Source organism: Mycolicibacterium madagascariense (genome assembly GCF_010729665.1).
GTDB lineage: Bacteria > Actinomycetota > Actinomycetes > Mycobacteriales > Mycobacteriaceae > Mycobacterium > Mycobacterium madagascariense.
Genome location: NZ_AP022610.1, coordinates 2,105,830 through 2,334,458, shown reverse-complemented (window position 1 = coordinate 2,334,458; position 228,629 = coordinate 2,105,830). Strand labels below are relative to the sequence as shown.

The 228,629-nt window shown below is 69.4% G+C and carries 218 protein-coding genes, 2 tRNA genes and 5 pseudogenes (2 of these 225 only partly in view); 56 read left to right on the top strand and 169 right to left on the bottom strand.

The annotated features are described in order from the left end of the window. Together mtr and G6N60_RS11090 are read left to right on the top strand one after the other, a co-directional pair. Positions 1–1,130: the 3' portion of a mycothione reductase gene (gene mtr / locus G6N60_RS11095; protein WP_163736594.1), read on the top strand. Its footprint begins 265 nt before the window's first position; the window shows 1,130 of its 1,395 coding nt (coding positions 266–1,395); the start codon falls outside the window, past its left edge; the stop codon is at positions 1,128–1,130. A 116-nt stretch (positions 1,131–1,246) separates the two neighbouring features. After that, positions 1,247–2,470, top strand: a complete 1,224-nt coding sequence (locus G6N60_RS11090) for a hypothetical protein (RefSeq protein WP_163736590.1) — start codon at positions 1,247–1,249, stop codon at positions 2,468–2,470. Positions 2,471–2,494: 24 nt separating this feature from the next. On the opposite strand, the gene G6N60_RS11085 is transcribed toward G6N60_RS11090, so the two are convergent. Genes G6N60_RS11085 through G6N60_RS11075 form a run of 3 tightly spaced genes read right to left on the bottom strand, consistent with a single transcriptional unit; the run spans position 2,495 to position 5,175 of the window. Further along, complete coding sequence (locus G6N60_RS11085) at positions 2,495–2,821, bottom strand: ArsR/SmtB family transcription factor (protein WP_163736586.1); 327 nt, start codon at positions 2,819–2,821, stop codon at positions 2,495–2,497. A gap of 42 nt (positions 2,822–2,863) precedes the next feature. After that, entirely contained in the window at positions 2,864–4,027 is a 1,164-nt protein-coding gene (solA, locus tag G6N60_RS11080; RefSeq protein ID WP_163736583.1) for an N-methyl-L-tryptophan oxidase, read from the bottom strand. Then, entirely contained in the window at positions 4,024–5,175 is a 1,152-nt protein-coding gene (locus G6N60_RS11075; RefSeq protein WP_263992406.1) for an ornithine cyclodeaminase family protein, read from the bottom strand. The genes solA and G6N60_RS11075 overlap by 4 nt, the downstream gene beginning before the upstream one ends. A 139-nt stretch (positions 5,176–5,314) precedes the next feature. On the opposite strand from G6N60_RS11075, the gene G6N60_RS11070 reads away from it, so the two are divergent. Next, positions 5,315–5,905 carry a TetR/AcrR family transcriptional regulator gene (locus G6N60_RS11070; protein WP_163736578.1) on the top strand — a complete coding sequence of 197 codons (591 nt, stop codon included), beginning with the start codon at positions 5,315–5,317 and terminating at the stop codon, positions 5,903–5,905. Here the strand turns inward: G6N60_RS11070 and G6N60_RS11065 are convergent. From G6N60_RS11065 to G6N60_RS11045, 5 genes are read right to left on the bottom strand one after another with little or no spacing between them, the layout of a single operon-like run. Next, positions 5,879–6,604: a FadR/GntR family transcriptional regulator gene (locus G6N60_RS11065; RefSeq protein WP_163736575.1), complete on the bottom strand. Its 726-nt coding sequence runs from the start codon at positions 6,602–6,604 to the stop codon at positions 5,879–5,881. The two genes, G6N60_RS11070 and G6N60_RS11065, sit on opposite strands and share 27 nt — an antisense overlap. A 13-nt stretch (positions 6,605–6,617) precedes the next feature. After that, complete coding sequence (locus G6N60_RS11060) at positions 6,618–7,391, bottom strand: 3-oxoacyl-ACP reductase (RefSeq protein WP_163736572.1); 774 nt, start codon at positions 7,389–7,391, stop codon at positions 6,618–6,620. Then, complete coding sequence (locus tag G6N60_RS11055) at positions 7,392–8,756, bottom strand: aldehyde dehydrogenase family protein (protein WP_163736569.1); 1,365 nt, start codon at positions 8,754–8,756, stop codon at positions 7,392–7,394. Beyond that, positions 8,753–9,532 (bottom strand): gamma-glutamyl-gamma-aminobutyrate hydrolase family protein, encoded by a 780-nt coding sequence (locus G6N60_RS11050; RefSeq protein WP_163736566.1) that lies wholly within the window; start codon positions 9,530–9,532, stop codon positions 8,753–8,755. The genes G6N60_RS11055 and G6N60_RS11050 overlap by 4 nt, the downstream gene beginning before the upstream one ends. 52 nt (positions 9,533–9,584) lie before the next feature. Continuing rightward, the gene (locus tag G6N60_RS11045) at positions 9,585–10,934 is read right to left on the bottom strand and encodes a glutamine synthetase family protein (protein ID WP_163743788.1); all 1,350 of its coding nucleotides are present in this window, start codon (positions 10,932–10,934) and stop codon (positions 9,585–9,587) included. Positions 10,935–11,145: 211 nt separating this feature from the next. Between G6N60_RS11045 and G6N60_RS11040 the strand changes: the two genes are divergently transcribed. Then, complete coding sequence (locus tag G6N60_RS11040) at positions 11,146–12,702, top strand: amino acid permease (protein WP_163736564.1); 1,557 nt, start codon at positions 11,146–11,148, stop codon at positions 12,700–12,702. A gap of 66 nt (positions 12,703–12,768) precedes the next feature. Here the strand turns inward: G6N60_RS11040 and G6N60_RS11035 are convergent, their stop codons facing one another. From G6N60_RS11035 to map, 3 genes are all read right to left on the bottom strand, one after another. Then, positions 12,769–13,332 (bottom strand): alpha/beta fold hydrolase, encoded by a 564-nt coding sequence (locus tag G6N60_RS11035; protein WP_163736560.1) that lies wholly within the window; start codon positions 13,330–13,332, stop codon positions 12,769–12,771. A 63-nt stretch (positions 13,333–13,395) separates the two neighbouring features. After that, positions 13,396–14,043: a hypothetical protein gene (locus G6N60_RS11030; protein ID WP_163743786.1), complete on the bottom strand. Its 648-nt coding sequence runs from the start codon at positions 14,041–14,043 to the stop codon at positions 13,396–13,398. Positions 14,044–14,099: 56 nt separating this feature from the next. Next, positions 14,100–14,960 carry a type I methionyl aminopeptidase gene (gene map, locus G6N60_RS11025; RefSeq protein ID WP_163736555.1) on the bottom strand — a complete coding sequence of 287 codons (861 nt, stop codon included), beginning with the start codon at positions 14,958–14,960 and terminating at the stop codon, positions 14,100–14,102. A gap of 86 nt (positions 14,961–15,046) precedes the next feature. Between map and G6N60_RS11020 the strand changes: the two genes are divergently transcribed. Next, a complete protein-coding gene (locus G6N60_RS11020; RefSeq protein WP_163736552.1) occupies positions 15,047–15,433 on the top strand; it encodes a PaaI family thioesterase in 387 nt (128 codons plus the stop codon). 17 nt (positions 15,434–15,450) lie between these two features. Here G6N60_RS11020 and G6N60_RS11015 read toward each other — a convergent pair whose 3' ends face one another. The 6 genes from G6N60_RS11015 to dxr all read right to left on the bottom strand — a co-directional run bounded on the left by G6N60_RS11015 (position 15,451) and on the right by dxr (position 22,462). Then, the gene (locus tag G6N60_RS11015) at positions 15,451–16,047 is read right to left on the bottom strand and encodes a DUF1707 SHOCT-like domain-containing protein (RefSeq protein ID WP_163736549.1); all 597 of its coding nucleotides are present in this window, start codon (positions 16,045–16,047) and stop codon (positions 15,451–15,453) included. A gap of 29 nt (positions 16,048–16,076) precedes the next feature. Further along, on the bottom strand, positions 16,077–17,903 hold the full coding sequence (locus tag G6N60_RS11010) for a penicillin-binding transpeptidase domain-containing protein (RefSeq protein ID WP_163736547.1): 1,827 nt from the start codon (positions 17,901–17,903) through the stop codon (positions 16,077–16,079). A gap of 63 nt (positions 17,904–17,966) precedes the next feature. Beyond that, complete coding sequence (locus G6N60_RS11005; RefSeq protein WP_163736542.1) at positions 17,967–18,821, bottom strand: GNAT family N-acetyltransferase; 855 nt, start codon at positions 18,819–18,821, stop codon at positions 17,967–17,969. A 62-nt stretch (positions 18,822–18,883) separates the two neighbouring features. Next, positions 18,884–20,035, bottom strand: coding sequence for a flavodoxin-dependent (E)-4-hydroxy-3-methylbut-2-enyl-diphosphate synthase (gene ispG, locus G6N60_RS11000; RefSeq protein WP_163736539.1), 1,152 nt, complete (start codon positions 20,033–20,035; stop codon positions 18,884–18,886). Between the two features lie 19 nt (positions 20,036–20,054). Beyond that, complete coding sequence (locus G6N60_RS10995) at positions 20,055–21,284, bottom strand: M50 family metallopeptidase (RefSeq protein WP_163736536.1); 1,230 nt, start codon at positions 21,282–21,284, stop codon at positions 20,055–20,057. Continuing rightward, positions 21,281–22,462, bottom strand: a complete 1,182-nt coding sequence (dxr, locus tag G6N60_RS10990) for a 1-deoxy-D-xylulose-5-phosphate reductoisomerase (RefSeq protein WP_163736533.1) — start codon at positions 22,460–22,462, stop codon at positions 21,281–21,283. Before dxr ends, G6N60_RS10995 begins: the two co-directional genes overlap by 4 nt. A gap of 172 nt (positions 22,463–22,634) precedes the next feature. Between dxr and G6N60_RS10985 the strand changes: the two genes are divergently transcribed. The 3 genes from G6N60_RS10985 (at position 22,635) to G6N60_RS10975 (ending at position 25,870) form a co-directional block, all read left to right on the top strand. Then, positions 22,635–23,321 (top strand): fasciclin domain-containing protein, encoded by a 687-nt coding sequence (locus tag G6N60_RS10985; RefSeq protein WP_163736529.1) that lies wholly within the window; start codon positions 22,635–22,637, stop codon positions 23,319–23,321. 106 nt (positions 23,322–23,427) lie between these two features. Beyond that, the gene (locus G6N60_RS10980) at positions 23,428–23,985 is read left to right on the top strand and encodes a fasciclin domain-containing protein (protein ID WP_246241224.1); all 558 of its coding nucleotides are present in this window, start codon (positions 23,428–23,430) and stop codon (positions 23,983–23,985) included. Positions 23,986–24,139: 154 nt separating this feature from the next. Then, positions 24,140–25,870: a cytochrome c biogenesis protein DipZ gene (locus G6N60_RS10975; protein WP_163736524.1), complete on the top strand. Its 1,731-nt coding sequence runs from the start codon at positions 24,140–24,142 to the stop codon at positions 25,868–25,870. A gap of 162 nt (positions 25,871–26,032) precedes the next feature. On the opposite strand, the gene G6N60_RS28560 is transcribed toward G6N60_RS10975, so the two are convergent. After that, positions 26,033–27,721, bottom strand: coding sequence for an HNH endonuclease signature motif containing protein (locus tag G6N60_RS28560; protein ID WP_163736521.1), 1,689 nt, complete (start codon positions 27,719–27,721; stop codon positions 26,033–26,035). A gap of 149 nt (positions 27,722–27,870) precedes the next feature. Beyond that, on the bottom strand, positions 27,871–28,791 hold the full coding sequence (puuE, locus tag G6N60_RS10965; RefSeq protein ID WP_163736518.1) for an allantoinase PuuE: 921 nt from the start codon (positions 28,789–28,791) through the stop codon (positions 27,871–27,873). 88 nt (positions 28,792–28,879) lie between these two features. Here puuE and G6N60_RS10960 point away from each other — a divergent pair, with 88 nt between their 5' ends. The 3 genes from G6N60_RS10960 to G6N60_RS10950 all read left to right on the top strand — a co-directional run bounded on the left by G6N60_RS10960 (position 28,880) and on the right by G6N60_RS10950 (position 31,240). Beyond that, positions 28,880–30,172, top strand: coding sequence for a cryptochrome/photolyase family protein (locus tag G6N60_RS10960; protein ID WP_163736515.1), 1,293 nt, complete (start codon positions 28,880–28,882; stop codon positions 30,170–30,172). A 114-nt stretch (positions 30,173–30,286) separates the two neighbouring features. Beyond that, positions 30,287–30,541 (top strand): DUF2631 domain-containing protein, encoded by a 255-nt coding sequence (locus G6N60_RS10955; protein WP_163736512.1) that lies wholly within the window; start codon positions 30,287–30,289, stop codon positions 30,539–30,541. Positions 30,542–30,556: 15 nt separating this feature from the next. Beyond that, a complete protein-coding gene (locus G6N60_RS10950) occupies positions 30,557–31,240 on the top strand; it encodes a DUF427 domain-containing protein (RefSeq protein ID WP_163736509.1) in 684 nt (227 codons plus the stop codon). Here the strand turns inward: G6N60_RS10950 and G6N60_RS10945 are convergent. From G6N60_RS10945 to G6N60_RS10930, 4 genes are all read right to left on the bottom strand, one after another. After that, on the bottom strand, positions 31,237–32,151 hold the full coding sequence (locus tag G6N60_RS10945; protein WP_163736506.1) for an LLM class F420-dependent oxidoreductase: 915 nt from the start codon (positions 32,149–32,151) through the stop codon (positions 31,237–31,239). The genes G6N60_RS10950 and G6N60_RS10945 overlap by 4 nt on opposite strands. Positions 32,152–32,183: 32 nt before the next feature. After that, positions 32,184–33,290, bottom strand: coding sequence for an NAD-dependent epimerase/dehydratase family protein (locus G6N60_RS10940; protein ID WP_163736503.1), 1,107 nt, complete (start codon positions 33,288–33,290; stop codon positions 32,184–32,186). Continuing rightward, entirely contained in the window at positions 33,287–33,781 is a 495-nt protein-coding gene (locus G6N60_RS10935; RefSeq protein ID WP_163736500.1) for a nuclear transport factor 2 family protein, read from the bottom strand. Before G6N60_RS10935 ends, G6N60_RS10940 begins: the two co-directional genes overlap by 4 nt. Positions 33,782–33,905: 124 nt before the next feature. After that, positions 33,906–35,075 carry a CaiB/BaiF CoA transferase family protein gene (locus G6N60_RS10930; RefSeq protein WP_163736497.1) on the bottom strand — a complete coding sequence of 390 codons (1,170 nt, stop codon included), beginning with the start codon at positions 35,073–35,075 and terminating at the stop codon, positions 33,906–33,908. 122 nt (positions 35,076–35,197) lie between these two features. On the opposite strand from G6N60_RS10930, the gene G6N60_RS10925 reads away from it, so the two are divergent. Continuing rightward, positions 35,198–35,740 (top strand): TetR/AcrR family transcriptional regulator, encoded by a 543-nt coding sequence (locus G6N60_RS10925; RefSeq protein ID WP_163736493.1) that lies wholly within the window; start codon positions 35,198–35,200, stop codon positions 35,738–35,740. A gap of 50 nt (positions 35,741–35,790) precedes the next feature. Here G6N60_RS10925 and G6N60_RS29095 read toward each other — a convergent pair. The 3 genes and pseudogenes from G6N60_RS29095 to G6N60_RS10910 all read right to left on the bottom strand — a co-directional run bounded on the left by G6N60_RS29095 (position 35,791) and on the right by G6N60_RS10910 (position 39,330). Continuing rightward, positions 35,791–36,946: pseudogene (locus G6N60_RS29095) on the bottom strand (IS30 family transposase). Between the two features lie 426 nt (positions 36,947–37,372). Then, positions 37,373–38,464, bottom strand: coding sequence for a dual-specificity RNA methyltransferase RlmN (gene rlmN / locus G6N60_RS10915; protein WP_163736490.1), 1,092 nt, complete (start codon positions 38,462–38,464; stop codon positions 37,373–37,375). A gap of 11 nt (positions 38,465–38,475) precedes the next feature. After that, entirely contained in the window at positions 38,476–39,330 is an 855-nt protein-coding gene (locus G6N60_RS10910; RefSeq protein WP_163736487.1) for a LysR substrate-binding domain-containing protein, read from the bottom strand. Positions 39,331–39,498: 168 nt separating this feature from the next. Here G6N60_RS10910 and G6N60_RS10905 point away from each other — a divergent pair, with 168 nt between their 5' ends. Then, positions 39,499–40,434, top strand: a complete 936-nt coding sequence (locus G6N60_RS10905; RefSeq protein ID WP_163736482.1) for a DMT family transporter — start codon at positions 39,499–39,501, stop codon at positions 40,432–40,434. Here G6N60_RS10905 and G6N60_RS10900 read toward each other — a convergent pair. The 4 genes from G6N60_RS10900 to G6N60_RS10885 form a co-directional block, all read right to left on the bottom strand. Next, the gene (locus tag G6N60_RS10900) at positions 40,345–41,223 is read right to left on the bottom strand and encodes a phosphatidate cytidylyltransferase (protein ID WP_163736479.1); all 879 of its coding nucleotides are present in this window, start codon (positions 41,221–41,223) and stop codon (positions 40,345–40,347) included. The genes G6N60_RS10905 and G6N60_RS10900 overlap by 90 nt on opposite strands. A gap of 33 nt (positions 41,224–41,256) precedes the next feature. Continuing rightward, positions 41,257–41,814 carry a ribosome recycling factor gene (gene frr, locus G6N60_RS10895; RefSeq protein WP_163736476.1) on the bottom strand — a complete coding sequence of 186 codons (558 nt, stop codon included), beginning with the start codon at positions 41,812–41,814 and terminating at the stop codon, positions 41,257–41,259. A 43-nt stretch (positions 41,815–41,857) separates the two neighbouring features. Beyond that, a complete protein-coding gene (gene pyrH / locus G6N60_RS10890; protein WP_163736473.1) occupies positions 41,858–42,598 on the bottom strand; it encodes a UMP kinase in 741 nt (246 codons plus the stop codon). Between the two features lie 113 nt (positions 42,599–42,711). Continuing rightward, on the bottom strand, positions 42,712–43,401 hold the full coding sequence (locus tag G6N60_RS10885; protein ID WP_163736470.1) for a class I SAM-dependent methyltransferase: 690 nt from the start codon (positions 43,399–43,401) through the stop codon (positions 42,712–42,714). Positions 43,402–43,437: 36 nt separating this feature from the next. On the opposite strand from G6N60_RS10885, the gene G6N60_RS10880 reads away from it, so the two are divergent. After that, positions 43,438–43,863 (top strand): MarR family winged helix-turn-helix transcriptional regulator, encoded by a 426-nt coding sequence (locus G6N60_RS10880; protein WP_163736467.1) that lies wholly within the window; start codon positions 43,438–43,440, stop codon positions 43,861–43,863. Between the two features lie 13 nt (positions 43,864–43,876). On the opposite strand, the gene G6N60_RS10875 is transcribed toward G6N60_RS10880, so the two are convergent. The 8 genes and pseudogenes from G6N60_RS10875 to rpsB form a co-directional block, all read right to left on the bottom strand. Then, positions 43,877–45,895 (bottom strand): primary-amine oxidase, encoded by a 2,019-nt coding sequence (locus G6N60_RS10875; RefSeq protein WP_163736464.1) that lies wholly within the window; start codon positions 45,893–45,895, stop codon positions 43,877–43,879. Positions 45,896–45,900: 5 nt separating this feature from the next. Beyond that, on the bottom strand, positions 45,901–47,418 hold the full coding sequence (locus G6N60_RS10870) for an APC family permease (protein WP_163736461.1): 1,518 nt from the start codon (positions 47,416–47,418) through the stop codon (positions 45,901–45,903). A 45-nt stretch (positions 47,419–47,463) separates the two neighbouring features. Beyond that, the gene (locus G6N60_RS10865) at positions 47,464–48,216 is read right to left on the bottom strand and encodes an ABC transporter ATP-binding protein (RefSeq protein ID WP_246240551.1); all 753 of its coding nucleotides are present in this window, start codon (positions 48,214–48,216) and stop codon (positions 47,464–47,466) included. A 3-nt stretch (positions 48,217–48,219) separates the two neighbouring features. Then, positions 48,220–48,786, bottom strand: a complete 567-nt coding sequence (locus G6N60_RS10860; RefSeq protein WP_163736458.1) for an ABC transporter permease — start codon at positions 48,784–48,786, stop codon at positions 48,220–48,222. Positions 48,787–48,814: 28 nt separating this feature from the next. Continuing rightward, on the bottom strand, positions 48,815–49,978 hold the full coding sequence (locus G6N60_RS10855; RefSeq protein WP_372511077.1) for an ABC transporter permease: 1,164 nt from the start codon (positions 49,976–49,978) through the stop codon (positions 48,815–48,817). 150 nt (positions 49,979–50,128) lie between these two features. Continuing rightward, positions 50,129–51,566: pseudogene (locus G6N60_RS10850) on the bottom strand (amidase). A 119-nt stretch (positions 51,567–51,685) separates the two neighbouring features. Further along, positions 51,686–52,501, bottom strand: coding sequence for a translation elongation factor Ts (gene tsf, locus G6N60_RS10845; protein WP_163736456.1), 816 nt, complete (start codon positions 52,499–52,501; stop codon positions 51,686–51,688). A gap of 25 nt (positions 52,502–52,526) precedes the next feature. Continuing rightward, positions 52,527–53,354 (bottom strand): 30S ribosomal protein S2, encoded by an 828-nt coding sequence (gene rpsB / locus G6N60_RS10840; protein ID WP_163736453.1) that lies wholly within the window; start codon positions 53,352–53,354, stop codon positions 52,527–52,529. Between the two features lie 287 nt (positions 53,355–53,641). Here rpsB and G6N60_RS10835 point away from each other — a divergent pair, with 287 nt between their 5' ends. Further along, complete coding sequence (locus tag G6N60_RS10835; protein WP_163736450.1) at positions 53,642–54,133, top strand: murein hydrolase activator EnvC family protein; 492 nt, start codon at positions 53,642–53,644, stop codon at positions 54,131–54,133. 9 nt (positions 54,134–54,142) lie between these two features. Here the strand turns inward: G6N60_RS10835 and G6N60_RS10830 are convergent, their stop codons facing one another. The 9 genes from G6N60_RS10830 to G6N60_RS10790 form a co-directional block, all read right to left on the bottom strand. After that, positions 54,143–55,045 (bottom strand): tyrosine recombinase XerC, encoded by a 903-nt coding sequence (locus G6N60_RS10830; protein ID WP_163743778.1) that lies wholly within the window; start codon positions 55,043–55,045, stop codon positions 54,143–54,145. Between the two features lie 86 nt (positions 55,046–55,131). Beyond that, entirely contained in the window at positions 55,132–56,286 is a 1,155-nt protein-coding gene (locus G6N60_RS10825; RefSeq protein ID WP_163736448.1) for a zinc-binding dehydrogenase, read from the bottom strand. Then, positions 56,283–57,461, bottom strand: a complete 1,179-nt coding sequence (locus G6N60_RS10820; RefSeq protein WP_163736444.1) for an alpha-hydroxy-acid oxidizing protein — start codon at positions 57,459–57,461, stop codon at positions 56,283–56,285. Before G6N60_RS10820 ends, G6N60_RS10825 begins: the two co-directional genes overlap by 4 nt. 23 nt (positions 57,462–57,484) lie before the next feature. After that, the gene (locus G6N60_RS10815) at positions 57,485–58,336 is read right to left on the bottom strand and encodes a siderophore-interacting protein (RefSeq protein ID WP_163736440.1); all 852 of its coding nucleotides are present in this window, start codon (positions 58,334–58,336) and stop codon (positions 57,485–57,487) included. 89 nt (positions 58,337–58,425) lie between these two features. Next, the gene (gene dprA / locus G6N60_RS10810; protein ID WP_163736437.1) at positions 58,426–59,562 is read right to left on the bottom strand and encodes a DNA-processing protein DprA; all 1,137 of its coding nucleotides are present in this window, start codon (positions 59,560–59,562) and stop codon (positions 58,426–58,428) included. Next, positions 59,559–61,070, bottom strand: coding sequence for a YifB family Mg chelatase-like AAA ATPase (locus G6N60_RS10805; protein WP_163736435.1), 1,512 nt, complete (start codon positions 61,068–61,070; stop codon positions 59,559–59,561). The genes dprA and G6N60_RS10805 overlap by 4 nt, the downstream gene beginning before the upstream one ends. Further along, complete coding sequence (locus tag G6N60_RS10800; protein ID WP_163736432.1) at positions 61,070–61,441, bottom strand: YraN family protein; 372 nt, start codon at positions 61,439–61,441, stop codon at positions 61,070–61,072. The genes G6N60_RS10805 and G6N60_RS10800 overlap by 1 nt, the downstream gene beginning before the upstream one ends. A gap of 219 nt (positions 61,442–61,660) precedes the next feature. After that, complete coding sequence (locus G6N60_RS10795; RefSeq protein WP_163743776.1) at positions 61,661–62,272, bottom strand: NADPH-dependent F420 reductase; 612 nt, start codon at positions 62,270–62,272, stop codon at positions 61,661–61,663. 76 nt (positions 62,273–62,348) lie between these two features. Beyond that, positions 62,349–62,939 (bottom strand): TetR/AcrR family transcriptional regulator, encoded by a 591-nt coding sequence (locus tag G6N60_RS10790; RefSeq protein ID WP_179969674.1) that lies wholly within the window; start codon positions 62,937–62,939, stop codon positions 62,349–62,351. Positions 62,940–63,039: 100 nt separating this feature from the next. Here G6N60_RS10790 and G6N60_RS10785 point away from each other — a divergent pair, with 100 nt between their 5' ends. After that, complete coding sequence (locus G6N60_RS10785; RefSeq protein ID WP_163736426.1) at positions 63,040–63,642, top strand: hypothetical protein; 603 nt, start codon at positions 63,040–63,042, stop codon at positions 63,640–63,642. Here G6N60_RS10785 and G6N60_RS10780 read toward each other — a convergent pair whose 3' ends face one another. From G6N60_RS10780 to G6N60_RS10760, 5 genes and pseudogenes are all read right to left on the bottom strand, one after another. Next, positions 63,643–64,029 carry a heme-binding protein gene (locus G6N60_RS10780; protein WP_246240549.1) on the bottom strand — a complete coding sequence of 129 codons (387 nt, stop codon included), beginning with the start codon at positions 64,027–64,029 and terminating at the stop codon, positions 63,643–63,645. It abuts the gene before it with no gap. Between the two features lie 82 nt (positions 64,030–64,111). After that, positions 64,112–64,912: an acyl-CoA thioesterase gene (locus tag G6N60_RS10775; protein ID WP_163736424.1), complete on the bottom strand. Its 801-nt coding sequence runs from the start codon at positions 64,910–64,912 to the stop codon at positions 64,112–64,114. Next, positions 64,909–66,105 carry a CoA transferase gene (locus G6N60_RS10770; protein WP_163736421.1) on the bottom strand — a complete coding sequence of 399 codons (1,197 nt, stop codon included), beginning with the start codon at positions 66,103–66,105 and terminating at the stop codon, positions 64,909–64,911. Before G6N60_RS10770 ends, G6N60_RS10775 begins: the two co-directional genes overlap by 4 nt. 24 nt (positions 66,106–66,129) lie before the next feature. After that, positions 66,130–66,903, bottom strand: coding sequence for an HAD-IIA family hydrolase (locus tag G6N60_RS10765; RefSeq protein WP_163736418.1), 774 nt, complete (start codon positions 66,901–66,903; stop codon positions 66,130–66,132). A 21-nt stretch (positions 66,904–66,924) separates the two neighbouring features. Beyond that, a pseudogene (locus G6N60_RS10760) lies at positions 66,925–67,308 on the bottom strand (short-chain dehydrogenase); the annotation flags it as partial. Between the two features lie 24 nt (positions 67,309–67,332). Here G6N60_RS10760 and G6N60_RS10755 point away from each other — a divergent pair. Together G6N60_RS10755 and G6N60_RS10750 are read left to right on the top strand one after the other, a co-directional pair. Continuing rightward, positions 67,333–68,829: a recombinase family protein gene (locus G6N60_RS10755; RefSeq protein ID WP_163736415.1), complete on the top strand. Its 1,497-nt coding sequence runs from the start codon at positions 67,333–67,335 to the stop codon at positions 68,827–68,829. 845 nt (positions 68,830–69,674) lie between these two features. After that, positions 69,675–70,178, top strand: a complete 504-nt coding sequence (locus G6N60_RS10750) for a toll/interleukin-1 receptor domain-containing protein (RefSeq protein WP_246240546.1) — start codon at positions 69,675–69,677, stop codon at positions 70,176–70,178. Here G6N60_RS10750 and G6N60_RS10745 read toward each other — a convergent pair. After that, complete coding sequence (locus tag G6N60_RS10745; protein WP_163736409.1) at positions 70,175–70,627, bottom strand: hypothetical protein; 453 nt, start codon at positions 70,625–70,627, stop codon at positions 70,175–70,177. The genes G6N60_RS10750 and G6N60_RS10745 overlap by 4 nt on opposite strands. A gap of 118 nt (positions 70,628–70,745) precedes the next feature. Here G6N60_RS10745 and G6N60_RS10740 point away from each other — a divergent pair, with 118 nt between their 5' ends. Then, positions 70,746–71,270 (top strand): hypothetical protein, encoded by a 525-nt coding sequence (locus G6N60_RS10740; RefSeq protein WP_163736406.1) that lies wholly within the window; start codon positions 70,746–70,748, stop codon positions 71,268–71,270. 23 nt (positions 71,271–71,293) lie between these two features. On the opposite strand, the gene G6N60_RS10735 is transcribed toward G6N60_RS10740, so the two are convergent. From G6N60_RS10735 to G6N60_RS10720, 4 genes are read right to left on the bottom strand one after another with little or no spacing between them, the layout of a single operon-like run. Then, on the bottom strand, positions 71,294–71,575 hold the full coding sequence (locus tag G6N60_RS10735) for a hypothetical protein (protein ID WP_163736403.1): 282 nt from the start codon (positions 71,573–71,575) through the stop codon (positions 71,294–71,296). A gap of 50 nt (positions 71,576–71,625) precedes the next feature. Beyond that, positions 71,626–71,997 (bottom strand): Gp19/Gp15/Gp42 family protein, encoded by a 372-nt coding sequence (locus tag G6N60_RS10730; RefSeq protein ID WP_163736400.1) that lies wholly within the window; start codon positions 71,995–71,997, stop codon positions 71,626–71,628. Continuing rightward, positions 71,997–72,206, bottom strand: a complete 210-nt coding sequence (locus G6N60_RS10725; RefSeq protein WP_163736397.1) for a hypothetical protein — start codon at positions 72,204–72,206, stop codon at positions 71,997–71,999. The genes G6N60_RS10730 and G6N60_RS10725 overlap by 1 nt, the downstream gene beginning before the upstream one ends. Beyond that, positions 72,206–72,592, bottom strand: coding sequence for a hypothetical protein (locus G6N60_RS10720; protein WP_163736394.1), 387 nt, complete (start codon positions 72,590–72,592; stop codon positions 72,206–72,208). The genes G6N60_RS10725 and G6N60_RS10720 overlap by 1 nt, the downstream gene beginning before the upstream one ends. A 240-nt stretch (positions 72,593–72,832) precedes the next feature. Between G6N60_RS10720 and G6N60_RS10715 the strand changes: the two genes are divergently transcribed. Together G6N60_RS10715 and G6N60_RS10710 are read left to right on the top strand one after the other, a co-directional pair. Beyond that, the gene (locus G6N60_RS10715; protein ID WP_197746932.1) at positions 72,833–73,093 is read left to right on the top strand and encodes a hypothetical protein; all 261 of its coding nucleotides are present in this window, start codon (positions 72,833–72,835) and stop codon (positions 73,091–73,093) included. A 228-nt stretch (positions 73,094–73,321) separates the two neighbouring features. Continuing rightward, a complete protein-coding gene (locus G6N60_RS10710; protein WP_163736391.1) occupies positions 73,322–73,474 on the top strand; it encodes a hypothetical protein in 153 nt (50 codons plus the stop codon). A 455-nt stretch (positions 73,475–73,929) separates the two neighbouring features. Here the strand turns inward: G6N60_RS10710 and G6N60_RS10705 are convergent, their stop codons facing one another. The 13 genes and pseudogenes from G6N60_RS10705 to rplS all read right to left on the bottom strand — a co-directional run bounded on the left by G6N60_RS10705 (position 73,930) and on the right by rplS (position 81,329). After that, on the bottom strand, positions 73,930–74,751 hold the full coding sequence (locus G6N60_RS10705) for a phage major capsid protein (protein ID WP_163736387.1): 822 nt from the start codon (positions 74,749–74,751) through the stop codon (positions 73,930–73,932). Between the two features lie 117 nt (positions 74,752–74,868). Next, positions 74,869–75,309 carry a hypothetical protein gene (locus G6N60_RS10700; RefSeq protein ID WP_179969673.1) on the bottom strand — a complete coding sequence of 147 codons (441 nt, stop codon included), beginning with the start codon at positions 75,307–75,309 and terminating at the stop codon, positions 74,869–74,871. Further along, positions 75,306–75,521 (bottom strand): hypothetical protein, encoded by a 216-nt coding sequence (locus G6N60_RS10695; protein ID WP_163736383.1) that lies wholly within the window; start codon positions 75,519–75,521, stop codon positions 75,306–75,308. The genes G6N60_RS10700 and G6N60_RS10695 overlap by 4 nt, the downstream gene beginning before the upstream one ends. Beyond that, complete coding sequence (locus G6N60_RS10690; RefSeq protein WP_163736380.1) at positions 75,518–75,724, bottom strand: hypothetical protein; 207 nt, start codon at positions 75,722–75,724, stop codon at positions 75,518–75,520. The genes G6N60_RS10695 and G6N60_RS10690 overlap by 4 nt, the downstream gene beginning before the upstream one ends. A 197-nt stretch (positions 75,725–75,921) precedes the next feature. Further along, positions 75,922–76,092, bottom strand: coding sequence for a hypothetical protein (locus tag G6N60_RS10685; protein WP_163736377.1), 171 nt, complete (start codon positions 76,090–76,092; stop codon positions 75,922–75,924). Between the two features lie 751 nt (positions 76,093–76,843). Beyond that, on the bottom strand, positions 76,844–77,098 hold the full coding sequence (locus tag G6N60_RS10680; RefSeq protein ID WP_163736373.1) for a hypothetical protein: 255 nt from the start codon (positions 77,096–77,098) through the stop codon (positions 76,844–76,846). A 26-nt stretch (positions 77,099–77,124) separates the two neighbouring features. Then, positions 77,125–77,262: a hypothetical protein gene (locus G6N60_RS28550; RefSeq protein ID WP_163736370.1), complete on the bottom strand. Its 138-nt coding sequence runs from the start codon at positions 77,260–77,262 to the stop codon at positions 77,125–77,127. Between the two features lie 914 nt (positions 77,263–78,176). Continuing rightward, a complete protein-coding gene (locus G6N60_RS10670) occupies positions 78,177–78,470 on the bottom strand; it encodes a hypothetical protein (RefSeq protein WP_163736368.1) in 294 nt (97 codons plus the stop codon). Positions 78,471–78,493: 23 nt separating this feature from the next. After that, positions 78,494–78,940, bottom strand: a pseudogene (locus G6N60_RS10665) (SDR family NAD(P)-dependent oxidoreductase); the annotation flags it as partial. Between the two features lie 7 nt (positions 78,941–78,947). Then, positions 78,948–79,253 carry a DUF2469 domain-containing protein gene (locus tag G6N60_RS10660; RefSeq protein WP_024450376.1) on the bottom strand — a complete coding sequence of 102 codons (306 nt, stop codon included), beginning with the start codon at positions 79,251–79,253 and terminating at the stop codon, positions 78,948–78,950. A 41-nt stretch (positions 79,254–79,294) separates the two neighbouring features. Further along, a complete protein-coding gene (locus tag G6N60_RS10655; RefSeq protein WP_163736365.1) occupies positions 79,295–80,035 on the bottom strand; it encodes a ribonuclease HII in 741 nt (246 codons plus the stop codon). A gap of 11 nt (positions 80,036–80,046) precedes the next feature. Beyond that, the gene (gene lepB, locus G6N60_RS10650) at positions 80,047–80,865 is read right to left on the bottom strand and encodes a signal peptidase I (RefSeq protein WP_163743770.1); all 819 of its coding nucleotides are present in this window, start codon (positions 80,863–80,865) and stop codon (positions 80,047–80,049) included. A gap of 122 nt (positions 80,866–80,987) precedes the next feature. Next, entirely contained in the window at positions 80,988–81,329 is a 342-nt protein-coding gene (rplS, locus tag G6N60_RS10645) for a 50S ribosomal protein L19 (protein ID WP_163736362.1), read from the bottom strand. Positions 81,330–81,659: 330 nt separating this feature from the next. Here rplS and G6N60_RS10640 point away from each other — a divergent pair, with 330 nt between their 5' ends. Further along, positions 81,660–82,607: a serine hydrolase gene (locus tag G6N60_RS10640; protein ID WP_163736359.1), complete on the top strand. Its 948-nt coding sequence runs from the start codon at positions 81,660–81,662 to the stop codon at positions 82,605–82,607. Position 82,608: 1 nt separating this feature from the next. Here the strand turns inward: G6N60_RS10640 and trmD are convergent, their stop codons facing one another. From trmD to G6N60_RS10600, 8 genes are all read right to left on the bottom strand, one after another. Next, positions 82,609–83,295 (bottom strand): tRNA (guanosine(37)-N1)-methyltransferase TrmD, encoded by a 687-nt coding sequence (trmD, locus tag G6N60_RS10635; RefSeq protein WP_163736356.1) that lies wholly within the window; start codon positions 83,293–83,295, stop codon positions 82,609–82,611. 9 nt (positions 83,296–83,304) lie between these two features. Continuing rightward, entirely contained in the window at positions 83,305–83,835 is a 531-nt protein-coding gene (gene rimM, locus G6N60_RS10630; protein WP_163736353.1) for a ribosome maturation factor RimM, read from the bottom strand. A 6-nt stretch (positions 83,836–83,841) separates the two neighbouring features. Beyond that, positions 83,842–84,084 carry an RNA-binding protein gene (locus tag G6N60_RS10625; RefSeq protein ID WP_056548932.1) on the bottom strand — a complete coding sequence of 81 codons (243 nt, stop codon included), beginning with the start codon at positions 84,082–84,084 and terminating at the stop codon, positions 83,842–83,844. Then, complete coding sequence (gene rpsP / locus G6N60_RS10620) at positions 84,081–84,551, bottom strand: 30S ribosomal protein S16 (protein WP_163736350.1); 471 nt, start codon at positions 84,549–84,551, stop codon at positions 84,081–84,083. The genes G6N60_RS10625 and rpsP overlap by 4 nt, the downstream gene beginning before the upstream one ends. Positions 84,552–84,758: 207 nt before the next feature. Then, entirely contained in the window at positions 84,759–85,175 is a 417-nt protein-coding gene (locus tag G6N60_RS10615; protein WP_163736347.1) for a nuclear transport factor 2 family protein, read from the bottom strand. 72 nt (positions 85,176–85,247) lie between these two features. Then, on the bottom strand, positions 85,248–86,465 hold the full coding sequence (locus G6N60_RS10610) for an osmoprotectant NAGGN system M42 family peptidase (protein ID WP_163743768.1): 1,218 nt from the start codon (positions 86,463–86,465) through the stop codon (positions 85,248–85,250). A gap of 131 nt (positions 86,466–86,596) precedes the next feature. After that, a complete protein-coding gene (gene ngg / locus G6N60_RS10605) occupies positions 86,597–88,315 on the bottom strand; it encodes an N-acetylglutaminylglutamine synthetase (protein ID WP_163736344.1) in 1,719 nt (572 codons plus the stop codon). Between the two features lie 2 nt (positions 88,316–88,317). Continuing rightward, complete coding sequence (locus G6N60_RS10600; RefSeq protein ID WP_163743766.1) at positions 88,318–90,129, bottom strand: N-acetylglutaminylglutamine amidotransferase; 1,812 nt, start codon at positions 90,127–90,129, stop codon at positions 88,318–88,320. Between the two features lie 164 nt (positions 90,130–90,293). On the opposite strand from G6N60_RS10600, the gene G6N60_RS10595 reads away from it, so the two are divergent. Together G6N60_RS10595 and G6N60_RS10590 are read left to right on the top strand one after the other, a co-directional pair. Beyond that, on the top strand, positions 90,294–91,181 hold the full coding sequence (locus G6N60_RS10595; protein WP_163736341.1) for a D-alanyl-D-alanine carboxypeptidase family protein: 888 nt from the start codon (positions 90,294–90,296) through the stop codon (positions 91,179–91,181). A gap of 87 nt (positions 91,182–91,268) precedes the next feature. Next, entirely contained in the window at positions 91,269–92,108 is an 840-nt protein-coding gene (locus G6N60_RS10590) for a D-alanyl-D-alanine carboxypeptidase family protein (protein ID WP_163736338.1), read from the top strand. A gap of 99 nt (positions 92,109–92,207) precedes the next feature. On the opposite strand, the gene ffh is transcribed toward G6N60_RS10590, so the two are convergent. The 18 genes from ffh to G6N60_RS10500 all read right to left on the bottom strand — a co-directional run bounded on the left by ffh (position 92,208) and on the right by G6N60_RS10500 (position 114,616). After that, positions 92,208–93,770, bottom strand: coding sequence for a signal recognition particle protein (ffh, locus tag G6N60_RS10585; RefSeq protein ID WP_163736335.1), 1,563 nt, complete (start codon positions 93,768–93,770; stop codon positions 92,208–92,210). Between the two features lie 9 nt (positions 93,771–93,779). Beyond that, on the bottom strand, positions 93,780–96,281 hold the full coding sequence (locus G6N60_RS10580) for a [protein-PII] uridylyltransferase (RefSeq protein WP_163736332.1): 2,502 nt from the start codon (positions 96,279–96,281) through the stop codon (positions 93,780–93,782). Positions 96,282–96,357: 76 nt separating this feature from the next. Continuing rightward, positions 96,358–96,696, bottom strand: coding sequence for a P-II family nitrogen regulator (locus G6N60_RS10575; RefSeq protein ID WP_163736329.1), 339 nt, complete (start codon positions 96,694–96,696; stop codon positions 96,358–96,360). A gap of 5 nt (positions 96,697–96,701) precedes the next feature. After that, positions 96,702–98,102 carry an ammonium transporter gene (locus G6N60_RS10570; RefSeq protein WP_163736326.1) on the bottom strand — a complete coding sequence of 467 codons (1,401 nt, stop codon included), beginning with the start codon at positions 98,100–98,102 and terminating at the stop codon, positions 96,702–96,704. A gap of 211 nt (positions 98,103–98,313) precedes the next feature. Next, positions 98,314–99,654 carry a signal recognition particle-docking protein FtsY gene (gene ftsY, locus G6N60_RS10565; RefSeq protein WP_163736322.1) on the bottom strand — a complete coding sequence of 447 codons (1,341 nt, stop codon included), beginning with the start codon at positions 99,652–99,654 and terminating at the stop codon, positions 98,314–98,316. Between the two features lie 143 nt (positions 99,655–99,797). Continuing rightward, positions 99,798–103,391, bottom strand: a complete 3,594-nt coding sequence (gene smc, locus G6N60_RS10560; protein ID WP_163736319.1) for a chromosome segregation protein SMC — start codon at positions 103,389–103,391, stop codon at positions 99,798–99,800. A 26-nt stretch (positions 103,392–103,417) separates the two neighbouring features. Next, entirely contained in the window at positions 103,418–103,708 is a 291-nt protein-coding gene (locus tag G6N60_RS10555; RefSeq protein WP_163736316.1) for an acylphosphatase, read from the bottom strand. Beyond that, positions 103,705–104,112: an OsmC family protein gene (locus G6N60_RS10550; RefSeq protein ID WP_163736313.1), complete on the bottom strand. Its 408-nt coding sequence runs from the start codon at positions 104,110–104,112 to the stop codon at positions 103,705–103,707. Before G6N60_RS10550 ends, G6N60_RS10555 begins: the two co-directional genes overlap by 4 nt. A gap of 52 nt (positions 104,113–104,164) precedes the next feature. Beyond that, positions 104,165–105,058: a bifunctional DNA-formamidopyrimidine glycosylase/DNA-(apurinic or apyrimidinic site) lyase gene (gene mutM / locus G6N60_RS10545; protein WP_163736310.1), complete on the bottom strand. Its 894-nt coding sequence runs from the start codon at positions 105,056–105,058 to the stop codon at positions 104,165–104,167. Further along, positions 105,051–105,791, bottom strand: coding sequence for a ribonuclease III (gene rnc / locus G6N60_RS10540; RefSeq protein ID WP_163736307.1), 741 nt, complete (start codon positions 105,789–105,791; stop codon positions 105,051–105,053). Before rnc ends, mutM begins: the two co-directional genes overlap by 8 nt. Next, positions 105,788–106,390 carry a YceD family protein gene (locus tag G6N60_RS10535; protein ID WP_163736304.1) on the bottom strand — a complete coding sequence of 201 codons (603 nt, stop codon included), beginning with the start codon at positions 106,388–106,390 and terminating at the stop codon, positions 105,788–105,790. Before G6N60_RS10535 ends, rnc begins: the two co-directional genes overlap by 4 nt. Positions 106,391–106,454: 64 nt before the next feature. Further along, positions 106,455–107,192 (bottom strand): cell division protein SepIVA, encoded by a 738-nt coding sequence (sepIVA, locus tag G6N60_RS10530; RefSeq protein WP_163736301.1) that lies wholly within the window; start codon positions 107,190–107,192, stop codon positions 106,455–106,457. Positions 107,193–107,470: 278 nt separating this feature from the next. Further along, positions 107,471–107,950: a pantetheine-phosphate adenylyltransferase gene (coaD, locus tag G6N60_RS10525; RefSeq protein WP_163736298.1), complete on the bottom strand. Its 480-nt coding sequence runs from the start codon at positions 107,948–107,950 to the stop codon at positions 107,471–107,473. Between the two features lie 25 nt (positions 107,951–107,975). After that, positions 107,976–108,533 carry a 16S rRNA (guanine(966)-N(2))-methyltransferase RsmD gene (rsmD, locus tag G6N60_RS10520; RefSeq protein ID WP_163743764.1) on the bottom strand — a complete coding sequence of 186 codons (558 nt, stop codon included), beginning with the start codon at positions 108,531–108,533 and terminating at the stop codon, positions 107,976–107,978. Then, positions 108,530–111,955 carry a pyruvate carboxylase gene (locus tag G6N60_RS10515; RefSeq protein WP_163736295.1) on the bottom strand — a complete coding sequence of 1,142 codons (3,426 nt, stop codon included), beginning with the start codon at positions 111,953–111,955 and terminating at the stop codon, positions 108,530–108,532. Before G6N60_RS10515 ends, rsmD begins: the two co-directional genes overlap by 4 nt. A gap of 27 nt (positions 111,956–111,982) precedes the next feature. After that, positions 111,983–112,612 (bottom strand): vitamin K epoxide reductase family protein, encoded by a 630-nt coding sequence (locus G6N60_RS10510; RefSeq protein WP_163736292.1) that lies wholly within the window; start codon positions 112,610–112,612, stop codon positions 111,983–111,985. Continuing rightward, positions 112,609–113,439, bottom strand: a complete 831-nt coding sequence (locus G6N60_RS10505) for a DsbA family protein (protein WP_163736289.1) — start codon at positions 113,437–113,439, stop codon at positions 112,609–112,611. Before G6N60_RS10505 ends, G6N60_RS10510 begins: the two co-directional genes overlap by 4 nt. A gap of 22 nt (positions 113,440–113,461) precedes the next feature. Beyond that, entirely contained in the window at positions 113,462–114,616 is a 1,155-nt protein-coding gene (locus G6N60_RS10500) for an alpha/beta hydrolase (protein WP_163736285.1), read from the bottom strand. On the opposite strand from G6N60_RS10500, the gene G6N60_RS10495 reads away from it, so the two are divergent. After that, entirely contained in the window at positions 114,615–115,472 is an 858-nt protein-coding gene (locus G6N60_RS10495) for an aldo/keto reductase (RefSeq protein ID WP_163736282.1), read from the top strand. The genes G6N60_RS10500 and G6N60_RS10495 overlap by 2 nt on opposite strands. 5 nt (positions 115,473–115,477) lie before the next feature. Further along, positions 115,478–116,329, top strand: a complete 852-nt coding sequence (locus G6N60_RS10490; protein WP_163736279.1) for an aldo/keto reductase — start codon at positions 115,478–115,480, stop codon at positions 116,327–116,329. On the opposite strand, the gene G6N60_RS10485 is transcribed toward G6N60_RS10490, so the two are convergent. From G6N60_RS10485 to G6N60_RS10475, 3 genes are read right to left on the bottom strand one after another with little or no spacing between them, the layout of a single operon-like run. After that, a complete protein-coding gene (locus tag G6N60_RS10485; protein ID WP_163736276.1) occupies positions 116,326–117,027 on the bottom strand; it encodes an HNH endonuclease family protein in 702 nt (233 codons plus the stop codon). The two genes, G6N60_RS10490 and G6N60_RS10485, sit on opposite strands and share 4 nt — an antisense overlap. Further along, positions 117,024–119,267 (bottom strand): ATP-dependent DNA helicase RecG, encoded by a 2,244-nt coding sequence (gene recG, locus G6N60_RS10480; RefSeq protein WP_163736273.1) that lies wholly within the window; start codon positions 119,265–119,267, stop codon positions 117,024–117,026. Before recG ends, G6N60_RS10485 begins: the two co-directional genes overlap by 4 nt. A gap of 31 nt (positions 119,268–119,298) precedes the next feature. Next, complete coding sequence (locus G6N60_RS10475) at positions 119,299–120,927, bottom strand: fatty acid kinase ATP-binding subunit FakA (protein WP_163736270.1); 1,629 nt, start codon at positions 120,925–120,927, stop codon at positions 119,299–119,301. A 203-nt stretch (positions 120,928–121,130) separates the two neighbouring features. On the opposite strand from G6N60_RS10475, the gene rpmB reads away from it, so the two are divergent. Next, a complete protein-coding gene (gene rpmB / locus G6N60_RS10470; RefSeq protein WP_163736267.1) occupies positions 121,131–121,325 on the top strand; it encodes a 50S ribosomal protein L28 in 195 nt (64 codons plus the stop codon). A gap of 91 nt (positions 121,326–121,416) precedes the next feature. Here rpmB and G6N60_RS10465 read toward each other — a convergent pair whose 3' ends face one another. Together G6N60_RS10465 and G6N60_RS10460 are read right to left on the bottom strand one after the other, a co-directional pair. Continuing rightward, positions 121,417–122,100, bottom strand: a complete 684-nt coding sequence (locus G6N60_RS10465; RefSeq protein WP_163736264.1) for a uracil-DNA glycosylase — start codon at positions 122,098–122,100, stop codon at positions 121,417–121,419. A gap of 70 nt (positions 122,101–122,170) precedes the next feature. After that, positions 122,171–123,127 carry a thiamine-phosphate kinase gene (locus G6N60_RS10460; protein WP_163736262.1) on the bottom strand — a complete coding sequence of 319 codons (957 nt, stop codon included), beginning with the start codon at positions 123,125–123,127 and terminating at the stop codon, positions 122,171–122,173. Positions 123,128–123,228: 101 nt separating this feature from the next. On the opposite strand from G6N60_RS10460, the gene G6N60_RS10455 reads away from it, so the two are divergent. Together G6N60_RS10455 and G6N60_RS10450 are read left to right on the top strand one after the other, a co-directional pair. Further along, entirely contained in the window at positions 123,229–123,471 is a 243-nt protein-coding gene (locus G6N60_RS10455; RefSeq protein WP_163736259.1) for an Lrp/AsnC family transcriptional regulator, read from the top strand. A 10-nt stretch (positions 123,472–123,481) separates the two neighbouring features. Then, complete coding sequence (locus G6N60_RS10450; RefSeq protein ID WP_246240542.1) at positions 123,482–124,045, top strand: DUF3515 domain-containing protein; 564 nt, start codon at positions 123,482–123,484, stop codon at positions 124,043–124,045. Here the strand turns inward: G6N60_RS10450 and G6N60_RS10445 are convergent. Genes G6N60_RS10445 through G6N60_RS10435 form a run of 3 tightly spaced genes read right to left on the bottom strand, consistent with a single transcriptional unit; the run spans position 124,042 to position 127,324 of the window. Then, positions 124,042–125,181 (bottom strand): D-alanine--D-alanine ligase family protein, encoded by a 1,140-nt coding sequence (locus G6N60_RS10445; RefSeq protein WP_163736253.1) that lies wholly within the window; start codon positions 125,179–125,181, stop codon positions 124,042–124,044. The genes G6N60_RS10450 and G6N60_RS10445 overlap by 4 nt on opposite strands. Before the next feature lie 36 nt (positions 125,182–125,217). Further along, complete coding sequence (locus G6N60_RS10440; protein ID WP_163736251.1) at positions 125,218–126,321, bottom strand: cystathionine gamma-lyase; 1,104 nt, start codon at positions 126,319–126,321, stop codon at positions 125,218–125,220. A 4-nt stretch (positions 126,322–126,325) separates the two neighbouring features. Next, on the bottom strand, positions 126,326–127,324 hold the full coding sequence (locus G6N60_RS10435; protein ID WP_163736249.1) for an NAD(P)H-dependent glycerol-3-phosphate dehydrogenase: 999 nt from the start codon (positions 127,322–127,324) through the stop codon (positions 126,326–126,328). A 45-nt stretch (positions 127,325–127,369) separates the two neighbouring features. On the opposite strand from G6N60_RS10435, the gene cofC reads away from it, so the two are divergent. Genes cofC through mutT1 form a run of 3 tightly spaced genes read left to right on the top strand, consistent with a single transcriptional unit; the run spans position 127,370 to position 131,218 of the window. After that, the gene (gene cofC / locus G6N60_RS10430) at positions 127,370–128,056 is read left to right on the top strand and encodes a 2-phospho-L-lactate guanylyltransferase (protein WP_163736246.1); all 687 of its coding nucleotides are present in this window, start codon (positions 127,370–127,372) and stop codon (positions 128,054–128,056) included. Positions 128,057–128,090: 34 nt separating this feature from the next. Continuing rightward, on the top strand, positions 128,091–130,250 hold the full coding sequence (locus tag G6N60_RS10425; RefSeq protein ID WP_372510925.1) for an RNA degradosome polyphosphate kinase: 2,160 nt from the start codon (positions 128,091–128,093) through the stop codon (positions 130,248–130,250). Between the two features lie 41 nt (positions 130,251–130,291). Beyond that, positions 130,292–131,218 carry an 8-oxo-(d)GTP phosphatase MutT1 gene (mutT1, locus tag G6N60_RS10420; RefSeq protein ID WP_163736240.1) on the top strand — a complete coding sequence of 309 codons (927 nt, stop codon included), beginning with the start codon at positions 130,292–130,294 and terminating at the stop codon, positions 131,216–131,218. 77 nt (positions 131,219–131,295) lie between these two features. Here mutT1 and G6N60_RS10415 read toward each other — a convergent pair whose 3' ends face one another. The 3 genes from G6N60_RS10415 to leuC form a co-directional block, all read right to left on the bottom strand. Then, entirely contained in the window at positions 131,296–132,012 is a 717-nt protein-coding gene (locus G6N60_RS10415) for an HU family DNA-binding protein (protein ID WP_163736237.1), read from the bottom strand. A 202-nt stretch (positions 132,013–132,214) separates the two neighbouring features. Further along, a complete protein-coding gene (gene leuD, locus G6N60_RS10410) occupies positions 132,215–132,808 on the bottom strand; it encodes a 3-isopropylmalate dehydratase small subunit (protein WP_163736234.1) in 594 nt (197 codons plus the stop codon). Between the two features lie 9 nt (positions 132,809–132,817). Further along, a complete protein-coding gene (gene leuC, locus G6N60_RS10405) occupies positions 132,818–134,251 on the bottom strand; it encodes a 3-isopropylmalate dehydratase large subunit (protein ID WP_163736232.1) in 1,434 nt (477 codons plus the stop codon). A 77-nt stretch (positions 134,252–134,328) separates the two neighbouring features. Between leuC and G6N60_RS10400 the strand changes: the two genes are divergently transcribed. The 3 genes from G6N60_RS10400 to G6N60_RS10390 all read left to right on the top strand — a co-directional run bounded on the left by G6N60_RS10400 (position 134,329) and on the right by G6N60_RS10390 (position 137,688). Further along, positions 134,329–135,030: an IclR family transcriptional regulator gene (locus G6N60_RS10400; protein ID WP_163736230.1), complete on the top strand. Its 702-nt coding sequence runs from the start codon at positions 134,329–134,331 to the stop codon at positions 135,028–135,030. Positions 135,031–135,134: 104 nt separating this feature from the next. Beyond that, positions 135,135–136,454 carry a DUF1800 domain-containing protein gene (locus G6N60_RS10395; RefSeq protein ID WP_163736228.1) on the top strand — a complete coding sequence of 440 codons (1,320 nt, stop codon included), beginning with the start codon at positions 135,135–135,137 and terminating at the stop codon, positions 136,452–136,454. A gap of 31 nt (positions 136,455–136,485) precedes the next feature. Further along, positions 136,486–137,688: a DUF1501 domain-containing protein gene (locus G6N60_RS10390; protein ID WP_163736226.1), complete on the top strand. Its 1,203-nt coding sequence runs from the start codon at positions 136,486–136,488 to the stop codon at positions 137,686–137,688. 26 nt (positions 137,689–137,714) lie between these two features. Here G6N60_RS10390 and G6N60_RS10385 read toward each other — a convergent pair. The 4 genes from G6N60_RS10385 to G6N60_RS10370 all read right to left on the bottom strand — a co-directional run bounded on the left by G6N60_RS10385 (position 137,715) and on the right by G6N60_RS10370 (position 140,285). After that, positions 137,715–137,790: transfer RNA gene (locus G6N60_RS10385), tRNA-Glu, on the bottom strand. Between the two features lie 61 nt (positions 137,791–137,851). Next, positions 137,852–137,926 (bottom strand) — tRNA-Gln (locus G6N60_RS10380). 116 nt (positions 137,927–138,042) lie between these two features. After that, entirely contained in the window at positions 138,043–139,506 is a 1,464-nt protein-coding gene (gene gltX / locus G6N60_RS10375; protein WP_163736224.1) for a glutamate--tRNA ligase, read from the bottom strand. After that, positions 139,503–140,285 carry a fumarylacetoacetate hydrolase family protein gene (locus G6N60_RS10370; protein WP_163736221.1) on the bottom strand — a complete coding sequence of 261 codons (783 nt, stop codon included), beginning with the start codon at positions 140,283–140,285 and terminating at the stop codon, positions 139,503–139,505. The genes gltX and G6N60_RS10370 overlap by 4 nt, the downstream gene beginning before the upstream one ends. Positions 140,286–140,406: 121 nt before the next feature. Between G6N60_RS10370 and G6N60_RS10365 the strand changes: the two genes are divergently transcribed. Then, positions 140,407–141,606, top strand: coding sequence for an MFS transporter (locus G6N60_RS10365; RefSeq protein ID WP_163736219.1), 1,200 nt, complete (start codon positions 140,407–140,409; stop codon positions 141,604–141,606). A gap of 7 nt (positions 141,607–141,613) precedes the next feature. Here the strand turns inward: G6N60_RS10365 and G6N60_RS10360 are convergent, their stop codons facing one another. Beyond that, on the bottom strand, positions 141,614–142,048 hold the full coding sequence (locus tag G6N60_RS10360) for a MarR family winged helix-turn-helix transcriptional regulator (RefSeq protein ID WP_163736217.1): 435 nt from the start codon (positions 142,046–142,048) through the stop codon (positions 141,614–141,616). A gap of 58 nt (positions 142,049–142,106) precedes the next feature. Here G6N60_RS10360 and G6N60_RS10355 point away from each other — a divergent pair, with 58 nt between their 5' ends. Continuing rightward, entirely contained in the window at positions 142,107–142,430 is a 324-nt protein-coding gene (locus G6N60_RS10355; RefSeq protein ID WP_163736215.1) for an antibiotic biosynthesis monooxygenase family protein, read from the top strand. Positions 142,431–142,518: 88 nt separating this feature from the next. Here the strand turns inward: G6N60_RS10355 and G6N60_RS10350 are convergent, their stop codons facing one another. Beyond that, the gene (locus G6N60_RS10350; protein WP_163736213.1) at positions 142,519–143,526 is read right to left on the bottom strand and encodes a 3-isopropylmalate dehydrogenase; all 1,008 of its coding nucleotides are present in this window, start codon (positions 143,524–143,526) and stop codon (positions 142,519–142,521) included. After that, positions 143,523–145,109 carry a phosphoglycerate dehydrogenase gene (serA, locus tag G6N60_RS10345; RefSeq protein WP_163736211.1) on the bottom strand — a complete coding sequence of 529 codons (1,587 nt, stop codon included), beginning with the start codon at positions 145,107–145,109 and terminating at the stop codon, positions 143,523–143,525. The genes G6N60_RS10350 and serA overlap by 4 nt, the downstream gene beginning before the upstream one ends. A 138-nt stretch (positions 145,110–145,247) precedes the next feature. Between serA and G6N60_RS10340 the strand changes: the two genes are divergently transcribed. Next, positions 145,248–146,681 carry a phytoene desaturase family protein gene (locus tag G6N60_RS10340; RefSeq protein WP_179969671.1) on the top strand — a complete coding sequence of 478 codons (1,434 nt, stop codon included), beginning with the start codon at positions 145,248–145,250 and terminating at the stop codon, positions 146,679–146,681. 1 nt (position 146,682) lies between these two features. On the opposite strand, the gene G6N60_RS10335 is transcribed toward G6N60_RS10340, so the two are convergent. From G6N60_RS10335 to G6N60_RS10320, 4 genes are all read right to left on the bottom strand, one after another. After that, complete coding sequence (locus G6N60_RS10335; protein WP_163736206.1) at positions 146,683–147,348, bottom strand: TetR family transcriptional regulator; 666 nt, start codon at positions 147,346–147,348, stop codon at positions 146,683–146,685. Between the two features lie 160 nt (positions 147,349–147,508). After that, positions 147,509–148,510: a ketol-acid reductoisomerase gene (ilvC, locus tag G6N60_RS10330; protein WP_179969779.1), complete on the bottom strand. Its 1,002-nt coding sequence runs from the start codon at positions 148,508–148,510 to the stop codon at positions 147,509–147,511. Between the two features lie 52 nt (positions 148,511–148,562). Next, positions 148,563–149,069, bottom strand: coding sequence for an acetolactate synthase small subunit (ilvN, locus tag G6N60_RS10325; RefSeq protein WP_163736198.1), 507 nt, complete (start codon positions 149,067–149,069; stop codon positions 148,563–148,565). A gap of 1 nt (position 149,070) precedes the next feature. Further along, positions 149,071–150,966, bottom strand: coding sequence for an acetolactate synthase large subunit (locus G6N60_RS10320; RefSeq protein ID WP_163736195.1), 1,896 nt, complete (start codon positions 150,964–150,966; stop codon positions 149,071–149,073). A 313-nt stretch (positions 150,967–151,279) separates the two neighbouring features. On the opposite strand from G6N60_RS10320, the gene G6N60_RS10315 reads away from it, so the two are divergent. Next, a complete protein-coding gene (locus tag G6N60_RS10315; RefSeq protein WP_163743762.1) occupies positions 151,280–151,621 on the top strand; it encodes a PH domain-containing protein in 342 nt (113 codons plus the stop codon). A gap of 3 nt (positions 151,622–151,624) precedes the next feature. On the opposite strand, the gene G6N60_RS10310 is transcribed toward G6N60_RS10315, so the two are convergent. Continuing rightward, on the bottom strand, positions 151,625–152,464 hold the full coding sequence (locus tag G6N60_RS10310) for a DoxX family protein (protein WP_163736191.1): 840 nt from the start codon (positions 152,462–152,464) through the stop codon (positions 151,625–151,627). 144 nt (positions 152,465–152,608) lie between these two features. Here G6N60_RS10310 and G6N60_RS10305 point away from each other — a divergent pair, with 144 nt between their 5' ends. After that, positions 152,609–153,712, top strand: coding sequence for a PQQ-dependent sugar dehydrogenase (locus G6N60_RS10305; RefSeq protein WP_197746983.1), 1,104 nt, complete (start codon positions 152,609–152,611; stop codon positions 153,710–153,712). 36 nt (positions 153,713–153,748) lie between these two features. On the opposite strand, the gene gatB is transcribed toward G6N60_RS10305, so the two are convergent. From gatB to gatC, 4 genes are all read right to left on the bottom strand, one after another. Next, positions 153,749–155,260 (bottom strand): Asp-tRNA(Asn)/Glu-tRNA(Gln) amidotransferase subunit GatB, encoded by a 1,512-nt coding sequence (gene gatB, locus G6N60_RS10300; protein WP_163736188.1) that lies wholly within the window; start codon positions 155,258–155,260, stop codon positions 153,749–153,751. A gap of 112 nt (positions 155,261–155,372) precedes the next feature. Beyond that, a complete protein-coding gene (locus G6N60_RS10295; RefSeq protein WP_163736184.1) occupies positions 155,373–156,404 on the bottom strand; it encodes an ATP-dependent 6-phosphofructokinase in 1,032 nt (343 codons plus the stop codon). A gap of 17 nt (positions 156,405–156,421) precedes the next feature. Further along, on the bottom strand, positions 156,422–157,906 hold the full coding sequence (gatA, locus tag G6N60_RS10290; RefSeq protein WP_163736181.1) for an Asp-tRNA(Asn)/Glu-tRNA(Gln) amidotransferase subunit GatA: 1,485 nt from the start codon (positions 157,904–157,906) through the stop codon (positions 156,422–156,424). Continuing rightward, entirely contained in the window at positions 157,903–158,202 is a 300-nt protein-coding gene (gatC, locus tag G6N60_RS10285) for an Asp-tRNA(Asn)/Glu-tRNA(Gln) amidotransferase subunit GatC (protein ID WP_163736178.1), read from the bottom strand. The genes gatA and gatC overlap by 4 nt, the downstream gene beginning before the upstream one ends. Before the next feature lie 80 nt (positions 158,203–158,282). Between gatC and G6N60_RS10280 the strand changes: the two genes are divergently transcribed. After that, positions 158,283–158,966 (top strand): ACT domain-containing protein, encoded by a 684-nt coding sequence (locus tag G6N60_RS10280; protein ID WP_197746931.1) that lies wholly within the window; start codon positions 158,283–158,285, stop codon positions 158,964–158,966. Here the strand turns inward: G6N60_RS10280 and ligA are convergent. Beyond that, the gene (gene ligA, locus G6N60_RS10275; RefSeq protein ID WP_163736172.1) at positions 158,963–161,089 is read right to left on the bottom strand and encodes an NAD-dependent DNA ligase LigA; all 2,127 of its coding nucleotides are present in this window, start codon (positions 161,087–161,089) and stop codon (positions 158,963–158,965) included. The genes G6N60_RS10280 and ligA overlap by 4 nt on opposite strands. Positions 161,090–161,209: 120 nt before the next feature. On the opposite strand from ligA, the gene G6N60_RS10270 reads away from it, so the two are divergent. Beyond that, entirely contained in the window at positions 161,210–162,814 is a 1,605-nt protein-coding gene (locus G6N60_RS10270) for a 4-coumarate--CoA ligase family protein (protein ID WP_163736170.1), read from the top strand. Here G6N60_RS10270 and G6N60_RS10265 read toward each other — a convergent pair. Together G6N60_RS10265 and G6N60_RS10260 are read right to left on the bottom strand one after the other, a co-directional pair. Next, a complete protein-coding gene (locus G6N60_RS10265; RefSeq protein WP_163736167.1) occupies positions 162,811–163,773 on the bottom strand; it encodes a hypothetical protein in 963 nt (320 codons plus the stop codon). The genes G6N60_RS10270 and G6N60_RS10265 overlap by 4 nt on opposite strands. Before the next feature lie 34 nt (positions 163,774–163,807). Then, complete coding sequence (locus G6N60_RS10260; RefSeq protein ID WP_163736164.1) at positions 163,808–164,818, bottom strand: uroporphyrinogen decarboxylase/cobalamine-independent methonine synthase family protein; 1,011 nt, start codon at positions 164,816–164,818, stop codon at positions 163,808–163,810. Between the two features lie 45 nt (positions 164,819–164,863). Here G6N60_RS10260 and G6N60_RS10255 point away from each other — a divergent pair, with 45 nt between their 5' ends. Further along, positions 164,864–165,502 (top strand): sensor domain-containing protein, encoded by a 639-nt coding sequence (locus G6N60_RS10255; protein WP_163736162.1) that lies wholly within the window; start codon positions 164,864–164,866, stop codon positions 165,500–165,502. Here the strand turns inward: G6N60_RS10255 and mnmA are convergent. The 13 genes from mnmA to eltD all read right to left on the bottom strand — a co-directional run bounded on the left by mnmA (position 165,499) and on the right by eltD (position 180,208). Then, a complete protein-coding gene (gene mnmA, locus G6N60_RS10250) occupies positions 165,499–166,581 on the bottom strand; it encodes a tRNA 2-thiouridine(34) synthase MnmA (RefSeq protein ID WP_263992072.1) in 1,083 nt (360 codons plus the stop codon). The two genes, G6N60_RS10255 and mnmA, sit on opposite strands and share 4 nt — an antisense overlap. After that, positions 166,578–167,762: a cysteine desulfurase family protein gene (locus G6N60_RS10245; RefSeq protein WP_163736158.1), complete on the bottom strand. Its 1,185-nt coding sequence runs from the start codon at positions 167,760–167,762 to the stop codon at positions 166,578–166,580. Before G6N60_RS10245 ends, mnmA begins: the two co-directional genes overlap by 4 nt. Before the next feature lie 33 nt (positions 167,763–167,795). Next, positions 167,796–168,653 (bottom strand): lysophospholipid acyltransferase family protein, encoded by an 858-nt coding sequence (locus G6N60_RS10240; protein ID WP_163736155.1) that lies wholly within the window; start codon positions 168,651–168,653, stop codon positions 167,796–167,798. Further along, positions 168,650–169,474, bottom strand: coding sequence for a GNAT family N-acetyltransferase (locus tag G6N60_RS10235; protein ID WP_163736152.1), 825 nt, complete (start codon positions 169,472–169,474; stop codon positions 168,650–168,652). The genes G6N60_RS10240 and G6N60_RS10235 overlap by 4 nt, the downstream gene beginning before the upstream one ends. 91 nt (positions 169,475–169,565) lie before the next feature. Beyond that, positions 169,566–170,921 carry a hypothetical protein gene (locus G6N60_RS10230; RefSeq protein WP_220100363.1) on the bottom strand — a complete coding sequence of 452 codons (1,356 nt, stop codon included), beginning with the start codon at positions 170,919–170,921 and terminating at the stop codon, positions 169,566–169,568. Positions 170,922–171,351: 430 nt separating this feature from the next. After that, the gene (locus G6N60_RS10225; protein WP_163736146.1) at positions 171,352–171,816 is read right to left on the bottom strand and encodes a ribose-5-phosphate isomerase; all 465 of its coding nucleotides are present in this window, start codon (positions 171,814–171,816) and stop codon (positions 171,352–171,354) included. After that, entirely contained in the window at positions 171,813–173,558 is a 1,746-nt protein-coding gene (locus G6N60_RS10220) for a dihydroxyacetone kinase family protein (RefSeq protein ID WP_163736143.1), read from the bottom strand. Before G6N60_RS10220 ends, G6N60_RS10225 begins: the two co-directional genes overlap by 4 nt. Further along, the gene (locus G6N60_RS10215) at positions 173,555–174,682 is read right to left on the bottom strand and encodes an ABC transporter ATP-binding protein (RefSeq protein WP_163736140.1); all 1,128 of its coding nucleotides are present in this window, start codon (positions 174,680–174,682) and stop codon (positions 173,555–173,557) included. The genes G6N60_RS10220 and G6N60_RS10215 overlap by 4 nt, the downstream gene beginning before the upstream one ends. Beyond that, positions 174,679–175,797, bottom strand: a complete 1,119-nt coding sequence (locus G6N60_RS10210; RefSeq protein WP_163736136.1) for an ABC transporter ATP-binding protein — start codon at positions 175,795–175,797, stop codon at positions 174,679–174,681. The genes G6N60_RS10215 and G6N60_RS10210 overlap by 4 nt, the downstream gene beginning before the upstream one ends. Further along, entirely contained in the window at positions 175,797–176,687 is an 891-nt protein-coding gene (locus tag G6N60_RS10205) for a carbohydrate ABC transporter permease (RefSeq protein ID WP_163736134.1), read from the bottom strand. Before G6N60_RS10205 ends, G6N60_RS10210 begins: the two co-directional genes overlap by 1 nt. A gap of 4 nt (positions 176,688–176,691) precedes the next feature. Continuing rightward, a complete protein-coding gene (locus G6N60_RS10200; protein WP_163736129.1) occupies positions 176,692–177,648 on the bottom strand; it encodes a carbohydrate ABC transporter permease in 957 nt (318 codons plus the stop codon). Between the two features lie 12 nt (positions 177,649–177,660). Further along, positions 177,661–179,040 carry an extracellular solute-binding protein gene (locus tag G6N60_RS10195; protein WP_372511074.1) on the bottom strand — a complete coding sequence of 460 codons (1,380 nt, stop codon included), beginning with the start codon at positions 179,038–179,040 and terminating at the stop codon, positions 177,661–177,663. Between the two features lie 79 nt (positions 179,041–179,119). Next, on the bottom strand, positions 179,120–180,208 hold the full coding sequence (gene eltD / locus G6N60_RS10190) for an erythritol/L-threitol dehyrogenase (protein ID WP_163736124.1): 1,089 nt from the start codon (positions 180,206–180,208) through the stop codon (positions 179,120–179,122). Positions 180,209–180,322: 114 nt separating this feature from the next. Between eltD and G6N60_RS10185 the strand changes: the two genes are divergently transcribed. Beyond that, positions 180,323–181,351, top strand: coding sequence for a sugar-binding transcriptional regulator (locus G6N60_RS10185; RefSeq protein WP_163736121.1), 1,029 nt, complete (start codon positions 180,323–180,325; stop codon positions 181,349–181,351). A 9-nt stretch (positions 181,352–181,360) separates the two neighbouring features. Here G6N60_RS10185 and G6N60_RS10180 read toward each other — a convergent pair whose 3' ends face one another. Together G6N60_RS10180 and G6N60_RS10175 are read right to left on the bottom strand one after the other, a co-directional pair. After that, positions 181,361–182,218 carry an LLM class flavin-dependent oxidoreductase gene (locus G6N60_RS10180; RefSeq protein ID WP_163736119.1) on the bottom strand — a complete coding sequence of 286 codons (858 nt, stop codon included), beginning with the start codon at positions 182,216–182,218 and terminating at the stop codon, positions 181,361–181,363. Then, a complete protein-coding gene (locus G6N60_RS10175; RefSeq protein ID WP_163736115.1) occupies positions 182,215–182,967 on the bottom strand; it encodes an SDR family oxidoreductase in 753 nt (250 codons plus the stop codon). Before G6N60_RS10175 ends, G6N60_RS10180 begins: the two co-directional genes overlap by 4 nt. Positions 182,968–183,064: 97 nt before the next feature. Here G6N60_RS10175 and G6N60_RS10170 point away from each other — a divergent pair, with 97 nt between their 5' ends. Next, positions 183,065–184,072, top strand: coding sequence for an Lrp/AsnC family transcriptional regulator (locus G6N60_RS10170; protein WP_163736112.1), 1,008 nt, complete (start codon positions 183,065–183,067; stop codon positions 184,070–184,072). Here G6N60_RS10170 and G6N60_RS10165 read toward each other — a convergent pair. After that, complete coding sequence (locus tag G6N60_RS10165) at positions 184,053–185,537, bottom strand: FGGY-family carbohydrate kinase (protein WP_163736109.1); 1,485 nt, start codon at positions 185,535–185,537, stop codon at positions 184,053–184,055. The two genes, G6N60_RS10170 and G6N60_RS10165, sit on opposite strands and share 20 nt — an antisense overlap. Positions 185,538–185,857: 320 nt before the next feature. On the opposite strand from G6N60_RS10165, the gene G6N60_RS10160 reads away from it, so the two are divergent. After that, complete coding sequence (locus G6N60_RS10160; RefSeq protein WP_163736106.1) at positions 185,858–186,244, top strand: histone-like nucleoid-structuring protein Lsr2; 387 nt, start codon at positions 185,858–185,860, stop codon at positions 186,242–186,244. Between the two features lie 117 nt (positions 186,245–186,361). Here G6N60_RS10160 and G6N60_RS10155 read toward each other — a convergent pair whose 3' ends face one another. Further along, a complete protein-coding gene (locus G6N60_RS10155; RefSeq protein ID WP_163736102.1) occupies positions 186,362–187,318 on the bottom strand; it encodes an electron transfer flavoprotein subunit alpha/FixB family protein in 957 nt (318 codons plus the stop codon). 52 nt (positions 187,319–187,370) lie between these two features. Continuing rightward, positions 187,371–188,165 (bottom strand): electron transfer flavoprotein subunit beta/FixA family protein, encoded by a 795-nt coding sequence (locus G6N60_RS10150; RefSeq protein ID WP_163736098.1) that lies wholly within the window; start codon positions 188,163–188,165, stop codon positions 187,371–187,373. A 207-nt stretch (positions 188,166–188,372) separates the two neighbouring features. Between G6N60_RS10150 and G6N60_RS10145 the strand changes: the two genes are divergently transcribed. The 3 genes from G6N60_RS10145 to G6N60_RS10135 are packed head-to-tail and all read left to right on the top strand — an operon-like array spanning position 188,373 to position 191,982. Beyond that, on the top strand, positions 188,373–189,170 hold the full coding sequence (locus G6N60_RS10145) for a class I SAM-dependent methyltransferase (protein ID WP_163736095.1): 798 nt from the start codon (positions 188,373–188,375) through the stop codon (positions 189,168–189,170). Further along, positions 189,167–190,738, top strand: coding sequence for a 1,4-alpha-glucan branching protein domain-containing protein (locus G6N60_RS10140; protein WP_163736092.1), 1,572 nt, complete (start codon positions 189,167–189,169; stop codon positions 190,736–190,738). Before G6N60_RS10145 ends, G6N60_RS10140 begins: the two co-directional genes overlap by 4 nt. Then, a complete protein-coding gene (locus G6N60_RS10135; protein WP_163736088.1) occupies positions 190,735–191,982 on the top strand; it encodes a glycosyltransferase family 4 protein in 1,248 nt (415 codons plus the stop codon). The genes G6N60_RS10140 and G6N60_RS10135 overlap by 4 nt, the downstream gene beginning before the upstream one ends. Here the strand turns inward: G6N60_RS10135 and G6N60_RS10130 are convergent. Further along, on the bottom strand, positions 191,979–192,716 hold the full coding sequence (locus G6N60_RS10130) for an acyltransferase (protein WP_163736085.1): 738 nt from the start codon (positions 192,714–192,716) through the stop codon (positions 191,979–191,981). The two genes, G6N60_RS10135 and G6N60_RS10130, sit on opposite strands and share 4 nt — an antisense overlap. A gap of 88 nt (positions 192,717–192,804) precedes the next feature. Here G6N60_RS10130 and G6N60_RS10125 point away from each other — a divergent pair, with 88 nt between their 5' ends. Next, on the top strand, positions 192,805–194,106 hold the full coding sequence (locus tag G6N60_RS10125) for a BamB-related PQQ repeat family beta-propellar protein (protein ID WP_246240538.1): 1,302 nt from the start codon (positions 192,805–192,807) through the stop codon (positions 194,104–194,106). 4 nt (positions 194,107–194,110) lie between these two features. Here G6N60_RS10125 and G6N60_RS10120 read toward each other — a convergent pair whose 3' ends face one another. From G6N60_RS10120 to G6N60_RS28130, 8 genes and pseudogenes are all read right to left on the bottom strand, one after another. Beyond that, positions 194,111–194,839 carry an esterase gene (locus G6N60_RS10120; RefSeq protein ID WP_163736081.1) on the bottom strand — a complete coding sequence of 243 codons (729 nt, stop codon included), beginning with the start codon at positions 194,837–194,839 and terminating at the stop codon, positions 194,111–194,113. Between the two features lie 60 nt (positions 194,840–194,899). Further along, on the bottom strand, positions 194,900–196,069 hold the full coding sequence (locus tag G6N60_RS10115) for a class I SAM-dependent methyltransferase (protein WP_163736078.1): 1,170 nt from the start codon (positions 196,067–196,069) through the stop codon (positions 194,900–194,902). A 3-nt stretch (positions 196,070–196,072) separates the two neighbouring features. Next, positions 196,073–197,062 carry a class I SAM-dependent methyltransferase gene (locus G6N60_RS10110; RefSeq protein WP_163736077.1) on the bottom strand — a complete coding sequence of 330 codons (990 nt, stop codon included), beginning with the start codon at positions 197,060–197,062 and terminating at the stop codon, positions 196,073–196,075. A gap of 74 nt (positions 197,063–197,136) precedes the next feature. Beyond that, complete coding sequence (locus tag G6N60_RS10105) at positions 197,137–197,778, bottom strand: enoyl-CoA hydratase (RefSeq protein ID WP_163736073.1); 642 nt, start codon at positions 197,776–197,778, stop codon at positions 197,137–197,139. After that, positions 197,775–198,570, bottom strand: a pseudogene (locus G6N60_RS10100) (NUDIX hydrolase). Before G6N60_RS10100 ends, G6N60_RS10105 begins: the two are co-directional and overlap by 4 nt. A gap of 41 nt (positions 198,571–198,611) precedes the next feature. After that, positions 198,612–199,466: an ABC transporter ATP-binding protein gene (locus G6N60_RS10095; protein ID WP_163736070.1), complete on the bottom strand. Its 855-nt coding sequence runs from the start codon at positions 199,464–199,466 to the stop codon at positions 198,612–198,614. Further along, on the bottom strand, positions 199,412–200,101 hold the full coding sequence (gene yczE, locus G6N60_RS10090; RefSeq protein WP_163736065.1) for a membrane protein YczE: 690 nt from the start codon (positions 200,099–200,101) through the stop codon (positions 199,412–199,414). The genes G6N60_RS10095 and yczE overlap by 55 nt, the downstream gene beginning before the upstream one ends. Next, a complete protein-coding gene (locus G6N60_RS28130) occupies positions 200,098–200,262 on the bottom strand; it encodes a hypothetical protein (RefSeq protein ID WP_170312554.1) in 165 nt (54 codons plus the stop codon). The genes yczE and G6N60_RS28130 overlap by 4 nt, the downstream gene beginning before the upstream one ends. 62 nt (positions 200,263–200,324) lie before the next feature. Here G6N60_RS28130 and yczR point away from each other — a divergent pair, with 62 nt between their 5' ends. Beyond that, on the top strand, positions 200,325–201,779 hold the full coding sequence (gene yczR, locus G6N60_RS10085; RefSeq protein WP_163736062.1) for a MocR-like transcription factor YczR: 1,455 nt from the start codon (positions 200,325–200,327) through the stop codon (positions 201,777–201,779). A gap of 89 nt (positions 201,780–201,868) precedes the next feature. On the opposite strand, the gene serB is transcribed toward yczR, so the two are convergent. Next, entirely contained in the window at positions 201,869–203,104 is a 1,236-nt protein-coding gene (serB, locus tag G6N60_RS10080; protein ID WP_163736058.1) for a phosphoserine phosphatase SerB, read from the bottom strand. A gap of 23 nt (positions 203,105–203,127) precedes the next feature. Beyond that, positions 203,128–204,870: an aa3-type cytochrome oxidase subunit I gene (gene ctaD / locus G6N60_RS10075; protein WP_163743753.1), complete on the bottom strand. Its 1,743-nt coding sequence runs from the start codon at positions 204,868–204,870 to the stop codon at positions 203,128–203,130. Between the two features lie 177 nt (positions 204,871–205,047). Between ctaD and G6N60_RS10070 the strand changes: the two genes are divergently transcribed. Then, positions 205,048–206,127, top strand: coding sequence for an iron-siderophore ABC transporter substrate-binding protein (locus G6N60_RS10070; protein WP_163743751.1), 1,080 nt, complete (start codon positions 205,048–205,050; stop codon positions 206,125–206,127). A gap of 158 nt (positions 206,128–206,285) precedes the next feature. Here G6N60_RS10070 and G6N60_RS10065 read toward each other — a convergent pair whose 3' ends face one another. From G6N60_RS10065 to G6N60_RS10030, 8 genes are read right to left on the bottom strand one after another with little or no spacing between them, the layout of a single operon-like run. Next, the gene (locus tag G6N60_RS10065) at positions 206,286–207,314 is read right to left on the bottom strand and encodes an isopenicillin N synthase family dioxygenase (RefSeq protein WP_163736056.1); all 1,029 of its coding nucleotides are present in this window, start codon (positions 207,312–207,314) and stop codon (positions 206,286–206,288) included. Continuing rightward, positions 207,311–207,844 (bottom strand): hypothetical protein, encoded by a 534-nt coding sequence (locus G6N60_RS10060; RefSeq protein ID WP_163736053.1) that lies wholly within the window; start codon positions 207,842–207,844, stop codon positions 207,311–207,313. The genes G6N60_RS10065 and G6N60_RS10060 overlap by 4 nt, the downstream gene beginning before the upstream one ends. Then, positions 207,841–208,680 carry an N-acyl homoserine lactonase family protein gene (locus tag G6N60_RS10055; protein ID WP_163736050.1) on the bottom strand — a complete coding sequence of 280 codons (840 nt, stop codon included), beginning with the start codon at positions 208,678–208,680 and terminating at the stop codon, positions 207,841–207,843. The genes G6N60_RS10060 and G6N60_RS10055 overlap by 4 nt, the downstream gene beginning before the upstream one ends. After that, a complete protein-coding gene (locus G6N60_RS10050) occupies positions 208,680–210,260 on the bottom strand; it encodes an ABC transporter substrate-binding protein (protein ID WP_163736047.1) in 1,581 nt (526 codons plus the stop codon). Before G6N60_RS10050 ends, G6N60_RS10055 begins: the two co-directional genes overlap by 1 nt. Continuing rightward, positions 210,257–210,898 carry a cysteine hydrolase family protein gene (locus G6N60_RS10045; protein WP_163736044.1) on the bottom strand — a complete coding sequence of 214 codons (642 nt, stop codon included), beginning with the start codon at positions 210,896–210,898 and terminating at the stop codon, positions 210,257–210,259. Before G6N60_RS10045 ends, G6N60_RS10050 begins: the two co-directional genes overlap by 4 nt. Further along, positions 210,899–211,903 carry an ABC transporter permease gene (locus tag G6N60_RS10040; RefSeq protein WP_163736041.1) on the bottom strand — a complete coding sequence of 335 codons (1,005 nt, stop codon included), beginning with the start codon at positions 211,901–211,903 and terminating at the stop codon, positions 210,899–210,901. A gap of 2 nt (positions 211,904–211,905) precedes the next feature. Beyond that, the gene (locus G6N60_RS10035) at positions 211,906–212,775 is read right to left on the bottom strand and encodes an ABC transporter permease (protein WP_163736038.1); all 870 of its coding nucleotides are present in this window, start codon (positions 212,773–212,775) and stop codon (positions 211,906–211,908) included. After that, a complete protein-coding gene (locus G6N60_RS10030; protein ID WP_163736035.1) occupies positions 212,775–214,787 on the bottom strand; it encodes a dipeptide ABC transporter ATP-binding protein in 2,013 nt (670 codons plus the stop codon). Before G6N60_RS10030 ends, G6N60_RS10035 begins: the two co-directional genes overlap by 1 nt. Before the next feature lie 218 nt (positions 214,788–215,005). Here G6N60_RS10030 and G6N60_RS10025 point away from each other — a divergent pair, with 218 nt between their 5' ends. After that, positions 215,006–215,704 carry a TetR/AcrR family transcriptional regulator gene (locus G6N60_RS10025; protein WP_163736032.1) on the top strand — a complete coding sequence of 233 codons (699 nt, stop codon included), beginning with the start codon at positions 215,006–215,008 and terminating at the stop codon, positions 215,702–215,704. On the opposite strand, the gene atzF is transcribed toward G6N60_RS10025, so the two are convergent. The 5 genes from atzF to G6N60_RS10000 form a co-directional block, all read right to left on the bottom strand. After that, positions 215,662–217,422, bottom strand: a complete 1,761-nt coding sequence (gene atzF, locus G6N60_RS10020; protein WP_163736030.1) for an allophanate hydrolase — start codon at positions 217,420–217,422, stop codon at positions 215,662–215,664. The genes G6N60_RS10025 and atzF overlap by 43 nt on opposite strands. Continuing rightward, positions 217,419–221,093 carry an urea carboxylase gene (uca, locus tag G6N60_RS10015; protein WP_163736027.1) on the bottom strand — a complete coding sequence of 1,225 codons (3,675 nt, stop codon included), beginning with the start codon at positions 221,091–221,093 and terminating at the stop codon, positions 217,419–217,421. The genes atzF and uca overlap by 4 nt, the downstream gene beginning before the upstream one ends. Next, positions 221,090–221,731, bottom strand: coding sequence for an urea amidolyase associated protein UAAP2 (locus G6N60_RS10010; RefSeq protein ID WP_163736024.1), 642 nt, complete (start codon positions 221,729–221,731; stop codon positions 221,090–221,092). The genes uca and G6N60_RS10010 overlap by 4 nt, the downstream gene beginning before the upstream one ends. Further along, complete coding sequence (locus G6N60_RS10005) at positions 221,728–222,600, bottom strand: urea amidolyase associated protein UAAP1 (RefSeq protein WP_163736021.1); 873 nt, start codon at positions 222,598–222,600, stop codon at positions 221,728–221,730. Before G6N60_RS10005 ends, G6N60_RS10010 begins: the two co-directional genes overlap by 4 nt. 170 nt (positions 222,601–222,770) lie before the next feature. Then, on the bottom strand, positions 222,771–224,315 hold the full coding sequence (locus G6N60_RS10000) for an amino acid permease (protein ID WP_163736018.1): 1,545 nt from the start codon (positions 224,313–224,315) through the stop codon (positions 222,771–222,773). 116 nt (positions 224,316–224,431) lie between these two features. On the opposite strand from G6N60_RS10000, the gene G6N60_RS09995 reads away from it, so the two are divergent. The 3 genes from G6N60_RS09995 to G6N60_RS09985 all read left to right on the top strand — a co-directional run bounded on the left by G6N60_RS09995 (position 224,432) and on the right by G6N60_RS09985 (position 228,523). Further along, positions 224,432–225,478 carry a putative nucleotidyltransferase substrate binding domain-containing protein gene (locus tag G6N60_RS09995; protein WP_163736015.1) on the top strand — a complete coding sequence of 349 codons (1,047 nt, stop codon included), beginning with the start codon at positions 224,432–224,434 and terminating at the stop codon, positions 225,476–225,478. Positions 225,479–225,650: 172 nt separating this feature from the next. After that, positions 225,651–226,703, top strand: a complete 1,053-nt coding sequence (locus G6N60_RS09990) for an NAD(P)-dependent alcohol dehydrogenase (protein WP_163736011.1) — start codon at positions 225,651–225,653, stop codon at positions 226,701–226,703. Between the two features lie 206 nt (positions 226,704–226,909). After that, positions 226,910–228,523, top strand: a complete 1,614-nt coding sequence (locus G6N60_RS09985; RefSeq protein WP_163736007.1) for an APC family permease — start codon at positions 226,910–226,912, stop codon at positions 228,521–228,523. Position 228,524: 1 nt separating this feature from the next. On the opposite strand, the gene G6N60_RS09980 is transcribed toward G6N60_RS09985, so the two are convergent. Beyond that, a protein-coding gene (locus G6N60_RS09980; protein ID WP_163736004.1) for a DMT family transporter crosses the window boundary here: on the bottom strand, positions 228,525–228,629 show its 3' portion. The gene runs 807 nt beyond the window's last position; only the last 105 of its 912 coding nucleotides appear in the window; the start codon falls outside the window, past its right edge; its stop codon occupies positions 228,525–228,527.

The window sequence follows — 228,629 nt, the reverse complement described above, 5'->3', positions numbered from 1 at the left end:
TCGCCAAGAGGATCGACCCCATCGCCCTCGGCGGTGAGGCCTACAAGCGCAGCCTGCCCAACATCCGGGTGTACGCCAGCCACACCAGGTTCGGGCCCACCCAGCCCGACGGGCGCTACACGCTGCGCACCGCCGAAGGCGACGAATTCACCGCCGACAAGGTGGTGATCGCCGCGGGCTCGCGGATCAAGGTTCCGCCGGCGATCCTCGACTGCGGCGTGCACTACGAGACCAGCGACACCATCATGCGGATTCCCGAGTTGCCCGAGCACCTGGTGATCGTCGGCGGTGGCTTCGTGGCGGCCGAATTCGCGCACGTCTTCTCGGCGCTCGGCGTGCGGGTGACGATCGTCGTTCGCGGCTACGGTTTGCTCACCCACTGCGACGAGTCGATCTGCTACCCGTTCACCGACATCGCCGCCGGGAAGTGGGATCTGCGCACGCGCGAGAACGTGGTGGCCGCCCACCACGACGGCGACCAGATCGTGCTCGAACTCGACGACGGCAAGACGCTCACCGCGGACATGCTGTTGGTGGCGACCGGCCGCGTGCCAAACGGCGACCTGCTCGATGCCGAGCTGGCCGGCGTCGAGGTGCGCGACGGGCTCGTCGTGGTCGACGAATACCAACGCACCACGGCGCGAGGCGTATTCGCCCTCGGCGACGTGTCGTCGGCCTACCAGCTCAAGCACGTCGCCAACTACGAGATGCGCGTGGTGCGCCACAATCTGCTGCTCGACTGGGACGACACCGCGTCGATGCGGGCCTCGGATCACCGGTTCGTCCCGTCGGCGGTGTTCACCGATCCGCAGATCGCCATGGTGGGCATGACCGAGGAGGAGGCCAGGAACGCCGGCTTCGACGTCGTCACCAAGGTGCAGAAGTACGGTGACACCGCGTTCGGGTGGGCGATGGAAGACCACACCGGGATCGCCAAGCTGATCGGCGACCGCGCGACCGGCAAGATCCTCGGCGCCCATCTGATGGGCCCGCAGGCGTCGTCGATCATCCAACCCATCATCCAGGCGATGAGCTTCGGTCAGACCGCCGAAGAGGTTGCACGCGGCCAGTATTGGATCCACCCGGCACTCCCCGAGGTCATCGAGAACGCGCTGCTCGGGTTGGTGTAGCGCCGGGGCGTGCAACCGGCGTCGTCGAGTCGATGCCGACGAATCATCAGTGGAGACAGTCTGATTCGACTGCTTGGTGTTCATCCGACGAAGGGCGTCACGTCGGAGCGACGTCCATGATCGAAGATCTCACCATGTTCTGTCTCGACGTGACGAATCCTGGCGACGAGCCCGATCGCACCAGCGTGGCGAAGCTCTCCCGCCGGACCGCTGACGCGCTCGACGACCTCGGCGAGGTCTACGTGTACGACCTGCTGCTTCAGGATGCGTGGACACCACACGGCCCACTGCCGTCGATCGCGGTGTTCTACAGCCGCCACAAGCTTCCCCTCCGAGAGCACGTCGTGCGACTGCACGATGAGATCCTCTGCACCGGCGACGAGGACAAGGTCGTTGGGGAGCACTCCTACGTCGTCGATGAGGAGGAGCGCGCCGAGCTCGCGCGTGACACCGGGCCGTCGATCTGCCTGAACAACTCGTACTACGAGACCGACATCGACAGCGTGCCGAAGCTTCTCCGAATCATGGCCGACTTCGTCACCCTGCTGGGCGACGTTCATGTCGACGACATCATGTTGGAGATCGACGAGCACTTCAGGGCGAGCGTCCCGCACCTCACCATTCGCTACCACCGACCGGATCCCATCGGGGGGCCGCCTCGAGTGGTGAACGATTGGGAATCACCCGATGCCGGGCGCCGAGAACGGACAGTTCACCATCTCGCCATCAAGGATGCGAAGGAGCAGCCTGGTCATCTGAGCAGGCCGAGGCTTCTGCGCGAAGTCGCCGACGCCATCGACGAGCTCGGGGACGTCGACGTCTACGGCCTCTTCCTCCACGAGGAACACACGGACTGCACGTGGATTCCGGAGCACGTGTCGTTCGTCAACCTCTATTACGGCGGACCAGCAGCACATGGTGGCGATCGCGGAGAAGAATCCTTCGATGACGTGCTGTCACGGCTCAGCGCGAAACACGGATACGTCGGCGACGCGATCGAGCCACACACGTTCACGGGCCACGAGTATCCGTCGTTCCGTCTGCACAATCCCCCGGCTGAGCCCGTTTTCGGTAGTGTCCCCACGCTGCTCCGGCGCACTGCCGACGTCGTCGACGCCATGAAGGACGTGGACATCGACGAATTGGTGCTGCACACCGAGGTGACTGCGGTCGGGCGGGTACCGATGGTCGCCGTCTACTGCAGCCGCCCTACCCGAGTGGACAAGGACAACCGAAAGGAATGGGTCCTCATTGCGCGGGACGCGAAGCGACGCGCGAAGAAGATGAAGAAGAGGCGCCAGCGCACCAAGAAGCAGGAACGCCGGACGAATTCCGGTTGAGCCGAACCGCATGCCGGCGCACGCTCAGCCGTGCGCCGCACCGATCCAGTGCAGCAGGTCGTGGACGATCTCGTCCTCCAGCCGGTAGGCCACCGACCGTCCGACCCGGGTGCTGCTCACCCACCCCTGCTGCCTGAGCACGCGAAGGGCTTGGGACACGGAGTTCTCCGACCGGCCCACCGCGGCGGCGAGGTCGCTGACGAAGATGCCCGGCGTGCGGTGCAGGCTGAGCAGGATCTCGAGCCGGTGGGGATCCGACAGCAGGTCGAAGCGCTGCGTCCAGCCGTTGATGTCGACGTCGGCAAGCGCGGACGACGCGTGTCGTACGTGCGCCTCGCCGCCGGGCTCCATGAGTGCAATTTAGTCCACGGAATCGCCCGTGACACTCGTTCCTCAGCCCGGCGCGCCCACCACGCTCGGCACCTGACGGTGCGCGGCAACGGTGAACGCGTGTTCGGTGAAGCGGCCCCGCCCCGTCGTGACCAGGTCCGCCAGCATCTCGCCCCACACCGGTGAGAACTTGAACCCGTTGCCGCTCAACGCCGTCGCCACGACGATCGCGCCGTCGGCGACGGTGTCGATGATCGGCATCTTGTTGGCGGCCAACGACTCACCGTGCACCGACCACCGCGAGGCGTCGGGCATCAGGTCGGGGATCATCTTCTGCATCTGCACCCCGGCCCAGCGCAACTGCTCCCTCGTCAGCGTGGTGCTGCGCTCGTCCCAGTCCTCGACCACCGAGAACCCCAGGTTGGGGGTGGCCTTGACGCTGTACCCGTCCAGCGTCGGGATGCCGAAGGCGTGCACGCCGTCGAGATCGCGCATGAACCCGGGGAATCGATCGGGTGTGAACATCTCGATGTGCCGCGGCATGAACCAGATCAGGTTGTAGGAGACCACCTTCACGATGTCCGCCAACTCGGGCAGCAGCCGCGTCGTCCACGGACCGGCACTCACGACGACGCGATCGGCCATCACGTCCCCGCGTGAGGTGACGATGCGGACGCCGTTCGTACCGGGTTCCAGCGCCACGACGGTGGTGTCGTACCACGCGTGCGCGCCGTGGGCGAGCGCCTGGTCGCTGGCGGCCGCGACGGCGAGTTCGGACCGCACCAACCCACCCTGTGTGTCGAAGACTCCGACGTCGTCGTCCTCGACGTGGAACTGGGGGTAGCGGACGCGCAGCTCGGCGGGGTCGAGGATCTCGTGCGGCAGGTCGTACTGCTGGATCGACCGCAGCGTCGACTCGATGTCTGGATGGCCCCGGGGCCCCAGGCTCAGCGCTCCGACCGGCATCAGCGGGTGCTGCCCGTAGGCCGTCCCCAACTCCTGCCAGAGTTCTCGCGACCGCATCAGGGCCGGGGTGAACAGCTGGCCTTCCTTGGCCGCGACGCGGAACAGTCGCGACTCACCGGCGTAGGCGCCGTAGGTGTGCACCCGCCCGAATTGTTCGAGACCCAGAACGTCGACACCGCGTATGGCCAACTGCCACAACGCCATCGAGCCCATCGACCCCAGTCCGACGACGACGACGTCGCGGTGCTCGACGTCGGTCATGCCATCACCGGCCTCTCCCACAGATTGAGCGTCGTGCCGATCCCCTTGGCAATGGCGTTGCGGTACAACGTGGTGCCCCATGCGACGTCTTCCACCGGCATGCCACCGATGGACATCAGCACGATCTCGTCCTGGCTGCGGCGCCCCTGAACCGCGCCGGTGACGATCGCGCCGAGGTCGATGAGGTCGTCGCGACTCATCGTGCCGTCGTGGATCATGTCCATGAACTTGCAGCCGATCAGTGACACGTGATGGTGGGCCGGATACCCCACCTCGGCCGCCCAGGCCTCGTACATCCTGGTGTTGTCGGCGACCTTGCGCACGTCGGAGGCCTCCATTCCGGCATCGATGTTGCCGATCGAGGGCATGCTGACGAACGCACCGGGCTTGACCCAGTCTCGCTCCAACGTCGGATACGTCGAGGGGTCACCGCTGGCGCCGGTCGTGCAGAACGTCACGATGTCACTGTCGCGCACGGCCGCCTCGGCCGAGTCGACCTCGATCACGCTGGTGATCTGCGGGCACTCGTCGGCTACCCAGGCGGTGAACGTCTCGATGCTCCTGCGGTCGCGACCGACGAACTTCACGGTGTCGATCTTCGGGCAGGCCGTCATGAAGGCAGCCAGGGAACTGCGGCCGATGACACCCGGCCCGAGGATGCCGACCACCCGCGAATCCGGTTGCGCCAGATGGCGTGCGCCGACCCCGGGGACGGCACCGGTGCGGTATGCCGACAGCAGGTTGGCCGACATCAACGCGAGCGGCGCACCCGTGTCGGTATCGCTCAGCATGAACATCAGGATCGACCGGGGCAGTCCCTTGGCCTGGTTGGCGAGGTTCGAGCCGTACCACTTCACCCCCGTCGTGCCGAAGTCTCCGCCCAAATAGGCGGGCATGGCCATGAAGCGACGGTCGGCGCCGCTGCGGGGCATCGTCGGAAAGGGCGAGTCGGCGGGGAACTTGATGCCGGCACCATGAGAGTCGTTGTTGGGCCCGGACATTCGGTAGTCGCCGCGGTGCAGCAGCGCGAACGTCTGCTCCATCGCGTCGACGCAGGCGGACATGTCGGTGACGCCGGCGGCGACCATGTCGGGCTCGGAGAGGTAGAGGAAGTCGATGGCGGTGTCGAACGACTCGGTCTCGAACAACGAAGTATCTTTCTGACAGGCTTCTGCGCGGTGGACGGCGCCAACGTTACGTTTGTAATGTTTCGCGCGTGCGCTCGCCGTGTTTCCAACGACGGCACGCATGTGGTCGTTGAGTTAACGGGTTGAGGGGGCAGGCCGCATGACCGCCGCGGAGGACGCCAGGCCCGGCTACGGCAGGGGCCGCGACGCGCTCATCGCCGCCACGATTCGCATCGTCGCGGTGCGCGGCTTCCGCAAACTGACCTATCGCGCCGTCGCACAGGAGGCCGGAGTCACGCACGGCACGGTGCAACATCACTTCGCCAACCTCGACGAACTACTCGAAGCGGCCCTCGAGCACTGCGTGAAGGTGAGCCTCGACGGCTCGTCGCAGCCGCCCGAGAGCGACCGCATCGACGACTACGTCGCCACCCTCGGGCAGTCGGTTCGCCGCACGCTCGACGAGCAGGTCTTCCAATACGAGTTGGTCCTGGAGTCGCGTCGGCGACCCGACCTGCGACCACACATCGATCGCTACTACGAGAACTACCGCGCCGCGACGCGGGCCTCGCTCCAGCGCATGGGCCTGCCGCATGACATCCACACCGTCGACGTCATCTTCTCGGCGCTGGACGGCCTGGTCTTCCGCGCCGTGGCGCTCGGTGGGATCGACCTCGACAACCTCGACGATCAACTCGACCGGCTGCGAGACATCCTGCGTGCGTTAGCTGTCGAGAAACCCGTGCAGTAGCGAGGCCGATCCCCACACGTGCGCCGTCATCGTCTCCGCCGCCCCGTCGGCGTCACCGGCCAGGATCGCCATGACGATGGCGTCGTGCTGTTCGTCGGAGTGCACGATGTTGCGCGCGAGTAGCGGGATGTGGTCGAGCAACTCGTTGAGCCGCATGCGGTTCTCTGCCACCAGCGGCACCAGCGACGGCACCCCCGCGGCCTCGGCGATGGCGAGGTGCAGTCGGGAATCCAGGCGCCGATAGTCCTCGAGGGCGGCTCCCCTGACGTCCCGCAACCTGCTCCACAGCGTTTCCCGTTCGGCGGCGGTCAGCGTCCGACCCGCCGCCATCCGGGCCGCACCGACCTCGAGCACCTCCCGCAGTCGCAGCGTGTCGTCGATGTCGGCCCTGCTGAACCGCACCCCGTCGCCGCTCGGCGCCGGCAGGTCGTCGGCGAGGAACGTGCCGCCGTAGCGACCACGCCGCGACACCAGGTACCCCGCCTCCGACAGCGACTTGATGGCCTCGCGGACGGTGTCGCGGCTGACGCCGAGCCGAGTCGCCAGTTCGCGCTCCGGCGGTAGGGATTCACCGGGGGCGAGCACGCCGAGCCGAATCGTCTCCAGCAGCCGGCCGACCGTGTCCTCGAAGGCATTGCCGAGCCGAACCGGGCGCAGCAGCGTCTCGCGGGCTGGCTGCGGATCCGGTTCGACTGTCATGGGCGTGGGTCGCTTACAGCGGTGTCACGTAGTGGCCGGTGATGCCGCCGTCGACCAGGAAGGTCGACCCGGTGATGAACGACGCGTCGTCACTGGCGAGGAACGTCACCGCGGCCGCGAGCTCGTCGGGCTCGGCGAAGCGGCCCATCGGGACGTGGACCAGGCGGCGCGCGGCGCGCTCGGGATCCTTGGCGAACAGCTCCTGCAGCAGCGGGGTGTTGACCGGTCCTGGGCACAGCGCATTCACCCGAATTCCCTGGCGGGCGTACTGGATGCCCAGTTCGCGCGACATGGCGAGCACGCCACCCTTCGACGCGGTGTAGGAGATCTGCGACGTCGCCGATCCGTTGACCGCCACGAACGACGCGGTGTTGACGATCGACCCCTTCTGCGCGGGCACCATGTGACGCAGTGCGGCCTTGCAGCAGAAGAAGACCGACTTGAGGTTGATGTCCTGCACCCGGTCCCACGCGTCGATGCCGGTGACCTCGATCAGATCGTCATCCGGCGGGCTGATGCCCGCGTTGTTGAAGGCGATGTCGACGCCGCCGTGGAGTTCGACCGCGGTGTCGAACAACCGATCCACCGCCACCTGGTCCGACACGTCGACCTGGACGAAGGTGACGTTCAGGTCGTCGGCCACCGTCTTGCCGGTCGCCGGGTCGATGTCACCGATCACGACGATGGCGCCCTCGTTCCGCATGCGCTTGACCGTCGCGAGGCCGATGCCGCTCGCGCCGCCGGTGATGACCGCGACCTTGTCCTTCAGCCGCTGGGTCAAATCCATTTATGGTTCTCCGATCTTGAAGAAGACGTTCTTGGTTTCCGTGAAGTGCAGCGGCGCGTCGGGGCCGAGTTCGCGGCCCAGACCCGATTGCTTGAAGCCGCCGAACGGCGTGTTGTAGCGGACCGAGGAATGCGAATTGACCGACAGATTGCCCGATTCCACGGCCCGGGACACCCGCAGCGCCCGCGACAGGTTGTCCGTCCAGATCGACCCGGACAGACCATAGGGACTGTCGTTGGCCAGTTCGATGGCGTCGGCCTCGTCTTCGAAGGGCAGCACCGTCACGACGGGCCCGAAGATCTCCTCGGTCGCCGCCCGGTCCTTCCGCTGCGGAGTGAGAACCGTTGGGGGAAACCAGTATCCGGGTCCGTCCGGAGCGGTGCCACGGAAGGCCACCGGCGCATCGTCGGGCACGTAGGACGCGACGGTGTCGAAGTGTGGCTTGGACACCAGCGGCCCCATCTCGCTGTCCCGCGACGCGGGGTCACCGACGACGACGCCCCGCACAGCGGGCTCGAGAAGCTCCATGAACTTGTCGTAGACGTTGCGCTGCACCAGGATTCGGCTGCGGGCACAGCAGTCCTGGCCGGCGTTGTCGAAGACCCCGTACGGTGCGGTCGCGGCGGCCTGCTCCAGATCGCAATCGTCGAAGACGATGTTGGCGCTCTTGCCGCCCAGTTCCAGGGTGACGCGCTTGACCTGTTGCGCGGCCCCGGCCATCACCTTGATGCCCACCTTGGTGGAGCCGGTGAACACGATCTTACGCACGCCCGGGTGGGTGACGAACCGCTCCCCCACCACCGAACCTTGACCGGGCAGGACCTGGAACAGACCGTCCGGCAGACCGGCCTCGCGGCCGAGTTCGGCCAACCGCATGGTGGTCAGCGGCGTGATCTCGGCCGGCTTGACCAGGACGGCGTTACCGGCGGCGAGCGCGGGCACGAAGCCCCACGACGCGATCGTCATGGGGAAGTTCCACGGCGCGATGACCCCGACGACGCCGAGGGGCTCGTTGAACGTGACGTCGAAACCGCCGGCGACGGGAATCTGCTTGCCGGACATGCGTTCCGGGCTGGCGGAGTAGAACTGCAGGACGTCGCGCACGTGCCCGGCCTCCCACTCGGCGTTGCCGATCACGTGGCCGGAGTTGGCGACCTCCAGTGCAGCGAGTTCGTCGACGTGGGCGTCGACCACCGCGGCGAACGACCGCAGCGCCGCGGCGCGGTCGGCCGGCGCCAGCTTGGCCCACTGCTTCTGCGCGGTCGCCGCACGCGCGACGGCGTCGTCCACCGCGGGCACGTCGAGCATCTCGACGGTGCGCAGCACCTCCTCGGTGGCGGGATTGATCAGGGTACTGCTGGTCATCGGATCCTCTCGGTGGCGAAATCGGCGGCCGCGTGCACGACCCCGGCGAACAGACGCAAATCGTCGAGCCGTTCCTCGGGATGCCACTGGACGGCGACCACGAACTCCGCCCCTGCGGTCTCCCCCGTCGCTACGCTCGCCCCGGGAGCCAGTTCGACGGCCTCGATCACGCCATCGGGGTCCCAGGCCGACGCGATCAGCCCGGTCCCCAGCTCGGCGATGGCCTGGTGGTGATAGCACTGCGCGTCGGTCGACTCGCCGATGAGGGCGGCCACCCGGGTGCCGGGCACGGTCGTGATGGAGGAGGTGTTGAACACGGCGTTGCCGAGCTGATGCTGGTAGTGGCCGACGACGTCGGGCAGGTGCTGGTGCAGCGTGCCACCGAGCGCGACGTTGAGCACCTGGGCACCGCGGCAGATGCCCAGCAGTGGCATCCCACGCGACAGCGCGCCACGCACCAGGGCGAACTCCCACGCATCGCGGTCCCTGGCCGGTTCGTCGGTCTTCTGGTGTGGCACTTGGCCGTAACTCGCGGGATCCACGTCGCGCCCCCCGGTGACGACGAGGCCGTCCAGGCCGTCGAGCACGCGCCCGACGATCGCGTCGTCGACCGGTTGCGGCGGGAGCAGCGTCGCGATGCCGCCCGCCCGAGTGACGCCCTCGAGGTACACCGCGGGCAGGAACGACGCGCGGACGTCCCACACGCCGGTCTGCGCCCGTTGCAGGTACGTCGTCAGCCCAACCACCGGCCGAACAGACGCAAAGGTGTCCGACACGCCGTGGTCGACGGCATTTTCGCGTCTGCTCGCGGGGGAAACCGCGGGGATGTCAGAGCCGCTCAAAACCGCGCCTCCGCTCCCAGTCGGTGACCGCGGAGTTGAACGCCTTCAACTCGACGCGGGCGTTGTTCAGATAGTGTTCGACGACCTCGTCGCCGAACGCCTCCCGAGCCACCGACGACGCCTCGAACAGTGCGGCCGCTTCGGCCAGCGTCGTCGGAAGTCGTTCGGCGCCACTGGTATACGCGTTTCCGGTCGTGGGCTCGCCGAGCTCGAGACCCTGATCGATCCCGTGCAGTCCACCGGCGATGAGCGCCGCCACCGCGAGATACTGGTTGACGTCACCGCCGGGCGCGCGACACTCCATCCGCATGCCGTGCCCGTGACCCACCACGCGCAGGGCGCAGGTGCGGTTGTCGATGCCCCACGCCACCGCCGTCGGCGCGAAGCTGCCGTCGACGAAACGCTTGTAGGAGTTGACGTTCGGTGCGTAGAAGAGCGTCAGCTCGCGCAGCGTCGCCAGCTGACCGGCGACGAAACTGCGGAACATCGGCGACATCCCGAGCGGGCCGTCGTCGTCGGCGAACACGGCCGAGCCGTCCTCACCGCGGAACGACAGATGGATGTGGCAGCTGTTGCCCTCGCGTTCGTCGAACTTGGCCATGAACGTCAGGCTCTGGCCGTGCTGATCGGCGATCTCCTTGGCACCGTTCTTGTAGACGGTGTGGTTGTCGCAGGTGACCAGGGCGTCGTCGTAGCGGAACCCGATCTCCTGCTGCCCCAGGTTGCATTCGCCCTTGACGCCCTCGCAATACAGTCCGGCGCCCTCCATGCCGCGCCGGATGTCGCGCAGCAACGGCTCCATCCTGGTCGACGCCAGCATGGCGTAGTCGATGTTGTAGTCGGTGGCCGGCGTCAGCGCGTGGTAGTTCTTCGACCAGGCGTCCCGGTAGGAGTCGTCGAACACCATGAACTCGAGTTCGGTGGCCGCCACCGCGACCATGCCGCGCTGGGCCAGCCGGTCGAGCTGCGCGCGCAGGATGCTGCGCGGCGCGGGTACGACGGGACTGCCGTCGTGCCATCCGAGGTCGGCCATCACCAGCGCGGTCGCGGGCAGCCACGGAATCCTGCGCAGGGTGGAGAAGTCCGGCGTCATGACCATGTCGCCGTAGCCAGCCTCCCAGCTCGACATCGCGTAGCCGTCGACGGTGTTCATGTCGACGTCGACGGCGAGCAGGTAGTTGCAGCATTCGGCGCCGTTGGCGATCACGTCGTCGACGAACAACCGCGCCGAGATCCGTTTGCCGGTGAGCCGGCCCTGCATGTCGGTGAAGCCGACGATGACGGTGTCGACCTCGTCGTCGGCCACCAGCTTCTGCAGCTCGGTGAGCTCGAGCATGCCGGGTCGTGCGGTTCCCTTGGTCACGTGCACTGCCTCTCGAAGCGGGCCAACATGGGTCAAAGTCAACCATTGGATCGTCGTCAGCGGCCAATACCCGCGCCGATTTACACGAACGTCACTACCAAAGGTAGGACACCAGTCCATTGCCACTCTATTGTTCCGTCTCAGTGCGCGCCTCACGAGCGCGGCCCCGAGAAGGAGAACCACCGTGCCAGAGGGTCACGACGAACTGTCCGACGACGAACGACACCTTGCATCACTCGGTTACGCCCAGGAGCTGAACCGGTCCTGGTCGGGCTTCAGCAACTTCGCCATCTCGTTTTCGATCATCTCGATCCTGGCGGGCTGCTTCACGTCGTTCGGCCTCGGCTGGAACAACGGCGGCCCCGCCGCGATCGCCTGGGGCTGGCCCATCATCTCGGTCTTCATCCTCGTCATCGGCCTCTCCATGTCGGAGCTGGTGTCGGCCTTCCCGACCTCCGGTGGCATCTACTGGTGGGCCAGCAAGCTGGGCGGCGCCAAGGCCGGCTACTACACCGGGTGGCTCAACCTGATCGGGCTGATCGCGATCCTGGCCTCGGTGGCCTACGGCGCAGCCACGTTCCTCGACCTGACGCTGGGCACGTTCAGCGAGAGTTGGCTCGCCGGGTACAGCCTGACGAGGACGTTCATCATCTTCATCGTCATCCTGGTGCTGTCGGCGATCATCAACATCTTCTCGTCGCACCTGCTGGCCGTCATCAACAACGTCTCGGTGTGGTGGCACGTCGCGGGTGCCGCGGCCGTGATCCTGATCCTGATCCTCGTGCCCGAGCACCACGCCAGCCTCGGCGACGTGTTCGCCAAGACCGTCAACAACACCGGGTTCTTCGGAGGATCCACCTCCGGAGTGGGCTGGCTGTTCTTCGTGCTGCCGATCTCGGCGATCCTCACCCAGTACACGATCACCGGTTACGACGCCTCGGCACACCTCTCCGAGGAGACCAAGAGCGCGGCCGACGGTGCGGCCAAGGGCATTTGGCGGTCCATCCTCTACTCCGCCATCGGTGGCTGGATCCTGCTGCTGACGTTCCTGTTCGCCGTGCAGGACTCCGACAAGGTGACCGCCGGTGGTGGCGCCGTCTCGGTGATCTTCGCCCAGGCGATGGACTCGAAGTGGGTGGGCATCGTGCTGCTGATCTCGACGGCGGGCCAGCTGTTCTGCACGACGGCCTGCCAGACCAGTAGCTCGCGCATGCTGTTCGCGTTCAGCCGCGACCGCGCCGTCCCCGGCCACCAGCTGTGGTCGAAGGTGAGCAAGAACAAGATCCCGACCAACGGCGTCATCGTCACCGCCGTGATCGCCGCGCTCATCACCCTGCCCGCCCTCGTCCAGGTGGACATCAACGGCGCCCCGGTTCCCGTCGCGTTCTTCGCGGTCGTCTCCATCGGCGTCGTCGGGCTGTACCTGTGCTTCGCCGTGCCCATCTACTACCGGTGGAAGGCGGGCGACTCGTTCCCCGTCGGCAAGTGGAACCTGCGCGGTCACCACCGGTGGATGGCGCCGGTCGCCTTGGTCGAGATCGTCGTGACCTCGATCATCGCGCTGTTCCCGACGTCGAACCTCGGTGTGCCGTGGGATCCCGGCTTCGAGTGGAAGTACGTGAACTACACACCGATCCTCGTCGGCGTCGTGCTGATCCTGCTCTACGTCTACTGGCACGCGTCGGTCAAGAAGTGGTTCACCGGTCCGATCAAGCAGGTCGAGGCGGCCGAGCTGACCTGATCGGATCGCCCTCAGTCCCCCGGGCCCCTCGTGCCGTACGGCCGAGGGGCTCGGTGCCGTCCGGGGTCACCAGGTGCTGGTGCGAAGCACGATCTCGGCGGCCAGTTGCGCCGTGGACTCCTGCGCGGTGCGCCTGCCCAGCAACTCGACGACCCGGTAGTCGCCGTAGACGTAGCGCTGGCTGGCCCGGGCGACGTTGCGCGCGGCGGGCGAACTGACCAGTGCGGTCGTGTTGACCTCGACGGGCGGGCAGCCCTCGTCGCGGACGACGCCGGCCTGGTCGGGTACGCGCGGGTGGCCGCGGTCGACGACGACCAGACCGATGAACCGGTCGAGTCGGGTGGCGGCCAGCTCCCAGGCCAGTTCACCACCGACGCGATCGCCCACCAGTAGCGCCCACCGCACCCCGACCGAGTCCAGGATCCCGACGACGGCCTTCGGCGTCAGCCGCGGATCGGGAGCGATGACGACGGTCCGCAGCGACGCGGTGTGCAGGCGTTGGCAGACGGCGTCGTAGGCCGAGGGGCTCTGATGGGCGGCCCCGATCAGGACGACGACCGACCCCTTCTCGGGGCCGGACACCTCGACGGTGGCCGGGAATCCGTCGACGGTCAGCACGGTCGAGGGCATTGCGTCACGCTACAGCGATTACCGGTCCGCGGTGCCGCTTTGGGCGGGCTCGCCGGTGCTCCTTCAGCCCCTGCGCAGCCGATCGGCCTGTTTGGCGATGACGTCCAGAAACGTCTGTGGCAGCGAGCCTTTGGCGGGGATGTCCGGATTCGGGGTCGGGAACGCCATGCCGAACATCGCCGAGTCGCCGACGTTCTCGAACGCTAGGTAGACGCTGCTGTCGCGGCCCTGCAGCCGCAGGGTCTGGCGGTACGTCAGTGCTCCCGGGCGCGGTGGCGGCAGCTTGGTCGTGGTGACCGGGATCGCCGGGGAGGACCGGTCGAAGAACGTCTCGTAGCGCGCGCATCGCGTGGCGGTGGCGTCCAGCTGATCCAGGTCGAGGGTCGAGGTCAGCACCGTCATGACGATCCTGGCTCCGTCGTAGGCCACGGAGTACTTCGCGGCGCTGCCGGGGCCCCGCTCGGCGGAGGCCGCGATCACCCGGGTCAGCCCGTCCGAACAACCCGCCGGCTCGGAGATCATCGCGGGCGGGCCGTCACCGCTCCCCTCGCCACCGGGCGGCTCGACGATCTTGTCGAATTGAACGCCCCTGGGGAAGTCGGCGGCGGTCAGCAGGCCGGCGTTCAAGCGCGCGCCCGGCCAGGTCGCGGTGCCCTTCACCGTGCAGCCGCTGAGCACGACCAGCGCGATCAACCCCGCGAACAGCCGCAAACACGTCCGACACGCCGTGGAATGGCGCGCATATGCGTCTGCTCGCGGGAGGGACGTCACCCTGGGAGCGTGAGGATCTCGGCCCCGTCGTCGGTGACGACGAGGGTGTGCTCGAATTGCGCGGTCCACTTCTTGTCGACGGTGGCGACCGTCCAGCCGTCGTCCCAGATCTCGTAGTCCAAGCCGCCGAGGTTGATCATGGGTTCGATGGTGAACGTCATGCCGGGTTCGATGACGGTGTCGACCGCGGGCTGATCGTAGTGCAGCACCACCAGACCGTTGTGGAACGTGGTGCCGATGCCGTGGCCGGTGAAGTCGCGAACGACGTTGTAGCCGAAGCGGTTTGCGTATGCCTCGATGACGCGTCCGACGACGGACAACTGCCGCCCCGGCTTGACGGCCTTGATCGCCCGCAGCGTCGCCTCCCTGGTGCGCTCGACCAGGAGGCGGTGCTCCTCGGAGACGTCGCCCGCCAGGAAGGTGGCGTTCGTGTCGCCGTGGACGCCGTCGAGGTAGGCCGTGACGTCGATGTTGACGATGTCACCGTCCTGCACCACGGTCGAGTCGGGGATGCCGTGGCAGATGACCTCGTTCAGCGACGTGCAGCAGGACTTCGGAAATCCCTTGTAGCCCAACGTCGACGGGTACGCGCCGTGGTCGACCATGTAGTCGTGCGCGATGCGGTCGAGCTCGTCGGTCGTGACACCGGGCGTCACCGCGCGGCCCGCCTCGGCGAGCGCGTTGGCGGCGATGCGGCTGGCCACCCGCATCCTGTCGATGACGTCGGGGGTCTGCACCCACGGTTCGGTGCCCTCGTGCACGACTGGCTGCCAGGCGTATTCGGGGCGCGGGATCGACTTGGGTACCGGCAGGGTCGGGGACAGCGTTCCGGGTCGAAGCGCGGTGCGAACGGACATCCTGCCAGCGTAACCGCTACCCCGCGCGCCGATCGAACGGCAAGAACACCGCTCTCGGTAAACGAGAGTGATGTTACCGTCGGGCGGTGATCGAACGCGAACACCTGCTGCACCGCCTGGGCATGCGCGACGTCGAGGAGTCCGCCGAACGCATGGTCATCGAGATGGACAACAGGCCCGATCTGGTCAACGTCCGGGGCGCGCTGCAGGGCGGGCTGGTGGCCACGTTGATCGACATCGCCGCCGGGCGCTTGGCGCGCAATGTCGTTGGGCCGCACCAGGATGTCACGACCGCGGACATGAACGTCCACTTCCTGGCGCCCATCGTGGAGGGGCCGGCCCGCGCCGAGGCCACCATCGTCCGGGCGGGCCGCCGCATCGTGGTGACGTCCGTCGACGTCGTCGACGTGGGTCGCGACCGGCTGGCGACGAGGGCGACGTTGAGCTTCGCCGTCCTGGACGCGCGCCTCTGAGCGCCGGGCCCGGGCGGCTAGCGACGGTTGAAGAACGACTTGCGCGGGCCGCGGATGTCGATGGACCCGCATACGCTGCGGCCGGTCAGGATGACGTGCGGTCGGCCCTCCGCCGGGGCGTCCTTGCGGTGATCGCGGGCGCTGCCGACCACCACCTCGACGTCGTCGATGGAGGCGCTGGCACCGTCGGGGAGCCGGATGTCGACCGACCCGAACTTCACGTCGAGCTCGATGACGACGATGGGGCCGGCGAACCGCGCTCTGGTGAGGTCCAGATCGATCGACCCCATCCGCCGCACCAGCGACAGCCGCGTCGGCACGATCCATTCGCCCTGACGCTTCAACGAACCGAGCACGCCGCGCAGCTCGACGCGGTCGGTCGCGGTCGTCACGATCGCGCCGGGGCCGGGCAGGTCACCGACCAATGCGGCCAACTCGGAGTGCAGGCGCGCCTGCGACACCGCCGCGGACCGCTCCTCGAATTCGTCGATGTCGATCAGGCCGAGCGCGACGGCGTTGTGCAGCCGTCGCAGCGTGCCGTTGCGGTCGGCGTCGGAGATGCGGAGCACCGCGGCGTCCGCGCCGGTGTCGGAACCGATTCCCGAGTTGGTCATGCTGCCCGTCCTTTCGGGGACCAGGCTACTCAGGACAGGTAGTCGGCGGGCAGCTCGCCGAGCATGTCCCGACACATCCGGACGGCGTACTCGGAGCTACCGCCGCCGACGATGAGCGCGGCGAACGCCAAGTCTCCGCGGTACCCGGCGAACCAGGCGTGCGACCCGCCGTCGTACTCGGCCTCCCCCGTCTTGCCGCGGACGTCTCCGCTCTTGTTGAGCTCCTTGGCCGTTCCGCTCTGGACGACCATCTGCATCATGGGCCGCAGGCCGTCGAGCATCTTGGACGTGATGGTCGGGGTGTCACCTGCCGCCACCTCGGTGTGGGTGCCCTCGATCAGCTGGGGCACGGGCGTCTTGCCCGCGGCGACGGTCGCGGCGGCCAGCGCCATCCCGAACGGGCTGACGAGCACCTTGCCCTGCCCGAAGCCGTCCTCGGTGCGCTCGGTGAGGTTGACCGTCGGGGGGACCGAGCCGGTCACCGTCGGGATGCCCTCCACGACGTAGTCGTTGCCGATGCCGTATTGCGCTGCGGCCGAGGTCAATCCGCGCGGCGGCATCCTACTGGCCAGCTCGGCGAAGGTGGTGTTGCAGGAATTCGCGAAGGCCCGCGACATGGGGACCGTGCCGAGGTCGAAACCGCCGTAGTTGGGGATCGTGCGCTGGCCAATGTCGATGTGCCCCGGGCAGCCGAGAAGTGTGTTGGGGGTGGCCATGTCGCGGTCGATGGCCGCGCCCGCGGTGATGATCTTGAACGTCGAGCCCGGGGGGTACAGACCCGTCGTGGCGGTGGGTCCGTCCGCGTCGGCGGCGGCGTTCTGCGCGACGGCGAGGATCTCGCCGGTCGACGGCTTGATGGCGACGATCATGGCCTTCTTGCCCACCATGTTCACCGCGTCCTGAGCGGCGTTCTGCACGGAGCGGTCGAGGCTGATCGTCACCGAAGGTGCTGGCGCGCCGGGGGTTTCGTGGAGGACGTCGACGTCGCCGCCGTTCTGGTTGACGCTCACGACGCGCCAGCCGGCCTGTCCGTCGAGCTCGTCGACGACGGCCTTCTTCACCTGGGCGATGATGTCGGGGGCGAAGTTGTCGTCGGTGGGTAGCAGTTCGGCCCGCGGGGTGATGACGAGACCGGGCAGTCCTCCGATCGCCGGCGCCACCGCGTCGCGATCGGACTGCCGGAGGGTGATCAGGTCCAGCGGCGTGGCCGACGAGCTCGCGGTCTCGGCGAGGCGTTGCGCGACCATCGTGGGATCGAACCGTCGCAGGGTGTCGGCGACGGTGGTGGCGGTCGCCATCAGGGCGCTGCCCGCGGCCTTCGCGTCGAGCGCGTAGTTGTACAGGTAGCCCGGACGGAGCACGTCGGTGCCGCCCAACTCGTTGACCGACGCCCGCGGTGGCGCGTCGGCCCGCAGCGCGAACGTCTGGTTCTCACCGAGGTTGGGATTCAATCCCGTTGCGCTCCAACGCACTTCCCAGCGTCCCTCGTTGCGGACCATGTTGAGTTGGCCGTCGTAGGTCCACAGGCGCTTCTTGGGCAGGTGCCAGGTGTAGCGGTAGGAGACGCTGCCGGTGTCCTCGGCGTACTTCGACCCGGTGATCTGCGCGTCGAGCCGGGTGGCCTGCAATCCGGCCCAGGCTTCGTTGAGCGCGGACCGCGCGGCCTCGGGGCGGTCGCTGAGGGCGGCCGCCGCGGTGGTGTCACCCTTGGCGAGCGCGGTGAAGAACGCCGTCGCGACCGGTTCGGGACCGTTGGGCTTGGGCGTGCAGGCAGTGAGGCCACCGATGGCGGCGACGACCGCGAGCACCGTCAGGAGCCCGGTGACGCGTGAGGCTGATGTGGTTCGTGTTGCCATTGGGGCTGATGTTAGAAGGCTCGGCCGCGATCGCGCCGTAGGCGCACCGAGATCGTTCCGTGATCAGTCGAGCAGCACGGTGGCGAAGGTGCCGACCTCGGTGAACCCGATGCGGGCGTAGGTCGCTCGCGCAATCGTGTTGTAGCCGTTGACGTAGAGGCTCGCGACGCGGCCGCTGCGGACCACGGCTCCGGCCAGCGCCGCCGTGCCCGCAGCCCCCAGTCCCCGGCCACGCCAGTCGGGATGCACCCACACGCCCTGGATCTGTCCGACCGACGGCGACTGCGAGCCGACCTCGGCCTTGAACACCACCTGACCGTGTTCGAAACGCGCCCACGCCCGACCCGCCGTGATGAGCCCGGCGACGCGGCGACGGTATCCCCGCCCGCCGTCTCCGAGTCGCGGATCGACGCCCACCTCGCCGATGAACATGTCGACCGCGGCCACCAGGTAGGCGTCGAGTTCCTCGATGCGCACGGGGCGCACCCGGGGATCGATCGCACACTGCGGTTCCGCGTCGAGCGCCATCAGCGGTTGGTGGTCGCGCACGTCGCGCGCGGGTCCCCACGCGCTCTCGAGCCGGTGCCACATCGGCATCACCAACTCGGCGCGACCGACCAGCGACGAGCACCGACGGGCGGTGCTCGTGGCCTTGTCCGCGAAGGCCACCAGGTCACCGATCTCGCCGCGAAGCGGGATCAGGTTCGCCCCGGCGAAGCACAGCGAGTCGGTCGGTCGGCGCCTGGTCCACATCTCGCCACCGATGGCCGTGGGGTCGACGCCGTGGTCGGCCACCCGGGAGGCGACCATGCAGGAGCCGATGGGGTCCTCGTCGAGGACCCGGCGCACCATGGCGGCATCGCGTACCACCGAGACGCGTCGCTCATCGGCGAGCCGAAACAGCGGAGGAGCGGACATGGGGTCCTTCTAGGTGCTGGCTGCGACCGGGGCCACGGGTGACCCGGACCACGGCTTCCCCGTCAGCTTACGGTCACAATGGGTGCGCCGCTGGCATCATGCAGGCCGCGCTCCTCGGCGAGTTTCATCGCCTCTTCGATCAACGTCTCGACGATCATCTGCTCGGGCACGGTCTTGATCACCTCGCCGCTGACGAAGATCTGTCCCTTGCCGTTGCCGGACGCCACCCCGAGGTCGGCCTCGCGGGCCTCTCCCGGTCCGTTGACGACGCATCCCATGACCGCGACGCGCAGCGGGACGTCCAGACCCTCGAGTCCCGCCGACACCTCGTTGGCGAGCGTGTAGACGTCGACCTGCGCGCGCCCGCACGACGGGCACGACACGATCTCCAGCCCACGCGGACGCAGGTTCAGCGACTCGAGGATCTGCGTGCCGACCTTGATCTCCTCGACCGGCGGCGCCGACAGCGACACCCGGATCGTGTCACCGATGCCCCTGGCCAGCAGCGCACCGAACGCGACGGCGGACTTGATGGTGCCCTGGAAGGCGGGACCCGCTTCGGTGACGCCGAGGTGCAGCGGGTAGTCGCACTTCTCGGCGAGCTGCTCGTAGGCGGCCACCATGATCACCGGATCGTTGTGCTTGACGCTGATCTTGATGTCGCCGAACCCGTGCTCCTCGAACAGCGAGGCCTCCCACAGGGCCGACTCGACGAGCGCCTCCGGCGTCGCCCTGCCGTACTTCTTCATCAACCGCGGATCGAGTGAACCGGCGTTGACGCCGATGCGGATCGGGATGCCCGCGTCACCGGCGGCCTTCGCGACCTCCTTGACCCGACCGTCGAACTCCTTGATGTTGCCGGGGTTGACGCGCACCGCCGCGCAGCCCGCGTCGATCGCCGCGAAGATGTACTTCGGCTGGAAGTGGATGTCGGCGATGACGGGGATGTTCGCCTTCTTGGCGATCGCGGGAAGCGCGTCGGCATCCTCCTGACGGGGGCACGCCACGCGGACGATGTCACAGCCCGACGCGGTCAGCTCGGCGATCTGCTGCAGCGTCGCATTGACGTCGTGGGTCTTGGTGGTGCACATCGACTGCACGGCGATCGGGTAGTCGCTGCCGACGCCGACGTCACCGACCATGAGCTGACGGGTCTTGCGGCGCTTGGCCAGCGTCGGCGGCGGCGGTGCCGGCAATCCCAAACCGACGGTCATGAGAGTTCCTTCGTCGTGACTATTGAAAGAGCCTGATCGGGTTGACCAGGTCGGCGGTAACGGTCAGCAGCATGTAGCCGCCCACCACGACGAGGACGACGTAGGTGGCGGGCATCAGCTTGAGGTAGTTCACGGGGGCGCCGGCGACCTTGCCGCGCGCCGAGCGAATCATATTGCGGATCTTCTCGTACACGGCAATCGCGATGTGGCCGCCGTCGAACGGCAGGAGCGGCAACAGGTTGATCGCGCCGAGCACGAAGTTCAGCTGGGCGAGGAAGAACCAGAACGCCACCCACAGCCCGGCGTTGACGGTGTCGCCACCGATGATGCTGGCGCCGACGACGCTGATCGGCGTATCGGGGTCGCGCACTCCCCCGCCGATCGAGTGCCACAGGGCGCCGATCTTCGTGGGGATCTTCGCCAGCGACTTGCCGAGTTCGACCACCAGATCGCCGGTGAAGGCGACCGTCGCGGGCACGGCCGACAGCGGGTTGTAGTGCGTCGGACCGAATTGGGCGGCGGCGATGCCAACGGCAGCCACGTTGGTGGCCCCACCGTTGCCGTCCTTGGTCCAGCGCGTGGTGCGCGTGGGGTCGACCGTGGTGGTGAACTCCGTGGTCCGGCCACTCTCGTTGCGCTGCACGACGAACGGCGTCGGCCCGTCGAGCGTGCGCACCGCCGCGACCATCTTCTCGAAGGTGTCCACGTCGGTGCTGCCGACCTTCACCACCGTGTCACCCGGCTTGATGCCCGCCGTCGCCGCCGGCCCGGGGCCCTGGCACTGACCCAGTTTGCCCTTGGCGACTTCCGGTGCGACACAAGCGGTTTCGCCGACGATGGCGGCGGTGGGCGGATGCAGGTTGGGCAGGCCCCAGACCACCGCGATGGCGTACAGCAGGACGAGCCCGATGACGAAGTTCATGCCGGGGCCTGCGAAGAGCACTGCGACGCGCTTCCACACCTTCTGCCGGAACATCGCGTGCGGCTGATCCTCCGGGGCGAGCTGGTCGACCGACGTCATGCCGGCGATGTCGCAGAAGCCACCGAGGGGAACGGCCTTGACGCCGTATTCGGTGTAGCCGAGCCGGTTGGGCCGCTTCGTCGACCACACCGTCGGGCCGAAGCCCACGAAGTAGCGCCGCACCTTCATTCCGGTGGCGCGTGCCACCCACATGTGCCCGCATTCGTGCAGCGCGACCGACACCAGGATCGCCAGTGCGAACAGCACAATGCCCAGTACGAACATCATCGGGTTGGTACGACCTCCTGTGCTGCCTGCGTGACGGCGGTGCCAGCCCTGGCTCTCGCCCAGTCCTGCGCCTCGAGTACGTCTTCCACGGTAACCGGTTCGGCGGCCCACTGGTCGGCAGCGCGCAGCACCTCACCCACGATCCGCACGATCGCCGGGAAGCGGATCCGCCCCGCCAGGAACGCCGCCGCGGCCTCCTCGTTGGCTGCGTTGTATACCGCGGTGAGGCATCCGCCGCGGCTGCCCGCCTCCCGGGCCAGCGCCACCGCCGGGAACACCTCGTCGTCGAGCGGCTCGAAATTCCAGGTCGAGGCCGTGGTGAAGTCGCACGCCGCGGCGGCGCCCGGTACGCGATCCGGCCATCCGAGCGCCAGCGCGATGGGCAGCCGCATGTCCGGCGGACTGGCCTGAGCGATCGTGGAGCCGTCGACGAAGGTCACCATCGAGTGCACGATCGACTGCGGATGCACGACGACGTCGATCCGCTCGTAGTCGATGCCGAACAGCAGGTGGGTCTCGATGAGCTCAAGCCCCTTGTTCACCAGCGATGCGGAGTTCAGCGTGTTCATCGGACCCATCGACCACGTGGGGTGCGCGCCCGCCTGCTGCGGGGTGACGGCGTCGAGGTCGGCGGCCGACCAGCCGCGGAACGGGCCGCCGGACGCCGTCAGCACCAGCCGGTCGACCTCGGCGGCCGAGCCGCCGCGCAGACACTGCGCCAACGCGGAGTGCTCGGAGTCGACCGGCACGATCTGATCGGGCTGGGCCGCCTTCAGCACCAGCGGACCGCCGGCGATCAACGACTCCTTGTTCGCCAGCGCGAGACGTGCGCCGGATTCCAGGGCCGCCAGGGTCGGTCGCAGCCCCAAGGCTCCCACCAAGGCATTGAGGACGACGTCGGCCTCGACGTCCTCGACGAGACGGGTGGCCGCGTCGGCGCCGACGTAGGTCACGTCGCCGATCGCGTCGGCAGCCTCCGGCGAGGCCACTGCGACATTGGCGACCCCGGTCTGCGCCCGCTGCTTGCTCAACAGCTCAGGATTTCCGCCACCCGCGGCCAAGCCCACGACTTCGAAGCGGTCGGGGTTGGCGGCGATCACGTCCAGCGCCTGGGTGCCGATCGAGCCGGTGCTCCCCAGCACGAGTATCCGCAATCGCTCCCTGCCACCCGACGTCACCGCACCATTGTGCCCAACGTCGGGGGGTGGTCCTACTGCCAGCAGACTCACAACCACTTGTGACGCAACTGTGACATGGGGGGTTGAGGTCCATCCGTGATGGGCATCACCGCGAATGCCCCACGAGGTCGACGGAACGCGTCGGCCCGGACCACATTGGAGTGATCACCTCATGAAGTCGACTCATCGCGCGCTGGCCGCGGCAGGCCTCACCGCCGTTGCCGTCCTCGGAACCTCCGCTTGCTCGAGCGATACGGCGAGCCAGACCGCCAGTGGAGTGTCCAGCAGCGCCAGCAGCATCTCGTCGAGCGTGCTGAGCAGCTCGTCGAGCGCCCCGGCCATGACCGGCGCCGCCGACCCGGCCGCCGATCTCGTCGGCTCGGGATGCGCCGGCTACGCCCAGAAGGTGCCGGAGGGCCCCGGCTCGGTGACCGGGATGGCGCAAGATCCGGTCGCGACCGCAGCCTCCAACAACCCGCTCCTCACGACGCTGACGTCGGCCGTCTCCGGCAAGCTGAACCCGGGTGTCAACCTGGTCGACACCCTCAACGGCGGACAGTTCACCGTCCTGGCCCCCACCGATGACGCGTTCGCCAAGATCGACTCGGCCACGCTCGACAAGCTCAAGACCGATGCGCCGCTGCTCAAGGGAATCCTGACCTACCACGTGATCCCCGGCCAGCTCAGCCCGGCGCAGGTCGTCGGCACCCACAAGACCGTTCAGGGCGACGACGTGACGGTCACCGGTTCCGGCGAAGGTCTGAAGTTCAACCAGGCCGGTCTGGTCTGCGGCGGTGTCCACACCGCCAACGCCACGGTGTACATGATCGACACCGTCCTGATGCCTCCTGCCAAATAGCTTGCGCCGCAAGCTAGTTCGTGTGTAAAAACCCAACTGAAAGTTGATCACGATGAAATCGAACACCCGTACCAAGAAGACCGTCACCGGCATCTCCGTCGTCGCGATGGCCGCTGCCGGACTGCTGGCGTCGGCCGGCATCGCCCAGGCCGATCCCGCCTCCGGACTCGTCGGCAACAGCTGCGCGGCGTACGCCAAGGAGGTTCCGACGGGACCGGGCTCGGTGGCGGGCATGGCCATGGATCCGGTGGCCGTCGCGGCCTCCAACAACCCGATGCTGAAGACGCTGACCTCGGCGGTCTCCGGTCAGCTGAACCCGGGCGTGAACCTGGTCGACACGCTGGACAGCGGTGACTACACCGTCTTCGCGCCGACCGACGCCGCGTTCGCCAAGATCGACCCCGCGACGCTGGACCAGCTCAAGACCGATGCACCGATGCTGACGAACATCCTGACCTACCACGTGGTTCCGGGACGACTGAGCCCTGCGCAGGTCGTCGGCACCCACAAGACGGTTCAGGGTGACGACGTCACCGTCACCGGCATGGGCGCCAACCTCAAGGTCGCCAACGCCGGCCTGGTGTGCGGTGGCGTGCAGACCGCGAATGCGACGGTCTACATGATCGACACCGTGCTCATGCCGCCCGCGCCGCCGGCCATGTAGTCGACGCGCACCTCGGCTCAGACGGGGCGGTCCGGCCCAGTGCCGGGCCGCCCCGTCGCGTCTCGGGCGTCCTCGCACGCGAAATTCCTTGACCCATGGCGCCTTTGGCGCTCGGGCGCCCCATCCGCGATGGCCCTGGCAACGAATGGAAGACATGCTCACACTGATCGCCATCGGCTTCCTCGGCGGGCTGATCACCGGCATCTCGCCGTGCATCCTGCCGGTGCTGCCGGTCATCTTCTTCTCCGGGACGCAGAGCGTCCGAGGGGCCGACGGGGACGGGGCGGTCGCGACCGAGGCGCCCCCGACGCGGGCCGTGGCCCTACGCCCTTATCTGGTGATCGCGGGCTTGGTCCTGAGTTTCAGCGTGGTGACCCTGCTGGGTTCGGCGCTGCTGTCGCTGCTGCACCTGCCGCAGGACGCGGTCCGATGGGTGGCACTCGTCGCGCTGGTGGCGATCGGCCTCGGGCTGATCTTCCCCCGGATCGAGTCGCTGCTGGAGAAACCGTTCGCCAAGCTGCCGCAACGCCAATTCGGCAGCGGGAACAGCGGATTCGGGCTCGGTCTGGCCCTCGGTGTGCTCTACGTGCCGTGCGCGGGGCCGGTGCTGGCCGCGATCGTGCTCGCCGGAGCCACCGGCACCATCGGCGTCAGCACCGTCGCGCTGACGCTGTCGTTCGCGGTCGGGGCTGCGATCCCGCTGCTGATCTTCGCTCTCGCGGGGCGACGGGTGGCCGAACGCGTCGCCTCCTTCCGCAACCGTCAGCGACGCATTCGCGTGATCGCCGGGGTCGTGACGATCCTGCTGGCGGTCGCGCTCGTCTTCGACCTCCCCGCGGTGCTACAGCGAGCGATCCCCGACTACACCGCCGGTCTGCAGCAGAAGGTCGGCGGTGAGGAGCAGTTGCAGAAACTGAACCTCGGCGGATTGGTCAACGATCAGAACGCCCAGCTGTCGAACTGCTCGAACGGCGGCAAGAAGCTCGAGAGTTGCGGCACGGCGCCCGACCTCAGGGGCATCACCGCGTGGCTGAACACGCCCGGCGGCGCTCACATCGATCTGAAGTCGTTGCGTGGCAAGGTCGTTCTGATCGACTTCTGGGCGTATTCATGCATCAACTGCCAGCGCGCCATCCCCCACGTCGTCGGGTGGTACGACGCCTACCGGGACAAGGGCCTCGACGTCATCGGCGTGCACTCCCCGGAGTACGGGTTCGAGAAGGTCGCGTCGAACGTCGCCAGCGGGGCCGCCGACCTCGGCATCACCTATCCCATCGCGCTCGACAACAGCCTGTCGACGTGGACCAACTACCGCAACAGGTACTGGCCCGCCGAGTACCTCATCGACGCGACGGGCACCGTCCGCCACGTCAAGTTCGGCGAGGGCGACTACGACGTCACCGAAGACCTGATCCGCCAACTGCTCGTGCAGGCGAACAAGGGCGTCCAACTGCCGCCCGCCACCGATGGCAAGGACACCACGCCGACCTCCCCGACCACGCCCGAGACGTACTTCAGCGTCGGCAAGGTGGTCAACTACGGCGGCCAGGGGGTTTATGACCAGGGCGAGGCCACGTTTGCGTTGCCTCCTCAGCTCGCCGCCGACTCGTTCGCGCTGAAGGGCCGGTGGGCTCTGGACTACCAGGGCATCACGGCCGTGGACGACGGGGCCTCCATTGCGCTGAATTACCATGCGCACCAGGTCTATCTGGTGGTCGGAGGTACGGGAAACGTGACCGTCACCCATGACGGGAAGACGTCGGTGATTCCGGTGAGCGGGCCGCCCAACATGCATCAGATCGTCGCCAACGAGACGAGCGACGCCGGACACGTCGACGTGAGTCTGAGCAAGGGCCTGCAGGCGTTCTCGTTCACCTACGGCTGACGGGGCGCGGTTGCACATGGCCGGCTGACGTCGGACGCCGCCTACTCTCTCGGGCGAGGTGTGGACGCGGAGACTGGGACGTGCTGGCTGGCGGATTCTCGACCCGCGTCCACCGGATCCCCACGCCGCGGCGGTGCGCACGCTTCAACTGCTGCGCGGGCTTCAGCCCGATGACGGGTCGCCCGTCCCGGGTCTGCCGAGGAGGCGTTCGGGGTGGTGGTAGTAGTTGAGTCGGGGTTGGCCGGTGTCGAGTTCTGGGGGTGGGATCCATTGCACCCCTTGGGGTGTGATGGTGACCGTCCAGCCGTATTCGGCGAGGCGGTTGTCGGGTGGGCAGGCCAGGACTTCTTCGTTGACGTTGGTTTGGCCGCCGTGTTTGGCCCAGCCGTTGACGTGGTGGACCTGGGTGCCGTAGGCCGGGACGGTGCAGCCGGGTTTGGTGCAACCGCGGTCGCGGGCGTAGAGCACGATGCGGTGCGCCGGTGGGGCGATGCGCTTGGTGCGCCCGCAGTAGAGGACTTCGTTGGTGTGGCGGTCGAAGACGGTGAGGTAGTGGTAGGCGTGGGATGCCATGCGGATGACGTCGCGCATGGGCAGCACGGTGCCCCCGGCGGTGACCGCGGTCCTGGAGGTCGCGGGGCGCGGTGCGGGGGTGGGGGTTGGCGCGGGCTCGGGGGTTGGTGCGCTTGGCGTTTTGGGCTCGGACGGTGGGGGCGCGCTGCTGGCGTCTGACCCCAGCTCGGCCCCGGCGGGCTCAGTGTCCCTCTGCGGCGCGGCGACCGGTTCCTGCTCGGCTGCGGGCTCGGGCTCGGTTTCCGAGGCGGCCGCAGCGGGCTCGGCCTGCGGGTCGGCATCCGGCTCGGGCTCAGCGGCCGGCCCGGGGGCGACAGGCTCTCCGTCGAACAGCGTCGCCGGCGGCGGCGGTGTCTCGGGCAGCCCCGCCGCGGCTTCCAGGTCCTGCAGGGTGGTGCTGATGATCACCGTGACCGGCAACCCGTTGTGCTGACCCAGGGTCCCCGACTGCAGCACCATCCGCCCCACGGCGACCATCGCATCGAGCTGACGCCGCCCCAGCGAGCGATGATCCCCCTCGATCTGTTCCTGGCTCGGGGTCCCGGACACACACGGATGAGGATCGTCGCGGTTGCACATCCCCGGGGCGGCCAACTTGGCGTAGATCGCCTCCCACACCGCCCGGGCTTCGGGATCGAGTTCCCCGCTGAGCACGCTCATCCCATTCGAGCGTTGCGGCCCCAACGCCAGGGACCCGCTCGGCGGCGCGGGATCGGTGTCGTCGGGTTCGGGGCCGTCCTGATCGAGGTAGGTCAACAACTTGTCGGCGACCTTCTTCAGCTCCTCCGGGGTCAACCCGGGGGCCTGCAACGCCAGCGACGCCTCACACCCCTCCCGGTCGGCCACCGTCACCCAGGACGGCACCTTGGCGAAGAACTCCCGAATCCTGACCACGTGATCGGCCCCGATCGCGCCCTGGGCGACCAGGGCGGCCACCAACGGCAACACCGGCTCCTGGGACTCACCGATCAGGGAGACCCGCGGCCCCAAATCACGGGCGTGATCGAGCCGGCGCTGCGCATCGACAGCGGTGATCTTCAGCCGATCCGCCAGCAGCGCCTTCCAGGACTTCCCGCCCAAGGCGACGGGGTTGGCCTCGCGGGACAACCGGGCCAGGATCTGATGGATCAACGCCGCGCGGCGCCGATCGGCGACCTCCAATACCCCCAACGCCCCCAGCAGTTCGGTGACGCCGAAGGACTCCAGGCTCAAGGCGGCCACGGCGTCAGAAGCCGCGAGATAGCGCACGAGCACCGCGCGGTCACCGTCCCCATCCACCCTTCGAACATACCTTCGACCACCGACACCACCCCGCCCACCGAGCGTCGAAAGCCGCAGTTGCACAACGCGATTCGCTCAGAGGTGGGCAATTGCCTTCACCCGAAGACCGCCACGGCTCTTCGCTGACTAGGTGCGCACCATCGAGCTCACGCACCCGGCGGGAAGTGCTCCGCCCAATGCCGGGCGATGTCGACACGCCTCGCGACCCACACCTTGTCGTGGGACTGCAAGTGGTCGAGGAACCGCCCGAGCGCAGCGATCCGCGCAGGCCGGCCGACCAGGCGACAGTGCAGCCCCACCGACAGCATCTTCGGTGCTCCCGCAACACCTTCGGCATACAGCACGTCGAACGCATCCCGTAGATAGGCGAAGAAGTCCGACCCGCTCGGAAACCCACTCGCCGACACGTACTTCATGTCGTTGGTGTCCAACGTGTACGGCACGACGAGGTGATCGGTGCCCGCGACGCGGGTCCAGTACGGCAGGTCGTCGGCATAGGAATCGGAGTCGTACAGGAATCCGCCGTGCTCGACCACGAGTTCGCGCGTCTGGGGCGAGTCCCTGCCGGTGTACCAACCCAGCGGCGCCGAACCGGTCAGCTCGGTCATGATGCGGACCGCCTCGGCCAGGTCGGCGCGCTCGGTGTCGACGTCGACGAGCTGGTAGCTGCGCCACTTCAATCCGTGGCAGGCGATCTCGTCACCGCGCGACTGGAACGCCGCGAGCGCTTCGGGGTTGCGGGCCAGCGCGCTGGCCACGCCGAAGATGGTCAGCGGCAGTTCGCGCTGATCGAACATCCGCAGCACGCGCCACAGCCCGGCGCGCGAGCCGTACTCGTAGAGCGACTCCATGCTCATGTGTCGGTTCGGGAAGGGCTGCGCGCCAATGATTTCCGAGAGGAACGTCTCGGAGGACTCGTCACCGTGGAGGACGTTGTTCTCACCGCCCTCCTCGTAGTTGAGGACGAACTGCACCGCGATGTTGGCGCCGTCGGGCCACTGCGGATGGGGCGGGTGAGCCCCGTACCCCACCATGTCGCGCGGATAGTCATCGGTGATCGGCGTCATGGTGGGATTGTCTCAGCGTGTGCAGGCGGGTTCGCAACGACTTCCGTCCGGGCGTTTTCTCGTCGCGGAAAGAGGGCAAGATCAGACCATGACCTCGCTGTTGTGGTTCCGCCGGGACCTGCGCCTGCACGACCTGCCCCCGCTGCTCGACGCCGCCAAGGACGGCCAGGACGTGCTGGCCTGCTACGTCCTGGACCCGCGGTTGCGGGCGTCGGCCGGGCCCCGTCGACTGCAGTATCTCTACGACTCGCTGCGCGAACTTCGCGACGACCTCGATGGCAAACTCCTCGTCACCGAGGACCGGCCAGAGAAGCGAATCCCCGCTCTGGTCAAGGAGATTGGCGCGACGTCGGTGCACGTGTCCGAGGACTTCACCCCGTTCGGAACGAAGCGGGACGCCGCGGTGCGCGAGGCGCTGGGCGACGTTCCGCTCGAGGAGTCGGGCTCGCCGTACCTGGTGTCGCCCGGCCGCGTGACCAAAGACGACGGCACGCCGTACAAGGTGTTCACGCCGTTCTTCAACGCCTGGAAGCAGCACGGCTGGCGGACGCCCGCGCGCACCAGCGCCAAGACGGCCTCCTGGATCGACCCCTCCGACGTCTCGGGCGGGGTCGACATCCCCAAGGGCGACGCCACCCTCGAGCACCCGGCCGGTGAGGCGGCGGCGCGCAAGGAGTGGAAGAAGTTCGTCGGCTCGGTGGTCGACGACTACTCCGATGACCGCAACCGGCCCGACCACGATGGCACCAGCCGCATGTCCGCCCACCTCAAGTTCGGCGCGATACACCCGCGAACGATGGCCGCCGATCTCGGCAACGGCGAAGGGGCGCAGGCCTATCTGCGCGAGCTGGCCTTCCGCGACTTCTACGCGACCGTGCTGCACGCCTGGCCCGACAGCGTCTGGTGGAACTGGAACAAGGACTTCGACCGCATCGAGGTCGACGAGGACGCCGGCGCCAAGAAGCGCTTCGAAGCGTGGAAGGCGGGCAAGACGGGCTATCCCATCGTCGACGCCGGTATGCGCCAGCTCGCCGAGACCGGCTACATGCACAACCGGGTGCGGATGATCACGGCGTCGTTCCTCGTCAAGGATCTGCATCTGCCGTGGCAGTGGGGCGCCCGCTGGTTCCTGGAGCAGCTCACCGACGGCGACATGGCCAGCAACCAGCACGGCTGGCAGTGGGCAGCGGGCTGCGGCACCGACGCCGCGCCATACTTCCGGGTCTTCAACCCGACGACGCAGGGCAAGAAGTTCGACCCCGACGGCGCCTACGTCAACCGCTGGGTGCCCGAGTTCGGGGGCAGCGACTACCCCGAGCCGATCGTCGATCACGCTGCCGAACGCACCGAGGCGCTCCGCCGATACGAGGCCGTCCGCTAGCGCAGCCGACGCCAGGGGCTGGTCGACGGTGCACGAATCAGCCTCTCGCCGAATACGACACGTCGTCGTATGCCAGAATGTGGCTAATTGACCGGGAACCCTGGAGGAGCAACCGTGGCGAACACCGAGGTCGAACGACACACCGGAGTCGACGTCGAGGACGTGCCGTCGGCGAATTGGGGCTGGTCCAAGCAGAACCACCGCGCCATCCAGATTGGCGGCATCCTGGCCGGCTTCTTCATGCTGGCGATGTTGCGGGGCAACCAGGTCGGGCACGTCGAGGACATCTACCTGGTCGGCTTCGCCCTGACCATCTGGGGCATCGTGTTCCGCGACTGGTGGTTGCGCAAGCGCGGCTGGACCCGTTAACCCCCGTCGTCGACGATGAGTCTGGTCGCCGGTCGAGGCCCGCTCAGCGCCGACCCGGCCGGGTGGTTCTCCCCACCGCTGCCGCCCGACGTCGTCTTCGTCGAACCCCATCCGCGCCGCATCCAGGCGATCAAGGACGGCCACCCCGTCGTCGACACCGAACACGCACTGCTGGTGCACCGCCGCGGGCATGCGCTCGGCTACGCGTTCCTGGCCGACGACGTGGCCGGTCTGCCGCACGACCCGGTGCCCGAGGCGCCCGGCTACGTTCGGGTGCCGTGGGACGCCGTCGACGCGTGGTTCGAGGAGGGGCGCAGGCTCGTCCACTACCCGCCCAATCCGTATCACCGGGTGGACTGCCGCCCCACTCAGCGCAGGCTGCGCGTCACCGTCGCGGGCACCGTGCTGGTCGATACCGCCGAGACGGTCGCCGTCTTCGAGACGTCGCTGCCGCCGCGCCTCTACGTCGATCCCGCGCTGGTCCTCACCGACGTCCTGCGCAGATCCGACACCGTCAGCTATTGCAACTACAAGGGTGACGCCACCTACTGGTCGGCCGTGGTCGACGACGACGTGCACGCGGACGTCGCCTGGAGCTACGAGGACACCCCACCCGAGAGCACGCCGATCCAGGGCCTGCTGAGCTTCGACGAGACGCGGGTCGACATGGTCGCCCACCTGCCGCGCCCGCTGCGCTAACCGATCACCTGCTCGCCGAACTTCTGAATGGCCTCCAGCGTCCGTGCCAGCCCATCACCGGGAACGTGCACCTGAACCCAGGTCACGCCGAGACGAGCGAGCCGGTCGACGCCGGCGAGGTAGCGGTCGGCTTCGAAGTCGGCGTCCGCGGGCGACCCGCCGTCGACGTTGGTGAACGTGACGTCGAGTGTCGACGGATCGCGCTCCGCGTCGTCGCAGCGCCGCCTCAGGTCGTCTATGGCCTCGCCGAGGGCGGTCAGCGAATCCAGCGCCGAGGTCCGTGCGGTCTGCGCCAGCTGCGGCGGCGCGGGGAACGGGCACCAACCGTCGCCGTACCGGACGGCCCGGCGCCGCGCCGCCGCGGTGTTGCCGCCGATCCAGATCGGCGGATGCGGCCTGCTCGCCGGTCGCGGATGGGCGGTGATGCCCGACGCCGTGAAGTGCCGCCCCTCGAACGAGACGTCGTCGCCCGTCCACACCTCGAGGATGGCCCGCAGCGCCTCCTCGAACAGCGCACCACGCTCCTCGAAATCGACTCCGAGCGCGGCGAATTCGCGTTTGAGGTAGCCGACCCCGACAGCGAGGGTGAACCGGCCCCCCGAGAGCAGGTCGAGCGTGGCGCCCGCCTTGGCGACCACGAACGGGTTGCGATACGGCAGCACGACGACGTTCGGGATCAGCCGCAGAGTGGTCGTGCGCGCGGCGGCGAAGCCCATCGCGACGAACGGATCGAGGGCGTCGTGGCCCCCCGACTGCAGCCAGCGCTGCGTCGGCGCGGGGTGGTCGGTGAAACCGAAGCCGCTAAATCCCGCCGCCTCCGCAGCAACCGCCACCGCGCCGACCCCCGGCCCGCTGGCCAGTTCGGCGTCATAGGGGTGGGAATGCATTGGATGGGTGATGGCGAACTTCACCGCGAACCGGCTCCCGTCGACGCGGCGTCCACCTAGTAGTCGGTCGGCGTCAGGACGTCGCTGCCGTACTTCCGTTCGATCAGCGTCCACGGATCGGCGTAGCGGCCCCTGCCCTCGACGTGACGCTGGACCTGCAACACCAGCCGCAGCGCCGGACGCGCCACCGGCCCGAGCAGACCGATCACGAGCCGGCGCGCACCCATCGCGTCCGCGACCCAGGCCTTCGTCTGCGGCCAGGTGTGCTGCTGAAAGTTCAACAGCGACTGGGATTCCGAGGTGTCGAACCACCCGGTGAAGCTCCAGCCGCGGTCGTCGTCCGGGTCGCCGGGCAGGCTCGCACCGTTCCCGAGTCGGCCGAGACCGACGGCCTCCATCATCTCGTCCTCCAGTTCGCGATGGGTGCGGACGTGACTGTCGTCGCCGGCGATCAACAACGTCTTTCCGTCGATCGCGTCCCCGCGGTCGACGGCGTTCGCGAAGGCGAGCGCGACGTCGCGGGAATCCACGGTGTGCATGCGGTTGTCCCCGGGCGTCGCCCGCATCAGCAGCAGGTAGTCGGCGTTCATGTTCGACGCGCCGTCCGGGGAGATGATCCCGGCCAGTCGCAGGACGGCGTGCGGCAGCCCGCTGACCGCAATGGCCTTCTCGGCCAACACCTTGTCCTCGCCGTACTGGTCGATGGGGTCGACCGGGGTGCTCGCCGTGATGCGTTCCGGGTAGCGGTGCGGGTTGCGCGAGCCGTACACCGCGGCGCTGGACGCATAGAGGAACAGCGGCGGCGTCGACAGCGCGGCGGCGGCCGCGAGGAGGTTCTCGGTGCCGCCCACGTTGACCTTCCTCGCCAGCCGCGGATTGCGGTAGGACGAGGGCGCGAAGATCGCGGCGAGGTGCACGATCGCGACGGGCTGGTGTTCGGCGACGAGGGCGGCGACCGCGTCGGCGTCGAGCAGGTCGACGTACGCCGGGATCAGGGTGCCGCCGCGCGTGGCCAGTTCCTCGGCGGTGGCCACCGTCGTGTCGTTGCGCAGCTCCATCGCGACGACGGTGCGACCCCGGTCGAGCAGGATCTCGGTGCACCGCCTGCCCACCTGCCCGAAGGCACCGGTGATGAGAACCGGACCGGTTGCGCGAGAGGTCATTTCGTCATCCTTCTGGCCAGTGGGGCGGTCATTGCCTTGATGCGGTGCGACAGGTACACGGAGACGAACGGGTTGAACACGTCCTCGCGCAGCCGGGTCAGCGTCGAGCTCGCGAGGTACCAGCGGCCGTCGCGCTGGTGATACGTCTCGTGGTAGTGGCCGTAGCCGCGCAAATTGACTCCCGGCGCCAGCCGGACCACGTCCTCCAGCGCCCACACCCCCGTCGCCTCGGTCGACGAGACCACCTGCAGCTCGGGGGAATGCACCTGATGCGCCGTGACCTGAGACGGCTTGCCGAGTTGGCGACGGGTGAAGGCGACGAACGCGTCGGCACCCTCGACCACCGTTCCGCCGGCTGCGGACGTGTCACTGACGAAGTCGTCGGTGAACAGCTGTCGCCACGCGGTCCAGTCCTTGGCGTCGAGCAGCCGGCAGTACCTGGCCTTGAGCTGCTTGAGCTCCTCGATGTCCACTAGGTGACCTGGATCCACGGCGGCCTCCCCGGTGGTGGGTAGGGGCGATTGCACCCGCCCACCGTGACATCATCAGTCGAATTTGTAAACCTTGACGACGGCCCGTCTGGCGCCTGTGTGCGAAACCCGATGGCGCACTTGACTACTCGCCCCGACGTCGGGCCAGCTCGTCGAGTATCTCGTCGGTGTGCTGACCGAGGCCCGGGGCGACCGACGTCGGCTCGGCCGGCGTGCCGTGGAAGTCCGCCGGGGTGGCGACCATCGGCTGCCCGGAGTCGCCGTCGGGCACGTAGACCACCCCGCCCGCGGCGTGGAACTGCTCGTCGGCCAGCACGTCGACGATCGAGTTGACCGGCGACCAGAAGAAGTCCGGTTCTTCGGCGAAGACCTCGGCCCAGGCGTCGAGAGTCCGTCCGGCGAAGATCTCGTCGAGCGCGCCGATCAGCACGGCCGCGTTGGCGGCCCGCGCCCGGGCGGTGGCGAAGCGCTCGTCGGTGAGCCAGTCGGGTCGGCCGACGGCCCGGCTCAGCGCCGGCCAGTGCCGATCCCCCTGCAGCCCCACGATCCAGAAGCGTCGCCCATCGGCCGCGGCGTAGTTGTTCATGCACGGATTGCCCATCGTCTCGCGCTGCCCGATGGCCACCTGCTGGCCCGTTAGCAGCAGCGTGTTGAGGTCGAAGCTCACGGTGTAGGCGCCCTGGCGGTAGAGCGACGTGGTCACCAGTTGCCCGCGGCCGCTGCCATTGCGCGCGACCAGCGCGGCGCACACCGCCGCCGCCAGCGTCATGGCCACGGAGTGATCGCCCATCCCGCCGCGCTGGAACGGTGGTGTGCCACCGGGTGCGGTCAGCAGGTCGGCCAGACCGGCACGCGCCCAGAACGCGGCCACGTCGTAGGCCGCGCGGTCGGCGTCGGGACCGGTCGCGCCGTAGCCGGTGATGAGCCCGTAGACGAGCCGTGGGTTGCCCTCGGCGACCGTCGCGAAGTCGAGCCCGAGGCGTCGCAACGCGCCGGGTCGCACGTTCGTGATGAAGACGTCGGCGTCGGCCAGCAACTCGTGCGCCACCCGGGCGCCCGCCTCCGTCGTCAGGTCGAGCACGATGCTGCGCTTGGACCGGTTGTCCATCTCGAAGGGCGGGTTCTCCCCCGACGCGATCTGCAGCATGCGCCCGAACATGCGGGCCGGGTCTCCGGCCGGCGGCTCGACCTTGACGACGTCGGCGCCCCAGTCGGCCAGGATGCCGCCCGCGGCGGGCGCCGCCACCCAGACGCCAAGTTCGACCACTCGGATCCCCGCCAGCGGTCCGGCCATGATGAACCCCTCCACGCGCTGCGCCGTTGGCCGCGGCTGCGGTCATTGGGTACCTTACGATCGGCGGTGCATGTGCAACGTCTAGATCCGCGAACGCCGAGGGCCTGGAAGCGAATGAACGCATGACCGCGGAGCGGGCGAACCCCGAACCCGGCGACACCTCGACGCGTCACCGCATCCTGGCGGCCACCACCGAGGTGCTCGCGCGCAGCGGCCGAACGAAGCTCAGTCTCTCCGAAGTCGCCATGCAGGCCGGGGTTTCGCGGCCGACCCTCTACCGCTGGTTCGCGTCGAAGGGCGAGCTGCTCGAGGCCTTCGGCCGCTACGAGCGCGAGATGTTCGACTACGGCATCGGCAACGCGACCGCAGGCCTACGTGGCACCGAGAAACTGGATGCCGCACTGCGTTTCATCGTCGCGTATCAGCAGTCGTATTCGGGCGTGCGGCTCGTCGACATCGAGCCCGAGGTGGTGATCGCCCAGCTGGCGGGCATCGTGCCGCAGATGCGCCAGCGCCTGGAGAAGCTGCTGTCCGGGCCCAACGCGTCGGTCAAGGCCGCGACGGCCATCCGGGTCGCGGTGTCGCACTACGTCGTGCGCAGCGACGACGGCGACCAATTCCTCGCGCAGCTCCGGCACGCGGTCGGAATCAAACAGCCCGACTAGCGTCGGCGTCCGTCGAGACTGCGGTGAGGACGACGAAGTGCGACTTGGATTCAGGCGGTCGCTGCAACGAATGTGGACGGGTCTGAGAGTAACCGGTCGAGTTCTTCGGCGGGGGTGCGGAAGCCGAGGCGTTTGCGGGGTCGGGCGTTGAGTTCGGCGGCGACTTCGTCGAGCCAGCCGGGTCCGTAGAACGACAGGTCGGTGCCTTTGGGGAAGTATTGGCGGAGTAGGCCGTTGGTGTTTTCGTTGGTGCCGCGCTGCCAGGGGCTGTGCGGGTCGCAGAAGTAGATCGGCAGTCCGGTGGCCTCGGTGATCGTGGTGTGCAACGCCATCTCACTGCCCTGATCCCAGGCCAGTGAGCGGCGCAGCACCTCGGGGATCTCGGGGATCCTCGTCGTCATCGCCTCGGCCAGGGTGGCCGCGGTGCGGTCGCCGCGCAGGTGCAGCAGCATGACGAACCCGGTGGTGCGCTCCACCATGGTGCCGATCGCGGAGTTCGTCGCGGTGGCACCCAGGATGAGATCGCCCTCCCAATGGCCCGGGATCGCGCGGTCGTCGGCTTCGGCGGGTCGTTCGCTGACGTTGACCATGCCCTTGAGCTTGCCTACACCGGAGGTGTTGCGGCCCTGCGCCTTTCGGCGAGTGCGCCCGGTTCGCAACGCGTCCTTGACCAACCTGGCCAACTCCCCGCGTGGCTGCACGTACAGCGCCTGATAGATCGTCTCGTGACACCCACATCTCCGGATCCTCGGGGAAGTCCACCCGCAGCCGGCCCGCGATCTGCTCGGGACTGTGCCGCGACCTCAACCCTTTCAGAACCTCGGCCAACACGACAGGATCGCCTTCGAGCTTGCGCACCTTCGGACGGCGACGATTGACCTCGGCGACGTCCTGGCCGACGCGGGCGCGATACCCCGACGAGGTCAGTCCCTTGGCGATCTCGCGGCGGACCGTGCTGTGGTGACGGGCGAGCAGTTCAGCAGCGCGGACTGCGGTGCAACCGGTCTCCAGCAGGTCTTCCAGGCGGCAACGCTCCAGAAACGACAGCGGCGCACGCTGCCGTGGCGAGCGATCGACGGCGCCGAGGGCACGAGCTGGAGCAGCGGTTCTGGGCACGTAACCAGCCTGTTTGACCCAGGCCGCACCGGCGATCTCCGACACGCCCGCGGCCACCGCGGCCTGCGTGACGTCGGCCCCGCCGCGCATCGCCGCCCAGAACACCTCCCGCACCGCTGCCGGGTACCGAATCCCCCGATGCCTCGTATCGGCTGCGACCCCCGCCTCTGCGGCCCATTTCGAACCGGTTTGATGCGACACCCCGGCCACCGTCGCAGCCGCCGACTGCGACAGCCCCAACCTCAGCGCCCTCAAGAACTCCCCACGAGCCGACTCCGGCGCTTTGCTACCCCGAGCACGAAAAGCCATCGAACAACACCTCTCAACAAATCAGGTGTTGCAGCGATCACTTGAGCCCGCCCGAGTAGTCATCACCCTGGTAGCAGTCTCGACGGTGGGCGCGCGGTTGCTAGTCAGTCGCTCAGCGCCAATCGAGCGCCCGGGTGGACGCGCCGCGCCAGTTCTAGCCCGCGGCGCCATTCCACACCGCAGCGCCAAGCGAGCTGCGGCGCAGATCTAGCCCTCGGCGGCCAATTGCCCACAGGCGGCGGCGATTTCGCGCCCGCGGGTGTCGCGCACCGTGCAGGACACCCCGCGTTCGCGCACCCGCTTCACGAATTCCCGCTCGACGGGTTTGGGACTGGCGTCCCACTCGCTGCCCGGCGTGGGATTGAGCGGTATGACGTTGACGTGCACCAGCGGGCCCAGCGCACCATGCAACTTCTTTCCCAGCAGGTCACCGCGCCAGGGCTGGTCGTTGACGTCGCGGATGAGCGCGTACTCGATCGACACCCGACGTCCGGTCACATCGGCGTAATACCGTGCGGCGTCGAGGGCTTCACCGACGTTCCACCGGTTGTTGACGGGCACCAGCGTGTCGCGCAGTTCGTCGTCGGGGGCGTGCAATGACAGCGCCAGCGTCACCCCGAGGCGTTCGTCGGCGAGCTTGCGGATCGCTGGCGCCACGCCGACGGTCGAGACCGTCACCGAGCGGGCCGAGATGCCGAACCCGTGGGGCGGCGGCGCGATGATCCGCTTGACCGCGGCCAGCACCCGGTTGTAGTTCGCCAGCGGTTCGCCCATGCCCATGAAGACGATGTTCGACAGTCTGCCGTCGTGCTGATCGCGCATGACGGCCGCCGCAGCCCGCACCTGTTCGAGGATCTCGGCGGTGGACAGGTTCCTGGTGAGCCCGCCCTGACCGGTCGCGCAGAACGGACAGGCCATGCCGCAGCCTGCCTGCGACGACAGACAGAGGGTGCTGCGGTTCGGATACCGCATCAGCACCGATTCGATGGTCGTGCCATCGACCGCGCGCCACAACGTCTTTCGGGTCTGCGCCCCGTCGCACTCGATGGCGCGGACCACCTTCAGCAGCGGCGGGAACAGTGCGCCCGCCACCTGCTCGCGCATCGCGGCCGGTAGGTCGGTCATGGCGTGCGCGTCGGCGGTCAGCCTGCCGAAGTAGTGATTGGCCAGCTGCTTGCCGCGAAAGGCGGGCAGCCCGAGTTCGGTGATCGCGGCGCTGCGGGCGTCGTCGTCGAGGTCGGCGAAGTGCCGTGGGGGCTTCCCACGGGTGGGCGCGTCGAACACCAGGGGCAATTTCATGGTCTCGCCCATTATCGGGCCTGCTCACTCAGAACGTCGCGGACCGCCCGGTCGACCGCCTCGAGGGCACCGGCGTCGACGCCGGACCGGCCGCGGACGAACACCGTGGCGCGACTGGACGGCGACATGCCCTCGGCGGGGCACAGCCCGTCGGGCAGTCGTCCGATGAGAGGCAATAGCGCCATGCCGAGCCCGGAACGCACCGCGGCGAACAGGCCCGACAGGTCCGCGCTCTCGGCGGCGATCCGGTAGGGCACGCCGAGCCGGTCGAGGGCGGCGAACGTGGGTTCGCGCAGCGTGCACGGCTCGGAGAACATCACGACCGGCAGCGGCTCGTGGGCGGGCAGCGCGAAGGAACGACTCGAAACCCATTGCAGCGCAACCGTTCCCGAGGCATTGGCCGGGTCGAGACCGGAACCGTCGAGCAGGACGGCGACGTCGACGGCGCCGTGCTCGATGGCGTCGGCCAGGGTCACGTTGCGATCGAGGCGAAACCGTAGGCGCCAGTCGGGCAGTCGCTCCCCCAGCGCGCCCGTGAGCCTGGGCAGCATGACGTCGGCGCCGTGCTCGGTGGCACCGATGAGCAGCACGCGCTCCTCGGCGGCGCCGAGATCGGCCAGTGCGCGGTCGTGCGCGGCGAGGATCGTGCGGGCGTGGGCGAGCACGCGGTGGCCCAGCTCGGTGAACGCGACGCCGCGTCCGGACTTCTGGACGACCGGTCCGCCGACGACCGCCTCGACCCGGCGCACGTGCTGACTCACCGCGGACTGAGTGAGGTGCAGGACGGTCGCGGCGCGGTGAAATCCCCCACAGTCGGCCACGGCCACGACGCTGCGCAGCGGGGCGATGTCCAGGGTCTGACTCACGCCGCCACGGTACTCCGATCAGCAATGACGATCAAAACGGCGCTAAGCGCTCCACGAAGTCGGAAGAAACGAGGGCATTGATCAGCAGTCACGATCGATGCGATCACCGATAATCGTTGGACTCCACCCCGACCGCCGGACCACGATGGTCCAGTGACCCTTCGCCGCATGCCCTGGACCACCGCGTCCAGCGTCAGCTTCACCTTCGCCATGGGCTACCCGCTGGGCGTGCTCGCCGTCAGCTCGATGACCCCGATGGCCGTACTCGCCTTCCGGTTCGCCGGGGCGGCCGCGGTCATCGCGACGTGGGCAAAGCTGTCCGGCGTGCGGTGGCCGACCGGTCGCCAGCTGGGCCACGTGGCGGTGGTCGGACTCCTGATGCAGGCGGGCCAATTCCTTCCCCTCTACGTAGCCGTGCAGATGGGTGCGCCCGCCGTGCTGTGTGCGGTGCTCATCGCCATGAACCCCGTCGTCACCGCACTGCTCGGGGCGGCCTTCCTCCGCGAGGGGCTGCCGCTGCTGCGGGTCCTCGCGCTCGTCGTAGGCGTCGCAGCCGCGTTCGCGGCGTGTGCCAGCCGCCTGGTCGGGGAGCGGGGCGTCGACCCGGCGGTCCTGCTGATCCTGGTGGCACTGCTCGGCCTGGCCGCCGGTGGGGTTTATCAGCAGCGCTTCTGCGCCAACGTGGACTTTCGCGCGACGGGCGCCATCCAGAACGCCGTCGCGTTCGTCCCTGCCCTCGTGCTCGCGCTCGTCACGCCGTTCGCCGCGCACGACCCGCTCAAGGCGGCCCTGGCCGTAGCGGCCGTCGTCCTGCTCAATGCCACCCTGGCGCTGTCGCTCTACGTGCGGGCGATCAACCACCACGGGGCGGCCGCGGTGTCGATGCTGTTCTGCGTCATCCCCGCGGTGGCGGGCGTGCTGTCGTGGCTGCTGCTCGGCCAGCGCATCGACGTCGGCGTGGGCGTCGGCCTGCTCCTGGGCGCCCTGGCCTGCTGGCTCAACGCCCGCAGCACGTCACGCCAACAGCGTGAGGACGACCCACGTCGCCACCGCGGACGGCAGGACCGAGTCGAGTCGGTCCATGAGACCGCCGTGCCCAGGTAGCAGCGTGCCCATGTCCTTGATCCCCAGATCGCGCTTGACCTGGGACTCGATGAGGTCGCCGAGCGTGCCGGTGATGACGAGCATGAGGCCGAGCGGGATGCCGACCCACGCCGGCTTGTCCAGCAGATAGGTCACGGCCAGCACCGAGGCGGCGGTACCGAAGATCAGCGACCCCGCAAAGCCCTCCCACGACTTCTTCGGACTGATCGCCGGAACCATGGGGTGCTTGCCGAACAACACGCCCGCGGCGTATCCCCCGATGTCGGAGAACACCACGCCGAGCATCAGGCACAGCACCCGCCAGCGGCCGTCGGCGGGATAGACGAGCAGCGCACCGAACGCGCCGAACAGCGGGATCCACGCGGCGAGGAAGACCGTCGCCGTCACGTCGCGGAGGTAGTTCACCGGAGCGTTCTGTAGGCCACCGGAGAGCAGCCGCCAGATCATGCAGGCCACGACGGTGGCCCCGAACGCACCGAAGGCCCCGAGCGCACCATACGGCCACGTCAGCCACACGATGGCCTGACCGCCGACGAGCAACGGGATGATCGGGATCGCGTAACCCGCGGTGCGCAGGCGACGGACCACCTCATGGGTCGCGACGGCCATCGCAATCGCCACCACGGGCACCCACCCCAGCGGCGCGAACACCAGGATCGCGATGACCCCGAAGCCGAGGAATGCGCCGACCCCGATCGCGGCGGGCAGGTTGCGTCCGGCCCTGCCCTGCTTCTTCGCGGGCCCGGACGGATCGGCCCCGTCGGCGGAAGCCGTGTCGGTGTCAGCCACCGTGCTGTTGCTGAAGGTCTGGTCTGCGGCGACCTAGACCTCCAGCAGCTCGCCTTCTTTGTGCTTCACCAAGTCGTCGATCTGGGCCGTGTAGGTCTGGGTGCTCTTGTCGAGATCCTTCTCGGCGCGCCCGACCTCGTCCTCGCCTGCCTCGCCGTCCTTCTTGATGCGGGCCAGCTCCTCCATCGCCTTGCGGCGGATGTTGCGCACCGTCACCTTCGCGTCCTCGCCCTTGGACTTGGCCTGCTTGACCAGATCGCGGCGGCGCTCCTCGGTCAGCTGCGGCACCGAGATCCTGATGACGTTGCCGTCGTTGCTGGGGTTGACGCCCAGATCGGAGTTGCGGATCGCGTCCTCGATGTTGCGGAGCTGGTTGGCCTCGTAGGGCTTGATGACGACGAGGCGGGCCTCGGGCACGTTGATGCTGGAGAGCTGCGTGATCGGGGTCGGCGATCCGTAGTACTCGACCCGCACCCTGTTGAACATGCCGGGGTTCGCGCGACCCGTGCGGATGGAGGACAGGTCGTCGCGCGCCACCGAGACCGCCTTCTCCATCTTCTCCTCGGCTTCGAAGAGGGTTTCGTCGATCACGTCATGTCTCCCGTCGCTGGCGCCCGCATCAGTCCTCCACCCGTTAGGTGGTGACCAGTGTGCCAATCCTCTCACCTGCGACCGCGCGCGCGATGTTTCCGTCGACGAGCAGGTTGAAGACCAGGATGGGCATCTCGTTGTCCATGCAGAGGCTGAATGCGGTCGCGTCGGCGACCTGCAGGCCGCGATCGATGACCTCGCGGTGCGTGATGGCGGTCAGGAACTCGGCGTCCGGGTTGGTGCGGGGATCGTCGGTGTAGACGCCGTCGACGGCCTTGGCCATCAGCACCACCTCGGCGCCGACCTCCAGGGCCCGCTGCGCGGCCGTGGTGTCGGTGGAGAAGTAGGGCAACCCCATGCCCGCTCCGAAGATGACGACGCGGCCCTTCTCGAGGTGACGACGGGCCCGCCCGGGAATGTACGGCTCGGCGACCTGGCCCATCGTGATGGCGGTCTGCACCCGGGTGTCGATGCCTTCCTTCTCCAGGAAGTCTTGCAGCGCAAGGCTATTCATGACCGTACCCAGCATGCCCATATAGTCCGAGCGGCTGCGCTCCATGCCGCGCTGCTGCAACTGCGCGCCGCGGAAGAAGTTGCCGCCCCCGATGACCACGGCGACCTGCACGCCGTCGCGCACGACCTCGGCGATCTGCCGGGCCACCAGTGCCACGACGTCGGGGTCCAATCCCACCTGGCCGCCGCCGAACATCTCCCCACCCAGCTTGAGCAGGACGCGCGAGTAACCCGGTTGACCGGCCGGGTCCGCGAGGACCGTCTCCGCCATCTGACTCCTTCGGGTCCGCACTCGAGGCAGCCGCCCCGGCGTTGAATGCACGGCGCCCCCAATCCTGCCAAACGGCTGGATTGGGGGCGCCGACGGGTAGCGAACCCGGACGGTCAGCCGAGGTGGGCGGACAGCAGCCAGGCGCCGACCGACGTGCAACCGTTGGCCTCGTCGCGGACGTCGGCGTGGGCGAACGCCTCGAAGCCCTCGCGGAAGGATGGGGGCACCTTGGCGTGGATGCGGGCGGGGCGCACCTCGTCGATCACCCAGTAGCGGCCGACGACGTCGCGCAACTCCTGCTCGGTGACAGGGTTGACGGGCCCGTCCGACGGCAGGGCGGCACGGTCGAAGACCAACACGAAGTAGGACGCCCCCGGCGCGGCCGCGCGGACGATCGACTGCTGGTACCCGTCCCGCAGCTCGACCGGCATGCTGTGGAAGAGCGTCGAGTCGACGATCGTGCCGAACCGGCCGTCGTACCCGGTGAAGGCGCTGATGTCGGCGACGTCGAAGGTCGCGGTGGTCAGACCGCGCCGCTGCGCCTCGGCGCGGGCCAGCTCGATCGCCGTGGGCGACTGGTCCAGGCCCACCGTCGTGAAGCCCCGTTCGGCGAGCGCCAGCGCGGTCGCCGCCTCCCCGCAGCCCGCGTCGAGCACGTCACCGTGAAACCTGCCCGCGGCGATCAGCGCCGCGATCTCGGGTTGCGGCTCACCGATGCTCCACGGCGGCTTGCTGCCCTCGCCGATCTCGGGAGCCTCGCCGCGGTAGGCGGATTCGAACATGGCGTCACTGGGTCGAGTCATGCCTCCGGTTTATCAACTTAGTTGATATGTGTCAAGATGATTGACATGTCAGTCGAAGAGGGTCAGCCGCTGGGCTATCTTCTGCACCGGGTGGCGACGGCCCTGCGCTCCGAGGTGACCGACGCCGTTCTCGAACCCCTCGGGCTGACGTTCCCGCAGTACATCTGCATGCGGATCCTCGACCACTCCCCCGGCAGGTCCAACGCCGAACTGGCACGCGACGTGAACGTCTCCCCGCAGGCGATGAACATGGTCGTCCGCGGGCTGCAGGATCGTGGCCTGGTGGACCGGCCCGCCTCGGTGTCGGCCGGTCGGTCCCTGCCCGCGGAACTCACCCGCGACGGGCGCGCACTGCTCGCCCGCATCGACTCCGGTGTGCGCGAAGCCGAACGAAACGTGTTGGCGCCCTTGAACGAACGCGACCGGAGTCAGTTCCGGCGACTGCTCGCCGAGCTGGGCTGACTCCGGCCGTCGTTCAGGACTCCAGCGCCCGCTCCGCGACCGGCAGGCCGGCGTGGTGCGCCGCGTGGCACGCCTTCGGCGGCGTCGGCGGGATGTCCAGTGCCGGATTGCCGTCGAAGAAGCCAATGGGCTTGAGGTGGAATCCCGTGTACGCGCACGGCATCACGGGCCAGTCCTCCGGCCGCACGATGTGGTGGGCACCGAGGGTGTACCAGAGCACGACGTCGGTGTTCTCCAGCGGTGCGTCGTCGGCGACGTACTCGGGCAGGCCCTGCGCCTCGGCGGACTGGTACATGTAGTCACCCGCCGCGAACTTCTCGGCCTCGTCGTACTTCGTGACCCAGAGGTTGTGCTGCACGAAGCGCGCCCGGTCGTAGATGTAGGAGCCCTCCTGCACCATCACCGGCACGATCTCCTTGGGCACCAACTTGTATGCCGTCGACGCCCCGAGTTCGTTGGTCTTCGACGGGTTGGCGATCTTCCAGTAGCGCCCCGTCTGCCAATTCCAGTCACGGGCACCTTCGGCCTCCGAGGCCACCAGCGTGTCCCTGGTGATCCACGCGTTGTGGTGGGGATTGAGCGCCGGGTCGGGCTCGGGTATCGAATCCACCTCGTACACACTGTTCTTCGGTCCGTCGACGCTCATGTCGAGCCGGAAGTTGAAGAAGTGCTGATGGTTCGGACCGTAGATGCCCGGTGCGACGAGCTTGCCCCAGCGCGGCGCCTCGGCACCCACCTCGACGGCGCCGGTGGTGAGGACACCGGACAGCTTGACCTCGACCTCGATCGAGGCGTCGTTGTAGAAGTACCAGAAGAAGCCGTACTCGTAGTTGCCGACGGTGCAGATCATCGACACGACCAGCCGGCGCGACCGCCGGACCTCGACCTCCTGCGTGCGAAAATCGGTGTGCTTCCAGGAGATTCCGTAGTCCTCCTCGTGCATGCAGATCGCGTTCGGAATCGTCACCGCGTTGCCGTCGGAGTCGTTCACGGTGCCGTCGAAGTAGTGGATCTCGCCGAGGCAGTCACACCCCAGGGTCAACGGGTTGGCCGAGAAGCCCATCCCCACCTCGCCCATGTCGAACACGTTCTTGTTCCAGTGCGTCGGCGACGTGTCGCCGTAGGGCACCACCATCTCCGACAGCGAGCCGCGGTACATGATCGGCCGGGTCTCGCCGCGGTCGGTGTAGGTCACCTCGTGCAGCGTGATGCCCTCGCGCGGATTGAACCCGATGCGCATGGACCACTTCTGCCACTCCACCTTCCAGCCGTCGACCGTGAAACTCGGCCCCTCGGGCTGGGTGATCTCGATCGGCTTGACGCCGTCGCGGAACTCGGAGAAGGCGGGCCGGTTGTTCGGATCGAACATGAACCGCTCGTCGTAGTTGCCCGCCGTGGGCGGCAGCGGAACGACGCCGTGGTCCTCGATGCCGATGATCTCCATGGCGTCCAGATCGAACGTCACGATCAGCCCCTCGACCGGACGCGCGTAGCCGTGTTCGGAGGGTGCGGCCCGCATGAAGGTCAGCGGGCGGCAGATCAACGGCGAGTTGTCGTAGTGGTCGCCCTGCCCGTAATACCCTGCGGGCCAGGGGTCGATCATCGCGAGGCTGAAGTCGGTGACACCGCGTTTGCGCATCGCCTCCTGCCAGCGCGGGTCCTCGCGGACCTTCTCCTCGACCCCGGTCATGTGCTCGACCAGATAGGAGGGGAAGCGACCCGGAATGGCCTTCCAGGACTCGATGACCCGTGCCCCGAGGTCGACGACCGCCTCGTACACCATCTTCGCCGCGCCGTCGTACATCGTGGCGAAGGCGCACCGCGGAACGTCGAGACCCGCGAAGGTCAGGTCCGCGGTCTTTGCCGGCTCCGCCAGGTGGATCATCACGAACTTCAAAGTGGGCGAGGCATATTCGGACCCCATGATGACGGCTGCGGCCGACTGGATCTCCTCGCCGGACAAGGGGTCCAGCGGATAGTTCGGCTTGGCGGCGGTGGTGTCCGCGCTCAGGGTGCTGCTGTCCAATGTCATCTGCGTCAGCTCTCCGACTTCGTGGTCTGGGTGTTGCCGAGATCGAGGACCGCCAGATGCGCGAGCGCATCCTCGCTGCTCGTCTTGTGCGCCGAGCGGCGACCGAAGAAGTAGACCACCACACCGAGCAGGGCCATGCCCACCGAGATGCTGCCGGTCCACGTCATCCACACGCCGTCGCCCACCTCCTTGAGCCACGACTTCGCGAACGAGTAGTAGATGCCGCCGATGGTGCCCAGGGTGCCGATGATGACCGTGATCCACACGCCCACCGTGCCGCCCGGAATCCGCCAGAACTGCTCGCTGGCATAGCGATCGGCGTACTTCTTGCGTGCGACGAGGACCGGGACGAGGAAGAAGAACCCGGAGATCAGCCACACGGTGGACATGCCACCCTGGATGAACACGGTGACGTTGGCCATGCTGCTCTGCGAGTAGAGCCCGACGAGGATCAGCGACGAGATCACACCCTGGATCAGCAGAGCGGTCACCGGGTTGCGGGTACGCGGGTTGAGATGGGTGAAGATGCGCGGCAGGTGGCGCTCCAGGCCGGAGACGAAGATCAGCCGCGAATACGCCACCTGGTAGGTCACCATGATGACGAACAGGATGCAGGAGAACAGGATCGCCGCGACCTCCATCACGCCCTTGGGAGCGGCCTTGCCGAGCATGCCGATGACGCCGGTGACCGGGTCGATCTGGTCGGACGGCAGCACCATCATCGTGCCGAGGGTGGTCAGCAGGTAGATGGCGACCAGCGCGACGGAGCCCCAGATGACCATCTTCGGGCCGGACTTGCGCACCGAGAGGAACTCCGCGCCCATGTTGTACGGCGTCTCGACGCCCAGCAGGTACAGCAGCACGGTGCCGTACAGGAAGCCGGCGCCCGTGAAGTCGGGCACCGTGGCGGCGTGCGCGTCGAACGGTGTGCCGGAACCGTTCTTGAGGGCGTAGATCAGGCCGGAGACGAAGATGACCGCCGTCAACACCAGGTAGAAGAGGAAGACCGTCTTCACGACGCGCTGGTTGGCGGCCAGCTTGGCGAGCGCCAGGCCGACGAAGGCCCACAGGAGCACCAGCTGCAGGATGATGCTCACCGTCAAACCGAGCTGAGCGTGGAAGGCCAGGAGCAGGAACTGCAGCATGATCGCCGGCGTCGACGCGGTCACGAGGATCACCGGGATCCACGACAGATAGCCGCCGACGAAACCCCATGTCTCACCCATGGTGCGGGTGGCCCAGATGTACACACCGCCTTCACCGGGCCACAGGTTGCCGAGCTCGGCCACCGCCATGCCCGCGGGCACCAGGAAGGTGATGATGCCGAGGATCCACATCGGGATTGCCGTCCAGCCACCTGCCGCCATCACCGACGAGTTGCTGATCCAGCAGATGATGAACACGTAGGTGGCGACCAGACCGAAGGTCGTCATCACCTTCGGCAGTACCTGTTCGGGGACCAGTTCGGCGGGCAGGAACGAGTCTCTCGAACCTGACGCGGACGTCTGCAGTTCCTGTGTCATTGCTTCTCTCCCAATCGGATACGAATCCCCGCCGCGGGGATTGAGTCAGTTGACGATCTGTCCGTCCCGCATCCGGACGACGCGGCTTGCTTCCTCCGCGACGATCGGGTCGTGGGTGCTGGCGACGACGGTGACGCCGATGGTCGAGCACAGGTCGCGCAGCATCCGCACGACCGTCTCCCCCGTCTTGTGGTCCAGGTTCGCCGTCGGTTCGTCGGCGAGGACCAGAGTCGGATTGCTGATGAGCGAGCGCGCGATGGCCGTGCGCTGCTGTTCGCCACCGGACATCTTGGTGGGCTGGTGGTCGATGCGGTGGCTCAACCCGACGAGGTCGAGCAGCTCCAAGGCGCGCTTGCGCAACGACTTTCGGTCATACGGCTCGAACATCAACGGCAGCTCGACGTTCTCCACCGCGGACAGGAACGGGATGAGGTTGTAGCTCTGAAAGATGAAGCCGATGGTGTCGTGGCGCAGCGCGGCGAACTGGCTCTCGGTGAGCAGCCCGGTGTCCTTGCCCGCGACCATCACCGAACCCTTCGTCGGCCGGTCGAGCCCGCCGATGATGTTGAGGAGCGTGGACTTGCCGCTGCCGCTCGGGCCCATCAGGCAGACGAATTCGCCTGGCATGACCCGGAGTTCGGCCGCGACGAGGGCCTTGACGACCTCGTCGCCGAGTTTGTGCAACTTCCAGACGTCGGAGATCTCGATGACCGGCGACGCATCGGTCGGCGCGCTCGACGCGGGCCCGGTGGCGGCGGCGACGTCCGTGCCGCCGTCGGTGTCCTTGGTGACCGTCATGGTCTAGCCTCCTGCGGAGAGCGAACGGATGGGTGGGCGCGACGCTGCGGTCCACGTGGGGATGATGCTGGTGGCCAGTGCGGCGACGATGCTCACGACGACGGCGATGCCGGAGCCGGTCACCAGACCGGAGATCGAGACCCCGGTCGGCACGAAACCCGTGGCACCCAGGACGACGGTGGCGACCAGGGCGAGCACCGCCCCGACGAGCGCCCCGAGCACCGCGGCGATCACCGGCTCGACGAGCAGCGCCGTCACCACCGGCGCGCGGGGAATTCCGTTGGCGCCCAACACCCCGAGCTCCCTGGTGCGGTGCGCGACGGTCCGCGTGGTGGCGACGGCGACCTCGACGACGCCGACGAGGAGCACCATGACCGCGATCAGCACGATGGCCCTGCCGATCTCGGCGGCGTGTCCGAGCGACGCCGACTGGGCCTTGATTCCGTCGGACATGCCGAACACCATCACGACGAGGAAGGCTCCCGTCGCGGTGGTGACCACCGGCAACACCATCTCGCCGATGCGCCGCCGCGCGGCCAGCCAGCCGTAGGCCAGACCCTTGGTCAACACGTTGGGTGCCTCCTCGCACGCGCGGGCATCAGCGGTCCCCCAGCAGATCCACGGGCCGGTGTTGCAGCAGCCGGTGCACCGGCACCAGCGCACCGACGATGGCCATGGCGGGGATGAAGGCGGCCACCATGCCCGCCGCCTGCAACCACGCGACCGGCGTCGCGATGCTGGGAATCACCAGGGCGACGGCCACTCCCGCACCGAGCACGCCCACCAGGTAGGCGGCGACGAAGACGATGGCGGATTCGACGAGGAAGAAGTACAGCACCTCGTCGGCCAGGCCGATGCTCGACATGATGCCGAATTCGCGTTTGCGTTCCTGGACCGCCGCCAGGAACGACGACACCGCGATGACGAAGCCGAGGACGAGCCCGATGGTGGAGATGAGGCCGAGGGTGGACCCGGTGACCTTGCCAGAGAACAGCGCCGAGAACTTCTGGTCGAACGTCAGGGGTCCCGAGCCGCCCACGGTGTCGTAGATGAGTCCGGCGCCGCGGGGGTCCGGCTGCACCGAGGGGTCCGACGTCGCGGGCAACCCCGTCGCCTCGCCGACGACCTGCCCGAGGTTGCGACTCTGCTCCTGCCCAGCAGGAGCGACCAACGTCCACCACCCGTTGTCCCCGACGAGGGACGTGGCCAGGTCCGTGGACACCGTCACGGACTGCCCGCCGCCATCGACGTCGACGACCAGGTTGCGACCGCCGATGACGATGGGCGCACCCTGCGGAAGGTTGAGTCTAGTGGCCAGTCCCGACCCGAAAGAGGCTCGGCCGGAGGGGATTCGGTCACTTCCGCGCACCGAGACCGAGGTGCCGTTCACCGTCGTGACACCCGACGGCGTGCGGGTTCCCGTCCAGCCGGCGGGCACGGTCAGCGCCGGTGCGGGTCCGTTGGCGACCAGCGCCTGCGCGTCGGGGTCGTAGTGCACGCCCGCGGCGGGCACCACCCACAGTTGGGCGCCGTGCAGCACGTCGCTCACCGAGTCGGCGCCGGTGATCGCGAAGCTCGAGGAGATGGTGCGCACGACGACGACGCAGGCAATCGCCAGCGCGATGCCGAGCACAGAAAGCGCAAACCGTTCGGGCCTACGACGAATATTCGCCAGCGCGAACCGGATCAGGTACCCGAAGGTATTGCCGGAGGCGGAGGCGATCGCCGGTGATCGAACGGTCGTGGGCGCAGTGGAGTCCACAGCAGAGATGTTCAGCGCCGCGTGTTTCTGCGCCTGCGTCCCGTGATGACCGTTTCGTTAAATCGACCTAAGTCTAGTTACGGCGCTGTGTCGCACGGGCGACGGATTTCGTTGCGGTATCCCCGCGAGCATGCTCGAACAGACGGCCCGTCAGCGCGTGACGGCGCGGGAATCCGCGGCGGCAGCAAGGCTTCGGAACGGTGCTGCCTCCTCGATCTCATAGGCCAGTTCGAGCAGCGTCGCCTCGCGCCCCAGGCGGGCGCTGAACATCATGCCGATGGGCAGCTCCGTCGGCCGAGGTCCCCAGCGGCAGCGAGATGGCCGGATCGCCCGTCACGTTCTGCAGCGGCGTGAACGCCACCCAGTCGACCAGGCGCTCGATGATCTGGTCGTAGTCGGCCGTCGGATCGAGGTGCCCGACACGTGGCGGGGCGTCGGCGAGCGTCGGCGTGAGCAACACGTCGTAGTCGCGGATCTGCCGGAGCATCCGGCGGCGCAGCGTCGCCAGCCGAGCGATGGCCAGCGGCAGCCTAGGCAGATTGCCCGCCGCGAACGCCTCCAGGCCGAGACTCAGGTTGTCGAGCTTGCCGCGGTCGAACGACGGGCCGAACCGACTCGTGCCGCCCCGCACCAACGCGAACGACAGCAGCGCCCAGTACAGCAGGAAGTCGTCGATGAACGACGCGGGCACCGGCGGCTCGTCGAGGCGCTCGACGTGGTGGCCCATGCGTTCGAGCAGGGCGGCGGTAGTCAGCGTCTGCTCGCGCACCTCCGGACTGCACTCCCGCTTCACCGACTTGGTGAACACGGCCACGCGAAGCCGCGTGCGCGACGGGCGGGTCACGTCGCCGATGGGCTCGAGCTTCGGGTCGCGCCAGACGTTCTCGGCCTCGCGGTAGAACGCCGCGGTGTCCCTGACCGAACGCGTCAGCACGCCGTTGGCGACAATCCGGATGGGCATCTGGCGCATGTTCGCGTCCAGCGGGAGTCGGCCGCGCGACGGCTTGAGGCCCACCAAACCGTTGCAGGAAGCCGGAATTCGGATCGAGCCGCCGCCGTCGTTGGCGTGCGCGATGGGCACGACGCCTGCGGCCACGAAGGCCCCCGACCCCGATGACGACGCACCTGCCGTGTAGTCGGTGTGCCAGGGATTGCGGACCGGGCCGAGCCGGGGATGCTCGGCGACGGCGCTGAAGCCGAACTCCGACATCTGCGTCTTGCCGAGGGCGATGACCCCCGTCGACAGATAGGTGCGGGCGAAGTCACCGTTCGCGCGCTCCGGCCGCGGGTCCCAGGCGTCGGTGCCCTCCATCGTCGGCATGCCCTCGACCGCGACGTTGTCCTTCACGAAGCTCGGCACCCCGTCGAAGAAACCGCCGTAGGGGGTCGCCGACGCGGCGCGGACGCGGGCACGCTCGAACGCCTCGTACGCCAGACCGTTCAGGGCGGGATTCACCCGTTGCGTGCGGGCGATCGCCGCGTCGACGACCTCCGTCCTGGACACCGTCCCCGAGCGGATGGCCTCGGCCACCGCGGTGGCGTCCAGTTGGCCGAGGGCGTCGTCGCCGTATGCGGATGCGGAGGTCACCACCCGACGCTAGCAATCGGGCGTCCCCACAGACGGAGAAACCCCGCGCCGACCGGGATCACCGGTGGGACGCGGGGTCTCCTTGGCGAGCGATTGGTGCGTCGCTCGGGTTCTGGTGCCTAGGAGCGACCGACCTCGAAGCGGACGAACCGGGTGACGGTCAGTCCGGCATCCTCGATCAGGGCCTTGACGGTCTTCTTGTCGTCGGCGATCGCCTGCTGCTCGAGCAGGACGACGTCCTTGAAGAAGCCGGTGAGTCGACCCTCGACGATCTTGGGCAGCGCCTGTTCCGGCTTGCCCTCCTCCTTCGCGGTCTCCTCGGCGATGCGGCGCTCGTTGGCGACGGCGTCGGCGGGGACGTCGTCACGCGTGAGGTACTTGGCCTTCATCGACGCCACCTGCAGGGCGACGGCGTGCGCGACCTCCGGGGTGCCGCCGGTGTACTCGACGAGCACGCCGACGGCCGGGGGCAGGTCCGAGGACCGCTTGTGCAGGTACGCCTCGACGGTGCCGTCGAAGTACGCGACGCGGCGCAGTTCGAGCTTTTCGCCGATCTTCGCCGACAGTTCGGCGATGACCTCTTCGACGGTCTTGTCGCCCGCCTTGGCGGCCTTCAATGCGTCGACGTCGGTGGTCTTGGACTCCGCGGCTGCGGCCACGATCTGCGCGGCGACGGCCTGGAACTCCGCGTTCTTCGCGACGAAGTCGGTCTCTGAGTTGAGCTCGATGAGCGCGCCGCCCTGAGCCGCCACCAGACCTTCGGCCGTGGCGCGCTCAGCGCGCTTGCCGACGTCCTTGGCGCCCTTGATGCGCAGCACCTCGACGGCCTTGTCGAAGTCGCCATCGGCCTCGACCAGGGCGTTCTTGCAGTCGAGCATGCCCGAGCCGGTCACCTCCCGCAGACGCTTGACGTCGGCAGCGGTGTAGTTAGCCATAATTCGGTTCTCTCCTAAGAGTGATTCAGGATGCGTCGGTGGTCGGTTCGCCGGCGACCGCGCCTGCCTCGGCAGGGGCGGTGGCCGTCGCGGAGGCGAGCAGCTCCTGCTCCCACTCCGCCAGCGGCTCGGCGCCGTCCGCGGCGGGCTTGTCGGCACCGGCGCCGGAGCGCGCCTTGAGCCCCTCGGCGACCGCGGAGGCGACCACCTTGGTGAGCAGTGCGGCCGAGCGGATCGCGTCGTCGTTGCCCGGGATCGGGTAGTCGACGAGGTCCGGATCGCAGTTGGTGTCGAGGATCGCGATGATCGGGATGTTCAGCTTGCGGGCCTCGGCGACGGCGAGGTGCTCCTTGTTGGTGTCGACGACCCAGATCGCCGAGGGCACCTTCTGCATGTCGCGGATACCACCGAGGCTGCGCTCGAGCTTGTTCTTCTCACGGGTCAGCATCAAGATCTCCTTCTTGGTGCGTCCCTCGAAGCCGCCCGTCTGCTCCATGCCCTCGAGCTCCTTCATGCGCTGAAGACGCTTGTGCACGGTGGAGAAGTTGGTGAGCATGCCGCCGAGCCAGCGCTGGTTCACGTACGGCATCCCGACCCGGGTGGCCTCGTCCGCGATGGACTCCTGCGCCTGCTTCTTGGTGCCGACGAACATGATGCTGCCGCCGTGGGCGACGGTCTCCTTGACGAATTCGTACGCCTTGTCGATGTACGTCAGCGTCTGCTGCAAGTCGATGATGTAGATGCCGTTGCGGTCGGTGAATATGAACCGCTTCATCTTGGGATTCCAGCGACGGGTCTGATGCCCGAAGTGGGTGCCGCTGTCGAGCAGCTGCTTCATGGTCACTACAGCCATGGTTGGCCCAGCCTTCATTGTCGGTTGTCGTCCGGCTCCGGGTGATGCCGAACCCTGGCGCTCGTTGCGTGCCGGACCCGTCTCGTCGAGGCGGGACCAACCGGCATGCGTGTGCGACCCTGGAACTACGGAGCCGCGACACGGGCGCGCGAAGTCAACCCGCTGATGCGGATTGCGGTGTCGAGTTTACACCGTTGACATGCATGCTTCGTCCACCGCGGCTCGTTCATCCACAGGCGGGCGGCCTCCCCCTTCCCAACGTTCCTGCGGTGCGCTGAGCTGGGTGAATGCGGTTCCTGACGGTGCTGGTAGTCCTCGGGACGCTGTTCGCGGCGCCGGCGCGCGCCGACGACGGCCGGCTGCAGTGGCCGCTACGCCCCCGGCCCGCCGTGCTGCGGGCGTTCGATCCACCGTCGGTCACGTGGGGGCGCGGTCACCGAGGGGTCGACCTGGCCGCGGTGGCGGGTCAGCCCGTCTACGCCGCGGCCGACGGCGCCGTGGTCTTCGCGGGTCGGTTGGCAGGGCGGCCGCTGGTCTCGATCGCGCACCCCGGCGGGCTGCGCACCACCTATGAACCGGTGCAGGCCACCGTCGCGGTGGGTCAGCGCGTGGTCGCGGGCGCCGCGCTCGGCGTGCTCGTCGCCGGGCACCCCGGCTGCGGTGCGCCCGCCTGCCTGCACTGGGGTGCGCTGTGGGGACCGGCCTCGCACGCGGACTACGTCGACCCGCTCGGGCTGGTGGTGACCACCCCGATCCGGCTCAAACCGCTCGGCGGCTGAGCCGTGCGGTCACGCCCGCGGATGCGCCTGATCGTGCACCGCGCGCAGCCGCGCCACGGACACGTGGGTGTAGAGCTGCGTCGTGGCCAGCGACGAGTGACCCAGCAGCTCCTGGACCACCCGCAGGTCGGCACCGCCTTCGAGCAGATGCGTTGCGGCACTGTGCCGCAACCCGTGCGGGCCGATGTCGGGGGCTCCGTCGACGGCGGCCATGGTCTGGTGCACGACGGTGCGGGCCTGGCGAGGGTCCAACCGCCTGCCGCGGACTCCGATCAGCAGGGCGGGGCCCGACGTCGACGTCGCCAGCGCCGGCCTGCCGTCGGCGAGCCACGACGTGAGCGCGACGAGAGCGGGTTCGCCGAACGGGACCGTCCGCTGCTTGTTCCCCTTGCCGAGGACCCGCAGCACCCGCAGGCGCGCGTCGACGTCGTCGATGTCGAGGCCGCACAGCTCGCTGACGCGAATTCCGGTGGCGTACAACATCTCCACGATCAGCCGGTCCCGCAGCGCCAGCGGATCGTCCTGCTGCGCACCGGAGGTGGCCGCATCCATCGCGTCGCGCGCCTGGTCCTGACGCAGCACCGCGGGCAGCGTGCGCCGGGCCTTGGGCACCTGCAACCGCTCCGCCGGGTCACCGTCGAGCAGGCCGCGGCGGTGGGCCCACGCGGTGAACGTCTTGACCGCCGACGTCCGCCGCGCCACGGTGGTCCGCGCCGTGCCCGCCGCGGTCTGCGCCGCCAGCCACGACCGCAGCACGGGCAGCGTGAGCCGCTCGAGCCCGCCGTCGGGCGCACGTTCGGCGAGGAACGCGAACAGCGATCTGAGGTCGCCGAGGTAGGCCCGCCGGGTGTGCGCGGAGCGTCCCCGCTGCAATGCGAGGTACTCGTCGAACTCCTCGAGGATCAGGTCGATCACCACGCCATCACGTTCGCAGACCGAGTCCCGCGCCGACCCGAGTCCCGGCGGGTGTCGCGGAAACGAGACCGCACGGTGACCCGTCAGGGCGCGACGGCGGTGCTGGCCGGATCGATGAGGACCTTGGCGTGCGTCTCGGGATCACCGAGTGCGTCGAACGCCGCGGCCACCCCGTCGAGCCCGACGGTGCCGGTCAGCAGCGGCGTGCCGTCGACCTTGCCGTCGGCGAGCAGATGCAGGGTGTCGCGGAATTCCAGTGGCGTGTAACCGAATACGAACCGCAGGTCGACTTCCTTGGCGATCGCCATCGCCGGCCGTAGCTTGTCCTCGCCCATGCAGACCCCGACCACCACGACCCTGGCGTTCAGCGGCGCGGCGGCGATCACCCCGTCGATCATCCCTGGCACGCCGACGCACTCGAAGATCACCGGCCGCTTCGGACCCGCTGCTCCGAATGCATCGGCGGCGCGGTAGACGTGCGACCAGCCCGGCAGCCTGCGCAGCTTCTCCATCGATCCCATGCCCAGTTCGTAGAGATCGGGCGCGTTGGTGATCGTTCCCCTACCCGCACGGTCGTAGGGCGACTCGACCGCGGGATCCGCGACGACGTCGGCACCGCACCTGGTCGCGAGTTCCCTTCTGCCCGAGGAGAAATCACTCGCCACGATGGTCTTCACCCCGCGCGCCCGCAGGTGGCTGATGACCGCGAGCCCCACCGGGCCGCAGCCCACGACGATCGCGACGTCGCCCTTGCCGATCTCGCTGCGGCGCACCGCGTGCAGGGCCACCGCCATCGGTTCGGTCAGCGCCGCGACGTCGGCGGGCAGGCCGTTGGGGACGACGAAGGTCATCGCCGCCTCGGCCAGGACCTGCTCGGCGTAGCCGCCGGGCGCCAAGGGCGAGAGCCCGGTCAGGTGCACCCCACCGCCGGCCCGCACCAGCGGGAACGACACGACCAGCGTGCCCACCTTGAACTCCTTGGCGACGCCGCGGCCCCGCTCGGCGACCTCGCCGCTGAACTCGTGACCCATCACCACCGGCGTCTCGGCGCGCATGAAGTCCTCGTAGCCCACGGCGGTCATGACGTCGGTGAGCTCACCGGCGTGATGCCGGGCATGCAGATCGGAACCGCATATGCCACAACGCTTCACGTCGAGGACGAGCTGACCCTTCTGTGGCTGCGGGGCGGACAGGTCGACGACGTCGAGGTTGCCCTGCAGGCAACTCACGGCCCTCATCGGGACACCCCGTCGGCATCGACGCGGCGCAGGGCGTCCGCGGTGAGATCCTTCAGCGAGGCGTAGCCGTCGACGGCCATGACCAGGTCGGCCTCGGCGAGCAGGGACCGCAGCACGTGCACCACGCCGTCGACGCCGCCGAGGGTCATCCCGTAGGCGTACGGCCGTCCGATGCCGACCGCGGTGGCCCCGAGGGCGAGGGCCTTCACGACGTCGGCGCCGCTGCGGACGCCGGAGTCGAACAGCACCGGCACCCCACCCGCCGCCTCGACCAGACCGGGCAGGCAGTCCAGGGCGGGGATCCCGCCATTGGCTTGGCGCCCACCGTGATTCGAGCAGTAGATGCCGTCGACCCCGCCGTCGATGGCGCGACGGGCGTCGTCGGGATGCTGAATGCCCTTCACGATCAGCGGGAGCTTCGTCAGCGATCGCAACCAGGGCAGGTCGTTCCAGCTCAGCGGGTTGCCGAAGACCGACACCCACTTGAGGATCGCGCCCTGCGGGTTCTCCTCGGGCGACTGAGCCAAAGACGCGCGAAAGAACGGGTCGCTGAAGTAGTTCGCCAGGCTGTGGCCCCGCAACTGCGGGAAGTTCGACGTCGACAGATCCCGCGGCCGCCACCCGGGGATCCAGGTGTCCAGCGTCACCACGATGCCCCGGTACCCCGCGGCCTCGGCGCGCGCGACCAGGCTGGCGGCCAGGTCACGGTCGGTCGGGGTGTAGAGCTGGAAGAAGCCGGGGGTGTCGCCGAGTTCGGCGGCCACGTCCTCCAGCGGATCGGAGGTCAGCGTCGACACCATCAGCGGCACGCCGGTGCGGGCGGCTGCCCTGGCGGCGGTGAGATCGCCGTGGCCGTCCTGGGCGCACAGGCCGATGACGCCGATGGGGGCCATGAAGACCGGCGACGGCAGGGACAACCCGAAGAGTTCCACGGCCACGTCGCGCTCCTTGGCGCCGACGAACATCCGCGGCATCAACCCCCATCGCTCGAAGGCCGAGACGTTGATGCGCTGCGTGCGCTCGTCGCCCGCACCGCCGGCCACGTAGGACCACAGCGACGGCGACATCGCCGCGCGCGCCTTGGCCTCCAGTTCGGCGAAGGCCATCGGCAGCGATGGAACGACGCCGGAGAGGCCCTGCAGGTAGATCTCGAGCTGATAGTCGCCGAATGCCATGCACCCAGGGTGCCAGTCCGGGGTCACCCGGCGGGCGAGGACTCCGCTTTCGCCAGCTCGGCCTTCCACTGCCGGAAGGTCTCCTCGGTGCGACCGCGTCGCCAGTAACCGGAGATCGACGCCCACTTCGCGTCGACGCCGCGCTCCTTGCGGACGTAGGGCCGCAGGTTGTGCATCACGGCCTGCGCCTCGCCGTGGATGAACACCTGGGCCTGCCCGGGTAGCCAGAGCGCTTCCTTGACGGCCGCGATCAGCGGGGCGCTGTCCCCCGCCAGGTCTTCGCCCACCAGATCCGCGCGGCCGCCGCGGTAGATCCACCGGATCTGCACGCCGTCGGGGGCAGTGAGCTGTACCTCGTCCTCGGGACCGCTGACCTCGATGAAGGCGAGCCCGACGGCGTCGGGTGCGAGCGCCTCCAATCCCGCGCTGATGGCAGGCAGCCCCGCCTCGTCGCCGGCGAACAGGTACCAGTCGGCGGCCGGATCCGGGGCGTACGCACCGCTGGGCCCCATCAGATACGCCGGATCGCCCGGCTGAACCGACGCCGCCCAGGGTCCGGCCACGCCGTGCTCGCCGTGCACCACGAAGTCGATGGCGATCTCACGGCGGTCCGGATCCGCGCGACGCACGGTGTACGTGCGCACGACCGGTTGGTACGCCTCCGGCAAGTCCTTGAAGCTGTCCAGCGTCAGCGGGGTCGGCAGCGCCGCCACGTCGGTGTCGGAGCGCGGCAGCACGATCTTGACGTAGGAGTCGGTGAACGCACTCGGGGTGAAGGTGTCGAAGCCGCGACCGCCGAGCACCAGCCGGATCATGTGCGGTGTCAGCCGTTCGCTGCGCACCACGTCGAATGTGTGGATCGGACGCCCTGCCACCAGTCACCTCATCACCATCGTCGTCACCGTCGTCGTCGCGTCGTCGCCGGCCCGCTCGACTATACGAGCGGCGGGCGCCGCGTGGCCGGCTACGTTTTCGCCCGCTTCCGGCTCGCGAGACCCCAGCGCCCGTCGCGCTTGACCACCAGTCCGGCGAGCTCCAGCGTCGTCAGCGGGCCGAGCAGGCCGGTGGCGGGCAGCCCCGACGCGGCCGCGATCTCGTCCACGGTGCGTGCGCCGCGGGCGGGCAGGGCGTCATAGGCCCGCAGCTCGGCGTCGGACAGCCCGTCCAGTGGCGAGGTGGGTCTGGCCGGTTCCGGCGCGAGTTCACCGGCCGCGCCCACCAATTCGACCACCTCCTCGGCGCGGGTGACGAGGGTGTGGCCGTTGCGGATCAGTGCATGACAGCCCGCGGAGGCGCCGGAGGTGACCGGCCCCGGACACGCGCACACCGGTCGGCCCAGCGCCTCCGCCCACGCCGCGGTGTTGGCCGCGCCGCTGCGCAACCCCGCCTCGACCACCACGGTGGCCCCCGACAGCGCGGCGACGAGCCGGTTGCGGGTCAGGAACCGATGGCGAGCGGGGCGCATCCCCGGTGGGTACTCGCTGACGAGCAGCCCGCGCTCGGCGATGCGGCGCAGCATCGTCGCGTGCCCGGCGGGATACGGGACGTCGACGCCGCCGGCGAGGACCGCGACGGTGAGACCCTCGGCGGCCATGGCCGCGCGGTGTGCCACGCCGTCGATGCCGTAGGCCCCGCCCGAGACGACGGCGACGTCTCGCTCGGCCAACCCCGCCGACAGGTCGGCCGCGAGGTGTTCGCCGTACGCCGTCGCCGCGCGCGTCCCGACGATCGAGCACCCGCGTTCGGCGACGTCGACGAGGGAATCCGCGCCGACGACCCAGAGCACCATGGGCGCGTGCCCCTCCGGCCGGCCGCGCACCCGCTCCCCGTGGAACGACCCGAACGCCAGCAGCGGCCACTCGGGATCGTCGGGCGTGACCAGCCGCCCACCCATCCGGGTCAGGATCTCCACATCCTCTGCTGCACAGTCGATGTCGCGCCGAGCCTCGGTGATCCGCGCCACCTCGGGTCCCACGGCGCCCCGCCTGATCCGCGCCGCGGCCTCGACGGGACCCAGCGTCGCGACGAAGGCCGCCAACAGGGGCGAGGGTGGCTCGACGACGCGTGACAGGTACGCCCACGCCATGGCGTCGTCGGTCATCGGTCGCCTCCACCCTGCCGAAAGCTCAGCGCGGTGTTCACGTCGGTCAGTCCCGGCGCCGTGCGGCCGCCCAGATCGGCGAGCGTCCACGCGACGCGCAGCGTCCTGTCGACCCCCCGCACGCTGAGCTCGCCCCGGTCGAGTGCCTGGCGCAGGGGCGCCATGGTCGCGCGGTCGAGCCGGAACCTGCGGCGCAGCAACGGTCCGCCGACCTCGGCGTTGGTGCGGACGCCGTGGGGCGCCCAGCGCTCCGCCGCGGCGGCCCTGGCGGCGGCCACCCGCTCGCGCACGGCGGCCGTGGACTCGCCCTCGGTCGCCGTGATGGCCCCGGACTGGACCGGGTGCAACTCCACCTTGAGGTCCACTCGGTCCATCAGCGGGCCCGACAACCGACCGAGGTATCTGCGCTTGGCAGCGGCCGGACACAGGCAGTCGCTGGGTCGGGCCGGGGCGCACGGACACGGGTTGGCCGCCAACACCAACTGGAAGCGGGCCGGGTAGCGGGCGACGCCGTCGCGGCGGGCGAGCCGAATCTCGCCGTCCTCCAACGGCGTTCGCAACGCCTCCAGGACGCTGGTGCCGATCTCGGCGCACTCGTCGAGGAACAGGACACCCCGGTGGGCGCGGCTGACCGCGCCGGGACGGGCCACCCCCGAGCCGCCGCCCACCATGGCCGCGACGGTGGAGGTGTGGTGCGGCGCGACGAAGACGGGCCGGGTGATGAGCGGGGTGGACCCCGACAGCAGACCCGCGACCGAATGAATGGCCGTCACCTCCAGGGACTCCTCGTGGCTCAACGGCGGCAGCAGACCCGGAAGACGTTGTGCCAGCATCGTCTTGCCGATTCCGGGTGGGCCGGTCAGCAGCAGGTGATGCGCGCCGGCGGCGGCCACCTCGACGGCGAACCGGGCATGGGTCTGCCCGACCACGTCGGCCAGGTCGGCGATCGGCGCCGGCTCCGACGCCGACCCCACCACCCTGTCGTCGAGAGAACCCTTCCCCGCCAGCCACGCCTTCAGTTGGCTCAGCGACGTCGCGCCCCACACCTGGATGCCCTCCACCAGACTGGCCTCGGCCAGATTGGCGATCGGCACCACCACCGCGGCCCACCCCTCCCGCTTGGCGGTGAGCACCGCGGGCAGCACGCCCTTGACCGGACGGACCCGGCCGTCGAGCGCCAGCTCGCCGAGCAGCACCGTGGTGTCCAGCTTCGGCCAATGCTGCTGCTGCTCAGCCGACATCACGGCCACCGCCAGGGCGATGTCGTAGACCGAGCCCATCTTCGGCAGCGTCGCCGGTGACAGGGCCAACGTCAGGCGGGTCATCGGCCACGCGCTGCCGCAGTTGGTGATGGCCGCCCGCACACGGTCGCGGGCCTCCTGCAGCGCCGCGTCCGGCAGCCCGACCAGATGGACCCCCGGCAGACCCCCGGTGATGAATGCCTCGATCTCCACGATCGCGCCGTCCACTCCGCGCACCCCCACCGAATACGCGCGCCCGAGCGGCATCACCCCACCCCCCGCACATGACTGATCTCGGGTGCCGGGCCCCGTCCGATGCGGACGCCGATCACGTCGATGCGCACCTGCGCCCAGCGGTCGTCCTGCGCGGCCAGCCACGCACCGGCCAGCCGCCGCAACCGGCGCACCTTCTGCGGCGTCACCGCCTGCTCGACGCCGCCGAACTGGTCGCTGGTGCGCGTCTTCACCTCGACGAAGACCACGGTCCGCCCGTCGGCGTCCACGGCGATCACGTCCAATTCGCCGTGGCGACAACGCCAATTGCGGGCCAGCACCCGCAGGCCGCACGACTTCAGATAGTCGACCGCCAGCTGCTCACCGTGCGCCCCGATTCGAGCGCGACTCCACGTTTGCGTCATGCCCACACCATGGCGGCAGGCGGTGACGAAACGGGTCGCTCGTCAGCCCGTCATCCACAGGCGCGCATTCATCCACAGACGTCGTCGAATTCCCCGTCGGGCGGCGACCCCGCGGCCGAGTTGGGCTTCGTTGGGCACCGGCCCCGTCATCGAATGATGACGCGGCCGGCCGGAGGACGTCGCCGAGGCCGCCCCCGCTCTAGCCGAAGACGCGCGACGCTAGTCCTGCTTGACCACGTGCAACGCGCTCAGCGGACCACCCAGCTGCATGAGTCGCCCGCCGTCGCGCAGCCCACCGACGTGGACGGCGGCGAAGCCCAGAGCCTCCGCGAACTCGGCGAACACCGCATTCGCATCGTCGTCGTCACCGGCGTGGAACACGACCTGACGCCCGTCGCGGTGGTGGGGATCGGGGGCGATGAACGCGGCGAACATCGCGTTGAACGCCTTGACGACCGTCGCGCCGGGCACGTGGCGGGCAACCCACTCGCTGCCCGTCTCGTCGCCCAGATCCGCCCGGCCCGAATACGTCGGCTCGTACTGGGCGAACTGATTGGTGGCGTCGACGACCAGCCGACCGGTCCAATCCGGGATGACGGCGACGACCTCGGGCACCTTGGCGAAGGGCACGGCCAACACCACCAGGTCGGCGTCGGCGGCGTCGGATACGGTGCCCGCCTGCACCGGGTCACCGAGCTCGGCCACCAGACCGGTCAGGCTGTCGGGTCCGCGACTGTTGCTCAGCAGCACCGACACTCCGCTCGCCGCACACCGGCGGGCAATGGCCTGGGCGAGCGGACCCGCCCCGATCACGCCGACGCTGACGATCATGTCCTGCACGCTAGGCATTGTGGATCGCTCGGTCAATAACAGGGTCATGTGGGCACCTCTCTCGACGACGACCACCTCAGCGCGCGGTGGGCAGCAGGGCGATGAAGTTCTCGGCGGCCGCCTGCATCTTCGCCTGCGGACAACCCGACTTGCGCATGGCCTCCATGCCCCTCAGGAACGTCAGCACCAATAGCGCCACGTCGGCGGCCTCGACGCCGGGATCGACGTCGCCGTCGCGCTGGGCGGCCGCGACCGTGTCGGTCAGCATGTCGTGGTAGCGCTGCATCGCGGACTTGACCCGACGTGCCACGTCCCTGTCCTCGGCCCCCAGTTCGGCCGCGCTCTTGGCCACCAGGCAACCCCGCTTCGCGTCGGCGGGCGACGTGCCGGCCTTCCTCCTGACGTGGGCCACCAGACGGTCCAGCGCCGACAGGCCGGGTGCGGTCAGGTCGGCGGCGATCGATCCGATGGTCATCGCGCAGTAGTCGTCGAGGGCCCTGAGATAGAGGGCGTGCTTGTCGCCGAACGCGCCGTAGAGACTGCCCCGTCCGAGTCCCGTCGCCTCGGTCAGGTCGTCGAGTGACGTGCCCGCGTAGCCGGCCGACCAGAACTGGTCGCGCGCGGCCGCCACGACGTCCTCCTCGGCGAAGGTACGTGGGCGGGCCATGCCTCGATGATACCCGTTGCCGACCGATCGTTCCATAACTTCGGGTCGGACGCCGACCGGCCGAGACCCCGCACGAGGACCCCGTGCGAGGATGTGGGCCATGGCAGGCCGACGTCGTCATCTGGGCCCGGTGGCACTGCTCCTGCTGGCGGCGATCTCCAGCGGGTGCGACTCCACGATCGTCAACACCAACGACGCCCGGCCCACGACGGCACCCAGCACGACGACCGCGCCGCCGTTCGCCAACCCCACGAACAACGACCTGTTGGCGAACGCCTTCGACTACGCCGCACCGGGACCCGACGGCGCCACGGCCTACTACTTCACCACCCCGAGCAAGCGCTGGGTCTGCGCGATCGTCCCCCGGACGAACGCGGGGTGTCAGGCGGCGACCGGGTCGACCCTGCCCGTCAAGGGCGCCCCTGACACCGTGCCGGGACCCGACGGGACCGACACCGCTCCCAACGCCATCCAGGTGGGTCGCACCGGCGATCCGTCGTTCGCCGCACTCGAGTCCCCCGGCTTCTCACCGGTGCCGGGTCCCCCTGTGGTGCTGCCCTTCGGCAAGGTGCTCATCGCCTCGGGGTTCCGGTGCAATGTTCAGGAGGCGACGGGCATCTCGTGCGCCAGCGAATTCACCGGCAACGGCTTCACGTTCAGCGCCGACGGCTTCACCACCCAGTACACCGACCTACCGGCCTGACTAGGACGACAGCGCCTCGAACAGCGTCGCCAACTGGGCCGGGGTCAGGTCGATGCCGCACTGATCCTTGACGTCCTTCAGCGGCTGGACGATCTTCTGCAGGTCGAGGTACTCCCCGGGGTGGGCGAGGAAGTAGCCCCGCACCGAGGTCCGCGCGACGTCGGGCGGCTGGTTCGCCGCCGCGGTCAGCACGTCGTCGGCGCCCGGGTGGACATCGAGGTAGCCGCCCGCCGAGTTCAGGACGCCGCTGGCCGTCTCGGCGAACCCGCTCGCCTTGCACGGTGCGGCATGGGCCGCGGGTACGGCCAGGCAGGCGCCGACGACGCAGGCTCCGACGGTACCGATGACGCTGCGGCGGACGGTGGTGGCGAACAGCTTCATGGGCATGGCTTCCTTCGTCGGATCGGTTCGGCGTGAACCGCGCTGGCAGTCAACGTACAGAACCCCTTACCCGCAATGCGGGTGATCGCTAACGCTCTGCGACGAGTCCCTCTTGGACGAGGGTCGCCGCCACGGCGCCGTCCGCGCCGAACAGGCTGCCGGTGATCACCGCGCGACCCCGCGCCGCGGCGGGTGAGCGGGTCTCCAGCAGGTTCCAGCGATCGGCCCGGATGCGGCGGTGAAACCAGATCGACGAGTCCGTCGTGCCACTGCGATGCGTGCGCGCCGTCATCGAATGTCCGTGCACCCGAAGCGCCGGGTCGATCATGTACACGTCGCACACGTAGGCGGCGACGACGTCGTGCAGCAGCGGGTCTTCGGGCAGGGGCACCTCGACCCGCCACCAGAGTCGTCTGACGAACTCACCGGCCGACCGGTCGTCGACGACGCGAATGTCGATCTCGTCCAACGGCATCGACGGTGCCGGACCCACCGGGCCGGTGCGGGCGAGCGCGTCGGGGTCCTGCGGCAACACCTCGACGACACCGTGCTCGGGCCCCGCCAGCGGCACCGAGAACGACACGCTCGCGGTGGTCAGCAACCGCCCGTCCTGGGACGCCTCGACGCGGCGCGCCGAGGCCGTGCGCCCGTCGTAGACCCGCTCCACCGCGTAGTCCACCTCGGCCCCCGCCTCGCCGCCGCGCAGGAATTGCAGGTGCATGCTGGTCGGCAGTTTCCCCGCCTCGACGGTGCGCGTGGCGGCCGCCAGGCTCTGCGCCATGAACTGTCCCCCGAAGGCCCGCTTGCCGTCGGGTCCGCTGGCCGGGCCGATCCACGATCCGTCCGTCGGGCCCGGTCGCACGTCGAGCAGCCGCGCCAGCGCGCTCATGCGACGGTGCCCGCGGCGCGCAGGCCGTCGAGCTGCGAGTCGGTGAGGCCGAGGCGTTCGCGCAGCACCTCGTCGGTGTGGTCGCCCAGCGCGGGGGCAGGCACGGCAGGCCGGTAGGCCCCGTCGACCGCCACCGGCAGCCCCGGCGCCAGGTAGTCGCCGATGCGCGGCTGGGCCAGCCGACTGAAGAGCGGGTTGTCGGTGACCTTGGGGTCGGCGGCGGTCTCGGCGAACGTGCGGTAGCGCTCCCACAGGAGGGACGTCGCGGACAGTGCCTCGGCGATCTGCTCACCGGTGTGCTCGGTGAACCAGACCGTGAACAGTCCGGTCAACGCATCGCGATGGCGGTAGCGCTCACCCTCGTCGGAGAGATCGGCACCGAGCGCCTGACCAAGGGCGGCAACGGCTTTCGCCGTCCCGGTCACGTCGGTGAGGTCCCCGAAGTGACGCCCCGTCAGGGCGACGACCATGAACGCGACGCCGTCGGCGCTGACGAAGGCCTGCCCGTACTGCCCGTAGATCGAGTTGCCGATGCGCTGCCGCACGTCGCCGTTGATCATCACCTCGGTCAGGAACCCGAGGTTGCCCGCGGTGGCGAGCGCGACGTTCTCGAGCGGAACGGTCAGGCGCTGTCCCTCGCCGGTCGCATCGCGGTGGCGCACCGCCGCCGCCACGGCGAGGGCGACGTAGAGCCCGCACGTGACGTCCCACGCGGGCAGTACGTGGTTGACCGGGCCCGCCCACTCACTCGGCCCGGTCACCAGCGGGAAGCCGACGCCCGCGTTGACGGTGTAGTCCACGCCGGTGCCCCCGTCGGCGCGGCCCGAGACCTCGACGTGGATCAGGTCCGGGCGCAGGGCGGCCAGCGCCTCATGGGAATGCCATTGCCGCCCAACCACATTGGTGATGAAGACCCCGCTGTCGGCGATCAGCCGGGTGATCAGCTCCCGGCCCTGCTCGGAACGCCCGTCGATGGCCGCCGACAGCTTGCCCTTGTTCAGACCCGCCCAGTAGATGCTCTCGCCGTCGGCCGTCAGCGGCCAGCGATGGTAGTCGGCCGCACCGCCCACGGGATCGACGCGGAGCACCTGCGCGCCGAGCTGAGCCAGCGTCATGCCGGCCAGGGGGACCGCGACGAAGCTGGACAGCTCGACGATTCGCACCCCTGCCAGGGGTCTGGTGGGGTCAGTCATGACGCCCACGATATGGGGGCGGGTTCAGACGAGGTCGACGGCGTCGGCGATCGAGTCGAGCACCCGGCTGGGCCGGAACGGGTACTTCTCGATGTCGGCCACCGTCGTGGATCCCGTCAACACCAGGATGGTCTCCAGTCCGGCCTCGATGCCCGCGACGACGTCGGTGTCCATCCGGTCCCCCACCATGTACGTGCTCTCGGAGTGCGCTTCGATCCGGTTGAGGGCGCTGCGGAACATCATGGGATTCGGCTTGCCGACGAAGTAGGGCTCCCGCCCCGTCGCCTTGGTGATGAGCGCGGCGACCGACCCGGTGGCCGGTGTCGGCCCCTCCGCGGACGGCCCGGTGACGTCGGGGTTGGTCGCGATGAATCTGGCGCCGCCGCCGATGAGGCGGATCGCCTTGGTGATCGCCTCGAACGAATACGTGCGCGTCTCGCCGAGCACCACGAAGTCGGGCCCGGTGTCGGTGAGCGTGTAACCGACCTCGTGCAGGGCCGTCGTCAGGCCCGCCTCCCCGATGACGTACGCCGACCCGCCGGGCAGCTGGTCGTGCAGGAAGGCCGCGGTGGCCAGCGCCGACGTCCAGATCGCGGCCTCGGGCACCTCGAGCCCGGACCGGTGCAGCCGCGCCGCGAGGTCGCGCGGGGTGAAGATCGAGTTGTTGGTGAGCACCAGAAACGGGCGCTGCTTGTCGGCGAGGCGCGCCAGGAACTCCGCGGCACCGGGCAGCGCGCGCTCCTCGTGCACGAGTACGCCGTCCATGTCGGTGAGCCAGCACTCGGGGGAAGATCGCACCGGCTCAGTGTTTCACGCGGGTCAGCGGACGATCACCGAACTCGGCGTCCGCGGCGCACCGAGCGCGTCGCGGTGCGACGGCGGCTGACGACCGTGCGCGTCGGTGATGCCGTAGCGGTGCGCAAGTTCGGCCGCGATCAGCGTCTGTCCGCTCAGCGCGGCGAGGTCGGGATCCCGCCACAGGGCGTCGAGGACGTGTCCGATGAATTCGGGCGTCTCGGCGTGCTTCGAGAACTCCTCCAGCGCCTCGGGGCGGCCGTCGAAGGCGCTGCGGAACGCCTCGGTGAGCAGGATTCCCATCCAGACGGCGACGGTCGAGACGCCGGTGTCGGCGAAGTCGACGGCCATGTCGGCGGCCATCTTGTCCACGCCCGCCTTCTGAGCGCCGTAAGCCGGGCCGTGCATACGTTAACCAGAATGACAGCTAGCATGGCTGCCATGGTCAAGAGGGGTTCAGAGGCGAAGAGCCTCCGCGTGTTGGGCAGGCTACGGCTCTCGATCGCGTCGGATGAATCGACGTCGATCGAACGACAGCGAGAGGTCATCACGTCGTGGGCAGAGTCCAACGGACACAACGTGATCGGGTGGGCCGAGGACGTTGACGTGTCCGGGTCCATCGACCCGTTCGATACCCCGCACCTGGGCGACTGGCTCAACAACCGGGCCGACCAGTTCGACGTAGTGGCGTGCTGGAAGCTCGACCGGCTGAGCCGTAACTCCATCCGGCTGAATGCGCTCTTCGGCTGGTGCCTCGACCACGACAAGACCGTGTACTCCACCTCGGAGGCGATCGACCTCGGGACGGGTGTGGGTCGACTGATCGCGTACGTGATCGGATTCCTTGCCGAAGGCGAGCTGGACGCCATGAGAGAGCGTCAGCTCAGCTCACGCCGCAAGCTCCGAGAGGCTGCTCGGTGGCCCGGCGGCAAGCCTCCGTACGGTTACCGAACGGTGGACAACCCGGACGGGTACGGCAAGGTGCTGGCTATTGACCCAACCGCGGCGAAGGTTGTTCGGCGGATCGTGGACGCCGTTCTAGACGGCGTGCCCCTCGGCCGCATTGCCGAGGAGTTGAACCGGGAGGGTGTTGTCTCGCCCGCGGACCACTATCGGATCTGCAACGGTGGCGAGGACACCGGATCGCCTTGGCGCACTTGGCCCATGCGCCACCTGTTGCTCTCCCCCACGCTAGTGGGACACGCCCACCTCGGAGGGGTAACCGTCCGAGACGACCAAGGCAATCCGGTGCTGATGGCGAAGCATCCACTCGTCACCGCGGACGAGCGGGAGCTGATCGCGTCTGCGCTGCACCGCGCCGAGGGGGCTCCGCGTGAGCGGCGAGCCCCTGCGCTCTTGGGTGAGATCGCCCGGTGCTGGTACTGCGAGTCACCTCTGACTACGAACAGGCAGACCAAGACTCTCGCGGGTGGCAAGACGAGGGAATACGGCTACTACCGATGCCCCCAAGATTGTGGCGCCATGGTGCCGATCGCAACCGCCGACGAGAGCTTCGAGCGGGCCTTGCTCGATTCACTCGGGGACGAGGACGTGACCGAGCGTGTCTGGGTGCCGGGTGACGACCACCAGGCGGCTCTACGGGAGGCTGTGGCGGCGCTGGAGGAGCTTTCCGATTCAGCCGGGAGGATGACCTCCCGGACTGCCAAAGACCTTCTACAGCGACAGCTCTCCGCGCTCGATGCGCGGATCGCGGAGCTAGAGTTGCTGCCCTCCCGAGAGGGCGGATACGAGAATCGCTCGACCGGTGAGACCTACCGTCAAGCTTGGGAGAGGACCGCGACCAGCCCGGAGGCTCGCCGAGACATGCTCAAGCGGATCGGGGTGGACTTTCGTCTGGGCATTCACGACGGCCAGTTGCTCGCCGACGTCGTCACTCTTGGCGACCAGTTGACGGTGCAGGAGACGTAGGCCCGCTCCGCCGGAGCTTGCCCTCTCGCTTCCGCGGCGATCGCCGCCGCGGCCTGGCGGCTGTGGCGGTGAGGCTGAGGTTGATTTTCGAGCCTCCCGCGTGCAGGCGGACGCTGTCCAAGTCGAAAAAGCGAATCGACGCGCCGACAACGAGCACGAGGACGATCACCGTGGCGACCAGAAACAACACGTCAGTCATAGATCAAGTACATCCGACCCACGCAAAGCACGCGCGAACTGGTGTTTTGTCATTTGCTAGCGCTCTGAAGTGCAGTTTCAGACACTAAACTTTCTGCGACTCAATTTCGTGATATGCGACACATCTCATATTAGGCCAGGTCAGGGAGCTGTATTTACCAGGTTCCGACGAGGTGCGGTAGGCTAAGCGCCATTTCAGCCGTAAACGTAGATTTCAGCAAACTTCTTGCCTTAGGCGATACGCCAGGCGCGCTCCCGGCAGGGCGACTAGGCACGTTGGAGGGGTTGCACCGGCGTAAGTAAGCAACTTGCAACTACTACATATGGCAATTGATCGATCGGAGATACACCAGATGTAGTGTGTAGGCAGCCGCAGAGAGTTCTTGTCTGGGCGGCGGCCCTCCCGAGGAGACGATGTCATGAGCAGGTGCACAGCACCCGTTGAAGGCCACCGGTCGGCAGCGGCTGCCGCTCGGTGTCCGTCCTGTCGTGGACGCCGGTCCTACGGCCGCTCGTCCTACTCCGCGCCGAGCTACCCGCGGCGCGGTTACTCCGCGCCCACGTATCAGTCGCGAGCCAGTACCTCGTCTTCCGGGGGATCGTCCGGGGGGCGCGTGCGTCCGAGGTGGTCACCGAGCAACTCCACGGTGACCTACACCCCGCAACAGGTGCAGGCGTTGGCCCCCATTCGTCAGCAAGTCGAAGCGCGGGCACTGGCGCACCCCGACCTCCGCGACGGGTTCCTGTGCCACGCCTGGGATGACCGGCGGGGCGTGGCGAAGGAGCTGCACGACCTGCTGGAGGCCGCGGGCGTGTCGGTCTGGTTCAGCGAGAAGGACATCCTCCCCGGCGTCCCGTTCCTCCGTGCGATCGACAAGGGTTTGGCGAACTCTCGCATCGGGTTCGTGATGGTCACTCCCGCGTTGATGACGAGCATTCAGGCTGAGGGGGTTGCCGACAAGGAGCTTGCGGCTCTCTTGAGAGGCGATCTACTGGTTCCCGTCGTACACGGAATCACCTACGGCGAGCTGCTTGCGGTGAGCCCCTTGCTCGCCTCGCGGCACGGTTTCGACACCGAGGTGGACTCGCTGGATGTGATCGCCATCAAGATCGCGGAGCTCGTCGACCTGACGAGGCCGATAGATGCCTAGGGCGAGAACGCAAGCCACAGCGCGGCCGAGAGAGCCGCAGTGCCCCAAAGCGGCATGGTCAGCACCAACCACCGCGCGACCACGTAGCCGGTTTTGATCCACCATGGTTTCGCTTGCCAGAAGTAAGCCCGGAACACGTCGCCGCCCGAAGGCACGACCAGCGGCCTGTGCGTCGTCGGGCCGTTCAGGTCGAGCCGCAATGCAAGCCAGAAGGTGACCGCGGATGCGACGACGAACGAGGCAACCACGATGAGGAGATCCACCACGAAGTTCCGATTCGTCGGCGGCGGGATCGTCCCCGCGCCCAGCCCGAACAAATAGCCCGCGATGACGACGATGAACCCGGCGACGGTCTGGGACGCGACGTCTCGCACGAACTTCCGGCGGTAGAGCCACATGATCCAGCCCGGGACGCGGAGCATGACCAACGGCTTGCGGGGCGGCGGCATTAGAGAGATGCTGCCAGGTCCGATGGCTGGTCAGGCGTAGGCCGAACCGCTGCGCCCCGTGCGTATAAATCGATCAAAGTCGACCCTCAGCCGGTTGTTAGCCCGCATAATCAGTGCCATGACGATCCGGGGGGCGTTTTTTCTTGCTGCTGCTCTAGCCATGACTGTTTCCGCGTGCTCGGGCGACGACGACTCCACTGTTTCGCCTACGGACTTCGCGACTGCACACTCGCAAGACGCACATTCGGTGGTCGTCTCAGTCCAGGAAATCGAGGAGGGTGTGGGGATGCTGACTGGCGACTCGTTCAACAGTCCTAGTGCGCTCGCGTCCTTCGACGGAGTTGTGAACGACGCCCAGTCGTCGTTCGACAAGGTCCACAATGTATTGCTGGAGGCGGCCAAGCCGAAGGGCGTAGAGGACGGCGAGGTCGAAATGTGGTCGGCCACAGACGAACTCAGCCACGCGATGAAGTCGCTGCGCGCGTACGTTGACGACCAGAAACCATCGGACATAGCGGACTACAAAACACACTGGGATCAGGGACGGGCCTGGTGGAATCAGGCTGTGGAAAAGGTCTGGGGAGAGACGTCCATACCCGCGCCGTCCATCCCGAACGCGCCGAGCGCGCCTCCTCCCACCTAGGCCGCTCACGGGACCCGCTGCGTCTAGCTCCGCACCATGACGTAGGTAGCGTGCGCCGTTCGCGGGCTGCCGGTGTGGAGCTGAGCATCCCCGTCGATCGAGTACCGCTTGCCGCGCCATTCGACCTGAGCCCGTGAGCCTAGGATGCCCCCGCCGGCTGGCCAACCGCCGGCCAACCTGAGCCGGTATCGGGTCTCGGTGCTGCCGTCGTCGTCCTCGGTGGAGCTGATCGGCTGAACGCTGGCGCTGGTGACGACGCCCACGGTCCCGGGCCTGGTCACCTTGTTGCCGTCTGAGTCGGTCACGGTCACCTCGGGGTAGACCGTGACGGCTTCTGTGCCGCGTCGGAGAAGACTCACCGCGCCCCCAACCGGGGGGCGATGGTGAACATGCGGCTCGGTTCGATTCCGAGCCGAGACCACTCTTCGGGGAGGATGCGGAGGCGGTTGTCGGCGGCGTCGCGGGAGAGCTGATAGCCGTAGCTGCCATCCTGCTCGCTGTATATGCCGTCCGGGTTGCGGACAACGCGGAGCACGGCCTCGGCCTCGATGTCCCGAACGTCGTCGGCCTCGAGGTCTCCAGCGTCGATCTGCTCGAGCAGATCGGGGATGCGTCGGAGGAGCATCCGCTCCACCTGAGCCAGTCGGCGCTCGACTAGCGCCGTCTCGGCGGTGTCTAGTTTCTTGGCCCAGAGCGCCGCCACGTCGGCGGCGGTAGCGATTGGCATCAGATGGCCCTTTCGAGTCGGTCGAGTAGTGCAGCGGTCGCCGGGTTGGCGAGCTTCCCGGCTGCCTGCTTGGCGCGCATGTCCGCAAGGAACTCGGCGTGCGATCGGGTGTCGAGATTGGTCAGTTGTGCTTTCATCAGCCGCATCAACGCAGCGCCCACGTCTTCGCGAGCGATGGCGCGGCGGGTGTGCTTTCTGCCAGCCCTCATCAGCTGTGCCACCTCGCGTCGGCGGCACGCTGGCCCGACTGGCTGCGCGTCATCTTGCCGTCTCCGGCGTCTGCGTCCACCCGGATTGACTTGAGCATGGACAGGAACAGGGTCTGAGTTTTGCGGAGGTCATCGACCTCGGGCATCGAGGTGAGTTGGCCGTTGTATCCGGCCACCCGAGTGTCGTCGCCCGCGGCGCGGACCTTGCGACGTAGCCGGTCGATCTCGTCGGTTAGGTAACAGGCTTCCTCGATGACGGACATGACCTCGGGGCTCCCGCTGAAGTCGGCGGAGCCGTGCAGCTCGCGCCACAAACGCTTGCCGCGGGCTCTGAGGCCCCGCGGGTACTTCGGGATGACCGCCGCATCCGCGTCGGTTTCTGTCATGTTTTGCCTCGTTTCCGGCCCGAAACAGGGCCTGTTCGTCGTGGTGTTGAGCTGCGGGTTTGCGACGTCACCGCAGGTGGGGTTTCGGAAAAACTGGGCTATGCGTCGCATCCGATGGCGCACCCGCATAACCGACCGGTCGAAGAGGGGCCCCGGAGGGGGTCCCCCCTGGGGGTTATGCGTTGTGGGACAACGGATTACGTGTTGACAGGGTGACGGTCCTCGTGTTCACTCGATCGCATGATGATTACGAGAAGTGTTGCAGCCCTTGTCATCTCCCTCACCGCTCTTGTCAGCGGTGCGGGCCTGGCTCACGCCGAGGACACGGTGAAGCTCACCGAGCTACACACGGTCGATGGAGTGGACTACCCCGCCTGTGCGTACGAGGACTGCTCAGACCAGCCCACGGGGGTGGGTCTGTGGGAGGACCATGACACGGGGAACTGGTACCTCACCACGCCCGAGAAGTCCGTCCTCGTCGTGGACGACACAGTCCGCTAGCCCACCCATCCACCAGCGAGCCCCTGCCCTCACGGGTGGGGGCTCGTCTACGTCGGTGCTAGGACTCCTCCCGGGGGATCACAAGGATCTGCACAGGAAACGGTCCTACGTTAATGCCCGGAGTTCGCACAAACTCCTCCGAGTCGGTCCCGGCCATCCCCCCCGTTGGCCGGGGCCGATCTCGTTACCGCGAGTGCACGCTGAGTTGCGCCGGTGGATAATCCGGCTGTGACCACTGACGAGGATCGACCGATTCGCATCCCCTACCCCGACCACCCGGACTACGGCCGGGTGCTCGACGAGCTGGGCATCATCTGTATCGCTCAGGACATCCCGCGGTGGACACCTGACGGGGAGGGTGCTGCACCGGATACGGACTGAGCAGCAGGTGCTGGTTCTTTGAATGCCTGCCACTGCTCGTCGGTGATGCCGACCGAGCGGGCTTGCTCCCGGAGTGCGGCGTCGGCGGTGAGGTAGCGGTCGAGCGCGTCGGACGCCTCGACCAGCGAAGCCCACAACTCACCTGTAGCGGCCCCTGGGCCGATCGCAGCGCACACTCGTCTGGTCTTGCTCATCTCGGTATCGATGACCTTGCACGGGTAGGCGCAATACTCCATCCGTCCGCCGTTGTGCGCGGCCTGGCGCGGACGGTTGCAGCCGTCGCGTCGACACGTGACGCCGCGCCTGCGGCTTCCACCCCGCCGCGTGCGTTTCTTGCCGGTCGTGGTCTCTGCCATCTGTTCATCCCCTCTGTGGTGGTGTGAGGAGACCAGAAGGGCACCCGCTCGGGGTGCCCCTCCAGCCTCGTATTCAGTTGTCTCGCTTTGGGTTTTGGGTCAGGCGATCTTGTAACCGCGCACGACACCGGCAGGGTTGAGGAACCCGATGCCGAGACGCGACACCGCGCGGACCCACTGGCCGTCCCGCTGGACGTTGGGGAATCGCTCCACGCGGGTGCCCTCGCGCATCACTAGGACGACGTGCGCCTTGGGGATGCCCCAGAACTTGGTGTTGGCGTCCACCTGGTCGGAGACCACGACGGGGAGACCGGCCACGGTGAGCCCGTCCTCCACGAACTGAATCAGGGTCTGGTTCGAGCCGCTGGCGACCTTGAGCTTGCTCAGCGCCTCGGCCTGCGCCGGGGAGACGATCCACGACGTGAGATCGGAGCCGTGCGTCTTGGCGGCAAAGCGAGCTGCCACGAACGGATCGAGATTCGCCAGGCTCGCGCCGGTCTCCACGCCCGTGTAGGCGATGGAGAGCAGACCATCCGGTCCCTTGGCCGTGGTGTTGGCGAGGTAAGCGCCGTCGATCGCGCGCGTGATCTGGTTGGACAGACCGGCCGCGATGAGGTCGAGCGCCTCGGGCGTCGAATCCTTCGCCAGCTCGTTCGAGATCGGGGTGAGGCCCGCGGTCTTGGTCGGGATGACCTCGACCTCGTCGGTAGCGCCGTCCGTCTCGGCGATCACGTCGTTTTCGTTGTACCAACCGACAGCGGGGTCCGCGGTCCAGAGCGGGAAGTTGATCTGCTTCTTGTCGGTGCCGACGACGGTCGCGGTACGGGCTGCGACCGAGGTCGCCTTGACTGCGAGGTCGACGGCCTTGCCGTAGTCCTCGGGGGTGAAGGCGTCGGCGGTGTTGGTGCGGAGCATGGTCATGCGTATTCCTTTGAGAGTGGTTGTGCTGCGATGGAAAAGGCCCAGTCACGGACTGGGCCTCGGGGGTGCCTCACAGAGGCTTTTAGGTGAACGCGAGCCACGGACTCGCGCTCGAAATCAGTAGGGCTGAGTGGTGCTGCCCCGAAGCAGATCAGCCATCGTGGGGAGGCGCTGCGGCGTCCCCTGACCACCTAGTCCCATCGACGGGTCGATCGCCGGGGCATTCCTTCGCAGACCGGGACGCTCAGCGAGGACGGCTGCCACGTCGGCGGCAACCCTCTCGGCGTCCACGTCGCCCTGGTCGGTGAGGTAGTCGGCCACGCCGTTGCCGTTGATGAACAGATCGGCGCCCATCGACAGACCAGCCTCGGCGGCGAATCGTTCGACCTCGGCTCGCTGCATCCGCTCGATGCGGGCGGTAGCGGCTGCCAGCTCGTCCCGGGCGGCGTTGCGCTCGGTTCGATACCGCGCCTCCCGGTTGGGCTTGGGCGACGCCTCGTCGGTGGTCGTCGGCTCGGCCTCGGGGGTCTCGGTCGTCGTGTCGTCGGTAACGGTCATCGCTTGGTCTCCTGGTATCGGCGGTTGAACAGGATGCGGCGGGCATCCTCGCCCGGGCTCTGCGAGATCCCGGGGCACTTGTCTTCGAGCTTGGCGAGCTTGTCGGGGTCCTCGAACCACGGAACGTCACCGGCCGCGCGGACGGCGGCGAAGTAGCACTCAGTGTTGAACACCGATCGGAGGAACGCTTGCTCGCGTTCGTCCTCGGTCACGTTGCGATCCCGTCGAACACCGACCGCCACCCTGGCGGCAAGTAGCCCTCGGTGACCGCCATGCGGCTGTAGAGCGGAATCGCCGCCTTCCCGGGCGGCGCGTAGTCGCCAGCGGTGGGCCACGTCCGAACCTCCGCGATCGGGACGCCCAGCCACTTGGCAATCTCGGTCTCGGTCATCAGGACCGGGGTGTTCTCGTCCACGCATTGCAGGCACATGCGGGTGTCTGCTCGGCCGTACTTGTCGGCCGGGAACCTTGTCTCGGGCTTGCGTCCCCGGCAGTCCTGGCACACCCTCGTTTTGACGTTCGCGGACGCGCTGGTCAGAGCGTCGTCCGTTTCGATCGTGGGGGCAAGGGCAGCCAGTTGGGGGCTGCCGAGGGTGGTTGTACCGGAGAGGGTCATTCGCAGCGTCCTGTCGCCACGTCGTCCCACGCGGTGATCTGCAACCCGTCGAACGGGTTGCGGCCGGTGCCGAACTCGACGGCGGCGTCTGGGCCGACGTCGAACGTCCTGGGCGGTGCGCCGCTCTCGGCGGCTGCCAGGACGGCTTGCTCTAGCTGGTCGTACATTTCATCCCCTCTTGTGGTTACGAGATCAGCGGTTGCCGATCCCGGATACAGCGAGAGCCCCGGCTGTCAGGCCGAGGCTCACAGTTGTGGTGTTGCGATTGCCGGTTACTCCATCCGGTCGCCGAAGGCGCGCGGAAGGTTCCTAGAGGGTGGCCTCTTCGGAGGCCACTCTGAGTCGGGCAGCCCGTCGGCTGCCCAAACGACGGCACGCCCTTCGCGTGCGTCTAGCCGTTCGCCCTCATCGGCGAACGGGTCTCCCGTGGGTTGTGCCCACGGGTCGTCTCTACTGGCATCTGAACTACAGAACTTCTCTTGAGGAGAAGTTCTAGGAGTAGTAGGGCGTGCATCTGCGCCCGGTAGTAACCGGGCGTCTGTGCACGGTTGGGGTGTGTAACCGGGCATCTGCGCCCGGTTAGGGTCCTGATCTCTAACCGTGCGTATTTGCACGGTTGGGGTTGTGTCTAACCGGGCATCTGCGCCCGGTTGGGGGTAGGTCAGCCGGTACTCGCTGGCGCGGCCAGCTCGACCGCGCTTGGAGACGAGCCACCCGACGTCTTCGTTCTTCCTGAGCTGCCGACGCACATTCGACTCGTCCAAACCCGTGTCTTGGGCCAGGGTCTCTTGGGATACCCATCCGGCGAGGGTGTCGTTGTCCACGTAGGTGCGGATGGCATTGACGACTGCACGCGGCAACTTCGGGTTGCCGTTGCGGTTGTATGCCTGGTCCCAGCGGATGATCGCGGGAACGTCCTTAGCCACGGCGCAGAGCCTCCAGCGCGGCGCGGGCCTCGTTTCGCTCTTTGCGGTAGCGGGCGCAGTCGGCACGAAGCTGGGCGACGCTCTTCTGCCAACGCGGCGACAGACCGCTCTCTGCCGCGTCACGCTCGTCGCGTAGTCGTCGTTTCAGGCCCCGGATCTCAACCCGTAGGTTGAGGATCAATCGTTCGGCGCGCTCCTGGTCGTACTCGTGTTGCATGGCGATCTCCTTATAGGGGTTGCGTGCCACCTGGGCACGGCAATGTCTGGGGTCTGTCAGGCAGCCGGTAGCGCACCGGCCGCGTAGAGCGCGGCGAGCTGGCGGACTACCTCGGCGGCGGCGACGGGCTGGCCGTCGTCGTCCACGAACTGAACTCCCGCGTCCTCGAAGGCGCGGACCATCGTCAGTCGCATCGAGTCGCTGACTCTGTTGGCCTTGGCTCGATCGCGCTCACACTGGCGGCAATGCCCTCGGGCGTCGCGCTCAGCGGCGGTGGGTGTCAAGTGCCCCCGAGGGCACTGGTCGGCGGGCATGGTGCCCTCCTTTCGTGTCGTACGTACGCAGTTCAGGTCAAATGAGAATCCCCCCGGTCCCGAAGGACCGAGGGGACGCTCTGAAAGGTCGGAACGCAGGCCATGCGTTCCTTATCCGTCCGATGAAGCGGACGGCTCACCACTGGGCAGGAACCACCGAGCCAGCGGGAAGTCTTGACGACCGAGACCCTGTAGCGGGGGTCCGGTCGTCGCCGGTCGCCGAGGGGATGGCAAGGCGACCGCTGCGGCGCTCTCCGGGAGGAGCCGGGAGCAGCACGCAAGTCTGGGGAGGGCTCTAGGCCCTCATCTATAAGTAGGTGAGTATTGCGACCTACCCCCTCATAGTGTCTATACGGGAGTATTTCGCGGGGGCTCGCTCTCGGCCCCCAACCATCTATAGGTGTATGCGCGTCACCCGCTCCACTAGATAGGAACGCGTCCTTTGGTCGCCCTCACCCTATAAGTAGGTGTATGCGCTCTCGCCCCTTCACAAGGTCTATAGGGGAATGTTTCGAGCGTCACGCCCGACCGTGACCAAACCGTTACCAAGAGGGCCTCGATGACCAGCGGTTTTAGTTCAGTCCCTCTATGGATAGATACGCGTTACGTTGACACCCACCGGCTCGAACGTGGTGCAGATCACGGCGGTGGGCCGTTCCCCCTCATCTATAAGTACGTGCGAAATCCTGCGGAGCCGGGCAACCGGTGGCCCGGATCAACACAACCGAGGGCCTTGGCCCTACGAACATAAGTACGGGTTACTTCCGGCCCTGCTGGGGTTTGTGTGACCAGGCTCATAGATCTCGGATGCGGAACAGCACATCCCCGCAGAGCGCATCCTGGCAAACGACCGGGCCGGTGTCGCAGTCGCAATCGAGCTCGACCACCGATGTCACGAACCCATCCGCGAGGAGCTCCAGGAAGGCGTCCCGGAGATCCACCAGCTCGCGCACGTCACGGAGACCGCGGTAGACGTCGGTGAGCGCCCAGAGCCGATCGGGCTCCTGGGCGATGAATGCCGCCATGATCGAGTCCGTCTCGATCGTGTCGGGGTGTGCGTCAACAGCGGCCAGCCAGCGGGCGATCACCGGTGTCTCCGTTCTGAGTCAGGACCGCACGGGGGGCCGTGCATGTAGCAGACCGAGCCCGGCGACGACGTGAAGGCGACGAGGCCGCGGTCGGCGGCCAGCAGCAGCGGCGCCGCGTGCCAGGTCGCCACGTACGCCGACCGCAGGCCCACGTCGAGGATGTCGGACAACTCGATGGGCTTGTCCCAGAACGGCTTTGGCGAGACGAGCGCGTCGTGCACGGCCGCCGCGTTGTTGACGAGCAGGTCGAGCGCGCCACACTCGGAGCCGACGCGGCCGAACAGTGCGGCCACCTGATCGTCGTCGCGGTGATCGACCGGGACGGCGATGCCCCCGTCACCCGGATCGGTCACCGTGCGGCCGGTCAGGTAGACGCGCCAACCCGATGCGACCAGCGCGGCGGCGATACCGCGCCCGGCGCCCCGGCTGGCGCCGGTGACGACTGCGACGGGACCGCGCTCCTGGCTCACGAGCCGCTCAGTCGGGCAGCCGCAGTTCGGGCTTCTCGACCTCTTCGATGTTGACGTCCTTGAACGTGATCACGCGCACCTGCTTGACGAACCGGGCGGGCCGGTACATGTCCCAGACCCATGCGTCGGCGAGCCGGAGCTCGAAGTAGACCTCGCCATCGGCGTTGCGCGGCACCAGCTCGACGCTGTTGGCGAGGTAGAAGCGACGCTCGGTCTCCACGACGTAACTGAACTGCCCCACGATGTCCTTGTATTCGCGGTACAGCGAGAGCTCCATCTCGGTTTCGTACTTCTCGAGATCTTCGGCACTCATCGATTCAGTGGACCTCCGGTAGTCGTACGGTACATCTTTCCTCAGCCCAGTCCGGCCTGGCGCGGCGGCTCCGCCTCCGCCGTCTCCGTGGCACCCGGATCGCGCACGACGACCTCGAACCGTCCGCCGCCCCGGTGGGCGCGACGCACGTTGACGAACGAGAAGCGGTGCTCGCTGCACGGACCCAGCTCGGCCAGCGCCGCGGTGTGGGTCGGCGTGCAGTAGCCCTTGTGCAGGCCGAAACGGTACCCGGGGTGGGTCTGGTCCATCTGCACCATGAGGCGGTCCCGGCTCACCTTGGCCAGCACGCTCGCCGCCGCGATGCAGGCGGCCGCGGCGTCGCCCCCGATGACCGGCAGCGACGGCACCGCGAGCCCCGGCACCCGAAAGCCATCGCTGAGGACGTAACCCGGCTTGACCGGCAGCCCGGCGACGGCGCGCCGCATGCCCTCGATGTTGGCGACGTGCACGCCGCGGCGGTCCACCTCGGTCGAGGGGATGAACACGACGTGGTAGGCCAGCGCGTACCGCTTGATGAGAGGGAACAGCCGTTCGCGCTCGCGCTCGTTGAGCTTCTTCGAGTCGTCGAGGGACGACAGGCTCTCCAACCGGTTCGGGCCGAGTACGCACGCCGCCACGACCAGCGGTCCGGCGCACGCTCCGCGGCCCACCTCGTCGACGCCGGCGACGGGTCCGAGGCCACCCCGATACAACGCGGATTCGATGGTGCGCAGGCCCGAGGACTTGCGGATCACGGCTCGAGGCGGCCAGGACGCCGGCACGCGGGGGTCTCCTACTGCGCGGTCTGCGGGTTGATCGACGAGACGCCACCCCACCGGCCGGGTGGCCATGCGATGAAGCGCGCCTTGCCGATGACGTTGCTGACCGGAACGGTCCCCGCCATCGGGTCACCCGTGCACAGCAGGCCGCGCTGGGCGTCGGCGGGCTGGTTGGTGCAGTGGGCGCGCGAATCCGCGGAGTGCGTGCGGTTGTCGCCCATCACCCACAGCCGGCCCTGCGGGACCGTCACGGGGCCGAACTCGTTGCCGAGACACGGGTAGATCGCCGGATCGGCCATCATCGTGTTGACGTCGAGATAGGGCTCGTGCAGCTTCTTGCCGTCGACCGTCAGACCCGTGGTCGCGCGGCACTCGACGGTCTGACCACCCACCGCGATGACCCGCTTGACGAGGTCGTTCTCGTCCGGTGGCACGAACCCGATGAACGACAGCGCGTTCTCCACCCAGCGGATGGGCGCACTCGACGATCGGATGGACTTGTAGCCGATGTCCCACGCGGGCGGGCCCTTGAAGACGATGACGTCACCGGGCTCCGGCGAGGAGAACCGGTAGGTGACCTTGTCGACCATGATGCGGTCGCCGACGCATCCGGCACAGCCGTGCAGCGTCGGTTCCATCGACTCGGACGGGATCAGATACGGCCGCGCGATGAACGTCAGCATCACGTAGTACAGCACCAGCGCGATGGCGACCAGGATCGCCGCTTCGCGGAACGCGCCGCGCTTCTTCTTCGGCGGTTCGCTCGACTCGGTGGACTCGCTGGTGTCGGTGCCCGCCTCGGCGTCGACCGGCGCACGGCCGTCGGCGTCCATCTCGGGGGCATCGGGGGCGTCGGGAGATCCGGTCACGCCATCAGAGTAGCCAGCCCCCTGGTTGCGGCCGCTCGCGTCGGGGTCCAACCGTCAGGCCCGTCCGAGTCCGACGCCGGTGCCGGTCAGCGCTTTTCCTTGATCTTCGCCTTCTTGCCACGAAGCTCGCGGAGGTAGTACAGCTTGGCGCGACGCACGTCACCGCGGGTCACGACGTCGATGTGATCGATGTTCGGGGAGTGCACGGGGAACGTCCGCTCGACGCCGACGCCGTAGCTCTCCTTGCGCACGGTGAAGGTCTCGCGGACGCCGCCACCCTGCCTGCGCAGCACGACGCCCTTGAACACCTGGACGCGCTCCTTGGAACCCTCGATGACCTTCACGTGGACGTTCACGGTGTCGCCGGGGCTGAAGGTCGGGATGTCGTCGCGCAGCGACGACTGGTCGATGAAGTCCAGGGTGTTCACGGTGACACTTCCTCGCGGTTCGTAGTTCTCGTCGGCGGCCGTGAACGCCACGTCGAGGTGCGACGCGCGGTCGGGCCGAGGTCTTTCGTATGTCGCAGCAGGCGGAGGCGTTACGCCCCTGCCGTGCGCAGACAACTGGTCGATTGTGCCAGACGGGCACCCGACGCACGAAATCGTACCCGGGCACCCGTCGCCCCAGCGCCGTGGAGGCGGGCGCGCGTGCCCGCGCGGTGACGGCGTCCAGCGTTTAGTGTGTGGGCTCTGGCAAACGATCCAACGGCCGTGCGCCAGTGCACGAAGACGTCCATCCGACGCGTCCCGGGGAGGGCCATGCACAGGCGGCCGGCGAAGCTGCTCGCAGTCGCCGCCCTCACCGTGCTCGCCGCGGGCACCGTGAGTGCCGCGACGGCATGCGAACCGGGGGCCGCCGCCTCCGCCCCCTCGGTCGCCTCGGCGCAACTGACCGTCGTCGCCCCGGTCGACAGCATCGCCGCGCTCCCGGCGGCACTCCCGGGTCAGCCGTCCGCGGCCTTCGCCGGGCTCGACGAACGCGCGCGACGGGCGACCGCCGAGGCCGCCGACGACGGCGCCGACATCACCGTCGCCGTGCTCGATCGAAACACTGGGCAACTGGTGACCACCGGCGGGGGCGCCGTGGCCATCGCGTCCGTCGCCAAGCTCTTCATCGCCGACGACCTGCTGCTCCAGGTGTCCAAGGGGCAGACGACGCTCACCCCCGACGACCGCGCGGCCTTCGATCGCATGCTGCGCTCCTCCGACGACACCGCGGCGGAGGACTTCTGGAACCGCGGTGGCGGCAGCGCCATCATCGACCGCGTGGTGGCGCGCTACGGGCTGACCTCCACCAGCGCGCCGGACAACGGGCGGTGGTTCAACACCACGAGCTCGGTGACCGACCTCGTCCACTACTACGACATGATGTTGGCCGGCACCGGTGGCCTGCCGCCGGAGCAGGCCAGCCTCATCCTGTCCAACCTCGCGGCGTCGACCCCCACCGCGCCCGACGGCATGGTGCCGGGCGGGGTGTACCCGCAACGGTTCGGCATCCCGGACGCCCTGACCTCCGAACCCGTTGCGGTCAAACAGGGTTGGATGTGCTGCATCGGACAGGACTGGCTGCACGTCTCCACCGGCGTGATCGGGCCCGACCGTCGCTACGTCATGGCGATCAGCTCGATGCAGGCCACCGACGCCGACGACGCGCGGGCCACCATCACCAAGGCGGTCGAGACGATGTTCCCCGGCGGGCGGATCTGACCTACCGCAGCAGGTCGGGCCTGCGCTCGCGGGTGCGCTGCACGGACTGTTCGCGACGCCAGGCCGCCACCTTGGCGTGGTCGCCCGAGAGCAGCACCGGCGGCACGTCGAGGTCGCGCCAGGTCGGCGGCCGCGTGTAGCTCGGCCCCTCGAGCAGGCCGTCCTGGTCCACGGAATGCGAATCCTGTTGGTGTGACGCCGGATTGCCGAGGACGTCGGGCAGCAGACGGACGACGGCCTCGATCATCACCAGTGCCGCCGACTCCCCACCGGGAAGCACGTAGTCACCGATCGACACCTCCTCGACCCGCATGCGGCGTGAGGCGTCGTCGACGACGCGCTGGTCGATGCCCTCGTAGCGACCGCAGGCGAAGACGAGGTGCGCCTCGGTGCTCCACCGTTGCGCGTCGGCCTGGCGGAACGGCGTCCCCGCGGGCGTCGGCACGACGAGAAGCGTTGCTTCCGAACAGATCTCGTCGAGGGCCTCCCCCCATACCGGTGCCTTCATGACCATGCCGGGGCCGCCGCCGTACGGCGAGTCGTCGACCGAGTGGTGCACGTCGCGGGTCCAGCGCCGCAGGTCGTGCACGGCGATGTCGACGATGCCGTTGGCGATCGCCTTGCCCGGCAACGACTGTCGCAGGGGGTCGAGGTAGTCGGGGAAGATCGTGACGACGTCGATACGCATGGCGCGCGCCTAGATCGAATCCAGGTCCAGCAGACCGTCGGGAGGATCGATCTCGATGACCCCGTCCTGCAGCGAGACCGCGGTGACGATCGCCCCGACGAACGGGATCAGCACCTCGGGGCCGTCCCCCGCGGTGGGCCGCACGGCCAGGATCTCCCCCGCCGCGGTGTGCAGCACCTCGGCGACGGTGCCCACCTCGGCGCCGGCCAGCGTGCGCACGGCCAACCCTTCGAGTTGATGGTCGTAGAACTCGTCGGGGTCCTCGATAGGCGGCAGGTCAGCGGTGTCGACGATGAACAGGCTGCCGCGCAACGCATCTGCCGCATCGCGTGAGCCGACGCCGTCGAGGCGGAGCAGCAGCCGACCGCCGTGCTCGCGCATCGAGTCCACGACGAAACGGCGCTCGCTCGCGTCCTTCGCCCTGGCGCGCAAGGTGCTGCCCGGGGAGAAGCGGTCATACGGGTCGTCGGTGCGGACGTCGACGACGACCTCGCCGCCGATGCCATGCGCCTTGACGACACGTCCGACGACGAGGTCCACGCGCGCCTACTGGTCGGTGTCCACCACGTCGACGCGGATGCCGCGGCCGCCGATGCCGGCCACCAGCGTGCGCAGCGCCGTCGCGGTGCGGCCGCCCCGGCCGATGACCTTGCCGAGGTCGTCGGGGTGCACGTGCACCTCGACGGTGCGGCCGCGGCGGTTGGTCACCAGGTCGACACGGACGTCATCGGGGTTGTCGACGATGCCGCGCACCAGGTGCTCGACGGCGTCGACGACGACGGTGCTCATTCGGCAGGCGCGGCGTCAGCGGCTGCGGCCTCCGCGGGTGCGGCCTCGGCGGCGTCCGCGTCGTCGGCCTTCTTGGCCGGGGCCTTCTTCTTCTTGGCCGGGGTGGCGTCACCGGTCGGGGCGTCGTCGGCGGCGGCGAGCGCAGCGTTGAACAGATCCAGCTTGCTGGGCTTGGGCTCCGGGTGCTTCAGCGTGCCCTCGGCGCCCGGCAGGCCCTTGAACTTCTGCCAGTCTCCGGTCACCTTCAGCAGCGCGAGCACGGGCTCGGTGGGCTGGGCACCGACGCCCAACCAGTACTGCGCACGCTCCGAGTCGATCTCGATGAGGCTCGGCTCTTCCTTCGGGTGGTACTTGCCGATGACCTCGATGGCGCGCCCGTCGCGACGGTTGCGCGCGTCGGCGACGGCGATGCGGTACTGGGGGTTGCGAATCTTGCCGAAGCGGGCGAGTTTGATCTTGACAGCCATGGTCGAACGTTCTCCTGTTGATTGCCACGCTGGCAATTCAGCGACTCGGGCGGGTTGCCCGGTCCGGTCTTGCCTTGCGTGTGTGACCGCCGCGCGGCGCATCGAACGCGTCGAACCGTGTCGCGGGGCAGACAGCCGACCATTGTGCCAGAGGGCGCAGGTCGGACGGAAATCGCTGCCGATCCCCCACCGACGGAGGCAGAGGGGTCAGACGACCTTGTCGAAGCACTTCGTCTCGACGCGACGCGTCATCCGCCACCCGTCGGCGGTGCGGACGAACTCGTCGTCGTACCACAGCCCGCAGAACAGGATCTGGCCATCGCCACCGAGGACCATCGGGTTGAAGCACAGCACCCGCGACGACGCGGTGTCGCCGTCGAGCGTCACGTCGAAGTTGCCGATCAGGTGCGAGTAGGCCGGGAAGTTGGGAAGCACCTCGGCGAGCCACGCCTTGACGTCGCCGAAGCTGCCGTCGATGCCGCCCATGGCGCGATAGTCGATGTAGGCGTCGGGGGTGAAGACGCGGTCCAGGTCGTCGAAGCGGCGGGTGTCGATCGCGGTCGAGTACGCGACGAGGAGCTGCTGTATCTCGAGGCGATCGGAGATCTCTTCCAGGCTCAACATGGGACCAGTTCTACCGCCCGGCGCACCCTCGCCGAACGCGAATGCCGAGAAGGCGCGGCAACTCGCGTGCGCTCAGGCCTGCGGCCCCTCCGACGGCGGCCAGTGCGTGCCGGGCGAGACGTCCCCCGGCTCGGTGTGGTCACCGCGCGACAGCGGGACCCACTGCTCGCTCGGCGCGGGCTGCTTGGAGTACGGGAAGTCGCGGAGCTTGCCCGTCGGGTTAGCGTCCCACGTCGCGAACGTCAGCGGGGTGCGCAGCCAGCCCTGGAGCAACAGGTAGCACGCGGATAGCGAGTCGAGGTGGCTGCGCTCCCAGCCGTGGCTGCCGTCGAGCCCGAACGCCACCAGCGCGGCCCGCGTGTTGGCCCCCGCCTCGATCGCCGCCGCCGCGTCGGAGCGGTAGAAGCGGAAGATGTCGCGGGCGTGCTCGATGCCCTGTTCCTTCGCCAGCCGCAGCAGCTTGCGGGTGAGGTGGTAGTCGAACGGGCCGTGCAGGTCGGCCATCGGGATGGTCACGCCGTGCTCGAGGGAGTGTTGCCCCGGGGCGCATACCGCGTTGTCGACCGAGATCAGCTCGGCGACGTCCGGTGGCAACCCGCTACTGGCGCCGTGCCCGACCTCCTCGGTGATCGTCACCATGATCGTCGTGCGGTGCGGCAGCACCACCTCGTTGCTCATCACGTGGCGGGCCAGCGCGAGGGCGACGGCGACGCCGGCCTTGCCGTCGAGGTGACGCGAGACGATGAACCCGTCCTCGGTCAGTTCGGGGCTGGTGATGAACGCGACGAAGTCGCCGACGTTCATCCCGAGGGCCACCAGGTCGTCGCGCGTGGACACGTTGCGGTCGACCCGGACCTCGACGTGCTCCCAATCCGTCGGCTGGGTGTCGATCTCGTCGCCGAAGGCATGTCCAGAAGCCTTGAGCGGCATGACCGTTCCGGTAATGAACGCATTGCTGTCATCGGTGAAGATGCGCACGCGCGCGCCGGCGGCGAACCGCGCCGAGAACGTGCCGACCGGAACCAGCTCCAGCCTGCCGTTGTCCTTCAGCGCGCGCACCATGCAGCCGATGGTGTCCGCGTGCACGACGATGGCCCGGTCGATCGTCGACGACGCGCCCGGCAGCTCCGCGGTCAACGCGCCCCGACGGGTCAGCGTGAAGGGCACGCCGAGGTCGTCGAGAATGCTGCCGATCAATCGCATCACCGCGTCCGTGCGGCCGGACGGGCTCGGCGTCTGCAGCAGGGCCAGCAACGTGTCGACCATCCAGCTGCGGTCGTCTGCGGGCATCCGGGCGGCGGTGGGCGCGAGGTCGGTCAAGGTGGCCTTTCGGGTCTACCTGGGGCGAGCGGGAGCGACGGGGGCGGGGTGAGGCTGGGGCGTCGGGGTCTCGACGTCCCCGGACGGCAGCCTAGCGTCGCTCAGTCCTGTTCGACGGGGTCGGGTTGCCACGCCCACGGCGTCGCTGCGGTCCGGGGAAACAGGAAGTCGACGAACGCCTGCGCCGTCGGTCGCGGCTCGTGGTTCGCCAGGCCAGGACGCTCGTTCGCCTCGATGAAGGCGTACTCCTCGCCGGACACCGACGGCACCATCAGGTCGATGCCGGTCACCGGGATGCCGATGGCGTCGGCGGCGTCGACGGCGACCTTCGCCAGGACGGGGTGCAGCTCGTCGGTCACGTCGCGGATGGTCCCGCCGGTGTGCAGGTTGGCGGTGCGCCGCACGGTCAGGTGTTCGTTGAGCGGCAGCACGTCGTCCAGCTCGTAGCCCGCCTCGCGCACGGTGTCCTCGGTGAGACCGTCGATGGGGATGGTCGATTCGCCGTGCGTGGCCGCCGCCCGGCGCCGGCTCTGCGCCTCCACCAGCTGGCGGATCGTGTGGTCGCCGCTGCCGACGACCTCGGGGGGACGCCGCAGCGCCGCGGCGATCACCTTGCCGTTGATCACTACCACGCGCAGGTCCTGGCCGTCGCAGAGCTCCTCGATCAGCACCTCCGGACTGTGCTGGGCCGCCAGTTCGAGCGCGCGGTCGAGGTCGGCGGGGCTCGTCACGCCGACGGTGATGCCCGCGCCCTGCTCACCGCGGGCCGGCTTAACCACGACCGACCCGACCTCGGCGAGGAAGTCGTGATCCTGCTCGTCGAACGTCGCGGTGCGCCCCCTGGGCACGCGGATGCCCGCCTCGGCGACCACCCGGCGGGCGACGCGCTTGTCGTCGCACCTGCTCATCGCGACGGCGTTGGTGAGCTCCGACAGCGACTCCCTGGTGACGACGCTGGTGCCGCCGTGCGTCAGCTTGAGGTAACCGCCCTTGGCGTCGAGCACGTGCACCGCGATACCGCGCATGATGGCCTCGTCGGCGATGATCCGCGCGTACGGATTCAGTTGGGAGAGTTCCTCTTCCGACTTGGCGGGGGCGAACAGCTTCTCGTTGATCGCGTTCTTGCGCTTGACGCCGAGCACCGGGACCCGCACGAAGCCCATCCGCTCGTACAGCGCGATGGCGCCTTCGTTGTCGTGCAGCACCGACAGGTCCATCTGCGCCCGCCCGCGCTGGATGAACTCGTCGATCAGCGAGCGCACCAGCAGGCCGCCGACCCCCGGGCGCGACAGCGTCGGGTCGACCGCGAGGCACCACAGGCTCGAGCCGTTCTCCTCGTCGCCGAAGAGCTGGACGTGGTCGATGCCGGTGACGGTGCCGACGACGTCACCGGACTCGTCGTCGGTCACGACGAGGTACACCATGTGCTGCTGATGCTGGCTGTTGTCCCACATCAGGTCCACGTCGGCGGGGACCATCCGACACTGCAGGTAGAGCTGGTTGATCGCCGCACAGTCCTCGACGTCGCGCACCGGGCGAACCGACAGCCCCGGCACCGAAGACGGTTCGTACGCAAGCGGTTTCGTCAGGTCGATCCGGTAGGTGAAGCTCGGGTCGATGAAGAACTCCTGCGGATGCAGGGCGACGAAGACGTGGGGCGCGTCGAGGTACATCCCGATGTCGCGACGCCCACTGGCCTCCGCGCGCAGCGCATTGCCGAACTGTTCGGGGTCGTCGCACGTCTGGCCGAAGACCAGACGCCCCCAGCCCAGATCCTGTACGACGCCGACCGCGGCCGCATCGTCCACGTCCTGCGCCATGCCTACCTCGCCCCGTCGACGTGGTCGGCAAGCCAGAGTTCCAACAAACCGATCTGCCACAACGGATTTCCGCGCAGCGGGGTGAGGTTGCCGTTGGGATCGGCGAACAGGGCGTCGACCGCGTCCTTGGCGAACAACCCGCGGTCGCGAGCCGCCGCACTGTGCAACGCATCTCGGACGAGTTCGAGGTACGGACCCTCGAGGTGCTTGAGGGCCGGCACCGGGAAGTACCCCTTCGGCCGGTCGATCACCTCGTGCGGAATCACCTTGCGGGCGGCCTCCTTCAGCACGCCCTTGCCGTCGTAGGCCGTCTTCAACTCCGGTGGGCAGGTGGCGGCCAGCTCGACGAGTTCGTGGTCGAGGAACGGCACGCGGCCCTCCAGACCCCACGCCATCGTCATGTTGTCCACCCGCTTGACCGGGTCGTCGACGAGCATCACCGTCGTGTCCAGACGCAGGGCCCGGTCGGTGGCCGTGGCCGCGCCCGGATGCGAGAAGTGTTCCAGCACATAGTCTCCCGCGACGTCGGCGGGGAGCCGCCACGCCGGAGCGAGCAGCCGGTCCAGACCCGCGTGGTCGCGGTCGAAGAACGCCGTGCGGTAGCGCGCGAGCGCGTCGGCGGGGTCGCCGTCGGCGGCCTGCGCCATCGGCGGGTACCAGTGGTAGCCCGCAAAGATCTCGTCGGCGCCCTGTCCCGACTGCACCACCTTGACGTGCTTGCTGACCTCTTCGGACAGCAGGTAGAAGGCCACGCAGTCATGGCTCATCATGGGTTCGCTCATCGCGCCGATGGTGTCGGTCAGCGCCGGCAGCATCCTGGCGGTGTCGATGCGGATCTGGTGGTGGTCGGTGCCGTAGTGGCGGGCGATGACGTCGGAGTACTTGAACTCGTCGCCCTCCTCTCCCCCGGCCGCCTCGAAGCCGATCGAAAAGGTTTGCAGCCCATGCTGTCCCGCCTCGGCGAGCAGTCCGACGATGAGGCTGGAGTCCAGTCCGCCCGAGAGCAGACAGCCCACCGGCACGTCGGCCACCAGGCGGCGCTCCACCGCGGTGCGCAGCGAGCCCAGGATCGCGTCCTGCCAGTCCGCCTCCGACCAGTCCGCCCGCTCGGTGGCCCGCTCGAACACCGGCTCCCAGTACGTGTGCGTGGTCCTGGTGCCGTCGGGCTCGATGCGCATGATCGCGCCCGGCTCGAGCTTGCGGACACCCGCGAGGATCGTCCGCGGGGCCGGCACGACGGAGTGGAAGCTGAGGTAGTGGTTCAACGCCACCGGGTCGAGATCGGTGTCGACCCCGCCCGCGGCGACCAGTGCGGGCAGCGACGACGCGAACCGCAGTGCGCCCGTGCCGCCGCCCTCGTTGACCTCGGTCCAGTACAGCGGCTTGATGCCGAGGCGGTCGCGAGCGATGACGACCCGGCCGGTGGCGACCTCGGCCACCGCGAAGGCGAACATGCCCTTGAGGTGGTCGACGACCCGCTCGCCCCACTCGCGGTAGCCCTTGAGGATGACCTCGGTGTCACTGTGGGAGAAGAAGCGGTAGCCGAGCCCGAGCAGCTGCTGGCGCAACTCGGGGTAGTTGTAGATGCACCCGTTGAACGCCACCGTCAAACCCAGCTCCGGATCGTGCATGGGCTGGTGGCCGGTGGTGGAGAGGTCGATGATGGCGAGTCGGCGGTGCCCGAAGGCCACCCCCGCGCCGGCCCACGCGCCGCCGCCGTCGGGGCCCCGGGGAACCATGCAGTCGGTCATCGCGCCGATGGCCGCGAGATCGGCCGGGCGGCCTCTGGCGATTTCGCCGGCTATGCCACAAATGGTGATCGACTCCCTCGGTGGGTGAACGGTCGGCAAAGGGGCCCAGGTCTCGTCCGCGCACGACGAGGTCGGCCTGGCGTTAGGTAACCCCATTACCCGGGCGTCAAACACCCTCGTGGCCCAGGCCACGACGGGTCGCCGCGGCGTCAGTAGGCTCGGCACCCATGGTGAGGATCCTCGGCGCCCTGGCGGTCGTCCTCGTCGCGCTGCTGCCCGGTTCGCAGGTGTGGGGCACCGCCGTCGCGGGCGCCGACGCGGACGGGCCACCGGCGGGCGCACCGCAACTTCCGACCGGCCCGGCACCCGCCTGGATCGTCGCCGACCTGGACTCCGGCGAGATACTCGCGGGCCACGACGAGTACGTCACCCATCCCCCCGCCAGCACGATCAAGGTGTTGCTCGCGCTGGTCGCGCTCGACGAGGTCCCGTTGGACGCGACGGTCACCGCCGACGCCGACGACGTCAACGTCGAATGCAGCTGCGCCGGCGTGCAGGCCGGTCACACCTACACCGCGCAGGAATTGCTCGACGGGCTGCTGCTGGTGTCGGGCAACGATGCGGCGAACACGCTGGCGCACCTGCTCGGCGGCAAGGACGCCGCCGTGGCGAAGATGAACGCCAAGGCCGTCCTGCTCGGCACGACCGGCACGCGCGCCGGCTCGCCGTCGGGCCTGAACGGTCCCGGCATCGACGGGTACACGACCCCGCACGACCTGGCCGTCATCTTCCGGGCAGCGCTGGCCAATCCCGTGTTCGCCGCCATCACGACGGCGCCCTCCGCCCCGTTCCCCGGCGCGAACGGTCCGGTGACGCTGGTCAACCAGGATCAGATGCTCGGCCGCTACCCGGGCATGCTCGGCGGCAAGACCGGCTTCACCGACGCCGCGCGCAAGACGTTCGTCGGCGCCGCCCAGCGCGACGGCAGGCGGCTGGTGGTGGCCATGATGTACGGGCTCGTCGTGGAAGGCGGCCCGACCTACTGGGATCAGGCGACGGGTCTGCTCGACTGGGGTTTCGCGCAGGACCGCTCTCAGGGCATCGGCACGCTGTAGGCGCCGCGGCGACGGCTGGGGCGTCGGCGACGGAAGTCGAGACCCGGCGGAGACCTGGACGAGTCCTGGCGTCCCTAGGCTCGCCCCGTGCGCATCCTGCTCGCGGCGACGGCGGTCGCCCTCACCGCGGCACTGACCGCACCCGTCGCGTCGGCGCTGCCCGACGTACAGCCCGCGGGCACCGTCACCGCGCCACCCGACGGTCCCGCGCCGTCCTGGCTGGTCGCCGACCTCGACAGCGGCAAGATCCTGGGCAGCCGCGACCCCACCGGGGTCCACGCGCCCGCCAGCACGATCAAGCCCCTGCTGGCCATGGTCGTGCTCGACCACCTCAACCCCAACGCCGTGGCGCGGGCGAACGTGAGCCACACCCAGGTCGAATGCTCGTGCGTCGGGTTGGTGCCCGGCCAGGCCTACACCACGACGCAGCTGCTCGCGGGTCTGCTGATGGTGTCGGGCAACGACGCCGCCAACATGCTGGCCGACATGCTCGGCGGCCAGCAGGTGGCGGTGGCCGCGATGAACGCCAAGGCGCAGGCGCTCGGCGCCCGCAGCACGCATGCCTCGTCACCGTCGGGCCTCGACGGGCCGGGATGGGAAACCCTCACCACGCCTTACGATCTCGCGCTCATCTATCGCCAGGCCCTCAAATATCCGTTGATCGCCAAGATCTTTCAGTCGCCGACGGCCTCGTTCCCCGGCAAGGACGGCACCCCCAAGACCCTGACCGCCCAGAACGAACTGCTCGCGCGCTACCCCGGCGACTTCGCGGGCAAGACCGGCTACACCGACCTCGCGCGCAAGACGTTCGTCACCGCCGCCGCCCGCAACGGCCGACGTCTGCTGGTGGTGCTGATGTACGGCTCCGGCGATCTCTACGGCCAAGCGACCGACCTGTTCGACTGGGGCTTCGCCCAGCCCGCCTAGCCCCCCGGCGAGCAGACGCGAAAATGCGCGACACGCCGAGGTTTACGGCGTGTTTGCGGCTGCTCGCGGGGTGAAGGGGCCCCGGGGTGGAGCCGCAGCCTACTTCTGGCCGGGGAACTTCAGCTTGGACAGGTCGATGTTGGCCAGTCCGGGCGGCAGCTCGTCGAGCCCCTTCGGCATGTTCGACAGGTCGGGGAAGCCCGCGGGCAGTCCCCCGGCGGCCAGGGGATTCGGCGTCTTGGCGGGCGTGGGCCCCCTGTTGCCCTTCTTCTTTCCCGCCTGCTTGTTCTTGCCCTTGGCCGCCTTGCGCGGAGAACCCTTGCGGCCGAACGGCATTCCCATCTGCCCGGCCATCTGCGACATCATCTTGCGGGCGTCGAAGAAGCGGTCGACGAGTGAGTTCACCTCCGAGACCGTCACGCCCGAACCGTTCGCGATCCGCAGCCGGCGCGACGCGTTGATGATCTTCGGGTCGGCCCGCTCGGCGGGAGTCATGCCGCGGATGATGGCCTGCACGCGGTCGAGCTGGGTGTCGTCGACGGCGGCCAGGGCGTCCTTCATCTGACCCGCGCCCGGCAGCATGCCCAGCAGATTGCCGATGGGTCCCATCTTGCGGATCATCAGCATCTGCTCGAGGAAGTCCTCCAGCGTCAGCTCACCCGAGCCGATCTTGGCCGCGGCCTCCTCGGCCTTCTGCGCGTCGAAGTGCTGCTCGGCCTGCTCGATGAGCGTGAGCACGTCGCCCATGCCGAGGATGCGGCTCGCCATCCGGTCGGGGTGGAAGACGTCGAAGTCGTCGAGCTTCTCGCCGTTGGAGGCGAACAGGATCGGGACGCCGGTGATCTCGCGGACCGACAGCGCAGCGCCGCCGCGGGCGTCGCCGTCCAGCTTCGTCAGCACGACGCCGGTGAAGCCGACGCCCTCGCGGAAGGCCTCGGCGGTCGTGACGGCGTCCTGGCCGATCATCGAGTCGAGGACGAAGAGCACCTCGTCCGGGTCGACCGCATCGCGGATGGCGGCGGCCTGCCCCATCAGCTCCTCGTCGATGCCGAGGCGGCCCGCGGTGTCGACGATGACGACGTCGAAGTGCTTGGCCCTGGCCTCCGCGAGCCCGGCCGCGGCCACCGAGACGGGGTCCCCGGGGGTCGAGTCGTCGGAGCCCTCGACGGTGCCCGCGTGCGGCGCGAAGACCGCAACGCCCGCGCGTTCGCCGACGATCCGCAGCTGGTTGACCGCGCCGGGGCGCTGCAGGTCGCAGGCCACCAGCAGCGGCGTGTGCCCCTGGCCCTTGAACCACTTCGCGAGCTTGCCCGCCAGCGTCGTCTTGCCCGAGCCCTGCAGGCCGGCCAGCATGACGACGGTCGGCGGCGTCTTGGCGTAGCGGACGGTCCTGGTCTCACCGCCGAGGATGCCGACGAGCTCGTCGTTGACGATCTTGACGACCTGCTGGGCCGGGTTCAGCGCACCGGAGACCTCGGCGCCCTTGGCGCGGTCCTTGATCCTGGCGATGAAGGCGCGGACGACGGGCAGCGAGACGTCGGCCTCGAGCAGGGCCAGCCGGATCTCGCGGGCGGTGGCATCGATGTCGGCGTCGGTGAGCCGGCCCTTGCCGCGCAATCCGCTGAGGGCCCCGGTCAATCGGTCGGAGAGCGATTCGAACACGCGCTCAGCCTAGCTGGCTTCCTGCACCGTCTTGGCCGGGCTCGGAGTGGGCAGCACGGCGTAGAGATCGCGCTCCAGATCCTTGCGCGCCTCGGCGTGGTCGGATTCGGGGGCGGCGTCGTCGGCGGCCAGCGCGGGCACCACCAGACCGAACGCGTCCACCACCGACGACCCGAGCGTGGTGACCTTCGCCCAGGTGATGTCGATGCCGTCGCGCTCGATGACCGCCGTCAGCCGGGCCAGCAACCCGGCCCGGTCCGTGCTGCGGATCTGCAGGACGAATTCGCCGGCCGACGTCCCCCGGAACCACAGGATGCGCGGCGGCGCGGGCGCGTTGATCGGCACGGCGTCGGGGATGTCCCCCGCCCTCGTCGTGGTGGTCGCGGCGGCGTCGCGGTCGCGGCGCTCCAGGGTGCCGATCACGTCGAGGTCACCGGCCAGCGCGAGCACGAACTGTTCGCGCAACAGCTCGGCCGCGGGCGGTGAGCCGAAGTGCGGTGAGACGACGAACGTGTTGATCGCGGCGCCGTCGTGGACGCTGACCGAGGCGGAGTGCACGCGTAGCGAGTTCAGCGCCAGCACGCCCGCGGCCTTGGACAGCAACCCGCGTCGGTCCGGCGCGATCATCGCGACGTGGTAGACGTGCGGGCTGTCGGCCGCGACGAGTTCGACGTGCACGCCGCCGTCGGCCGCCAGTTCGAGGTGCCGCGGCTCGATCGGGTCGGGTTGGGGCAGCGGTTCGCCGGCCATCACCAACCGGCAGCGCCGCACCAGATCGCCGATGAGCGAGGCCTTCCAGTCGCCCCAGACCCCGGGGCCGGTGGCCAGGGAGTCGGCCTCGGCGAGGGCGTGCAGCAGCTCCAGCAGCACCGGATCGCCGTCGAGTAGCGCCACGACGTCGGCGATGGTCTGCGGATCCTGCAGGTCGCGGCGGGTGGCCGTGTCGGGCAGCAGCAGGTGGTAGCGGACGATCTTGGACAGCAGGACGACGTCGGACGGCCACAGGCCGAGCCGGGTGCCGATCTGGGTGGCCAGGTCGGCGCCGATGACGCTGTGGTCCCCGCCGCGTCCCTTGCCGATGTCGTGGACCAGCGCGCCGAGCACCAGGAGGTCCGGCCGCGCCACCCGGGTGGTGAAAGCGCTTGCGCGCGAGACGGTTTCGGCAAGATGACGGTCGACGGTCCAGATGTGGACGATGTCGCGCGGCGGGAGGTCCCGCACGGCGCCCCACTCGGGAAAGAGCCTGCCCCACAAGCCCGTTCGATCCAGTGCCTCGATCGTGGCCACGGTCGCGGGACCCGCGGCCAGCATCACCAGCAGGTCCTTGAGCGCCTGGCGTGGCCACGGCGTGCGCAGTTCCGGTGCGGTCGCGGCCAGTCGGCTCAGCGTCGACGCCGACATCGGCAGCCCGGTGGTCGCCGACGCGGCGGCCACGCGCAGGATCAACCCCGGGTCGCGCTCCGGCCGGGCGTCGCGGGCCAGCATGACCTCACCGCCATACTCGATGACACCTTCGTCGACGGGCCGGCGCACCGGCCGCCGCAGCGCCGACAAACCGCGGCGCGGCAAGGCATTCGACGCCGTGCGGATGCCGGCGTCGACGTAGTAGCCGATGGTGCGGGCCGCGTCGCTGAGCATCCGCGCCAGGTCGAAGCGATCGCCGATGTGCAGCGCGGCACCGATCTCGTCGGCGAATTGCGCCAGCAGCATCTCCCGACCGCGCCGCGACACCCGGTGCAGTTCGGTGCGGACGTTGAGCAGGGCGAGGTGCGCGTCGCCCAGCGATCCGGTCGGCGACGCCAGCGAGCGGCTCGGGTAGGCGTCGGCCAGCTGGGCGATCGCCAGCGCGTTGAGCAGCTGGACGTCGCGCAGGCCGCCGCGACCGTTCTTCAGATCCGGTTCGGCGCGGTGGGCGATCTGCCCGCTGCGCTCCCAGCGCGCCCTGGTGTGCTCGACGAGTTCTTCGAACCGCGGCGCGATTCCGGTGCGCCACTGGCGCCGTGCCCCGCCGACCAGCAGGGCCGACAGGTCGGCGTCACCCGCGATGTGCCTGGCGTCGAGCATGGCCAGGCCCGCCGATATGTCGTCGTTGGCGACCTTGAGCGCCTCGGGCACCGTCCGCACACTGTGGTCGATGTGAATGTTGGCGTCCCACAACGGATACCAGAGCAGTTCGGCCACCTGCGACACGATGTCGCTGGGCATGTCGTCGTGCACCAGCGTCAGATCGAGGTCGGAGTACGGGAGCAGTTCGCCCCGGCCGAGACCGCCCGTGGCGACGATGGCGAAACCGCTCGTCGGCGTGATGCCGATCTCGGCCGCCTTGGTGGTGAGCCAGAATTCGTGCAGATCGAGCAGCGCATTGCGCAGCGCGGCGGAGTCCAGCCGCGCCCCGCTGCTCAGCAGCTGCTCGACGGCGGTCGAGAGGTCGTGGGCCGGACGCGACGATCCCGCCGCCGGGGCCTCCCATCGAGAGGCCCCGGGGGCGGGATCTGGGTTCTGCTTCGTCATGTCGGTCCTCCCCGGACGCGCGGTTGATCAACGACTCGGTGCGCGTCCGGGAGACGACGCTCAGATCATCGGTACGTCAAATGGCGTCGGTTCCCCGCTCACCGGTCCGCACGCGGACGACGGTGTCGACGGGGCTCACCCACACCTTGCCGTCACCGATCTTGCCGGTGCGCGCGGCCTGGACGATGACGTCGACCACCTTGTCCACGGCGGAGTCGTCGACGACGACCTCGACCCGCACCTTCGGCACGAAGTCCACGGAGTACTCCGCGCCGCGGTAGACCTCGGTGTGGCCCTTCTGACGGCCGTAACCCTGTACCTCGCTGACCGTCATCCCGAGGATGCCGGCCTGTTCGAGGCCAGTCTTGACGTCCTCGAGGGTGAACGGCTTGACGATGGCTGTGATCAGCTTCATTTCCCTCATTCCTCCGAGGCCATAGCGCGGCTGAGCACCGAGCTGCTGCCCACTGTCGAGAAGTCGTATCCGGTTTCTGCGTGTTCGGCCTCGTCGATGCCGTTGGCCTCATCTTCCTCGTCGACCCGCAGACCGATGGTGAACTTCAGGATGTACGCCAAGATAGTCGTGACGATGAACGAGTAGAACATCACCGCGAACGCGCCAATGGCCTGTCGACCCAGCTGATCCCAGCCGCCACCGTAGAACAGACCCGGTGAGACGCCGGCGACGCCGCTGATGGCCGACGCCTCGGGGGCGCCGACGAATCCGATCAGCAGGGTGCCGGTCAGACCACCGATCATGTGGACGCCGACCACGTCGAGCGCATCGTCGAAGCCAAGCTTGAACTTCAACCCGACGGCCAGCGCGCAGACCGCGCCGCCGACGATGCCGATGACCAACGCGCCGAGGATGTTGACCGAGGCGCACGAGGGCGTGATGACGACCAACCCGGCCACCGCACCCGACGCCGCGCCGAGGGACGTGGCGTGGCCGTCCCGGATCCGCTCCGTGACCAACCAGGCGAGCATGGCGGCCGCGGTGGCCACCGTCGTCGTGACGAACGTCGACGCCGCGACACCGTTGGAGTTCAGGGCGGATCCGGCGTTGAACCCGTACCACCCGAACCACAGCAGGCCGGCGCCGAGCATGACGAACGGCAGGTTGTGCGGCCGCATCGGCGTTCCCGGCCAGCCCTTGCGCTTGCCGAGGACGAGACACAGGGCTAGACCCGCGGCACCCGAGTTGATGTGCACCGCGGTTCCACCGGCGAAGTCGAGCGCGTGCAGCTTGTTGGCGATCCAGCCGCCGTGCGCGCCGGTGAAGCCGTCGAAGCAGAACACCCAGTGCGCCACGGGGAAGTAGACGAACGTTGCCCAGAGGGTGGCGAAGACCAGCCACGCACTGAACTTCAGGCGGTCGGCGATCGCACCCGAGACCAGGGCGACGGTGATGATGGCGAACATCAGCTGGAACATCACGAAGACCAGCTGAGGAATGGTGCCCGCGAGCGGAATGTCGACGGCCGCCTTCGCGGCGATCCCCGTGGCGGGGTCAGCGGCGACCGCGGCGGCCGCGTTCCCGCCGATGAGGCCCTTCAGCCCGAAGTACTGGGTCGGATTGCCCATGAAGTTGCCGACGTCGTTGCCGAACGACATCGAGTAGCCGTAGAGCACCCACAGGACCGTGACGATCCCCATGGCGCTGAAGCTCATCATCAGCATGTTCAAGACGCCCTTGGCGCGCACCATGCCGCCGTAGAAGAACGCCAGTCCCGGTGTCATCAGCAACACCAAGGCGGAGCTCGCCAGCATCCATGCGGTATCCCCCGTGTCGGGGACACCCATTATCGGGAAGCCATCCACTCGCCGTTTCCTCCTTCGCCCATGCCCCCGGCAGGCACCGTTGACCTAGGGCAAGACAATGCGCACTGGTTGTTTCGCCGATGATCCGCCCGTGTTTCGCTGACGTGAACGGATCGGGCGATCTCGTTTCGTCGGCGTTAACCGGCTCGTCAGCGGCATCCGTGGGACGGCGAAGCCTTACGCGACGGTGACGAATTGGGGCGAATGGCGGTCAGCCCAGTAGGGCGTCGACGAACGCGGCGGGTTCGAACGGCGCGAGGTCGTCGGAGCCCTCCCCCAGTCCGACCAGCTTCACGGGGACACCCAGTTCCTGCTGCACGCGGAAGACGATCCCGCCCTTGGCCGTCCCGTCGAGCTTGGTCAGCACGACGCCGGTGATCTCGACGACCTCGGCGAACACGCGCGCCTGGGGCAGGCTGTTCTGGCCGATCGTGGCATCCAGCACGAGGAGCACCTCGTCGACCACGGCGCGCTTGGATACCACCCTCTTGACCTTGCCGAGCTCGTCCATCAGGCCCGTCTTGGTGTGCAGGCGGCCGGCCGTGTCGATCACGACGACGTCGGCGCCGGTGGCGACACCCTGATCGACGGCGTCGAAGGCGACCGACGCGGGGTCGGCGCCCTCGGGCCCCCGGACCACCTCCGCGCCGACGCGCGACGCCCAACTCTGCAGCTGATCGGCCGCTGCCGCACGGAACGTGTCGGCCGCGCCGAGGACCACCCGGCGCCCGTCGGCGACGAGCACGCGGGCGAGCTTGCCGACGGTCGTCGTCTTGCCCGTGCCGTTCACGCCCACCACCAACAGCACCGACGGCTTGTCGGCGTGCGGCAGGGCCTTGATCGAACGGTCCAGCTCGGGGCGCAGCTCGGAGATCAGCACGTCGCGCAGCACCGCCCGGGCGTCCGCCTCGGACCGGATGCTGGTGGCGGCCATCCTGGCCCGCAGCGCCGTGATGATCGAGGCGGTGACGACGGGTCCGAGATCGGCGACGAGCAGCGTGTCCTCGATCTCCTCCCACGAATCCTCGTCGAGGTCCCCGCCGCCGAGGAGCCCCAGCATGCTGCGGCCGAGGGCGTTCTGCGACTTCGACAACCGGCCCCGCAGGCGTTCCAGCCTGCCGTCGGGCGGCGCGATCGCGTCGATCTCTGAGGCCGGCGCCTCGGCGACCGGCTCGGGAGCCGGCGGCTCGACCGGCTCGGGGGCGGGCGGCTCGACGACCTCGGGGGCGGGCGGCTCGGGGAGCTGGACGTCGGAGATCGAGCGCTTCGGCGCATCGCGCGGGATGGTCGCATCGTCCCCGACGGCGGGCAGGCCCTCGACGTCGAGCGGCGTCCCCGGCCGGGCTCGGGGCGGCTCGACCGTCGTCGTCGACTGCGAGAACGAGATCGGTGACGACGCCGTGTAGCCGCCGGACTTGTCGGTGCGTTCGTCCAGCGATGGCGTCGCCGACTGGGACAGGCTGATCCGCCGACGCCGGTACCGCACCAGGCCGACGACCACCGCCACCACGACGAGCAGGGCGACGACCGCGACGGCGATCCAGAGAACCATCAATTGACTGTGCGTCACCGAGGCATTGTCTCAGGGGCGCGACCGCGTCCCGACCACCCCTGCTCCCGGACCCCCGGCGATTGGTGGAAGTCGAGGAGCGGTCGGCGCTCCCTAGACGCCACGAATCGCCGTGGTGTCGGGAGTCAGGTCGGTGAGGTGGCCAACTCCTGGCCGCGCATCCGCTGCGAGATGACCGTGGTGATGCCGTCGTCGCGCATGGTGACGCCGTACAGCGCGTCGGCGACCTCCATGGTCGGCTTCTGGTGGGTGATGACGATGAGCTGGGAGCGCTCGCGCAGCTGCTCGAACAGGCTGATCAGCCGTCGCAGGTTGACGTCGTCGAGCGCGGCCTCCACCTCGTCCATGACGTAGAACGGCGAGGGGCGGGCGCGGAAGATCGCCACCAGCATCGCGACCGCGGTCAGCGACTTCTCCCCACCGGACAGCAGTGACAACCGCTTGATCTTCTTGCCGGGCGGTCGGGCCTCGACCTCGATCCCGGTGGTCAGCATGTCGGCGGGGTTGGTCAGCAGCAGCCGTCCCTCCCCGCCGGGGAACAGCGTGGCGAACACCTGGGTGAACTCGCGCTCCACGTCGGCGTAGGCCTCGGAGAACACCTGCAGGATGCGGTCGTCGACGTCGGTGATCACGTCGAGCAGATCCTTGCGGGCGGCCTTGACGTCCTCGAGCTGGGTGGACAGGAAGTTGTAGCGCTCCTCCAGCGCCGCGAACTCTTCCAGCGCAAGGGGATTCACCCGCCCGAGCTCGGTGAGTTCGCGCTCGGCCTTCTTGGCCCTGCGCTCCTGGGTGGCCCGGTCGAACGGCATCGGGGCGGGCTCGGTGACCTGCTCGCCGCGTTCCTTGGCCTGCTCGTACTCCGCCATCTCCAGCGCCGTGGGAGGCAGCCCGACGTGGGGCCCGTACTCCTCGACCAGGTCGTCGGTCGCCATGCCGAACTGCTCCAGCGCCTGCTGTTCGAGCTGCTCGATGCGCAGCGCCGCCTGCGCCTTGGCCACCTCGTCGCGGTGCAGCGAGTCGGTCAGGGCGCTCAGCCGCGCGCTCAGTTCGTCGACCTCACGACGCACCCGGCTCAGCGCCTCGGCGCGGGCACTGCGTTCGGTGGCCAGGCCGTCGCGGGTCCGGCCCGCGACCGCCACCGCGGTGGCCAGTCGCGCCGCCACCAGCCGCCCGGACTCCGCCACCGCCGCCGCGACCGCTGCGGCGTATTCGCGGGCCTCGCGGGCGCGCTGCGCCCGCAGCCGCGCCTCGCGTTCGGCGGCCGCCGCCCGCCGCAGTGAATCCGCCCGTCCGCGAACGCCATTCGCGCGTTCCTCGGCGGTGCGCACGGTCAGCCGCGCTTCGAACTCGGCCGCCCTGGCCGCCTCGGCCGCCGCCACCGACTCCAGACGGTCGACCGGTTCGTCGTCGAACATCGGCTCCTCCTGCGCATTGCGCAGGCGCTCCTCGAGTTCGGTGAGCTCCTGGACGGTCTTGACCCGGCCGGCCTCCAGCTCGTTGCGCTGCCCGATCAGCCGCTGCCACTCCTCGTCGGCGGCGCGGGCGTCCTGCCCCAGCCTCGCGAGCTGCTCGTAGATCGCCGAGATGGCGGCGTCGGATTCGTTGAGCGCGGCGAGCGCGTCCTCGGCGGCGTCGCGCCGCGCAGCCTGTTCCTCCAGCGCCCCGGACAACGCCGCGGTCAGCTCGCCGACCTGACGTTCGGCGTCCACCAAATCGGCCTTGGCCCTGTCGATTTCGCTGGTGATCTCCAGTGTGCTCGGTTTGCGGTCGGACCCGCCGGTGAGCAGACCCGCACCCACCAGGTCACCATCGGTGGTGACGACCCGCACCCGGGGGCGCGCGGCCACCAGGTCGAGGGCGACCGAGAGTTCCCCGACCACGACGACTCCGGCCAGCAGCGCGCCGATTGCGCCGCGCAGCCGGGGCGACGGCTCCACCAGGTCCAGCGCCCATACCGCACCCTCGGGTAGGGCCGCATCCGAATCATGCTGTGCAACAACGGCTTCCGGCCAATCACCGAAGACGAGGGCGGCCCGCCCACCGTCGGCCTCCTTGAGCGCGGCGACGGCCGAGCGGGCCGCACCGAAGTCCTCGGCGGCAAGGGCGTCGGCCGCCGAACCGAGCACCGCGGCGATGGCCGTCTCGTAGCCGGGTCTGACGCGCACCATCTCGGCCACCGAACCGAACAGGCCCGTGCCGCCGTGCTGCTGCAGCCACGCCGCACCGTCGCGACGGTCCAATCCGACCGCGAGCGCATCGATGCGCGCCCGCAGCGACGCCACCTGGCGTTCGACGCCGCGCTCGGCCGCCTGCAACTCGACCACGCGCGCGTCGGCCTGCCGCTGCGCGGCCATGGTGCGGTCGTGCTGCTCGTCGAGTCCGACCTCGCCCGCGTCGAGCTCGGCCACCCGGCTCTGGACGGTGTCGAACTCCGCGCGGGCCTGCTCGACCCGCAGCGCGGCGTCCTCGATGGCGACGGTCAGTCGGGCGACGCCCTCGTCGATCGACTCGACGCGCGTGCGCATCGTGTCGACCTGACCGGCGAGCCTGGCCAGGCCCTCCCGACGGTCGGCCTCGGCGCGGGCCGCCGCGAGGTGCGCACGTTCGGCCTCGGTGGCGATGCGCTCGCGTTCGCTCAGCTCGGCGCGCGCCTCCTCCTGGCGATGTCGCGACTCGGCCAGTTCCTCCAGCAGCAGCCGTTCGTGGGCGGCGACCTCGTCGGCCTCGGCCTCCAGCGCTTCGGGATCGGTGCCCTCGGACCGATCGGTGTCGGCGTCGAGCAGCTGCGTGCGCTCGGCAGCGATGCGCACCGTCGCCCCGACCCGTTCGGCCAAGGCGGACAACCGAAACCACGTCTGCTGCGCGGCTTCGGCGCGACCGCTCAACTCGGACACCGCGGTGTCGTGGGCGGTCAGTTCCAGCGTCGCGGTGTCCAGTCGCGCGCTGATCTCGTCGTACTCGCGCCGCAGCAGGGTCTCGGCCTGGTTCGTGTCGCGAAATTCGTTGCGCCGAGCCACCAGATCGTCGGCGGCCAACCGCAACCGGGCATCCCGCAGGTCGGCCTGGATGGTCTGGGCCCGCCGCGCCATCTCCGCCTGACGCCCGAGCGGTTTGAGCTGGCGCCGCAACTCGGCGGTCAGATCGGAGAGCCGGTTCAGGTTCGCCGACATCGAGTCGAGCTTGCGGACCGCCTTCTCCTTGCGCTTGCGATGCTTCAGCACGCCTGCGGCTTCCTCGATGAACGCGCGCCGGTCCTCCGGGCGCGACTCCAGGATCTCCGAGAGCTTGCCCTGGCCGACGATGACGTGCATCTCGCGCCCGATGCCCGAGTCGCTGAGGAGCTCTTGCACGTCCATCAGCCGGCAGCTGCTGCCGTTGATCTCGTATTCGCCTGCGCCGTCGCGGAACATCCGGCGGGTGATGGACACCTCGGAGTACTCGATCGGCAGGGCGTTGTCGGAGTTGTCGATCGTCAGCGTCACCTCGGCGCGCCCGAGCGGTGCCCGCGACGACGTGCCGGCGAAGATGACGTCCTCCATCTTGCCGCCGCGCAGCGTCTTGGCGCCCTGCTCGCCCATGACCCACGTCAGCGCATCGACGACGTTCGACTTGCCCGAGCCGTTGGGACCGACCACGCACGTGATGCCGGGTTCGAAGCGCAGAGTCGTCGGCGAGGCGAAGGACTTGAAGCCCTTCAGCGTCAGACTCTTGAGATGCATGGGCTGCGAGCTTACCTGCGAGGTTGCTACCGCTCGGCGAAGCCCTCGATCGGATCGCCCGCCTCGGACCAGTCGTAGACGACGGTGTCGACGCGCCCCGGCGTGGCCCCGTCTTTGAGCAGGTCGACGAGCCGTTGGCACGCGTCGCGCGGGCCGCGCGCCACGACGTGCACGCGGCCGTCGGGCTTGTTGGCCGCGAAGCCGGTGAGCCCGAGTTCGAGCGCCCTGGCGCGCGTCCACCAGCGGAATCCGACGCCCTGCACCCGGCCGTGCACCCACGCGCTCACCCGGACGGGAGCGTCGGGGGGATGGCTCACTTCTCCGTGACCTCGAACGTCACCTCGGTGCCTGACTTCAGGGTGCGACCGACGGTGCACACCTTGTCGATCGACCGCTCGACGATGACCTTGAGCTTCCTGATCTCCTCCTCGGAGAGCCCCGAGAGGTCGACCTCGAGCTTCTCCTCCAGCAGCGGGTAGCGCTCCTGCTCACGGTCGGCGGGCCCGGACACCCGCACGGTGGCCTGGTAGTCGTCACCGAGGCGGGTACGCAGGGCGTGGTCGCTGCTCATGCCGCTGCACGCGGCCAGCGCGATCTTGAGCAACTCCCCCGGCGTAAAGACGCCCTCGACGTCCTCGGAACCGACGAGCACCTCCGCACCCCGCGTGCTGCGGCCGGTGTAGCGGCGCACGCCCGTGCGTTCGACCCACAGATCCGTCATGTAGCTCCTCCATACTCGTTCGCCGACATGGCATTTCGGCGGGTCGTGATCGTCAAGGCCGCGGCCGCGGTTGGCGTGGTCCCGGTTGGCGTGGTCCCGGTTGGCGTGGTCTCGGTTGACACCGTGGACAGTAGAACGAGGACCGGTTCATGAACTTGTCGCGCTTCATGATCGCGCCGCAGCGTCGGCACGGCAGGCCCTCGCGGCCGTAGGCGTCCAGCGACCGGTCGAAGTAGCCCGACTCGCCGTTGACGTTGACGTAGAGCGAGTCGAACGACGTCCCGCCCTGACCGAGCGCGTCGCGCATCACCTCGGCGGCGTGGCCGAGGAGCTCCACGAGCTTGGGCTTCGTCAGCGTCTCGGCGATGCGGGCCCCGTTGACCTTGGCCCGCCAGAGCGACTCGTCGGCGTAGATGTTGCCGATGCCGGACACGACGGTCTGGTCGAGCAGCTGGCGCTTGATCTCGGAGTGCTTGCCGCGCAACACCTTTACCACCGCGGCCGCATCGAAGAGGGGGTCGAGCGGATCGCGGGCGACGTGCGCGACGGGGACGGGCACCTCGGTGCCGTCGACGGTGACGAGGTCGGCGAGCATCCATCCGCCGAACGTGCGTTGATCGACGAAGCTCATGGCCGTGCCGTCGTCGAGCAGCGTCGCGACCCGCAGGTGCTCGGTCTTGGTCACCGGTCCCAGCAGCATCTGGCCACTCATCCCGAGGTGGACCACCAGGGCGTCGCCGCCGTCGAGGGTGAGCCACAGGTACTTGCCGCGACGGCCGGTTCCCGTCACGACGCGGTCGAGCAGCCGGGCCGTCAGATCGGCGGGCCCCTCCTCGTGGCGCCGCACCGCGCGGGGGTGGTGCACGCGCACCGCGGTGATGCTGCGCCCGACGACGTGGGCGTCGAGTCCGCGGCGGACGACCTCGACCTCGGGAAGCTCAGGCATCCCGCGCGAGCTCGGTGTCGGCGTCGGGCGCGTCGACGGCCTCGATCGCCGCCAGCGCCTTGTACGCCGCGGCGGCCGCCTGCTGCTCGGCCTCCTTCTTGGTGTGCCCCTCGCCGTGCCCGTAGTCCTCGCCGCTGACCGTGGCCCGCGCCGTGAAGTGCTTGTCGTGCTCGGGGCCGCTCGACGAGACCACGTAGGCGGGCACGCCGAGGCGGCGCGCCGCGGCGAGCTCCTGCAGGCTGGTCTTCCAGTCGAGGCCGGCGCCCAGGTTGGCGGCGGTCGTCAGCGCGTCGGAGAACAGCCGGATGATGACCTCCTGGGCGACCTCGTGTCCGTGCTGGACGTACGTCGCGCCCAACAGTGACTCCACGGCGTCGGCGAGCAGGTTCGCCTTCTGCGCGCCGCCACTGCTGACCTCACCGCGGCCCAGGAGCAGGTAGGTGCCCAGCCCGCCGGGGACGAGGTTCCTGGCGATCCGCGCCAGTGCCTGGGTGTTGACCACCGCGGATTTCAGCTTCGCCAGCTCGCCTTCGCTGCGGTCGGGGTACCTGGTGAAGATCTCCGACGTGATGACCAGGCCGAGTACGGCGTCACCGAGGAATTCGAGCCGTTCGTTGGTGGGCAGGCCGCCCGCCTCGTACGCGTAGCTGCGATGTGTCAGTGCCAGGGTGAGCAGCTCGTCGGGCAGATCGACGCCGAGCGCCTCGAGCAACGGGGTGCGGTCGACCGTCACCCGCGGCCCTCGTCGTCGGGGAGCTGCAGCGCCGCCAGCTTCGCCCACCTCGGATCGACGACGTCGTGACGGTGCGGCTCGGCGTCGGCCTCGACGTCGGCCAGCGGGATCCCGCACTCGGGGCACAGGCCGGGACAGTCCTCGCGGCACAGGGGCGAGAACGGCAGCATCATGCCGACGGCGTCGATGATCGGCTGCTCGAGGTCGACGGTGTCGTCGACGACCCGGCCCACCTCGTCGTCCTCGTCGGTGGTGGCCTCGGTGGCGCTGTCCGGGTAGGCGAACAGCTCGGTGAGGTAGATCTCGACGTCACCGGTCACCGGCGTCAGGCAGCGCGAGCACTCGCCCTCCGTCGGCGCCGACACCGTGCCACTGACCAGGACGCCCTCCGACACCGACTCCAGTCGCAGGTCGAGGTCGACGGGGGCACCCTCGGGGATGCCGATCAGCTCGATGCCGATCCGCGACGGCGCGGACACCGTGTCGTCGAACGTGATCATCGAGCCGGGCCGCATCCCGAGCCGCGAGACGTCCAGGACGAAGGGCGATCGCGGGCCTAACGGGGAACCGCGGTGCGCGCCATGCTTCGATCCGGCCATCAGACGATCCTACGGCGCAGGTCCGACGCGGCCCCAATGGACCGCGGGCGGTCGTGCTCCTGGCTTATCGCTGCGCGTAGTCGTGCGTGCCGGCGGCGGTCCGCAGTTGGTGGCGGCCGCGTCCGACGGAGCGCAGGGTGCCGTTGAGGTAGTCCTCGAACTCGGCGAGCTTGCTGTCGACGTAGATGTCGCACTCGCCGCGCAGGCGGTCGGCCTCGGCGTGGGCCGTGTCGATGAGCCGGGTCGCCTCCGCGGTCGCGGTCTGGACGATCTCGGTCTGCGACACCAGGCGCTGCTGCTCCTTGATGCCCTCCTGGACGGCCTTCTCGTAGGAGACGTTGCCGTTCTCGATGAGGCGGTCGGCCTCGGCCTTGGCACGCATGGTGCTGGCCTCGTACTCGCGCTTGGACATCGTCGAGACGCGGTTGGCCTCCTCGCGGGCCTCGCCGACCATGCGCTCGGCGTGCTGGCGCGCCTCGGAGACCATGCGGTCCGCGGCGCCCTTGGCGTCGGCGAGGATGCGGTCGGCCTCGCTGCGGGAGTGATTGAGCAGTGAGTCCGCCTCAGCGGTCGCCGACGCCACCATGGAGTCGGCGTGATCCTTTGCCTCGCGCAACATCTGGTCGCGGGCGTCGAGGACGTCCTGCGCGTCGTCGAGTTCGCCGGGGATGGCGTCCTTGATGTCGTCGAGCAGCTCGAGCACGTCGCCTCGGGGCACCATGCAGCCGGCCGTCATCGGCACACCGCGGGCTTCCTCGACGATGGCTCCGAGCTCGTCGAGCGCTTCGAATACTCGGTACACGGCAATACCCTCCCGGCCTAGTTGGTCGTGACCAGTGTGCCTGGTGTTACTCGTGTGACTCGGTACGCCACGCCGGTGAGTTTTCGATCGACCCGCGCGCCGATCCTGCTGTCAGATCGCGAATCCGGCGCTCGACGCGATCTCCCAGCAGGCTCGGCGGGCGGGGCGTCAGCGCTCGGCGGGCGGGGCGTCAGCGCTCGGCGGGCGGGGCGTCAGCGCTCGGCGGGCGGGGCGTCAGCGCTCGGCGGGCGGGGCGTCAGCGCTCGGCGGGCGGGGTGTCAGCGCTCGGCGCGCTTGACCCGCAGCGCCGCGTTGACCGGCTCGGGCAGCAGCGCGGTGACGTCGCCGCCGAGCATGGCCACCTCCTTGGCGAGCGACGACGACACGAACGCATAGCGGGGATTGGTCGCGACGAAGAACGTGTCGACGCCGGCGACGTGCTTGTTCATCTGCGCCATCTGCAGCTCGTACTCGAAGTCGGTGCCCGAGCGCAGACCCTTCACGATGGCCGTGTAGCCGCGCGCCGTCACGAAGTCGACGACCAGTCCGCTGCCGCTCTCCACCCGCAGATTGGGCAGGTGCGACGTCGACTCGCGGATCAGGGCCATGCGCTCGTCGGGGCTGAACATGCCCGACTTGTTGGGGTTGACCAGGACCGCCACCACGACCTCGTCGAACTGGGCCGCCGCCCGCTCGAACACGTCGACGTGACCGAGCGTCACGGGATCGAACGAGCCTGGGCATACGGCGCCACTCATGGTCGAGCAGGTTACGCCACGGTCCTCACGGCCCGAACTCGCCGAACTCCAGCCGGGTGTCGCCGTAGCGGCGGTCGCGCCCCGGCGTCCAGCCGGCCGGCCAGGCCACCGGCGGCGCCGAATGGGGCCGCTCGATCACCGCGACCGCGCCCGCGGCCGGCCAGCCACCGTCGACGAGCGCACCGAGGACCGCCTCGACGTCGGCCGTCGACACGTCGTACGGCGGGTCGGCGAACACCAGGTCGACGCGACGATCGGCACCGGCGCTCACCACCGCGGCCACGCCGGCGCAACGCACCGTGGCACCCGTGACGCCAAGTGCCGCAACGTTTTCGGCGATGATCGCGGCCGCGCGCCGGTCGGACTCCACGAACAGCGCCGACGTCGCGCCCCGGGAGAGCGCCTCCAGCCCGAGCGCGCCGGACCCCGCGTAGAGATCCAGGACCGCGAGCCCGTCGAAGTCGACCCGGGCGGCCAGGACGTTGAACAGCGACTCCCGAACGCGGTCGGTGGTGGGCCGAGTTCCGCTGCGCGGCACCGATATTCGGCGACCGCCGCACCGACCGCCGACGATCCGGGTCAGGGCGACTCCCCGGTGGCAGGGCCGGCCCCCGCAGCCGAGATCACCGCCAGCAGGTCGCCGCCCTCTACCTGCGCGGTGTCGGCGACCGCGACGCGGGCGACGACGCCGTCCTTCGGCGCGGTGATCGCGGCCTCCATCTTCATGGCCTCGATGGTGGCGATGGTCTGTCCCGACTCGACCCGATCGCCTGCGGCGACGGAGACGGTCACCACGCCCGCGAACGGTGCGGCGACGTGATCGGGGTTCGTGCGGTCGGCCTTCTCCGCCGCGGGCACGGTGTCGGCGATGCTCTCGTCGCGCACGACCACCGGCCGCAGCTGCCCGTTCAGGATGCACATCACCGTGCGCAGGCCGCGCTCGTCGGGTTCGGAGATCGCCTCCAAGCCGATGATGAGGTCGACGCCCCGGTCGATCTGGACGCGGTGTTCGTCACCGCGGCGCAGCCCGTAGAAGAACTGGTTGGCCGACAGCCGCGACGTGTCGCCGTAGACCTCGCGGTGCGTCTCGAACTCCTTGGTGGGACCGGGGAACAGCAGGCGGTTGAGCGTGCGCTGCCGCTCGGTGCCCGCCGTGGCGAGCAGCGCCTCGTCCTCGGCACTGAGCTCAGCCACCGGTCTGGCGGCCGAACGTCCCTGCAATGCCTTGGTGCGCAACGGTTCCGGCCATCCGCCCGGTGGGTCGCCGAGCTCGCCCCGCAGGAACCCGACGACGGAGTCGGGGATGTCGAAGCGCGCCGGGTCGGCGGCGAACTCGTCGGCGGTGATCCCCGCACCGACGAGCGCCAGCGCGAGGTCGCCGACGACCTTGCTCGACGGCGTCACCTTGATGAGGTGGCCGAGGATCCGGTCGGCCCCGGCGTAGGCGTCCTCGACGTCCTCGAACCGGTTGCCCAACCCGAGCGCGATCGCCTGCTGGCGCAGATTCGACAGCTGCCCGCCGGGAATCTCGTGGGAGTAGACCCGGCCCGTCGGCGCGGGAGGTCCACTGGCCGCGACGTCGAACGGCGCGTACACCTTTCGCAACGCCTCCCAGTACGGCTCCAGATCGCAGACCGCCCGCAGCGACAGCCCCGTGTCGTACCCGGTGTGCGCGGCCGCGGCGACGATGGAGGACAGCGACGGCTGACTCGTCGTACCCGCCAGCGGGGCGGCCGCGCCGTCGACCGCGCTGGCACCGGCCTGCCACGCCGCGACGTAGGTGGCCAACTGTCCGCCGGGGGTGTCGTGGGTGTGCACGTGCACGGGCAGGTCGAAGCGACTGCGCAGGGCCGCGACCAGCGTGCTCGCCGCCGGCGCGCGCAGCAGTCCCGCCATGTCCTTGATCGCCAGCACGTGGGCGCCCGCGTCGACGATCTGCTCGGCCAGCTTGAGGTAGTAGTCCAGCGTGTAGAGCGTCTCGGCCGGATCGGACAGGTCACCGGTGTAGCTCATCGCCACCTCGGCCACCGCGGATCCCGTTGCGCGCACGGCGTCGATCGCCGGCCGCATCGACTCGACGTTGTTGAGCGCGTCGAAGATGCGGAACACGTCGATGCCGGTGGCCGTGGCCTGCTCGACGAAGGCATCGGTGACCGTCTCGGGATACGGGGTGTATCCGACGGTGTTTCGGCCCCGCAGCAGCATCTGCAGACAGATGTTGGGCACCATTTCGCGCAGCGCCGCCAGCCGCTCCCACGGATCCTCCTTGAGGAACCGCAGCGCCACGTCGTACGTCGCCCCGCCCCAGCATTCGAGGGACAGCAACTCGGGGGTCAGCCGCGCGATGTAGGGGGCGATGGTCACGAGCCCCGAGGTGCGCACCCTGGTCGCGAGCAGCGACTGGTGCGCGTCGCGGAAGGTGGTGTCGGTGACGGCGACCGCGGGCGAATCCCGCAGCCACGCCGCGAAACCCTCCGGGCCCAACTGGATCAGCCGCTGCCTGCTGCCGGGGGGTGGGACCGCGTCGAGGTCGACTTCGGGCAGCTTGTCCTGCGGGTAGACCCGGTCCCGGTCGCCGTAGGGCGTGTTGACGGTGACCTCGGCCAGGTAGTTGATGATCTTCGTGCCGCGGTCGGCCGACGCGTGCGCCGTCAGCAGCTGGGGTCGCTCGTCGATGAACGACGTCGTGACGCGACCGGCCCGGAAGTCGGGGTCGTCGACCACCGACAGCAGGAACGGGATGTTGGTGGACACCCCCCGGATGCGGAACTCGGCGAGTGCCCGCCGCGCGCGGGCCACCGCGATGGAGAAGTCGCGCCCGCGGCACGTCAGCTTCACCAGCATCGAGTCGAAGTGCGCGCCGATCTCCGCGCCGAGGTTCGTGCCGCCGTCCAGGCGGACTCCCGCCCCACCCGGTGAGCGGTAGCCGGTGATCCGTCCGGTGTCGGGTCGGAAGCCCTTGGCCGGGTCCTCGGTGGTGATCCGGCACTGCATGGCCGCGCCGCGGATCTGAATCGAATCCTGGCTCAGACCAAGGTCGTTCAGCGTCTCCCCCGCCGCGATGCGCAGCTGACTGGCCACCAGGTCGACGTCGGTGATCTCCTCGGTGACGGTGTGCTCCACCTGGATCCGCGGATTCATCTCGATGAAGACGTGGTGGCCGCGCTCGTCGAGCAGGAACTCCACGGTGCCCGCGCACGAGTACCCGATCTGGCGCGCGAAGGCGACCGCGTCGGCGCACATCCTGGCCCGCAAGTCCTCGGGCAGATTGGGAGCGGGCGCGAGCTCGATGACCTTCTGGTGCCGCCGCTGCACGCTGCAGTCCCGCTCGTAGAGGTGGATGACGTCGCCCTTGGCGTCGGCGAGGATCTGCACCTCGATGTGCCGCGGATTGAGCACGGCCTGTTCGAGATACACGCTGGCATCCCCGAACGCCGACTCCGCCTCGCGGCTGGCCGCCTCGATCGCTTCGGCCAGCGACCCGGGATCGGCGACGCGCCGCATGCCGCGCCCGCCGCCACCGGACACCGCCTTGACGAAGAGCGGAAAGCTCATCGCCTCCGACGCGGCGACCAGATCCTCGACCGACACCGACGGCTCCGAGGACGCCAGCACCGGCAGACCGGCCTCGCGCGCCGCCGCGATCGCCCTGGCCTTGTTCCCGGTGAGCTCCAGCACGTGCGCACCCGGCCCGACGAACGTGATGCCCGCCGCCTGGCACGCGGCCGCGAGTTCGGGGTTCTCCGAGAGGAATCCGTAGCCGGGGTACACCGCGTCGACGCCGGCGTCGCGCGCCACCCGGATGATCTCGTCGATCGACAGGTAGGACCGCACGGGATGGCCCGGCTCACCGATCTGGTAGGACTCGTCGGCCTTCAACCGGTGCGGGGAATTGCGGTCCTCGTAGGCATACACCGCCACCGTGGCGATGCCCAGCTCGTACGCCGCACGGAACGCGCGGATGGCTATCTCGCCGCGATTGGCGACCAGGAGTTTGGAGATCACGCGCTACCCTATCGCGCGTCGGTCGGGCTAGATCAGGGTCGACCAGTAGTTCCAGAACCGGACCAGGATCAGCAGGATCAGCCCGGTGAACCACAGCGCCACCAGCGACCAGCGCCACTGGTACAGCACCCGCGCAAAACCGTTGTGCGCCAACGGCCTCAGCGCGATCGACGTCACCACGACCAGCAGCGGAATGGTCACCGACCACACCACCATGCAGTAAGGACACAGCGCGCCGATGACGTAGAGGCTCTGATAGATCAACCAGTGCACGAAGACTGCGCCGAGCAGCGTGCCCACCGCCAGGCCGACCCAATACCATTGCGGCAGGCGCACTTTCGCGACCACCAGCACGCCGGTCACGACCACCACCGCGAACGCCGCGATCCCGATGAGCGGGTTGGGGAACCCGAACGCCGCCGCCTGCGGCGTCACCATCACCGAGCCGCACGACAGCACGGGGTTGATGCTGCAGGACGGCACGTAGGCGGGATTCTGTAGCAGCTTGATCTTCTCGATCGTCAGCGTGATGGCCGCGATCAGACCGATGGCGCCGGCGATCAGCACCCAGGCCGCGCTGGCGGGACGCACCGTCGGCGAGGGGGTGCGCTCGTCGCGTTCGAGGGAGGCCGTCTCCCCCGCCGCATCGACGGTCACGACGTCGGCGTCGGATTCGGGGCGAGCGCCGGGGCCTGCGCGCCGCCCTGGGCGGGCGGAACGGGGGCGGCGGGCGCCGCGGTCAGGCCGGGGACGTCACCGGTGATCGTCTTGATCTTGGCGATCAGGGCGTCCGGCGTCGTCGGCGTGTAGTCCTCGCCGTTGATGCGGATGGTGGGCGTCGCGTTGACGTTGCTGGCCGCGGCCAGGCCCTTCACGGTGTCCAGGTACTTGCCGCTGTTGACGCACTCGGGCACCGAGCCGACGACGCCGGCCTGCCGCGCGGTCTCGATGAGCTGGGCGTTGGTGGGGAACGTCGTGCCCGTCTCGCTGGGCTGCTGGGCGTACAGCGCGGCGTGGAACCGGCGGAAGACCTGCTTGTCGGGCGTCGTGTCCGCGTCCGCCACGCAGTAGGCGGCCGCACCGGCCCGCGACGAGTAGTCCTGGTTGGTCGGACGGTCGAGGATCGCGACCATGTTGTAGTCCGCGGCTATCGCACCGGTGTCGATGAGCTTGTTGATCGTGGGGCCGAACGTCTGCTCGAAGTTGCCGCAGACGGGGCACAGGAAGTCCTCGTACATCGACAGCACGGCCTTGGGCTCGGAGGTGCCCGGCTTGGTGATGACGTTGCTCGTCTCGGCGCGAATCGCCTTGCCCTGGCCCGCGGCGCCCGCGGTCTTGTCCTTGCCCGACGACACGATGTAGACGACGAGCACGACCGCGAAGATCACCACGATCGCCGTGAGCCCGACCTGAATGAGGATGTTGCGCCTGCGGTCCGCCGCCTTCAGGTCGTAGCTGGCGTTCTTCTTGGTTTTCGTGGCCACGGCACAAGGGTACCGGCGGCGTTCAGCGGCTCCCGGCGGCCCGGCTCAGGTGTGCCCGCAGGGCGGACACCATCTCCGCGGTGCCGGTGGCGCTGGCGCCGCCGAGCGGGAAGAAGTTGGCGAATCCGTGCACCAGCGGACCGAACTGCCGGTGGTCGACCGGGACGCCCGCCGCGGCGAGGGCGTCGGCGTACTGATTGCCTTCGTCGCGCAGCGGATCGAAGCCCCCCGTGAGCACCATCGCCGGCGGCAACCCGGAGAGGTCCTCGGCCAGCAGCGGTGAGATCCGCGGGTCGTCGAGCGCCAGTGGGGAGCCGGCCAGGTAGTTGTCCCTGAACCAGTCCATGTCGCGCTTGGTGAGGAAGAAGCCGTCGGCGAAGAGCGTCTTGGACCTGGTGTCGGCCGCGAAGTTGGTGGCCGGGTAGATGAGCAGCTGCAGGACCGGCAGGGGCACGCCGTCCTGGCGGGCCAGCTGGCACACGACCGCCGAGAGGTTGCCGCCCGCGCTGTCACCGCCGACCGCCACCCGCGCCGGGTCGGCGCCGAGCTCGCCGGCGTGCTCCAGCGCCCACCGGTAGGCCGCGTAGCAGTCGTCGATCGCCGCCGGCGCCGGATGCTCGGGGGCGAGCCGGTAGTCGATCGCCAGGACCTGGACCCCGGCGTCGCGGCAGATCAGGCGGCACAGGTCGTCGTGGGTGTCGAGATCGCCGACGACGAAGCCGCCGCCGTGGAAGAAGACCAGCAGCGCAGGGTCGCCCGACGTCCCGGAGACCGGCGTGTAGTGCCGGGCCGGGAGCGGGCCCGCGGGACCGGGGACCGACGTGTCCCGCACGCCGACGACGATGCCGGCGTCGATCATCGCCGACAGGGTGCGCAACTGCGTGCGGGCGACGTCGACGTCGTCGCTGGCGACCAGCCCGGAGATGCCGGCCGAACGTTGCGCGGTCAGCATGAACTGCAGTGTCGTGTCGAGCGTGTTGCCGTCGATTGTTACCGTGCGACGGCCGAGCAGGAGGCGCTTGACGGCGTCGGGCAGTCGCGGCAGCAGCCGCAGCATCACGCGGCTGGAGGCGTTGAGGACCGCCAGGCGGCGGGGGCTGGGCCGACCCACCTCGGCGTGCGGTACCGGTGCCGCGCCTGCCGGCGACGCTCCCTCGACTGGCAGACTCCTCGTCATGGCTTCTCCTTCGCACCCATCGGTTCCCTCGATTGCGCTGAACGACGGTCATTCCATACCGGCGATCGGCCTCGGCGTGTGGCAGACCCCGCCCGGTGACACCGAACGGGCGGTCGGCGCCGCGCTGGATGCAGGGTATCGGCACGTCGACACCGCGGCGGCGTATGGCAACGAAGCCGAGGTTGGCCACGCGCTATCGGCGGCGATGACCTCGGGCATCGCCCGCAACGACCTCTACGTCGTGACCAAGCTCTGGAACTCCGAGCAGGGCTACGACACGACACTGCGGGCGTTCGACGCCAGCATGGACAAGCTCGGGCTCGACTACCTCGACCTCTATCTCATCCACTGGCCGCTACCCGAGGTGAACGCCTTCGTCGACACCTTCCGGGCGTTCGCCCACCTGCGTGACCAGGGCCGCATTCGCTCCATTGGGGTGAGCAACTTCGAGCCCGAACACCTCGACGTGCTGATCGACGAGACGGGAATCGTGCCCGCGGTCAACCAGATCGAGCTGCACCCCCTGCTCCCCCAGCAGGAGTTGCGCGAGGTGCACGCCCGCCTCGGCATCGCGACCGAAGCCTGGAGCCCGCTGGGGCAGGGCTCGCTGCTGGAGAATCCCCGCGTCGTCGCGATCGGCGAGCACCACGGGAAGACGCCTGCACAGATCCTGATTAGGTGGCACGTCCAGCTCGGTAATATCGTCATCCCGAAATCGGTGAACCCGGAGAGAATTGCGAGCAACTTCGACGTGTTCGACTTCGAGCTCAGCGAGCAGGACCTGGCGTCCATCGCCGAGCTCGAGGACGGCACCCGGCTGGGTCCCGATCCACGCACGTTCAACTTCACAGGGTAGGTGACATGACTTCGGCGGCAAGGACTCCCAGTCCGATTCCAGCGGTGGGCCTCAACGACGAGAACAGCATTCCGTCGCTCGGGATCGGCGTGGGCGAGCTGTCGGACGCGGAGACCGAGCGCGCGGTAGCAACCGCACTCGAGATCGGCATCCGGCTGATCGACACCGCGTCCGCCTACGGCAACGAAGCGGCGGTCGGACGGGCCGTCGCGGCGTCGGGCATCCCCCGCGCGGAGATCTTCCTGACCACCAAGCTGGCCACCGCCGACCACGGCTTCCGCGCCGCGCAGGACGCCTGCCGGGTCAGCCTCGAACGGCTCGGCACCGACTACGTGGACGCCTACCTCATCCACTGGCCCGGCGGTGACCCCGGCGCCTACATGCACAGCTGGGGCGGCATGCTGAAGCTGCGCGAAGACGGCCTGGCCAAGTCGATCGGCGTATGCAACTTCTCGGCCGAGGACCTGTCGAACGTCATCGACCTGTCCTTCAGCGCGCCCGCCATCAACCAGATCGAGCTGCACCCGCTGCTCAATCAGTCCGAGCTGCGGGCGGCGAACGCCGAACATGACATCGTCACCGAGGCCTACGGTCCGCTGGGCGTCGGACGCCTGCTGGACAACCCGACGGTGACGTCGGTCGCCGCCGAGTACGGCAAGTCACCCGCTCAGGTGCTCATCCGCTGGAGCCTGCAACTCGGCAACGTGGTCATCCCGCGCTCGGCAACCCCGGAGCGCATCGTCGAGAACGCCGACGTGTTCGACTTCGAGCTGACGACCGCGCACATGGACGCGCTCAACGGCCTCGACGAGGGCACCCGCTTCCGGCCCGACCCCGCGACCTACACCGGCACCTAGCCCGTCGGGCAGGTGGCCGCGGCCGCGCGCAGCTTGGTCGCCGACCGCTCGTCGACCGGCAGCGCGTAACCCCGCAGCACGGCCGCGAACTGCACCGCGTACTGACACCAGAAGGCGTGGTTCGGCGGCATCCAGTTCGCCGGTTCCTTGTCACCCTTGTCTTGGTTGGCCCTGCCCTGCACCGCCAGCAGGTTGGCCGGATCGTTGGCGAAGCGCGTGCGCTCGTCGGCCGGCCAGGCGCGGGCGCCCAGGTCCCAGGCCAGCGCCAACGGCACGATGTGGTCGATCTGGACCGAGGCGCCGGTCTGGTTGCCCCTGGTGAAGTGGATGACGGCGTTGGTGTACGGGTCGTGCAGCGTGCCGGTGGCCACCGCCGTCGGGCATCTGGCGGTCGAGGTGAAGGTCTTGTCGACGAGGTCCCGGTTCAGGACGTCGTCGCGGGTGTCGCAGCCGTCGTGCCCGCCCGGCGCGGAGGTGTCGTCAGTCCAGGCGTCACCGAAGGCCGCGCGCCGGTAGTCGTGGTCGTGGATGCGTTCGGGTATCACCGCGATGCCCGCGAGGACGTCGGCGCCCACGGCCACGGTCGGCACCTCGGCTCCGGCGACGGCGGGGTCGCTGCGGTGGCGGTCGGAGGTGACCTGCACGGCGACCAGGATCGCGACGGCCACCGCCGCCACGGCGTAGACCGTCCGTCTCACGCCTTGTCCAGGTACTCGACGCGCTCGGTCTCGGCGAAGGGGGCGGCCAGCATGGCGATGCCGGGGTGACGGGCCAGCCGCGGGTCGGCCTCGTACACCGACTCGGCGAACGCACGGGCGGACTCGATGAGCTCGCGGTGCTCGTGCAGTGACAGCAGGCGCAACGTGATGGGCCTGCCGGACTGCGTCAGACCGAGCACGTCACCCTCGCGGCGCTCGGCGAGATCGAGGTCGGCGAGTTCGAAGCCGTCGAGGGTCGAGGCGACGGCCTTGAGCCGCGCGCCGGCCCGGGAGTCCTCGGGGAGGTTGGTGGCCAGCAGGCACAGGCTGGGGTGCTCGCCGCGGCCGATCCGCCCGCGCAGCTGGTGCAGCTGACTGATGCCGAAACGGTCAGCGTCGAGCACGACCATCACGGTCGCGTTGGGAACGTCGACGCCGACCTCGATGACCGTCGTGCACACCAGGACGTCGATGTCACCGGCGCGGAACGCCGACATGACGGCGTCCTTCTCGTCGCCGGAGAGCCGGCCGTGCATCAGGCCGAGGCGCAACCCCTTCAGTGGCCCCTGCCCGAGGCGCTCGTACTGCTCGACGACCGTCGTCACGGGTGGGCCCGGTTCGCGGCCCGCCTTCTTCCGCCCGGGTTCCTTGCCGTCGTCCTCGTCGATGCGCGAGGCGACGACGTAGGCCTGCCTGCCCGCGGTGACCTCTTCGACGATGCGCTGCCACGCACGCTGCAACCACGTCGGCCGCTGACCCACGAAGATGGTGTTGGTGGCGATCGGCTGCCTGCCGCGGGGCAGCTCCCGCAGCACCGAGGTCTCCAGGTCGCCGTAGACGGTCAGCGCGACCGTGCGCGGGATCGGCGTCGCCGTCATCACCAGCAGATGCGGGGTGACGTCGCCAACGGCCTTGGCGCGCAAGCGATCCCGCTGCTCGACCCCGAAGCGGTGCTGCTCGTCGACGACGACCATCCCCAGGTTGTGGAACTCGACGGCGTCCTGCAGCAGCGCATGGGTGCCGATGACGATGCCCGCGTGACCGCTGGCGACCTGCTCGCGGACCTGACGCTTGCGCTGTGCCGTCATGGATCCGGTGAGCAGTGCGACCCCGATCGCGCCGTCCGCCCCGCCGAGTTCACCGGCCATGGCCAGTGGACCGAGGACGCTGCGGATCGACCGTTCGTGTTGGGCGGCAAGCACTTCCGTCGGCGCCAGCAGTGCGCACTGGTACCCCGCGTCGACCATCTGGGCCATCGCCAGCACCGAGACGATCGTCTTGCCCGAACCCACCTCGCCCTGCAGCATGCGGTGCATCGGCTTGGTCTCGGCGAGCTCGGCGGTCACGACCTCCAGCACGGCGCGCTGACCGGCCGTCAGCTCGAAGGGCAGCTGACGCGCGACCGCGGCGGCCACCCCGTCGTCCCGCGAGGGTGCGGGCGGACCCGTCTCGCTGAGCGCCCCGTGCCTGCGCTCCACCAGCGCCCACTGCAGGCCCACCGCCTCGTCGAAGGCGAGGCGCTCCCGTGCGCGCTCCCTGTCCTCCGGCTTCTCGGCGAGGTGGATCGCCCGCAGCGCCTCGTCCTCGGACATCAGATGACGTTGGCGCACCACGGATTCGGGCAGCGGATCCTCGATGGGGTCCAGGACGGCGAGCACCTGGCGCACGCACGCGTAGAGGTCCCAGCTCTGAACCTTGGCCGACGCCGGGTAGATCGGGAAGTAGTCGCGCTGAAAACCCTCCAGGGACAGCGCGCCATCCGGCTCCCGCGACGTCTCGGCGATCTTGGCCAGCGACTTGCTGCCCTTGCCCTCCCCGGCACCCTCGAGGACGAGGAACGCAGGATGCGTCAGCTGCATGGTGCCGTTGAAGAATCCGACCTCGCCGGAGAGCATCAGCCGCGTCTTGGGAACCAGGATGTTCTTGGTCCATCTCGCGTTGAAGAACGTGGCCGTCACCTTGGGCTTGCTGTTCTTCAGGGTGATGACGAGGAACTCGCGCTTGGGCTGGCGGTTGGTCCACCGGACGTCGGCCTTGGCGATGACGTCGACGAACGTGACGTGCTCACCCTCCTCGGGGGGCTCCCACCCGTCCTCGAGCACCGACATGCCCTGGCTGTAGCGGCGCGGGTAGTGCCGCAGCAGGTCGTCGACGGTGAGGATGCCGAAGTGCTCCTCGAGGGCGTCGGCCGCCTTCGCGCCCACGACGCGGTCGAGCCGATCGGTGAGTGCGACGCTCATGTCGCTCCGCCACTTCCCCTGCGCCGCATGGCTATTCCACTCCGATCAGCAGCGCATCGCCGTGATGGCCGGTGTGATAGGTGACCAACTCCACGCCCAGATGGCGGCGGTGCACGTGATCGCGTAGCGCGGCCCCCACCCCCGATTCGACGCCGGCGCCCGTCAGCACCGTGACGAGTTCGCCCCCCGACCCCAGCAGCAGGTCGATCAGACCGGCGCCCGCGGCCGTCACGTCCCCGCCCACGATCAGCACCTCGTCACCGGAGATGCCGAGCCCGTCGCCGGGCAGGCACGTACCCGCCCACGTCAGTGCCTCCTCGGTGGCCACCCGCACGGACCCGTGCCTGGCCCCGGCCGCGGCCCTGGCCATGGTGTATCCGTCGTCGACGGCCTGCCTGCCCGCGTCGTGCACGGCCAGCGCCGCCAGGCCCTGGACCATCGAGTCCGCCGGCAGGGGCACGACGTCGATGCCCCACCCGATCGCGGCCGTGCATCCGGCGACCAGCTCCTCGGCGGCGACGAAACCGTTGGGCAGCACCATGATCTGCGCGGCGGCCGCGTCGACGAGTGCGGCCAGCAGATGCTGTGCGCTGATCGCGGCGTCGGCATCGCGGAGCAGGACGTGCGCGCCCTCCCCCTCGAACAGCTCCTTGGCGCCGTCGCCCTCCACGATCGCCAGCACGGCGCGGTCCCTGGTCCACCGGCCCGCCGCAGACCCACCCGCACCGGTCAGCGCGGTGATCTGGATGCGGCTCGGCGTGCCGACGTCGAGCGCCGCCTCGACCGCGCCGCCCGCGTCGTCGCTGTGCACGTGCACGGAGTACCTGCCCGCCACGCCGGACGCGGCGATCGTCACCGAGTCGCCGAGCTCGTCGAGCCGTGACCGCAGTAGGTCCAGGGCCTCGGGGGCGCAGCCGTCGAGGAGGTACATCACCTCGAAGCGGGGTGGCGCGAACACCGCCACGTCGGTCGGCGGGGCGGTGACGTCGGCGGGCTCGTAGGCGACGCGGTGCGGGGCATGCCCGGTGAGGGTGGCCGTCAGCGCGTCGAGCAGCACCAGCAGTCCGCGCCCGCCGGCGTCGACCACGCCCGCCTCGGCCAGCACGCCGAGCTGCTGGGGGGTCTTCTCCAGGGCGATGACCGCGGCGTCGGCGGCCGCGGTGGCGACGTCGGCGACGTCCGCGCGGTCGGCGGCGCCGTGTTCGGCGGCGTCCGCCGCGGCCGCGAGCACCGAGACGATGGTGCCCGGCGCGGTCTCGCTGACCGAGGCGTCGGCGAGCACGACGGCGTGGCGCAGCGCGGCGGCCAGCAGCGCTCCGTCGACGTCGCTCAGCTCGCCGGCGCGTTCCTCGGCTCCCCCTTCGACGACGTCGGCGAGGCCGCGCAGGATCTGGGACAGGATGATCCCGGAGTTGCCGCGGGCCCCCTGCAGGGCGCCTTCGGCGAGGGCGGCGACGACACCGGTCACGTCCGCGCCGGGCTCGGCGTCGGCCCTGGCCGCCGCGGCCCGCATGGTGAACAGCATGTTGGTGCCGGTGTCGGCGTCGGCGACGGGAAACACGTTGAGCCGGTTGATCTCGTCGGTCGTGGCGATGAGGCGCGTGACCGCCTCGCGCGCCCAGTCCCGCAGGGCGGTGGCGTCGAGTCGGCGTGCGGACATGCCCAAACCGCCTCTCCTTCGACCCAACGCGGCCTCGTTCGCGTCAGCCTAGCCACTGTGCCCGACAGCGGGCCGTGCCGTCGGCGGCCGTCCACGAGGTGCCGCCGTTTTGGCGATCGCCGGGGCTGTCGGTATCCTGGTCAGGTTGTTGGGTCACCCGCGTCGGCGGTCGCTGGCCCCCAGATACCGATCAAGGAGTTCACATGGCTGCGGTGTGCGATGTCTGCGGGAAGGGCCCCGGCTTCGGCAAGTCGGTGTCGCACTCCCATCGCCGGACGAACCGCCGGTGGGATCCGAACATCCAGACCGTGCACGCCGTGAGCCGCCCGGGTGGCAACAAGAAGCGCATCAACGCGTGCACGTCGTGCATCAAGGCGGGCAAGGTCGTTCGCGGCTGATCGCCGCTCACCCGCACGACTGCTGGAGCGCGAGTCTGCTGGGAGATCGCATTCCCGCTAGTGGATGCGATCTGTCAGCAGACTCGGCCTATCAGGACAGGCGCCAGTCGATCGGCTCGGCGCCCATCGTCGTCAGCAATTCGTTGACGCGGCTGAAGGGCCGCGAGCCGAAGAACCCCCGCGACGCGGACAGCGGCGACGGGTGCACCGATTCGATGGTCGCGCAGTTCGCGGCGTTCAGCATGGGCTTGAGCGTCTGCGCGTCACGCCCCCACAGCACCGCCACCAACGGCTGCGGCCGGGCCGCCAGCGCCCGGATCGCGCACTCGGTGACCGCCTCCCACCCCTTGCCGCGATGTGAGGCCGGCGTTCCGGCCCTGACGGTCAGCACCCTATTGAGCAGCATCACCCCGCGCTGCGCCCACGGCGTCAGGTCACCGTTCGGCGGCGCGGGATACCCGAGATCCTGGGCGTACTCCCGGTAGATGTTCTCCAGGCTGCGCGGCAGCGGACGCACGTCGGGAGCGACCGAGAAGCTGAGCCCCACCGCGTGCCCCGGCGTCGGGTAGGGGTCCTGCCCGACGATCAGCACCCGCACGCCGTCGAACGGAAAGGTGAACGCGCGCAGCACGTTCTGGCCCTGGGGTAGGTAGCCGCGGCCCTCCGCCAGTTCGGTCCTGAGGAATTCGCCCATCTGGGCAACCTGGTCGGCAACCGGCTGCAGCGCATCGGCCCAGCCGTTCTCGACGAGCTCTGAGAGCGGGCGTGCAGTCACGGGACGCCAACCTATCGTGCGTCGGTCCCCGACTCGTGGGCGGCGCGCCCGGGTCCGTGCGATCGTCGACTCAGTAGGATTGCCAGCCCGTGTCGCCCGCGGGCACCGCGCCGTCGACCAGGACGCGCGACGGTCCGTCGACCACGACGCCGATCCGCCGCCACCCGTCGGGAATCTCCGCAGGGAACGTCGCGACCAGGGCGTGGTCCTCCCCGCCGCCGAGCACCAGTGCCCACGGGTCCCCGCCCGTGGCGGCCGCCGCGGCGACGACCGCATCGTGGTCAGCGCCCAGCAGGGCGCGCGACAGGTCGATCCCGACGTGCGAGGCGTCCGCGACGTGCCCGAGGTCGGCGAGCAGACCGTCGGAGACGTCGGTCATCGCGGTGGCGCCCGCCTCGGCCGCGGCCCGGCCCTGGCCGTAGGGCACCGACGGCACCAAATGCCGCTCCCGCAGCTCGTCATGTCCGCGAATCTCGTTGCGCCACAACCAGTATCCCGCGGCCGACCGGCCGAGGTCACCGACGACCGCGACGACGTCCCCCGGTCGCGCGCCGGCGACGGTCACCGGCGGCAGGCCCGCGAGGTCGCCCAGCGCGGTCACCGAGACCACCCACTGCGGCGCGGCCACCAGATCGCCCCCGACGATCGTCGCGCCGAATCGCGCGGCCTCGTCCCACATCCCGTCCGACAGCCGCGCCACGTCGTCGGCGGGCGTCGTGCCGGGCGCGCCGAACGCCACGACGAAGGCCGTCGCCGTCGCTCCCATGGCCTCCACGTCGGCGGCGTTCTGCGCGATCGCCTTTCGGCCGACGTCATGGGGGGTCGACCAGTCGAGTCGAAAGTGTCTGCCCTCGACCAGCATGTCGGTCGACACGACGGTCCGGCCGTCGGCGGCGGTGAGCACGGCCGCGTCGTCACCGGGTCCGACGAGCACGGTCGCGGGATGTCGACGGCCGACGACGAGCCGGTCGATGACGGCGAACTCGCCGAGCTCGGCGAGCGTCCTCGCACGCTCCTCGTCGGCCATGTCACCCCTGAACTCTCGTGTCCTGAACAGCGGCGCGACCTGCGGTAGGTTTGGTCCCCTGCGGCGTGGAGTCTATGCAGCCGAAACGGAGGACAGCGCGAGTGGTCGAGGCGTTCATGCTGATTCAGACCGAAGTGGGCCGCGCCGAGGTGGTCGCGAAGCAGTTGGCGGCGCTCCCCGGCGTCGTGTCCGCGGAGTACGTCACGGGTCCCTACGACGTCGTGGTCCGCATCGAGGCGGACACCATGGCACTGCTCGAATCCACCGTGGTCCCCAGTGTGCAGCAGGTCACCGGCATCACCCGCACGCTGACCTGCCCGATTGCGAACGGGTCGCCCTCCTAGAGTGCAAGGGGTGACCGACCCCATCCCCGACGATGCCAGCACCGATGGACGCGACGGCCCGCCGCGGGCCGTCCTGATCGCCGCGATCGTGGTCGCCGTCGGTGCGGTCGTCGCGATCCTGGTGGTGGCGGCGACCAGGGAGGCGACGCCGGCACCGCAGCCCGTGGCAATCGCCGCCGCCCCCGCGCCGAAGGCGCAGGACCCGTCGTGTCAGCGGCTGATGCAGGCGCTGCCCGATTCACTCGGTGACTACCATCGCGCCGCCGCCGTCGCGCCGGTCCCCCCGGGCGCCGCGGCATGGCAGGCCGGAGCCGGCGAGGATCCCGTCATCCTGCGGTGCGGACTGGACCGCCCCGACGACTTCGTGACGAGCTCGCCCCTGCAGGGCGTGGACGACGTGCAGTGGTTCCGCATCCCCGGAGACGGCCGCACGACGTGGGTGGCGGTCGACCGGCCGGTGTACGTCGCGCTGACCCTGCCCGACGGGTCGGGTCCCGATCCCATCCAGTTGATCTCCCGCGCGCTGTCGCAGACGATGCCGGCGACTCCGCTGGACCCGGGACCGATCCGCTAGCGCAGGCCGGTCCCCCGCGCCATCGCGGTGTCGACCATGGCGGCCAGCAGCGTCGGATAGTCCATTCCGCTGGCCGCCCACATCCGCGGGTACATCGAGATGGTCGTGAACCCGGGCATGGTGTTGATCTCGTTGATGACCGGGCCGTCCTCGGTGAGGAAGAAGTCGACGCGGGCCAGACCCTGACAATCGATGGCGCGAAACGCACGGATCGCCAAATCCCTTATCACATCGGCGATCTCGTCGTCGACCTTGGCCGGGACGTCGAGCTCGGCGGCGTCCTCCAGGTACTTGGTGGCGAAGTCGTAGAAGCCGTCCTCGCGGCCGCGCACGCCCGCCACGCGGATCTCGCCGACCGTGCTGGCCTCGACCCTGCCGTCCGCCAGTTCCAGCACGCCGCACTCCAATTCGCGCCCCGGCACGGCCGCCTCGACGATGACCTTGGGGTCGTGCGTGCGCGCATAGGCGATGGCCGCGTCGAGGTCGGCCCAGTCCGTCACGCGGCTGACGCCGATCGAGGAACCCCCGCGCGCGGGTTTGACGAATACCGGCAACCCGAGCCGCTCCCGGTCGTCGAGGTCGACGGTCGTGACGCCGGCCCGCAGCACCACCTGGTCACCGATGGGCAGTCCCTCCGCGGCGAGCAGTTTCTTGGTGAACTCCTTGTCCATGCCCGCGGCGCTGGCCAACACACCCGCGCCGACGTAGGGCACACCGGCCAGCTCGAGCAGCCCCTGGATGGTGCCGTCCTCGCCGTAGGGTCCGTGCAGCACGGGAAAGACGACGTCGACGGCGGCCAGGACGCCGCCCGCACCCTCGCCCAACGACAGCAACTCCCCGCGGCGACGCGGGTCGGCGGTCAGCGCCAGCGCGGTTCCGGAAGCGCCGGAGACCTCGGGCAGCCGGCCGTCGGTGATCGCGAGCGTCTCGGGTCTGCCGTCGGTCAGCACCCAGGACCCGTCGGGGGTGATGCCCACGGCGACCACCTCGAAGCGTTCCGGGTCCAGGTTGCGGAGGATGCTGCCCGCGGAGACGCAGGAGATGGCGTGCTCGCTGCTGCGACCGCCATAGACGACGGCCACGCGCGTCCGGACCCGGGCCTCGGGGCCGCGGCCGGGCTCTTCGGAGACGGTCACAACCTAGAGAGGCTACCGTCCGCGGCGGCCCGTCGGTCAGCCGAGCGCCGTGGCGACGTCGCTGACCAGGTCGTCGGTGTCCTCGATGCCCAGCGACATCCGGGCGAATCCGGCCGGCACCGGGTCGCCCCAGCGTGCCCGGCGGTCCAGCGACGTGTGGATGCCGCCGAAGCTGGTGGCGGCGACCAGCAGGTTGCTGCGCGCGACGAGTCGGTGCACGGCGTCGGCGTCGGCGAGTTCGAAGGACACCAGACCGCCGAAGCGCTTCATCTGGTGGCACGCCACCTGGTGCGCGGGGTCGTCCGGCAAACCGGGATAGCGGACCGAACGCACGACGGGGTGCTCGCGCAGCATCAGCGCCATCGCCATGGCGTTGTGGCACTGCCGCTCGACGCGCAGACCGGCGCTGCCGAGGCTGCGCAGCGCGAGCCAGGCCTCGAAGGGACCGAGGATCGCGCCCGCCAGCAGCCGTTCCCGTTCGACGGCGGCCATGTGCTCGGGATGGTTGCCCGCGACGTACCCGGCGAGCAGGTCACCGTGGCCCGACAGCGCCTTCGTCGCGCTGGCCACCACCAGGTCGGCGCCGAGTGAAAGTGGTTGCTGCCCAAGCGGTGTCGACGCGGTGTTGTCGACGACGAGCGTCGCGCCGCGGCTGCGGCACGTCATCGCCAGCCGGTGCAGGTCGACGACGTCGAGGGTCGGGTTGATCGGCGTCTCGGCCAGGACGACGTCCGCGGAGCCGGCCGCCTCGCACATGTCGGCCGCACTCACCTCGCGCACGTCGACGCCGAGGGGGGCCAGGTATTCGGCGGCGTAGCGCCGAACCTGGTAGTAGCCGTCGGCGGGCACGACGAGCGCCGTGCCGGGTCCGGCGAGCACGCGCAGCACCGCGGTGATGGCGGCCATGCCGGACCCGAACGACAGTGCGGTGGTGGCCCCCTCCAGTGCCGCCAGCGCCGACTCGAGTTGGCGCCAGGTCGGATTCGAGCTGCGGCCGTAGGAGTCCAGCGGTTCGGACTCGTCGGCCGACAGGTGGTAGGCCGACACCGGCACCGGCGGCGAGGCGATCGGTTGGCCTGGAACGTGTTCGGAGGCAACGGCTTTGACGCTGCGGGTGGAGTCGCCGTACTGTCCGGTCATCGCGTCACTCCGGTTTCGTGGTGCGCCCGAGGAGCAGCGCGACGGCATCGTGGACCGACAGGCCCCGGTGGCACACGCGGTGCACGGCGTCGGTGAGCGGCATCTCCACGTCGTAGCTCTCGGCGAGCGCGAGCACCGACTGGCACGACGCGACGCCCTCCGCGACGTGGCCGGCCGCCTCGCGCAACGCCGATTCCATGGTCCCCCCGCGGCCCAGCCGCTCACCGAAGGCCCGGTTGCGCGACCGCGGCGACGTACACGTGGCGACCAGATCCCCGACGCCGGCCAGACCGGCGAGCGTAGAACTCTTGGCGCCCAAAGCGATTCCCAACCGCATGATCTCGGCCAGACCCCGGGTGATGATGGCCGCCGACGTGTTCTCCCCCAACCCGACACCGGCGGCCATGCCGCAGGCCAGGGCGATGACGTTCTTGCACGCACCGCCGATCTCCGCACCGACCACGTCGGAGTTGGTATAGGGCCGGAAGTATCGGGTGGAGAAGGCGCGCTGAAGCGTCACGGCCCGACCCGAGTCCGTGCACGCGACCACCGTCGCCGCAGGCTGCTCGTCGAGGATCTCGGTGGCCAGGTTGGGTCCGGTGACCACGGCGACCCGCGCCGGGTCGGCCCCGGTCACCTGCACGATCACCTGGCTCATCCGCATCAGCGAATCCAACTCGATGCCCTTGGCGACGCTGACCAGCGTCGCGTCGTGACCGATCGCCGCGCGCCACGGTTGGAGATTGCCGCGCAACGTCTGCGACGGCACCGCCAACAGCACGGTGCAGGCGCCGTCGAGTGCCGTCTCGGCGTCGCCGGTGGCCCGGATCGAGGCGGGCAGCGCGACGTCGCCGATGTAGCGGGTGTTGCGGTGGGTGTGATTGATCTCCTCGGCCAGCTCCGCGCGCCGCGACCACAGCGTGACGTCGTTGCCCGCGTCGGCGAGCACCTTCGCCAGCGCGGTTCCCCACGCACCGGCGCCCATGACCGCAGCCTTCACCACGGGAACAAATCTAGCCTGATCCGCGCTGCTGGCAGGATGGCGGCCATGAGCGGCGAGCGCACCACAGCCCCGGGAGCCTCGGGGAGCTCCGCGGCGCCCGCGGGCGAGGGCGATGTCGGGTTGATCATCGCGGTGAAGCGGCTGAGCGCGGCCAAGACGCGGCTCACCCCGGCGTTCGAGCCGGAGAGCCGCGAGGCCGTCGTCCTCGCGATGCTCGTCGACACCATCACCGCCGCCTCGTCGGTGATCGCGGTGCGGACGATCACCGTCGTCACCCCGGACGCCGTGGCGGCCGAGGCCGTGCGCGAACTCGGCGCGCGGGTCCACGTCGACCCCACCCCGGCGGATCACCCCGATCCGCTGAACAACGCGATCGCGGTGACCGAGGCCGCCATCCGGGCCGATACGCCCAACGTCGGCGTCCTGCAAGGTGATCTGCCCGCGCTGCAGCCGCGCGAGCTCGCGGAGGCCATCGCCAGGGCGCGCCGCCACCGGCGCAGCTTCGTCAGCGACCGGCATGGCACGGGAACGTCGGCCCTGTTCGCCTTCGGCGTCCCGCTGGCACCGTCGTTCGGTACGAATTCCGCTGGCCGACACCGGGATTCGGGTGCGGTCGAGCTGACGGGCGCGTGGCCGGGGTTGCGCTGTGACATCGACACCCCCGACGACCTGGCGACCGCCCTCGGCCTCGGCGTCGGGGCCGTCACCAAGAACACCGTGGGCGGCACCTAGCACGCGGGACCGCCCATGGGGGATGATCGTCTGCGTGACCGAAGCCGAGACACGACCTGCTGATACGGACTGGGCGTCGGACGGCACGCCCGAGGCGCCACCGGCCACGACCGCAGGCACGGCCCCGCTCTCGGGGTCCGAGGCACTGCCCGACGATCGCTATCTCAACCGCGAACTGAGCTGGCTGGACTTCAACGCCAGGGTGCTGGCACTGGCCGCCGACCCGTCGCTGGCACTGTTGGAGCGGGCCAAGTTCCTCGCGATCTTCGCGTCCAACCTCGACGAGTTCTACATGGTCAGGGTGGCGGGGCTGAAACGTCGTGACGAGATGGGTCTTTCGGTGCGTTCGGCCGACGGCCTCTCACCGCGCGAACAGCTGCGTCGCATCGGTGAGCGCACCCAGCAGATCGCGAGCAGGCACGCCAGGGTGTTCATGGAGGACGTGCGCCCCGCGCTGGCGGAGGAGGGCATCATCGTCGTGACGTGGGCCCAGCTCGACGACGACGAACGGGAACGGCTCTCCGCCTACTTCCAGGAGCAGGTGTTCCCGGTGCTGACACCGCTCGCCGTCGACCCCGCCCACCCGTTCCCGTTCGTCAGTGGGCTGAGCCTCAACCTGGCGGTCACGGTGAAGCAACCCGAGGACGGCACGCAGCACTTCGCCCGCATCAAGGTGCCCGACAACGTCGACCGGTTCGTCGAGCTCGGGCCGCGCGAGGGCGGTGCCGCAATTCGGTTCCTGCCCATGGAGGAATTGATCGCCGCGTTCCTCTCGGTGCTGTTCCCCGGTCTGGAAATCGTGGAGCACCACGCCTTCCGCATCACGCGCAACGCCGACTTCGAGGTCGAAGAGGACCGCGACGAGGATCTGCTCCAAGCCCTGGAACGCGAATTGGCCCGGCGCCGCTTCGGATCTCCGGTGCGCCTCGAGGTCGCCGACGACATGACCGAGAACATGCTCGAACTCCTCCTGCGCGAACTCGACGTGCACCCCGGTGACGTGATCCAGGTGCCCGGCCTGCTCGACATGTCCTCGCTGTGGCAGATCTACGGCGTCGACCGGCCCGATCTGAAGGACCCGCCGTTCGTCCCGGCCACCCCACCGGCGTTCGGTGAACGGGAGACCCCGAAGAGCATCTTCTCCACGCTGCGCGACGGTGACGTCCTCGTCCATCACCCGTACGACTCGTTCTCCACGACGGTGCAACGCTTCATCGAGCAGGCCGCGGCCGACCCGAACGTGCTCGCGATCAAGCAGACGCTGTACCGCACGTCGGGTGACTCGCCGATCGTCAGCGCGCTGATCGACGCCGCCGAGGCGGGCAAGCAGGTCGTCGCCCTGGTGGAGATCAAGGCCCGCTTCGACGAGCAGGCCAACATCAAGTGGGCACGCGCGCTGGAGCAGGCGGGCGTCCACGTCGTTTACGGGCTCATCGGACTCAAGACCCATTGCAAGACATGCCTCGTCGTGCGTCGCGAGGGATCCGCCATCCGGCGCTACTGCCACATCGGCACCGGCAACTACAACCCCAAGACCTCGCGCCTCTACGAGGACGTCGGCCTGCTGACGGCCTCCCCCGACATCGGCGCCGACCTCACCGACCTGTTCAACTCGCTCACCGGCTACTCGCGCAAGATGTCCTACCGCAACCTGCTGGTGGCGCCCTACGGCGTCCGCAGGGGCATCGTCGAACGCATCGAGCGCGAGATCGCCGCCCACCGCGACGGCGCCGACGCACGGATTCGTCTGAAGGCCAACGCCTTGGTCGACGAACAGGTGATCGACGCGCTGTACCGCGCCTCGCAGGCCGGTGTGCGCGTCGAGGTGGTCGTCCGCGGGATCTGCGCGCTACGCCCCGGCGCGCCCGGCTTCTCGGAGAACGTCACCGTGCGGTCGATACTCGGTCGTTTCCTGGAGCATTCGCGAATCATTCACTTCCGCGCCATCGACGAGTTCTGGATCGGGAGTGCCGACATGATGCATCGTAATCTCGACCGTCGCGTCGAGGTGATGGCACAGGTCAAGGATCCACGGCTGACCGACCAGCTGAACGACGTGTTCGAATCGGCCCTGGATCCCACGACCCGGTGCTGGGAGCTCGGTCCCGACGGTCACTGGACTGCGTCGCCACAGGAAGGTGAGACCGTGCGCGACCACCAGGTGTCGCTGATGGAACGTCACCGGCATCCGTGACGGTCGGCTCGCGCCGGCCGTATTGACCTGCAGGAGTTGACGTGCCGAAGAGAGACGCGGCCAGGATCGTCCCGGCGGCGGGCGCCGTGCTGTGGCGTCCCGCCGACCATTCCGCCACGCCGGACGCCCCGCCCCTGGTGGCGGTCGTGCACCGGCCGCGCTACGACGACTGGTCGCTTCCCAAGGGCAAGGTCGACCCCGGCGAGACCGAGCCGGTGACCGCGGTGCGCGAAGTCCTCGAAGAGACCGGCTACGCATCGGAATTGGGCCGCCGGCTCGCCGCGGTGAGCTATCCGATCGACGCCGGCGTCAAGCACGTGCGCTACTGGGTCGCCCGCACCCTCGGCGGCGAGTTCGTCCCCAACGACGAGGTCGACGAACTGCTGTGGCTCCCGGCGAAGGACGCCCTGAAGCGACTCCAGTACCCGCACGACCGGAAGGTGCTGCGGCGCTTCGCCAAACACCCCGCCGACACCAGGACGGTGCTGATCGTGCGCCACGGCACCGCGGGCAGCAAGGCCCGATACAAGGGCGACGACCGCAAGCGCCCACTCGACAAGCACGGCCGGGCCCAGGCGGAGTCGCTGGTGGGACAGCTCCTGGCGTTCGGGGCCACCGAGGTGCACGCCGCCCCGCGCGTCCGGTGTCAGCAGACCGTCGGCCCGCTGGCCGAGGAGTTGGGAGTGCCGATCCTGGACGAGCCGACCCTCACCGAGGAGGCCTACGCCGCCGGTCACGGAGCGGCGCGCAAACGGGTCCTCGAGATCGCCGCGGGCGACGGCACCCCCGCAATCTGCTCGCAGGGCAAGGTGATTCCCGACCTGATCGCGTGGTGGTGCGACCGCGACGGCGTCCGACCCGACAAGTCGCGCAACCGCAAGGGCAGCACGTGGGTCATGTCCCTGGCCGGTGGGCGGCTGATCGCCGCCGACCACATCGGCAGCCCGCTCGCCGCCGACCACCAGTAGTCACCCCGACACGAAGACACGCCGCGGACCCGATGGGTCCACGGCGTGCCTTGTACCGGAACTGATCCCGGCGACGGTTACTTGCGGCCGCGCTTGACGGGGGCCTTCTTGGCCGGCGCCTTGGTCGCGGTGGTCTTCTTGGCCGGAGTGGCCTTGGTGGCGGTGGTCTTCTTGGCCGGGGTCGCCTTGGTGGCGGTGGTCTTCTTGGCCGGGGTCGCCTTGGTGGCGGTGGTCTTCTTGGCCGGCGCCTTGGTGGCGGTGGTCTTCTTGGCCGGCGCCTTGGTGGCCGTGGTCTTCTTGGCCGGCGCCTTGGTCGCGGTGGTCTTCTTGGCCGGGGTCGCCGTGGTCTTCTTGGCCGGCGCCTTGGTCGCGGTGGTCTTCTTGGCCGGGGCGGCGGTCGTCTTCTTGGCCGGGGCCTTGGTGGCAGCCTTCTTCACTGCCTTCTTGGCCGCGGTCTTCTTGGCCGGGGTTGCGGTGGCGCCACGCTTCACGGCGGGACCTTCCGATGGGAGACGCTGTGCGCCAGACACAACCGCCTTGAATTGAGCCCCTGGACGGAATGCCGGGACTGATGTCGGCTTGACCTTCACGGTCTCGCCGGTGCGCGGGTTGCGCGCCACACGGGCGGCTCGGCGGCGCTGCTCGAACACGCCGAAGCCGGTGATGGTGACGCTGTCGCCCTTGTGGACGGCACGCACGATGGTGTCGACGACGTTCTCCACGGCGGCGGTCGCCTGCCGACGATCGGTGCCCAACTTGTCCGTGAGGACGTCGATGAGCTCTGCCTTGTTCATGCAAAACCTCCGAAGCCAGTGGCCCACCTTGAGCCAACTGAAAGCTACGGTAAACCTTTACACCGCTGATTTCCAAGAGCCACGCCCAATTTCAGGCACGGTCGACGGCCGATTCGGCAATCCGGTTGCCCCACACCGGCGGTGGTACGGCGGTCCCAAATTCAGCCCGCTGAGCCCTATTTCGGGCCTTCGAGACGTCCGCTCAGACGGAGATGGTCCGTGGCTTCCAGCGCGGCCTGCGCTGCTCGAAGGCGGTGATTTCGTCCTGTTTGCGCAGCGTAAGGCCTACGTCGTCGAGTCCGGAGAGCAACCGCCAGGCCGTGTAGTCGTCAATCGTGAACGGCAGCATGACCGTTCCCGCGGCGATCGTCCGATCTTCTAGATTCACAGTGATTTCCAGCCCCGGCTGCTGCTCGATCAACTTCCACAGAAGTTCCACATCATCCTGTGCGACTTCGGCGGCCAGCAGGCCCGCCTTGCCCGAGTTGCCGCGGAAGATGTCGGCGAACCGCGACGAGATGACGACCCGGAACCCGAAGTCCAGGAGGGCCCACACGGCGTGCTCGCGCGATGAGCCGGTGCCGAAGTCGGGCCCCGCCACCAGAACCGAGCCCCTGTCGAACGGCGGCAGGTTGAGGATGAACGACGGGTCGTTGCGCCAGGCGGCGAACAGACCATCCTCGAAACCCGTTCGGGTGACCCGCTTCAGATAGACGGCGGGGATGATCTGGTCGGTGTCGACGTTCGACCGACGCAGCGGCACGCCGATCCCCGTGTGGGTGGTGAAGGCTTCCATGACTGTCTCCTAGCGACTCTCGGTCAGATCGGCGGGCGAGGACAGGGTGCCGCGCACCGCGGTGGCCGCGGCCACCGCGGGTGACACCAGGTGGGTGCGGCCCCCCTTGCCCTGGCGCCCTTCGAAGTTGCGGTTCGACGTCGCCGCGCAGCGCTCCCCCGGCGCCAGCTGGTCGGGGTTCATGCCAAGGCACATCGAGCATCCCGCTTGGCGCCACTCGGCGCCCGCGGCGGTGAAGATCTCGCCCAGGCCCTCGCTTTCGGCCTGCACCCTGACCTTCATCGACCCGGGCACGACCAGCATCCGCATGCCCTCGGCGATCCTCCTGCCGCGCAGAACGTCCGCGACGACCCGCAGATCCTCGATGCGGCCGTTGGTGCACGACCCCACGAACACCGTGTCGATCCGGATGTCGCGCATGGCCGTCCCCGGCTGAAGATCCATGTACGCCAAGGCCTTCTCGGCGGACTGACGCTCGCCGTCGTCGAACATCAGTTCTGGGTCGGGCACGGCTTCGCTCAGTGGCACACCCTGTCCGGGGTTGGTACCCCACGTGACGAACGGGCTCAGCGTCGAGGCGTCGAGGTAGACCTCGGCGTCGAATTCGGCTCCCTCGTCGGTGCGCAACTGACTCCACGCCTCGACGGCCTCGTCCCAATCGGCGCCCGTGGGGGCGTGCGGGCGGCCGCGCAGATAGTCGAACGTCGTCTCGTCCGGAGCGACCATGCCGGCCCGGGCGCCTGCCTCGATGCTCATGTTGCAGATCGTCATCCGGCCCTCCATCGACATCGCTTCGATGGCGCTGCCGCGATATTCGATGACGTAACCCTGTCCGCCGCCGGTGCCGATCTTCGCGATCACGGCGAGGATGACGTCCTTCGGGCTGGTACCGGCCGGCAGCACGCCGTCGACGTTGACGGCCATGGTCTTGAACGGCCGCAGCGGCAGTGTCTGGGTGGCGAGCACGTGTTCGACCTCGGAGGTGCCGATCCCCATCGCCAGCGCACCGAACGCGCCGTGGGTCGAGGTGTGGCTGTCCCCGCAGACCACCGTCATGCCCGGTTGGGTGAGACCCAGTTGTGGACCGATGATGTGGACGATTCCCTGCTCGGCATCGCCCACGGGATACAGCCGGACGCCGAACTCCTCGCAGTTGCGGCGCAGCGTCTCGACCTGGGTGCGCGAGACGGGGTCGGCGATCGGCTTGTCGATGTCGATCGTCGGCACGTTGTGGTCCTCGGTGGCGATCGTCAGGTCGGTGCGACGAACGGGCCGCCCCGCCAACCGAAGTCCGTCGAAGGCCTGCGGGCTGGTGACCTCGTGGACGAGGTGCAGATCGATGTAGATGAGGTCCGGCTCGCGCGCGGCGCCCTCTCCCTGGCCGCTGACCACGACGTGGTCGGCCCAGACCTTCTCCGCCAGAGTGCGTGCAGTGCTGGTCATGTTCGTGCTCGATTCCCTCGGGCGATCCGCAGGCGATGGGCTAGGTATCTCAACATGCGGGACGCTAGTATCTCTCTATGAGACAGGATAGCGGCATCGGCGTGCTCGACAAAGCGGTGGGCGTCCTTCACACCGTGGCCGAGTCGCCCTGCGGTCTGGCCGAACTCTGCGAACGGACGGGACTGCCGCGGGCGACCGCACACCGGTTGGCCGCGGGCCTCGAGGTGCACCGGCTCCTGGCCAGAGACGCCGACGGACGGTGGTGCCTCGGCCCTGCGGTCAACGAATTGGCTGGGCGCGTGGACGATCCGCTGTTGGCGGCGAGCGCCGCCGTGCTGCCACGTCTGCGCGAGATCACCGGCGAGAGCGTCCAGCTCTACCGACGCGAGGGCCTGTCGCGGGTCTGCGTGGTGGCGTTGGAACCGCCGGCGGGTCTGCGCGACACCGTGCCCGTGGGGACCCGCCTGCCCATGACCGCCGGCTCGGGCGCCAAGGTGCTGCTGGCCTACAGCGACGCCGCCACCCAGCAGGCCGTGCTGCCGAACGCCGCCTTCACCGAACGCACCTTGGTCGAGGTGCGCAAGCGCGGCTGGGCGCAGAGCGCGGCGGAGCGCGAGCCCGGCGTCGCGAGCGTCTCGGCGCCGGTGCGCGACGGCCGCGGCACGGTCGTCGCCGCAGTATCGGTGTCGGGCCCCATCGACCGCATGGGCCGTCGACCGGGGGCGCGGTGGGCCGCCGACCTGCTCGCCGCCGCCGAGGCACTCACCCGTCGTCTCTAGGCGTCCTTGAGGGAACTCTCAGATATCGCGGTCCGGGGGCTCGATACCTCGTCGTCGGCTATTCTGCGTAGGGGCAGCAAACAGTTGACGGGGGTGTCACTCGCTTGGCGCAGTCGCCTGCATGGATCGCGACCGCCCGCCTGTTGAGGCGGGCGGGTTTCGGCACGACCGGCGCCCAGGTGGATGCCGTCGTCGCCCAGGGTGCCCCCGCCTATCTCGACGGTGCGCTCGACCTCGATCCCGACGCCGATCCCGGCGCGATCGCCACGCCGATGCCCGCGCCCGTGATGCCCCAGCAGGTGCGCCCCGGCGCGACCGCCACCGAGATGAACGACTATGCCCAGCAACTGTTTTCACAGATGAACGATCTGCAGTCGTGGTGGTTGCGGCGGATGGCTGCGGTCCATCAGCCCATCCACGAGAAGCTGACCCTGCTGTGGCACAACCACTTTGCGACCTCGGCGGACAAAGTCGGCGGTGCCCAATACATGGCCGCGCAGAACCAGAAACTACGCACCCTGAAACTCGGTGACTTCCGCACGCTGGCGTACGCCATGCTCACCGACGTCGCGATGCAGCTGTGGTTGGACGGCGTGCGCAACACCAAGGCGGCACCGAACGAGAACCTGTCCAGGGAGTTCATGGAACTGTTCACTCTCGGACATGCCAACGGCTACACCGAGGTCGACGTAAAGGAGGGCGCGCGGGCGCTCACCGGCCGCGTCGTCGGATACACCGGGCAGACCGCCATATCCGACGAACTCCACGACTCGTCGACCAAGACCGTGCTGGGCGTCAAGGGCGATCTCGACGAGCACGACTTCTGCGACATCGTGCTGAACCAGCCCACCTCAGCTCCGTTCGTCGCCAGTTCGTTGTGGCGGCTGCTGGCGTCGGACGACGCACCGTCGCCCGCCGCGCTCACCCGTCTGGTCGGGGCGTACGGACCCGGCCGCGATCTCAAGGCGCTGACGCGGGCAGTCCTCCTGGATCCTGAATTCGCCACGTGCGCAGGCACGTTGGTCAACACACCCGTCGAATGGCTGATGGGCGCCATCCGTTCATTGTCGATCCCCGTCGACGGAGCACAGTCCGCGAGTGACCTGAAGCTCGCCCAGGTCCTCGTGGTGATGGGCCAGCGTCCGTTCTATCCACCCGACGTGGGAGGTTGGCCGCGTGGTTCGTTGTGGCTGTCGACCACCAGCGTCGCCGCCCGAGTGTGGGCGGCGGACAAGCTGGTGACTACGGGTGACCTCTCGTCCATCGACGAAGCCGCCAAGGGCGACCGCATCAATGCCACCGGCTACTTGATCGGAATCGGAAAGTGGTCCGACCGCACCGTCGCAGCACTCGATCCGCTGGCCGACGATCCGCGCCGCCTCGTCGCGGCGGCCCTCAACTCGCCCGAATACCTCGTGTCGTAAGAGAATTTACGGAAGCCACCGAAAGCCACAGATGCCTGAAGTCAACCGCCGCAAGTTCCTCATCGCCAGCGCCGGCGTCGGTGCGCTCGGCGTTGCCGGTGCGGTGGGCATCACCCTGCCGCAACTCCTCGACGCCGGCCGGGACCGCCCGCGCGATCCCGATCACGGCGTCTTGGTCATCGTCACCCTCTACGGCGGCAACGACGGTCTGAGCACCGTGGTCCCGCTGGCCGACGGTGCCTACCACGACGCCCGCCCCGACCTCGCCTATGCGCCGACCGAATTGCTGGCGCTCGATGCCGAATACGGGCTCAACCCCGCCTTGAAGGGATTGGCGAACCTATGGCACGACCAGCACCTGGCCGTCGTTCGCGGAGTCGGATATCCCAACCAGGATCGGAGCCACTTCCGCTCCATGGACATCTGGCAGACCGCGTCCCCCGCGGCGCCGGTGGGTACCGGTTGGATCGGGCGGTGGCTGGACGCCACCGGTGATGACCCGGTGCGCGCGGTCAACATCGGTCCCGTACTGACGCCGATGGCCGTCGGCAAGAAGCAGTCGGCGTCCGCGCTCTCGGAATCACTTCCCCCCGTGGACAGGGACTGGCGCACGACACTCACGGCCCTGGCAGCCGAGGACCCGTCCGACACCCCGGCCATGTCGGGGGTGTGCGCGTCGTATCGCGCAAGCAACCGTTCCGACAGTGCCTTTCGACCGGTGACCCTGGGGGCCGACCCGACGGCGACGGCGACCGATGCGAATCAGTTGGTCGACGACCTCGATCTGGTGGCCAAGTGCATCCGGGCCCACGTGCCGACGCAGGTGTACATGGTGGATCTGCTCGGCTTCGACACCCACGCCGACGAACGCGGGACGCAGCAGGCGCTGCTGCAGAAACTCGACGACGCACTCACCCCGTTCATGCAGAAGATGCGCGCGAGCGAGCAGGGCAAGAACGTCGTCGTGATGGTCTATTCGGAATTCGGGCGACGCGTGGCCGCCAACGCCTCCCAGGGCACCGACCACGGCACGTCGGCCCCGGTGCTCGTCCTCGGCAGGTCGATCAAGGGCGGCTTCTACGGTGACCAGCCCAGCCTCACCGACCTGACCGACGGAGACCTGAAGACGACCACGGACTTCCGCGACGTCTACTCGGAATTGCTGACCGGCGTGCTGCACACCGACCCGGTGCCGTCGGTCGGTCCGGGGCGGCGGAGCCTTGGATTTCTCTGATCCGACCTGACCGAATGCCGGTCTAGTGGTACCCCCGATGGGATTCGAACCCACGCTACCGCCGTGAGAGGGCGGCGTCCTAGGCCGCTAGACGACGGGGGCTAGAACTATTTCCGGAGGGTCAGCATAGCTCAGGGAGCAATGTCGACCTAATCACCGGAGTTGGCTGGGGTACCAGGACTCGAACCTAGAATGGCGGTACCAGAAACCGCTGTGTTGCCAATTACACCATACCCCAATGACAGTCCATCACCGCAGGTCACGGACGTCTTTGCGATCGAACACCCACCGGCGCGAACCGGCGTGTGCATTACTCGACCGACGAGCACACTACCAAAGATTTCACCGCCGCCTTCACGCCCCGGCGGCCGCGTGCTCGCGACCGGCTCGCAGCCGGGCGAGGCTGCGGTCGCGCCCGAGCAGTTCCATCGACTCGAACAGGGGCGGGCTGACCGTGGCGCCGGTGACCGCCACGCGAATGGGACCGAAGGCCTTGCGCGGCTTGAGTTCGAGCTGCTCCAGCAGCGCCGTCTTCAAAGCTGCTTCGACGTTTGCCGTGGTCCACTGCGCCACGCCCTCCAGCGCGGCGAGCGCGGCGTCGAGGACGGGTACCGCGTCGGCGCGCAGTTCCTTGGCCGCCGACTTCTCGTCGAGCGCGTAGGACGCGTCGTCGAGGAACTTCAACAGCTCCCACGCGTCGCTCAGCACCACGATCCGGGTCTGCACCAGGGCGGCGGCCTCGGCGAAACCGGCGTCGTCGAGGCCGGTGCCGTGACCGTGGGCGACGAAGAAGTCGCGCAGGCGTGCGGTGAAGTCGCCCGGGTCGAGCAGGCGGATGTGCTCGGCGTTGATCGCGTCGGCCTTCTTCTGGTCGAAGCGTGCGGGGTTGGAGTTGACGTCCTTGACGTCGAAGGCCGCGACCATCTCGTCGAGGCTGAAGAGGTCGTGGTCGTCGGCGATGCCCCAGCCGAGCAGCGCGAGATAGTTCAGCAGGCCCTCGGGAATGAACCCGCGGTCGCGGTGCAGGAACAGGTTGCTCTGCGGGTCACGCTTGGACAGCTTCTTGTTGCCGTCGCCGAGAACGCTTGGCAGGTGGGCGAATTCGGGTACCCGCTCGGCCACGCCGATGCGCATCAGCGCCTGGTACAGCGCGATCTGGCGAGGGGTCGACGGCAGGATGTCCTCCCCACGCAAGACGTGGGTGATGTTCATCAACGCGTCGTCGACGGGATTGACCAACGTGTAGAGCGGATCCCCGCTGCCGCGGGTGATCGCGAAGTCGGGCACGACGCCCGCGGCGAAGGTCGTGGGTCCGCGCACGAGGTCGGTCCACGTGATGTCCTCGTCGGGCATCCGCAGCCGCAGCACGGGACGACGACCCTCGGCGACGAACCGGGCACGGTCGGCGTCGGTGAGCGTGCGGTCGTGATTGTCGTAGCCCAGCTTCGGGTTTCGGCCCGCCGCGACGTGGCGCGCCTCGACCTCCTCGGCCGTCGAATAGGCCTCGTAGACCTCGCCGGCGGCCAGCAGTCGGGCGATCACGTCGCGGTAGATCTCCGTGCGCTCGGACTGCCGGTAGGGCGCATGGGGCCCACCGATCTCCGGCCCCTCGTCCCAGTCGAGTCCGAGCCACCGCAGCGCGTCGAGGATGGCGGCGTAGCTCTCCGCGCTGTCGCGGGCGGCGTCGGTGTCCTCGATCCGAAACACGAACGCACCGCCCGTGTGTCGGGCGTAGGCCCAGTTGAAGAGCGCCGTGCGGACCAGCCCGACGTGGGGGGTGCCCGTCGGCGACGGACAGAACCGAACGCGTACCGTCATGACTTCCCCTTGCGCACAACGGGATTGGTCAACGTCCCGATGCCCTCGATGGTGACGCTGACGGTGTCCCCGTCCTCGATGGGACCGACCCCCTCCGGCGTCCCGGTGAGGATCAGGTCACCCGGCAGCAGCGTCATCACGGCCGAGACCCACTCGATGATGGCGCCGATGTCGTGAATCATCAGCGAGGTATTGCTGCTCTGGCGGACCCGACCGTTGACCTCGGTGCGGATGTCGAGGTCGAAGGGATTGACCGACGTGTCGATCCACGGCCCCACCGGACAGAAGGTGTCGTGCCCCTTGGCCCGCATCCACTGGCCGTCCTTCTTCTGCTGGTCGCGGGCGGAGACGTCGTTCGCGATCGTGTAGCCGAGGATGTTCTCGGCGGCCTTGGCGGCGGGCACGTCCTTGCAGGGCCTGCCGATGACCGCGGCCAGTTCCCCCTCGTGGTGCACCGGATGTGCATCCGCGGGCAGCTGGATCGCCACGTTGGGTCCGATGATCGAGGTGTTGGGCTTGAGGAAGATGACCGGATCCTCCGGCGCCTCGCCCCCCATCTCGGCAGCGTGGGCGGCGTAGTTCTTGCCCATGCACACCACCTTGCTGGCCAGGATGGGCGCCAGCAGGCGGACGTCGGCCAGGGGCCACGACCGGCCCGTGAAGGTGGGGTTGCCGAAGGGGTGCTCGGCGATCTCCCGAGCGACGGCATCGGTGGCGGGGTCACCCTCGATGCTCACGAAGGCGACCCCATCTGGGCTGGCGATTCGACCGAGGCGCATTCACGACAGCGTAGTGAGCACCGTTGGCGCCGCGTGCCGTGGCCCCATCGAATCCCCACGATCGATCTCACTTGGTGAGACAGATATTCGGCATCGTGGGATTGCGTGTCACCATGGGATCATGACCGCCACGACGATCGGGACCGCCCGCCGGTGGTCGATGCTGGCGATAGCGCTCGCCGCCACCCTCTGCTCGAACGTGTTCATCAACGGTGTGGCCTTCCTCATTCCCACCCTGCACGCGGAACGCGGCCTCGACCTCGCGCAGGCGGGCTTGATCTCGGCGCTGCCGAGCTTCGGCATGGTCGTGACGCTGATCGCCTGGGGCTACGTGGTCGACCGCGTGGGCGAGCGCCTGGTGCTCGCCGTCGGATCGGCTCTGACGGCGGCCGCGGCCTTCGCGGCGGCGCTGGCCCCCTCGCTGCTCGTCGTCGGCATCTTCCTGTTCCTCGGCGGCATGGCCGCCGCCAGCAGCAACTCCGCGAGCGGCCGCCTCGTCGTGGGGTGGTTCCCCCCGCAGCAGCGCGGACTGGTCATGGGCATCCGCCAGACCGCGCAACCGCTCGGAGTCGGGCTGGGCGCGTTGGTGATTCCCCAACTCGCCGAGTCCCACGGCGTCGAGGCGGCCCTGCTGTTCCCCGCCATCGCGTGTGCCGTCGCCGCGGTGGTCAGCGGGATCGGCGTGCTCGATCCGCCACGCACACCGCGCGCGCAGGCGCATGCCGGCGAACTCGCCAACCCCTACCGCGGATCCTCGACGCTGTGGCGCATCCACGCCGTCTCGGTGCTGCTCGTCGTGCCGCAGTGCCTGGTGTGGACGTTCACGCTGGTGTGGCTGATCACCGACCGCGGCTGGTCGGCCGCGTCGGCGGGCGCGATGGTGACCGTGGCCCAACTGCTCGGCGCGGCAGGGCGAATCGCGGCGGGCCGGTGGTCGGACAAGACCGGATCGCGGCTGCACCCCATTCGCACGATCGCCATCGGCGCGGCCATCGCGATGGGCCTGCTCGCGGTCACCGACCTGATGCACTCGCCGCTGTCGATCGCGTTGATGGTGGCCGCGTCGGTCATCACGGTGTCCGACAACGGATTGGCGTTCACCGCCATCGCCGAGATCGCCGGGCCCTTCTGGAGCGGGCGGGCCCTGGGCACCCAGAACACCAGCCAGCTCCTCATGACCGGCATCGTGCCGCCGGTGTTCGGCGCGCTCATCACCGCGGCCGGCTTCCCGTTGGCGTTCGCGGTGTGTGCGCTGTTCCCCTTGGTCGCCCTGCCGTTGGTCCCCGTCGACGCCGATCCCCTGCGGAGTCAGCGGGATTAGCGCGCCGTCAGTCTTCGAGGTTCTCCGCGCAGCGGGTCAGCAGGTGAGCCAGGTCATCTCTGGATCCTCGCGAAAGTCCTTGCAGCATGGCGTTTTCCACACCAATGACGGCGTCGTGACTGGCTGCGAGCCGGGTGCGTCCCGCCGACGTCAGCGCAAGGGCGTTGGCGCGACCACGGCTCGATGCCGACTCCGACGCCCGCACCAGACCCGCCGCGCGCAGGCCCCCCAGCAGGTCCTGCAGCGATTGCCGGGTGACGAAGCACAGCCGTGCCAATTCCGATGCCGACGCGTCAGGATGATCGGCGAGTGCGCGTAGCGCCGTGTACTGCGCCATCGACAACCCCGTGGGTTTGAGCGCGGCATCGCAGCGGCGGCGCAGCGACTGCTGAACCCGCTTCACCAGATATCCGGCTCCACCCTCGACGTCGACGCTAGACATGACAGGAACCTTACATCGAGCTACTGTCGAGAATGTAAGGAACCTGACAAGGAGGATCATGACCACCATCGAGGCCCACGGGCCGCACACCACATTGATCAACGTCTTCACCGTTACCCCCGACAACGCAGCGCGCCTGGCGGCGATGCTCGAGGACGCGACCGAACAGGTCATGTGCAAGGTCCCCGGCTTCGTGTCAGCCAACATTCATGTCAGCTCAGACGGCACCCGCGTCGTCAACTACGCGCAGTGGGAGAGCGCCGAGGCCTACCAGGCGATGCTGGCCGACCCGAAGGCGCGCGAGCACATGGCACCCGCCGCCGCCCTCGCCGAGGGCTTCGACCCGCACCTCTACACGGTCGAGTCGGTGCACGGACGCTAACGCGCCGTCCCGACTCTGCGTCCATGGCGGCGGTGCGACGTAGCTACTCGCACTTTCCCGACGCCAGCGCAGAGTCGAGCGAAGGGGACTAGAGCAGTCCGACGATGCGGTCGCCGATCTGCGACGTCGACAGCTTCTCGCCATTCAGGGTCGCCAGGTGCTGCGCGACGGCGCCGTCGACGCGGGCCGCTGCGGCCTCGTCGCCGACGTGGGCCAGCAGCAGCGCCACCGACATGACCGCCGCGGTCGGGTCGGCGATGCCCTGGCCGGCGATGTCGGGTGCGCTGCCGTGCACCGGTTCGAACATCGAGGGGTTGGTCCTCGTCGCGTCGATGTTGCCGCTGGCGGCCAATCCGATGCCACCAGACACCGCGCCCGCGAGGTCGGTGATGATGTCGCCGAACAGGTTGTCGGTCACGATGACGTCGAAGCGGCCCGGGTCGGTGACCATGTGGATGGTCGCCGCATCGATGTGCTGATACGCCACCTCGACGTCGGGGAACTCGGTGCCCACCTCGGCGACGATCCGGGACCACAGCGAGCCCGCGAACGACAGGACGTTGGTCTTGTGCACCAGCGTCAGGTGCTTGCGCCGAGCCGCCGCCCGCGCGAACGCATCCCGCACGACCCGCTCGACCCCGAACGCGGTGTTGAGGCTGACCTCGGTGGCCACCTCGTGGGGCGTACCGACGCGGATCGCGCCGCCGTTTCCGGTGTAGGGGCCCTCGGTCCCCTCGCGGACCACGACGAAGTCGATGTCCACGTCGCCCAGCGGGCTCGTCACGCCCGGATAGAGCTTCGACGGGCGCAGGTTGACGTGGTGATCCAGCTCGAAGCGCATGCGCAGCAACAGGCCCCGCTCGAGCACGCCGCTGGGCACCGACGGATCGCCGATGGCGCCCAACAGGATGGCGTCGTGGGTGCGCAGGTCGTCGACCAGACCATCAGGCATGACCTCGCCGGTGGCGTGGTAGCGCCGCGCGCCCACGTCGTAGGTGGTCTTCTCGACGCCGGGCGTGACGACGTCGAGCACCTTCAGCGCCTCGTCGATGACCTCGGGTCCGATGCCGTCGCCGGCGATCACGGCCAATCTCATGACAGATCCACCAATTCCAGCGTCACGGCCTTCACGTCGGCGCCGAGTGCGGCCAGCACGTCGTCGGGCACCGTGCGGTCCAGCCGCAGCATGATGGTCGCGCCGTCACCGTCGGCGTCCTGGCTGAGCTGGGCGGCGAGGATGTTGACGCCCGCGGCACCGAGCCGGGTGCCGATGGTGCCGAGCGCCCCCGGCTGATCGGTGTAGTTGATGATGAGGTTGACGCCCTCGGCGCGCAGATCCAGGTTGCGGCCGTTGATCTGAACGATCTTCTCGACCTGCGTCGGGCCCGACAGCGTGCCGGCCACGTTGACCGTCGAACCGTCGACGGCGACGGCGCGGACGTCGACGACGCTGCGGTGGTTGGGGCTCTCCGGCGCCGTCGCGATCGACGCCTCGACGCCGCGTTCGGACGCGAGCGCCGGGGCGTTGACGAACGTCACCTGGTCTTCGATGACCGCCGAGAACAGGCCGCGCAACGCCGAAAGCCGAAGCACGTCAACGTCTTCGGACGCCAACTCACCGCGCACCTGAATGGACAGGTTGGTCGGCAACTCGGCCGACAGCGCGCCGACGAGCACGCCGAGCTTGCGGACCAGGTCCAGCCACGGGGCGACCTCTTCGCCGACGTGCCCGCCGCCCACGTTGACCGCGTCGGGCACGAACTCCCCGGCGAGTGCGAGCTTGACGCTGGCCGCGACGTCGGTCCCGGCGCGGTCCTGGGCCTCCGCCGTCGACGCGCCGAGATGCGGGGTGACGACGACCTCGGGCAGCTCGAACAGCGGGCTGTCGGTGCACGGCTCGGTGGAGAAGACGTCGAGACCCGCGCCGCGGACGTGCCCGCTGGTGATGGCATCGGCGAGGGCCTGCTCGTCGATCAGGCCGCCGCGGGCGGCGTTGACGATGATGACGCCCGGCTTGGTCTTCGCCAACGCCTCCTTGCCGATGAGGCCCGCGGTCTCCTTCGTCTTGGGCAGGTGCACCGAGATGAAGTCGGCGCGCCCCAGCAGCTCGTCGAGCGTCAGCAGCTCGATGCCCAGCTGTGCGGCGCGGGCCTGCGAGACGTAGGGGTCGTAGGCCACGATGTGCGCGCCGAACGCGGCCAGCCGTTGCGCAACGAGCTGACCGATGCGGCCGAGGCCGACCACGCCCACGGTCTTGTCGAAGATCTCGGTGCCGGAGAACGTCGAACGCTTCCAGGTGTGTTCGCGCAGGGTCGCGTCGGCGGCCGGGATCTGCCGCGCCGTGGCGAGCAGCAGTGCCAGCGCGTGCTCGGCGGCGCTGTGGATGTTCGACGTCGGCGCGTTGACGACCAGCACGCCGCGCGCGGTGGCGGCGTCGACGTCGACGTTGTCCAGGCCGACGCCGGCGCGGGCGACGATCTTCAGCTTGGGCGCCGCGGCGATGACCTCGGCGTCGACCGTGGTCGCCGAACGCACCAGCAGGGCGTCGGCGTCGGGCACCGCTGCGAGCAGCTTCTCCCGGTCGGGGCCGTCGACCCAGCGCACCTCGACCTGGTCTCCCAGGGCGGTGACGGTCGACTGGGCGAGTTTGTCGGCGATCAAGACAACGGGCAGGCTCACGCGGATAGCGTAGTGGGCTCTAATGGAGGGATGGCGGGCAGGAGCGAAGCGACCCGGGGTGGGGCGTCGGCGGGCAGGAGCGAAGCGACCCGGGGGATGGATGTGGCGGGCAGGAGCGGAGCGACCCGGGGGGCGGACGTGGACGTCACCGTGGTGGGCAGCGGACCCAATGGTCTGAGCGCGGCGGTGACGTGCGCCAGAGCCGGCCTCAAGGTGCGGGTGATCGAGGCGCAGCCGACCGCCGGTGGCGGGGCCAGGACGCTGGCCGACCCCGAGTTTCCCGGGGTCGGTCACGACATCTGCTCGGCCGTGCATCCGCTGGCGCTGGCGTCGCCGTTCTTCAGCCAGTTCGATCTGCGGGCGCGCGGGGTGCAGCTGACGGTCCCCGACGTCTCCTACGCCAACCCACTGCCGGGGCGCCCCGCCGCGATCGGCTACGCCGACCTGGACCGCACGTGCGACGAACTCGACGACGGCAGCTCGTGGCGGCGCCTGATCGGTCCGCTGGCCGCCGACTGCGACGGCGTGGTCGGCCTGCTGCTCGGCGACAAGCGCTCCATCCCGCCGTCCCTGCCCGCCGCGCTGCGCATCGCCCCCCGGGTGCTGGCCCAGGGCACTCCGCTGTGGCGCAGCCTGCGCGGCGAGGATGCCCGCGCTCTGTTCAGTGGCGTTGCCGCACATACGATTTCGCAGATGCCGTCACTGGTGTCCTCGGGTGCCGGGCTGATGCTGGCCACTCTCGCGCACGCCGTCGGCTGGCCCATTCCCGTCGGCGGATCGCAGGCCATTCCGGATGCGCTCATCGCCGACCTGCTGTGCCACGGTGGCGAGCTGGTACTGGGGGAAGAGGTCACGGAGCCACCCGCCGGGGTCGTGCTGTACGACACCGCGCCCACCGCGCTGCTGCGGATCTACGGTGACCGTCTGCCGCCGCGGTACTCGAAGACGTTGCAACACTACCGATTCGGGCCAGGGGTGGCCAAGGTCGACTTCGTGCTGTCCGACGAAATACCCTGGAGCGACCCACGATTGGCGGACGCGCCGACCCTGCACCTCGGCGGCACCCGGCAGCAGATGGCCCTGGCCGAGCGGGAGATCGCCAGGGGGCGGCTCGCCGAGTGGCCGATGGTGCTCGCCGCGCTCCCCCACCTCGCCGATCCCGGCCGCATCGACGAGCGGGGCCGCCGGCCGCTGTGGACCTACGCCCACGTCCCCGCGGGCTCCGACGTCGACATGGCCGACACCGTCACGGGCATGTTCGAGCGCTTCGCGCCGGGGTTCCGCGACGTCGTCGTGGCAGTTCGCAGCGTGCCCGCGTCGCGGCTGTCCGAGCACAACGCCAACCTGGTCGGCGGTGACATCGGCGTCGGCGCCAACAACATGGTCAGCGCGCTCACCGGTCCGTCGGTGCGGTGGGATCCCTGGGCGACGCCGCTTCCCGGGGTCTACCTATGTTCGTCGGCCGCCCCGCCGGGGGCAGGCGTGCACGGCATGGCCGGCTACTACGCCGCACGCACGATGCTGCGTCGCAAATTCGGCATCACGACGCTGCCGGACCTGGCGCCCCGCTGACTCAGCCGCGGGCGATGCTGCGAATGGCCGCCGCGGCCCGACGGGTCGTGAACTGCAACAGGTAGTCGAGGCGATCGGGGCTGGCGAATCCGGGCAGCGTCGTGCACCAGCTGTCCCTGACGTTGGTCAGGAAGGACGGGGCGTCGTCGAGATCGCTGACCTGGCGCATGCCGACGTAGTGGCCCACCAGGACGTGGGCGAGGACCTCGGGGTCGCAGTCGGCGCGCACGTCGCCGTCGGCGATCGCCTGCTCCAGCACCGTGATCGAACCCTTGACCCACTCGTCGACCGGTCCGGTGCCGTGCTCGCCGGGCCTGCGCACCTCGCTCTCGAGGTTCGCCGACGCGCGGGCATAGACGTCGCAGACGTCGAGGGTCGCGACCATGAACGTGATTTCGACCATCGTCTCCAGCCCGGAGCCGCCGTGTGCGAGCAATTCCATCGTTCCTGCGCGCACGGCGGCGGCGTGGTGTTCGACGAGGGCCCGCGCCAGCGCGTGCTTGGACTGGAAGTGGAAGTACAGCGCGCCCTTGGAGACGTCGGTGTCGGCGATGACCTCGTCGACGCTGACCGAGGCGAACGCCCGGCGGGCGAAGTGGCCGGCCGCCGAATCCATGATCTTCTGGCGGGTGATCTCAGCGCGGGTGTCGGCGTCCTGGTTGATCACGCGGCACGACGACATTCCCGCCGCGGGCGCGTCATCGCAACACCGCAGCGGGTCTCGGCCACGGTGGGCAATGACATTCGGCGATCCTTCATCGTCACGGAGACAGGGCGGCGACGCATCGGTTGAGCCGAAGGCCCACCCGACGCGCCGCCCGAACAGACTACGCCGTCTCCGTGATCGGCCGGTCCACCCAGCTCATCAAGTCGCGCAGCTTCTTGCCGGTGACCTCGATGGGGTGCTCGGCGTTCTCCTTGCGCAGCTTCTCGAGCCGCTTGTTGCCACCCTCGACGTTGGCGACGAGCTCCTTGACGAAGGTGCCGTCCTGAATGTCCTTGAGGATGGCGCGCATCCGGTCCTTGGTGTCGGCGTCGATCACCCGGGGACCCGACAGGTACCCGCCGAACTCCGCGGTGTCGGAGACCGAGTAGTTCATCCTGGCGATCCCGCCCTCGTACATCAGGTCGACGATGAGCTTGAGCTCGTGCAGCACCTCGAAGTAGGCCATCTCCGGGGCGTAGCCCGCCTCGACCATGACCTCGAAGCCGACCTTGACGAGTTCCTCTGTGCCACCGCACAATACGGCCTGCTCGCCGAAGAGATCGGTCTCGGTCTCCTCCTTGAACGTGGTCTTGATGACGCCCGCGCGGGCACCGCCGATGGCCGCGGCGTAGGACAGCGCCAACGCCTGGCCCTCACCCGTGGGGTCCTGGTCGACGGCGATCAGGCAGGGCACGCCCTTGCCGTCGACGAACTGGCGCCGCACCAGATGCCCGGGGCCCTTCGGCGCCACCATGCCGACGGTGATGTTCTCGGCCGGTTCGATCAGGTCGAAGTGGATGTTGAGGCCGTGACCGAAGAAGAGCGCGTTGCCCGCCTCGAGGTTCGGCTCGATGTCGTTGGTGAAGATCTCGGCCTGCGCGGTGTCCGGCGCCAGCAGCATGATGACGTCGGCCCACTTGGCGACCTCGGCCGGCGTGTCGACCTCGAGACCCTGCTCGGTGACCTTCTCGCGGGACTTGGAGCCCTCCTTCAGACCCACCTTCACCTCGACGCCGGAGTCGCGCAAGCTCAGCGAGTGCGCGTGACCCTGGCTGCCGTATCCGATGACGCCGACCTTGCGTCCCTGGATGATCGACAGGTCTGCATCGTCGTCGTAGAACATCTCAACTGCCACGTTATTTCCTCTTCCTCGTACGTATCTCGTCGAAACTGCGTTACTTGGTGGTGACGATTCCGCGCGGCCCGCGCGACAGCGTCACCATGCCGGACTGCGCGATCTCCCTGATGCCGTACGGCTCGAGGAGGTTCAACAGCGCGGTCAGCTTGCCGGGCGTACCGGTCGCCTCGACCACCAGGGACTCCGCCGACACGTCGACCACCTTGGCGCGGAACAGGTTCACCGCCTCGATGATCTGTCCCCGGGTCGTCGCGTCGGCCCGCACCTTGATCAGCGCCAGCTCGCGAGAGACCGAGTTGTCCTCGTCCTGCTCGACGATCTTAATCACGTTGATCAGCTTGTTCAGCTGCTTCGTGACCTGTTCGAGCGGGAAGTCCTCGACCGACACGACGATCGTCATGCGGGACAGGTTCTTCTGCTCCGTGGCGCCGACCGCCAGCGACTGGATGTTGTAGCCGCGGCGGGAGAACAGCGCCGCCACGCGCGCCAGCACGCCGGGCTTGTCCTCGACGAGCACCGACAGGGTATGGGTATGAACGGTCATATCAGGCGTGCCCCTCGTTGCCCTGATCGTCGAACAGCGGCCGGATGCCCCGGGCCGCCTGGATCTCGTCGTTGCCCATGCCTGCCGCGACCATCGGCCACACCTGGGCGTCGGCGCCGACGATGAAGTCGATCACCACGGGACGGTCGTTGATCGCCCTGGCCTGATTGATGACGTCCTCGACGTCTTCGGGCCGCTCGCAACGCAATCCGACGCAGCCGAGGGCTTCTGCCAGCTTCACGAAGTCGGGGATGCGGTGCGAATGCGTCGACAGATTGGTCTGGCTGTAGCGCTCCTCGTAGAACAGCGTCTGCCACTGCCGCACCATGCCGAGGTTGCCGTTGTTGATGAGCGCGACCTTGATGGGCGCCCCCTCGACGGCACAGGTCGCCAGTTCCTGATTCGTCATCTGGAAGCAGCCGTCGCCGTCGATGGCCCACACCTCGGCCTCGGGCTTGCCGAACTTGGCACCCATGGCGGCGGGCACCGCGTAGCCCATGGTGCCGAGACCGCCGGAGTTCAGCCACGTCTTGGGCTTCTCGTAGGAGATGAACTGAGCGGCCCACATCTGGTGCTGCCCAACGCCTGCCACGTACACCGCATCGGGTCCGGCGATGCGGCCCAGGGTTTCGATGACGTATTCCGGACTCATACTGCCGTCGCTCTGCGGCCCGTAGCTCAGCGGGAAGGTCGCCTGCACGCCGCGCAGGTACTCCCACCACTCGTCGAGGTCCAGCGTCGCGGCATCCGTGCCGATCCCCCGGTCGCTGCGCTCCTGCCCACCGATGCCGTCGCGGCGCAGCGCCCCGATCAGCTCGGTGAGCACGTTCTTGACGTCACCCACGATCGGCACGTCGGCGTTGCGGTTCTTGCCGATCTCGGCGGGATCGATGTCGGCGTGAATCACCTTGGCGTCCGGGGCGAATGAATCCAGCTTGCCGGTGACGCGGTCGTCGAATCGGGTGCCCAGCGCGATCAGCAGATCGCTCTTCTGCAGGGCGCCGACGGCCGCGACGGTGCCGTGCATGCCGGGCATGCCGAGGTTCTGGGAGTGGCTGTCGGGGAACGCACCGCGGGCCATCAGCGTGGTGACCACCGGGATGCCCGTCAGTTCGGCCAACTCCAGCAGCTGCTCGCTGGCCTCGCCGCGGATCACCCCGCCGCCGACGTACAGCACCGGCTTGCTGGCCGCTGCGATCAGCCGGGCCGCCTCGCGGATCTGCTTGCTGTGGGGCTTCGTGTTGGGCTTGTAGCCGGGCAGGTCCATCGTCGGCGGCCAGCTGAACGTGCACTCGGCCTGCAGCACGTCCTTGGGCACGTCGACCAGGACGGCACCGGGACGTCCCGACCGGGCGATGTAGAACGCCTCGGCCATGACCTGGGCGATCTCGTCACCATGGCGCACCAGGAAGTTGTGCTTGGTGATCGGCATCGTGATGCCGGAGATGTCGGCCTCCTGGAACGCGTCGGTGCCGATGAGCGCGCGTCCGACCTGACCGGTGATCGCGACGACGGGAATGGAGTCCATCTGCGCGTCGGCGAGCGGGGTCACCAGGTTGGTGGCGCCGGGACCCGAGGTCGCCATCATCACGCCGACTTTGCCGGTGGCGTGGGCGTACCCGCTGGCGGCATGCCCGGCGCCCTGCTCGTGGCGCACCAGCACGTGCCGCAGCTTCTGGCTGTCGAACAGCGGGTCGTAGACCGGCAGCACGGCGCCGCCGGGGATGCCGAAGATGGTGTCGACGTCGAGTTCCTCGAGCGAGCGGATGACGGCCTTGGCGCCCGTCATCCGTTCTGGGGCAACGACTCTGGGCTGTGCTGCCGCGGTCCGGCCGACGGCGGGCGAGCCGTTGGCGCGCCGGTCCTGCTCGGGTGGTCGCGTGGTGGGTGCGCTCACGATGTCCTCTGTGTCCTGGTGGGTCTCGATGATGCTTGGGCTTCTGGTGTTCTAGGGCAACAAAAAACCCCCGTCAGCGAATGCTGCACGAGGGTTGCGCGTCGGTGCTCGTAGGCTCTGACTGTTCAATCAGTCGGGTTACGCACCAACGCGCGAACCAAGTACTACGAGAATGGCGACGGTCTTCATGACCAGTGACGGTAGCCCCCGCACAGGTCGAAGGTCAAATTGCTGAGCACCCCCCGACCGGTGCGAAGATGGCGGCGTGAGTTCTCCCTCGGCCACCGCCCCCGTCGTCCTGCGGATCTCCCCGATGGCGCACGTCGCGGTCGGCTTCTTCACCCTGGGTCTGTTGACCCTGGTCCTCGCCAACCCCGCGGTGTTCGGTGCGGTCCTGGTGATCCCGGTCGTGGCCTCGGTCGCGGTGATCCGCTACCGCACCACCGCCGACCGCGACACCGTCACCGCGCGCACGCTGTTCGGTAGCCGGACCGTCGGGTGGGAGGACGTCGAGGGTTTGCGCTTCGACCGCAGCGCGTGGGCGTCGGCGCACCTGAAGGACGGTTCGGACCTGCGGCTGCCGGCGGTGACCTTCGCGACGCTGCCCGAGCTGACGGCGGCTACCGACGGCCGGGTGCCCAACCCCTACGAGTAGAGCTCAGGTCAGCGGGTTGGCGCCGTTGAGCAGCACCCACACGCCGACGCCCGCGCCGATCCCGAGCACCAGCGCCGCGGCCGAACCGACGAACGGACGCCTCGCCCAGCCGCGGCCCGCGTCGAACCCGTACTTGCCGGGACCCGTCAGCGTCAGCCCGGCGGCCAGCACCAGCAGCACGACGAGGTATTCGTGCCCGTCGGGCAGGAAGAACGCGAACGAGCCGCGGACGGGTTGGGCCGCGACGGCGGCGAGCAGGGAGTTGACCAGATAGGCGACCGCACCGGCGGCGGCCAGGGGCGTGAACAGCCCCAGGACCAGGAGCACGCCCGCCGCGATCTGGCCGCCCGCCGCCACGTACGTCACGACGTTGGCGTGCTGGTAGCCCATGCCAGCCAGCGACTGCTGGAAGCCCGCCAGACCCTGACCGCCCCACAGCCCGAACGCCTTCTGCAGGCCGTGGGCGATGAGCAGGGCCCCGAGGCCCACGCGCAGCAGCATGAGGCCGAGGTCCTGCGTGCCGCGGCGACCGCCGTCCGCGCGGGCCAGACCCTCGTCGGGCTCGATCTCGGTGGGCTCGGCCGAATACGTCGGCGGCCGGCCCGCGGGTTGCACGTACGGCAGGGGTTCGGGATCGGACAGCAGCCGGTACCCGCTGTTCTGGTGGCCGGAGGAACTCGTGTCGTACCGCGGGATCGCGGTCGTCTCGAAGTCACCGGCGTACGGCGATGGCGGAAGGTCGTCCTCGGGGTCGACCAGGCGCGCCGACGCGGGCCGTGTGGCCGAGGCCTCTTGGCCATCCGGTCTCTTCCATGCCCGTGGGTCGTGAGATGTACTGGTCACGTTGCCAGCGTAAATGCTGATTACCTGCGAATCGTGGATTGGCGCGGTCCTGTCACCGCTGTGTTCTGCGCGGCGCGCGCCGACCGTCGTGGCGCGCACCGCCCCGCGATCCGTAATCTGGCGGGCATGAGTCTGCGCCGGCCGATGCGGGGTGTGCTGGTGCTGCTGTGCGCAGCGTTGCTGGGGGTATCGGGGTGCGCCCGCTTCAACGACGATGTGGCCCAGCCGTTCACGACCGAACCCCAGGCCGGTCCGCCGCCGAGCAGCGAACCGCCCCCGCCGCCCCCGCTGCCCGCCCAGCCGTTCCCGAAGGTGTGCGCCGCCAAGGGCGTGATGCAGGGCTGCCTGGAGAGCACCAGCGGTCTGATCATGGGCCCCGACAGCAAGTCCGCGCTCGTCGCCGAGCGGCTCACCGGCGCCGTCAAGGAGATCGCCACCAACGCCGAACCCAAGGTCAAGGTCGTCATACCGGTCGATCCGTCCGGGGACGGTGGGCTCATGGACATCGTGCTGTCCCCGACCTACGAGCAGGACCGGCTGATGTACGCCTACATCAGCACGCCGAGCGACAACCGCGTCATCCGGATCGCCGACGGCGACGTGCCGAAGCCGATCCTGACGGGCATCCCGAAGGGCGCGACGGGGAACATGGGTGCGCTCATGTTCACCAGTCCGACGACGCTCGAGGTGCTCACCGGAGACGCCGGTGACCCCGCGCAGGCGGCCGATCCGGGTTCGCTGGCCGGCAAGCTCATCAGGATCGAGCAGCCCACCACCGTCAACCAGGCCCCGCCGACGACGGCGCTGAGCGGCATCGGGTCCGCGGGCGGCCTGTGCCGCGACGACGCAGATGGTTCCCAATACGTGACCGATCGGACACCGAACGGTGACCGCCTGCAACGCATCACGAAGGACTCGGTCGTCTCGACGGTGTGGACGTGGCCCGACAAACCGGGCATCGCGGGCTGCGTGGTGACCGACGGCACGGTCCTGGTCAACATGGTCACCACGAAGCAGACGGTCGCCGTCCGCCTGGCGCCCGACACCGGCGCCGTCACCGGCAACCCCGAGGTCATTCGCCAGGACACGCACGGTCACGCCTGGGCGCTGCAGCTGTCCCCCGACGGCAACGTCTGGGGCGGCACGGTCAACAAGACCTCCGGCGACGCCGACAAGTTCGACGACGTCGTGTTCCCGCTGTTCCCGCAGGGCGGCGGATTCCCGAGAAGCAACGCCGAGAACACCTGACGCGCGCGCGCCGGAACTCCCCCGGCGCGGGCGGCGCTAGCCGTCGACGCCGCAGGCAGCCAGGACCAGTTCGCGTACGCGGGCCGCGTCGGCCTGACCCCGGGTGGCCTTCATGACCGCGCCGACGATCGCACCCGCCGCCTGCACCTTGCCGCCGCGGATCTTGTCGGCGACACCGGGGTTGGCCGCCAGCGCCTCGTCGACCGCGGCCTGCATCACCGAATCGTCGCGCACGACGGCCAATCCGCGGTCGGTCATCACCTGCTCGGGCTCACCCTCACCGGCCAGCACGCCCTCGATCACGTCGCGGGCGAGCTTGTTCGACAGCTTGCCGTCCTCGACGAGCTGCACCACGGCCGCCACCTGCCCGGGGGTAATGGCCAACTCCGCGGGCGTCACCCCGAGCTCGTTGGCCTTCTGCACCAGGAAGTTTCCCCACCATGCCCGCGCGGCCTCGCTCGGGGCGCCCGCGGCGACCGTGGCGGCGACGAGGTCGATGACGCCGTTGTTGACCAGGTCTCGCATGACCTCGTCGGAGATGCCCCAGTCCTGCTGAATCCTGTTGCGCTGCAACCACGGAAGCTCGGGGATCGTGCCGCGCAGCCGTTCGATCAATTCGGCGTCCGGCGCTATCGGCTCCAGGTCGGGCTCGGGGAAGTAGCGGTAGTCCTCGGCGGTCTCCTTGCGCCGACCCGCACTGGTGTAGCCGTCCTCGTGGAAGTGCCGGGTCTCCTGAACGATCTCGCCGCCGGCCTCCAGAACCGCTGCCTGGCGGCGCATCTCGTACCGCACGGCCACCTCGACGCTCTTGAGCGAGTTGACGTTCTTCGTCTCGGTGCGGGTGCCGAACTCCTGTGCGCCGATGGGCTTGAGCGACACGTTGGCGTCGCAGCGCATCGAGCCCTGATCCATCCGCACGTCCGATACGCCCAAGCCGCGCAACACCTCTCGCAGCGCGGTGACGTAGGCGCGGGCGATCTCCGGGGCCCGCGCACCGGCTCCCTCGATGGGCTTGGTGACGATCTCCACCAGCGGCACGCCCGCGCGGTTGAAGTCGAGCAGCGACGTCGTCGCGCCCTCGATGCGACCGGTGCTGCTGCCGAGGTGCGTCAGCTTGCCGGTGTCCTCCTCCATGTGCGCGCGCTCGATCTCCACGCGCCAGGTGGTGCCGTCGTCGAGCGGGGCGTCGAGGTAGCCGTTCACCGCGATCGGTTCGTCGTACTGGCTGATCTGGTAGTTCTTCGGCTGGTCGGGATAGAAGTAGTTCTTGCGGGCGAAGCGTCCCCAGGGGGCGATGTCGCAGTTGAGGGCCAGACCGATGCGGATCGCGGACTCGACGGCCGCGGCGTTGACGACCGGCAACGAGCCGGGCAGGCCGAGGCACGTCGGGCAGACGTGGGTGTTGGGTTCGGCGCCGAATTCGTTGGCGCAACCGCAGAACATCTTGGTCGCCGTCGACAGTTCGACGTGCACCTCCATGCCCATCACGGGTTCGTAGCGGGCGATGACCTCGTCGTAGTCGAGCAGTTCAGCGGGGGCAAGGGTCATGTCTCGATCTTAGTTGGGCGCCCACTCCCCCCGCGATCCCCTCGCGAGCAGCCGCAAAGGTGCTGCGACACGCCGCGAAAAGTGCACTTTCGCGTCTGTTCGCGGGGAGGGGTCAGCCGAAGAATTCCGCCGCGTCGTCGTAGCGGCCCTGCGGGACCAGCTTCAACTGCTTGACCGCCTCGGCGAGGGGGACGCGGCCGATCTCCTGACCGCGCAGCGACACCATCATCCCGTACTCGCCGGAGTGCGCGGCGTCGGCGGCGTTGACCCCGAAGCGGGTGGCGAGCACGCGGTCGTAGGCGGTCGGGGTGCCCCCGCGCTGCACGTGGCCGAGCACGGTGGTGCGCACCTCCTTCTTGATGCGCTTCTCGATCTCGACGCCGAGCTGATGGGCGACGCCGGTGAACCTGACGTGCCCGAACTCGTCGATGCCTCCGTCGCGCAGCGCCATGCTGCCCTCGGCGGGCTGGGCGCCCTCGGCCACCACGCAGATGAAGTGCGAATCACCGCGGACGAATCGCTGCTTGATCAGTCGGCAGACCTCTTCGACGTCGAACGGCTGCTCGGGAATGAGCGTCATGTGCGCACCCGAGGCGAGCCCGGCGTTCAGCGCGATCCAGCCGGCGTGACGTCCCATCACCTCGACGAGCATCACGCGCTGGTGCGACTCGGCCGTGCTGTGCAGCCGGTCGATCGCGTCGCTGGCGATCTGCAGCGCCGTGTCGTGACCGAAGGTGACGTCGGTGCAGTCGATGTCGTTGTCGATGGTCTTCGGCACCCCGACGACGGGGACGTTCTCCTCCGACAGCCAGTGCGCCGCGGTCAGCGTGCCCTCGCCGCCGATGGGGATCAGCACGTCGATCCCGTTGTCCTCCATCGTCTGCTTGATCTGGTCCAGCCCGGCCCGCAGCTTGTCTGGGTTGACCCGGGCGGTGCCGAGGATCGTGCCGCCCTTGCCGAGCAACCGGTCGTTGCGGTCGTCGTTCGCGAGCTGAATCCTGCGATCCTCCAACAGACCTCGCCAGCCGTCGAGGAATCCGACGACCGAGGACTTGTATCTGGCGTCGCACGTCCGGACGACGGCGCGGATGACCGCGTTCAGTCCAGGACAGTCGCCGCCGCCGGTGAGAACTCCGATGCGCATGGTCGTATCCTCCCCCGTCAGAGCGCGGTCGGCAGCGGACCGCGGGCCGCCTCGTAAGCCGCACCGACGCGATAGAGCCGGTCGTCGGCGAGCGCGGGGGCCATGATCTGCAGGCCGACGGGCAATCCGTCGTCCTGCGACAGCCCCGACGGCACCGACATCCCGCAGTGCCCCGCCAGGTTCAACGGCAGTGTGCAGAGGTCGAACAGGTACATCGCCAACGGATCGTCGACCTTCTCGCCCAGCCGGAACGCCGTCGTCGGGGTGGCGGGCGAGATCAGCACGTCGGCGCTTTGGTAGGCCCGCTCGAGGTCCCTGGCGATCAGCGTGCGCACCTTCTGCGCCTGGTTGTAATAGGCGTCGTAATAGCCCGCCGACAGCGCATAGGTGCCAATCATGATGCGGCGCTTGACTTCTGGGCCGAACCCGGCGGCCCGCGTCAACGCCATCACCTCCTCGGCGCTGTGCGTCCCGTCGTCGCCGACCCGCAGCCCGTAGCGCATCGCGTCGAAGCGGGCGAGGTTGCTCGACACCTCCGACGGCAGGATCAGGTAGTAGGCCGCCAGCGAATGGTCGAGGTTGGGGCAGTCCACCTCGGTCACCTCGGCGCCCAGCGCGGTCAACTGCTCCACGGCGGCGTGGAACGACGACAGCACGCCCGGCTGGTAGCCCTCGCCGCTGCGCAACTGCTTGACCACGCCGACGCGGACGCCCGTCAGATCGCCCCGCGCTCCCTCCCGCGCCGCGGCGACGACGTCGGGCACGGCCGCCTCCACCGACGTCGAGTCGCGGGGGTCGTGGCCGGCGATCACCTGGTGCAGCAGCGCCGTGTCGAGGACCGTGCGCGCGCACGGGCCGCCCTGATCCAGCGACGACGCGCATGCGATGAGCCCGTACCGCGACACCGTTCCGTAGGTCGGCTTGACCCCGACGGTCGCGGTCAGCGCGGCGGGCTGGCGGATGGAGCCACCCGTGTCGGAGCCGATGGCCAGCGGCGCCTGGAACGCGGCGAGCGCGGCGGCACTGCCGCCCCCCGAGCCGCCGGGTACGCGCTCCACGTCCCACGGGTTGCGGGTCGGGCCGTAGGCGGAGTTCTCCGTCGAGCTGCCCATCGCGAACTCGTCCATGTTGGTCTTGCCGAGGATCGCCAGCCCGGCCGCTCGCAACCGCGCCGTCACCGTCGCGTCGTAGGGCGAACGCCAGCCCTGCAGGATCTTCGAGCCGCACGTCGTGGGCATGTCGACCGTGGTGAACACGTCCTTCAACGCCAGCGGGACGCCTGCCAGCGGCGACGGCAGCGACTCTCCCGCAGCGACGGCGGCATCGATGCGACCGGCCTGGGCCAGCGCAGCGTCGGCCTCGACGTGCAGGAACGCGTGGTAGCGGTCGTCGGTGGCCGCGATCTGGTCGAGATGGGCCTGCGTCACCTCGGTCGAACTGACGTCCTTCGCGGCGATCTTCGCACCGAGGGTGGCCGCGTCGAGCCGGACCAGGTCGTTCACTGCGACTCCCCCAGGATGCGGGGCACACCGAAGCGGCCGTCGACGGCCTTGGGCGCGGCGGCCAGCGCCTCGTCCTGCGTCAGGCACGGCGCGACCACGTCGGGCCGGGTGACGTTGACGCTCTTCAACGGGTTGTCGGTGGCTTCGACGCCGGTAACGTCGACCGCCTGGATCGCACCGACGTGCGCCAGGATGGCATCCAGTTGGCCGGCGAAGCTCTTCAGCTCGTCGTCGGACAGGGTGAGCCGGGCCAGACGCGCCAGGTGGGCGACGTCGTCCTGCGAGATCTGCGACACGACCGCCAAGCCTAGTCACCGCGGGGATCCGCGCTGCGCCGGGCTTTCCGACTCGCAACGCGCCCGCCACGCGTGAAACAGTGTCAGCCGTGCCGTCTTATCTGCTGCGGGTCCAGCTGGAGGACCGGCCCGGCAGCCTCGGTTCGCTCGCCGTGGCGCTCGGGTCGGTGGGCGCCGACATCCTGTCCCTGGACGTGGTGGAGCGCACGGCCGGGTTCGCCGTCGACGACCTGGTCGTGGACCTGCCCCCCGGCGCCATGCCCGACATGCTCATCACGGCCGCCGAGAAGCTGAGCGGTGTCTACGTCGACAGCATCCGCCCGCACACCGGCCTGCTCGAGGCGCACCGCGAATTGGAGCTCATCGACCACATCGCCGCCGCGCCCACCAAGCACGACAAGCTGCAGGTGCTCGCCGACGAGGCGCCCAAGGTGCTGCGCGTCGGCTGGTGCATGGTGCTGCGGCTCTGCGACACCGGGCCCGACGCCACCGGGCTCGAGGTGGTGGCCGCGAGCCATGGGGCGCCGGAGACCGCCGCCCAATCGGCCCCCTGGCTGCCGCTCGAACACGCCGAGGCCCTCGACGGCACCGCCGACTGGATCCCGCAGGTCTGGCGCGACTTCGACACCACGCTCGCCGCCGCACCGCTCGGCGACCACCACACGGCCGTCATCCTGGGGCGTCCCGGCGGACCGGACTTCCGACCGTCGGAGGTCGCCCGCCTCGGCTACCTCAGCGGGATCGTGGCGACCATCGTCCGCTAGCCCTCGCCGGCGGGCACCTCGGCCGAGCCGTCGTCGTCGGCCTCCGCGCCCGAGCCCTCGCCGGCGGGCGCCTCGTCGGGGCCGTTCTCGAGAAGCCGTCGGAACCCGTCCTCGTCGAGCACGGGCACGCCGAGTTCGATCGCCTTGTCGTACTTGGAGCCCGGCGCGTCACCGGCAACGACGTAGGCGGTCTTCTTGGACACCGATCCCGCCGCCTTGCCGCCGCGGGCCAGGATCGCCTCCTTGGCCTCGTCACGGGAGAACCCGGTCAACGATCCGGTGACGACGATCGACAACCCCTCCAGGGTCCGCGCGATGCTGGCGTCGCGCTCGTCCTGCATGCGCACGCCGGCCGCGCGCCACTTGGCGACGATCGCCCGATGCCAGTCCACGGTGAACCAGTCGACGACGGCGGCGGCGATCGTCGGGCCGACGCCCTCGCTGGCCGCCAGCTGCTCCTCGGTGGCGGACTCGATCGCCTCGAGGCTGCCGAACTCCCCGGCCAGTGCGCGGGCCGCGGTGGGCCCGACGTGGCGAATGGACAGCGCCACCAGCACGCGCCACAGCGGCTGCTGCTTGGCCTTGCCGAGGTTGGCGAGCAGGCGCTTGCCGTTGGCCGACAGCTCGCCCTTCTGCGTCGTGAACAGATCCGTGCGCAGCAGGTCGTCGACGGTCAAAGAGAACAGGTCGCCCTCGTCGGTGATGACCCCGGCCTGCAGCAGGGCGATCCCGGCCTCGTAGCCCAGACCCTCGATGTCGAAGGCGCCGCGGCCCGCCACGTGGAACACCCGCTCCCGCAGCTGCGCCGGGCAGGACCGCGCGTTCGGGCAGCGGATGTCGGCGTCGCCCTCCTTGGAGGGGGCGAGCGGGGTGCCGCACTCCGGACAGGTCGTCGGCATCACGAATTCGCGCTCGCTGCCGTCGCGGACGTCGACCACCGGACCCAGCACCTCGGGGATGACGTCGCCCGCCTTGCGGATCACCACGGTGTCGCCGATCAGGACGCCCTTGCGCTTGACCTCGGAGGCGTTGTGCAGCGTCGCCAGTCCCACCGTGGACCCGGCGACCTTCACGGGCTCCATGTAGGCGAACGGGGTGACGCGTCCGGTGCGGCCCACGTTGACGCGGATGTCGAGCAGCTTGGTCGTGGCCTCCTCGGGCGGGTACTTGTAGGCGATCGCCCAGCGCGGGGCGCGCGACGTGGCGCCGAGGCGGCGCTGCAGGCCGACGTCGTCGACCTTGACGACCAGCCCGTCGATCTCGTGCTCGACGTCGTGGCGGTGCTCACCCCAGTAGGCGACGCGCTCGCCGACCGCCTCGATGCCCGTCACGCGGGTCGTGTGGTCGGACACCGGGAGTCCCCAGGCCTTGAGCGCGAGGTAGGCGTCGTGCAGCGTGGCCGGGGTGAAGCCCTCCGCGCGACCGAGGCCGTGGCAGATCATGTGCAGCTTGCGCCGCGCCGTGACCGCCGGGTTCTTCTGCCGCAGCGAGCCCGCCGCGCTGTTGCGGGGATTGGCGAAGGGCGCCTTGCCCTCGGCGACGAGACCGGCGTTGAGCTCCTCGAAGTCGGCGAGCCGGAAGAACACCTCGCCGCGCACCTCCAGCGTCGTGGGCACCGGGTAGTCGTCGCTGGGCGCGAGGCGTTCGGGGATGTCGTCGATGGTGCGGGCGTTGAGCGTGACGTCCTCACCGGTGCGGCCGTCACCGCGGGTGGCCGCGCGCACCAGGACCCCGTCGCGATACACCAGCGCCAGCGCGACCCCGTCGATCTTGAGTTCGCACAGGAATTCGGGATCGGCGCCGACCTCTCCGGTCAGGCGCGCCGCCCACGCCGACAGCTCGTCGGTGTTGAACACGTTGTCCAGGCTCAACATTCGCTCGAGGTGGTCGGCGGAGCTGAAGTCCGTCGCGAAGCCCGCACCGCCCACGAGCTGGGTCGGCGAGTCGGGGGTACGCAGCTCCGGGTAGCGCTCCTCCAGCGCCGTCAGCCGACCGAGCAGCGCGTCGAACTCTCCGTCGGAGACGATCGGGGCGTCCTTGACGTAGTAGCGGAACTGATGGCCGCGCACCTCGTCGGCCAGCTGCTGCCACTCGCGACGGACGTCGGCGTCAGGTGAGCTCACCTGACGGAGATTATCCGAGGCGTCCGACACCCTCGCCCCCGTCGACCGTCGGCGAACCCGACCGCCGAGCTCGACCAGGGGTTACCCACCGCCGGGCCGACGTGGTTCGATCAGGGCACGATGAGTTTCGCGAGCCCCTTCCCCCAGGTCCAGATTCCCACCACCAGCGTCTACGACTACCTCTTCGCCGATGCCGCCGACGCCGCCGAGCGCGTCGCACTGGTCGACGCGGCCACGGGCGCGGAGACGACGTACGGCGACATGATCGCCCGCATCGACGCGTTCGCCGGGGCGCTTGCCGACCGTGGCATCGGCGTCGGTGACGTCGTTGCGCTGTTGGCGCCCAACAGTTCCGCGTTCGCCATCGCGTTCCACGGAATCCTCCGGGCCGGTGCGACCGCGACGACCGTCAACGCGCTCTTCACGGCCAAGGACATCGGCAAGCAGCTCGCGGACTCGCGCGCCACGCTGCTGGTCACGGTGGCAGCGCTGGCCCCGCAGGCCGTCGAGGGGGCGGCCGCCGTCGGGCTGGGCGCCGACCGCGTCGTCGTGCTCGACGGACCCGGCGCGGCCGTCGACGGACATCCGAACGCCGAGGACCTGGCGGCCGCCGGCACGCCCGCACCGGAGGTGACGTTCGACCCCGCCACCCACCTGGCGGCGCTGCCCTACAGCTCGGGCACCACGGGCAACCCCAAGGGCGTCATGCTCACCCATCGCAACCTGGCCGCCAACGTCGCGCAGATCCGTCCGCTGCAGGGCATGACGCCCGACGACCGCATCCTCGCGGTGCTGCCGTTCTTCCACATCTACGGCATGACCGTGCTGCTCAACGCCGCGCTGCACGCCCGCGCGCGGCTGGTCATCATGCCCAACTTCGACCTGGAGAAGTTCCTCGGCAACATCCAGGAACATCGCTGCACGCATGCGTTCATCGCGCCGCCGGTGGCCGTCGCCCTCGCCAAGCATCCGCTGGTGGACTCCTTCGACCTGTCGAGCCTGCGCAGCATCATGTCCGGCGCGGCACCGCTCGACGAGGAACTGGGCAACGCCGTGGCCGCACGGCTGAAGTGTCACGTGGTCCAGGGGTACGGCATGAGCGAGCTGAGCCCGGTCAGCCACATCACCCCGCCCGACGGCGGGCAGCAGGCGATCGGTTCCGTCGCGCCGCTGAGCTCGTGCGGCTGGACCGTCCCGAACGCCGTCAGCAAGATCGTCTCCGACGAGGGAGTCGAAATCGACCCTCCCGCATCGGGTCTCAGCGAGACCGGCGAACTCTGGTTCAAGGGCCCCAACGTCATGGCCGGTTACCTCGGCAACGACGAGGCCACCCGCCAGACGATCGACGAGGACGGTTACCTGCACACCGGCGACGTGGCGCGCGTCGACTCGACGGGCTGCGTCTACATCGTCGACCGGCTCAAGGAGCTCATCAAGTACAAGGGCTATCAGGTGCCGCCCGCCGAACTCGAGGCGGTGCTCCTCAGCCACCCCGGCATCGGCGACGCCGCCGTCATCGGTGTCGTGGACGCCGAGTCGGGCGAGGAAGTGCCAAAGGCGTTCGTGGTCAAGCAATCTGGCGCGGAGCTGACCGAAGCCGAGGTGATGGAGTTCGTCGCGAGCCACGTGGCGCCCTACAAGAAGGTCCGCCAGGTGGCATTCATCGACGCGATCCCCAAGTCGGCGTCGGGGAAGATCCTGCGCAAGGATCTGCGCACGGTCTAACGGCCGACGAGCTGGGACGCCGCCTTCGTCGCCCGGGCTTGGCGGTGCCCCAGCCAGATTCCGCCGATCGGCGCCAGCAGCAGCCCGGCGATGCCGAAGAGTGCGCCCGCGGGCCAGCCCGGCTGCACGCGTCGCCACATCGACGGCACCGGGGTATCGGCCAGCGGCCACGGGACGGCCGTCATGGTCGCCGCGGGCGCTGGCGCCGGAATCGGCTGTGGCGCAACGGGTTCGAATTGACGGTAGATGGGCGTCGTCGCCCGGTCGATGGTCGGCTCGGCCACCGGCCCGCCGATGTCGCCGGCGGGCGGCGGCGCCTGGTAGGCCGGTGATCGTCCGTCGCCGAAGGTCACGACCGGCGTCAGAAAGCTCGGTATCGCCGACCCGGCGAACCCCACCCCGCCGCCGCTCGCGGGCGCGAGGACGGTGGGGCCGACGGCGGCGGGTACGACACCGACGGCGTCGGTGGTCGGGTTCGACGACGGGGCGACCGCAGACGTCGCCGGGCGCGTGGCGGCGGGGCGCGTGACGGCGGGCGTGACGGTGGCGGCGGGCGTGACGGTGGCGGTGGCTGGTCGGACCGCCGAGACGCTCGAGGTGCCGCGACCCGCGGTGGTTCCCGTGCTCTGGCCGCCGCCACCCTGCGTCCGGCCGCCGGGCCCGCCCGAACCCTGCCGGTGGCCGCGACCCCCGTCCGGACCGTGGGGACCGCCGACACCCCGGTCCCGATCGGCCCGGTCGCCCCTTCTGCGGTCGTGTCGATCGCCGTCGCGAGAGTCGTGGCGGCCCAGGTGGCTCAGACCACCGTGCGCGCCGAGTCCGCCCTCGGTGCCCGCGGCGGGACCTGGCGTGGCTCTCCCGTGGTCGGCCGAGCTGACGGCGATGCCGGGTCCGCTCGCCATCGAGATGGCGAACACCGCCGCGGCGCCAGCCGCCACGCCCTTCATCGACTTAGCCACGGGCCTCCCTGAGCGATCGCGTGCGTCAATAACCCTACGCCGCGCTGGGGTCCTCGGTAATGCCATCGGCTACCTTTTGCGCCAGTTCGACGGCCGCCCTCGCCCAGGTGGCCGTCGCCCCGGCGAGCCCACACGTGGGCGTGATGCCACAGCGTTCCCGCAGGACGTCGCGCGGAAACCCAAGACGATCGGTGATCGACGCCGCGGCCTTAGCCACCTCCTCGGATGAGGGTTTGCGGTCGGGCGCCTGCGCCGGAACCACCCCGAGTTGCACCACGCGGCCGGCCTCCACGAACTCGCCGATGCCGTCGAGATCGGCCGCGGTCAGGGTGGCGGTGTCCACCGAGACGGCGGCCAGCGCGCTGCGCCCCAGCATCCGCCACGGCAGCTCCGGCGCGCAGCAATGCAGCGCGACCTCACCTCCGATGGTGGCCACGCACTCGTCGAGCAGGCTCTGGGCGAACGGCTCGTCCACGGCGTGCACCGGCGCGAAGCTGGTCACGCCCGTCAATCGCCCAGCCAGGGCAGCGGGCAGCGACGGTTCGTCGAGCTGCACCACGACGGTCGCCTCCAAGCGGCGGGCGACCTGCGCACGGTGCAGCCTGATGCCCTCGGCCAGGCTGCCCGCGAGGTCGCGAACGGCTCCGGCGTCGGTGATCGCGCGGTGACCATTGCCCAGCTCGAGTTGCGCGGCCAGCGTGATGGGCCCCGGCGCCTGCACCTTGACCGCGCGCGTCCCGCCCCGCAGCCCGGCCCGCTCCCAGGCCTCCTCCAGCGCGTCGACGTCCTCGTCGAGCAGACTCGCCGCGCGCCGCAGTACGGAGCTGCGGCCAGGGGCGATGCGGTAGCCGCGGGGCACGGTGTCGATCCCGATGTCGACGAGCAGCGCTCCGGCGCGGCCGATCAGGTCGGCGCCGACGCCGCGCGCGGGCAGCTCGACGAGGTGGGTCAGGGTGTGCAGTTCGCCGACGACCACGCCGGCCGCATCGCGCGCCACCGTGCCTGGCCAGGATCCGATGCCGGTTGCCGCGGCGAAGACGCTCACGCGCCAACAGTATTCGATGGTCGGTCAGAAGAGTTACCGTCGACCATGGCCGCATTTGCCCACACCGTGCTGGTCACGGTGGGCGCGGTGGCGCTGACCGCGGCATGCGCCGTGCCGGTCACCGGTCGTGCCGTGCGGGCCGCACCCGACTCCGACGACCACCCGGCGTCGGTGGTCGACGTCGACGGCGTCCTCCTCGAGCAATCCGAGATGCAATCGATCACCGGCGCCGGCGATCCGCTGACGATCGTCCCCACGATGGACGGCAAATCACCGGTCGACATCGACGTGTTCGCCAGCCGCGTGCCCGCGCAGTGCGCCTGGCTCTTCGCCGAGACGCAGACGTTCGGCTCGGACGTCGAGGACTTCCACGAGACCACGTATCAGGACCCGCCGCAGGGGGCGCTGATCTCGCAGGGCGCGGCGGGCTACCGCGACCTTCCGACGGCCCGCGGCGCGTTCGAGGCGCTCGCCGGGCGGGTGGCCCAGTGCGGGTCGACGACGTCGGGTTTCCTTGCCACCTGGACGGCGACCGGTGACGCGATTGAGTTGACGCAGGACAGCGGGTGCGACCGCGACTACCGAGTGAAGTCGGTGGTGCTCGTCGAGGTCATGTCGTGTGCCTTCAGCGCCCCGGTGCCGCAGCGGGTGATGGCCGCGATCCTGGGGCGGATTCCGGGCTAGGCGTCGGCGCGGGCGATCGTCGCGCTGGCGAGCACCTCGTCACCGTCGGGGTCGGGACGGTAGAGCACCATCGTCTGGCCGGGGGCCACCCCCCGCAGCGGGCTGCGCAGCTCCGCGACGAGCCTGCCGTCGCGGACCTCGGCGACCGCGGCGGCCAGGCCGCCGTGCGCGCGAACCTGGACCTCGCACTCGACGGGTCCGGCCATCGGCGCGCCCGAGGTGAAGACGGGCCGCTCCCCCACCAGGGTCCGCACCTCGAGGTCGGTGGCGTCGCCGACGTGCACGGTGCCCGTGTCGGCGTCGATCGCCGTGACGTAGCGCGGGCGGCCGTCGGGCCCGGGGCCCGCGATGCCGAGGCCCTTGCGCTGGCCGATCGTAAAGCCATGCACGCCATCGTGTTCGGCCAATACCGAGCCACCACCGTCGATCACCGCGCCGCGGCGCACGCCGATGCGCGCGCCGAGGAATGCCCGGGTGTCACCGGACGGGATGAAGCAGATGTCGTGGCTGTCCGGCTTGGCGGCGACGGCCAGCCCGCGCCGGGCGGCCTCTTCGCGGATCTGCGGTTTGGGGGTGTCGCCGATCGGAAAGATCGCGGTCGCCAACTGATCCTCGGTGAGGACGCCGAGGACGTAGGACTGGTCCTTGTCGGAGTCGACGGCCCGGCGCAGCCGACCGTCGGTGAGCCTGGCGTAGTGGCCGGTGGCCAGCGCGTCGAAGCCGAGCGCGAGGGCACGGGCCGACAGGGCGGAGAACTTGATCTTCTCGTTGCACCGCACGCACGGGTTGGGCGTCTCGCCCCTGGCGTAGGACGCGACGAAGTCGTCGATCACGTCCTCCTTGAAGCGATCGGCGAAATCCCATACGTAGAAGGGGATGCCGAGGATGTCGGCGACCCGGCGCGCGTCCCCGGCGTCCTCCTTGGAGCAGCATCCGCGCGATCCGGTGCGCAGCGTGCCCGGCGACGACGACAGCGCCAGATGCACGCCGACGACGTCGTGCCCGGCGTCGACCATGCGGGCCGCGGCCACCGATGAGTCGACGCCGCCGCTCATCGCGACGAGGACCCGCTTGGTCACTTCCGCCCCGCGCTGGCCAGGGCCGCCTGCCGGGCCCGGTCGACGGCGGCGGGCAGCACGGCGAGCGCCGCCTCGACGTCGGCGTCGGTGCTGGTGTGTCCCAACGACAGTCGCAGCGATCCCTTGGCGCTGGCCGGGTCGGCGCCCATGGCGATGAGGACGTGTGACGGCTGCGCCACCCCGGCGGTACAGGCCGATCCGGTGGAGCACTCGATTCCCTTGGCGTCCAACAACATCAGCAGTGCATCGCCTTCGCAGCCGCGAAAGGTGAAGTGCGTGTTGCCCGGTAGCCGTCCGTCGCCGTCGGCGCCGTTGAGGTCGACGTCGTCGAGCGAGGCGAGGACCCCGTCGATGAGCCTGTCGCGCAGCGCCGAGATCCTGGCGCGGTTGGCCTCGAGCCCGTCGACGGCCACGACGGCCGCCGCGGCCATCGCCACCGCGCCCGCGACATCCGGTGTGCCCGAACGCACGTCGCGCTCCTGGCCGCCGCCGTGCAGCAGCGGCACGCAGGCCGTGTCGCGGCGCAGCAGCAGGGCGCCGACACCGGTCGGGCCACCGAACTTGTGGGCGGCGATGCTCATCGCCGAGAGGCCACTGGCCGCGAAGTCGACCGGCAACTGACCCACCGCCTGGATCGCGTCGCTGTGCATGGGCACGTCGAACTCCGAGGCGATCGCGGCCAGTTCGGCGATCGGCATGATCGTGCCGACCTCGTTGTTGGCCCACATGATCGTGACGAGCGCGACGTCGTCGTGGTCCTCGAGCGCCTCGCGCAGCGCCGTCGTGGCGACGGCCCCGTCGGGGGTCACCGGCAACCACGTCACCTCGGCGCCCTCGTGCTCGACGAGCCAGTCGACCGCGTCGAGGATGGCGTGGTGTTCGACGGGGCTGGTGATGATTCGGCGCCGCTTCGGGTCGGCGTCCCGGCGCGCCCAGAAGATGCCCTTCACGGCGAGGTTGTCGCTCTCGGTGCCGCCCGCGGTGAAGACGATCTCGGAGGGTCTGGCGCCGAGCAAACGGGCCAGCGTCTCGCGGGCCTCCTCCATCCGACGGCGGGCCGCTCGACCCGTCGTGTGCAGCGACGATGCGTTGCCGACGGTGGCCAGCGCCGCCGTCATGGCCTCGATGGCAGCGGGGTGCATCGGGGTGGTGGCGGCGTGATCCAGATAGACGGCACTCATGGCCCGTCAAGGATACCGGCAGGCGGGTCGGCGTCAGGCGACGAGCGCGTGCCCCGCCCCGCTACGGACCCCGATCGGCGCAGCGCCCCGCACGGCCGCCTCGCATCGGTGCGCCAGCTCCCGCCGGTCCTGCCCTGGCAACTCGAGTGACTGCACCCGGACGTGGCAGGTGGTCCGCCGCGCCGTGACGACCCGCCGCGCCGAGGCCACCAGCGAATCGTCACCGATGAACGCCGGGATCGTCGAGGGCGCGCCGTCGCGGTGCCGGTAGGTCAGGGCCAGGGGCTGTACGGGCCTGCCGGCGTCGATGGCGGCCTGGAACATCGCGGGCCGGAAGCTGCCGTAGCCGAGTCCGCACCAGGTCGTGCCCTCGGGAAACGCGACGACGGTGTGCCCGGCGCCGAGCCGTTCGGTGACGGCGCGCACCACGTCGGGCAGCCGGCGCAGGCTGGACCGCTCGATGGGTATGACCTTCATCAGGCGGGCGAGGAAGCCCAGGGCGGGCCATTCGATCAGATCGGCCCTGGCGACGAACGAGCCGGGCAGCACGGCGCCGATGACGAAGACGTCGACCCAGGACACGTGACCGCTGACCACCAGGACGCCACGCAGGTTGCGGATGGGACCACCCGTGATGCTGATCCGCACGCCGAGGCTGCGCAGCATCAGTCGGCAGTAGAGGCGCTGCACGCGCGCCTTGCCGGGCAGCGGGAGCGCGAGCAGCGCCGCGGCGGGCAGGAGCACCACCGCGCACAGCACCCGCAGGACGGTGCGGGCGACGGCCAGCACGCGGTGCAGTCCGCGGCCGACGGTCTCGGTGCGCACGCAGGACGCATCACAGGTCGACCGGGGCAGCCACGGACTCTCACGCAGCACCTGATGGCTGCTCATCGGTTCGCCGCGTTCGTCGCCGTGGACACCGAGCGCAACCGCTGCAGGTAGCGGACGTCGGCCTGGCGCTTGTCGAGCAGCGCCGGGAAGTCGCCGACCCCGAAGTCGGGATCGTGGGCCGGCTCGCCGCACACCTTGGCGCCGAGGCGCAGGTAGCCCCGCATGAGCGGCGGCACGTCGACCTTGGCGGGCGGGGCGATGTCGTCGAGCCCCCTGCCGTCCAGGACGACGGGCCGGTGCGGCACCACCGTGTAGTCGCTGGCATGGCGGGTCCGCACGAAGTCGCGCACGGCGCGGATCTGCGCGCCGGGCTTCTCCGCGGTGCCACCGGCGACCGGTACCGACACGCAGCCGGTGACGTAGTCGTAGCCGCACCGGTCCAGGTAGGCCAGGATGCCCGCCCACATCAGCAGCACCACGCCGCCGTTGCGGTGGTCGGCCCTGACGACGGCACGACCCATCTCGACGAGGCTGGGGCGCAGCGGGTCCAGCTCGGTGACGTCGAACTCGGTGGCGCTGTACAACCCGCCCGCGGCGATCGCGCCCGGCGGCGGCAGCATGCGATAGCAGCCCACGAGTTCGCCCGAGCCGTCCTCCCGTACCAGGAGGTGGTCACAGAACTCGTCGAACCGGTCGGCGTCGCGCCCGTGGTCGTGGCCGTTGCTCAGATCGAAGCCGGGTTCGGAGGTGAACACCTCGTAGCGCAGTCGCTGCGCGTCCTCGACGAGCGTGGGGTCGGTGCTGAGCAGCAGGGTGTAGCGCGGCGTTCCCGCCGCTGCGGTGGTGTCCTCGTGGGCGATGAGTACGGACGCGGTGCTCATAGCCAGCACGGTGGTTCAGCAGGACAGCGCGACGGCAATCACCGCGTGTCGTGTCCGTGCACGCCAGGTGACGAATTGACCTTCGAACGCCTCAGACGGCGTGATCGAGCAACTCGGCCGACTCCGGGGCCGAGGAGACGATGCGCAGCGTGCGGGCGGCGGCGGGGCGCCGCAGTTCGGGGCGGGCCATCCGCGGACGCCACGCGATCTGCGAACCCGACCGCACGACGCCGACGGGACCCGAGCCGACGAAGCGGGAGATCGCCGTCCCCGGCAGTTCGGCGCCCGCCTTGGCCTGGCGGTAGCCGACCCGGATGCCTGCCGCGCAGGCGCCGACGAGGGCGCCCAGGCCGGGCAGTGCGACCGCGAGCAACGCCGTCAGGGACACCGACGCCACGACGGCGCCGATGACGTGTTCGACCATCGACAGGACGTCGCCGGCGGCGTTCTCACCCGTGGACGGGGCGGCGGCCGCAGCGGCCTCGTTCGCCTGCGCGGCCGTGTACCTGATGGGCAGAACCGGTGTGGTGGACGGGATCGCGCCGGGCAGATTCGCCATTCCCGGCAGAGCCGGCAGCGTGGCGGTGGGCTGCTCACCCGTGCCGGTGACGGGGGCGGTCATGGCGTCGGGCAGGGCACGCGTCGAGCCGGTCCCGTCCGTCGCGGGGATCGCGCCGTCGACGCCGAGCAGATCGGACAGGTCGGCGGGCAGCTGACCGAGTGCGGCTCCGGCGCCGGCGACCGAGGACAGCATGCTCTGCACGGAGGTGACCACTTGCGCGACGGGGACCGCGACGGTCTCGGCGGCCGTCGAGATGGCGTCGTTGGCGGCGAGGGCGGCGTTCGTGGCGGCCTGACCCGCGGCACCGGCGGCGGTCGAGGCAGCCTGACCGGCGGCGCCCGCTGCGGCGGACACCGTCTGGCCTGCGGCTCCAACGGCGGACGTCGCGGCCTGACCGGCGGCTCCCACGGCGGATGAGAGCGCGCCACCGGCTGCGGAGGCCGCGCCGGCTGCGGCATCACCCGCACTCGACAGCGGGTTGGGGGTCACCGATCCGGACGACGCGGCAGGCACGCTGCCGTGCACCGTGGGACTACCGCCGAACGTGGTCTTCGGTGTCTTGAAGGAGCCCGCCGTGGGCAGTCCCGGCTTGGGCAGCGAGTTCATGGTGCTGGCGATGCCCGCCAGTCCGTTCTGCACCTGCGTGCGCAACAGATCCCCGACGTTGGGGACCGGCTTGGCAGGGCTGGGGCTCCCGGCGTCCGGGGTGGCGCCCGTGCCGTCCTGGGGCTTGGAGTTCTGGGTGCTCTTGGCGCCGGCGCCGGCGCCCGCGCCGTCGGAGCCGGTCTCGGCGGCGGCGACGGCTGCGCTCACGCCGGCCATCGTCAGGCCGGTGGAAAGCACGCACACGCCCGCTGCGATGCGCAGATGCGTTGACACGGTCATGTCACTCCCAGTCGGCAGCCTCAACGGCGGGTAATGGCGCCAATTGTTCCACACGAAGGTGGTCAGCTATCACCATTCTGGCGGGAAAGTGGCGGCCATACCGTGGGCAGCAAATATGTCGGCTCGCCAGCCGGTGGGAAATACCCATCGGCGTCGCCTTGTGGCAACTCTCGGTTAGCCGAGTCGGTAATTCGCCAGCAACTCGCTATCTGCACCAAATCCGCAGTTCATGCCGATGAAACGAGCCATTCCTAGGACGCTGAGTTTCACCTCGTCGGTACCCCCGCGACCGACCACCGGGGTGCCGACACGGGCCCGATCCCCGAGCAGCCCGCTTAATGTAATTAGAAACACGAAGCGACTTCCCAGCAAGCCCGTAACCGGACATTTCAGCGCGATTCCCAGTTTTGGGACAGAGTGCGGCGTGGGATCAGGGCGCGACGGGGTCGTAGCCGCAGATCGCATCGACCTTCTCGGCACTGGCGCTGGTCGGGTCGAACTCGTAGCCGAGCCATTCCCTGGCGAGCCGACGGGCGAGTTCCAGACCGATGACGCGCTGCCCGAAGCACAGCACCTGAGCGTTGTTGGACAGCACCGAACGTTCGACCGAGAAGCCGTCGTGGGCCGTGACCGCCCGGATGCCGGGCACCTTGTTCGCGCTGATCGCGACGCCGAGACCGGTTCCGCACAGGAGCAGTGCCCGGTCGGCCCGGCCCTCGGCCACCATCCGTGCCGCCGCGACCGCGACGTGCGGATAGGCGGTGTTCTCGTCCGGGCCCACGCCGACGTCGGTCACCTCGGCGACGCGGTCGTCGGCCAGCAGGTCGCCCTTGAGGGCCTCCTTGTACTCATATCCCGCGTCGTCCGATCCGACGACGATCCGCCATCCGGTCACGAGCCATCTCCCTTGGCAGTCAGTGCGAAGCAATCGGCGACCGCGTGCGCGCACATCGCCAGGGACGTGGCGCCGGCGTCCGGGGTCCCGACGCTGCGGTCGGCCAGCGGGCGCGCGCGCCCCACCTTGGGCCGCATGTCGGCGGTGGCGGCCGCGGCGTCGGTCGCCGTGTCGGCGGCCGCCCGCCAGGCGTCGCGCCACGACGCGCCGTCGGCGATCCGGTGCTGCAGGTCGTCGACGAACGGCAGCATCGCGTCGAGCATCGTCTTGTCCCCCGGCGCGGCGCCGCCGAGCTGGATCAACGCGTCGTAGCCGTCGCGCATCGCCGCGCCCACGGTGGCCGGGTCGGGTCGGCCGGTGTCCCCGAGTCGAGCGCCCACCGCGGCGAGCAGCGCACCCCACAGCACCCCGGAGGTGCCGCCCGCCTTGGCGGCCCACTCCTTGCCCGCCGCGGCGAGCACCGAGCCCTGACCGGCACCGGCGTCGGACGCCTCGGCCGCGGCGACGCGCGCGGCCGACGAACCCTTGACCATGCCGCGGCCGTGGTCGCCGTCGCCGGCGACCGCGTCGATGCGACCCAGTTCGTCCTCGGCGTCGGCCAGCACGTCGGCGATCGCGTTCAGCGCCGTCACGACGAACCGTCCGCCGGCCCGGCCCTCGTCGTCGGCGAGCGCGGCCACGTCCTGGGTCGGGGCCGCGGCCGACGCGGCGGCATCGACGCGACGCTCCCCCGAATCCCCTTGTCGTGCAACGCCCTTGCGATATGCGGGACAGTCGGCCGGTGCCCGCCAGTACCTCTCGAGTTCGTCGTCGAGCCACATCACGGTCAGCGAGCACCCCGCCATGTCCAGGCTGGTGACGAGCTCGCCCACCTCGGGCTCGACGACCTCGTAGCCGCGCTCGCGCAACAGCCGCGCGACGGTGCCCCACACCACGAAAAGCTCCTCGTACTTGGTGCGGCCCAGCCCGTTGAGGATCACCGCGAGGCGGGTCGAGTCGGTGGCCGGTGCGTCACCGAGGACGCCGTCGACGAGCGTGGCGGCGAGTTCGTCCGCCGTGGGCAACGGCTCGTCGCGCACGCCCGGCTCGCCGTGGATGCCGAGACCGACGCCCATGTGGCCCTCGGGGACCGTGAAGAGCGGGTGGTCCGCGCCGGGCAGCGTGCATCCGTCGAACGCCACGCCGAGTGTCCGCGTCGCCGCGTTCGACGCCTCTGCGACGCGGATGACGCCCTGGAGGTCCAGGCCGTCCTCGGCGGCGGCGGACGCGCACTTGAAGACCGTGAAGTCGCCGGCGATGCCCCGCCTCTTGGACTCCTCGCCCTTCGGCGCGCTGGCGACGTCGTCGGTGACGGCGAAGTAGTGCGCGTCGATGCCCTCGCTGCGCAGCTGCGTCACCGCGAGGCCGAAGTTCATCACGTCACCCGCGTAGTTGCCGGTGGTGAGCAGCACGCCCGCGTCGCCGTGCGCGGCGCGGGCCACGGACGCGGCCTCCTCGGCCGACGGCGAGGTGAAAATGTTGCCGACGACCGCGCCGTCGGCGAAACCCACCCCGACGGTCCCGCAGAACGCCGGATAGTGGCCCGACCCGCCGCCGATGACGACCGCAACCTTGCCCGGCGGCGTCTCCCGCGCGCGCACCACGCCGCCGGGGACCCCGGCGACGTAACCCGCGTTGGCGTCGAGGAACCCGACCAGCATGTCCTCGGTGAACCGCGCCGGATCGTTGAACAACGTGGTCATCGCAATCGCTCTCCGGTGTCGGCGTCGAACAGGTACACCCGTTCGGGCGGGGCCCCGATGACGACCTCCTGCTCGGGCTCGTAGACCTCCTGCGCCGGGGTCTGCACGACGATGCCCTCCTCGATGCCCGCCACGGTACTCGTCGCCAACCCGAACTCCAGGAGGTGCTCGAAGTACGCGACCGTGGTGCGCAGCCCGGGACCGTCCGCCGACAGGGTGCAGTCCTGCGGCCGGATTCCCACCGACACCGCGGTCCCGTCGGGGACGTCGGTCACGGCGGTCGCCAAAGCGCCTGCGCGAGAACCGATCTCGACGTGTACGCGGCCGTCGACGTGCTTGGTCACTCCGCGCAGCACGTTGATCTGGGGTTCGCCGACGAACTCGGCGACGAACAGGTTGGCGGGGTCGTCGAACACCTCGTCGGGCGTCCCGAACTGCTGCACGACACCGGCGTCCATCACGGCGAGGCGGTCGGCCAGCGACAGCGCCTCGACCTGGTCGTGCGTCACCACGATCGTGGTGTAGCCGAACTCCCGCTGCAGCACCTTCAGTTCCCGCCGAACCCGTTGCCGCGCAGAGGCGTCGAGATGGCTCAGCGGTTCGTCGAGCAACAGCACCGGCGGATTGCGCACCAGCGCGCGGGCCAGCGCGACGCGCTGCTTCTGGCCGCTCGACAGACCCGCAGGCCGCAGGTCCATCAGCTCGTCCATCTCGAGGCGGCTGCTGATGCTGGCCACCATCTGCTCGGCGCCCTTGACCTTGCGCGCCTTCAACCCGTAGAGCAGGTTCTCGCGCACCGACAGCGGCGGGTAGAGCGCGTAGCTCTCGAACCCGACGCCGATGCCGCGCTTGGAGGCGGGCAGTTGGGAGATCTCGCGGTCGCCGATGCGGATCGAGCCGCTCGTCACCGTCTCCAGCCCGGCGATCATGCGCAGCGTCGTCGTCTTCCCGCACCCGGAGGGACCCAGCAGCGCGACCAGTTCGCCCGCCTCGATCGCCAGGTCGATTCCCTTGACCGCCGTGACGCTTTCGCGCCCCCGGGAGGCGTAGGTCTTCACCAGGTCGGTCAGCGTCAGGCTCTGAGCGGTGGTCGTCTTCGGGACGTCGGTCGTGGTCGCGGTCACCGTGCAGCCTCCAGATCTCGGTCGTCGGCGCCCAGCCGGGCGGTGTCGCCCTCCCCCGGGGCGAACACGTGGACGTCGTCGTCGGCGACCGTCATGGCCACCGTCGCACCCTCGTCGACGCCGTCGCGTCCCGAGGTCAGCACGATCAACTGCTCGCCACCGGTGTCGACGGTGAGCTCGATGTTGCGGCCCAGCCGCTCGGCCAGCACGACGCTGCCGGTGATCGGAGCCGACCCGGTCTCGCCGCGGACGACGTGAATGTCGCACGGCCGCAGGCCGACTCGGACGCGATCGCCGCCGCGGACGGTCAGCCCGGCGGGCACGGGCAGGTCGAACGCGCCCGATCCGACCCTGATCCGGCCGTCCTCGACCTCGCCGTCGAGGAGGTTGATCTCCGGCTGACCGAGCGCGCGGGCCACGAAGGTGTCCGCGGGACGGCGCCAGATCTCCTCCGGCGTGCCGATCTGGACCAGCGAGCCGTCTCTCAGCACCGCGATGCGGTCACCGAGCGCCAGCGCCTCCTGGTAGTCGTGGGTGACGTACACGGTGGTCGTCTTCGACATGGCGCCAAGCTGTTTGAGCTCGGCGCGCATCGCGGCGCGCAGCTTGGCGTCCAGGTGGCTCAGCGGTTCGTCGAGCAGGTACACGTCGGCCGGCCGGACCAGCACCCGGCCGAGCGCGACGCGCTGGCGCTGCCCGTTGGACAGCTCCCGCGGAAAGCGCTTGAGCAAGTGGTTGATTCCGAGCGTCGTGGTGACCTGGTCGATGCGCTCGCGCTGCTGGGCGTCGGTGTACTTGCCCGTCCGACCGGACTTGAGCGGTGACGCCAGATTCTCGCCGACCGTCTTCTGGGGATAGAGGGCATAGCTCTCGAACGCCATCGCGACGTTGCGGTGGTAGGGCTCGACGAGCGTGACGTCGTTGCCCCCGATCGTGACGGATCCGCCGTCGACGTCCACCAGGCCGGCCACCGACTTGAGGGTCGTCGTCTTGCCCGCGCCGCTGGGGCCGAGGATGACGAAGAACTCACCGTCGGCGATGTCGACCGTGAGGTCGCTGACCCCGCGCGTCTTGCCGTAGGACTTGGACAGGCCCTTGAGCGATACGGTGGCCATCAGGCCTTCACCGCCCCAAAGGACAAGCCCCGCACCAGGTATCGCTGGATGGTGAGCGCCAGTATCAGCGGCGGTAGGGCCGCGATGATCGCCGCCGCCGCGGTCAGGTTGTAGTAGGCCTGGCCGCCACCGCCGAGGAACTTGGTGATGGCGACGGTCACGGTGCCCGCATTGCTGTCGGCGAGGATCAGCGGGAAGACGTAGTTGTTCCAGGCGAAGATGAACGCCAGCAGCGCCGCCGCCGCGATGCCGGGGCGCACGATGGGTAGTGCCACCATGACGAAGGCCCTAGATCGCGTGTAGCCGTCCAGGAGCGCAGCCTGCTCGAGATCCTCCGGCAGGTCTTCGAAGTAGGAGCGCAGGATCCACACCACCAGCGGCATCGTGACCAACTGCAGGACCCAGATCATGCCGACCTTGGTGTCGAAGAGACCGATCTGGTTGTAGATGACGAACAGCGGCACGATGACCATCAGCTCCGGCGCGAAGCGGAACGACAGCATCTGGAACATCAGGTCGTTGCTGCCCCGGTACTTCCACCGGCCGGCCGCATACGCCGCCGGAATGCCGATCACCAGCGAGACGATCACGGCCCCGCCGCAGTTGAGCAGACTGGTCAGCAGCGCGGTCTTGAAGTCCACGCTCGTCATCCGAGTGCCCTTGTCGGACACCACGGTCGCGAAGTTGGACCACGTGGGGCTGAACTGGAAGTAGGTGGTGGTCTGCTCCTGCGCGTTCTTCAGCGCGAGGATCACCATCCACACGATCGGGAACAGCGAGAAGACGAACCAGCCGACGAGACCGACGTCGGCGACGACCGATCCCACGCCGAACCGCTTCTGACCGGGCAGCAGTTCACTGCGGGTCGGCTTGAACTTGGTGAAGGCCATGGTCTTAGGACTCCGCTCCCGCAGCACGACGCTGCGCCTTGCCGAGCACGCTCACCAGATAGCGAGCGGTGATGAACACGATGATCCAGAGCAGCAGCATGTAGGTGCTGCCCCGGGAGTAGTCCAGGTTGATGATCGAGTCCTCGAAGGCACCGATCTGCAGGGTGCGGGTCGCCACGCCGGGGCCACCCGCGGTGAGGACGTAGATGTGGTCGAACACCTTGAGGTTGTCCATGAACCGGAAGATGACGGCGACCAGGATGTAGGGCCACAGCATCGGCAGCATCAGCTTGCGGAACATGTAGAACCAACTGGCGCCGTCGACTTCGGACGCCTCGAACGGCTCCTTGGGTAGCGAGCGGATGCCCGCCAGCACCAGGATGGCGACGAACGGGGTGAAGATCCACAGGTCGACCAGCACCACCGAGAACAGGGCGTGCGAACTCGACAGCCAGTCGAACGTATTACCCAGTCCCAGCACGTGATTCAGGATGCCGAACTGGGGGTTGAACATCAGCTTCCAGATCACGCCCGCGATCACCGGGGCGATCATCAGCGGCAGGATCAGGACCTTCTCGAAGATCTTGCCGACGATGCTGGACCGGTTGAGCAGCAGGGCCAGGCCGACGCCGAGGACCGTCTCGACCGCGGTCGCCGCGACGGCGAAGATCGCCGTGGTCTTCACACTCGACCAGAACACCTGATCGCCCAGCACGGACGTGAAGTTGTCGAACCACACGAAGTGTGGGTGCGGGTTGACCGCTGCGTAGTTGAGGAACGCGTAGTACGCGCCGACCACGAAGGGATAGAGGATGCCGACGACGATCACCAGTGCGGGGATCGACAGGAGGTAGGGCCGCAGCTTGCGCCGCCACGTCGGGACCTGGGGCAGCGTGCGGGCCCGGGTGCGCTGCGGCTGCTGCGGCGACGTAGCGGGCGCCGTGGATGTCTGGGTTGTCATTGGCCCGAGCTCCTAGAGGTTGACCTTGGAGGTGTTGGTCTTGGCGAGGCTGCGCAACCGCGATGCCGCGTCGTCACCGCCGTAGATGTCCTGCAGCGCCACCGCCCAGTTCTGCGTGGTGTCGAAGAACTTCTTCTGCGGGGTGAATTGGATCTTGGACTGGCCGATCACGGTCTCGAACGTCTCGAGGTATCCGAACTGGTCTGCGGCGACCCGCTTGAAGGTGGTGTCGAACACCGACTTTCGCACCGGGTCGGCGTACGTGCCGCCTTCGACCGCCTTGTTCATCGACTCCTTGCCGGTGGCCCACTGGATGAACAACCACGCGGGCAGCTTGTGGCGACTGTTGGCCGACATGGCCCAACTCCAGGTCCACAGGTTGGTCTTGTAGTTGCCGTCGGGACCGGCGGGCCCCGGGTACCAACCGAGGTTGCCGGCCTCCTTGCTCGCGCCCGGTTTGTTCTTCGGGTAGGTCGCGCTGTCGGCGTCGAACACCATCATGGCCTTGCCGTCGCCGAGATCGCCGGTGGCGTTGGGATAGTCGTAGGTTGTCCACGACGTCGGACCGGCCTGGTGCTGCATGTCGATCCACCTCTTGGTGAACGCGATCGCCTTGTCGCTGTCCATCTCCGCGATGAGCTCGGAGCCGTTGAAGTGGTAGTCGACGGCCCCCTCGCGGGTGTACTGCGTCATGAAGCCGGGGTGGATGGTCGCCCACGACTTCGACCCGCGGGTGGCGATGCCGTAGCGGTTCTGCGAGCGATCGGTCAGGTCGACGGCGAGTTGGATGAAGTCGTCGAGCGTGTCGGGCAGCTTCTTGATGCCCTTCTCGTCGAAGATCCGCTTGTTGTAGGCGACGACGTTGTTCTCGAAGCCCCAGGGGATGGCCCACTGGCCACCGGTGCCCAGCGGGTTGCCGAGGGTGAAGTCCCACCGGGTGGAGGTGCGCAGGCCCTCGAAGATGTCCTCGAAGTCGTAGTCGGCACTGGTGGCCGACGCGTTGTGCAGCCACGGGTTCAGATCCTCGATCCACCCGGGCGGTCCGTACTGCCAGATGAAGTAGGCGCCGAGCATGAAGGCGTCGTGCTTGCCCGACCCACCGGCCAGCTCGGTGTTGAGCTTGGTGAAGTAGTCCGCTTCCGGAACCAGGTCGACGTTGACGTTGATGCCGGTGAGTTCGGTGAACTCGGCCAGCAGTGGTTGATACGACAGTTGGTAGGGGTGCGGGGTCTGCAGGATGTTGATGGTCTGGCCGGAGGCCTTCTTCCAGTCGAAGCCGCCGGTGACCTCTCCCGCCCCGTTGGGTGCGCTGGCCTTGCCGCCGACACCGCAGGCACTCAGCACGGGCAGGCTGGCGGCCGCCGCTCCGGCAACGCCCAACGCCGCCAACATGTTTCGCCGCGACAGCTGGGGCCCTTGCAGGGCACGTCGATTGAGACTCATCGTCGAGTTGTCCTTAGTTCGGGTGGGTTCAGGCCGGGATGAGGGAGACCTTGACCGACTCCTTGCCGCTCGCGACGAGGTCGAGGCCCTTCTGGAACTCGGTCAGCGGCAGCTGGTGGGTGCAGATCTCGTCCATCGGGAGCACGCCGGACTCGATGAGCTTGATGGCGGCGGGCCAGCAGTAGGGGCCGAGGTGCGCGCCGAGGACGTCGAGCTCCTTGTCGTCGCTGATGATGCTCCAGTCGACGGTGACGTCACTGCCGAAGACGCCGTACTCGACGTAGCGGCCCAGCTTGCGCAGCGAGTTCAGGCCCTGGGGCACGGCCGAGGGATGGCCGGTCCCCTCGAGGTAGACGTCGGCGCCGTAACCGTCGGTGAGGTCCTTGACGATCTTCTCGACGTCCTCCTCGACGATGTTGATGACGATGTCGGCGCCGCACTTCTTGGCGAGCTCGAGCTTCTCCGGAGCCATGTCGAGGGCGATGACGTGCATGGGGTTCTTGGCGCGGGCCCCGGCGATCATGCCGAGACCGATGGGTCCGCAGCCGGCCACCACGACGGTGTCCTCGAACGTGATCTGCGCGCGTTCGACGGCGTGCAGCGAGCAGGACAGCGGCTCGACGAAGGCGGCGTGCGCGGGCGGGAGGTCACCGGATATCTTGTGCACCAACGCTTCCACGGGATAGGTCATGTAGGTGGCCATGGCTCCGGGGGTGCGGCGCTTGAAGCCGTAGAGGTCGTGGGGCTGGCACATGTGGTACTGCCCGCGCTTGCAGAAGCGGCACTCCCAGCACGGGACGATCTGCTCGGAGGTCACGCGGTCGCCGACGGCGATGCCCCACCGGGCGGCGGCGTCGTCGTCGAGTTCGACGACCCGGCCGACGAATTCGTGGCCGGGGATGACCATGGTCTCGGTCCAGGCGGGCCGGTTCTCGTCACCCCAGAACTTGGCGGCCCCGTGGTAGCACTTCAGATCGCTGGCGCAGATGCCGACGGCTTCGACCCTAACGAGCGCCTCGCCCGGCTTGCGCTGCGGCACGGCCACCTCTTCGAGGCGGTAGTCGTTCGGTCCGTGACAGACGACGGCCTGCATCTTCTCGGGGATCTGGTCGGACATCGTGGCTCCTTAACCTGTGGCTCCGGTCACAGTATCCAGTGCGTGCACATTTGTCCAGAACGTATGTTCAGCAAAATTCTTCTCAGAACACATGCTCGGTGCCATACTCGCTTCATGCCACGGTCGGCCCCTCCACCGCCGCCCCACCAGCTGGGTGACGGTGCCCCGAGTGACGCTGAGGGCAGCCACTTTCCGGCCGCCCTCCTGTACGCGGCCGCCCGGCTCTACTACGAGGACGAGGCCACCCAGGCCGAGGTCGCCCAGCAACTCGGCACCAGCCGTGCGACGGTCAGCCGACTGCTGTCGGAGGCCAAACGCCAGGGCATCGTGAGGATCGAGGTGGTGCCGCCCGCCGAGGCGCGTCACGGCGACCTGGCCGACCGCCTGGCACGCGCGCTCGCGCTCACGTCGGTGTACCTGTGCCCCCCGCTGCCGACGCCGGGGGCGGGCCGCGCCCTGGTCGACGTGATGGGCCGCGCTCTGGCACCCGCCGTCGGCCGGGCCCTCGGGGAGGCCGGCCTGCTCCCCGGCGACGTGCTGCTGGTGTCGTCGGGCCGGACGGTCTACGAGGTCGCCCAGTACGAGCTGGTACCCCTGCCGGGGGTGGTCGTCGCGCCGACCGTGGGCGGCAACGACCAGCCCGAGGAGTGGTACCAGACCAACGAGATCACCCGACTGGTGGCCAATCGCATTGGCGGACGGGCGAATTACCTGTTCGCCCCGGCGCTGCCCGGCGTCGAGCTGTACCAGTCACTGCTGAACGACCCGAGCATCCAGCGCGTGCTGCACCTGTGGCCCCACGCCCGCTGCGCGCTGATGGGCGTCGGCGCGCCGCCGCTGAGCCGCTCGGACATCCCCCGCTTCGTCCCCACGGGTTCGACGTCGCTGCGGGCCGCCGTCGGCGACGTCTGCTCGCGGTTCTACGACCGCACCGGCGCACCCGTCGACTTCGAGGACGGCGAGCGGTTGATTGCAGTGGAACTCGCTGCCCTGCAACACATTCCGGTGACGATAGCGGTGGCGGTCGGCAAGGAGAAGGTCGACTCCATCATCGCGGGCGCCCGCGGCGGCTACTTCAACCACCTCGTCACCGATCCCGTGACGGCCGACGACATCCTGAAGAGCCCGGCGCTGGCGGGCTGAGCCCGACGGCTACAGCACGGCGTCGGCGAGCCGGTCGACCTGGTCCAGTCCCGCGACGGCCGGATGGAACAGCAGCCGGTCGAAGCCGAGGTCGCGGTAGGCCCGCACGGCATCGAGGGCGTCGGCCGGCGTCGACACCATGTCGGCCACGCTGAGCGCGCAGTAGTCGGGTGTGAAGGCGTAATACCGGCCGAGATGACGCCTCCCGTCCTCGACGACGTCCGCGTCGCCCAGGGTGACGTTCAGGGAGGCCTGCAGGATCGGGCGGCCGGGGCGGTCGGCCGCCCGCCACCCGGAGCGCACGCGGTCGGCGAAGGACGACTGCGCGGGGTAGTCGCGTACCGCGCCTGCGGCCCATCCGTCGCCGAGCGTCGTGGCCCTGCGCAGGGTGGCACTCGACTTGCCGCCGAACAGCACTGGGATCGTCACCGGTGCGGGACCCAGCGGCAGACCCCCGTCGACCGTCTCGCCCGCCCACACCCGACGCCACACGGCGGTGGCGGCGTCGAGACGCTTGCCGCGAGTCGCGAATTCCGTTCCCGCCGAGACATAGTCGTCGGGCCGGCCCCCGACGGCGACCCCGAGCACCAGGCGACCACCGGACGCGTCGGCCAGGCTCGCGAGTTGCTTGGCGAGCAGGACGGGCGGGTACAGCGGCGCCAACAGGACGTTGGTCACGAGTGTCGTGGTGGTGGTCGCACCCGCAGCCACGGCGAGTGCCACGATCGAGTCGAGGCCGGGATAGATCAACCGGTCGATCGTCGTCACCGATTCGAAGCCGCGCTCCTCGGCGCGGCGGGCCCATTCGACGAGCACGGGCCCATTCACCCCCGCGACGTGGTTGGGCAATCCGATTCCTACCTTCATGGGGTCGTCCTCTCGACGTCCGGATTGACTGCGGCGTAGACCTCGTCGTACTCGCCGCGGGATGCTGCATCGCACAGGTGACGGGCCGCCGCCACGACGATCTCGCCGTCCGAGGGATGCGCGGCCATCAGCGCCAACGCCTCGTCGACGAACGACGCCACCCCCAGACCGTCGGCGTCCTCGGGCTCCCCGCGGGTGTAGACGCGCGGCGGCGGTATCTCGATGACCCGAACGCTGGTGCGTCGCAATTGAGATCGCAGGGATTGCGTGTAGGAGTGGAGCGCCGCCTTGGTCGCGCAGTACGTCGGCATGCGCGCCATCGGCACGAATCCCAGCGCCGAGGTGACGTTCACGATCGCCGCACGCGGCGCAGCCCTCAACGTCGGCAGCAGCTCGGCGGTCAGCAGGAGGGGACCGACGAGATTGGTCGCACACACTGCCTGGATCACGTCCGTCCGCGGGTCCGTCAGATCTTCGAACGGCATGATCCCGGCGTTGTTGACGAGGACGTTCAGATCGGGATGTCGGTCCACCACCTCGGCCGCGAAGGTTCGAACGGACGCCGGATCGGCCAGATCGACGGCGTAGCAGGTCATTCCGGGGTGCTCGCGAGCGACCGCGTCGAGTGCGTCGCGGCGGCGGCCTGCGATGACGACCCGGTTTCCGGCGCGGTGCAGCGCGGTTGCCAGGCCGGCGCCGATGCCGCTGCCGCCGCCGGTGACGAGAATCGTGTCGTCGGTCAGGTGCATGGCTCCAGCGTGGCAGCGCGCGGGGGCGATCGGTCAGCGCGACGGCTGAAGTGGCCATTGATACTCATCTCGCGGGGATCTTCGTATGCTGATCGTCATGTTCGACGCCCTGGACGGCACGATTCTTCACGCCCTGCAGCTCTGGCCGCGCGTCCCCTTTCGCGTCATCGCCGATACCGTGGGCGCGCCCGAGCAGACCGTCGCCCGGCGCTATCACCGCCTGCGGCGTGACGGCGTGCTGCGGGTCGTCGGCGTCGTCGACCCGCAGCTGCACGGCGACGCCCGGTGGCTGGTGCGCGTGCATGCCAAGCCCGACGATCTGGCCCGCCTGGCCGAGGCGCTGGTGCGGCGCGACGACGTCACGCACGCCAACATCCTCTCGGGATGGAGTGAGCTGGTGTGCGTCGTCCGCGCACCGCTCGGCGAGGGGTCCGACGGACTGCTGCGGCGCCTGCCGCGCACGACGTCGGTTCTCGACATGGAGATCGACCTCGTCCTGCACACCTTCGAGGAGTCGGGAACCGCACCGTGGACGGCCTATGGACACACGTTGGACGCCGAGCAGGTCGATCGGCTCCTGCAGCGGTTGGCCGCCGAGACGCCGCCGGCGGTCCGGCCCACGGCTCCCTCGGCCGAGGACCAACCGCTGCTCGACGCGCTCGCGATGGACGGCCGGGCGCCGCACGCCCGCCTCGCCGAACTCACGGGGTGGTCCACCGCCCGGGTGACGCGACGCCTGAGCGCCCTGCAGGCCGCGGGGACGCTGACCTACGACGTCGACGTGCTGCCCGAACGACTCGGCTTCCACGTGAACGCGATCATCTGGGTCACGACCGCGCCGCGACACCTGAACGACGTGGGGCGCGAGCTGGCGCGGCACGCCGAGATCGCCTCGGTGTCGGCCAAGACGGGCCGCAACCATCTGATGGCCGTCGCCATCTGCCGCGACGTCGAGCACCTGTACCGCTATCTCGCCGACGAGCTCGGCGCCGTCGAGCACCTGCAGAGTTACGACACCAGCGTGCGGACCCAGCGCCTCAAGCAGTCGGCGTCACTGGTCTCCCACGGTCGACTGGTCGCCGCGGTCAGCCCCGCCCAGCGATGAGACCAAGGGCGTGCACGAGGTCCTTGGTCGAGGGGTACAGCTCGCGCCAGACGCCGTACAGGTCGTCGTAGAGCGCGCGGTTCGCCGGGTCGGGCTCGATCTCGCGCTCGATCGTGGCCCAATCGGTCTCCGGCGCAACGAGTTCCACGCCGATGGCCGCCATCAGCGCGTCACCGTAACTGGCACCGATGGCCTGCTGGGGCACCAGCTGCGGACGCCCGGTGACGTCGCTGACCGCCTGGGTCCAGATCGCACTGCGCAGACCGCCGCCGACCGCCACCGTGCGGCGGGCGGTGTGGGCGTCGTCGAACATCTCCAGGATGGCCCGGACGCCAAAGGCGATGCCCTCGTAGGCCGCCCGGAACAGGTGCCCGCGGCCGTGCCGGAGGGTGAGCCCCGCGAACAGCCCCCGCGCGTCGGCGTCGAACACCGGGGTCCGCTCCCCCGCCAGATACGGCAGCGCGATGAGCCCCTCGCTGCCTGCGGGCACCGCCGCCGCCTCGGCCATCAGCGTGTCCAGCGAGGCGCCGCCGGTGATCGTCTGCAGCCAGCCGATCATGCTGCCCGCCGTCGACGTGCCCGCCGCCAGCGCCAGGGAGCCGCGCTCGACGCCCGCGGTGGTCCACAGTGCGGGATCGCTGTGGTACTCGTCGATGAGCTGGACGAGGAACATCGTCGACCCGTACATGAGCATCTGGTCACCGGGGTGGCGCACGCCGACCGAGAACGCCTCGGCGAACGCGTCGACCGTGCCCGCCACGACCGGCGTGCCGACCGGAATGCCCGTCGCCGCAGCGGCACCGGCGTGCACCGTGCCCACGACCTCGTGCGGCCAGACCAGTCGCGGCAGGGGCAGGTGCCCGCAGATGCGCGCCGCCCACTGCGCATTCCAGTCGAATTCGCTCGTCGCGTACAGCGGATCGCACTGGCTGGCGGTGTGATGGTCGATGACGTATTCGCCGGTCAACTTCGCGGCGATGTAGGAGTTGGAGCCGTACCAGCCGGTGGCCCGTGCGAAGACCTCCGGTTCGTGGCGCCTGACCCATTCCAGCTTGGGCCCGACGGCTTGACTCGACAGCAGCGTGCCCGCCCGCCGAAGGATGGCGTCGGCGCCGAACTCCTCGGTGAGCGAGACGATCTCGGCCGACGCCCTGGTGTCGACGCCGTAGAGGATGGCGGGCCGCAGCGGCGTCAGGTCGTCGTCGCACAGCACCAGGCACGGGCCGACGCCGCTCACGCACATGGCGGCGATCCTCGACCCGGCGGGCACCTCGGCGGTCAGCCGGTGGGCGATCTCGCACACCTCGCGCCACCACGTCGCCTCGGCGTCCACCTCGGCCCAGCCGGGGCGGGGCAGGCTCATGCCGTGGGTAATGGTCGCCGACGCCAGCACGGCACCCGCGGTGTCCACCAGAACGCCCTTGATGCTCCCGGTGCCCATGTCGATTCCGAGAAGCAGGTCCACGGCGCAACCCTACGTCCACCCGTTGCCGACGTTCGCTGCACGGGACACCCCGTCGCCAATTCGAGGGCCGTGGCCGGCGCGGGCGCGACGGCGTTCACGGTGAAATGGCCGCCTGCGTCGAATTGCCGAGACGGCCACCCCCGGCGTGCGCGGACACGGGCCGAAGGGAGCGTCGCGCAAGGGATCTCGTTAGCAATTGCAACTAAGTACGGGTTTCGACCGACACGACATTGATATTTCACGAAATGGTGCAATAGCACGTTTCCGGTTTTAGGGAATCACTTGTAGCATTACCGCAATTCCCGCACAGAAGGATTCGAATGGCCGAGCGCATCATCAAACAACTCATCGACGACCTAGACCAAACAGAGATCAGCGACGGCAAGGGCGGCACGGTGGAGTTCGCCCTGCGCGGCACGTCCTACCGCATCGACCTCAGTGACGCGAACATCGCCAAGCTGGAGAAGGCCTTTGCGCCCTTCGTCGCCGCGGCCACCAGGACGTCGGGCCCCAGCACGTCGACGCGCACCGGCGGGGCGACGCGCAGGAAGCGGGCCGGCGCCAGAGCCACCAAGCGCACCAGCGCCAACCCCACCGCCAAGATCCGGGCGTGGGCGGCGGAGAACGGCCACGAGGTGAGCGCTCGGGGGCGCATCCCCGCGTCCGTCGTCACGGCCTACGACTCCGCGCACAAGCGCGGTCGCTAGACCCGAGCCAAAGCGGCTGGCGCACAACGCTATTCGGGAGCCTTCCGCAGACCCGGTCCTACGACGCAAAGGACCCCGGCGCACCACGTGCGCCGGGGTCCTTCGTCGAACGGACGATCAGCCCTTGCGGGTCTTGACCGCGTCGGTGAGCTGAGGGGCCACCTTGAACAGATCGCCGACGATGCCGTAGTCGGCGATCTCGAAGATCGGTGCTTCCTCGTCCTTGTTGACCGCGACGATCGTCTTCGAGGTCTGCATGCCCGCGCGGTGCTGAATGGCACCGGAGATGCCGAGTGCGAGGTACAGCTGCGGGGAGACGGTCTTGCCCGTCTGACCGACCTGGAACTGGCCCTCGTAGAACCCGGAGTCCACCGCTGCGCGCGACGCACCGACCGCTGCACCGAAGGCGTCGGCCAGATCCTCGACGATGCCGAAGTTCTCCTTGCTGCCGACCCCGCGGCCACCCGCGACGACGATCTTCGCCTCGGTCAGCTCGGGGCGCGCGCTCTTCTGCGCGGGCTGACGCGACGTGATCTTCGTGGCGTTCTCACCGGGTGCGGGCACCTCGACGGTCACGACTTCGCCTGCGCCGTCGGACGGCTCGGCCTCGACCGCACCGGGGCGCAGCGCGATCGCCGGGGCGTCACCCTCCGCCTTGGCCTCGGTCGTGTAGGCGCCACCGAAGATCGAGTGGATGCCGATGGGGCCCTCCTTGACGCCGATGACGTCGATGAGGACACCGGACCCGGTCTCTGCGGCGACGCGGCCGGCGATCTCCTTGCCCTCGGCGCTGGCGACCGTGATGACGGCCACCGGGGACACCGACTCGACGAGTGCGTTCAGCACGTCGACCTTGGGCGTCACCAGGTACTGCTCCACGACGTCGGACTCCGCGACGTAGATCTTCGCGGCGCCGGCGGCCTTCAACCCGTCGATGAGTTTCTCGGCGGTGCCGGGGGCACCGATCACCACTGCGGACGGCTCGCCGAGGGCGCGCGCTGCGGTGATGAGCTCGGCGGTGACGTTCTTCAACTTGCCTTCAGCGTGCTCGGCGAGCACGAGTACTTCGGTCATGACCTCTTGTCGCTCTCTTGAATTCGTTGATGGGGGGAGAAATCGAGACCGGTCAGAGCAGCTTCTGCGCGACCAGGTAGTCGGCGATCTGCTGACCGCCCTCACCCTCGTCGGTGACCTTCTCGCCGGCCGTCTTCGGCGGCTTCGGCGCGGCGGACACGACGACGGACGCGGCGTTCGGGCCACCCACCTCGTCGCTCTCGACGCCGATGCCGGCGAGCGTCAACGTCTCCACCGGCTTCTTCTTGGCCGCCATGATGCCCTTGAACGAGGGGAACCTGGCGTCCTCCACGATCTTCTCGCTGATGCTGACGATCGCGGGCAGCGTGGCCTCCAGTCCGAAGACGCCGTCGTCGGTCTCGCGCTCGCCGGTGATCTTGCCGTCGGCGATGTCGATGCTGCGCATCGTCGTCAGCTGCGGCAGGCCGAGGAACTGGGCCAGGATGGCCGGGACCGCGCCGCCGACGCCGTCACTGGTCTCGTTGCCGGCGATGACCACGCCGACGTCCTCGATCTGGCCGAGCGCGCGGGCCAGGGCCCACGACGTCTGAACCATGTCCGACCCCTTGAGGCCGTCGTCGACCAGGTGGTAGGCCGAGTCCGCGCCCATGGACAGCGCGCGGCGGATCGCCGTCTCCGCCGACGGGGGGCCCGCGGTCAGCACGACCACGTTGTAGTCGGCGTCCGCGTGCTTCTCCTTGAGTTGCAGCGCGACTTCGACGGCCTTCTCGTTGATCTCGTCCAGCACCGGATCGCTGCCCGCGCGATCCAGCGTCCAGTCGCCATCGTTGAGATGGCGGTCCTCGTAATCAGGAACCTGTTTGATCAGGACCACGATGTTCGTCATGAGTGTGGTTCGTCCTCCTCGATGAGGCCTCTGCCGGCCTGCCCATATCACGATTCATGCAAGTGCCTCAATGTTACTAGGCAGTAACCTTGGGCGGTACCAGGAACACCATAGCTGGTGTTATCTAACCTTCTGCCCTCGCCGTCGGTCTCTCAATCAATCGCGGACGAGTGACAATGGCCATAGCTGGGTTAGCCTGCGTTGGCAATGAGCACATCTTCTCACTCCGAGCCCTCCGACGCCGCCCTCGCGAACGCCGACGCGCTCCCCCTGACCGGGGAACGCACCGTTCCCGGCCTGCCCGAGGAGAACTACTGGTTCCGCCGCCACGAGGTGGTCTACCAGCGGCTCGTCGACCATTGCGTGGGTCGCGACGTGCTCGAGGCAGGCTCAGGCGAGGGGTACGGCGCCGACCTCATCGCCGACGTGGCGCGACGCGTCATCGGCGTCGACTACGACGAGAGCGCCGTCGCCCACGTCAGAGCGCGCTACCCCCGGGTCGACATGCGCCAGGGCAACCTGACCGACCTGCCCCTCGACGACGGCTCCGTCGACGTCGTCGTCAACTTCCAAGTGATCGAACACCTCTGGGACCAAGGCCGGTTCGTCGCCGAGTGCGCGCGCGTCCTGCGGCCGTCCGGGACGTTGCTGATGTCGACGCCCAACCGCATCACCTTCTCTCCCGGCCGCGACACCCCGCTCAACCCCTTCCACACCCGCGAGCTCGACGCGACCGAACTCACCGACCTGCTCACCGCCGCGGGCTTCGAGGTTCGGGCGATGCTCGGCGTGCACCACGGCGCGGGTCTGCGAGCGCTGGACGCCCGGCACGGCGGCTCGATCATCGACGCGCAGATCACCAGGGCGCTGGCGGGCGCGCCCTGGCCCACCGCGCTGCTCGCCGACGTGGAGTCGGTGACGACCGACGACTTCGACCTGCTCGACGCCGGTGCGCGCCCGATCGACGACAGCCTGGATCTGGTGGCCATCGCGGTGCGACCGTGACGACGCCGACGGGTCGCGACGCGGTGCCCGGGCTGTTCTCCCTGGTGCTGCACACCCACCTGCCCTGGCTCGCGCACCACGGCCGGTGGCCGGTCGGCGAGGAATGGCTCTACCAGTCCTGGGCCGCGGCCTACCTGCCGTTGGTCGCGCTGCTGCGCAGGTTGTCGGAGGAGGGGCGCGGCCACCTGCTCACCCTCGGCATGACCCCGGTGGTCAGCGCCCAGCTCGACGACCCGTACTGCCTCGACGGCATGCACCACTGGCTGGCGAACTGGCAGCTGCGCGGTCGGGAGGCCGCCGCACGGCGCGGGGTCCAGGGGTCGGGCTATGCGGCTCCAGAGGCGTTGCGCGCCTTCGGCATTCGCGAGCACCGTGAAGCCGGTCAGGCGCTCGCCGACTTCGAGGTCACCTGGCGGCACGGCGGCAGCCCCCTGCTGCGCGAGCTGATCGACGGCGAGACCATCGAACTGCTCGGCGGTCCCCTCGCCCATCCCTTCCAACCGCTGCTGCACCCGCGACTGCGCGAATTCGCCCTCACCGAGGGCCTCGCCGACGCCGGTCAACGGTTCGGGCGCATCCCCGGCGGCATCTGGGCACCGGAGTGCGCGTACTCACCGGGACTCGAAAGCGGTTACGCCGCAGCGGGTGTCACGCACTTCATGGTCGACGGCCCCTCCCTGCACGGTGACACCGCGCTGGGCCGCCCCGTCGGCGAGTCCGACGTCATCGCCTTCGGCCGCGACCTGAAGGTGAGCTACCGGGTCTGGTCGCCGAAGTCGGGGTATCCCGGACATTCCGCGTACCGCGACTTCCACACCTACGACCACCTCACCGGGCTCAAGCCGGCCCGCGTGACGGGCCGCGCCGTGCCGTCACAGGACAAGGCGCCGTATGAGCCCGACCGCGCCGACCGCGCGATCGACGTCCACGTCGCCGACTTCGTCGACACCGTGCGCCGCAGGCTGACCTCGGAGTCCGAGCGGATCGGCAGGCCCGCGCACGTCGTCGCGGCGTTCGACACCGAGCTGTTCGGTCACTGGTGGCACGAAGGTCCGACGTGGCTGGAACGGGTGCTGCGCGCGCTGCCCGAGGCGGGCATCCGCGTCGGCACCCTCTCCGACGCGGTCGCCAACGGCTACGTCGGCTCCCCCGTCGACCTACCGCCCGGCTCGTGGGGTTCCGGCAAGGACTGGCAGGTGTGGTCCGGCGCCCAGGTGGCCGACCTGGTGGCGCTCAACGCCGAGGTGGTCGACACCGCCCTCGCCACCGTCGACAAGGCCCTGACGCAGCACGCCGCGGTGGGGACGCCGACGCCGCGCGACGCCGTCGCCGACCAGATCCTGCGCGAGGCGCTGCTCACGGTGTCCAGTGACTGGCCGTTCATGGTCAGCAAGGACACCGCGGCCGAGTACGCCCGCTACCGCGCCCACGTCCACGCCCACGCGACCCGGGAGATCGCCGGCGCCCTGTCGGCGGGCCGCCGCGAGCACGCCGAACGCCTGGCGGCCGGGTGGAACCGCGCCGACGGACTGTTCGGCGCACTCGACGCCAGGCGGCTCCCCCGGTGAAGGTCCTCCTGGTGTCGTGGGAGTACCCGCCGGTGGTGATCGGCGGGCTCGGGAGGCACGTTCATCACCTCGCCACCGCGCTCGCCGACGCCGGACACGACGTGGTGGTGTTGAGTCGTCGGCCCACCGACACCGATCCGAGCACCCACCCGACCGGTGACGAGATGAGCGAGGGCGTGCGGGTGGTCGCCGCCGCGCAGGACCCCCACGAATTCGCCTTCGCCACCGACATGATGGCGTGGACGCTGGCCATGGGTCACTCCATGGTGCGCGCGGGGTTGGGACTCAGGAACCGGCGCACCGGCAAGCCGTGGCGACCCGACGTCGTGCACGCCCACGACTGGCTGGTCGCGCACCCCTCGATCGCGCTCGCCGAACACTTCGACGTACCGCTGGTGTCCACCATCCATGCGACGGAGGCGGGCAGACACTCGGGCTGGGTGACGGGCACGATCAGCCGTCAGGTGCACGCGGTGGAGTCGTGGCTGGTGCGCGAATCCGACTCCCTCATCACGTGTTCGGCGTCGATGGGCGAGGAGATCACCGAGCTGTTCGGTCCGGGGCTCGCGGAGTCGCGGGTGATCCGCAACGGCATCGACTCCGCCCTGTGGCCGTACGCCCGGCGCACCCAGCGCGGTGGCCCGCCGCGGCTGCTGTACCTCGGTCGCCTGGAGTACGAGAAGGGGGTGCACGACGCGATCGCGGCGCTGCCGCGCATCCGGCGCGCCCACCCCGGCACCACCCTCGTCATCGCCGGTGACGGCACCCAGGAGGACTGGCTCGTCGAGCAGGCGCGAAAGCACAAGGTGCGCAAGGCCGTCGACTTCGTCGGTCGCGTCGACCACACCCACCTGGTGGCCCTCCTGCACGAGTGCGACGCCGCGGTCCTGCCGAGCCACTACGAACCGTTCGGCATCGTCGCGCTCGAAGCCGCCGCGACCGGCGCCCCGCTCGTCACGTCCACCGTCGGCGGGCTCGGCGAGGCCGTCATCGACGGCGTGACGGGAATGTCGTTCCCGCCCAGGGACGTCGGCGCACTCGCGGCCGCCGTCATCGCCGTGCTCGACGATCCGGCCGCCGCGCAACGACGTGCCACCGCCGCCCGCAGGCGCCTCACGTCGGACTTCGATTGGCACACCGTGGCGGCCGAGACCGCCCAGGTGTACCTCGCCGCCAAGCGCCGCGAACGCGAACCGCAGGCGCGCCGGACGATCGTCGAGCACGCCCTGCCCGATCGCGGCTAGCGGGACGCCTTCTTGCGCTCGATGTCGGCGAGCGCCGCGGCGAGTTCGGCGCGCTGGGCGGCCGACGTCTCCCATGCCAGCTTGCGGTTCTTGACCACCTTCGCGGGCGCGCCGACGGCGATCGAGTAGTCGGGAATCTCGCCCTTGACGACCGCGTGGCTGCCCAGCACGCAGCCGCGGCCGACCGAGGTGCCGCGCAACACCGTCACCTTGGTGGCGACCCAGGTGTCCGGGCCGATCCGCACCGGGCCCTTGACGATGCCCTGGTCCTTGATGGGCAGCTCGATGCTGTCCATCCGGTGGTCGAAGTCGCACACGTAGCACCAGTCGGCCATCAGCACCGAGTCACCCAGTTCGATGTCCAGGTAGGTGTTGATGACGTTGTCGCGGCCGAGCACCACCTTGTCGCCGATGCGCAGCGACCCCTCGTGGCAGCGGATGGTGTTCTTGTCGCCGATGTGCACCCAGCGCCCGATCTCCATGATCGACAGCTCGGGCGTCGCCTGGATCTCCACGCCCTTGCCGAGGAACACCATGCCGCGGGTGATGATGTGCGGGTTCGCGAGCTTGAACTTCAGCAACCGGAAGTACCGCACCAGATACCACGGCGTGTACGCCTTGTTGGCGAGCACCCACCGCAGCGACGCCATCGTTAGGAACCTGGCCTGCCTCGGGTCCCGCAACCGCGAGCCCCGCCACCGCCGGTGGATCGGCGCGCCCCACATCGTGGTCATGGCGGCACAGCCTACTTGAGCGCGGGGGCCGACTCTCCCGGGTCGCTGCGGGCCGGACCCGAGGGGCGCGGGCTAGTCTCGGGACTCGATGCCAGCTCTAGCGATGACCGGGCGCCGCGTGTCGGCGCTGGCGGTGGCGGTCGTGACCGCGGTGATCCTGACCGCGTGCGGCAACACCGATTCCTGGGTTCAGGCCCACCCGTCGGACGGCTGGTCGGCCCAGTACGCGGACGCCGCCAACAGCAGCTACGCCCACGTCGACGGTGCCCGCGCCCTGCGGCTGGACTGGATCCGGTCGGTGAAGGGCGAACTCGGCGCCCAGGTGGCGCTAGGGTCCGGTGACTACCTCGCCGCCAACGCCCAGACCGACTCCGGTTGCTCGCTGATGGTGTGGGAGAACGACGATCGGGGTCGGCAGCGCTGGTGCACCAGGATGTGGCCGGGCGGCGCGCTGTCCGGACCGCTCTTCGACGGGTTCGACAATCTCTACGTCGGGCAGCCCGGGGCCATCCTGTCCTTCCCCCCGACGCAGTGGATCCGATGGCGCAACCCCGTGATCGGCCTGCCGATGACGCCGCGCCTGCTGTCGGCCGGCGAACTGCTGGTGATCACCCACCTCGGTCAGGTGCTCGTCTACGACGCCCACAGTGGCGACGTCGACGGGACCGCGCTGGACCTCGTCGAGGGCGTCGATCCCACCGATTCCCAGCGCGGGCTCGCCGACTGCCCGCAGGGCAGACCGCGCTGTCCCGTCGCCGCCGCCCCGGCCTTCTCGGCCGCCACCGGCATCGTGACGACGACGCTCTGGCCACCCGACGCCGAGGCCCCCGAGGTCGTCGGACTGCGCTACCACCCCGGCCAGACGCCGCTGCTGTCCAAGGACTGGACCAGCACGGCCGTCGGCGGCGGGCCGCTCGGCAGCCCCGTCCTCTCCGCGGACGGCACGACGGTCTACCTCACCGGCCGCGACGGCAGGCTGTGGGCGCTCGGCACCGACGACGGCAAGCCCAAGTGGTCGGTGCCCACCCCGTTCGCAGCGCAGACGCCGCCCTCGGTGTCCCCCGACGGACTGATCGTGACCGGGGGCGGACCCGGCGCCAAGCTGATGGCCGTGAAGGATCGGGGGGACCATGCCGACGTCGTGTGGACCCGGTCGGACGTCGAACCGCTGTCGACGTCGAGCCGCGCGGGCACGACCGTCGCCTACACCGTGACGCGCTCCGGAGACGGCATGTCGCTGTTGGTGTTCGACGCCGCCGACGGGCACACGCTGAACGACTATCCGCTGTCCGGGGCGACGGGCTACCCCGTCGGGGTGTCCATCGGGCACGACCGGCGCGTGGTGGTCGCCACCAGTGACGGCCGGGTCTACGGCTTCGCGCCGGCCTGACCGGTCAGGCGATCATCGCGTCGAGCGGTGCGCGCGGTATCGAGATCTGCAGTGCCCCAACCGCTTCGGGCAGGATGTCGCCCTGGCTGAAGAAGAAGGTCAGCGAGTCGTTGGTGAGGGCGAAGTTCTGGTACTTCGTCGGGTCGAGCCCGTCGCCGGGTGAGATCGTCGCCGGCTGACCGAGCTGCTTGTCGACCTCGGACTGCACCAGCGGGAGGATGACGGGGAACGGCGCGGTGCCCGGCCGGAACAACGTGTCGATCGTGATGGGCCTGCGCTGGTCGAGGTCCCACGTGAAGGACTTGTAGAACGTCGTCGGGTGAGCGCCGCCGACCCCCTGGTAGGTCTTGAGGACCACGCTCTGGGTCCCCTTCGGCGGCACCCCCGAGGAGAACTCGGTCTCGGTGGTCTCGAGTTCGTAGGGCATGGTCCGCGAATCCGGCGTCTTGGCGACGTTGAGGAACCCGTCGCGGGTCTGCTTGACGTAGTCGAAGAGGGGCTGCGGGTCGGGGTAGGCCACCGGGTAGCTGATGCTCAACGAATAGCCCGGATCCGTGGCCTGGATCTGACAGATCTGGTTGGCGTCGACAACCCCGCCGAGGTCGCTGCACTTGGGGGCCGGAGGTGGCGGGGGCGGCGGGGGCACCGTCGGCGCGGCTGCGGCGGTGCCGACACCCGACCAACCGAGCACGACCACCGCCGCGGCGGTCATCGCCAGCGTGGATATGCGCATTCGAACGACCTCCGCCAGTGGTGCGGCACCGGCGCCGCCGACGCCACCCTACCCGCGGCTTCAGCGCGACGGTCTGCACACGTAGGCCACCGCACGGCTCGCACTGCCTGCGCCGATCCTGGTGATGACCACCGCAAGGCGCTGTGATCCCCGCAGGCGCAACCGCGGCCGCAGCGCGTCGGGATCGACCCCGACACCCCGGACGAGGATCTCCACGGCGCCGACGTCGCGGGCCGCGAGCTCCCGCCGCAGGGCCCGTTCGGTGAACCCCAGTTCGGCGATGACCTCGAAACCGCGCACGCCGGGCGGCAGCCCGTCACCGGACAGGTAGGCGATCGCGGGATCGAGCTGCCAGAGCCCGTGCCTGGCGCCGTAGTGGCGGACCAGGCCCGCCCGCACGACGGCGCCGTCGGGGTCCACGATCCAGCGGCCCGCGGGGGCGACGGGGCAATCGTCGGGATCGGCGTCGGTGAGCTGCTCGGCCCCGTCCAGGATGGTGGCCCGGCGCGAGACGCCCGGCGTGGCCAACCCGGCCGACCACAGGCACGACTCGCGGACTCCGCCGCCCAGCGACGTCACCTCGATCTCGCCGTCGAAGCCCAGCCCGCGGACCCGATCGAAGTCGATTCCCGGAGCGCACTTCACGACGAGGTCCCGACCCGCGTACACCTCGAGCAGGGCGTCGAGGGCCGGCGTGTAGTCGCGCGGATCGAACCGTCGGCGCCCGCCGCTGCGCCGCGCGGGGTCGGCGACCACGACGGTGTCCCTGGTGACGGGGTGCAGCGCGTCGGCGCGACACAGCAGCACGTCGGACCCGGACAGGTTGTGCCGGGCCATCGCGAGGCGCACCTCGTCGACGTCACTGCCGACGACCCGCTCGGCGCGCCCGGCCAGCGCGACGAGTTCGGTTCCCACCGAACAGGTCACGTCGTGCACCGCCCGCCCCGTCAGACGCTCGGCCCGGTGCACGGCCACGGCGGCGGCGGTGGCCTGCTCGACGGCCTCCTCGGTGAACAGCCAGCGCGAGGCGTCGGGCAGTTTGACGGCGGCTCGGCGCCGCAGCATCACCGTCTCGACGAGCAACGGCGTCCGGTCACCGAAACGCGAACGCGCAGAAGCGATGTCGGCAACCCGACTGTCGACGGACAACCGGAGTTGGGCGACCTCGGCGAGCGCGCGGTCGGCCTCCCCGCCGCCGAGGTACGCGACGTCCCCGACCGTGAAGCGCACCGCTCAGGACGGTTTGACGCCGGTCACCATGACGTTGTAGAACCAGCCCTTGGGCACGACGCGACGCAGCACGTTGGCGTCGACCCAGCTGAGCGACGTCCAGCTCTTGAACGCGAACTTCGCCCAGCCCCAACCCAATCGGCCGGGAGGCACCGAGGCCTCGAAGGTCCGGATGGGCCAGCCGAGCATGGCGGCGGTGAACTCCTCGCTCGCGGTCGCGACGTCCACGGCGCCGGCGGCGACCGCCATCCGCTCCAGATCGCCCGGCTCGAACGTGTGGAGGTCGACCACGGCCTCCAGGGCGGCCGCGCGGGAGGACTCGTCGAGTTCCTCCTGCGGGCGGCGCCAGTCCTGCAGGCCGGGCAGCTTGGTCACGTTGGTGGCCACCCGCCAGGTCAGCGTCGAGAGAGTGCGGGCGTACACGTTGCCCTTGGTGGTGGGCTCGCCGGCGAACACGAAGCGGCCGCCCGGCTTGAGCACGCGCAGCACCTCGCGCAGCGACAGCTCGACGTCGGGGATGTGGTGCAGCACGGCGTGCCCGACCACGAGGTCGAACGTGTCGTCGTCATACGGGATGCCCTCGGCATCGGCGACGCGGCCGTCGACGTCGAGTCCGAGGCCCTGGCCATTGCGCACGGCCACCTTGACCATGCCCGGTGACAGGTCGGTCACCGCACCGCGGCGGGCGACGCCGGCCTGAATGAGGTTCAGCAGGAAGAAGCCCGTGCCGCAGCCCAGCTCGAGGGCCCGGTCGTAGGGCAGCTCGCGCTGGATGCGGTCGGGCACGATGGCGTCGAAGCGTCCCCGCGCGTAGTCGATGCAGCGCTGGTCATAGGAGATCGACCACTTGTCGTCGTAGGTCTCGGCCTCCCAGTCGTGGTAGAGCACCTGCGCCAGCTTGGAGTCGTGGCGCGCCGCCTCGACCTGCTCGGCGGTGGCGTGCGGGTTGGGGACGGGAGCCGTCTCGGCGGGGTCGCGGTCGGTGGTCGTCATGAATCTCTGCTCCTCGAGTTCGCTACCCGGCAGCCTAACGGGCGCGCGGGCGGGCCCGGCCTCCCCCGGAGCCCTCAGGGACGAAACGCCGCCTTCGCGGCGGCCAGCGCCTCGGCGGGCACGTCGACGAAGCGCCGTCCCCACGCCACCGCCGCGTCGTAGACGTGGTCGGGAGCGACCAGTTCGTCGACCAGCCCCAGCTGCAACGCCTCCTGGGCACCGGCGAACCGCCCGCTGAACGCCAGCTCCCTGGCCCTGCTGTCCCCGATGGCGCGGGCCAGCCGCTCCGCGTCGGCCTCCGACGGCGCCATGCCCTCCAGGATCTGCGTCGCGCCCCACTTGACGTTGTCCCCGCCGAGACGCCAGTCCGCCGCCAGCGCGAGCGTGACGCCGCTGCCGAGGGCGTAGCCGGTGACGGCCGCGACCGTGGGCTTGGGGATGGCGGCGACGGCGTCCACCGCGCGCTGCCGGACCCGGGCGGCGGCGGCCGCCTCGTCGGCGTCCATGGTCCGCCATTCGGGCACGTCGTCGCCGGCGGAGAAGATCTCGTGCCCGCCGAAGACGATGACGGCCGCGGCGTCACTGCGACGGCCGAGGTCGTCGGCCACCGACGCGATCTCGCGGTACATCTGCCGGGTCATCGTGTTGGTCGGCGGGCGCGACAGCAACAGGGTGCCGATGCCGTCGGCGACGTGCGCGCTGACGAACTCGGTCACCCGCCCTGACCCTTGCCCTCCGGCGCGCGATGGTTGCGGGCCGCGTTGTAGCGCTCGCTGTTGAAGAACTCGATCTCCCAATTGCCTTCGCCGGTGGTCAGATTCGGCTCGACGGTGACGATCCGACGCTCCAGCGCGAGCACCTCGTCCACCGTGCGCCCGGTGAGGGAGTCCAGCTGGGTCCACGTCGGCGGCAACAGGAACGAACGGCCCTCGGCGAAGTCGTCCAGACCCGCCTGCGGGGTGCTCCAGAACGCCCGGTCGGACTCGGTGTTCTCACCGTCGGCCCGCTGCCCCTGCGGCAGCGCCGCGACGAAGAAGTAGGTGTCGTAGCGGCGGGTGCGCTCCTCCTTCGGGGTGACCCAGTTGGCCCACGGCCGCAACAGGTCCGCGCGCAGCACCAGCTTCTCGGTGCGCAGGAAGTCGGCGAAGGACAGCGAGTTGTTGGCCAGCGCCGCACGCGCCTCGCCGTAGACCGTGGCGTCGGCGACGATCCGGTCGGGGTCGCCGGCGGGCCCGGCGAACAGCACTCCCGATTCCTCGAACGTCTCGCGCGCAGCCGCACACACCAGCGCCTCGGCGAGGTCGGTCGGCGAGGTCGGTGTCGACGCCCAGTCGCTGCGCCCACCAGGACGGCTCGGGACCGAACCACGCGATGTCGGCGTTGCGGTCGCGCTCGTCGACGCCGCCGCCGGGAAAGACCATCACCCCGGCCACGAAGTCCATCGCGGAGTGCCTGCGCATGAGGAAGATCTCGAGACCCGCACCAGAACCGTTGTTGCGCAACAGCATCACCGTCGCGGCGGGTCTCGGGACGAGCGGGTCGGGTGTGCTCACTTGGCTCTCCTATGTGCTGCGCGGGTGCGGGTCCGTCGCGCGAAGTACCGCCCGTCGATCACGTCCAGCGCGATCGACTGGCCGAAGGCCTTCGACAGGTTGTCCGACGTCAGGACGTCGCTCAGCAGGCCGGAGGCGACGACGGTGCCCTCCGACAGGATCAGGCCGTGGCTGAACCCCGGCGGAATCTCCTCCACGTGATGGGTGACCAGGACGGTGGCCGGTGCGTCGGGATCGGCGGCCAGGTCGGCCAGCCGGGACACCAGCTCCTCGCGGCCACCGAGGTCCAGTCCGGCGGCGGGTTCGTCGAGCAGCAGCAGCTCGGGGTCGGTCATCAGCGACCGGGCGATCAGCACTCGTTTGCGTTCACCCTCCGACAGCGTGCCGTAGGTGCGGTCCGCAAGGTGTTCTGCGCCAAGGCTTTCCAGCATGTCGACGGCCTGCTCGTAGTCGACGTCCTCGTAGCGTTCGCGCCACCGGCCCAGCACGGCGTAGCCGGCGGACACCACCAGGTCGCGCACCACCTCGTCGTCGGGCACGCGCTGCGACAGAGCCGACGAGCTCAGCCCGACCCGTGCGCGCAGTTCGGACATGTCGGTCCTGCCGAGCCGCTCGCCGAGGACGTACGCCGTCCCCGACGACGGGTGCTCCATGGCCGCGGCGATGCGCAGCAGAGACGTCTTGCCTGCGCCGTTGGGTCCGATGACCACCCAGCGCTCGTCGAGTTCGACGGCCCACGTGACGGGTCCGACGAGGGTCTTGCCACCGCGACGCAGCGTGACTCTGGCGAAGTCGATCAGGAGGTCTGGGTCGACGGGGTCGTCTCGGTCGTCGGAGCGGGCGGGCGGCACTCGCCCATCGTAGTCAGGCGGGGTTCGGTGAACGCCCACCCGCTCACGGCGAGCCACCGCACCGGCGTCACGCTCAGAATCAGCTGCACCAGCGGACCGATGCCGAACGCGTAGAGCACCGTGCCCACCCCGACGCTGCCACCCAGCAGCCACCCCGCGGCCAGCACGGTCGCCTCGATCGACGTACGCACCAGGCGCACCGAGCGTCCGGTCCTGGCCACCAGTCCGGTCATCAGGCCGTCGCGCGGACCGGGGCCGAGGCCGGCGCCGATGTACAGCACGGAGCTGAAGGCGTTGAGGACGACGGCGCCGACCATCATGGCGATGCGGACGGGCAGGGCGGTCGGCGCGGGCAGGACGGCGAGCGCCGCGTCCACGGTGACGGCGATGACGACGACGTTGGCGACCGTGCCGACGCCCGGCCGGTTGCGCAGCGGGATCCAGGCCAGCAGCACCGCCACGCCCACCACGGCCGTCGTGACGCCGAACGTCAGGCCCGTGCGGGCCGCGAGGCCCTGGTGGAACACGTCCCACGGGTCCAGCCCGAGGCCGGCGCGCACCATGACGGCCATCGACAGTCCGTAGCCGGTGAGCCCGATCAACAGTGCCGCCCCGCGTCGAATGGTGCGCGTCATGCGTGGTCCGGGAAACGGGCGCGGATGGCGTCGAGCTCGCTGCGAACCCGGCGGGAGTCCGAGTCCTCCGCGACGAAGTCGCCAATGCGGGGTGAAATGCGGTAGACCCGCCCCAGCTCCCGTGCCCTGCGGGTCATCCTCGAGGTCCAGTTCCGTGCCATGCGCTGATCCTGAGCCAAGACTGGCCTTGCCATCAATAGCCAGTTGCGGCAAAGTGGCCTCGATGAGTGTCGAACTGGGTGGACGACGGCTCGACGTGGACCTGCTCTCGCGCGAACTGGGCAACTGGCGGACCACCAGTGGCAGCGGACCGGCCTACCACGGGCTGTCCGATGGACTGCGCATGCTGATCGTCGACGGCCGCCTGCCCGTCGGCGCTCAACTGCCCAGCGAACGCGCGCTGGCCGACGCGCTGCGCGTCTCGCGCACCACCGTCACCGCCGCCTACACCCAGCTGCGCGAGGACGGCTACCTGAACGGTCGCCGGGGCGCCCGCAGCACGACCGCCCTGCCGATCGACGGTGCGCACGCCGGGGCCACGTTCACCGGGACGGCGGGAGCCAATCTCGCCGCAGCCACCCTCGCCGCGCCCGCGACCGCCGTCGCACGGGCCTTCGCCGAGGCCGCCGCCCGAGTCACGCCCTACCTCGACGACATCGGCATCGAGCTCGTCGGGGTCGCTCCCCTGCGCGAGGCGATCGCCGAGAGATATTGCGCCCGTGGGCTTCCCACCGATCCCGACGAGGTCATGGTGACCACCGGCGCGCTGCACGCGATCGGGCTGATCCTGGCCACCTACACCCAACCCGGCGACCGCGTCCTGGTGGAGCAGCCCACCTATCACGGCGCCCTGGCGACGATGGCCAGCCGAGGACTGCGGCCCGTCCCGGTCGCCATGACCCGCGACGGCTGGGAACTGGACGCCGTCGAGGCCGCCGTTCGCCAACTGTCGCCGAATCTGGCCTACCTCATCCCCGACAACCACAACCCGACGGGGATGACGCTGCCGTCCGACGGCCGGCGACGGCTTGCACGGATCATCGCCGAGACCCGCACGCGCACCATCGTCGACGAGACCATCACCGACATCTGGCTCGACGAGGAGGTGCCCCCGCCGCTCGCCGCGTCGATGACCTCCCGACGCGATCTGGTGCTGACCGTCGGCTCGATGTCGAAGTCGTGCTGGGGTGGGCTGCGCATCGGCTGGATTCGCGCCGAGCGGAGCGCCCTGACGACCATCGGCGCCATGCGGCCCTCCCTCGACATGGGCACCCCCATCATCGAACAGCTCGCTGCCGCAACGCTTCTCGCCCAGGCCGACGAGCTGATGCCCGAGCGCCGCGAGACCCTGCTGGCGCGACGGGCGCTGCTGCTGGCCCTGCTCGACGAGCACCTGCCGGACTGGCGGCCCGACCCCAGCAGAGGCGGCATGTCCCTATGGGTACGGCTGCCCGCCCCCATGAGCACGGCGCTCTCGGCGGCGGCCTCGCGGATGGGACTCGAGATTCCGCCGGGTCCGCGCTTCGGCGTGGACGGCACGCTCGAACGGTTCATCCGCGTGCCCTACACCCTGCCCAACGAGCAGCTGACCGAGGCCATCGCCCTGCTGGCGCGGGCGTGGCGCAGCGTCACCGGCGCCGGCGCGACGGCACCGGACGTCGGCGCCGTGGTCGTCTAACCCCGGCGAGCAGACGCAAACATGCGCCGGCACACGGCGTGTCGCGCACGTTTGCGGCTGCTCGCGGGAGGGGGCTAGGCGGGGAGAAACTAGGCGTCGGGGATGTCGACGCGGCGCAGCGTCCCGTCGACCGCGTCGGCGGCCTCGATCTCGCCGCGCGTCACCCCGAGGATGAACAGCACGGTGTCGAGATACGGGTGGTTCAGCGACGCGTCGGCCACCTCGCGCAGCGCGGGCTTGGCGTTGAACGCGACACCCAGACCGGCGGCGGCGAGCATGTCGATGTCATTGGCGCCGTCGCCCACCGCGACGGTCTGCTCCATCGGAACACCGGCCTGTTGCGCAAAGTCCCTGAGCGCCTTGGCCTTTCCCGGCCGGTCGACGACGTTGCCGACCACGCGGCCGGTGAGGACGCCGTCGACGATCTCCAGCTCGTTGGCGGCGACGAAGTCCATCATCAGCTCGTGCGCCAGCGGTTCGATGACCTGCCGGAAGCCGCCGGAGACGATGCCGCAGTGGAACCCGAGGCGGCGCAACGTGCGGATGGTGGTCCGCGCGCCAGGGGTCAGCTCGATCTGGTCGGCCACCTCGTCGAGCACCTCGGCGGGCAGGCCCGCGAGCGTGGCGACCCGACGGTGCAGCGACTCGGCGAAGTCGAGCTCACCGCGCATCGCGGCCTCCGTCACCTCCGCGACCGCGGCGAGCGCACCGGCCCGCTCGGCCAGCATCTCGATGACCTCACCCTGGATGAGCGTCGAGTCGACGTCGAACACGATGAGCCGCTTGGCCCGTCGCGACAGGCTGTAGTCCTCGAGCGCGATGTCGACGCCCTCGGCGACCGCCACCCGCGCCAGCGCCGTCTGCAGCTGGCCGTAGGCCCCGCCGGGTGGCACCGAGACGCGTAGCTCCAACCCCGTGACGGGATAGTCCGAGACGCCGCGGATGAAGTCGATGTTGACCCCCAGCGCCGCGACCTCCCTGGCGACCACGCCGAACGCCTTCGCGGTGATCGGCCGCCCGAGCACCACGATCGAATGGGTCGACGGTTCGCGGAGCACCGCGATGTCGTCACTGCGTTCGATCGTGACGTCCAGGCCCACACCGCGAATGGCCTCGGTCACCTCGTCGCGCAGCGCCGCGCCCCCGGCGACGTCGTCGGGTCCGACCACCAGCACGCCGAGCGTGAGGCGGCCGCGAATGACGACCTGTTCGACGTTCAGCAGATCGACCTTGTGCCGCGACAGCACCTCGAAGAGCGCCGACGTCACACCTGGCTGATCGACTCCGGTGACGGTGATGAGCACCGACACCCTCGACGTGTCCACCCTGAGAATCGCCTACCGCTCGCTCAGGTACGGACCTTGGACTCGTTCTCGGTGACGTCGCCACCCGAGGGGTGCGGTCCGCCGCCGATGTGGGCCTCTTCGCGCATGCGCTCCACCATGTGCGGGTAGTGCAGCTCAAATGCCGGTCGCTCCGAACGGATTCGGGGCAGCTCGGTGAAGTTGTGCCGCGGCGGCGGGCAGGACGTCGCCCACTCCAGGGAGTTGCCGTAGCCCCACGGGTCGTCGACCATCACCGGCTCGCCGTAGCGCCAGCTCTTGAACACGTTCCACACGAACGGGATCGTCGAGATGCCGAGGATGAATGCGCCGATCGTCGAGATCACGTTCAGCGTGGTGAAGCCATCGCTGGGCAGGTAGTCCGCGTAGCGGCGGGGCATGCCCTCGTCGCCCAGCCAGTGCTGCACCAGGAATGTGGTGTGGAAGCCGATGAACGTCAGCCAGAAGTGCAGCTTGCCCATCCGCTCGTCGAGCAGCCGGCCCGTCATCTTGGGGAACCAGAAGTAGATGCCGGCGTACGTGGCGAACACGATGGTGCCAAACAGCACGTAGTGGAAGTGCGCGACGACGAAGTAGGAGTCGGTGACGTGGAAGTCCAGCGGCGGGCTGGCCAGCAGGACGCCGGACAGGCCACCGAGCAGGAACGTCACCAGGAAGCCCACCGAGAACAGCATGGGCGTCTCGAAGGTCAACTGCCCCTTCCACATCGTGCCGATCCAGTTGAAGAACTTGATGCCCGTCGGAACGGCGATCAGGAACGTCATGAAGGAGAAGAACGGCAGCAGCACCGCGCCGGTGGCGTACATGTGGTGCGCCCACACCGCGACCGACAGGGCGGCGATCGACAGCGTCGCGTAGATCAGCGTCGTGTAGCCGAACACCGGCTTGCGGCTGAACACCGGGAAGATCTCGGTCACGATGCCGAAGAACGGCAACGCGATGATGTACACCTCGGGGTGCCCGAAGAACCAGAACAGGTGCTGCCAGAGCAGCACGCCGCCGTTGGCGGGGTCGTAGATGTGCGCGCCGAGGTGGCGGTCGGCGGCCAGGCCGAACAGCGCCGCGGTCAGCAGCGGGAAGGCGAGCAGCACCAGGATCGACGTCACCAGGATGTTCCAGGTGAAGATCGGCATCCGGAACATCGTCATGCCGGGGGCGCGCATGCACACCACGGTCGTGATCATGTTGACGCCACCGAGGATGGTGCCGAGACCACCGACGGCCAGACCCATGATCCACAGGTCACCACCGGCGCCCGGGGAGTGGATGGCGTCGGTCAGCGGCGAGTACGCCGTCCAGCCGAAGTCCGCCGCACCGCCGGGGGTGATGAACCCGGCGATCGCGATGAGCGCGCCGAAGAGGAACAGCCAGAACGAGAACGCGTTCAGTCGCGGGAACGCCACGTCGGGCGCGCCGATCTGCAGCGGGAGCACCAGGTTGGCGAAGCCGAACACGATGGGCGTCGCGTAGAACAGCAGCATGACCGTGCCGTGCATGGTGAACAGCTGGTTGTACTGCTCGTTGCTCAGGAACTGCAGGCCCGGCAACGCGAGCTCGGTGCGCATGAACAGCGCCATGAGTCCGCCGACGAAGAAGAAGATGAAGCAGGCGACGCAGTACATGATGCCGATCAGCTTGTGATCGGTCGTGGTCACCAGCTTGTAGATGAGATTGCCCTTGGGACCCAACCGCGCCGGGAACGGACGGCGTGCCTCGAGTTCTCCGATTGGGGGCGCTTCGGCTACCAACAGGTCCTCCATAGATTCGACGGGACAGTCCCGCAGGCTCGACCTGAATCCTATCCTCCGCCGAGCCGTGAGGCGCCATGGGTCCTACAAACCGTCGTAATTGGTAATAACTCCCCAGCCGACGTCACCTGACCTGGCGTTGGTACGGTCGGCGGCGTGTCGGCAGCCAGAGCGCGGATGGGTGCGATCGCCGCCGGCGTGGCGATCGTGACGGCACTCGTCATCACGCTGGTCAGCGGGTGCGGTGACGACGGCGGGAGTGCCCCGGCGAACCCCGACGCGGCGTCGGCGGTGGTGACCAGCACCACGGCGATCGCGGGCGCCGGCGTCCTCGGCAACGACCGTCGACCCGACGACTCCTGCGCGCCCAACCCGGCCCCGGTCGACGACGGGCCGCCGACGCGCGAGGTACGCCACGCGGCAGGCACCACCGAGGTGCCCGCCGATCCGCAGCGCATCGTGGTGCTGTCCGGCGACCAGCTCGACGCGCTGTGCGCGCTGGGGCTGCAGTCGCGCATCGTCGCCGCCGCACTGGCCGACGGGTCGTCGAGCCAACCCTCCTACCTCGGTTCGGTCATCCACGCCGTGCCGCCGGCGGGCACCCGCTCCACCCCCGACGTCGGCGCGATCAAGGCCGCCAACCCCGACCTCATCCTCGGTTCCGAGGCGCTCACGCCGGAGGCCTACGGCGAGCTGTCGGGCATCGCGCCGACGGTGTTCACCGGTCCGCCGGGGCCGGGCTGGCAGGACACGCTGCGCACCGTCGGCGCGGCGACGGGCCGCAACGACGCCGCCACCGCGCTGCTCGCCGGTTTCCAGCAGGCCGCCGCCAAGACCGGTGCCGACGACGACGCGACCCACTATCAGGTGTCGGTGGTGCAGCTGACCCAGAACACCCTGCGGGTCTACGGCACCGACGACTTCCCCGCCAGCGTGCTCAGCGCGATCGGCGCCGACCGGCCCATCGCGCAGCGGTTCAAGGACAAGCCCTACCAGGAGATCAGCACGTCGCAGGTGACCAAGTCGACGGACTTCTCGGCGGCCGACGGCGACATCGTCTACCTGACGTTCGACTCCCCCGCGGCCAAGGAACGCGCCGACGCCGTGCTGGAGAGTGACGCGTGGCGAAAGTTGTCTGCCACCAAGGACAATCGCGTCTTCATCGTCAACGACGAGGTGTGGCAGACCGGCCAGGGCCTCGTCGCCGCCCGCGGCATGCTCGCCGATCTACGCTTCGTCAACGCGCCCATCAACTGAGCCGGCCGCGACTCTCCGGCGGTCTCCGGGAGTGGGTACGCAGTCGGGGGCGTCATCATGTGATGACGATCGTCAACGAATGATGACGCCTGCGCACGGGATAGTGCCACCAGACCCGGCCGTACCACCAAGACCCGGCGGTACCGCCAAGACCGGGCCTACTCCACGCCCTGCAGCGCCTGCTGGCCGAACTGGTTGAGCCGCAGCGATCCCTCGGGCAGCACCAGCTCACCACTCTCGATGCGGCGCCGCAGGTAGGCGAAGGACTGTGCGGTCTGGGCGAATAGGTGCTCGCCCGCGCGCAGGGGTGGGCGGTCCTCGCCGTCGGGTGACGCGAATTGCGGCAGCGGTTTCACCTCGGTGTCGTAGTCGACGTTGAAGAACAGCGGGAACGAGTAGCGCTCCTCGACGACCTTGCGCACGCGGTGGCTCGTGGCGATGAAGGCGCCGTTCGTCCACAGCTCCAGCAGGTCACCGACGTTGACGACGAAGGTGCCCGGCACCGGCGGCACGTCGATCCACTCCCCCGCACCGTTGAGCACCTCCAGGCCGGGCGCCGTCGGCTTCAGCAGCGTGAAGCACTCGTAGTCGGTGTGCGCGCCAATGCCGAGCGCATCCACCGCGTTCGGGTCGTAGGGATAGTGCACCAGCCGCAGCTGGCTCGGTGTCTTGGCGGCGTGGCGGGTGAACGTGTCGGGGTCCTCGCCGAGCGCGACGGCGAAGGCGCGCAGCAGCAGGTGCCCGACCTCCAGCACCGCCTGGTAGTAGTCGGTGACGGCCTCGGCGAAGCCGGGTAGTTCGGGCCACGTGTTGGGCCCGAGCATTGGGTTGCCCGCCAGGTAGTCGGGATCGTCGGCGGGCAGGTCCAGGGCGGTGTCGAACGCCTCCTTCAGGTCGGGCACGCCGTTCTCCACCCCCTCCTCGCCGACGGGCACGTAGCCGCGGTGACACCGCGACAGACCGATGTAGCTGCGCATCTTCTCCTCCACGGGGAGGGCGAAGAATTCCCTGGTGGCCGCCAGCAGACGCGCGAACCGCGCCTCGTCGACGCCCGTCCCGCTGACGTAGAAGAAGCCGACCTCGCGGGCGGCGGTGCCGAGTTCGGTTGCCACCCTTGACCATTCGTGGTCGTCGGTGGATCGCAGGCCGCTGATGTCGACGATGGGCACCGACGTGAACGCGCTCATGAGTGCATGCTTCCTTCGCTTCGTTGGATGGTCCACGTCGCCCCGTCGACCTCGAGCCCGGCCGCGGACCGGCCGTCGCTCAGGCGTTGCCAGTGCGAATCCCCCACGGTGCCGATGACGACGGTGCCCCCACCGGCCCAGCCGAACGCGTCGCCGACGCGCAGCCACACCCCGTCGGCACCGTCGGGCCCCTGGAGGAAGACCGCTCCGAGGGGCGTCGACGGCCCGTCCTCGCGCACCCAGTGCTCGACGTAGTCCTCGTGAACGCCGGTCTCGACGAGCACGTCGCCGTCCCACAGCATGGCCCCGGCATCGGGAAAGGGCCCCGGCGGCAACAGGTCGACGTCACGGTGCCAGTGGAAGACGTCGCCCTGCTGCTCGAGTCGGCCCGCGAATCCCCGAGAGTCGACGTACCCGGTGATCCCCTGCAGCCACCGCACATCGCCGCCGGTGTCGCGGGTGCCGTCGGCTCCGATCAGCAGGCTGCGCCGCCACAGCCCGGCGCAGTCGGCGATGACGGGCGCGGTCATGTCGGAGTCAGCGGCCCGAAGCGTTCGTGGAAGTGGCCTGCCAGTTCGGGCCACACGTGCGGATCGTGGCCGGGTATCAGCGGATAGCCCTTGTCCTTGGCGAGCTGTTTGAGCCTGCGGATGGGCTCGACGGTCTCCTCCGGTTCGACGCCGATGTACCCGCCGATGGCCAGCTCGTGCTCGATGTTCTCGGTGAGATCGGCGGCGTCGAAGGCGAAGACGAAGCCGTCACCACCGACCGACTCGTCGAGCTCGACGACGAAGCTCTGATGCCCGGGCGTGTGCCCGTACGTCGGCACCGCGGTGATGCCCGGCGCGATCTCGGCTTCGCCGTCGGCGAGCTGCCAGTCGATGTTGGGGTCGTCGAAGTCCACCCGGTAGATCGAATGTCGTTCCGGCTCGGGATGATTCGACAGCCCGTATTCGAGCTCCCGCCGCTGCGCGTGCACCGGCACCTTGCCCGCGAACAACTTGAGCCCGCCGGCGTGGTCGACGTGCAGGTGCGACAGCGCCACCACGTGGATGTCGTCGACGTCGACGCCGATCTCGAACAGCGACTCCTCGATCGGCTCGCCGGGACCCGGCAGCAGCGGCTGGTACTCCACCGAGGGGAAGTACCGGCGCCGCAGATGCGGGTCGCGGATCAGTGCCGTGTTGAAGCCGGTATCGAGCAGCACCCATCCGCCGTCGGTCTGCAGCAGCACGCCGGGCACCGGCTCACGCATCCGCAGCTCGGGCGAACTGCCGTGCACCGACACCGATTTCGGCAGATCCTCCCACCCCAGCGTGAGGAGGACGATCCTGCGCACCCCGCTCTTTCGCACGAGTGCCGTCATCAGCCCACCGAGAGAGCGGCCAGCCGAAGTGAATTCGGGTTGGTCACGACGTGGGCCTGCTCGATGCCCTTGAGCCACGGCTGGGCGACCATGAAGTCGTTGACGTCGGCGACGTTCAGCCAGCAGCCGGTCTTGATGGCCTCCTCACCGGCCTGGGAGAACGCCTGCGAGTCACCGGTGGGGAGACCCTGTGCCAGCGCGGCAGTCACCGGCGGCGCCGAGCAGCCGAGGTAGTTCAGACCGCCGTCGGGATCCCACGAGATGTGGCCCCACGTGTAGGGCGACGGGGCGTCGGGCCAGCCCAGGTTCAGCAGGATGTCCGGCGCGTCGTTCGCCGGGGTGCCGATCCACCCGAAGATCTGCGACGTCGGGTAGCTCTGCACCTTGACGGTCAAACCGGCTGCGGCCAACTGGGTTTGGATCAGATTGCTCACCAGCTGGTTGTCCGGATTGCTCGAGTCGTAGCCGATGGTGAGCGACTTCTGATCCGCGGGCAGGCTACCCGCCAGCGCGGTCAGCACCGAGGGATCATGCGGCAGAGCCTGTTTCGCGAATTGCGCGTCGATCATGTTGGGCGGGTAGATCTGCGGCGCGGCCTGGCCGCGACCGAAGTACGTCTGCTTGACCAGCTGGTCGACGTCGATGGCCTGCAGGACGGCCGTCCGGTTCTTGGGATCGGTGAACATTCCCTTCTTCGGATTGACGTACAGGTAGTTGGACATCATCGTCGGCAGCGAGTAGTTCGAGAACGACTTGTTGTCCAGATACGACTGAACGGCCGAGGACGGCAGGTCGTGCAGGATCGCCGCGATCTGACCGTTGTTGAACTGCAGCTGCTGCGCCGACACGTCGGTGATGACCGGCATGTCGATCTTCTCGAAGTACGGCTTGGGGCCCCAGTAGTCCGGGAACGACGCCATGCCGTAGTGCGATCCGACCTGCGCGTCGGTCAGCGTGTAGGGCCCGGTGCCCAGGTCGTGGGTGGTCAGGTAGTTCTGGGCGTTGTCGGTGCCGGCGTTCTTCTTCAAGCCCTCGGGGCTGAGGATGCGCGGTCCGTAGGGGCAGGCCATGTAGTCCAGGAACGCCGAGTTGGGTGCCTTCAGCGTGACGGTGACGGCGTAATCACCCTGGGGGACGACGGATGCCACGTCCTGCACCATGTAGGCGGGGCCCTGGTTGACCGCGAGCCGGCGATCGAAGGATGCCTTGATGGCCGCCGAGGTGAACGGGGTGCCGTCGTGGAACTTGACGCCCTGACGGAGCTGGAACGTGAACACCCTGTTGTCCGGCGACGCCGTCCACGAGGTGGCCAGCAGCGGCTCGAGGACGGGCTTGTCGGTGCCCGCCTTGTACTGCAGCAGGCCCTCGTAGATGTTGGTGGTCAGCAGCAGACCCTGGCCGGCGTAGAAGACGTCGGGGTCCGGCGGTTGTCCGATGTCCTGCAGGAAGGACAGGTGCAGCACCTTGTCGGTCGGCGCGGCGTTGGGCGTGCTGCTGCCACCGGAATTCGAACCGCCGCAACCACTGAGCGCCAGCATGGCCGCAGCGGCCACGGCCACCGCGCGCAATCGGAGGGTCATCGTGCGGCTCCTTCGAGGACGGGGGTGGTCAGTGCTTCGAACGCGGCGAGGATCTCGTCGCTGGTGCGCAGGGCGCCGGTCTGGAGGTACTCCATGGCGTCGAGGGCGGCGTCGTGCCGGTACTGCGAGGACCCGCCGACGCAGTCGGTGACGACCCGGACGTAGTAGTCGCGCTGATGGGCGTCGGCGAAGGTGTAGTGCACGCAGACGTCGGTCAGACCGCCGACGAGGATGAGCGTGTCGGCCTTGAGACCGCGCAGCACGATGTCGAATTCGGTGCCGATGAACCCGGAGTAGCGCCGCTTGACGAGGTGGAATTCCTGCCGCGACCCGTCGAGTATCGGTCGCAGCGTCGGCTCCAGATCGGTGCCCCGCTCGCCCTCCACGCAATGGACGCCCTCGACACCGTCGAGTTCACGGCCGAAGTCGACGCCGCTGGGCCGGTGCACCTCCTGGAAGAACACCACCGGGACGTCGGCGGCGCGCGCCGCGGCGAGCAGCCGCTCGGCGACCGCGACGCGCTCGGCGTTGCCCGGCATGACGGGAATGCCCATCTCCTCCGCGGGTAGGCCGCCGCCCTCCTGCATGTCGACGACGACGAACACCGGGTTGCCCACGATGAGCGGTTGTTTCGGCACTTAACCTCCTGTTGTTGCGATGCGTGGATCTGCGGCGGCCTGGAGTAGGTCCACGGCCGTGTTGATGAAGACGTAGAGGGCGCCGAGCATCAGCGTGACGCCGGCGATGGCGGGAAAGTCCGCGACGGGAATGCTCTGCGAGATGTACTGGCCGATGCCGGGCCAGCCGAACACCTGCTCGACGACCAACACCCCCGAGAACATTAGTCCCACTTGCAGACCCGTCATGGACAGCGCCGAGCCGATCGAGTTGCGCAGCACGTGGCGGGCGAGGATCTTGCCCTCGGGCAGCCCCTTGGCGCGCGCGGTCCGCGCGTAGTCGCTGTCGATGTCACCGATGAGGCTGCTGCGCAGCACGCGTCCGATCGCCACGGCCGGGCCGATCGCGATGACCAGCGCGGGCAGGATGAGATGGTGCAGGGCGTCGCCGACGACGTCGAAGCGACCGTGCAGCAGCCCGTCGACGGTCAATAGCCCCGTCGGCCCCGTCGGTGGATTGGGAATGCTGATGCGCCCGTTGGCGGGGACCCAGCCGAGCTGCTTGTAGAACACGATCAGCCCGAGGATGCCCAGCAGGAACATGGGCGCCGAGGATCCGGTGAACAGGATCGCGCGCAATGCGCCTGCCCCGCGCCACTTGAGGGTGGTGCTGAACGCCAGCAGCACGGCCAGCAGCAGCGCGATCACCAGCCCGTAGATCGCCAGCTCGAGGGTGGCGGGAAAGAACGTGGCCAGATCCGACGCGACGCCGTGCCGGGTCCGGAACGACGTCCCGAGATCACCGGTCGCAGCCCCGGTCAGATAACGCCAAAACTGCACCAGCACGGGGTCGTTCAGGCCGAGCGCCTGTCGGCGGGCGGCCACCGCCTCGGCCGAGGCCTGAGCCCCCAGTTGAGCCTTGACCGGGTCCATGGGCGAGATGTGCTGCAGCAAGAACATCACCCCGGTCAGGGCGATCAGGATCGCCACCGTCGCGGCCAGTCTCGTCGCTATGAAGGTCTTCATGGTCAGCTCGTCTTCATCAGGTTGCGCAGGCAGTCACCCGCGATGTTGCCGATCAGCGCCAGCACCAGGACGCCGAGACCGGGCATCACCGGTATCCACCACTGCTGGAGGAAGTAGCTCAGGTTGCGGGCCGAGTCGGCGCCCAGTTCCGGGGCGGGCGCGGACTGGCCGAGGCCGAGGAACGACAGCGCCGCCAGGGTCAGGATCAGCGTGCCGAGGTCGAGGCTCGCCGCGACGAGCGCGTTGGGCACGGCACCGGGCAACAGATGGCGCCCGGCGAGCCGAAAACGGCTCACCCCAGCTAGTTTCGCCGCCTCGACGTGCGGTCGGGCGGCCAGCCGCGCCACCTCACCGCGGACCAGCCGCGCATAGAACGGCCACCACACGATCGACACCGCGATGAGGGTGTGCACGAAACCCGGCCCGAGCGCGGCGACGACGGCGATCGCCAGCACCGGCGCGGGCAGCGACAGGAAGCCGTCGGTGATGCGCATCAGGAGCGCGTCGACCCAGCCGCCCGTCGCACCCGCGATCAACCCGACGAGACCGCCGAACAGCAACCCGACCGCCACCACGACGAGCGCCGCGTACCAGCTGGACCGCACGCCGTAGAGCACGCGCGAGAGGATGTCACGGCCGATGCTGTCGCTGCCGAGCAGGAATCCGTGCGTGCCGGGCGCCTGCAGCGGCATGCCGACCGGCAGCAGCGGATCGTGCGGGGCGAGCAACGGCACGGCGACCGCCACGATCGTGACGACGAACACCAGGGAGAAGCCGGCCCAGTTGATCATCGTCGACCGCGACTGCGGCAGCGAGGGCAGCCGCAGACTGCGCGCGCGGACGAGGGAGTCACCGGTTGCTGCGATCGCCATCAGATGGCCTTCCGCTCGATGCAGGCAACCTGGTGCGGGTTGCCGGGAATGCCTTCCAGACGGACGTCGAGGTCGGCTCCGCTGCAGGCGTCCAGCGCGATCGCGCACCTCGGGTGGAACGCACACCCCGCGGGCGGGGAGAGCGGGCTCGCGGGTTCGCCTGGTAGCACCCGGGATTCGCGGCCCAGGTCGGGGATCGAGTCGACGAGCGCCTGCGTATAGGGGTGCGCCGGGGCGCCGATGACCTGTTCGGCGGGCCCGATCTCGACGATGCGGCCGAGGTACATCACCGCGATGCGGTCGGCGACGACGCGCGCCACCGAGAGATCGTGCGTCACGAAGACCACGGACATGTCGAGGGTGCGCCGCAGATCGCCGATGAGGTTGAGCACCGAGGCGGCCAGCGACACGTCCAGCGCGCTGGTCGGCTCGTCGCACAGCAGCACCGACGGCGGGACGACGGTCGCCCGGGCCAGCGAAACCCGTTGGCGCTGACCGCCGGACAGCTGCCCGGCCCGCGACTTCGCGATCTCGGCGGGCAGCCCGACGCGCCGGAGCACCTCGACGACGGCGTCGCGGCGCTGGGCCCGCGACATGCCGCTGCCGTGCAGCCGCTCGGAGATCAGCTCGCCCACCGACAACCACGGCGTGAGCGATGCGCCCGCGTCCTGGAACACCATCTGCGGCCGCTGACCCGCCACCAGGCTGACCTCACCGGTGGTCGGCTTCTCCAGGCCGGCGATGGCGCGCAGCAGCGTCGACTTGCCGGAGCCGCTCTCGCCGACCAGGGCGATCGACTCGCCGTGTGCCACGCGCAGTGAAACCCCGCGCAGCGCTTGTAGTTTCCCACCGCCGGAGGACCTGTCCAGCCAGCGCTTGGTCACCGTGAACGTCTTGGTGACGTCGCGCAGCACCACCGACGCCGGCAGCTCCGCGCCGTCGTCGGCGGCCTCGGGGAACGGCTCCTCGGTGTTGGTCGCCTTGGTGCCGAGCTCCTCGGCCACCTGCTCCAGCGGCAGGATGCACGCGCTGGTGCGGTCGGGGGTCACGGCGACCGGGTCCGGTGGCGACGTCGTGCAGTCGTCGGTGGCGAGCGGGCACCGCGGTTCGAATGCGCAGCCCGGCAGCGGTGTCACGGCGCTGGGCACCGACCCCGCCAGCGCCGCGAGCTTGCGGTCGCGGGCCGTCGTCAACGTCAGCCGCGAGCGCAGCAGACCGTGGGTGTAGGGGTGCGCGGGCGTTCCGAGAACGCTTGCCGTGGGACCGATCTCGGCGATCCGGCCCGCGTAGAGCACCGCGATCCGGTCGGAGATCTGGGCGGCGACGCCGAGGTCGTGGGTGATGAAGACGATGCTGCACCCGATCTCGTCGCGCAGCCGGCGCAGCAGCCGCAGCACCTGGGCCTGCACGGTGACGTCGAGGGCGGTCGTCGGTTCGTCGGCGATGATGAGGTCGGGGTTGCCGGCGATCGCGATGGCGATCATCACGCGCTGCCGCAGCCCGCCGGACAGCTCGTGCGGGTAGGCCCGCAGCCGGCGCTTCGGATCGGGGATGCCGACCGCAGTCAGCAGCCGCAGCGCCTCGTCCTGGCTACCCGCCGCCTCCTCGACCTGCTTGCCGATCCGCATGGTGGGGTTCAGCGAGGTCATCGGGTCCTGGAAGACGGCGCCCAGGTCGAGGCGGCGCACGGCGCGGATGGCCTTGGCGTCACCGTCGACCATGTCCGAACCCGCCACCAAGACGTCGCCGTCGATGCGGGTCTGCGGTGGCAGCAGACCGAGCATGCTGAACCCGAGCACGCTCTTGCCGGAGCCGGATTCGCCGACCAGCCCGAGGATCTCTCCCTTGCCGATGGTCAGCGACACCCCGCGCAGGGCGTGCACGTCACGGCCGTTGCGCCGGAACGTGACGCGCAGGTCGCGGATCGTCGCGACGGCGTCGTCGACCGGGGGTACGGCGGGCGTGCCCGCGACCTGGGAGACGGCGTCGTCGTGGGAAACCGCGATGCCCATGTGGAACGCTCCCGAATGTGTCGATGTCAGCAGGGTGGGAGGCACGTCCGCGGGCCGCCCCCTGTCAACCGACAGTTTTCCGGCCCCACCGACGCGGTGGGTGTCGCTGGCGTAACCAATCGACGGCGCACGTAACCGATGCGTATCGCGCGTTTCTGTCATGTGACAGAAACGGTGGGACAGGACCATTTCGGGCCGGGCATGGTCCACGATGAGTCATGCCGCTCGCTCGGGCCGGACGACCCCGCCACCACGACCAGAAGCGCCCTGGCAGCACGGCGCGCGACGAAATCCTGGACGCCGCAGGTGAATTGTTCACCACGCTGGGCTATGCGCGCACCTCGACCAGGTCCATCGCGGAGTCCGTCGGCATCCGCCAGGCCTCGCTCTACCACTACTTCAAGACCAAGGACGACATCCTGTGCGCCCTGCTGGGTCAGACCGTGAGCCCCACGCTGGCGTTCATTCCCACCCTGCTGGACGCCGAGCCCGCCCTGACCGCGGCCGAGCACCTGCACGCGCTCGCCGCGTTCGACGGCGGCCAACTGCTCACCGGACGCTGGAACCTCGGCGCGCTGTACCTGCTACCGGAGTTGCGCGACGCTCACCTCGAGCCGTTCTGGTCCGACCGCGAGCGGTTGCGGCTGCACTACCTGGCGTCGAGCCGGGCCGTAGTCGACCAGACCGGCGTGCACGAGGCGGCGGCGGACCTCCCGTTCCGCCTCGTCGAATCGCTGGTGAACATGTGGTCGGTGCCGCCGGGCCCCGAACGCCTCGAGCTGCCGATGCACGTCGCCGATGCGTGCCTGCGCGTGCTCGGCATACCCGACCCGGACCCCGCCGTGCGACGGCGCACCGGTGCCGCGACCGATCGCTATGCCCGCGTCGAATCCGGTGAGGCGACGCTGCTCAGGTAGGTCGGCCAGTCGCCGTAGCGGGTGATGTCCTCACCCGCCTGCCACGCGTCGAGTGCGCAGCCGAAGCCCACGACCTCGGTGCCGTCGGCCAGGGTCACCCGACCCAGCGACATCGGGGCGGGCAGCATCGCCAGGAAGTCACCGAGTCGCGCGGTGCCCACCAGCCAGAGCTCACCACCGATGGCGGAGCCGTCCTCGGCGCCGACGCGGACCAGGCCCGGTTTGGGCGGCGTGGTGTGCAGGCGCGCCAGCCGGTACACGGGCGCGGTGGCCACCGGACCCATCCATCGGGCGCCGCGCTCTTCGAGCTGAAAGGCCAAGGGCTGTCCGCGCAGATGGGCGCCGACGACCATGAGCAGGGTCGCGTCGGCGCCCGCGTGCACGGGCCACGGCGTGGGGCGGCCCGCCAGCGAGGCGGCCCCCGGCAGCGCGACCGACGCCGTCGGTGCGGTGACGAGGCGGGCGAGGTCGATGGCCAGGGCGTCGGCCCCGGCGCGCGCGACGATGGAGACGCCGAACTGGTCCTCCCCCGCGGTGCCCGAGGGCACGGCCACCGCGCACATGTCCATCGGATTGCAGAAGTTGGTGAACGTCCCGAGGCGGGAGTTCACGCCGATGGGGTCGGCCGCGACGTCCGCGAGGCTGGGGTGCGCGGTGGTGGTCGGTAGCAGCAGTGCATCGCAGTCGCCCAGTTCGGCCATCGCGGTCGTCGTCAGCTCGGCGAGCAGGTGGCGGTCCGCGAGCAACCGCGTCGCCGTGACATGGCCTGCGGCCGTGACGATTCCGCGCACGACCGGATCCACCTCGTCGGGGTGCGCGTCGACGAACTCGCCGACGGCCTCGTGCCGCTCGGCGACCAGACCGCCCTCGTACAGCAGGCGGGCGGCGGCCAGGAACGCCGAGAGGTCGATCTCCACCACCGTCGCGCCGTGGGCTTCGAGGCGCTCGCGCGCCGCGCCGAAGGCCTGCTGCCATGACGCCGACAGCATCGAGAGATCCTGCGGCACCGCCACTTTCGGTGACTCGGGGGCGGCCAACGGGGCGTCGGGCGGGAACGGTCGCGCTCCGCCCGCCATCACGGCCATCGCCGCGTCGGCGGTGTCGAGGTCCCTGGCGAACACCGTCACGCAGTCATAGGACCGGCACGCCGGGACGACGCCGTCGGTCGGCACCACCCCAAAGGTGGGCTTGATCCCGACGATGCCCTGCAGGGCGGCGGGCACGCGGCCCGAGCCGGCGGTGTCGGTGCCGATCGCGACGTCGACGAGGCCGAGGGCGACGGCGACGGCCGACCCGGCGCTCGAACCGCCCGAGATGCGATCGGGACGACGCGAATCCCGCACGGCGCCATGGGGACTGCGCGTGCCGACGAGCCCGGTGGCGAACTGGTCGAGGTTGGTCGCCCCGATGACGACCGCGCCCGCGGCGCGCAGCCGGGCGACCGTCACGGCGTCGGCGGCCGCGGGCTCCGTCGCATAGGCCGGGCAGCCGGCGGTGGTCGGCAGTCCTGCCACGTCGACGTTGTTCTTGACCGCCGCCGCGAGACCGGCCAGCGGGGCGTCGGCACCCGAGGCGACCGCCGCGTCCACGGCTTCGGCGTCGGCCAGCGCATCGGCCATGGGCCGCAGGAAGATCCAGACCTCCGGGCGGTCGACCGCCTCGATCGCCGCATAGGCTGCCCGCACCCGCTGCACGGCCGACGTGCGCTGGACCGTCATGCCGGCACTCCCCTCGCGTCGCGATCCTGCGCCGGGCCGACGACGACCAGGGGGGTCCCGGGATCGACCTGGTGGCCCGCCTCGACCAGGACCTTGGTGACGACGCCGTCGGCGGGCGCGGTCACCACGGTCTCCATCTTCATGGCCTCCAGCGCCAGCAGGGCCTGGCCGGCGACGACGTGGTCGCCCACGGCGACGTCGACCTTCCACACGCTCGACGAGAACGGCGCGTCGACCCTCTCCTCGTCGTCGGCGAGGAGCAGGTCCATGTCCGGCACGCTGACCCTCGACTCGGCCCGCTCGGCGCGGTCGAACTCGCCCGCCGCGGCCCACGCCGCCCGTTCCGCCGCGAAAGCCGTTGTCTGCGTGGCCCGGAAGTCCGCGATGGACTCGGCGTTGTCGGCGAGGAAGCGCTCGTGGTCGGCCAGGGAGAAGGTGCCGTCGACGATGTCCACCGATCCGCGACCGGCCGCCATGTCGGCCCGCAGGTCGAGCAGTTCCTCCGCGGTGACCGGATACCAGGAGATGCGATCGAAGAAGCGCAGCAGCCACGGGCTGCCCGGCTCGAACGGCGCGGTGTCCCGGTAGCGGCTCCACACCTGGGTCGTCCGGCCCACGAACTGATACCCGCCCGGCCCCTCCATCCCGTAGATGCACAGGTACGCGCCGCCGATGCCGACGGAGTTCTCCGCGGTCCAGGTCCGCGCCGGGTTGTACTTCGTGGTGACCAGCCGGTGCCGGGGATCCAGCGGCGTGGCGACCGGGGCACCGAGGTACACGTCGCCGAGTCCGAGCGTCAGGTACTCCGCCGAGAACACCGTCGCCATGACGTCGTCCTGGGTGGCCAGACCGTTGACCCGGCGGATGAACTCGATGTTGGACGGGCACCACGGGGCGTCGTCGCGCACGCCGGACGTGTACCGCGCGATGGCCTCGCGGGTCGCCGGGTCGTCCCAGGACAAGGGCAGTCGGACCGACCGGCTGGGCACGACCAGCTCCGAGGTGGCGGGCAGGTCGTCCTCGAGTTCGGCCAGCAGTCCGAGCAGCCGGTCGATCGACAGGACGTCGGGATCGACGTGCACCTGCAGCGACCGGATACCGGGCGTGAGGTCCAAGATGCCTGGCGGAGAGAGGTTCTCGAGGCGCTCGTTCAACGCGTGGACCCGGGCCCGCAGGGCGAGGTCGAGCACCATGTCGCCGTACTCGATCAGGACGTTGTCGTCGCCGCTGCGCCGGTAGGTCACCGCGGGTGCGCCGTCGGCGTCGCGGCGGGCCAGCACGCCGTCGTCGCCGTCCCGGGCCCCGCGCGCCACGATCGGGTCGGCCGCACGTCGCGCGGCGCCGAGTTCGCGGCGCGACGGTGCGTCGGCCGCCCGGATCGGCACGAACCGGACGGTGTCCCCCGGGCGCAGCTGCCCGAGCTTCCAGCGGTCCGCGGCGACGACCGTGACGGGGCAGACGAACCCGCCGAGGCTGGGCCCGTCGGGTCCGAGCAGGATCGGGGTGTCGCCGGTGAAGTCCAGCGCGCCAACGGAATACGCGGTGTCGTGGATGTTGGACGGGTGCAGTCCGGCCTCACCGCCGTCGGGACGTGCCCACGTGGGCCGCGGGCCTTCCAGGCGAACGCCGGTGCGCGCCGAGTTGAAGTGCACGACGTAGCCGGCGGTGAACAGCGTGTCGACGTCCTCGCGGGTGAAGAACTCCGGCGCGCCGTGGGGCCCCTCGGTGACGGTCAGCTCCCACTCCGAGGGCATGGCCGGACGCAGTTCCACCGGCACCGGGGCGGCCGGGCCGGTCGGCGTCGAGGCGTCCGCGCGCAGCACGTCGCCGACGACCAGCTGGCGGCCACCGTGGCCACCGAAGCGACCGAGGGTGAAGGTCGACGCACTGCCGAGGTAGGTCGGCACGTCGAAGCCACCGGCCACCAACACGTAGGTCCGCAGTCCCGCGGTCTCGGCCGCGCCGATCGCCAGCACCGCACCCGCGGGCACGTCGACCGGCTCCCACATCGGTACCGGCTCGCCGTCGACGGTGACCGGGCACGGTGCGCCGGTGACGCAGAAGGTGGTCGAATCCGTCACGCGCAGTGCGGGTCCCGAGGCCGTGCACTCCAGGCCCGGCGCCCCCTCGGGGTTGCCGAGCGCGCGGTTGCCGAGCCGGAAGGACAGATCGTCCATCGGACCGCTCGGAGGCACCCCGACGTTCCACAGCCCCACGCGTCCCGGCAGGTCCTGCACCGTCGTCAGCAGACCGGGCCGTTCGACGGTGATGCGGGGACGGGGGTCGGGCACCCCGGCGAGCGTGGCGGTGCTGTGCCGTGCAGCGCGCACGTCGGGCAGTGCGCACGCCGCGCGCAGCAGCCCGACGTTGACCTCGATGCCCTGCAGCACGGTGGCGTCCAGTGCGCGGCCGAGTCGGTCGAAGGCCTCGTCGCGATCCGCGCCCACCGTGATCACCTTGGCCAGCAGGGGGTCATAGGCCGCGGACACCTCGGTGCCCGCCTCGACCCACGTGTCGACGCGCGGCGCCGGATCACCCTGAAGGGCAGGATCACCCTCAGCCGTGGGAAACTCGACGGCGACCAGCGTGCCGGTGCTCGGCCGGTAGTCGCGCGAGGGGTCCTCGGCGTACACGCGCGCCTCGACGGCGTGCCCCGCCACGGGTACCGCACCCGTCGTCTCCCCCGGTGCGAGATGTGCTGCCAGGACGTCGTCCTCGCCGGACGCCAGCCGGAACATCAACGCGGCGATGTCGAGACCGGTGACGGCCTCGGTGACGGGGTGCTCGACCTGCAGCCGGGCGTTGACCTCGAGGAAGGATGCCTCCTCGCGGCGTGGGTCGTACACGAATTCGACGGTGCCCGCCGAACGGTAGCCCACGGAGGCGGCCAGCGCCCGCGACGACGAATGCAGCTGTGCGCGAACGGTTTCGGGCAGGTTGGGCGCGGGCGCCTCCTCGATGACCTTCTGGTTGCGCCGCTGCAGCGAGCAGTCGCGGTCTCCGAGGGACACCACGCGGCCGGTGCCGTCGCCGAAGATCTGCACCTCGACGTGGCGCGCCTCGTCGACGAAGCGCTCGACGAACACCCCGGCGGACCCGAAGCTGCGCTCGGCGAGCCGCGACACCCGGTCGAACGCCGCCCGCAGCTCGGCGGCGTCGCGGCAGACCTGCATGCCGATGCCGCCGCCACCGCCGGTGGCCTTGAGCATGACGGGATAGCCGATCTCGTCGGCCGCGGCCTGCGCGCTGGCGGCGTCGTCGAGCAGGTCGGAGCCGGGAAACACGGGCACGCCGGCGGCGCGGGCCGCGGCGCGGGCGGTGTGCTTGGTGCCGAAGACGCGCAGCTGATGCGGCGTCGGACCGACGAACGCGATGCCCGCCGCCTCGACGGCGGTCGCGAAGTCCGCGTCCTCGGAGAGGAATCCGTAACCGGGATGGATCATCTCGGCGCCGGTCGCGGCCGCCGCATCGAGGATCGCGTCGACTCGCAGGTAGCTCTCACTCGGCGCGGCGGGGCCGAGCCGCACCGCCTCGTCGGCGAGTCGCACGTGCGGTGCGCCGCGGTCGGCGTCGGAGAACACCGCCACCGTGTGCAGGCCCAGCAGACGCGCCGAGCGCACCAGGCGGACGGCGATCTCGCCACGGTTGGCGATCAGCACGCTGCGCGTCATGCCGCGCCCGCCTCGGGGCGGGTGACGATCATGCGCACCGGCGTCGGGTTGAACGCGTTGCAGGGGTTGTTGATCTGCGGGCAATTCGAGACGAGGACGAGGGTGTCGACGTCGGCGCGCAGGGCGACCCGCTTGCCCGGGGCCGACAACCCGTCGACGATGCCGAGCGCGCCGTCGGGGTCCACCGGCACGTTCATGAACCAGTTGATGTTGCTCGCGAGATCTCTGGCGCCGAGGCCGTGCCGCGCACCCTCGATGAGGAAGTTCTCCATGCAGCCGTGTTGGGCGCGGGTGTGCTGACCGTAGCGCAGGGTGTTGGACTCCTTGGAGCACGCACCACCGAGGGTGTCGTGCACGCCGACCTCGTCGCCCACGACGGTCATCAGCGCCTCCCCGGTGTCCGCCCGCAGCACCGACCCGGTCGTCAGGACGATGCGCCCTTGTCGGGCAATGGTTTCCACGGCGGAGTACCGCACGCTGGTGTCGGCGGCCGCATAGAGCAGACAGTCGACGGCCTGGTTGCCCTCCAGGTCGACGATGGTCAGCACGTCACCCGCGGCCACCACGGTCGACCAGGCGGCCCGGGCGGCGACGGTCTCGTCGAGCACGGTGGGACCAGGAATCAGCGCGGTGTTCACAGCACTCCTCGGGCGGCCAGGTCGGCGTCGGTGTTGGCGATCGCCTGTCGGTGCTCGGGCCCCAGCGGCCCGACCAGGTCTCCGGCCACCAGCGCGTCGAGGTCGGCGGCCGCGGGCCAGGCGTGCATCAGCAGCGGCGAGCAGGTGAACTCCGACCGCGGATCGAGCGGGTGCGCGGTGTTGGCGAGGGACACGATCGCGTCGACGTGCAGCAGCAGGTCGACCGACGTGCCCGGTCCCGCCGACCCCTGCCAGGTGAAGGCGCCGTCGGAGTCGACGGTGACGCCCTGGAAGAACGACACCGAGGGTGGCAGATCGCGGGGACCGAGGCCGTGCTTGAGCGCCGCGAGCAGCAGGAGTTCCCGTCCCGCGGGGGACGTCGACTCCGGGGTCCCGGAGCCGTACCTGGCCTCGTTGCCGGCGAGCGTGGTCGTCCCCGTCAGCGCGTCGTGGCGCGCCGAGGTGTCGGCGACCACGGTGGCCAGGACGCGACCGAACCCGCTGAGCAGCGGGTGCCCCACGCCGAGGTAGGCCTGCCACGGCACCTTCACGGTGTCGGCGACGTTGAGGCGTTCGTGCGGGCCGTCGGCCCGATGCACCAGCAGGTGGGCGCAGGCGTCACCGCTGGGGTCGCTCAGCCGCAGTCGCGTGCCCCTCGCCAGTACCGCGGTCGTATATCCGCCCGGCGCAACGGTTTCCGACCACACCAGGTCCGCGGCGGGGACGCCGTCCGGCGGCGTCGGGGTGCTCGAGGCGGGAACGTGCCGCATGGCGTCGGCCGTGCGCCCGTGCTGCGCGCGCGCATGGGCCTTGGCCCCTGCCGTCGTCGCGGTCGCCGACGCTCTGTCGCTGGACACATCGCTGGTCACGAGGACTCCCGGGCTTGCGGCACACCTCTGCGCCGATGGATATCTGTCAATCGATAGTTTTCGCGCTGCGGCCCCTCCGGTGGTTGCCGCGGAGTAACGGATCCCGCATCACTCGTTAACAACTCGTGATGCACATTTCTGTCAGGTGACAGATATCGAATCCGCGACCGTCACGCCGGCACGTCGTCGGGACCGACCAGCGCGTCCGACGGCAGGGGCGCACCGTCGCGGTTCCTGACGACCCAGTACGCGACGAATCCGACGACGAGCGTCAACGCCACGAAGAGGACCGCGAAGTACTGCAGCACCCACGACGTGCCGTCGGGGTCGTAGACCTCCTGGCGCGGCCAGGCGATGTCGACGCAGAGCGCCGCACCCATGACCACCGCGATCAGGTTCACCGGGATGCCCCACCTGCCGAGGTCCATCACCGGGGGACCGTAGCTCAGGCTCGTCCCGCGCAGCCGGTGCACCAGCGCAGGCACGGTCACCATCAGGTAGGCGGCGTACACGATGACCACCGAGACGCTGGTGATCGCCGCGAAGACCCCCGCCTGGCCGAGGTTCACCAGGAGCACCAGGATGGCCAGCACGCTGACGGTGACCCCGGTGATCACCGGAGTTCCGGTGCGCCGGTTGACCTTCGAGAGGAACGAGCCGAACGGCAGCCGGTTGTCGCGGGCCATCGAGAACATCACCCGTGACGCCGAGGCCTGGATGGCCAGGGTCGCGGAGAAGATGGCGATCGCGACGATCGTCAGTAGCGTCTTGCCCAGCCACGTGCTGAGCTGACTGGTGAGCACCCACGCGATGCCCTGGCTCGACAGCAGCGGATCGTCGAGCGACGGGGCGGCGACCAGGGCGGCCAGGATCATCAGGCCGCCTCCGACGAAGGACACCAGCAGCGCGGTGACGATCGCCTTGGGCGCGGTCTTGCGTGGATCCTTCGTCTCCTCGGAAAGCTCTGCAGCACTGTCGAATCCGTACATCACGTAGGCCGCCATCAGCATCGAGGCCAGGAAGGCGGGAAAGTAGCCGAGGCCCGAGCCGTGGCCGCCGGTGCTGGTGACGGCAGCGACGGGGCTGCGCTCGGCCTTGACGAACATCGCGATCACGATGAGGACGACCCCGACGATCTCGAGCGTCACCCCGGTGACCGTGATCTTGCCCATGAACGCCACCCCGGCAGCGCTGATGACCGTGCACAGCGCGATGGTGATCGCGCCGAGGATGATGGCGTTGGTCGCCCCGGTCACCGACGTCAGCGAGGAATCGCCGCCGACCAACTGGAATCCGCTCCAGATCGACGGCAGCACGCTCTGCATGGCGATCGCCAGGGCTGCCACGCTGACGATGTAGCCGATGAGCATGAACCACCCGGCGAACCAGCCGACCCCGTTGCCCGCGAGGCGTCGCGACCACTGGTAGATCGCCCCGGCGACGGGGAACTTGCCGGACAGTTCGGCGAACACCAGGCAGACGCAGAACTGGCATACGAAGACGATGGGCCAGGTGAAGAAGAACGCCGGACCGCCCAGCCCGAAGCCGAGGGCGAACAGGGCGAACACGGTCGTGAGGATGGACACGAAGGAGAAGCCCGAGGCGAACGCGGCGTAACCCCCGATGCCGCGGTGCAACTCCTGGGTGTAGCCGAGCTCTTCGAGCGTGGCGGCGTCCTCGGGCGAGGCGATCACGCGGTGGACGGTCGAGGTCATCGCACACTCCCTGACGGTGGGCAGATTTCTGTCACACGACAGAAAGTAGGCGCGGTTCGTGTTGTCGCCGTTTCCCCAACGTCACGTCCGTGTGACGGCAGGTGACAATCGACGACATGCCAGCTGCCCACCCCACCGGTCGCGGCGTCGCGGCGGCCATCACGGCGATCGACGCGGCCACCGACGAGGCACTCCTGCGCGCGGGCGTCGAACGTGCGCGGGCGGCCATCGCCGACGAACTGCGCAGTCACACCCCCGCGGCCGCGCTGGCGGCGGCCTGGTCGGAGGTGTTGCGCCACGCCGTCGTCGCCGGGGTTCGACTCTGCGGGCCCGCGGACTGGACGTGGTTCGTCTCCGGCAGCGTCGCGCGCGGCGAGGCGGCTCCCGGCTCCGACGTCGAGACGATGGTCGTCCTCGGCGACGCGGTCGGGGACGGCGAGAAGGTCGCGCTGCTGGGCCGGGCGGCCGGGGTCCATGCGCTCCTGGAGCGGTGCGGCGTGCCCGGTGACGCCAACGGGGTGCTCGCCAGCAGGCCGCGCTTCTGCCGCCGCGCCGCGAGTTGGACCGACGGCATCCAACGGTGGTCGGCACACCCGCGCGAGGACCGCGGCGTCGTCATGACGGGGCTGCTCGCCGATTCCGCGGGCGTGCCGGACCCGTCGGCGCGACGTCCCGCAGACCTGCTGCGGGCCGGGGTGGTCGCCGCCGCCGAGCGCAATTACCCTGTGCGACAAGCGATGCTGCAGGACGCGACGGCCGTGCGCGCGAGCGTTCCCTCGCGCCTGCGGGTGTTCGCGCGGACCGCCGACGCCGTGGACGTGAAGCTGGCCGTCATGGATCCGGTGGTGAAGATCGCCCGGTGGGCGGCGGTGTCGGCGCACTCGGACGCGCTGTCCACGCCGACGCGTCTCGACCATGCGGTGGCGGCCCACGTCCTCGGCGCCGACGACGCATCGAGCCTGCGCGACTGCTTCGACTGGCTGCTGCGGTGGCGCTGGCGCAGGCGGGCGCAACGGTTCCTCGCCGGGGACCGGGTCGACGACCTGGTGTCGCTGTCGGACATGGCTCCTCACGACCGAGCCACCTTGCGCAGCGTTGCGCGCGAGGTGACGGGCATCGGCCGGACGCTCGACTACCTCGCGTCGACCTCGACGTACCGCTGAGGACAGCCCACGCCCAGCCTCTGACCAGGCCGGGAACCCACCGCGGGACTAATCTGGTGAGGACCCGGGTTGGCACTGCCCGGGGGGCGCGGAGCTGCGCCCACCCCACTGCCCTGCCCGCGACGCAGGCAGGGCCTCGAATGAGAAGACGACAAGAGGGTACGTAGAGAAGATGACCACCACCGTTAACGCCATGGCCGCCACGTCGGCGACCGAACCACTGACCAAGACCACCATCGAGCGCCGCGACGTCGGACCGCACGACGTCGCGTTCGACATCAAGTTCGCCGGCATCTGCCACTCCGACATCCACACCGTGAAGGGCGAGTGGGGCGAGCCCGAGTACCCCGTCGTCGCCGGTCACGAGATCGCCGGCGTCGTCACCGAGGTCGGCTCGGACGTCACCAAGTACAAGGTCGGCGATCACGTCGGCGTCGGCTGCTTCGTCGACTCCTGTCGCGAGTGCGACAACTGCAAGGCCGGATTGCAGCAGTACTGCACCGGTGAGGGCGGCATGATCGGCACCTACAACGCCACCGGCAAGGACGGCACCCCCACCTACGGCGGCTACAGCCAGGCCATCGTCGTCGACGAGAACTACGTGCTGCGCATCCCGGACAGCATCCCCCTGGACAAGGCCGCGCCGCTGCTGTGCGCCGGCATCACGCTGTTCTCCCCGTTGCACCACTGGGGTGCGGGGCCCGACAAGAAGGTCGCCATCATCGGTCTCGGCGGACTCGGCCACATGGGCGTCAAGATCGCCCACGCCATGGGCGCCGAGGTGACCGTGCTGAGCCAGTCGCTCAAGAAGATGGAGGACGGTCTGCGTCTCGGCGCCGACGAGTACTACGCCACCAGCGACGAGGACACCTTCACCAAGCTCGCGGGCAAGTTCGACCTCATCGTCAACACCGTGTCGGCCAATCTCGACCTCGCCGCCTACATGGGTCTGCTCGCGACCGACGGCACGCTCGTCGAGGTCGGCGCGCCGGAGAAGCCGATGGAGCTGCCGTTCTTCCCGCTCGCCGCGCAGCGCCGCAGCCTGTCTGGTTCGATGATCGGCGGCATCCCCGAGACCCAGGAGATGCTCGACTTCTGCGCCGAGCACGACATCACCCCCGAGATCGAGGTCATCGCGGCCGACTACGTCAACGAGGCCTACGAGCGGGTGCTCGCCAGCGACGTGCGGTACCGCTTCGTGATCGACACCTCGACCCTGCAGTAATTCGCTGACCACGGCCCAGGCCCTCGGACGATTCCGGGGCCTGGGCCGTCGTCGTGTCGGCGGCCGGATGCCAGGGCGGTCACCCGCGAGATCCCTGGGAACATCGGCATTCGAGTTGTCGGAATGGGTTGCGGATGCAACGCTCAGCGATGGACTGCAGCCTCGCGGTCCCCATTTGCTCTCGGATCCCACCCCAGGAGGCCCCGATGACTGCTGAATCCGAAGCCGTCAGCACACCCACGACGTCGTCCGGTTTGAAGAAGGGGTCCATCGGCATCGTCGCGGTCATCTTCATGGCCGTCGCGAACGCCGCCCCGATCACCGCCATGACGGGCAACGTGCCGATCGCCGTCGGTTTCGGCAACGGACTCGGCGCCCCGGCGGGCTTCCTGTTCGCCACGATCGTCCTGACGCTGTTCGCGCTGGGCTACGTCGCGATGGCCCGACACATCACCACCACCGGCGCCTTCTACGGGTTCATCTCCCACGGCCTCGGACAGATCTGGGGCATGGCGAGCGGCATGCTCGCCACGTTCGCCTACGTGGTGTTCGAGGGTTCCCTGATCGGCGCGTTCGCGTACTTCGCGAACGACGCCCTCAACACCATCTTCGGGGTCGACATCCCGTGGCTGGCGTTCGGCGTGTTCGCCATCGTGCTCATCGCGGTGCTGTGCTACTTCGACATCAGCCTCACCGCAGCCATTCTCGGCGTCACGCTGACCTGCGAGGTGCTGATCCTCCTGGCGCTGGCGTTCTCGGTGATCTTCTCCGGCGGCGGGCCCGACGGCTTCATGCTGGGCCAGACCGTCGCCCTCAACAACGCCTTCCAGAGCCTGCCTGCGGGCGCATTCGGCACGGCCGCCACCGCGGGTGCGATGGCCACCGGATTGTTCTTCGCCTTCTGGTCGTGGGTCGGATTCGAGACCACCGCCGTCTACGGCGAGGAATCCCGCAACCCGAAGAAGATCATCCCGCGCGCGACCATCATCGCGGTCGTCGGACTCGGCCTGTTCTACACGTTCATCTCCGCCATGGTCATCGCCGGCAATGGCGCCAAGCAGTCGGTGGAGGCCTCGATCAGCGCGTCGCCGCTGGACCTGTTCTTCAAGCTGGTCGATGCCAAACTGGGCGCAATTCCGTTGGACGCCTACAAGATCCTGCTGGTGATCGGTTCGTTCGCGTGCGCGCTGGCCTTCCACAACGCGGCGTCGCGGTACCTGTTCGCGCTGGGCCGGGAGATCCCGTCGGAGAAGATCAGGAACACCCTCGGCAGCACCCATCCCAAGCATGGATCGCCCTGGGTCGCGTCGGTGGTCCAGAGCGTCATCACGCTGCTGATCGTGCTGGGGTTCTACGCCTTCACCGCCGTCCAGGCCGCCGACGCCAGCGGCAACCTGGTGGACACCCCGTCGCTGGTGCCCTACGTCAACATCTACGGTCTGCTGGCCCTGATCGGGACGGCGGCCATCCTTCTCGTGCAAGCGATCTGCTCGGCCGCGGTCATCTCCTACTTCTGGGTCAAGAAGACGCATCGGGGCAACGTCATCACGACGCTGATCTGCCCCGTGGTCGGTGGCGTCGGCATGCTCTACGTGGTGTGGGCGCTGTGGCAGAGCCTGGCCGTCGCGGCCGGCGCCGCCTCCAATTCCTATGTCCTCAAGGCCGGTCCGTACATGCTGCTGGTCGTCTTCGTCGTCGGACTGGCCTACACGGTGTGGCTGCGCTCCGCCAAGCCGGAGACCTACGCGGAGATCGGTCGCACCGTGCTCGACGAGGCGCACGAGCGCAGCGACGAGGCACCGGCGACGCCGTCGGCCTGAGCTAGGGCGTGGGGTCCGGCACCGGCTGAGGCCGAATCGTGGTGCGGGAGTTCACTTCCGAGTGGGCGCCGGAGTCGCGGCCGAGCGCGATCGTCGCCACCAGCAT

Coding starts and splice junctions, on each gene's coding strand:
- G6N60_RS11090 (WP_163736590.1), top strand. CDS start 1,247: ATGATCGAAGATCTCACCATGTTCTGTCTCGACGTGACGAATCCTGGC.
- G6N60_RS11085 (WP_163736586.1), bottom strand. CDS start 2,821: ATGGAGCCCGGCGGCGAGGCGCACGTACGACACGCGTCGTCCGCGCTT.
- solA (WP_163736583.1), bottom strand. CDS start 4,027: ATGACCGACGTCGAGCACCGCGACGTCGTCGTCGTCGGACTGGGGTCG.
- G6N60_RS11070 (WP_163736578.1), top strand. CDS start 5,315: ATGACCGCCGCGGAGGACGCCAGGCCCGGCTACGGCAGGGGCCGCGAC.
- G6N60_RS11065 (WP_163736575.1), bottom strand. CDS start 6,604: ATGACAGTCGAACCGGATCCGCAGCCAGCCCGCGAGACGCTGCTGCGC.
- G6N60_RS11060 (WP_163736572.1), bottom strand. CDS start 7,391: ATGGATTTGACCCAGCGGCTGAAGGACAAGGTCGCGGTCATCACCGGC.
- G6N60_RS11055 (WP_163736569.1), bottom strand. CDS start 8,756: ATGACCAGCAGTACCCTGATCAATCCCGCCACCGAGGAGGTGCTGCGC.
- G6N60_RS11045 (WP_163743788.1), bottom strand. CDS start 10,934: ATGCTCGAGCTCACCGAGCTGCAGAAGCTGGTGGCCGACGACGAGGTC.
- G6N60_RS11035 (WP_163736560.1), bottom strand. CDS start 13,332: ATGCCCTCGACCGTGCTGACCGTCGACGGATTCCCGGCCACCGTCGAG.
- map (WP_163736555.1), bottom strand. CDS start 14,960: ATGTCCGTTCGCACCGCGCTTCGACCCGGAACGCTGTCCCCGACCCTG.
- G6N60_RS11015 (WP_163736549.1), bottom strand. CDS start 16,047: ATGACCAACTCGGGAATCGGTTCCGACACCGGCGCGGACGCCGCGGTG.
- G6N60_RS11010 (WP_163736547.1), bottom strand. CDS start 17,903: ATGGCAACACGAACCACATCAGCCTCACGCGTCACCGGGCTCCTGACG.
- G6N60_RS11005 (WP_163736542.1), bottom strand. CDS start 18,821: ATGTCCGCTCCTCCGCTGTTTCGGCTCGCCGATGAGCGACGCGTCTCG.
- ispG (WP_163736539.1), bottom strand. CDS start 20,035: ATGACCGTCGGTTTGGGATTGCCGGCACCGCCGCCGCCGACGCTGGCC.
- G6N60_RS10995 (WP_163736536.1), bottom strand. CDS start 21,284: ATGATGTTCGTACTGGGCATTGTGCTGTTCGCACTGGCGATCCTGGTG.
- G6N60_RS10985 (WP_163736529.1), top strand. CDS start 22,635: ATGAAGTCGACTCATCGCGCGCTGGCCGCGGCAGGCCTCACCGCCGTT.
- G6N60_RS10980 (WP_246241224.1), top strand. CDS start 23,428: ATGGCCGCTGCCGGACTGCTGGCGTCGGCCGGCATCGCCCAGGCCGAT.
- G6N60_RS10975 (WP_163736524.1), top strand. CDS start 24,140: ATGCTCACACTGATCGCCATCGGCTTCCTCGGCGGGCTGATCACCGGC.
- puuE (WP_163736518.1), bottom strand. CDS start 28,791: ATGACGCCGATCACCGATGACTATCCGCGCGACATGGTGGGGTACGGG.
- G6N60_RS10960 (WP_163736515.1), top strand. CDS start 28,880: ATGACCTCGCTGTTGTGGTTCCGCCGGGACCTGCGCCTGCACGACCTG.
- G6N60_RS10950 (WP_163736509.1), top strand. CDS start 30,557: ATGAGTCTGGTCGCCGGTCGAGGCCCGCTCAGCGCCGACCCGGCCGGG.
- G6N60_RS10940 (WP_163736503.1), bottom strand. CDS start 33,290: ATGACCTCTCGCGCAACCGGTCCGGTTCTCATCACCGGTGCCTTCGGG.
- G6N60_RS10930 (WP_163736497.1), bottom strand. CDS start 35,075: ATGGCCGGACCGCTGGCGGGGATCCGAGTGGTCGAACTTGGCGTCTGG.
- G6N60_RS10925 (WP_163736493.1), top strand. CDS start 35,198: ATGACCGCGGAGCGGGCGAACCCCGAACCCGGCGACACCTCGACGCGT.
- rlmN (WP_163736490.1), bottom strand. CDS start 38,464: ATGAAATTGCCCCTGGTGTTCGACGCGCCCACCCGTGGGAAGCCCCCA.
- G6N60_RS10905 (WP_163736482.1), top strand. CDS start 39,499: ATGCCCTGGACCACCGCGTCCAGCGTCAGCTTCACCTTCGCCATGGGC.
- pyrH (WP_163736473.1), bottom strand. CDS start 42,598: ATGGCGGAGACGGTCCTCGCGGACCCGGCCGGTCAACCGGGTTACTCG.
- G6N60_RS10885 (WP_163736470.1), bottom strand. CDS start 43,401: ATGACTCGACCCAGTGACGCCATGTTCGAATCCGCCTACCGCGGCGAG.
- G6N60_RS10880 (WP_163736467.1), top strand. CDS start 43,438: ATGATTGACATGTCAGTCGAAGAGGGTCAGCCGCTGGGCTATCTTCTG.
- G6N60_RS10875 (WP_163736464.1), bottom strand. CDS start 45,895: ATGACATTGGACAGCAGCACCCTGAGCGCGGACACCACCGCCGCCAAG.
- G6N60_RS10870 (WP_163736461.1), bottom strand. CDS start 47,418: ATGACACAGGAACTGCAGACGTCCGCGTCAGGTTCGAGAGACTCGTTC.
- G6N60_RS10865 (WP_246240551.1), bottom strand. CDS start 48,216: ATGACGGTCACCAAGGACACCGACGGCGGCACGGACGTCGCCGCCGCC.
- tsf (WP_163736456.1), bottom strand. CDS start 52,501: ATGGCTAACTACACCGCTGCCGACGTCAAGCGTCTGCGGGAGGTGACC.
- rpsB (WP_163736453.1), bottom strand. CDS start 53,354: ATGGCTGTAGTGACCATGAAGCAGCTGCTCGACAGCGGCACCCACTTC.
- G6N60_RS10835 (WP_163736450.1), top strand. CDS start 53,642: ATGCGGTTCCTGACGGTGCTGGTAGTCCTCGGGACGCTGTTCGCGGCG.
- G6N60_RS10825 (WP_163736448.1), bottom strand. CDS start 56,286: ATGAGGGCCGTGAGTTGCCTGCAGGGCAACCTCGACGTCGTCGACCTG.
- G6N60_RS10820 (WP_163736444.1), bottom strand. CDS start 57,461: ATGGCATTCGGCGACTATCAGCTCGAGATCTACCTGCAGGGCCTCTCC.
- dprA (WP_163736437.1), bottom strand. CDS start 59,562: ATGACCGACGACGCCATGGCGTGGGCGTACCTGTCACGCGTCGTCGAG.
- G6N60_RS10805 (WP_163736435.1), bottom strand. CDS start 61,070: ATGCCGCTCGGGCGCGCGTATTCGGTGGGGGTGCGCGGAGTGGACGGC.
- G6N60_RS10800 (WP_163736432.1), bottom strand. CDS start 61,441: ATGACGCAAACGTGGAGTCGCGCTCGAATCGGGGCGCACGGTGAGCAG.
- G6N60_RS10795 (WP_163743776.1), bottom strand. CDS start 62,272: ATGATCGTCAGCGTCGGCGTGATCGGGGCGGGTCCGCTCGCCCAGGCC.
- G6N60_RS10790 (WP_179969674.1), bottom strand. CDS start 62,939: ATGGCCCGCCCACGTACCTTCGCCGAGGAGGACGTCGTGGCGGCCGCG.
- G6N60_RS10785 (WP_163736426.1), top strand. CDS start 63,040: ATGGCAGGCCGACGTCGTCATCTGGGCCCGGTGGCACTGCTCCTGCTG.
- G6N60_RS10780 (WP_246240549.1), bottom strand. CDS start 64,029: ATGCCCATGAAGCTGTTCGCCACCACCGTCCGCCGCAGCGTCATCGGT.
- G6N60_RS10775 (WP_163736424.1), bottom strand. CDS start 64,912: ATGAGCGCGCTGGCGCGGCTGCTCGACGTGCGACCGGGCCCGACGGAC.
- G6N60_RS10770 (WP_163736421.1), bottom strand. CDS start 66,105: ATGACTGACCCCACCAGACCCCTGGCAGGGGTGCGAATCGTCGAGCTG.
- G6N60_RS10755 (WP_163736415.1), top strand. CDS start 67,333: ATGGCTGCCATGGTCAAGAGGGGTTCAGAGGCGAAGAGCCTCCGCGTG.
- G6N60_RS10745 (WP_163736409.1), bottom strand. CDS start 70,627: ATGCCGCCGCCCCGCAAGCCGTTGGTCATGCTCCGCGTCCCGGGCTGG.
- G6N60_RS10740 (WP_163736406.1), top strand. CDS start 70,746: ATGACGATCCGGGGGGCGTTTTTTCTTGCTGCTGCTCTAGCCATGACT.
- G6N60_RS10730 (WP_163736400.1), bottom strand. CDS start 71,997: ATGCCAATCGCTACCGCCGCCGACGTGGCGGCGCTCTGGGCCAAGAAA.
- G6N60_RS10725 (WP_163736397.1), bottom strand. CDS start 72,206: ATGAGGGCTGGCAGAAAGCACACCCGCCGCGCCATCGCTCGCGAAGAC.
- G6N60_RS10720 (WP_163736394.1), bottom strand. CDS start 72,592: ATGACAGAAACCGACGCGGATGCGGCGGTCATCCCGAAGTACCCGCGG.
- G6N60_RS10715 (WP_197746932.1), top strand. CDS start 72,833: ATGATGATTACGAGAAGTGTTGCAGCCCTTGTCATCTCCCTCACCGCT.
- G6N60_RS10705 (WP_163736387.1), bottom strand. CDS start 74,751: ATGACCATGCTCCGCACCAACACCGCCGACGCCTTCACCCCCGAGGAC.
- G6N60_RS10700 (WP_179969673.1), bottom strand. CDS start 75,309: ATGACCGTTACCGACGACACGACGACCGAGACCCCCGAGGCCGAGCCG.
- G6N60_RS10685 (WP_163736377.1), bottom strand. CDS start 76,092: ATGTACGACCAGCTAGAGCAAGCCGTCCTGGCAGCCGCCGAGAGCGGC.
- G6N60_RS28550 (WP_163736370.1), bottom strand. CDS start 77,262: ATGCGACTGACGATGGTCCGCGCCTTCGAGGACGCGGGAGTTCAGTTC.
- G6N60_RS10660 (WP_024450376.1), bottom strand. CDS start 79,253: ATGAGTGCCGAAGATCTCGAGAAGTACGAAACCGAGATGGAGCTCTCG.
- lepB (WP_163743770.1), bottom strand. CDS start 80,865: ATGGACGCCGACGGCCGTGCGCCGGTCGACGCCGAGGCGGGCACCGAC.
- G6N60_RS10640 (WP_163736359.1), top strand. CDS start 81,660: ATGCACAGGCGGCCGGCGAAGCTGCTCGCAGTCGCCGCCCTCACCGTG.
- trmD (WP_163736356.1), bottom strand. CDS start 83,295: ATGCGTATCGACGTCGTCACGATCTTCCCCGACTACCTCGACCCCCTG.
- G6N60_RS10625 (WP_056548932.1), bottom strand. CDS start 84,084: ATGAGCACCGTCGTCGTCGACGCCGTCGAGCACCTGGTGCGCGGCATC.
- rpsP (WP_163736350.1), bottom strand. CDS start 84,551: ATGGCTGTCAAGATCAAACTCGCCCGCTTCGGCAAGATTCGCAACCCC.
- G6N60_RS10615 (WP_163736347.1), bottom strand. CDS start 85,175: ATGTTGAGCCTGGAAGAGATCTCCGATCGCCTCGAGATACAGCAGCTC.
- G6N60_RS10610 (WP_163743768.1), bottom strand. CDS start 86,465: ATGCCCGCAGACGACCGCAGCTGGATGGTCGACACGTTGCTGGCCCTG.
- ngg (WP_163736344.1), bottom strand. CDS start 88,315: ATGGCGCAGGACGTGGACGATGCGGCCGCGGTCGGCGTCGTACAGGAT.
- G6N60_RS10595 (WP_163736341.1), top strand. CDS start 90,294: ATGGTGAGGATCCTCGGCGCCCTGGCGGTCGTCCTCGTCGCGCTGCTG.
- G6N60_RS10580 (WP_163736332.1), bottom strand. CDS start 96,281: ATGACGAAGCAGAACCCAGATCCCGCCCCCGGGGCCTCTCGATGGGAG.
- G6N60_RS10575 (WP_163736329.1), bottom strand. CDS start 96,696: ATGAAGCTGATCACAGCCATCGTCAAGCCGTTCACCCTCGAGGACGTC.
- ftsY (WP_163736322.1), bottom strand. CDS start 99,654: ATGGTTCTCTGGATCGCCGTCGCGGTCGTCGCCCTGCTCGTCGTGGTG.
- smc (WP_163736319.1), bottom strand. CDS start 103,391: ATGCATCTCAAGAGTCTGACGCTGAAGGGCTTCAAGTCCTTCGCCTCG.
- G6N60_RS10550 (WP_163736313.1), bottom strand. CDS start 104,112: ATGACGGATCTGTGGGTCGAACGCACGGGCGTGCGCCGCTACACCGGC.
- mutM (WP_163736310.1), bottom strand. CDS start 105,058: ATGCCTGAGCTTCCCGAGGTCGAGGTCGTCCGCCGCGGACTCGACGCC.
- G6N60_RS10535 (WP_163736304.1), bottom strand. CDS start 106,390: ATGGCCGGATCGAAGCATGGCGCGCACCGCGGTTCCCCGTTAGGCCCG.
- coaD (WP_163736298.1), bottom strand. CDS start 107,950: ATGAGTGGCGCCGTATGCCCAGGCTCGTTCGATCCCGTGACGCTCGGT.
- G6N60_RS10495 (WP_163736282.1), top strand. CDS start 114,615: ATGGCTTCTCCTTCGCACCCATCGGTTCCCTCGATTGCGCTGAACGAC.
- G6N60_RS10500 (WP_163736285.1), bottom strand. CDS start 114,616: ATGACGAGGAGTCTGCCAGTCGAGGGAGCGTCGCCGGCAGGCGCGGCA.
- G6N60_RS10490 (WP_163736279.1), top strand. CDS start 115,478: ATGACTTCGGCGGCAAGGACTCCCAGTCCGATTCCAGCGGTGGGCCTC.
- recG (WP_163736273.1), bottom strand. CDS start 119,267: ATGAGCGTCGCACTCACCGATCGGCTCGACCGCGTCGTGGGCGCGAAG.
- G6N60_RS10475 (WP_163736270.1), bottom strand. CDS start 120,927: ATGTCCGCACGCCGACTCGACGCCACCGCCCTGCGGGACTGGGCGCGC.
- rpmB (WP_163736267.1), top strand. CDS start 121,131: ATGGCTGCGGTGTGCGATGTCTGCGGGAAGGGCCCCGGCTTCGGCAAG.
- G6N60_RS10460 (WP_163736262.1), bottom strand. CDS start 123,127: ATGGCCGACGAGGAGCGTGCGAGGACGCTCGCCGAGCTCGGCGAGTTC.
- G6N60_RS10440 (WP_163736251.1), bottom strand. CDS start 126,321: ATGACCGGACAGTACGGCGACTCCACCCGCAGCGTCAAAGCCGTTGCC.
- cofC (WP_163736246.1), top strand. CDS start 127,370: ATGAGCGGCGAGCGCACCACAGCCCCGGGAGCCTCGGGGAGCTCCGCG.
- G6N60_RS10415 (WP_163736237.1), bottom strand. CDS start 132,012: ATGAACAAGGCAGAGCTCATCGACGTCCTCACGGACAAGTTGGGCACC.
- leuD (WP_163736234.1), bottom strand. CDS start 132,808: ATGGAAGCCTTCACCACCCACACGGGGATCGGCGTGCCGCTGCGTCGG.
- leuC (WP_163736232.1), bottom strand. CDS start 134,251: ATGACCAGCACTGCACGCACTCTGGCGGAGAAGGTCTGGGCCGACCAC.
- G6N60_RS10400 (WP_163736230.1), top strand. CDS start 134,329: ATGAGACAGGATAGCGGCATCGGCGTGCTCGACAAAGCGGTGGGCGTC.
- G6N60_RS10390 (WP_163736226.1), top strand. CDS start 136,486: ATGCCTGAAGTCAACCGCCGCAAGTTCCTCATCGCCAGCGCCGGCGTC.
- gltX (WP_163736224.1), bottom strand. CDS start 139,506: ATGACGGTACGCGTTCGGTTCTGTCCGTCGCCGACGGGCACCCCCCAC.
- G6N60_RS10370 (WP_163736221.1), bottom strand. CDS start 140,285: ATGCGCCTCGGTCGAATCGCCAGCCCAGATGGGGTCGCCTTCGTGAGC.
- G6N60_RS10365 (WP_163736219.1), top strand. CDS start 140,407: ATGACCGCCACGACGATCGGGACCGCCCGCCGGTGGTCGATGCTGGCG.
- G6N60_RS10360 (WP_163736217.1), bottom strand. CDS start 142,048: ATGTCTAGCGTCGACGTCGAGGGTGGAGCCGGATATCTGGTGAAGCGG.
- G6N60_RS10355 (WP_163736215.1), top strand. CDS start 142,107: ATGACCACCATCGAGGCCCACGGGCCGCACACCACATTGATCAACGTC.
- G6N60_RS10350 (WP_163736213.1), bottom strand. CDS start 143,526: ATGAGATTGGCCGTGATCGCCGGCGACGGCATCGGACCCGAGGTCATC.
- ilvC (WP_179969779.1), bottom strand. CDS start 148,510: ATGTTCTACGACGACGATGCAGACCTGTCGATCATCCAGGGACGCAAG.
- ilvN (WP_163736198.1), bottom strand. CDS start 149,069: ATGACCGTTCATACCCATACCCTGTCGGTGCTCGTCGAGGACAAGCCC.
- G6N60_RS10315 (WP_163743762.1), top strand. CDS start 151,280: ATGGCGCACGTCGCGGTCGGCTTCTTCACCCTGGGTCTGTTGACCCTG.
- G6N60_RS10305 (WP_197746983.1), top strand. CDS start 152,609: ATGCGGGGTGTGCTGGTGCTGCTGTGCGCAGCGTTGCTGGGGGTATCG.
- gatB (WP_163736188.1), bottom strand. CDS start 155,260: ATGACCCTTGCCCCCGCTGAACTGCTCGACTACGACGAGGTCATCGCC.
- G6N60_RS10295 (WP_163736184.1), bottom strand. CDS start 156,404: ATGCGCATCGGAGTTCTCACCGGCGGCGGCGACTGTCCTGGACTGAAC.
- G6N60_RS10270 (WP_163736170.1), top strand. CDS start 161,210: ATGAGTTTCGCGAGCCCCTTCCCCCAGGTCCAGATTCCCACCACCAGC.
- G6N60_RS10255 (WP_163736162.1), top strand. CDS start 164,864: ATGGCCGCATTTGCCCACACCGTGCTGGTCACGGTGGGCGCGGTGGCG.
- G6N60_RS10245 (WP_163736158.1), bottom strand. CDS start 167,762: ATGAGTGCCGTCTATCTGGATCACGCCGCCACCACCCCGATGCACCCC.
- G6N60_RS10240 (WP_163736155.1), bottom strand. CDS start 168,653: ATGAGCAGCCATCAGGTGCTGCGTGAGAGTCCGTGGCTGCCCCGGTCG.
- G6N60_RS10235 (WP_163736152.1), bottom strand. CDS start 169,474: ATGAGCACCGCGTCCGTACTCATCGCCCACGAGGACACCACCGCAGCG.
- G6N60_RS10230 (WP_220100363.1), bottom strand. CDS start 170,921: ATGACCGTGTCAACGCATCTGCGCATCGCAGCGGGCGTGTGCGTGCTT.
- G6N60_RS10220 (WP_163736143.1), bottom strand. CDS start 173,558: ATGACCACGTTGTTCAACGATCCGGCGCGGTTCACCGAGGACATGCTG.
- G6N60_RS10210 (WP_163736136.1), bottom strand. CDS start 175,797: ATGGCCACCGTATCGCTCAAGGGCCTGTCCAAGTCCTACGGCAAGACG.
- G6N60_RS10205 (WP_163736134.1), bottom strand. CDS start 176,687: ATGGCCTTCACCAAGTTCAAGCCGACCCGCAGTGAACTGCTGCCCGGT.
- G6N60_RS10200 (WP_163736129.1), bottom strand. CDS start 177,648: ATGACAACCCAGACATCCACGGCGCCCGCTACGTCGCCGCAGCAGCCG.
- G6N60_RS10195 (WP_372511074.1), bottom strand. CDS start 179,040: ATGTTGGCGGCGTTGGGCGTTGCCGGAGCGGCGGCCGCCAGCCTGCCC.
- eltD (WP_163736124.1), bottom strand. CDS start 180,208: ATGTCCGACCAGATCCCCGAGAAGATGCAGGCCGTCGTCTGTCACGGA.
- G6N60_RS10185 (WP_163736121.1), top strand. CDS start 180,323: ATGCCACGGTCGGCCCCTCCACCGCCGCCCCACCAGCTGGGTGACGGT.
- G6N60_RS10180 (WP_163736119.1), bottom strand. CDS start 182,218: ATGAAGGTAGGAATCGGATTGCCCAACCACGTCGCGGGGGTGAATGGG.
- G6N60_RS10175 (WP_163736115.1), bottom strand. CDS start 182,967: ATGCACCTGACCGACGACACGATTCTCGTCACCGGCGGCGGCAGCGGC.
- G6N60_RS10170 (WP_163736112.1), top strand. CDS start 183,065: ATGTTCGACGCCCTGGACGGCACGATTCTTCACGCCCTGCAGCTCTGG.
- G6N60_RS10160 (WP_163736106.1), top strand. CDS start 185,858: ATGGCCGAGCGCATCATCAAACAACTCATCGACGACCTAGACCAAACA.
- G6N60_RS10155 (WP_163736102.1), bottom strand. CDS start 187,318: ATGACCGAAGTACTCGTGCTCGCCGAGCACGCTGAAGGCAAGTTGAAG.
- G6N60_RS10150 (WP_163736098.1), bottom strand. CDS start 188,165: ATGACGAACATCGTGGTCCTGATCAAACAGGTTCCTGATTACGAGGAC.
- G6N60_RS10145 (WP_163736095.1), top strand. CDS start 188,373: ATGAGCACATCTTCTCACTCCGAGCCCTCCGACGCCGCCCTCGCGAAC.
- G6N60_RS10130 (WP_163736085.1), bottom strand. CDS start 192,716: ATGACCACGATGTGGGGCGCGCCGATCCACCGGCGGTGGCGGGGCTCG.
- G6N60_RS10125 (WP_246240538.1), top strand. CDS start 192,805: ATGCCAGCTCTAGCGATGACCGGGCGCCGCGTGTCGGCGCTGGCGGTG.
- G6N60_RS10120 (WP_163736081.1), bottom strand. CDS start 194,839: ATGCGCATATCCACGCTGGCGATGACCGCCGCGGCGGTGGTCGTGCTC.
- G6N60_RS10110 (WP_163736077.1), bottom strand. CDS start 197,062: ATGACGACCACCGACCGCGACCCCGCCGAGACGGCTCCCGTCCCCAAC.
- yczE (WP_163736065.1), bottom strand. CDS start 200,101: ATGACGCGCACCATTCGACGCGGGGCGGCACTGTTGATCGGGCTCACC.
- G6N60_RS28130 (WP_170312554.1), bottom strand. CDS start 200,262: ATGGCACGGAACTGGACCTCGAGGATGACCCGCAGGGCACGGGAGCTG.
- yczR (WP_163736062.1), top strand. CDS start 200,325: ATGAGTGTCGAACTGGGTGGACGACGGCTCGACGTGGACCTGCTCTCG.
- G6N60_RS10070 (WP_163743751.1), top strand. CDS start 205,048: ATGGGTGCGATCGCCGCCGGCGTGGCGATCGTGACGGCACTCGTCATC.
- G6N60_RS10065 (WP_163736056.1), bottom strand. CDS start 207,314: ATGAGCGCGTTCACGTCGGTGCCCATCGTCGACATCAGCGGCCTGCGA.
- G6N60_RS10060 (WP_163736053.1), bottom strand. CDS start 207,844: ATGACCGCGCCCGTCATCGCCGACTGCGCCGGGCTGTGGCGGCGCAGC.
- G6N60_RS10055 (WP_163736050.1), bottom strand. CDS start 208,680: ATGACGGCACTCGTGCGAAAGAGCGGGGTGCGCAGGATCGTCCTCCTC.
- G6N60_RS10050 (WP_163736047.1), bottom strand. CDS start 210,260: ATGACCCTCCGATTGCGCGCGGTGGCCGTGGCCGCTGCGGCCATGCTG.
- G6N60_RS10040 (WP_163736041.1), bottom strand. CDS start 211,903: ATGAAGACCTTCATAGCGACGAGACTGGCCGCGACGGTGGCGATCCTG.
- G6N60_RS10035 (WP_163736038.1), bottom strand. CDS start 212,775: ATGGCGATCGCAGCAACCGGTGACTCCCTCGTCCGCGCGCGCAGTCTG.
- G6N60_RS10030 (WP_163736035.1), bottom strand. CDS start 214,787: ATGGGCATCGCGGTTTCCCACGACGACGCCGTCTCCCAGGTCGCGGGC.
- G6N60_RS10025 (WP_163736032.1), top strand. CDS start 215,006: ATGCCGCTCGCTCGGGCCGGACGACCCCGCCACCACGACCAGAAGCGC.
- atzF (WP_163736030.1), bottom strand. CDS start 217,422: ATGACGGTCCAGCGCACGTCGGCCGTGCAGCGGGTGCGGGCAGCCTAT.
- uca (WP_163736027.1), bottom strand. CDS start 221,093: ATGACGCGCAGCGTGCTGATCGCCAACCGTGGCGAGATCGCCGTCCGC.
- G6N60_RS10000 (WP_163736018.1), bottom strand. CDS start 224,315: ATGACCTCGACCGTCCACCGCGTGATCGCCTCGCCCGAGGACGCCGCC.
- G6N60_RS09995 (WP_163736015.1), top strand. CDS start 224,432: ATGCCAGCTGCCCACCCCACCGGTCGCGGCGTCGCGGCGGCCATCACG.
- G6N60_RS09990 (WP_163736011.1), top strand. CDS start 225,651: ATGACCACCACCGTTAACGCCATGGCCGCCACGTCGGCGACCGAACCA.
- G6N60_RS09985 (WP_163736007.1), top strand. CDS start 226,910: ATGACTGCTGAATCCGAAGCCGTCAGCACACCCACGACGTCGTCCGGT.